217 protein-coding genes and 8 pseudogenes (1 of these 225 only partly in view) are annotated in these 222,767 nt (G+C 70.9%); 115 read left to right on the top strand and 110 right to left on the bottom strand.

Translation table 11 applies throughout. From position 1 onward, the window contains the following. Positions 1-193: 193 nt before the first annotated feature. The 6 genes and pseudogenes from L7N97_RS10360 to L7N97_RS10335 form a co-directional block, all read left to right on the top strand. A pseudogene (locus tag L7N97_RS10360) lies at positions 194-619 on the top strand (NADPH-dependent FMN reductase); the annotation flags it as partial. 107 nt (positions 620-726) lie between these two features. Continuing rightward, positions 727-1,026, top strand: a pseudogene (locus tag L7N97_RS10355) (transposase); the annotation flags it as partial. A gap of 208 nt (positions 1,027-1,234) precedes the next feature. After that, positions 1,235-2,748: pseudogene (gene istA, locus L7N97_RS10350) on the top strand (IS21 family transposase). A gap of 14 nt (positions 2,749-2,762) precedes the next feature. After that, a complete protein-coding gene (gene istB / locus L7N97_RS10345; RefSeq protein WP_237478215.1) occupies positions 2,763-3,506 on the top strand; it encodes an IS21-like element helper ATPase IstB in 744 nt (247 codons plus the stop codon). Between the two features lie 158 nt (positions 3,507-3,664). Further along, positions 3,665-4,619 (top strand): annotated as a pseudogene (locus L7N97_RS10340) (IS1380 family transposase); the annotation flags it as partial. A 672-nt stretch (positions 4,620-5,291) separates the two neighbouring features. Beyond that, positions 5,292-6,272 carry a nitroreductase family protein gene (locus L7N97_RS10335; RefSeq protein WP_237478214.1) on the top strand — a complete coding sequence of 327 codons (981 nt, stop codon included), beginning with the start codon at positions 5,292-5,294 and terminating at the stop codon, positions 6,270-6,272. Positions 6,273-6,462: 190 nt separating this feature from the next. Here the strand turns inward: L7N97_RS10335 and L7N97_RS10330 are convergent, their stop codons facing one another. The 3 genes from L7N97_RS10330 to L7N97_RS30660 all read right to left on the bottom strand — a co-directional run bounded on the left by L7N97_RS10330 (position 6,463) and on the right by L7N97_RS30660 (position 9,914). Then, complete coding sequence (locus L7N97_RS10330) at positions 6,463-7,680, bottom strand: CaiB/BaiF CoA transferase family protein (protein ID WP_237478213.1); 1,218 nt, start codon at positions 7,678-7,680, stop codon at positions 6,463-6,465. Positions 7,681-7,721: 41 nt separating this feature from the next. Beyond that, positions 7,722-9,047 carry an MFS family transporter gene (locus L7N97_RS10325; protein ID WP_255721639.1) on the bottom strand — a complete coding sequence of 442 codons (1,326 nt, stop codon included), beginning with the start codon at positions 9,045-9,047 and terminating at the stop codon, positions 7,722-7,724. Positions 9,048-9,230: 183 nt separating this feature from the next. Next, entirely contained in the window at positions 9,231-9,914 is a 684-nt protein-coding gene (locus L7N97_RS30660) for an HTD2 family dehydratase (protein ID WP_487343513.1), read from the bottom strand. Between the two features lie 52 nt (positions 9,915-9,966). On the opposite strand from L7N97_RS30660, the gene L7N97_RS30520 reads away from it, so the two are divergent. The 3 genes and pseudogenes from L7N97_RS30520 (at position 9,967) to L7N97_RS10300 (ending at position 11,983) form a co-directional block, all read left to right on the top strand. Further along, positions 9,967-10,425: a transposase gene (locus L7N97_RS30520; protein ID WP_309242804.1), complete on the top strand. Its 459-nt coding sequence runs from the start codon at positions 9,967-9,969 to the stop codon at positions 10,423-10,425. Then, positions 10,341-10,778: pseudogene (locus L7N97_RS30515) on the top strand (IS5 family transposase); the annotation flags it as partial. The gene L7N97_RS30520 and the pseudogene L7N97_RS30515, both read left to right, overlap by 85 nt. A gap of 320 nt (positions 10,779-11,098) precedes the next feature. Continuing rightward, positions 11,099-11,983 (top strand): LysR family transcriptional regulator, encoded by an 885-nt coding sequence (locus L7N97_RS10300; RefSeq protein ID WP_237478211.1) that lies wholly within the window; start codon positions 11,099-11,101, stop codon positions 11,981-11,983. A gap of 99 nt (positions 11,984-12,082) precedes the next feature. Here L7N97_RS10300 and istB (L7N97_RS10295) read toward each other — a convergent pair whose 3' ends face one another. The 4 genes and pseudogenes from istB (L7N97_RS10295) to L7N97_RS10280 form a co-directional block, all read right to left on the bottom strand. After that, positions 12,083-12,877: an IS21-like element helper ATPase IstB gene (gene istB, locus L7N97_RS10295; protein ID WP_237478210.1), complete on the bottom strand. Its 795-nt coding sequence runs from the start codon at positions 12,875-12,877 to the stop codon at positions 12,083-12,085. Further along, a pseudogene (gene istA, locus L7N97_RS10290) lies at positions 12,867-14,393 on the bottom strand (IS21 family transposase). The gene istB (L7N97_RS10295) and the pseudogene istA (L7N97_RS10290) overlap by 11 nt, the downstream one beginning before the upstream one ends. A gap of 89 nt (positions 14,394-14,482) precedes the next feature. Further along, a complete protein-coding gene (locus tag L7N97_RS10285; protein WP_237478209.1) occupies positions 14,483-16,510 on the bottom strand; it encodes a S8/S53 family peptidase in 2,028 nt (675 codons plus the stop codon). 386 nt (positions 16,511-16,896) lie between these two features. Continuing rightward, entirely contained in the window at positions 16,897-17,670 is a 774-nt protein-coding gene (locus tag L7N97_RS10280) for a helix-turn-helix transcriptional regulator (protein ID WP_237478208.1), read from the bottom strand. A gap of 104 nt (positions 17,671-17,774) precedes the next feature. Between L7N97_RS10280 and L7N97_RS10275 the strand changes: the two genes are divergently transcribed. Further along, positions 17,775-18,854 (top strand): alcohol dehydrogenase catalytic domain-containing protein, encoded by a 1,080-nt coding sequence (locus L7N97_RS10275; RefSeq protein WP_237478207.1) that lies wholly within the window; start codon positions 17,775-17,777, stop codon positions 18,852-18,854. Between the two features lie 167 nt (positions 18,855-19,021). On the opposite strand, the gene L7N97_RS10270 is transcribed toward L7N97_RS10275, so the two are convergent. Next, a complete protein-coding gene (locus L7N97_RS10270; RefSeq protein ID WP_237478206.1) occupies positions 19,022-19,582 on the bottom strand; it encodes a LysR substrate-binding domain-containing protein in 561 nt (186 codons plus the stop codon). Here L7N97_RS10270 and L7N97_RS10265 point away from each other — a divergent pair. Further along, positions 19,575-20,639 carry an IS630 family transposase gene (locus L7N97_RS10265; protein WP_237482154.1) on the top strand — a complete coding sequence of 355 codons (1,065 nt, stop codon included), beginning with the start codon at positions 19,575-19,577 and terminating at the stop codon, positions 20,637-20,639. The two genes, L7N97_RS10270 and L7N97_RS10265, sit on opposite strands and share 8 nt — an antisense overlap. On the opposite strand, the gene L7N97_RS10260 is transcribed toward L7N97_RS10265, so the two are convergent. Continuing rightward, positions 20,574-21,035, bottom strand: coding sequence for a LysR family transcriptional regulator (locus L7N97_RS10260; protein ID WP_237478205.1), 462 nt, complete (start codon positions 21,033-21,035; stop codon positions 20,574-20,576). The two genes, L7N97_RS10265 and L7N97_RS10260, sit on opposite strands and share 66 nt — an antisense overlap. A gap of 111 nt (positions 21,036-21,146) precedes the next feature. On the opposite strand from L7N97_RS10260, the gene L7N97_RS10255 reads away from it, so the two are divergent. Further along, positions 21,147-22,004, top strand: coding sequence for an oxidoreductase (locus L7N97_RS10255; protein ID WP_237482152.1), 858 nt, complete (start codon positions 21,147-21,149; stop codon positions 22,002-22,004). Positions 22,005-22,154: 150 nt separating this feature from the next. Here the strand turns inward: L7N97_RS10255 and L7N97_RS10250 are convergent, their stop codons facing one another. The 4 genes from L7N97_RS10250 to L7N97_RS30185 all read right to left on the bottom strand — a co-directional run bounded on the left by L7N97_RS10250 (position 22,155) and on the right by L7N97_RS30185 (position 23,630). Further along, the gene (locus L7N97_RS10250; protein ID WP_237478204.1) at positions 22,155-22,268 is read right to left on the bottom strand and encodes a phage antirepressor N-terminal domain-containing protein; all 114 of its coding nucleotides are present in this window, start codon (positions 22,266-22,268) and stop codon (positions 22,155-22,157) included. A 332-nt stretch (positions 22,269-22,600) separates the two neighbouring features. Further along, complete coding sequence (locus L7N97_RS10245) at positions 22,601-22,786, bottom strand: hypothetical protein (protein WP_237478203.1); 186 nt, start codon at positions 22,784-22,786, stop codon at positions 22,601-22,603. Between the two features lie 164 nt (positions 22,787-22,950). Beyond that, complete coding sequence (locus L7N97_RS30190; RefSeq protein WP_309242785.1) at positions 22,951-23,241, bottom strand: hypothetical protein; 291 nt, start codon at positions 23,239-23,241, stop codon at positions 22,951-22,953. Positions 23,242-23,339: 98 nt separating this feature from the next. Next, the gene (locus tag L7N97_RS30185) at positions 23,340-23,630 is read right to left on the bottom strand and encodes a recombinase family protein (RefSeq protein ID WP_309242784.1); all 291 of its coding nucleotides are present in this window, start codon (positions 23,628-23,630) and stop codon (positions 23,340-23,342) included. A 113-nt stretch (positions 23,631-23,743) separates the two neighbouring features. Between L7N97_RS30185 and L7N97_RS10235 the strand changes: the two genes are divergently transcribed. Both L7N97_RS10235 and L7N97_RS10230 read left to right on the top strand, forming a co-directional pair. Next, positions 23,744-24,244 carry a Ros/MucR family transcriptional regulator gene (locus tag L7N97_RS10235; protein ID WP_237482150.1) on the top strand — a complete coding sequence of 167 codons (501 nt, stop codon included), beginning with the start codon at positions 23,744-23,746 and terminating at the stop codon, positions 24,242-24,244. Between the two features lie 230 nt (positions 24,245-24,474). After that, a complete protein-coding gene (locus tag L7N97_RS10230) occupies positions 24,475-24,765 on the top strand; it encodes a DUF6894 family protein (protein WP_237478202.1) in 291 nt (96 codons plus the stop codon). Here L7N97_RS10230 and L7N97_RS10225 read toward each other — a convergent pair. Beyond that, complete coding sequence (locus tag L7N97_RS10225) at positions 24,705-25,544, bottom strand: DEAD/DEAH box helicase (RefSeq protein WP_237478201.1); 840 nt, start codon at positions 25,542-25,544, stop codon at positions 24,705-24,707. The genes L7N97_RS10230 and L7N97_RS10225 overlap by 61 nt on opposite strands. A 25-nt stretch (positions 25,545-25,569) precedes the next feature. Here L7N97_RS10225 and L7N97_RS10220 point away from each other — a divergent pair, with 25 nt between their 5' ends. Both L7N97_RS10220 and L7N97_RS10215 read left to right on the top strand, forming a co-directional pair. Beyond that, a complete protein-coding gene (locus L7N97_RS10220; RefSeq protein ID WP_237478200.1) occupies positions 25,570-25,833 on the top strand; it encodes a transposase in 264 nt (87 codons plus the stop codon). Between the two features lie 204 nt (positions 25,834-26,037). After that, a complete protein-coding gene (locus L7N97_RS10215) occupies positions 26,038-27,534 on the top strand; it encodes an MFS transporter (RefSeq protein WP_309242783.1) in 1,497 nt (498 codons plus the stop codon). Positions 27,535-27,860: 326 nt separating this feature from the next. On the opposite strand, the gene L7N97_RS10210 is transcribed toward L7N97_RS10215, so the two are convergent. Beyond that, entirely contained in the window at positions 27,861-28,142 is a 282-nt protein-coding gene (locus L7N97_RS10210; RefSeq protein ID WP_237478198.1) for a hypothetical protein, read from the bottom strand. A 107-nt stretch (positions 28,143-28,249) separates the two neighbouring features. Between L7N97_RS10210 and L7N97_RS10205 the strand changes: the two genes are divergently transcribed. Beyond that, on the top strand, positions 28,250-29,632 hold the full coding sequence (locus tag L7N97_RS10205) for an IS701 family transposase (protein ID WP_237478197.1): 1,383 nt from the start codon (positions 28,250-28,252) through the stop codon (positions 29,630-29,632). A 16-nt stretch (positions 29,633-29,648) separates the two neighbouring features. On the opposite strand, the gene L7N97_RS10200 is transcribed toward L7N97_RS10205, so the two are convergent. The 9 genes from L7N97_RS10200 to L7N97_RS10160 form a co-directional block, all read right to left on the bottom strand. Further along, positions 29,649-31,910: a 2OG-Fe(II) oxygenase gene (locus L7N97_RS10200; protein ID WP_237478196.1), complete on the bottom strand. Its 2,262-nt coding sequence runs from the start codon at positions 31,908-31,910 to the stop codon at positions 29,649-29,651. 809 nt (positions 31,911-32,719) lie between these two features. Beyond that, on the bottom strand, positions 32,720-33,751 hold the full coding sequence (locus L7N97_RS10195) for a 3'-5' exonuclease (protein WP_428981054.1): 1,032 nt from the start codon (positions 33,749-33,751) through the stop codon (positions 32,720-32,722). A gap of 259 nt (positions 33,752-34,010) precedes the next feature. Next, on the bottom strand, positions 34,011-34,928 hold the full coding sequence (locus tag L7N97_RS10190; RefSeq protein WP_237478195.1) for a metallophosphoesterase: 918 nt from the start codon (positions 34,926-34,928) through the stop codon (positions 34,011-34,013). 169 nt (positions 34,929-35,097) lie between these two features. After that, entirely contained in the window at positions 35,098-35,697 is a 600-nt protein-coding gene (locus L7N97_RS10185; RefSeq protein WP_237478194.1) for a M41 family metallopeptidase, read from the bottom strand. Between the two features lie 186 nt (positions 35,698-35,883). Beyond that, the gene (locus L7N97_RS10180; protein WP_237478193.1) at positions 35,884-37,017 is read right to left on the bottom strand and encodes an IS5 family transposase; all 1,134 of its coding nucleotides are present in this window, start codon (positions 37,015-37,017) and stop codon (positions 35,884-35,886) included. Between the two features lie 63 nt (positions 37,018-37,080). Then, on the bottom strand, positions 37,081-38,529 hold the full coding sequence (locus L7N97_RS10175) for an AAA family ATPase (RefSeq protein WP_237478192.1): 1,449 nt from the start codon (positions 38,527-38,529) through the stop codon (positions 37,081-37,083). Positions 38,530-38,605: 76 nt separating this feature from the next. Beyond that, complete coding sequence (locus tag L7N97_RS10170) at positions 38,606-40,114, bottom strand: AAA family ATPase (protein ID WP_237478191.1); 1,509 nt, start codon at positions 40,112-40,114, stop codon at positions 38,606-38,608. Beyond that, positions 40,114-40,965 carry a metallophosphoesterase family protein gene (locus L7N97_RS10165; protein WP_237478190.1) on the bottom strand — a complete coding sequence of 284 codons (852 nt, stop codon included), beginning with the start codon at positions 40,963-40,965 and terminating at the stop codon, positions 40,114-40,116. The genes L7N97_RS10170 and L7N97_RS10165 overlap by 1 nt, the downstream gene beginning before the upstream one ends. A 191-nt stretch (positions 40,966-41,156) precedes the next feature. Beyond that, positions 41,157-41,498, bottom strand: a complete 342-nt coding sequence (locus L7N97_RS10160) for a hypothetical protein (RefSeq protein ID WP_237478189.1) — start codon at positions 41,496-41,498, stop codon at positions 41,157-41,159. Between the two features lie 1,010 nt (positions 41,499-42,508). On the opposite strand from L7N97_RS10160, the gene L7N97_RS10155 reads away from it, so the two are divergent. After that, a complete protein-coding gene (locus L7N97_RS10155; protein WP_237482146.1) occupies positions 42,509-43,003 on the top strand; it encodes a MarR family winged helix-turn-helix transcriptional regulator in 495 nt (164 codons plus the stop codon). A 498-nt stretch (positions 43,004-43,501) separates the two neighbouring features. Here L7N97_RS10155 and L7N97_RS10150 read toward each other — a convergent pair whose 3' ends face one another. From L7N97_RS10150 to L7N97_RS30510, 6 genes are all read right to left on the bottom strand, one after another. Continuing rightward, the gene (locus L7N97_RS10150) at positions 43,502-44,020 is read right to left on the bottom strand and encodes a hypothetical protein (protein WP_237478188.1); all 519 of its coding nucleotides are present in this window, start codon (positions 44,018-44,020) and stop codon (positions 43,502-43,504) included. A gap of 11 nt (positions 44,021-44,031) precedes the next feature. Continuing rightward, positions 44,032-44,910 (bottom strand): hypothetical protein, encoded by an 879-nt coding sequence (locus L7N97_RS10145; protein WP_237478187.1) that lies wholly within the window; start codon positions 44,908-44,910, stop codon positions 44,032-44,034. Between the two features lie 534 nt (positions 44,911-45,444). Next, positions 45,445-45,846: a transposase gene (locus L7N97_RS10140; protein WP_237478186.1), complete on the bottom strand. Its 402-nt coding sequence runs from the start codon at positions 45,844-45,846 to the stop codon at positions 45,445-45,447. Next, positions 45,774-47,042 (bottom strand): ISL3 family transposase, encoded by a 1,269-nt coding sequence (locus L7N97_RS10135; RefSeq protein ID WP_237478185.1) that lies wholly within the window; start codon positions 47,040-47,042, stop codon positions 45,774-45,776. The genes L7N97_RS10140 and L7N97_RS10135 overlap by 73 nt, the downstream gene beginning before the upstream one ends. An 84-nt stretch (positions 47,043-47,126) precedes the next feature. Then, positions 47,127-47,561, bottom strand: a complete 435-nt coding sequence (locus L7N97_RS10130) for an MFS transporter (protein WP_237482145.1) — start codon at positions 47,559-47,561, stop codon at positions 47,127-47,129. Between the two features lie 203 nt (positions 47,562-47,764). Then, the gene (locus L7N97_RS30510; RefSeq protein WP_428980976.1) at positions 47,765-48,088 is read right to left on the bottom strand and encodes a MucR family transcriptional regulator; all 324 of its coding nucleotides are present in this window, start codon (positions 48,086-48,088) and stop codon (positions 47,765-47,767) included. 52 nt (positions 48,089-48,140) lie between these two features. On the opposite strand from L7N97_RS30510, the gene L7N97_RS10125 reads away from it, so the two are divergent. Next, a complete protein-coding gene (locus tag L7N97_RS10125; RefSeq protein ID WP_237478184.1) occupies positions 48,141-49,895 on the top strand; it encodes a putative bifunctional diguanylate cyclase/phosphodiesterase in 1,755 nt (584 codons plus the stop codon). A gap of 643 nt (positions 49,896-50,538) precedes the next feature. Here the strand turns inward: L7N97_RS10125 and L7N97_RS10120 are convergent. Continuing rightward, positions 50,539-51,144: a TetR/AcrR family transcriptional regulator gene (locus tag L7N97_RS10120; protein ID WP_237478183.1), complete on the bottom strand. Its 606-nt coding sequence runs from the start codon at positions 51,142-51,144 to the stop codon at positions 50,539-50,541. Positions 51,145-51,192: 48 nt separating this feature from the next. On the opposite strand from L7N97_RS10120, the gene L7N97_RS10115 reads away from it, so the two are divergent. The 4 genes from L7N97_RS10115 (at position 51,193) to L7N97_RS10100 (ending at position 56,061) form a co-directional block, all read left to right on the top strand. Continuing rightward, a complete protein-coding gene (locus L7N97_RS10115; protein WP_237478182.1) occupies positions 51,193-52,038 on the top strand; it encodes an oxidoreductase in 846 nt (281 codons plus the stop codon). Beyond that, positions 51,999-52,508, top strand: a complete 510-nt coding sequence (locus L7N97_RS10110) for a nuclear transport factor 2-like protein (RefSeq protein ID WP_237478181.1) — start codon at positions 51,999-52,001, stop codon at positions 52,506-52,508. The genes L7N97_RS10115 and L7N97_RS10110 overlap by 40 nt, the downstream gene beginning before the upstream one ends. An 824-nt stretch (positions 52,509-53,332) precedes the next feature. Beyond that, on the top strand, positions 53,333-53,980 hold the full coding sequence (locus L7N97_RS10105) for a hypothetical protein (RefSeq protein WP_237478180.1): 648 nt from the start codon (positions 53,333-53,335) through the stop codon (positions 53,978-53,980). 626 nt (positions 53,981-54,606) lie between these two features. Then, positions 54,607-56,061, top strand: coding sequence for a DHA2 family efflux MFS transporter permease subunit (locus tag L7N97_RS10100; RefSeq protein ID WP_237478179.1), 1,455 nt, complete (start codon positions 54,607-54,609; stop codon positions 56,059-56,061). A 259-nt stretch (positions 56,062-56,320) separates the two neighbouring features. Here the strand turns inward: L7N97_RS10100 and L7N97_RS10095 are convergent, their stop codons facing one another. The 6 genes from L7N97_RS10095 to L7N97_RS10070 all read right to left on the bottom strand — a co-directional run bounded on the left by L7N97_RS10095 (position 56,321) and on the right by L7N97_RS10070 (position 64,679). Further along, on the bottom strand, positions 56,321-58,069 hold the full coding sequence (locus L7N97_RS10095; RefSeq protein ID WP_237478178.1) for a B12-binding domain-containing radical SAM protein: 1,749 nt from the start codon (positions 58,067-58,069) through the stop codon (positions 56,321-56,323). 262 nt (positions 58,070-58,331) lie between these two features. Then, positions 58,332-58,868 (bottom strand): hypothetical protein, encoded by a 537-nt coding sequence (locus L7N97_RS10090; RefSeq protein ID WP_237478177.1) that lies wholly within the window; start codon positions 58,866-58,868, stop codon positions 58,332-58,334. Positions 58,869-59,314: 446 nt separating this feature from the next. Beyond that, positions 59,315-60,508 (bottom strand): IS256 family transposase, encoded by a 1,194-nt coding sequence (locus tag L7N97_RS10085; protein WP_237478176.1) that lies wholly within the window; start codon positions 60,506-60,508, stop codon positions 59,315-59,317. A gap of 228 nt (positions 60,509-60,736) precedes the next feature. After that, positions 60,737-61,471: an IS21-like element helper ATPase IstB gene (istB, locus tag L7N97_RS10080; RefSeq protein ID WP_237478175.1), complete on the bottom strand. Its 735-nt coding sequence runs from the start codon at positions 61,469-61,471 to the stop codon at positions 60,737-60,739. Further along, positions 61,471-62,970, bottom strand: coding sequence for an IS21 family transposase (gene istA / locus L7N97_RS10075; RefSeq protein ID WP_237478174.1), 1,500 nt, complete (start codon positions 62,968-62,970; stop codon positions 61,471-61,473). The genes istB (L7N97_RS10080) and istA (L7N97_RS10075) overlap by 1 nt, the downstream gene beginning before the upstream one ends. Before the next feature lie 753 nt (positions 62,971-63,723). Beyond that, a protein-coding gene (locus tag L7N97_RS10070) for an IS630 family transposase (protein ID WP_237478173.1) occupies positions 63,724-64,679 on the bottom strand; the annotation gives its coding sequence in 2 pieces (ribosomal slippage) (positions 63,724-64,340 and positions 64,340-64,679; 957 coding nt in all). Positions 64,680-65,202: 523 nt separating this feature from the next. Between L7N97_RS10070 and L7N97_RS10065 the strand changes: the two genes are divergently transcribed. From L7N97_RS10065 to L7N97_RS10040, 6 genes are all read left to right on the top strand, one after another. Next, positions 65,203-65,718 (top strand): hypothetical protein, encoded by a 516-nt coding sequence (locus L7N97_RS10065; RefSeq protein WP_237478172.1) that lies wholly within the window; start codon positions 65,203-65,205, stop codon positions 65,716-65,718. 274 nt (positions 65,719-65,992) lie between these two features. Then, complete coding sequence (locus L7N97_RS10060) at positions 65,993-66,850, top strand: hypothetical protein (protein ID WP_237478171.1); 858 nt, start codon at positions 65,993-65,995, stop codon at positions 66,848-66,850. A gap of 665 nt (positions 66,851-67,515) precedes the next feature. Next, complete coding sequence (locus L7N97_RS10055) at positions 67,516-68,217, top strand: hypothetical protein (RefSeq protein WP_237478170.1); 702 nt, start codon at positions 67,516-67,518, stop codon at positions 68,215-68,217. Next, positions 68,214-70,424: a Mu transposase C-terminal domain-containing protein gene (locus L7N97_RS10050; protein WP_237478169.1), complete on the top strand. Its 2,211-nt coding sequence runs from the start codon at positions 68,214-68,216 to the stop codon at positions 70,422-70,424. Before L7N97_RS10055 ends, L7N97_RS10050 begins: the two co-directional genes overlap by 4 nt. Positions 70,425-70,426: 2 nt before the next feature. Beyond that, on the top strand, positions 70,427-71,440 hold the full coding sequence (locus L7N97_RS10045) for a TniB family NTP-binding protein (RefSeq protein WP_237478168.1): 1,014 nt from the start codon (positions 70,427-70,429) through the stop codon (positions 71,438-71,440). Continuing rightward, positions 71,437-73,272, top strand: a complete 1,836-nt coding sequence (locus L7N97_RS10040) for a TniQ family protein (RefSeq protein WP_237478167.1) — start codon at positions 71,437-71,439, stop codon at positions 73,270-73,272. Before L7N97_RS10045 ends, L7N97_RS10040 begins: the two co-directional genes overlap by 4 nt. Before the next feature lie 212 nt (positions 73,273-73,484). Here the strand turns inward: L7N97_RS10040 and L7N97_RS10035 are convergent, their stop codons facing one another. Continuing rightward, positions 73,485-73,931, bottom strand: a complete 447-nt coding sequence (locus L7N97_RS10035; RefSeq protein ID WP_237478166.1) for a GNAT family N-acetyltransferase — start codon at positions 73,929-73,931, stop codon at positions 73,485-73,487. Further along, complete coding sequence (locus tag L7N97_RS10030; RefSeq protein ID WP_237478165.1) at positions 73,931-74,464, bottom strand: adenine phosphoribosyltransferase; 534 nt, start codon at positions 74,462-74,464, stop codon at positions 73,931-73,933. The genes L7N97_RS10035 and L7N97_RS10030 overlap by 1 nt, the downstream gene beginning before the upstream one ends. A 135-nt stretch (positions 74,465-74,599) precedes the next feature. On the opposite strand from L7N97_RS10030, the gene L7N97_RS10025 reads away from it, so the two are divergent. Both L7N97_RS10025 and L7N97_RS10020 read left to right on the top strand, forming a co-directional pair. Then, positions 74,600-74,851: an antitoxin gene (locus tag L7N97_RS10025; protein ID WP_237478164.1), complete on the top strand. Its 252-nt coding sequence runs from the start codon at positions 74,600-74,602 to the stop codon at positions 74,849-74,851. Next, complete coding sequence (locus L7N97_RS10020; RefSeq protein ID WP_237478163.1) at positions 74,848-75,258, top strand: type II toxin-antitoxin system VapC family toxin; 411 nt, start codon at positions 74,848-74,850, stop codon at positions 75,256-75,258. The genes L7N97_RS10025 and L7N97_RS10020 overlap by 4 nt, the downstream gene beginning before the upstream one ends. A gap of 6 nt (positions 75,259-75,264) precedes the next feature. On the opposite strand, the gene L7N97_RS10015 is transcribed toward L7N97_RS10020, so the two are convergent. Continuing rightward, positions 75,265-76,137 carry an S-methyl-5'-thioadenosine phosphorylase gene (locus L7N97_RS10015; RefSeq protein WP_237478162.1) on the bottom strand — a complete coding sequence of 291 codons (873 nt, stop codon included), beginning with the start codon at positions 76,135-76,137 and terminating at the stop codon, positions 75,265-75,267. A gap of 381 nt (positions 76,138-76,518) precedes the next feature. On the opposite strand from L7N97_RS10015, the gene dnaK reads away from it, so the two are divergent. The 8 genes and pseudogenes from dnaK to L7N97_RS30500 all read left to right on the top strand — a co-directional run. Beyond that, a complete protein-coding gene (gene dnaK / locus L7N97_RS10010) occupies positions 76,519-78,432 on the top strand; it encodes a molecular chaperone DnaK (protein ID WP_237478161.1) in 1,914 nt (637 codons plus the stop codon). 280 nt (positions 78,433-78,712) lie between these two features. Beyond that, on the top strand, positions 78,713-79,846 hold the full coding sequence (dnaJ, locus tag L7N97_RS10005; protein WP_237478160.1) for a molecular chaperone DnaJ: 1,134 nt from the start codon (positions 78,713-78,715) through the stop codon (positions 79,844-79,846). Between the two features lie 145 nt (positions 79,847-79,991). Next, on the top strand, positions 79,992-80,840 hold the full coding sequence (locus tag L7N97_RS10000; RefSeq protein ID WP_237478159.1) for a class I SAM-dependent methyltransferase: 849 nt from the start codon (positions 79,992-79,994) through the stop codon (positions 80,838-80,840). Between the two features lie 123 nt (positions 80,841-80,963). Continuing rightward, on the top strand, positions 80,964-81,710 hold the full coding sequence (locus L7N97_RS09995; RefSeq protein WP_237478158.1) for a YebC/PmpR family DNA-binding transcriptional regulator: 747 nt from the start codon (positions 80,964-80,966) through the stop codon (positions 81,708-81,710). Between the two features lie 16 nt (positions 81,711-81,726). After that, entirely contained in the window at positions 81,727-82,263 is a 537-nt protein-coding gene (ruvC, locus tag L7N97_RS09990) for a crossover junction endodeoxyribonuclease RuvC (protein WP_237478157.1), read from the top strand. Continuing rightward, positions 82,260-82,868 (top strand): Holliday junction branch migration protein RuvA, encoded by a 609-nt coding sequence (ruvA, locus tag L7N97_RS09985; RefSeq protein ID WP_237478156.1) that lies wholly within the window; start codon positions 82,260-82,262, stop codon positions 82,866-82,868. Before ruvC ends, ruvA begins: the two co-directional genes overlap by 4 nt. A 121-nt stretch (positions 82,869-82,989) precedes the next feature. Then, positions 82,990-83,448, top strand: coding sequence for a transposase (locus L7N97_RS30505; RefSeq protein WP_309242804.1), 459 nt, complete (start codon positions 82,990-82,992; stop codon positions 83,446-83,448). Next, a pseudogene (locus L7N97_RS30500) lies at positions 83,364-83,801 on the top strand (IS5 family transposase); the annotation flags it as partial. The gene L7N97_RS30505 and the pseudogene L7N97_RS30500, both read left to right, overlap by 85 nt. A gap of 932 nt (positions 83,802-84,733) precedes the next feature. On the opposite strand, the gene nudC reads toward L7N97_RS30500, so the two are convergent. The 18 genes and pseudogenes from nudC to L7N97_RS09885 form a co-directional block, all read right to left on the bottom strand. Further along, positions 84,734-85,669, bottom strand: a complete 936-nt coding sequence (gene nudC, locus L7N97_RS09970) for an NAD(+) diphosphatase (RefSeq protein WP_237478153.1) — start codon at positions 85,667-85,669, stop codon at positions 84,734-84,736. Positions 85,670-85,716: 47 nt separating this feature from the next. Then, positions 85,717-86,130, bottom strand: coding sequence for an HIT domain-containing protein (locus tag L7N97_RS09965; RefSeq protein ID WP_237478152.1), 414 nt, complete (start codon positions 86,128-86,130; stop codon positions 85,717-85,719). Positions 86,131-86,163: 33 nt separating this feature from the next. Continuing rightward, on the bottom strand, positions 86,164-87,129 hold the full coding sequence (locus tag L7N97_RS09960; RefSeq protein ID WP_237478151.1) for a 2-hydroxyacid dehydrogenase: 966 nt from the start codon (positions 87,127-87,129) through the stop codon (positions 86,164-86,166). After that, positions 87,126-88,484 carry a thymidine phosphorylase gene (locus tag L7N97_RS09955; protein WP_237478150.1) on the bottom strand — a complete coding sequence of 453 codons (1,359 nt, stop codon included), beginning with the start codon at positions 88,482-88,484 and terminating at the stop codon, positions 87,126-87,128. Before L7N97_RS09955 ends, L7N97_RS09960 begins: the two co-directional genes overlap by 4 nt. Continuing rightward, complete coding sequence (locus tag L7N97_RS09950; RefSeq protein WP_309242782.1) at positions 88,477-89,292, bottom strand: purine-nucleoside phosphorylase; 816 nt, start codon at positions 89,290-89,292, stop codon at positions 88,477-88,479. Before L7N97_RS09950 ends, L7N97_RS09955 begins: the two co-directional genes overlap by 8 nt. A gap of 122 nt (positions 89,293-89,414) precedes the next feature. Continuing rightward, positions 89,415-89,807, bottom strand: a pseudogene (gene cdd, locus L7N97_RS09945) (cytidine deaminase); the annotation flags it as partial. A 139-nt stretch (positions 89,808-89,946) separates the two neighbouring features. Then, positions 89,947-90,927 (bottom strand): ABC transporter permease, encoded by a 981-nt coding sequence (locus L7N97_RS09940; RefSeq protein ID WP_237478149.1) that lies wholly within the window; start codon positions 90,925-90,927, stop codon positions 89,947-89,949. Continuing rightward, positions 90,924-92,081 carry an ABC transporter permease gene (locus L7N97_RS09935; RefSeq protein ID WP_237478148.1) on the bottom strand — a complete coding sequence of 386 codons (1,158 nt, stop codon included), beginning with the start codon at positions 92,079-92,081 and terminating at the stop codon, positions 90,924-90,926. Before L7N97_RS09935 ends, L7N97_RS09940 begins: the two co-directional genes overlap by 4 nt. A 22-nt stretch (positions 92,082-92,103) precedes the next feature. Beyond that, positions 92,104-92,532 carry a VOC family protein gene (locus L7N97_RS09930; RefSeq protein ID WP_237478147.1) on the bottom strand — a complete coding sequence of 143 codons (429 nt, stop codon included), beginning with the start codon at positions 92,530-92,532 and terminating at the stop codon, positions 92,104-92,106. Beyond that, complete coding sequence (locus tag L7N97_RS09925) at positions 92,532-94,076, bottom strand: ABC transporter ATP-binding protein (protein ID WP_237478146.1); 1,545 nt, start codon at positions 94,074-94,076, stop codon at positions 92,532-92,534. The genes L7N97_RS09930 and L7N97_RS09925 overlap by 1 nt, the downstream gene beginning before the upstream one ends. Positions 94,077-94,280: 204 nt before the next feature. Continuing rightward, positions 94,281-95,702: a protein adenylyltransferase SelO family protein gene (locus L7N97_RS09920; protein WP_237478145.1), complete on the bottom strand. Its 1,422-nt coding sequence runs from the start codon at positions 95,700-95,702 to the stop codon at positions 94,281-94,283. 4 nt (positions 95,703-95,706) lie between these two features. Then, on the bottom strand, positions 95,707-96,708 hold the full coding sequence (locus tag L7N97_RS09915) for a BMP family lipoprotein (RefSeq protein ID WP_428980975.1): 1,002 nt from the start codon (positions 96,706-96,708) through the stop codon (positions 95,707-95,709). A gap of 107 nt (positions 96,709-96,815) precedes the next feature. Beyond that, positions 96,816-97,058, bottom strand: coding sequence for a ribbon-helix-helix domain-containing protein (locus L7N97_RS09910; RefSeq protein ID WP_237478144.1), 243 nt, complete (start codon positions 97,056-97,058; stop codon positions 96,816-96,818). Next, positions 97,042-97,254 (bottom strand): DUF4169 family protein, encoded by a 213-nt coding sequence (locus L7N97_RS09905; RefSeq protein ID WP_237478143.1) that lies wholly within the window; start codon positions 97,252-97,254, stop codon positions 97,042-97,044. Before L7N97_RS09905 ends, L7N97_RS09910 begins: the two co-directional genes overlap by 17 nt. Positions 97,255-97,262: 8 nt before the next feature. Beyond that, positions 97,263-97,871 carry an SspB family protein gene (locus tag L7N97_RS09900; RefSeq protein ID WP_237478142.1) on the bottom strand — a complete coding sequence of 203 codons (609 nt, stop codon included), beginning with the start codon at positions 97,869-97,871 and terminating at the stop codon, positions 97,263-97,265. A 208-nt stretch (positions 97,872-98,079) separates the two neighbouring features. After that, entirely contained in the window at positions 98,080-98,424 is a 345-nt protein-coding gene (locus L7N97_RS09895; RefSeq protein ID WP_237478141.1) for a PilZ domain-containing protein, read from the bottom strand. 98 nt (positions 98,425-98,522) lie between these two features. Then, positions 98,523-99,143 carry an urease subunit gamma gene (locus L7N97_RS09890; protein ID WP_237478140.1) on the bottom strand — a complete coding sequence of 207 codons (621 nt, stop codon included), beginning with the start codon at positions 99,141-99,143 and terminating at the stop codon, positions 98,523-98,525. Between the two features lie 14 nt (positions 99,144-99,157). Further along, positions 99,158-100,000, bottom strand: a complete 843-nt coding sequence (locus tag L7N97_RS09885; protein ID WP_237478139.1) for an urease accessory protein UreD — start codon at positions 99,998-100,000, stop codon at positions 99,158-99,160. A gap of 86 nt (positions 100,001-100,086) precedes the next feature. On the opposite strand from L7N97_RS09885, the gene L7N97_RS09880 reads away from it, so the two are divergent. Beyond that, positions 100,087-100,536, top strand: a complete 450-nt coding sequence (locus L7N97_RS09880; protein WP_237478138.1) for a DoxX family protein — start codon at positions 100,087-100,089, stop codon at positions 100,534-100,536. 860 nt (positions 100,537-101,396) lie between these two features. Here the strand turns inward: L7N97_RS09880 and L7N97_RS09875 are convergent. After that, entirely contained in the window at positions 101,397-101,981 is a 585-nt protein-coding gene (locus L7N97_RS09875; protein WP_237478137.1) for a hypothetical protein, read from the bottom strand. A gap of 244 nt (positions 101,982-102,225) precedes the next feature. Continuing rightward, positions 102,226-104,277: a DUF1073 domain-containing protein gene (locus L7N97_RS09870; protein ID WP_237478136.1), complete on the bottom strand. Its 2,052-nt coding sequence runs from the start codon at positions 104,275-104,277 to the stop codon at positions 102,226-102,228. Positions 104,278-104,849: 572 nt separating this feature from the next. On the opposite strand from L7N97_RS09870, the gene rpsA reads away from it, so the two are divergent. Beyond that, entirely contained in the window at positions 104,850-106,577 is a 1,728-nt protein-coding gene (rpsA, locus tag L7N97_RS09865; protein ID WP_237478135.1) for a 30S ribosomal protein S1, read from the top strand. Between the two features lie 359 nt (positions 106,578-106,936). Here the strand turns inward: rpsA and L7N97_RS09860 are convergent, their stop codons facing one another. Then, a complete protein-coding gene (locus L7N97_RS09860) occupies positions 106,937-107,518 on the bottom strand; it encodes a YqaA family protein (protein ID WP_237478134.1) in 582 nt (193 codons plus the stop codon). Positions 107,519-107,617: 99 nt separating this feature from the next. Here L7N97_RS09860 and ggt point away from each other — a divergent pair, with 99 nt between their 5' ends. From ggt to L7N97_RS09840, 4 genes are all read left to right on the top strand, one after another. After that, positions 107,618-109,354, top strand: a complete 1,737-nt coding sequence (gene ggt / locus L7N97_RS09855) for a gamma-glutamyltransferase (protein WP_237478133.1) — start codon at positions 107,618-107,620, stop codon at positions 109,352-109,354. A gap of 66 nt (positions 109,355-109,420) precedes the next feature. Then, entirely contained in the window at positions 109,421-109,609 is a 189-nt protein-coding gene (locus L7N97_RS09850; RefSeq protein ID WP_237478132.1) for a hypothetical protein, read from the top strand. Next, positions 109,606-109,908, top strand: a complete 303-nt coding sequence (locus L7N97_RS09845; RefSeq protein WP_237478131.1) for a type II toxin-antitoxin system RelE/ParE family toxin — start codon at positions 109,606-109,608, stop codon at positions 109,906-109,908. Before L7N97_RS09850 ends, L7N97_RS09845 begins: the two co-directional genes overlap by 4 nt. 46 nt (positions 109,909-109,954) lie before the next feature. Further along, the gene (locus L7N97_RS09840) at positions 109,955-111,037 is read left to right on the top strand and encodes an NAD(P)-dependent oxidoreductase (protein WP_237478130.1); all 1,083 of its coding nucleotides are present in this window, start codon (positions 109,955-109,957) and stop codon (positions 111,035-111,037) included. Here the strand turns inward: L7N97_RS09840 and L7N97_RS09835 are convergent. Together L7N97_RS09835 and L7N97_RS09830 are read right to left on the bottom strand one after the other, a co-directional pair. Next, a complete protein-coding gene (locus tag L7N97_RS09835) occupies positions 111,031-111,318 on the bottom strand; it encodes a con-10 family general stress protein (protein ID WP_237478129.1) in 288 nt (95 codons plus the stop codon). The two genes, L7N97_RS09840 and L7N97_RS09835, sit on opposite strands and share 7 nt — an antisense overlap. A 188-nt stretch (positions 111,319-111,506) precedes the next feature. After that, positions 111,507-113,258, bottom strand: coding sequence for a DEAD/DEAH box helicase (locus tag L7N97_RS09830; protein WP_237478128.1), 1,752 nt, complete (start codon positions 113,256-113,258; stop codon positions 111,507-111,509). 383 nt (positions 113,259-113,641) lie between these two features. Here L7N97_RS09830 and L7N97_RS09825 point away from each other — a divergent pair, with 383 nt between their 5' ends. The 13 genes from L7N97_RS09825 (at position 113,642) to L7N97_RS09765 (ending at position 124,514) form a co-directional block, all read left to right on the top strand. Further along, complete coding sequence (locus tag L7N97_RS09825; RefSeq protein ID WP_237478127.1) at positions 113,642-114,616, top strand: S1C family serine protease; 975 nt, start codon at positions 113,642-113,644, stop codon at positions 114,614-114,616. A gap of 119 nt (positions 114,617-114,735) precedes the next feature. Next, positions 114,736-116,043 (top strand): Hsp70 family protein, encoded by a 1,308-nt coding sequence (locus tag L7N97_RS09820; RefSeq protein WP_237478126.1) that lies wholly within the window; start codon positions 114,736-114,738, stop codon positions 116,041-116,043. 251 nt (positions 116,044-116,294) lie between these two features. Beyond that, positions 116,295-116,849 (top strand): fasciclin domain-containing protein, encoded by a 555-nt coding sequence (locus tag L7N97_RS09815; RefSeq protein ID WP_237482137.1) that lies wholly within the window; start codon positions 116,295-116,297, stop codon positions 116,847-116,849. 161 nt (positions 116,850-117,010) lie between these two features. Beyond that, on the top strand, positions 117,011-118,000 hold the full coding sequence (sppA, locus tag L7N97_RS09810; RefSeq protein ID WP_237482136.1) for a signal peptide peptidase SppA: 990 nt from the start codon (positions 117,011-117,013) through the stop codon (positions 117,998-118,000). Between the two features lie 55 nt (positions 118,001-118,055). Beyond that, entirely contained in the window at positions 118,056-118,379 is a 324-nt protein-coding gene (locus L7N97_RS09805) for an integration host factor subunit beta (RefSeq protein WP_237478125.1), read from the top strand. A gap of 104 nt (positions 118,380-118,483) precedes the next feature. Beyond that, complete coding sequence (locus L7N97_RS09800; protein ID WP_237478124.1) at positions 118,484-118,873, top strand: DUF1049 domain-containing protein; 390 nt, start codon at positions 118,484-118,486, stop codon at positions 118,871-118,873. Positions 118,874-118,881: 8 nt separating this feature from the next. Then, a complete protein-coding gene (gene lhpI / locus L7N97_RS09795; protein ID WP_237478123.1) occupies positions 118,882-119,835 on the top strand; it encodes a bifunctional Delta(1)-pyrroline-2-carboxylate/Delta(1)-piperideine-2-carboxylate reductase in 954 nt (317 codons plus the stop codon). A gap of 46 nt (positions 119,836-119,881) precedes the next feature. Continuing rightward, the gene (locus tag L7N97_RS09790; protein ID WP_237478122.1) at positions 119,882-120,490 is read left to right on the top strand and encodes a sulfite oxidase-like oxidoreductase; all 609 of its coding nucleotides are present in this window, start codon (positions 119,882-119,884) and stop codon (positions 120,488-120,490) included. A gap of 498 nt (positions 120,491-120,988) precedes the next feature. Then, positions 120,989-121,615 (top strand): anti-CBASS protein Acb1 family protein, encoded by a 627-nt coding sequence (locus L7N97_RS09785; protein WP_237478121.1) that lies wholly within the window; start codon positions 120,989-120,991, stop codon positions 121,613-121,615. Further along, complete coding sequence (locus L7N97_RS09780) at positions 121,609-122,145, top strand: hypothetical protein (protein WP_237478120.1); 537 nt, start codon at positions 121,609-121,611, stop codon at positions 122,143-122,145. Before L7N97_RS09785 ends, L7N97_RS09780 begins: the two co-directional genes overlap by 7 nt. A 7-nt stretch (positions 122,146-122,152) precedes the next feature. After that, positions 122,153-122,488, top strand: a complete 336-nt coding sequence (locus L7N97_RS09775) for a hypothetical protein (RefSeq protein ID WP_237478119.1) — start codon at positions 122,153-122,155, stop codon at positions 122,486-122,488. A 351-nt stretch (positions 122,489-122,839) separates the two neighbouring features. Continuing rightward, positions 122,840-123,385 carry a hypothetical protein gene (locus L7N97_RS09770; RefSeq protein WP_237478118.1) on the top strand — a complete coding sequence of 182 codons (546 nt, stop codon included), beginning with the start codon at positions 122,840-122,842 and terminating at the stop codon, positions 123,383-123,385. Next, positions 123,297-124,514: a PBSX family phage terminase large subunit gene (locus L7N97_RS09765; protein WP_237478117.1), complete on the top strand. Its 1,218-nt coding sequence runs from the start codon at positions 123,297-123,299 to the stop codon at positions 124,512-124,514. Before L7N97_RS09770 ends, L7N97_RS09765 begins: the two co-directional genes overlap by 89 nt. Here L7N97_RS09765 and L7N97_RS09760 read toward each other — a convergent pair. Next, the gene (locus L7N97_RS09760; RefSeq protein WP_237478116.1) at positions 124,497-124,811 is read right to left on the bottom strand and encodes a hypothetical protein; all 315 of its coding nucleotides are present in this window, start codon (positions 124,809-124,811) and stop codon (positions 124,497-124,499) included. The two genes, L7N97_RS09765 and L7N97_RS09760, sit on opposite strands and share 18 nt — an antisense overlap. Positions 124,812-125,150: 339 nt before the next feature. Further along, on the bottom strand, positions 125,151-125,546 hold the full coding sequence (locus tag L7N97_RS09755; RefSeq protein WP_237478115.1) for a DUF2934 domain-containing protein: 396 nt from the start codon (positions 125,544-125,546) through the stop codon (positions 125,151-125,153). A gap of 333 nt (positions 125,547-125,879) precedes the next feature. On the opposite strand from L7N97_RS09755, the gene L7N97_RS09750 reads away from it, so the two are divergent. The 6 genes from L7N97_RS09750 to L7N97_RS09725 all read left to right on the top strand — a co-directional run bounded on the left by L7N97_RS09750 (position 125,880) and on the right by L7N97_RS09725 (position 128,615). Continuing rightward, positions 125,880-126,149, top strand: coding sequence for a hypothetical protein (locus tag L7N97_RS09750; protein WP_237478114.1), 270 nt, complete (start codon positions 125,880-125,882; stop codon positions 126,147-126,149). A gap of 173 nt (positions 126,150-126,322) precedes the next feature. After that, a complete protein-coding gene (locus L7N97_RS09745) occupies positions 126,323-126,610 on the top strand; it encodes a hypothetical protein (RefSeq protein ID WP_237478113.1) in 288 nt (95 codons plus the stop codon). Further along, on the top strand, positions 126,607-127,089 hold the full coding sequence (locus L7N97_RS09740) for a hypothetical protein (RefSeq protein WP_237478112.1): 483 nt from the start codon (positions 126,607-126,609) through the stop codon (positions 127,087-127,089). Before L7N97_RS09745 ends, L7N97_RS09740 begins: the two co-directional genes overlap by 4 nt. Further along, positions 127,076-127,435: a hypothetical protein gene (locus tag L7N97_RS09735; protein WP_237478111.1), complete on the top strand. Its 360-nt coding sequence runs from the start codon at positions 127,076-127,078 to the stop codon at positions 127,433-127,435. Before L7N97_RS09740 ends, L7N97_RS09735 begins: the two co-directional genes overlap by 14 nt. Positions 127,436-127,530: 95 nt before the next feature. Further along, positions 127,531-128,280 (top strand): helix-turn-helix transcriptional regulator, encoded by a 750-nt coding sequence (locus L7N97_RS09730; RefSeq protein ID WP_237478110.1) that lies wholly within the window; start codon positions 127,531-127,533, stop codon positions 128,278-128,280. 125 nt (positions 128,281-128,405) lie between these two features. Then, positions 128,406-128,615: a hypothetical protein gene (locus tag L7N97_RS09725; RefSeq protein ID WP_237478109.1), complete on the top strand. Its 210-nt coding sequence runs from the start codon at positions 128,406-128,408 to the stop codon at positions 128,613-128,615. A 16-nt stretch (positions 128,616-128,631) separates the two neighbouring features. On the opposite strand, the gene L7N97_RS09720 is transcribed toward L7N97_RS09725, so the two are convergent. Next, positions 128,632-128,883 carry a hypothetical protein gene (locus tag L7N97_RS09720; RefSeq protein ID WP_237478108.1) on the bottom strand — a complete coding sequence of 84 codons (252 nt, stop codon included), beginning with the start codon at positions 128,881-128,883 and terminating at the stop codon, positions 128,632-128,634. Positions 128,884-129,096: 213 nt separating this feature from the next. Further along, the gene (locus L7N97_RS09715; protein WP_237478107.1) at positions 129,097-129,291 is read right to left on the bottom strand and encodes a hypothetical protein; all 195 of its coding nucleotides are present in this window, start codon (positions 129,289-129,291) and stop codon (positions 129,097-129,099) included. Positions 129,292-129,514: 223 nt separating this feature from the next. On the opposite strand from L7N97_RS09715, the gene L7N97_RS09710 reads away from it, so the two are divergent. The 9 genes from L7N97_RS09710 (at position 129,515) to L7N97_RS09670 (ending at position 138,903) form a co-directional block, all read left to right on the top strand. Further along, positions 129,515-130,180: a phosphoribosylanthranilate isomerase gene (locus tag L7N97_RS09710; RefSeq protein ID WP_237478106.1), complete on the top strand. Its 666-nt coding sequence runs from the start codon at positions 129,515-129,517 to the stop codon at positions 130,178-130,180. Then, positions 130,177-131,394 carry a tryptophan synthase subunit beta gene (gene trpB, locus L7N97_RS09705; RefSeq protein WP_237478105.1) on the top strand — a complete coding sequence of 406 codons (1,218 nt, stop codon included), beginning with the start codon at positions 130,177-130,179 and terminating at the stop codon, positions 131,392-131,394. The genes L7N97_RS09710 and trpB overlap by 4 nt, the downstream gene beginning before the upstream one ends. Before the next feature lie 28 nt (positions 131,395-131,422). Continuing rightward, complete coding sequence (locus L7N97_RS09700; RefSeq protein WP_237478104.1) at positions 131,423-131,644, top strand: hypothetical protein; 222 nt, start codon at positions 131,423-131,425, stop codon at positions 131,642-131,644. Further along, positions 131,641-132,501, top strand: coding sequence for a tryptophan synthase subunit alpha (gene trpA / locus L7N97_RS09695; protein ID WP_237478103.1), 861 nt, complete (start codon positions 131,641-131,643; stop codon positions 132,499-132,501). The genes L7N97_RS09700 and trpA overlap by 4 nt, the downstream gene beginning before the upstream one ends. Next, positions 132,498-133,385, top strand: coding sequence for an acetyl-CoA carboxylase, carboxyltransferase subunit beta (accD, locus tag L7N97_RS09690; protein ID WP_237478102.1), 888 nt, complete (start codon positions 132,498-132,500; stop codon positions 133,383-133,385). Before trpA ends, accD begins: the two co-directional genes overlap by 4 nt. An 8-nt stretch (positions 133,386-133,393) precedes the next feature. Next, positions 133,394-134,734: a bifunctional folylpolyglutamate synthase/dihydrofolate synthase gene (locus L7N97_RS09685; protein WP_428980974.1), complete on the top strand. Its 1,341-nt coding sequence runs from the start codon at positions 133,394-133,396 to the stop codon at positions 134,732-134,734. A gap of 139 nt (positions 134,735-134,873) precedes the next feature. Then, entirely contained in the window at positions 134,874-136,277 is a 1,404-nt protein-coding gene (locus tag L7N97_RS09680; protein ID WP_237478101.1) for an MBOAT family O-acyltransferase, read from the top strand. Positions 136,278-136,279: 2 nt separating this feature from the next. Next, positions 136,280-137,254, top strand: a complete 975-nt coding sequence (locus L7N97_RS09675) for a hypothetical protein (RefSeq protein WP_237478100.1) — start codon at positions 136,280-136,282, stop codon at positions 137,252-137,254. Beyond that, on the top strand, positions 137,251-138,903 hold the full coding sequence (locus tag L7N97_RS09670) for a hypothetical protein (protein WP_237478099.1): 1,653 nt from the start codon (positions 137,251-137,253) through the stop codon (positions 138,901-138,903). Before L7N97_RS09675 ends, L7N97_RS09670 begins: the two co-directional genes overlap by 4 nt. Here L7N97_RS09670 and L7N97_RS09665 read toward each other — a convergent pair. Together L7N97_RS09665 and L7N97_RS09660 are read right to left on the bottom strand one after the other, a co-directional pair. Beyond that, positions 138,826-139,266, bottom strand: coding sequence for a GtrA family protein (locus L7N97_RS09665; RefSeq protein WP_237478098.1), 441 nt, complete (start codon positions 139,264-139,266; stop codon positions 138,826-138,828). The two genes, L7N97_RS09670 and L7N97_RS09665, sit on opposite strands and share 78 nt — an antisense overlap. Further along, complete coding sequence (locus tag L7N97_RS09660; protein ID WP_237478097.1) at positions 139,263-140,438, bottom strand: glycosyltransferase family 2 protein; 1,176 nt, start codon at positions 140,436-140,438, stop codon at positions 139,263-139,265. Before L7N97_RS09660 ends, L7N97_RS09665 begins: the two co-directional genes overlap by 4 nt. Positions 140,439-140,794: 356 nt before the next feature. On the opposite strand from L7N97_RS09660, the gene L7N97_RS09655 reads away from it, so the two are divergent. Further along, positions 140,795-141,982 (top strand): PAS domain-containing protein, encoded by a 1,188-nt coding sequence (locus L7N97_RS09655; protein ID WP_237478096.1) that lies wholly within the window; start codon positions 140,795-140,797, stop codon positions 141,980-141,982. 157 nt (positions 141,983-142,139) lie between these two features. Here the strand turns inward: L7N97_RS09655 and L7N97_RS09650 are convergent, their stop codons facing one another. From L7N97_RS09650 to L7N97_RS09630, 5 genes are all read right to left on the bottom strand, one after another. Then, a complete protein-coding gene (locus L7N97_RS09650) occupies positions 142,140-142,961 on the bottom strand; it encodes a hypothetical protein (protein WP_237478095.1) in 822 nt (273 codons plus the stop codon). A gap of 464 nt (positions 142,962-143,425) precedes the next feature. Further along, complete coding sequence (locus L7N97_RS09645; protein ID WP_237478094.1) at positions 143,426-144,586, bottom strand: radical SAM protein; 1,161 nt, start codon at positions 144,584-144,586, stop codon at positions 143,426-143,428. After that, positions 144,577-146,466, bottom strand: coding sequence for a RiPP maturation radical SAM C-methyltransferase (locus L7N97_RS09640; protein WP_237478093.1), 1,890 nt, complete (start codon positions 146,464-146,466; stop codon positions 144,577-144,579). Before L7N97_RS09640 ends, L7N97_RS09645 begins: the two co-directional genes overlap by 10 nt. Then, a complete protein-coding gene (locus L7N97_RS09635) occupies positions 146,466-147,491 on the bottom strand; it encodes a radical SAM protein (RefSeq protein WP_237478092.1) in 1,026 nt (341 codons plus the stop codon). The genes L7N97_RS09640 and L7N97_RS09635 overlap by 1 nt, the downstream gene beginning before the upstream one ends. A 107-nt stretch (positions 147,492-147,598) precedes the next feature. Beyond that, entirely contained in the window at positions 147,599-147,808 is a 210-nt protein-coding gene (locus L7N97_RS09630) for a hypothetical protein (RefSeq protein WP_237478091.1), read from the bottom strand. Between the two features lie 178 nt (positions 147,809-147,986). Here L7N97_RS09630 and L7N97_RS09625 point away from each other — a divergent pair. After that, positions 147,987-148,738, top strand: a protein-coding gene (locus L7N97_RS09625; RefSeq protein WP_428980973.1) for an IS5 family transposase whose coding sequence is annotated in 2 segments (ribosomal slippage) — positions 147,987-148,317 and positions 148,317-148,738 — 753 coding nt in all. Because the reading frame shifts where the segments join, the coding sequence is not laid out codon by codon here. Between the two features lie 13 nt (positions 148,739-148,751). Here the strand turns inward: L7N97_RS09625 and L7N97_RS09620 are convergent. From L7N97_RS09620 to denD, 5 genes are all read right to left on the bottom strand, one after another. Next, complete coding sequence (locus tag L7N97_RS09620) at positions 148,752-148,979, bottom strand: hypothetical protein (RefSeq protein WP_237478089.1); 228 nt, start codon at positions 148,977-148,979, stop codon at positions 148,752-148,754. A 470-nt stretch (positions 148,980-149,449) separates the two neighbouring features. Further along, positions 149,450-150,466, bottom strand: coding sequence for a TRM11 family methyltransferase (locus L7N97_RS09615; RefSeq protein ID WP_237478088.1), 1,017 nt, complete (start codon positions 150,464-150,466; stop codon positions 149,450-149,452). Positions 150,467-150,548: 82 nt separating this feature from the next. Beyond that, a complete protein-coding gene (locus L7N97_RS09610) occupies positions 150,549-151,370 on the bottom strand; it encodes an alpha/beta hydrolase (RefSeq protein ID WP_237478087.1) in 822 nt (273 codons plus the stop codon). Positions 151,371-151,629: 259 nt separating this feature from the next. Beyond that, on the bottom strand, positions 151,630-152,520 hold the full coding sequence (locus L7N97_RS09605; RefSeq protein ID WP_309242779.1) for a hydroxypyruvate isomerase family protein: 891 nt from the start codon (positions 152,518-152,520) through the stop codon (positions 151,630-151,632). Between the two features lie 12 nt (positions 152,521-152,532). Then, on the bottom strand, positions 152,533-153,522 hold the full coding sequence (denD, locus tag L7N97_RS09600) for a D-erythronate dehydrogenase (protein ID WP_237478086.1): 990 nt from the start codon (positions 153,520-153,522) through the stop codon (positions 152,533-152,535). Positions 153,523-153,620: 98 nt separating this feature from the next. Here denD and L7N97_RS09595 point away from each other — a divergent pair, with 98 nt between their 5' ends. From L7N97_RS09595 to L7N97_RS09560, 8 genes are all read left to right on the top strand, one after another. Further along, positions 153,621-154,034 (top strand): NUDIX domain-containing protein, encoded by a 414-nt coding sequence (locus L7N97_RS09595; RefSeq protein ID WP_237478085.1) that lies wholly within the window; start codon positions 153,621-153,623, stop codon positions 154,032-154,034. A gap of 200 nt (positions 154,035-154,234) precedes the next feature. Beyond that, on the top strand, positions 154,235-154,654 hold the full coding sequence (locus L7N97_RS09590; protein ID WP_237478084.1) for a CopG family transcriptional regulator: 420 nt from the start codon (positions 154,235-154,237) through the stop codon (positions 154,652-154,654). Positions 154,655-154,737: 83 nt separating this feature from the next. After that, positions 154,738-155,799 carry an extracellular catalytic domain type 1 short-chain-length polyhydroxyalkanoate depolymerase gene (locus tag L7N97_RS09585; protein WP_237478083.1) on the top strand — a complete coding sequence of 354 codons (1,062 nt, stop codon included), beginning with the start codon at positions 154,738-154,740 and terminating at the stop codon, positions 155,797-155,799. 205 nt (positions 155,800-156,004) lie between these two features. After that, a complete protein-coding gene (locus tag L7N97_RS09580) occupies positions 156,005-156,805 on the top strand; it encodes a ComF family protein (RefSeq protein ID WP_237478082.1) in 801 nt (266 codons plus the stop codon). Positions 156,806-156,851: 46 nt separating this feature from the next. Next, the gene (grxC, locus tag L7N97_RS09575) at positions 156,852-157,109 is read left to right on the top strand and encodes a glutaredoxin 3 (protein ID WP_237478081.1); all 258 of its coding nucleotides are present in this window, start codon (positions 156,852-156,854) and stop codon (positions 157,107-157,109) included. Between the two features lie 14 nt (positions 157,110-157,123). Continuing rightward, on the top strand, positions 157,124-157,615 hold the full coding sequence (locus tag L7N97_RS09570; RefSeq protein ID WP_237478080.1) for a DUF1178 family protein: 492 nt from the start codon (positions 157,124-157,126) through the stop codon (positions 157,613-157,615). 90 nt (positions 157,616-157,705) lie between these two features. Then, positions 157,706-158,206, top strand: a complete 501-nt coding sequence (locus L7N97_RS09565; RefSeq protein WP_237478079.1) for a pyridoxamine 5'-phosphate oxidase family protein — start codon at positions 157,706-157,708, stop codon at positions 158,204-158,206. A 120-nt stretch (positions 158,207-158,326) separates the two neighbouring features. Beyond that, entirely contained in the window at positions 158,327-159,601 is a 1,275-nt protein-coding gene (locus tag L7N97_RS09560) for a glycosyltransferase (protein ID WP_237482132.1), read from the top strand. Here L7N97_RS09560 and L7N97_RS09555 read toward each other — a convergent pair. From L7N97_RS09555 to msrB, 5 genes are all read right to left on the bottom strand, one after another. Beyond that, positions 159,513-160,100 (bottom strand): class I SAM-dependent methyltransferase, encoded by a 588-nt coding sequence (locus L7N97_RS09555; protein ID WP_237478078.1) that lies wholly within the window; start codon positions 160,098-160,100, stop codon positions 159,513-159,515. The genes L7N97_RS09560 and L7N97_RS09555 overlap by 89 nt on opposite strands. After that, positions 160,097-160,834, bottom strand: coding sequence for a PIG-L deacetylase family protein (locus L7N97_RS09550; RefSeq protein WP_237478077.1), 738 nt, complete (start codon positions 160,832-160,834; stop codon positions 160,097-160,099). Before L7N97_RS09550 ends, L7N97_RS09555 begins: the two co-directional genes overlap by 4 nt. Further along, a complete protein-coding gene (locus L7N97_RS09545) occupies positions 160,831-161,961 on the bottom strand; it encodes an acyl-CoA dehydrogenase family protein (protein WP_237478076.1) in 1,131 nt (376 codons plus the stop codon). Before L7N97_RS09545 ends, L7N97_RS09550 begins: the two co-directional genes overlap by 4 nt. Before the next feature lie 55 nt (positions 161,962-162,016). Continuing rightward, positions 162,017-162,709 carry a class I SAM-dependent methyltransferase gene (locus L7N97_RS09540; protein WP_237478075.1) on the bottom strand — a complete coding sequence of 231 codons (693 nt, stop codon included), beginning with the start codon at positions 162,707-162,709 and terminating at the stop codon, positions 162,017-162,019. An 83-nt stretch (positions 162,710-162,792) separates the two neighbouring features. After that, entirely contained in the window at positions 162,793-163,287 is a 495-nt protein-coding gene (msrB, locus tag L7N97_RS09535) for a peptide-methionine (R)-S-oxide reductase MsrB (RefSeq protein ID WP_237478074.1), read from the bottom strand. 79 nt (positions 163,288-163,366) lie between these two features. Here msrB and L7N97_RS09530 point away from each other — a divergent pair, with 79 nt between their 5' ends. After that, positions 163,367-164,236 carry an alpha/beta fold hydrolase gene (locus L7N97_RS09530; protein WP_237478073.1) on the top strand — a complete coding sequence of 290 codons (870 nt, stop codon included), beginning with the start codon at positions 163,367-163,369 and terminating at the stop codon, positions 164,234-164,236. 39 nt (positions 164,237-164,275) lie between these two features. Here the strand turns inward: L7N97_RS09530 and L7N97_RS09525 are convergent, their stop codons facing one another. Further along, positions 164,276-164,482, bottom strand: a complete 207-nt coding sequence (locus L7N97_RS09525) for a hypothetical protein (RefSeq protein ID WP_237478072.1) — start codon at positions 164,480-164,482, stop codon at positions 164,276-164,278. A 56-nt stretch (positions 164,483-164,538) separates the two neighbouring features. Beyond that, positions 164,539-164,829 (bottom strand): DUF1488 family protein, encoded by a 291-nt coding sequence (locus L7N97_RS09520; RefSeq protein ID WP_237478071.1) that lies wholly within the window; start codon positions 164,827-164,829, stop codon positions 164,539-164,541. 229 nt (positions 164,830-165,058) lie between these two features. Here L7N97_RS09520 and L7N97_RS09515 point away from each other — a divergent pair, with 229 nt between their 5' ends. Further along, positions 165,059-165,337, top strand: a complete 279-nt coding sequence (locus tag L7N97_RS09515) for a helix-turn-helix domain-containing protein (RefSeq protein WP_237478070.1) — start codon at positions 165,059-165,061, stop codon at positions 165,335-165,337. Between the two features lie 250 nt (positions 165,338-165,587). Here L7N97_RS09515 and minE read toward each other — a convergent pair whose 3' ends face one another. From minE to minC, 3 genes are read right to left on the bottom strand one after another with little or no spacing between them, the layout of a single operon-like run. Further along, on the bottom strand, positions 165,588-165,860 hold the full coding sequence (minE, locus tag L7N97_RS09510) for a cell division topological specificity factor MinE (RefSeq protein ID WP_237478069.1): 273 nt from the start codon (positions 165,858-165,860) through the stop codon (positions 165,588-165,590). Continuing rightward, the gene (gene minD, locus L7N97_RS09505; RefSeq protein WP_237478068.1) at positions 165,857-166,672 is read right to left on the bottom strand and encodes a septum site-determining protein MinD; all 816 of its coding nucleotides are present in this window, start codon (positions 166,670-166,672) and stop codon (positions 165,857-165,859) included. Before minD ends, minE begins: the two co-directional genes overlap by 4 nt. 23 nt (positions 166,673-166,695) lie before the next feature. Beyond that, positions 166,696-167,427, bottom strand: coding sequence for a septum site-determining protein MinC (gene minC, locus L7N97_RS09500; protein ID WP_237478067.1), 732 nt, complete (start codon positions 167,425-167,427; stop codon positions 166,696-166,698). Between the two features lie 208 nt (positions 167,428-167,635). Here minC and L7N97_RS09495 point away from each other — a divergent pair, with 208 nt between their 5' ends. After that, the gene (locus tag L7N97_RS09495) at positions 167,636-168,835 is read left to right on the top strand and encodes an ABC transporter substrate-binding protein (protein ID WP_237478066.1); all 1,200 of its coding nucleotides are present in this window, start codon (positions 167,636-167,638) and stop codon (positions 168,833-168,835) included. A gap of 58 nt (positions 168,836-168,893) precedes the next feature. On the opposite strand, the gene L7N97_RS09490 is transcribed toward L7N97_RS09495, so the two are convergent. Continuing rightward, a complete protein-coding gene (locus tag L7N97_RS09490) occupies positions 168,894-169,850 on the bottom strand; it encodes an alpha/beta fold hydrolase (protein ID WP_237478065.1) in 957 nt (318 codons plus the stop codon). Here L7N97_RS09490 and L7N97_RS09485 point away from each other — a divergent pair. Both L7N97_RS09485 and L7N97_RS09480 read left to right on the top strand, forming a co-directional pair. Beyond that, positions 169,849-170,247, top strand: a complete 399-nt coding sequence (locus L7N97_RS09485; protein ID WP_237478064.1) for a thioredoxin family protein — start codon at positions 169,849-169,851, stop codon at positions 170,245-170,247. The two genes, L7N97_RS09490 and L7N97_RS09485, sit on opposite strands and share 2 nt — an antisense overlap. A gap of 16 nt (positions 170,248-170,263) precedes the next feature. After that, positions 170,264-170,977, top strand: coding sequence for a cytochrome c biogenesis CcdA family protein (locus L7N97_RS09480; RefSeq protein ID WP_237478063.1), 714 nt, complete (start codon positions 170,264-170,266; stop codon positions 170,975-170,977). An 11-nt stretch (positions 170,978-170,988) separates the two neighbouring features. Here the strand turns inward: L7N97_RS09480 and L7N97_RS09475 are convergent, their stop codons facing one another. Continuing rightward, positions 170,989-172,215 (bottom strand): GGDEF domain-containing protein, encoded by a 1,227-nt coding sequence (locus L7N97_RS09475; RefSeq protein ID WP_237478062.1) that lies wholly within the window; start codon positions 172,213-172,215, stop codon positions 170,989-170,991. A gap of 233 nt (positions 172,216-172,448) precedes the next feature. Here L7N97_RS09475 and L7N97_RS09470 point away from each other — a divergent pair, with 233 nt between their 5' ends. The 4 genes from L7N97_RS09470 (at position 172,449) to L7N97_RS09455 (ending at position 175,834) form a co-directional block, all read left to right on the top strand. Continuing rightward, complete coding sequence (locus L7N97_RS09470; protein WP_237478061.1) at positions 172,449-173,483, top strand: iron ABC transporter substrate-binding protein; 1,035 nt, start codon at positions 172,449-172,451, stop codon at positions 173,481-173,483. Positions 173,484-173,688: 205 nt separating this feature from the next. Further along, positions 173,689-174,693 carry a FecCD family ABC transporter permease gene (locus tag L7N97_RS09465; protein ID WP_237478060.1) on the top strand — a complete coding sequence of 335 codons (1,005 nt, stop codon included), beginning with the start codon at positions 173,689-173,691 and terminating at the stop codon, positions 174,691-174,693. Then, positions 174,690-175,520, top strand: a complete 831-nt coding sequence (locus L7N97_RS09460; protein WP_237478059.1) for an ABC transporter ATP-binding protein — start codon at positions 174,690-174,692, stop codon at positions 175,518-175,520. Before L7N97_RS09465 ends, L7N97_RS09460 begins: the two co-directional genes overlap by 4 nt. A gap of 17 nt (positions 175,521-175,537) precedes the next feature. Next, positions 175,538-175,834: a hypothetical protein gene (locus L7N97_RS09455; protein ID WP_237478058.1), complete on the top strand. Its 297-nt coding sequence runs from the start codon at positions 175,538-175,540 to the stop codon at positions 175,832-175,834. A gap of 112 nt (positions 175,835-175,946) precedes the next feature. On the opposite strand, the gene ppdK is transcribed toward L7N97_RS09455, so the two are convergent. Together ppdK and L7N97_RS09445 are read right to left on the bottom strand one after the other, a co-directional pair. Continuing rightward, positions 175,947-178,640 (bottom strand): pyruvate, phosphate dikinase, encoded by a 2,694-nt coding sequence (gene ppdK / locus L7N97_RS09450; RefSeq protein ID WP_237478057.1) that lies wholly within the window; start codon positions 178,638-178,640, stop codon positions 175,947-175,949. A 150-nt stretch (positions 178,641-178,790) separates the two neighbouring features. Next, the gene (locus L7N97_RS09445; protein ID WP_237478056.1) at positions 178,791-179,375 is read right to left on the bottom strand and encodes an HdeD family acid-resistance protein; all 585 of its coding nucleotides are present in this window, start codon (positions 179,373-179,375) and stop codon (positions 178,791-178,793) included. A gap of 193 nt (positions 179,376-179,568) precedes the next feature. Here L7N97_RS09445 and dxs point away from each other — a divergent pair, with 193 nt between their 5' ends. The 3 genes from dxs to L7N97_RS09430 all read left to right on the top strand — a co-directional run bounded on the left by dxs (position 179,569) and on the right by L7N97_RS09430 (position 183,671). After that, positions 179,569-181,515, top strand: coding sequence for a 1-deoxy-D-xylulose-5-phosphate synthase (gene dxs / locus L7N97_RS09440; protein WP_309242777.1), 1,947 nt, complete (start codon positions 179,569-179,571; stop codon positions 181,513-181,515). Positions 181,516-181,654: 139 nt separating this feature from the next. Then, positions 181,655-182,404 carry a TlyA family RNA methyltransferase gene (locus tag L7N97_RS09435; protein WP_237478055.1) on the top strand — a complete coding sequence of 250 codons (750 nt, stop codon included), beginning with the start codon at positions 181,655-181,657 and terminating at the stop codon, positions 182,402-182,404. Further along, entirely contained in the window at positions 182,394-183,671 is a 1,278-nt protein-coding gene (locus L7N97_RS09430) for a class I SAM-dependent RNA methyltransferase (protein WP_237478054.1), read from the top strand. Before L7N97_RS09435 ends, L7N97_RS09430 begins: the two co-directional genes overlap by 11 nt. 48 nt (positions 183,672-183,719) lie before the next feature. On the opposite strand, the gene L7N97_RS09425 is transcribed toward L7N97_RS09430, so the two are convergent. The 4 genes from L7N97_RS09425 to L7N97_RS09410 form a co-directional block, all read right to left on the bottom strand. Continuing rightward, positions 183,720-184,094, bottom strand: a complete 375-nt coding sequence (locus L7N97_RS09425; RefSeq protein ID WP_237478053.1) for a response regulator — start codon at positions 184,092-184,094, stop codon at positions 183,720-183,722. Positions 184,095-184,106: 12 nt separating this feature from the next. Next, positions 184,107-186,584 carry a GAF domain-containing protein gene (locus L7N97_RS09420; protein ID WP_237478052.1) on the bottom strand — a complete coding sequence of 826 codons (2,478 nt, stop codon included), beginning with the start codon at positions 186,582-186,584 and terminating at the stop codon, positions 184,107-184,109. A 247-nt stretch (positions 186,585-186,831) separates the two neighbouring features. After that, a protein-coding gene (locus tag L7N97_RS09415; protein WP_428980972.1) for an IS5 family transposase occupies positions 186,832-187,643 on the bottom strand; the annotation gives its coding sequence in 2 pieces (ribosomal slippage) (positions 186,832-187,211 and positions 187,211-187,643; 813 coding nt in all). Positions 187,644-187,729: 86 nt separating this feature from the next. Next, entirely contained in the window at positions 187,730-188,230 is a 501-nt protein-coding gene (locus L7N97_RS09410) for an RNA pyrophosphohydrolase (protein ID WP_237478050.1), read from the bottom strand. A gap of 94 nt (positions 188,231-188,324) precedes the next feature. Here L7N97_RS09410 and L7N97_RS09405 point away from each other — a divergent pair, with 94 nt between their 5' ends. Further along, positions 188,325-189,953 carry an AMP-binding protein gene (locus L7N97_RS09405; RefSeq protein ID WP_237478049.1) on the top strand — a complete coding sequence of 543 codons (1,629 nt, stop codon included), beginning with the start codon at positions 188,325-188,327 and terminating at the stop codon, positions 189,951-189,953. Between the two features lie 6 nt (positions 189,954-189,959). Here L7N97_RS09405 and L7N97_RS09400 read toward each other — a convergent pair whose 3' ends face one another. Continuing rightward, on the bottom strand, positions 189,960-191,840 hold the full coding sequence (locus L7N97_RS09400) for a COG3904 family protein (protein ID WP_237478048.1): 1,881 nt from the start codon (positions 191,838-191,840) through the stop codon (positions 189,960-189,962). A 195-nt stretch (positions 191,841-192,035) separates the two neighbouring features. On the opposite strand from L7N97_RS09400, the gene L7N97_RS09395 reads away from it, so the two are divergent. Continuing rightward, entirely contained in the window at positions 192,036-192,881 is an 846-nt protein-coding gene (locus L7N97_RS09395) for a formate/nitrite transporter family protein (RefSeq protein ID WP_237478047.1), read from the top strand. A 3-nt stretch (positions 192,882-192,884) separates the two neighbouring features. Here the strand turns inward: L7N97_RS09395 and L7N97_RS09390 are convergent, their stop codons facing one another. The 5 genes from L7N97_RS09390 to L7N97_RS09370 all read right to left on the bottom strand — a co-directional run bounded on the left by L7N97_RS09390 (position 192,885) and on the right by L7N97_RS09370 (position 199,651). After that, complete coding sequence (locus tag L7N97_RS09390; protein ID WP_237478046.1) at positions 192,885-193,655, bottom strand: glutathione S-transferase family protein; 771 nt, start codon at positions 193,653-193,655, stop codon at positions 192,885-192,887. Continuing rightward, the gene (locus L7N97_RS09385) at positions 193,652-196,948 is read right to left on the bottom strand and encodes a Dyp-type peroxidase (protein WP_237478045.1); all 3,297 of its coding nucleotides are present in this window, start codon (positions 196,946-196,948) and stop codon (positions 193,652-193,654) included. Before L7N97_RS09385 ends, L7N97_RS09390 begins: the two co-directional genes overlap by 4 nt. Beyond that, the gene (locus L7N97_RS09380) at positions 196,945-198,156 is read right to left on the bottom strand and encodes a cytochrome P450 (RefSeq protein WP_237478044.1); all 1,212 of its coding nucleotides are present in this window, start codon (positions 198,154-198,156) and stop codon (positions 196,945-196,947) included. The genes L7N97_RS09385 and L7N97_RS09380 overlap by 4 nt, the downstream gene beginning before the upstream one ends. A 120-nt stretch (positions 198,157-198,276) precedes the next feature. Beyond that, the gene (locus tag L7N97_RS09375; RefSeq protein WP_237478043.1) at positions 198,277-199,287 is read right to left on the bottom strand and encodes a DUF2891 domain-containing protein; all 1,011 of its coding nucleotides are present in this window, start codon (positions 199,285-199,287) and stop codon (positions 198,277-198,279) included. 73 nt (positions 199,288-199,360) lie between these two features. Then, positions 199,361-199,651: a DUF1127 domain-containing protein gene (locus L7N97_RS09370; protein WP_237478042.1), complete on the bottom strand. Its 291-nt coding sequence runs from the start codon at positions 199,649-199,651 to the stop codon at positions 199,361-199,363. A gap of 123 nt (positions 199,652-199,774) precedes the next feature. Between L7N97_RS09370 and L7N97_RS09365 the strand changes: the two genes are divergently transcribed. The 3 genes from L7N97_RS09365 to L7N97_RS09355 all read left to right on the top strand — a co-directional run bounded on the left by L7N97_RS09365 (position 199,775) and on the right by L7N97_RS09355 (position 201,735). Further along, complete coding sequence (locus L7N97_RS09365; protein WP_237478041.1) at positions 199,775-200,647, top strand: LysR family transcriptional regulator; 873 nt, start codon at positions 199,775-199,777, stop codon at positions 200,645-200,647. A 116-nt stretch (positions 200,648-200,763) separates the two neighbouring features. Next, a complete protein-coding gene (locus tag L7N97_RS09360) occupies positions 200,764-201,084 on the top strand; it encodes a hypothetical protein (protein ID WP_237478040.1) in 321 nt (106 codons plus the stop codon). Positions 201,085-201,186: 102 nt separating this feature from the next. Beyond that, complete coding sequence (locus L7N97_RS09355; RefSeq protein ID WP_237478039.1) at positions 201,187-201,735, top strand: hypothetical protein; 549 nt, start codon at positions 201,187-201,189, stop codon at positions 201,733-201,735. Positions 201,736-202,190: 455 nt separating this feature from the next. Here the strand turns inward: L7N97_RS09355 and L7N97_RS09350 are convergent, their stop codons facing one another. Continuing rightward, complete coding sequence (locus L7N97_RS09350; protein ID WP_237478038.1) at positions 202,191-202,955, bottom strand: superoxide dismutase; 765 nt, start codon at positions 202,953-202,955, stop codon at positions 202,191-202,193. A gap of 158 nt (positions 202,956-203,113) precedes the next feature. Here L7N97_RS09350 and L7N97_RS09345 point away from each other — a divergent pair, with 158 nt between their 5' ends. From L7N97_RS09345 to L7N97_RS09335, 3 genes are all read left to right on the top strand, one after another. Then, positions 203,114-203,953, top strand: a complete 840-nt coding sequence (locus tag L7N97_RS09345; RefSeq protein WP_237478037.1) for a PhzF family phenazine biosynthesis protein — start codon at positions 203,114-203,116, stop codon at positions 203,951-203,953. A 112-nt stretch (positions 203,954-204,065) separates the two neighbouring features. After that, positions 204,066-205,100: an L-glyceraldehyde 3-phosphate reductase gene (gene mgrA, locus L7N97_RS09340; RefSeq protein WP_237478036.1), complete on the top strand. Its 1,035-nt coding sequence runs from the start codon at positions 204,066-204,068 to the stop codon at positions 205,098-205,100. Positions 205,101-205,104: 4 nt separating this feature from the next. Then, positions 205,105-205,602 (top strand): GFA family protein, encoded by a 498-nt coding sequence (locus L7N97_RS09335; RefSeq protein ID WP_237478035.1) that lies wholly within the window; start codon positions 205,105-205,107, stop codon positions 205,600-205,602. Between the two features lie 21 nt (positions 205,603-205,623). Here the strand turns inward: L7N97_RS09335 and L7N97_RS09330 are convergent, their stop codons facing one another. Next, entirely contained in the window at positions 205,624-205,989 is a 366-nt protein-coding gene (locus tag L7N97_RS09330; RefSeq protein ID WP_237478034.1) for a hypothetical protein, read from the bottom strand. Between the two features lie 121 nt (positions 205,990-206,110). Here L7N97_RS09330 and L7N97_RS09325 point away from each other — a divergent pair, with 121 nt between their 5' ends. The 11 genes from L7N97_RS09325 to bchO all read left to right on the top strand — a co-directional run bounded on the left by L7N97_RS09325 (position 206,111) and on the right by bchO (position 215,620). Beyond that, positions 206,111-206,512 (top strand): hypothetical protein, encoded by a 402-nt coding sequence (locus L7N97_RS09325; RefSeq protein ID WP_237478033.1) that lies wholly within the window; start codon positions 206,111-206,113, stop codon positions 206,510-206,512. A 73-nt stretch (positions 206,513-206,585) separates the two neighbouring features. Beyond that, positions 206,586-206,843, top strand: coding sequence for a helix-turn-helix domain-containing protein (locus L7N97_RS09320; protein ID WP_237478032.1), 258 nt, complete (start codon positions 206,586-206,588; stop codon positions 206,841-206,843). A gap of 121 nt (positions 206,844-206,964) precedes the next feature. Then, positions 206,965-208,275, top strand: coding sequence for a hypothetical protein (locus tag L7N97_RS09315; RefSeq protein WP_237478031.1), 1,311 nt, complete (start codon positions 206,965-206,967; stop codon positions 208,273-208,275). Between the two features lie 23 nt (positions 208,276-208,298). Continuing rightward, positions 208,299-208,511, top strand: a complete 213-nt coding sequence (locus tag L7N97_RS09310) for a hypervirulence associated TUDOR domain-containing protein (RefSeq protein WP_237478030.1) — start codon at positions 208,299-208,301, stop codon at positions 208,509-208,511. 207 nt (positions 208,512-208,718) lie between these two features. Further along, on the top strand, positions 208,719-209,297 hold the full coding sequence (locus L7N97_RS09305) for a TadE/TadG family type IV pilus assembly protein (RefSeq protein WP_237478029.1): 579 nt from the start codon (positions 208,719-208,721) through the stop codon (positions 209,295-209,297). After that, positions 209,294-209,824 (top strand): TadE/TadG family type IV pilus assembly protein, encoded by a 531-nt coding sequence (locus L7N97_RS09300; RefSeq protein ID WP_237478028.1) that lies wholly within the window; start codon positions 209,294-209,296, stop codon positions 209,822-209,824. Before L7N97_RS09305 ends, L7N97_RS09300 begins: the two co-directional genes overlap by 4 nt. 68 nt (positions 209,825-209,892) lie before the next feature. Beyond that, a complete protein-coding gene (locus L7N97_RS09295; protein WP_237478027.1) occupies positions 209,893-211,218 on the top strand; it encodes a TadE/TadG family type IV pilus assembly protein in 1,326 nt (441 codons plus the stop codon). Positions 211,219-211,888: 670 nt separating this feature from the next. Further along, positions 211,889-212,944: a magnesium chelatase ATPase subunit I gene (gene bchI, locus L7N97_RS09290; protein WP_237478026.1), complete on the top strand. Its 1,056-nt coding sequence runs from the start codon at positions 211,889-211,891 to the stop codon at positions 212,942-212,944. Then, positions 212,941-214,032: a hypothetical protein gene (locus L7N97_RS30180; protein WP_309242775.1), complete on the top strand. Its 1,092-nt coding sequence runs from the start codon at positions 212,941-212,943 to the stop codon at positions 214,030-214,032. The genes bchI and L7N97_RS30180 overlap by 4 nt, the downstream gene beginning before the upstream one ends. Beyond that, positions 214,032-214,718, top strand: a complete 687-nt coding sequence (locus L7N97_RS30175) for a VWA domain-containing protein (protein WP_309242774.1) — start codon at positions 214,032-214,034, stop codon at positions 214,716-214,718. Before L7N97_RS30180 ends, L7N97_RS30175 begins: the two co-directional genes overlap by 1 nt. After that, entirely contained in the window at positions 214,715-215,620 is a 906-nt protein-coding gene (gene bchO / locus L7N97_RS09280) for an alpha/beta fold hydrolase BchO (protein ID WP_237478025.1), read from the top strand. Before L7N97_RS30175 ends, bchO begins: the two co-directional genes overlap by 4 nt. Before the next feature lie 82 nt (positions 215,621-215,702). Here bchO and L7N97_RS09275 read toward each other — a convergent pair whose 3' ends face one another. Continuing rightward, positions 215,703-216,854 (bottom strand): Gfo/Idh/MocA family protein, encoded by a 1,152-nt coding sequence (locus tag L7N97_RS09275; protein WP_237478024.1) that lies wholly within the window; start codon positions 216,852-216,854, stop codon positions 215,703-215,705. A 148-nt stretch (positions 216,855-217,002) separates the two neighbouring features. Here L7N97_RS09275 and L7N97_RS09270 point away from each other — a divergent pair, with 148 nt between their 5' ends. Continuing rightward, positions 217,003-218,829, top strand: a complete 1,827-nt coding sequence (locus tag L7N97_RS09270; RefSeq protein ID WP_237478023.1) for a glycoside hydrolase family 15 protein — start codon at positions 217,003-217,005, stop codon at positions 218,827-218,829. A gap of 59 nt (positions 218,830-218,888) precedes the next feature. Here the strand turns inward: L7N97_RS09270 and L7N97_RS09265 are convergent, their stop codons facing one another. From L7N97_RS09265 to L7N97_RS09250, 4 genes are all read right to left on the bottom strand, one after another. Next, the gene (locus L7N97_RS09265) at positions 218,889-219,590 is read right to left on the bottom strand and encodes an SDR family NAD(P)-dependent oxidoreductase (RefSeq protein WP_237478022.1); all 702 of its coding nucleotides are present in this window, start codon (positions 219,588-219,590) and stop codon (positions 218,889-218,891) included. 55 nt (positions 219,591-219,645) lie between these two features. Then, positions 219,646-220,239: a hypothetical protein gene (locus L7N97_RS09260; protein WP_237478021.1), complete on the bottom strand. Its 594-nt coding sequence runs from the start codon at positions 220,237-220,239 to the stop codon at positions 219,646-219,648. Between the two features lie 179 nt (positions 220,240-220,418). Then, entirely contained in the window at positions 220,419-222,365 is a 1,947-nt protein-coding gene (gene selB / locus L7N97_RS09255) for a selenocysteine-specific translation elongation factor (RefSeq protein ID WP_237478020.1), read from the bottom strand. Next, a protein-coding gene (locus L7N97_RS09250; protein ID WP_237478019.1) for a tetratricopeptide repeat protein crosses the window boundary here: on the bottom strand, positions 222,362-222,767 show its 3' portion. 380 nt of this gene lie beyond the right edge of the window; only the last 406 of its 786 coding nucleotides appear in the window; its start codon lies off the right edge, out of view — the gene reads right to left on this strand; the stop codon is at positions 222,362-222,364. Before L7N97_RS09250 ends, selB begins: the two co-directional genes overlap by 4 nt.

Genomic DNA, 222,767 nt, shown 5'->3' with positions numbered 1-222,767 from the left:
CGCAAGGGACGCATCATCGTTCCGGATCACGAAGGCGTCGCTGGTTTTCGATCGCGTTGGCTAGGCCGGCTCTACGATGCGCGTGGGCAGGCTCGGTCCCGACGTGACACGTGGCCCCCTCGCGTTTGTCCCCAATCTGACGCGGATCGCGGGGCGAGCAGAATGCCGTTATTCTCGAACAAGGAGATCGTCCATGCCAGACACCATCCTGGTCTTCTATGGTTCCTACAGAACGGACAGACAGGGTATTCGCCTCGCCAAGCACTTGGTGCGTGCGTTCACTGAGCGCGGCGCGCATCCGGAACTGGTCGATGCCAGGGAGATCGGTTTGCCGATGCTCGATCGCATGTACAAGGAATATCCTCCCGGAACGGCGCCGGGCGCGCTGCAGGCGCTGGCAAGCCGGATTCGAGCGGCCGACGCCTTCGTCTTCGTGACGGGCGAGTACAACTGGAGCGTCCAGCCCGGCCTCAAGAACTTGACGGACCATTTCCTCGAGGAGTGGTTCTGGCGCCCGGCCGCAGTCGCCAGCTACTCGGCGGGCCGTTCTGCCGGCGTCCGGTCGGGGCTGGCTTGGCACGGCATCTTGTCGGAGATGGGCATGGTCGTTGTTTCTAGCCCGAAAAATTCGTTTGTGAGGTGGCGGGTGTAGCCCAACGCGTTGGTGCAGTTTAGGATTTGGGTGCTGAAACCAGTCCGATCCGCATCACGGAAGCCGCACCCGCCATGGACGATCCTACGTTGCCGTTGCCCGGCTTGTCACCTGTCGCAGGCCGCGCCGTGAAGGCCTTCTTCGACGGGGGCGCGTTGTCGTCGGACGCGGGCGTGCTGGTGCTGCGCGAGGTCGAGAGCCGGCTTGGCGTGGCGGAGCGCTTGGCCGGGTGCCTGGTCGACCCGCGCGATCCGGCGCTGGTCTCCCATTCCCTGGCCGACATGATCCGCTTCCGCATGCTGATGATCGCGGCCGGCTACGAGGACGGCAATGATGCCACGAGCTTGCGTCACGATCCCGTGTTCAAGATGGCGCAGGGGATCGCGTGCGGATTCCGATCGAAGCCGGCCACTGATTCCGAGATGAAGCCGGCCGCCATTCCGATTTGATGCCGGCCACCGTTCCGAGATGAAGCCGGCCACCCTGATCCGGCAATAGCGTCCCCGCAGGTCAGCAACCGCGGCACCCTGCCTCGCCCCCCCACGCGAGGAGATCGGGATGCCGGCCAGGAGAGAGCTGACGATGCGACAGATCCGACACATGCTCCGGCTCGCCCGCGACGGGGTGAGCGCCCGCGAGATCGGCCGAACGCTCGGCATCGCGCGGTCCACCGTCCAGGACAACCTCGCCCGTGCGTCAGCGGCGGGCTTGGCTTGGCCGATCGATGAAGAGATCACCGACGCCGTCCTCGAACAGCGGCTGTTCGACCGCGTCGGCGTGAAGCAAGGCGTCAGACGACGCGTCGAGCCAGACTGGCCGTCGATGGTGCGCGAGATGCGCAGGCCCGGCGTCAACCTGATGGTTCTCTGGGAAGAGTATCGTGTATCTGAGACCGGCGGCTACGGTTACTCGCGCTTCTGTGATCTTTACAGGAGTTCGAACGCCGTGTCACGCCGGTGATGCGCCAACACCATGCCGCCGGCGACAAGGTGTTCGTCGACTATTCCGGCAAGCGCGTGCCCATCGTCGATCCCGCCACCGGCGTGGTGAGACAGGCCGAGATCTTCGTGGCGGTGCTGGGCGCCTCCAACCTCACCTACGCCGAGGCGACGTGGACCCAGGCGCTGCCGGACTGGATCGGCGCCCACGTGCGCCTGTTCGACTTTCTGGGCGGCGTGCCGCGCCTGGTGGTGCCCGACAACCTCAAGAGCGGGATCAACAAGGCGTCCTTCTACGATCCGGAGATCAATCGCTCCTACGGCACCATGGCCGAGCACTACGGCATCGGCGTGCTGCCGGCCCGGCCGAGGAAGCCGCGCGACAAGGCCAAGGTGGAGAACGGCGTCCGCTTCGCCCAGAGCTACATCCTGGGACGCCTGCGGGCCCAGACGTTCTTCTCGCTGGCCGAGTGCAACGCCGCCATCGCGGCCATGGTGGAGCGCATCAACGCCCACCCCATGCGCCGCCTCGGCACCACGCGCCGGGCGCTGTTCGAGGCCGTGGAGCGGGCCGCCCTGCTACCCCTGCCGTCGGCACCCTACGTCTTTGCCGAGTGGCGGCTGGCACGGGTCAACCTCGACTACCACGTCGAGGCTGCCGGCTTCCTGTACTCGGTGCCCCATGCGCTGATCCGCGAGCAGGTGGACGTGCGCCTGACGGAGCGCACCGTGGAGGTGTTCCACCGCGGCCAGCGCGTCGCCGCCCACGACCGGCGTTATGGCGGCGCCCGGCACGGCACCGACGTCGAGCACATGCCGAGCGCTCACCGGCGCTACGCGGAATGGACGCCGGCCCGCTTCGAGCGCTGGGGCCGGGAGATCGGCCCCGAAACCGAGGGCCTCGTCATCGCCATCCTGCGCGGGCGTCCCCATCCCGAGCAGGGCTTCCGCACCTGCCTGGGCGTGCTGCGCCTGTTTCGCGGCCTCGCCCCAGCTCGGGCCGAGGCCATCTCCGCCCGGGCCACGGCCATCGGTGCGCTCACCTACAAGAGCATCGCCTCCATCATTGCCAACAACCTCGACCGAAAGTCTCGAATAACAGAAACGACGAAGATCATCGATCATCCGAACCTGCGCGGCGCAGGCTACTTCCACTGATAGGAGACTTGACGATGCTTGCTCATCCCACACTCGAACTTCTGCACGGCCTCGGCCTGCACGGCATGGCGCAGGGCTACAAGACCCTGGACGGGAACCCGGAAGCGCAGGCGCTGACGCACGCCGAGTGGCTCGGCATCATCCTGGAGCACGAGAAGACCCTGCGCGAGCAGAAGCGCTTCGAAACCCGCGCCCGCGCCGCCCACCTGCGCCATCCGGCCAGCGTCGAGGATGTCGACTACCGCGCCCATCGCGGCCTCGACCGTGCCCTGTTCCTCAAGCTGTCCGGCTGCGACTGGATCCGAAGCCGGCGCAACCTGGTGATCACCGGGCCGTGCGGTGTCGGCAAAAGCTGGCTCGCCTGCGCGCTCGGCCAGAAGGCCTGCCGGGAGGACCTGTCGGTCCTGTACTACCGTGTGCCGCGCCTGTTCGCGGCGCTCGGTCTGGCGCGCGGCGACGGCCGCTATGCCAAACTGCTCAAGCAGCTCGCCCGCGCCAGGCTGCTGATCCTCGACGATTGGGGCCCTGAGCCCCTCAGCGCCGAGCAGGCGCGCGACCTTCTGGAGATCGTGGAGGACCGCTACGACGCCGGCTCGGTGCTGATCACCAGCCAGGTGCCGGTCGACCGCTGGTACGAGATGATCGCCATCCCGACCCTGGCCGATGCCGTGCTGGACCGCCTGATCCACAACGCCTACCGGATCGCGTTGTCCGGCGACAGCCTGCGCAAGCACCGCCCTGCCGACCAGCTGGCTTGACCCGAAACACTCCTCGACCGATCTACGAACCCGACCAGCGGGGCGCCATCGCCGTGGCCGGCTTCAGATCGGAACGGTGGCCGGCTTCATGTTGGAATGCTGGCCGGCTTGAAAATCGGAATACCCGGCCGGCTTCGTCGGAATCTGCAATCGCGCCTTCGGGACGCGATCTCGCCTCGCAGCCGACGATCTCGCGGCTGGAGAACATGGCCGACGTGCGTGCCCTGCTGCGCATGGGACGCGCCATGGTGGACCTGTACTGCACTTCGTTCCGGCAGGTGCCCCAACGGATCGTGCTGGACATCGACGACACGTTCGATGCGGTACACGGCGGTCAGCAACTCCGTCTGTTCAATGCCCACCACGACGAGTACGGCTTCCAGCCCATCGTGGTTTTCGATGGCGAAGGCCGGTTCGTGGCGGCCGTGCTGCGTCCGGCCAAACGGCCCAAGGGCGTCGAGATCCGCGGCCACCTGCGCCGGCTCATCCACGCCATCCGCTCCCACTGGCCTCGCACCGAGATCCTGGTGCGCGCCGACGGCCACTATGGCGTGCCGGAGGTGATCGACCTGTGCCGGGCCATGGACGTGCGCTTCATGCTGGGCGTGCCCACCAGCGCGACACTGCGCAGGCACGTCGTCGGGCTGGAGGTCCAGGCGGCGTCCCCGCTTCGCCGCCAAGGGCGGCATCGACAAGGTGCGGCGCTTCACCGACTTCTACGACGGCGCCGCCTCCTGGAGCCGGACGGAACGCATCATCGCCCGCGTGGAGACGGGGGATCAGGGCACCGACACGCGCTTCGTCGTCACCGACCTCGTCGGCCGGTCCAAGGCGCTCTACGAAAAGATCTACTGCCGACGCGGCAGGGCCGAAAACCACATCAAGGCCTGGAAGACACACCTCGCCGCCGATCGCACGTCCTGCACAAAGGCCGTCGCCAACCAGTTCCGGCTGTTTCTCCACGCCGGGGCCTACTGGCTGCTGTGGGGGCTGCGCGCCGCCATGCCCAAGCGCTCCGAATGGCGCGTCGTCCAGTTCGACACCTTGCGCCTGCGCCTGATCAAGATCGCGGCCCGCGTCGTCGAGATGAAGACGCAGATCCGCGTCCATCTGCCGACCGCCTGCCCGGTTCAGGCCATCCTGCGCCTCGTCCTCATCCGCATTCCAAGCTTGGCGACGTGACCGACGGGGCACCACGCCCCCGTCATCGAACCCCTCCCGCCAACCCCTCACCGTCCGAAACCAGCCCGACCCCACCGCCGTTGACCCCCGGCAGCGTCGGCGCTTGCCCGCTCACCTGTCAGTAGCATTCGAGACGAGTGTAGCCCACCACGGCGCTGCCGGGACGAATAAAGCGGGCTAGTACCCTGGCGGTCGGCAACGTCGGGCAGGCCTTGGATGAGGACGGCGGCATCGTCGGCGACGGCGGGGCGGCGCTGGCCCGCGACTTTCCGCGCTTCGCCGACGACTTGGCTTGGTGGACGGAGGCGGCACGCAGTCAGCGGAACCGCGCGCCCACTCCGTACTGACCACCAATCCTCGATCGGCGTGTTCGTCCGCGAGCCGCGAGCGGATTGGAGGGATAGTTAGTTCGATGTCGCTCACGTTTCCAAGGACCGGGAAGGACACCACCGGGACGAGGCACGCGCGACGCATGACTCGTGCAGGGCTCGGCGACGCTGAGGCTCGCCTTCGAAGTTCACCCATCCCGCCTGCCGATCGCCCGCTCGCCGAATAGCTCAGACTTCGCAGCCTTGGCCAAACGACGCACATGGAGGATCCGACATGACCGACACGACGAACGTAAGCGACAAGAGGACTGAACTCTACAACAACTATGACTATGACTTCATGAGATTCGCGGAGCACTCGAGTGCGGTCGAGCCGAACCTTGATTCCACGGCGGTGGGCGCCGAACTCGTCTCGGCCGCCCACGCCGTCGAGAAAGGGCTCGCGATGGCGGATACCCGCGCGGGCTTCGCGGCGCCGAAGATTCGATTGATGATGGATCGGATAGCTGACCTGGAACACGCGGGGGCCACAGGATTCGCGACCCGCAGCGCCCGTGGAGTGCTGAGGGCATACGTGGCGTTCCACGATGAGCACAGCTTCCCTTTGCCGGGAGAGGTTGAAGCTCGATTGCGTGAGTTCGCGTCCGAGGACGTCGAGAAGGAACTGCCCGGTGGTTCGATCGAGATCACGAGGGCAGAGGTGCTGGCGGCCACCGCAATTGACTACGATGCGTTCCTCCGTACACGGCGCAGTGTCCGACAGTTCACCGGCGAAGCCGTTTCGGAGGAGGAAGTCAGGAGAGCGGTAAGCCGGGCCATCAGATCGCCGCGCACTCGCAACAGGGAGACGCGGCACGTCTTCGTGGCCTACTCGCAGGCGATGCGCGACCACCTGTTGACCCTTCATCGGGGGAACCTCGGCTTCGGGCACAAACTCGGGGCGGTCCTCGTCGTCACCGTCGACCTCCGCCAATTCGACATGGCCGGCGAGCGCAACCAATGCTGGATCGACGGCGGAATGTTCGCGGTGTCGCTGGTCTTCGCGTTCCACGCCCAAGGTCTTGGGACTTGCATGCTCAACTGGTCCGCCGCGCTCGAACAGGATCAGGCGCTCCGTAGGGAATTCGACATCCCCGATTATCATGTCGTCGTCACCCTGATCGGAGTCGGACAGATACCGGAGCGGCTTACGGTCGCCTCCTCTCCGTCGCCCGGCGTCGAGGACGTACTGCGAAACCTCGAGGTGCGAGCATGATGGGCTTCAGATGATGGGCGCAATGAAAGCCTGCACGGAAGGTGCTGCTGCCATTGTCAGCCTGCCCAGCACGGTAGCCTGACCGTCCTTGCCCAAGCCGAAGACCGTGGTGGCCCTGCCAGGACCTATACCACGCTCTGGGGCACGACCTCGCTGCAAACAGGCGACGGTCCGTGGAAAGGCGACTCGGTCAGATCGCGTGCGCCTCGCGCAGCGCCGCGATTTTTGCATCGTCCAGGCCGAGTTCCGCCAGGATGGCGACGCTGTGGGCCCCGAGTGCCGGGACGGGATCCATCCGAGGCTGCGAGCCCTTCGGCGCTCCCGGCGGCAGGAGGGCGGGGACCGCACCGTTCGGGGTCGCGACTTCCGTCCAACGGCTTCGGGCGCGCAGTTGCGGGTGATCCCATACCTCGGTCATGGTCCGGACGCGCGCGTTCGCGATGCCGGCCATGTCGAGGCGACCGGTGATCGCCTCGGCCGTGCTCCCGGCAAAGACGGCGACGATGATCTCGGTCAGTGAGACGCGGTTACGGACGCGCGAGACGTTCGAGGCGAAACGCCCGTCGTGGACGAGGTCGGGCCGAAAAAGGACCTTGTCGCAGAAGGTCGCCCACTCGCGCTCGTTCTGAAGCCCCAGCATGACGGTTCTCCCATCCCCGCTCGGGAAAGGGCCGTAAGGGAAGATGGTGGCGTGGCTGGCTCCCGTGCGCGGAGGCGCCTCCTGGCCTTCAAAGGTGTAATACAGGGGGAAGCCCATCCATTCGCCGAGCGCTTCGAGCATCGAGACCTCGACGTGGCTGCCGCGCCCCGTGCGCCCACGCTTCAGCAAGGCGGACAGGATGCCGGTGTAGGCGTACATGCCGGCGGCGATGTCGGCGATGGACAGGCCGGCCTTGACCTGCTCGTCGGGGGTTCCCGTCACCGATAGGAAGCCGGCCTCGCTCTGGATCAGCAGGTCATAGGCCTTCCGGTCGCGATATGGGCCGTCCGGCCCGTAACCCGAGATGTCACACACGATGAGGCTCGGGCAGTCCGCCCGCAGCGCTTCCTCGGACAGGCCGAGCCGCGCCGCCGCGCCCGGTGCGAGGTTCTGGACGAGGACGTCCGCCCTTGAGACGAGGTCGCGGAGGATGGACCTCGCATCCGGGTGCTTCAGGTCGAGTGCCAGGCTTTCCTTCGAACGGTTGCACCAGACGAAGTGGGAGGCCATGCCCTGGACGCGGTCGTCGTAGGCGCGGGCGAAGTCGCCGACCCCGGGCCTCTCGACCTTGATGACGCGCGCGCCGAGGTCGGCGAGTTGGCGTGTGGCGAAGGGGGCCGCTATGGCGTGCTCGAGGGAGACGACCGTGATCCCATCGAGGGGGCGGACGGAGTCATTCAGCGATTGGGGCAGGACAGGGGCGTTCATGGCGCGCGATGCTCCAGGGTTGGTTTGGGGAACAGTGATTTTCAGAGGGAAGGGGCGCCCGGCCGCGTGGACCGCTGGGGGGAGGGGATCTCAGCGACCGCGCCGAGCCCGTCGAGGTAGCCCCGGGTCCGCAGGTCCGGCATCAGCACGGCGCCGATCAAGGACACTGAGACGACGGCCGCGACGTAGTAGTAGAAGTAGCTCTCGACGCCGGCGTTCTTGAAGGAGAGCGCGACGAACTCCGCCGTGCCCCCGAAAACGGCGTTGGCGATTGCGTAAGGAAGGCCCACGCCGAGGCAGCGGACCTCCGTCGGGAACAGGTCGGCCTTAACGGTGCCGGCAATGGGCGTATAGAAGGCCGCAATCACGAGAGCGGTCATTACCAGTGCGAAGGCCGCGTAGGGATTTGACACGGTCGCCAGCGCCGACAGCAGCGGCACGACGGCGAGCGTGGCGAGTCCGGTGAACAGCAGCATGTTGTTCCTGATGCCGATCCGGTCCGACAGGCTGCCGAAGATCGGCTGCAGGGCCATGAATGTCGCGAGCGCGACCGTCATGACGATACTCGTCGTGGTGGCGTCCATCCCGGCGGTGTTGATGAGGAGTTTCTGCATGTAAGAGGTGAAGACGTAGAAATAGAGCGAGCCGCCCATGGTGAAGGCGACCACCAGCATCACCGCGCGCCTGTGCCGCCACAGCGCGGCGAGTGAGCCGGCCTCCTCACGGTGCATAGCCTCAGGCGAGGCGGTCTCCTGCATGGTCCGGCGCAGGTAAAGCACGGCGATCGCGAGGGCGGCGCCGATGAGGAAGGGGACGCGCCAGCCCCAGGCCTTCAACTCCACGACTGGGAGGAGCGATTGAAGGATCAGCAGGACCGTCAGCGCGACGAGTTGGCCGGCGATCAAGGTGAAGTACTGGAAGGAAGAGTAGAACCCGCGCCGACCCTTCGTGGCGATCTCGCTGAGGTAGGTAGCGCCGGCTCCGTATTCGCCGCCGATCGAGAGCCCCTGCACCAGGCGCGCGACCAGCAACAGGATCGGCGCCCCGATCCCGATGGTCGCATGGGTCGGCAGGCACGCGATCATCAGCGAACCAGCGCACATCATGGACACGGACAGGATCATGGACGACTTGCGGCCACGGGTGTCGGCTATCCATCCGAACAGCCAGCCGCCGAGGGGGCGCATGAAGTAGCCCACGGCCAGCACCCCCGCCGAGGCGAGCAGCTGGCTCGCCGAGTCGTCTGTCGGAAAGAACGACGATGAGAAGTAGATCGCTGTGTATGCGTAGATGAAGAAATCGTACCACTCGATGAGATTGCCGGCGCAGGCTCCGGCGACCGCGCGGGCACGTCGACCGGTCGGCATTTCTCCGAAAACCGCGGACTCGTACGTTAGTGTGGACGTGGAAATGTGAATACCTCCCATTGGTGGAGCGAGGATGTCGTCTTTTTTGTTCTTGTTCTTGTTCTTGGTGACCGCCGCTGGCTCGCGGCAGGGCGTGGGTCTCGGGCTGCTCGTGGAGTCCTCCGGCTTGGCCGGCCCTCGACCTCAGCTCGTCCGCATCGTGGCGTTCGCCTGCATGGCTAGAGAGCCATCACCGCCCTCGACCCACAGCCGCAGTTCGCCGTCTCCCTCGCCCCGTCGGCAGCAGACCTGGAAGGGGGCGAGGTCGAATACCGTCCCGACCGCGCGGAACGCGAAGGCAGTCATTTCCGACCCGGGCATGGAGGCCTGGGCGAGGCGGGCCAGCAAGGTGGCGAGCAGCGGCCCGTGCACGATCAGGCCCGGATACCCTTCGATCTCGGTAACATAGCGACGATCGTAGTGAATGCGGTGGCCGTTGAAGGTCAGCGCCGAGTAGCGGAACAGCAGGACGTCGTCGGGCACGACGGCGCGCGTCCATTCGGGACTCGCCGGGGCACGGGCCGGAGGGGCGGCCGGCGTCCCGGGAGCGGGGAGCCCGCGGTAGACGATATCGTGCCACTCCGTCAGCACGTGGCCCCGCGGCCCGGAGATGTCGTGGCGCACCACCACGAAGACCAACGGCCCCGTGCGTCCGTCCTTGGACGTAACGTCCTCGACGGTCGAGACGCGCCGTAGGACGTCTCCAATCCGGATGGGCGAGGTGAACGCGAAGCGTCCGCCGGCCCACATGCGGCGGGGGAGTGGGACGGGCGGGAGGAAGCCGCCGCGCTTCGCATGTCCGTCGGACCCTAGGCCGTGTGGACGAATTTAGAGCAGCAACGCTTTTGGGGATTCCCTTGCTGGCTCAGGTCTGATTCTCATGCCCCGAGGCATTCGGGGGGTGAGATCGATGTCGACGCGAATGACGGAGCAAGACTGGACGCATACACTCGCGGTGTTCCGCGCCTGCCTTCCCCGGCGGGGACGGAAGGCAACAGATGATCGGCTTTTTCTTGAAGCGCTTCATTTTTTCAGCGTCGAAAATGTTCGCTGGCGCGCTTTGCCCGAGCGCTTCGGTTTGTGGAACAGCGTGTGGAAGCGGTTTGATCGGTTAAGCCAGGCCGGCGTGTTCGAAGCCTTCTTCGACACGCTCGCGTCGATGAGCGACACCGCTCATCTCGTTCAGATGTTCGACTCGACTATCGTGCGCGCCCATGTGTCGGCAGCCGGCGCAAAAGGGGGCAGCACGGACAAGCCCTCGGTCGCTCTCGCGGCGGCTTCACCACGAAGATCCATGCCAAGTCCGACGCTTCCGGCGACATCATCGCCTTTGATCTGACCGGCGGTGAAGCTTCCGACGGGCGACACTTCGAAACCCTGCTCGACATCGGCCCCGATCTTCAGCCCCGTGCCGTGATCTGCGACAAGGGCTATGCCAGCAAAGCCAACCGAGACGCCGCGAGGACGCGCGGTATCGCCCCTGTGATCCCCCACAAAGCGAACGAGAAGAACAAGCCGGCCTTCTTCGCTCGCACCCTTTACAAGGCCCGGGCCCGCATCGAGCAGGGCATCGGTCGGCTGAAGCGCTTCAAGCGCGTCGCCCTCCGATGCGAGAAGACCGCAAGAAACTTCCGATCCATCGTCGCTTTCGCCGCAGGACTGTGCTTGGTCAAATTCGTCCACACCGCCTAGTTCGGATCGGCGGTGCAGGGGCAGGAAATAGAGCCAATGCCAAAGCGGAGGCAGGGGATCGCCGGGCTTCGGCGAGCCCTCGGCCTCGTCGAGCGTCGCCGCGAGCGCGGCGGCCGGGAAGCCTGTAACGACATCCTCGCGGATCTCCTGGCGACCGATCCAGGACCGCAGACTCCCCAAATCCAGATCCATCGCTGTAAACCCTCCCGAAACACTCGTCGCGTGTTCGGGCGCATAGGGACTGGACACCACTCGGGAGACCATGCGCATCTTTCGAGGCCAGCCTTCGCGGATTCTGTAGGCTGGCCGCGGGAGGCCGCATGCGCTTCGACGTCACGGACCTGAGGCTGTTCGTCTCCGTGGCGGAGGCGGCCAGCATCACGCACGGCGCGGCGGCGGCGAACATGGCGCTTGGTGCGGCGAGCGCCAGAATCCGCGGCATGGAAGAGGTCGCGGGCGTGGCGCTGCTCGACCGGGAACGCCTGGGCGTGCCCCTGACTCCGGCGGGACGCGCATTGCTGCAGCACAGCCGCATCGTGCTGCAGCAGCTCGGGAGGATGCGCAGCGAACTCGATGAGTTCGCACACGGGCTCAGGGGCCAAGTACGCCTGTTCTCGAACACCAATGCGCTTGTCGAGTTCCTTCCGGCAGCGCTGAGCGAATACCTGATGAAGAATCCCGGCGTGAACGTCGATTTGCAGGAGCACTTGAGCGACCACATTGTCAGGAGCGTCGCCGAAGGTGTCGCTGACATCGGGATCGTCGCGGGTTCGGTCGACGTCGCCTCGCTCGAGACATTCCCGTTCCGCGAGGACCGGCTCGTCGCTGTCGTCCCGCGCGATCACGCCCTCGCCGGCCGGCGGCGGATCTCTTTCAGCCTGATGCTCGACTACGACTTCATCGGACTATCCGATGGGGCGGCGCTCCAGGACTTCCTGGCGGGCCATGCCATGCGGGTCGGGCGTCGCCTGCGCCTGCGAGTTCAATTGCGCAGCTTCGACGGCGTGTGCCGGATGGTCGAGAGCCGGACGGGAGTCGCGGTCGTGCCCGCCTCGGCCGCGAAACGCCTGCGTCGCATCATGGCGATCAAGATCATCCCGCTTGAGGATGCCTGGGCGTTGCGCCGACTGACCATCTGCGTGCGTTCCATGGGCGACCTACCCGCCCATGCCGCTCGCTTGGTCGAGCACCTCAGACAAGCTTGAGCACGTTCACCCCGCTCCGAGCCGTGGGTGTTAATTTCCACCAAGATCTGACCCAGGCTTTCCACTGAGAACTGACCCGTCCTGATGGTGGCTGGTTGGTCAGCGAGCGGTCAAGTCCTTTGCTTTCTCCTTGGTGGGTTTGGAGGCCTTTGCCGAACTGTTCCTGAAACGGAAGCTGTCGTTTCCGGTTTCCAGGATATGGCAGTGGTGAGTGAGGCGGTCGAGCAAGGCCGTGGTCATCTTGGCATCTCCGAAGACTGTGGCCCACTCCGAAAAACTCAGATTAGTGGTGATCACGACGCTGGTACGTTCATACAGTCTGCTTAGCAGATGGAACAGCAAGGCACCACCCGAGGCGCTGAACGGCAAGTATCCCAGTTCATCGAGGATAACGACATCCGAATGGACAAGTCGGCCGGCGATCTGTCCGCCCTTTCCTTGAGCTTTCTCCTGTTCAAGGGCGTTGACGAGTTCCACGGTGGAGAAGAAACGGACTCGCTTGCGATGTTGCTCGATGGCTTGGATGCCGAGGGCTGTGGCGATGTGAGTCTTGCCAGTGCCAGGACCTCCGACCAGAACGATGTTGTGAGCATCGTCCAGGAACTCGCAACGATGGAGCTGGCGGACGAGAGCTTCGTTGATCTCGCTGCTGGTGAAGTCGAAGCCGTTGAGATCGCGGTAGCTCGGGAAGCGGGCAGCCTTGAGCTGGTAGGCTGTTGAACGGACTTCCCGCTCGGCTGTTTCTGCCTTCAGGAGCTGCGACAGGATCGGCATGGCCGCCTCGAACGCCGGCGCGCCCTGTTGGGTCAGCTCCTCGACGGCTTGGGCCATGCCGTGCATCTTCAGGCTCCGCAGCATGATGACGATGGCTCCGCTGGCCGGGTTATGGCGCATGACGCACCTCCCTGGCCCGACGCAAAGCGTCGTAGCGTTCGACGTTGGCCCGCGGTTCGGTGACCAGCGTGAGCGCCTGGGAGTGTCGACCGTCGGCGCAGTCGGCGGTGTGCCGTCGATCAGTCGGTGCAGCAGGTTGATGATGTGGGTCTTGGCCGGCACGCCGGCCTTCAAGGCCAGTTCGACGGCCGTGAGCACGGCTTCCTCGTCATGCTGGAGGACCAGGGCCAGGATCTCGACCATCTCGCGGTCGCCACGGCGTCTTGAGCAGGTGCTGCTGCAGGGCCCTGAAAGCGTCCGGCATCTTGGCGAAGGGCGCGCCGTTCCGCAGTGCACCAGGTTTGCGTTGCACGACCGCCAAGTAATGACGCCAGTCGTAAACCGTCTCGCTCCGACGATCATGGGACCGAGCGAAGACGCGACGGTGCTCACCGATGGCTTGTCCGTCGGCGACGAGGAGGATGCGGTCGGGATAAACGCGCAGACTGACTGGGCGGTTGGCGAAGGACGCAGGCACGCTGTAGCGGTTGCGCTCCAGATGGACGAGGCAAGTCGGAGAAACGCGTTTGGTGTACTCGACGAAGCCGTCGAACGGTCGAGGCACAGCCATCAGATGCCGGACTTCCTCGGCCCAAATTTCGGCGATCGTGCCGGGCTGCGATCCGTGCGGCGTCACAGCCCACAACTCCCTGCATCGTTTCTCCAGCCAGTCGTTGAGCGCATCCAGGGAAGGGAAGCTCGGCATGGGCTGCCAAAGCCGATGACGGGCGTCCTGCACGTTCTTCTCGATCTGCCCCTTCTCCCAACCGGAGGCTGGATTGCAGAACTCAGCCTGGAAAAGATAATGGCTGACCATGGCCGAGAAACGGATGTTGACTTGTCGTTGCTTGCCGCGGCCGACCTTGTCGACGGCAGTCTTCATGTTGTCGTAGATGCCGCGTTGCGGCACTCCACCCAGGACGCGGAACGCGTGGACATGAGCGTCGAACAGCATCTCGTGGGTTTGTAGTAGGTAGGCCCGGAGGGTAAAGGCACGACTATAGGACAGTTTAACATGAGCGACCTGCAACTTGGTTCGCTCATCGGCAATCAGAGCCCAGTCTTCTGACCAGTCGAACTGGAACGCTTCGCCCGGCGTGAACGCCAGGGGCACGAAGGTGCCGCGACCACTGCTCAGTTGCTCACGCTGTCGGGCAGCCTTCCAATCACGGGCATAGGCGGCCACCCGATTGTAAGAGCCCTCATAGCCGAGCCCGACGAGATCGACGTGCAGCTGCCCGATCGTCCGCTTCTGTTTGCGCGTCTTGGCCGACTCGATGCGCAGCATCGCCGAAAGTTTGTCAGCATATGCGTCGAGTTTACTCGACCGCTTGGAAGCTTTGAAGCGGGGTTCGACGTTTTCTGAGCGCAGATACTTGCGGACCGTGTTTCGCGATAGCCCGGTGCGTCGGGCGATCTCACGGATCGAAAGCTGGTCCCGGTAGTGCCAGCGTCGGATGACGCTCAATAACTCCATGTCGATCACTCCGATGCCCCCCACACAGCCGCGTGGGAGGAGGTGAAAACATGGGTCAAATCTCAGTGGAAAAGTTCGTGCCCCCTGGGTCACTTCTCAGCGGAATTCAACACCGAGCCGTCGTAGAGCAGCGTCCCCGGCCCCACGTCGCTGGCCGCAACGTCGTAGGTCGGCGCGAGGCCGAAGGCGGCGCTGTTGGCGAAGTAGCTCTCGCCGACCGTGTTGACGCCCGGCACGAGTTGCTGGGCGCGCTCGTCGCCCGAGCCCTGGCCGCTCGCCGCGTCGTGGAAGATGCCGCCCGGGCTCGTCCCGCTCGTTCCGCCTCCCGAAAGGACCAGCTTGAAGGCCGAGGGGCTGACCTGCTGCCCGTTGAGGGTCACCGCCAAGCGATAGTCGGTCGCCGCGGTCTCGACCGGGAAGTAATAGTAGACGTCGGCGGTGTTCACCCCCGCCACTGTCTCGACCGTCCCGGTGCCGACGAGCTTGCCCGATGCCTCGAAGACCTTGAGACCGAGTGCGTCCGGAGCGCCCTTGTTGTTCACGCCTTCGTAGGGCGCCGTCCATTGCAGATCGACGTGGGTGGTTTCCCCTGCTGGAATGGTGACCGTCTCGTATGGCGTGCCGTTGTCGAACACCTCGGCATTCGCGGCCGTGCCGTCGCTGAGCACGGTCTGCTGCGGGGTGAAGGGCTGTTCCAGGAAGGCTTGACCGAAATTGCCGGCGGAGGTGAAGACGTTCACGCCGGCCGCCACCGCGGCCGCCTCGGTCGTCGCGACGCTGGCGTCGATCTGGTAACCGGGCCCATGCGTGAAGGCGTCGTCGTCGACGATGACTTGGCAGCCCGCCGCCTGCAACGCCCTGACCGAGGCCGCGAAGTCAGCCTGCGAGTTGCCCTGCGCCGCGAAGTAGAGCTGCGCTCCCGGGGCGACTTGATGCACTTCCTCGGCCATGGCGCGACCCTCGTCGTCGCCCTGCGCGTCGTCGTCCCGCAGCACCGTGACGGCCGAGGTGCCGTCGGGGTTGGCGGGCAGGTAGCCCGCTGCGGCGTCGGCGTTCGCCGAGCCGGGCGCCACCGTGTCGAAGCTGTTGGAGATGATGCCGACCTTGACCCCGGCCCCGGTGATCGGCGCGCCTGTCGCGGGCGCGATCTCCGTCGCCCGCGCGATGTCCGCCCCCATGGCGCGGTCGCCGTCGGTGATCTGATACTTCTTGCGTGGGAGCGATCCGGCGTAGCTGACCGTGGTGCCGCCCTGTCCGTCGTCGGCGACGTTCAGCGCGCCGGCCGCGGCCTCCACGTCGTGCAGCGCCGAGAGCACCTGGCCCGACGCGCCGTAGAGCGACAGCGTCTGCGTGGCGGCATCGTAGGCGGCGCTGCTCGCCGCGACGGCGGTGAAGTCGATGAGGTCGCCCGAGGCGAAGCCCGTGACGGCGCCCGCGAAGGCGTCCGGCGCCGCGATCTCCAGCCGGCCGTCGACGCTTCCGAAAGCGATGGTCTGGCCCGACGACACGCTGCCTTCGAGTTCCACCGTGGTGGCGTCCTCCAAGGTGATCGTACCCGTCCCGGTCAGCGCGCCGCCGACGTCAATGAGGGGCCCCACCGCTGTGACGGAGGCGTTGTTGACCACCGTCGAGCCCGCGGCCGCCGTGATGCCTGCGCCCGCCTCGTCGGTTATGCGGCCTTCGAGGTCCAACGTGGCGCTCGGCCCGACCGTGACGGACGCGCCTCGGGTGATCAGCAACCCGTTCTGGACCGACGGGTCGCCCGACAGCGTCAGCACCGTGCCGGCGCCCGCGTCCGTCACAGGGCAGGCGATCGCCGATACGCCGTCCGAGGCGATCGTCGCCGAGCCTGCAAGCGTGATCGAAGAGAACGACTCGAGATAGACGCCCGACAACTGCAGCGTGGCGGGGTCGTTCGCGGCGTCACCCAGGGTTATGCCGAGGCCGTCGTAGATCGAGCCGTCGAGCCCCTCCGCCCCGATGAGGTCGGCGGTGCCGCTCCCGACCGTTGCGGTGTCGCCCGGAATGGGCGCGCCTGGCGCCCCCGTGTTCGCCGCGGCCCACCGGCTCGGGTCGGCCCAATCTCCCGAGCCACCGTTCCACGTGCGATTCGTCACGGCGTCTCTCCCAAGAGTTGATAGGAATGTAGTCGAGCCGGACAGAATGTCGATGACGTTTTGAACATCGGGAGCACCGATTGTTCGCCCATACGGTCCTTAACCAGGATCGCCGATCGTCAACAGAGCCCACATCGTCACTGCCCGGCGCCGCAGGTGTTCCGTTGATCCACTGATTTCTTATGACGTTCGTAGTCGTCCACCCATTCGAGGCGATCTTCTGGTGGCGAATCCAGCGTTCGCCAACCGATCTCGCCTTCCGAGCGGTGACGGCCGGATTCGAGCCAACCTTGCGCGTAGCGCCATCCGATGGCGTCACCTCGAGGCAGACATCGCCGGTCGAGATCGGGGGACAGCGTGCTGACCCGGAAACGGGGGCGACTTCGCTACCCTTGCTCGATGTAGAGCGCGAGCTTGAGGGCCGGGTCGTCGTTGGCCTGGAATGTCGCGTACTCGTAGGCGGCGGTTCCGCCCGTTCGGAGGTGTAGCCTCTTGGACCCGGACCGGGAAACCGCAATGTCGTGGTCGGCCCACCACGACTCGAATTCCGCGCTTTCGACGCGCAGGCGCTCGACAAGCCCGTCGAACGCGGGGTCACCCGGCCAAAGGTCGTGCGTCGCGCGGAACAGCGACAGCATGCGCCGGGCCTCCTCGGCCCATCCGGCGCCGAACAGCCGGCGCGCCTCTCCGTCCGTGAACATGAAGTGCAGGATGTTGCGCTCCCCCGTGGTGCGCAGCCCGAAGTCCGTCAGGAGGTCCGACGACGCCGCATTCCAGGCGAGGACGTCCCAACGCTGCCCCGTGACGTAGGCCGGTCCGGGCAACCCCTCGACGACGCGCCGCAGCGCGTCGGGGACCGTCTCGCGCACGAACGGCGCGCGCGCGGAGCCGCGCGCCAGGGCGTGGAGGTGGCGGCGCTCCCCCGCGTCGAGCCGCAGCGCCCCGGCGAGGGCTTCGACCGTCGCGCCGGAGGGCGACACGGCGCGCCCCTGCTCCAGCCGGACGTACCATTCCGTGCTGATGTTCGCGAGCCCGGCGACCTCCTCGCGGAGCAGGCCGGGCGTGCGCCGGGCGCGGCCTGCGCCGAGGCCCACGTCCCCAGGCTGCAGCTTGGCGCGGCGGGAGCGGAGGAAGGCTCCGAGGGGACGGTTTCCGGGCACGCGTGGCATCCTGGCACGATGGATACCAGGACAGTACCATCCCTCCACCGGTGACCGGCAAGGCCTTATCCCTCAAGTGTGATCGACCAATCGGGAGAGCCCTTGTGAGAGCTGTCGTGTTGAAGGACTTCGGACGTCCCCTCGAAATCGAGGACGTGCCTGATCCGATCCTCGGGACCGGAGAGGTGATCGTCGACGTCGCGGCCGCCCCCGTCCTGTCCTACGCCGACGAGGTGTTTAGCGGCGCCCGCAGGTACCTGCTGCCCACGCCCGTCGTGCCGGGCTGCGGCGCGATCGGCCGTGTGCGCGAGGTCGGACCGGACGCGACACGGCTGAAGCCCGGCGACTGGGTGTTCTGCGACCCGACCGTGCGGTCGCGGGACGACGCCCTCATGCCCGACATCGTGCTCCAGGGCTGGAGCGCGCGGGGCGAAGGCGGCCAGAAGCTGCAGGGCTATCACCGCGACGGCCCCTTCGCCGAACGCGTCCGCGTGCCGACCGAGAACGCGGTGCCGATCGGCGACATCGACCCGGCCGATGCCGGCCTCTGGTGCGCGGTCAACACGCTGCTGATCGCCTACGGCGGGCTGCTGGCCATGGAACTCAGGGCCGGCGAGAACCTCCTGGTGAGCGGGGCCACGGGCAACTTCGGCAGCGCCGCGACGCTGACCGCCCTGGCCATGGGGGCACGCTGCGTCGTGGCCCCGGGCCGAAACGAGGCGGTCCTGGCCGACCTCGACCGCCGCTTCGGCAGGCGCGTCGCGCCCGTGGTCCTCACCGGCGACGCGGCGCGCGACGGCGAGGCCATGCGGGCGGCCGCGCCGGGCGCCATCGATGCCGTGCTGGACTTCCTCCCCCCGTCCGTCGGGGCGTCCGTGGCGCGGACCGCGATCATGGCCGTCCGGCCCTATGGCCGGGCGGTGCTGATGGGCGGCGTCGGCATGCTGGGCGGCGAGGATCTCGCCCTTCCCTATCCCTGGATCATGCGAAACCTCGTCACCGTGAGGGGACAGTGGATGTACCCACGCGAGGCCGTGGCCGGGATGGTGGGCCTGGTTCGGGCAGGGCTGCTCAGTCTGTCCCATTTCGCCGTCACTGAGTTCGCGCTCGACGACGTGAACGATGCCGTCGCGCATGCTGCCGCCAACGCAGGCCCATTCCGGCTCACGGTGCTGAAGCCGTAGCGTTCGTCGATCCTGGTCATACTCGGCAAGCCGCCCAGAGCGCGGATCGGCGCCGACGGCCGGGGGTGATGCGCCATCGACCTTGCCCCGCTGTCCACCTCCAGACCCACCTTTCACCGACCGGGTGTGGTTTGCGGAGGCGTCGACGTCCTGGGCACACCCAAGCTTCACCGGCCTGCACGCAGGGCGTCAAGGAAAGTCGTCAGCACGGGGCGCATCTGCCGCCGGGATGGGTAGTAGACGTGAAAGCCCGGGAACGGCGGCGTCCAGTCCGCGAGCAGGCGCACCAGCCGCCCGCTCGCGACATGCGGGGCCACCTCGTGGTCGAGGAGGTAGGCCACGCCGAGGCCGTCCAGCGCCGCCCCGAGCATCAACTCAGGCTCGTTGAAGGCGAGCGCCCCCGCGACACGAACGGCAAGCACTTGGCCGCCGCGCTCGAACTCCCACGCATACAGCGATCCCGCCCCGGTCAGGCGGTAGTTGATGCAGCGGTGGCGGATGAGGTCGCCCGGCACCATGATCGGCTCAGCCATCGTCAGATAAGATGGCGCCGCCACGACCGCCATGCTCAGGTCGGACCCGACCTTCCGCACGATCATGTCGCGCTCGATCTTCTCGCCGAGCCGAATTCCCGCGTCGAACCTATCGGCGACGATATAGCCCGATTCCGTGAGGATGCGGGGTTGACGACGGGGTCGCTTTCGATTCGGTTTTGTGTCGATGATCAAGCGCCATTTCCTGAGCAAGGACGATCGTGCGCGGCTGACGGGCATCGCGCGGGATGGGCTTGAGGAGCATCGGGTCGCCCGGCGCGCCAACGCGATCCTTTTGTTGGACAAGGGCTGGAGTTGCGAGCAGGTTTCGGAGGCTCTCCTCCTGGACGACGACACGATCCGGAGCTGGTTCAAGGTTTATCGCGAGGGCGGCGTACCGGCTCTGGCGCGCTTCGACTTGGCGGGCGGGCACCGCGCCTTGACGGTGGAGCAGCTCACGGCCCTGAAAGCCTGGGCCACGGAGGCGCTTCCGGCGTCGACACGCGCGATCGGTCATCACATCCGGACGACGTATGGCATGTCGTACACGCGATCCGGTTTGATCAAGCTGATGGCGGCGCTGGATTTTGTCTGGCGCAAGCCTGACCTTGTGCCCTCGCATCTCGACCTTGCGGCGCAGGAAGCGTTCATCGAGCAGCATGAGCGGCTCCGCAACGGCCTTGGGGCCGACGAAGCGATCGTCTACGGCGATGCCGTTCACCCGACCCATCAGACGCGACCGGCGGGCGTGTGGATGCCGCGTGGCGCCGACGTCGCGGTTCCTGCGGCGTCGGGCCGTGATCGCATGAACATCCATGGTGTGATCGACCTGGAGACCGGCGCGACGCGGATGAAGGAAGTGCTTTCGGTCGATGCGCAAAGCACGATCGAGCTTCTGACCTCCATCGAGAACGCCTACACGACGATGCGTCGGATCCATGTCTATCTGGACAACGCCCGCTATCATCATGCCCGTGCTGTTCAGGATTGGATGAGGCAACCGGGACGGCGCATCGTGCTTCACTTCATCCCGAGTTACTGCCCTCACCTCAACCCGATCGAGCGGCTCTGGGGCGTGATGCACCAGAACATCACCCACAACCGGTACTATGCCACATTCAAGGACTTCGCGGAGGCGATCCTGACATTCCTCAAGGAAACGGTCCCGAAGCACTTCAGTCGCTTCTCATCCCGAATCACCGATAACTTCCGCATCCGAGACCCAAAGGATTCTCGGGTCGTCGCGTCGTAGATGTATATCTCGATAGGCGTAGTCGATCAGAACCTCGACGGTCGCATCCGGGTGCGCGGCGACGAAGGCGGGAAGCACCGGCCTGACCACTGCCTCGTAGGCCTGCCGCGTCATTGTCAAGCGCAGGGTGCCCGAGATCCGGTCGCGCCCACGGTCGAGCGCGTCGAGCGCGCCCTCGATGTTGTCCAGCGCCGGGCCGAGCGTCGCGAGCAGATCCTCGCCCGCTTCGGTCGCCGCCACGCTTCGGCTGTTGCGCGCGAGCAGACGCGTGCCGACCCGCGCCTCCAATCGCCGGATCGTGTGGCTGAGGTTGGACACCGACGTCCCGATCTGGCCCGCCGCACGGGTGAAGCTGCCCAGGCGCGCGACCGTCGCGAAGGCGGCGAGGTCGTCCAAGCTGGCCCGGTCCATCGTGTGACCTCGTTCAACGGCCCTTGTGATGGTGAGCAGCTAATCGAACGCTGTCTCGGCCGCTACGTCTACGTCATCACGCGATGGAGAAGGCCCATGATCACGAAGGATGCCGTCTGGCTCGTCACCGGCTGCTCGAAGGGACTCGGCCGCGCCCTGGCTCGTGAAGTGCTCGCTGCCGGCTACCGTGCCGTCGTCACCGCGCGTCGCGTCGAGGACGTCGCCGATCTCGCGGCCGAGCACGGCGACGCGGCGCTCGCCATCCCCCTCGACGTCACGGATCGGGAACAGGTGGCGGCCGCGGTCGCGGCGGCGGAACAGCGCTTCGGTGGTGTCGACGTGCTGGTCAACAACGCCGGCTATGGCTACCTCGCCGCGATCGAGGAGGGCAGCGAGGCTGATATGCGGGCGCTGTTCGAGGCCGACCTGTTCGGGCCCGTGGCCCTGATCAAGGCGGTGCTGCCCGGCATGCGCGCTCGGCGGCACGGACACGTCGTCAACGTCAGTTCGATCGGGGGCCTCGTGACCTACCCGGGCGTCGGCTACTACCACATGGTCAAATTCGGCGTGGAGGCGCTGTCGGATGCGCTGGCCAAGGAGGTGGGGCCACTCGGCATCGGCGTCACGGCGGTGGCGCCTGGCGCATTCCGCACCGACTTCCGCGGTCCCGCTTCGATCAAGCAGTCGGCGACGCGGATCGACGACTATGCCGAGACGGCGGGCATGTCGCGTGCCGGTACGCAGGCCGGCCATGGCAAGCAGCAGGGCGACCCCGCCCGTGGTGCACGCGCCATCATCGCGGCCGTCGAAGCCGAGCGGCCGCCGGTGCACCTGCTGATCGGCAGGGACGCGCTCGACCAGTTCCGCACCAGGCTCGACGACATGCGCCGCGAGACTGACGCCTGGGAGGACGTGACCCGCGGTACCGACTTCGAGGTCGAACTCTCGGGCTGATCTCGACGGATGCACCTCTGTTCCCTGGGTGAATCGCCGGCCGACAGCCGCATCTCCGGTACATACGTCGCTGTGGCCCGTGAACTCGTTCTCAGGTTCGCGGGCCGTCCGGCGGCGGCTCAGCACCCGCAGGGTGGTCGAGGTCCGCGGTCAGTCGAGCCCCATTCCGACCACGAGAGGGCGGAGCGGCACGAGGATACGATCTTCGTCGAGGATGGCGGCGAGCGGGTCGCCGTGGAAGTCTACGTTGATGGTGCTGCCCATGGTGGGGCTCCAGCTTCGCCCCGCTGCGGGGCGGTGAGAGTAGAATTCGCTCCGTGGTGGGGCGCCAACACGGAAGGCTTGTTCGCGACATTTCGGATTGGACGCGGATGTCTTAACCTTGAGCGTGCCGTTCCCTTGAACGTTCGCGCCCATCGGCCAGCCTCTACCCGAGCCGGATCGCTTCGGCCCGGCTCAGGCGACCGCGGCGAGATCCCGTGCCCACAGGACGTCGCGGTCGTCTTTACTTGGCGAAAAGGCCCGTCCGCGGGGGTGCGGACGGGCCGGGCCGGGGCGTGTCAGGGGCCGGGGGCGACGATCTTGCGGGCGTTGCTTCAGGGAGCCGTCGCGGCGTCGAGGGCCGTCTCTATCTCGCAGACGGTGAAATAGGCGCCGCTCCACAGGACGTCGTCGACGACATCGACACTGCCGTCCGTGGCGTGCCGCAGGACGCGAGCGAGACACTGCGCGCGTAGAAGGCCAGCCTCCGATTCGCTGAACTTGCGCTCGGCCGGGGTCATCGGAAGCGGTCCCATCGCTCGACGGGCACGCGGCCCCGGATATCGGCCAGCACGATCCCCTGAAAGCACGGCCATGAACACGGCGTTCGTCACGTGGTCGAAGAGCGTGATCTCCCGACGTGTGCCGCAGCTAAGCACCTTGTAAGCTGGGGTGGAAGGGTGGTTCAGGCTGCTCGGCCGAGGATGCACGATACCTGGACGGCCGACCACTCGCCGCCCCGCGCCCTGCGTACCTTGCGGGCGTTCAGCGCCTCCGCGACGGCCCGCAGCGAGATGGCGCCACCGGCCTGCACCTCACGGATGATCTGCAGCACGTTTCCGGCAAAATTGTCGGCCCGAGCGGCCTGCAGGACACACCCGAGCCGCTGCGCTTCGGCAAGGTTCGTGCGGTTGCCGAGCTTGGCGCCGGCCGCCTTTTTCTGCGCCAGCGCCGCCCGAGTGCGGGACGAAATCATCGCCCACTCCTTCTCGGCCAGGGCGGCTCAAATGTGCAAAATGAACGGGTCCGCATCCGAGCCCAACTCGGCGACGATGAAGGGCACGCGCTGCGCCATCAGGTTGGCGATGAAGGCCACGTCGCGGCTGAGCCTGTCGAGCTTGGTGACCCCACGGCGCCCTTCACCTTGCGAGCCATCGCCAGCTCTGCGGCGAACTGCGGGCGACGCTCCAGCGCGTCGGACCCCTTGCCCGTCTCGACCTCGACATGCTCGGCCACGACGTCGAGCCCGTTGGCCTCGGCGAAGGCCAGCACCGCGACGCGCTGGGCATCGAGCCCCAGCCCCGACCTGCCCTGTCTGTCGGTCGAGACGCGAAGATAGGCGACGACTTGGCGGACAACGGGCATGATGGCCTCGGATCGCTGTCTGTTACATACTTATGCGTTGCTTCACGGGTGCTACCTCATCATAAGCGAAGCGAGGGGGCGCTGTGCGCGCCTTTGGAGGAAGAGACGTGTCGATGACGGAAGAACCTGCCACCAGTCCCGACTTCACCGAGACGACGTCGGAGATCATCGCCGCCTATGTGTCCAAGAACTCGGTTCCTGCCGCCGATCTGCCCGACCTCATCAGGTCGGTGCACGACACCTTGTCGAGCCTCGGCAAGCCGGAGCAGCTTCCGGTTCCGGTGGAACTCAAGCCGGCCGTGCCGATCCGCAAATCCGTCACGGAAGACTACATCGTCAGCCTTGAGGACGGCCGGAAGTTCAAGTCGATGAGGAGATACCTCGCCGGCCTCGGCATGACGCCGGACGAGTACCGGGCCAAGTGGGGGCTCCCCAGGGATTACCCGATGATAGCGCCTGCCTACGCCAAAGCCCGGTCGGAGATGGCGAGAGGCATGGGGTTCGGAAGAAAGCGCGTAGGAGCGATCGCCCCGGCTCCGGCGGTAGAGCAGCCCGCCCTGCAGCCCGAGCCCGAAGCGCCGAAGAAGCGCGGTCGGGCGAAGAAGGCGGCGTAAGGCGTCACGCCAGCAACGGGCCGATCTCGATCTCGGGGCGGGGATGGTCAGGCATTCCCGCAGCCACGCCTGCTCGACGGCCAAGCCGCGAGTGGGGCGAAGAAAATATCCTCAGCTTCGCGAACTCCGTTAGTCGAACGTGTGTCATAGCAATATCGTCGGCAGAACTTGAGCGCTGACGACTGAGAGATCCATGCACTCTCGCTCGTCAAGTATCAGGTGAGATTAACATGCCACGCTATTTCATTGACGCCGACGATGGAGACTTCCCGCATCGCGACCTCGAAGGGCACGATCTGTCCGACACCGAAGCAGCGCGCAAGGCGACACTCGACGCGCTGCCCGACATGGCGCGGGACAAGATACCGGACGGTGACAACCGCATCTTCACGGCGACGGCCCGCGACGAGGACGGCAACGTTATCTACACCGCCAGCCTGACCCTCAAAGGTGTGCGGAGCTACGGAACGGCGCCGAAACCTGAGAGCCCAGCGGCTGGCTCGCTCTCCTCTCTGCCATGACATGCCGCACCCACTTGTGGTGAAACCCGCAGGCCTTCTCGACCTGCCGCAGCTTGTCCTCCGTGTCGGCCCATTCGATCGCCTCGCCGTAGCGCATACTGCGGATGCCCCGACTCGTTTCTGCCTGTGAGGCGACCAGCAGCTCGGCGTCGATCTCCCGCTGTTCCTCCGGGATCGGCGCGAGCAGGGAGCCAACATCCCTTGTACGTCGGGGCGCCGGGCCGGTTCACGGTTCCGCACGCCGGACAGAGCCGGGGTTTCGCCGGCACGCCCTTGCGCTGACGGCGTGGCTTGTCGTCGAGCGACCATGACCGCGCCTCGTCGGGCAGACCATGGGCGAGGCTGTTGCCGGCGTGGTGGAGGACGATCGCCCGGTCCTTGCCCGTCGCCGGCCCGAGCGCGCGGCCGACCTGCTGCAGGTAGAGACCGAGCGACTTCGTCGGCCGGAGCAGGACGGCGGCGCCGATCGCCGGCACGTCCACGTCCTCGAAGATCAGCCCGGCATTCGTCAGCACGTCGAGGTCGCCCGTGCCCAGCGCCTCGATGCGCCGCCGCTGCTCGTCCTTCTCGGCGTCGCCGCCCACGTGCGCGACCCTAAACCTGGCGGCGTTGAACCGCTCCGCCACGGCCCAGCTATGCGCGACCCCGGCGCAGAACGCCACCGCCGTCACGCCGCGGCACAAGCGCCCGTAGTGCTCCACCGCGTTGCCCACCAGCGCGCCGTCCGACATGGCCTCGGCCAGCTCGCCCGCCGCATAGTCGCCGCCGCGCGTGCGCAAACTTTGCTCTCCGGGGCTGGACTGCGTGTTCGCCGACACGGGCTACAATGCGCAGCAGACTTATGGGGCGGCAGCGGGCAACGGGCTGCGGTTGGAGGTCGTCCGCCGCAACCCCCATGCGATCGGCTTCGAGGTGATCAAGCGACGTTGGGTTGTGGAGCGGACATTCTCCTGGCTGGGCCGGAACCGGCGCTTGGCCAAGGACTTCGAGAACGTCGCCTCCACCCTGCTAGCCTTCGTCACGCTGGCCGCTATCCAGTTCGGCATCCGGCGACCCGCGCGATCGTAGGCTTTTGGGTCAGGCTTCGACCAAAAGGTTGGTCGCGGCGCGTACGGAAAAGTGCGGCATACGCCATGAAGTCGAGACCTCGCGCGTCGGTGCAGGCAATGGCCGAGCCCTGGCGGCGATCGAGGCGGAGCGTGCCCGGTCGGCGGAGATCAGAGCCGAACAGGATCGATTGGCGGGAGAGCCGTCCGAGCGCCGCCGCAAGTCATGGCTCGTACGCGCGCTGTGGATGCTCCTCGACCGCCACCCACCACGGTGGCTGCCGTTCTGAAGGGACGGCCCGCGAAGGTAGGGCTGGCTTGCCCGGGCTCAGGCGCGGGGCCACACTGGTGTGGAAGCAAAGGACGGTGCGGCGGCATGGCTTGGCATCGGAATGACGTACGGCCCTCCACCGCGACGCGGCGCAGGGCGTGGCTCGTCGTCGGACTTCTCTTCGCGGCCGGGTTCGTGAACTACCTCGACCGGTCCACGCTCTCGATCGCCAACCACGACATCGCGTCCGAGATGCACCTCTCGCCGGGGCAGATGGGCGCGCTGCTGTCCGTTTTCGCCTGGACCTACGCGCTGCTGCAGTTGCCGGCCGGCGCCTTGGCGGATTTGCTCGGGCCGCGCGTCATGTTGTTCGCCGGCATGACCGCTTGGTCGGTCGCGCAGGTTGCGAGCGGCTTCGTCCGCTCATTCGGCCAATTCCTCATCGCCCGAGGGGCGCTCGGCATTGGGGAGTCGCCGATGTTCACGGCCGGCGCCCGCGCGGTCGTGGACTGGTTCCCAGTCAACGCGCGAGGCTTGCCGCTCGGGCTGTTCAACGGGGCCTCCTCGTTCGGTCCGGCGGTCGCGCCGCCGTTGCTGACGGCGCTGATGCTTGCCTTTGGGTGGCGCGCGATGTTCGTCCTGATGGGCCTGCTCGGAGCCGGCGTGTCGCTCGCCTGGATTCTCCTCTACGGGACGCCCGAACGGAGCGGGGTACCCGAGCCCGACCTGGCCGCCCTCCGGGCCGGGGAGACCGTGCGGGCCGGGCCGGTCGGATGGCGGGTGTGGGCCGGGCTGTTCCGCGTACCCACTACATGGGCCATGGTGGGCGGCCTGTTCGGCATCGTCTACGTGACTTGGCTCTACGTGAGTTGGCTCCCGGCTTACCTCGAAGAGGCGCGCCAAGTCAGCGTGACCCGCACGGGGTGGCTTGCGGCCATCCCGCAGGCCGCCGGCTTCGCGGGGGCGTGCCTCGGTGGACTGCTGTCGGACGCGCTCGCACGGCGCGGGATTGCCCCGGTCGCCTCGCGCCGGATCCCGACGGTCGCCGGCCTCCTACTCGCTGCGGTATTCACGGCTGGGAGCGCCTTCGCGCCAGATATCGCGACCGGTCTCGGCCTCATGTCCGCCGCCCTGTTCTGCGCGTACGGGGCGGGATCCTGCAGTTGGGCTTTGGGAGCGACACTCGCGCCGGCGGACGCCATCGCCTCGCTCGAGGCGGTGCAGAACGTCGGGGGCTCGCTAGGGGGCGCCCTGGCGCCGCTCCTGACTGGGTTGATCGTCGAGCGGACCGGGTCGTTCATACCCGCATTCCTGGTCGCCGCCGTGATCGCGGCCCTTTCGGGTGTGAGCTATGCCCTGGTGCGGTCCGACGCTTACGCGGGATTGGCTGCACCAGATCGGGCGAGCGCGGACGAGACCCAAGGCGCGGCATCCGGCGGTCTACGTGGCTGATACCGTTCGCTTCGGGGAAGGGCCATACCGGCAGGGCCGAGCGGCTGATCGATGTCTCAAGGTTCTGGCCTTGGTGTTGTAACCTTGCCGACACTTCGACCCGGACCCAGGTAGGAACGAGTCGTGGCAGAAGTAGAGTTGTTGCCGCTCAGGCTAAGTCGTAGGCGTCGTAGCCGGCATTTACGAGGTGGTTTCGGCACTCGTCGGATTTGAAGCGGCTGACCAAAGGGCGTCGGTGACGAGAGGATCGCTCATCACTCTCGAACAGGCTCACGCCGGTTTCGTCAGGTGCTCTAAGCTCGACTTTCCGCATTTTTGGAGGCGCATCAGGTGCTGACCCAGAAGATGTCCTCGGCTGCGATGCAGGTGAGGGCGTCGTCGAGGGCGAGGATAGTGCTGCCGAAGGGGCCGGTCGAGGACCAGCGCTCCTTCCACAGGGACCAGTATAGAACTTCGAAGTGGCCGTCGGGTTTTGCCGGTCGCAGGCGGGCGACGGGTGTGCCCGACCGCGCATCGTAGAGCGTGTAGCCCCGGTTGCGCCGCTCGGCCACGAGAGAACCACGCGGGCTTCGAAACTGCGCGATGCGCATGATGACGTCGTCGTCCATGGCGGCGCAGGATATTCCGAGGGACTGGTCCCGTCACGGACCGTTTGCGCTCTGATGGGCTGGATGCAGGGCTTGCTGAACAACGGCGATGCGATTCTACGGCCGGGATGAGACCCCATCGCCAACGCCCCCCTTCCGACCTTTCCGCTGTGCCAGCGATCTTGTCGACATGGCTGACCGTACTGCGCCCGTGCTTCACTGCACCAGTCTGGACCCGAGTCCTCGTGCTGGTGGCCGGTGCGGTGTTGTCGCCCGGCGGACGAACCGTGACGCAAGCCCTGCGCGTGATGGGACTGGCCGGAAAACCCGGCTTCGGTCGATACCACGACGTCCTGAGCCGGGCGCGGTGGGATGCGCGCGACGTGGCGCGCAGGCTGCTCGGGCACCTCGTCGCCGTGCTGTCGCCGGACGGCGAGGTGATCATCGGCATCGACGACACCGTGGAGCGACGATGGGGGCCGAAGATCGCGGCGCGCGGCATCTATCGTGACCCCGTCCGTTCGTCCAAAGGCCATTTCGTCAAGACCAGCGGCCTGCGCTGGCTCGTGCTGGCCGTCATGCTCCCGGTCCCCTTCGCGGGCCGGCGCTGGGCGCTGCCCTTTCTCACCGTGCTGGCCCCTCGGAGCGCTGGAGCGGGCGCATCGCCAGCGCCACAAGACCCTGACCGACTGGGCGCGTCAGGCCATCCTGCAGAGCAGTCGCTGGCTGGGAGCCGCCGCGTCACCGTGGTGGCCGACAGCAGCTTCGCCGCGCTCGACCTCATCGCCGCCGTGCGCCGCCACGTCACCCTGATCACGCGGTTGCGCCTCGACGCCAACCTGTTCGAACCCGCCCCCGCGCGCGTTCCAGGCCGGCGCGGCCGCCCCGCCCTGAAAGGAAAGCGAGTGCCCAAGCTCGATGCCGTGCTGCGCGACCCGGCCACCGTCTGGACAAAGGTGACGCTGACCGAATGGTACGGCGGCCAAACCTGCAGGCTCGAATACACCTCGGCCACGGCGCTCTGGTCCAAGGCCGGCCTGCCGCCCCAGCCGATCCGCTGGGTGCTGGTGCGCGATCCGTCCGGCACCCGTGACGCGCAGGCGTTCCTGTGCACCGACGCCGACCTCACCGCCGAGGCGATCCTCACGCGGTTCGTCATGCGCTGGCGCATCGAGACCACCTTCCAGGAGGTCCGCCGGCACCTCGGCGTCGAGACCCAGCGCCAATGGTCCGACAAGGCCATCCTGCGCACCACACCTGCCTTGCTCGCCTTGTACTCCCTCGTCACGCTCTGGGCACACGAGCTGCACACCCGGGCCGGACCGATCCGCCCACAGACCGCAGCTTGGTACGACAAACGCCTGCCAACCTTCAGCGACGCGCTCGCCGACGTCCGCCGCGCGTTATGGTGGCCGCAGATTTCATCAACGTCCCCGCCCAGCCGAGACCCCGTCAAAATTCACCCCGACCTCCTCGACCGGTGGATCGACACACTGTGCCGCGCTGCCTGAAATGCGTAAAGTCGAGCTAAGCCGACGTGCCCGACAGGCGGGCACGGGCGGCGAGGTCCCGCTCGCGCTGCCCGACCCGAAGGCGGTAGCTGGCGTCTGTTTTGACACAGACGAGCGTGTAGGGCCGGCCCTGCTTCAGCGTCTTGCAGGCTAGGTCGCTGCCGCTGTTGCGGACTGTGTTCTCCACGTGCGAGCGATCGTGCTCGGACGCTTTCAGGGTCCAGGCCTCGCGTTTTGGGTCGGCGAGGAAACGGCCGAGATCGGCGCAGAGCCGGCAGTCGCATATCAGCGTCGCATCGCGCCTCCAGTCGACGGGCTCCACGAGGGGCTCCGCGATGCGCCTCTCGAGGTGGGCCAAGCTGACGGACCGCAGGCGCTCCCGTGCATCGGTGGCGCCCTCGTCGCCCAACTCGAGCAGTGCAGGGATCACGGCGTCATCGAGCCCGTAAAGGATCGGATGGGTCAGCATGATGTCGACGGCCTTTCGCGCGAGGCCGACATCGATGCGTTCGATGGCAGCCAATCCGTCCGCCACCGCCCCAGAGCCGACCTTGCGAGGGCCGCCGCTCCAGGAATGCTCCGCTGTGGCCATCGAGGGATCGGGCATGGCGGCCAACAGTGCATGGGCGGCAGGCCGGAGGGCGCCGGGTTCGATGTCGAGCACTCCCGGCTTGGCCGCCGCCTTCAGGAGGTCCGCCGCATCCGCGAAGGCGATCCCGGCATTGCCGGCCACGACGGCCTCCAGGACAGAGGCGATGCGTTCCCGCGGCAGCAAGCGCAGCGACGCGAGGATCTCCGGCGCCTGTCCCGCGAAGTAGAAGCCGCTCGCCACAATTTGGCCGAGGGCCTGCTCGACTCGCTCGACGTCGCGGAGGTGGCACAGCGATCCGAGCAGAGTCACCGCCTTGTCCGACGCGGGTCCGTAGCCTCGACGTCCCAGCGACCATGAAGCCAGCATGTGGCCCGACAGGGCATGTGCCTCGCCCCATGCCGGCGAGGCGCGATCGCCGCCCGCCTCGGCGACCCAGCGTTCGGCATAATCCGCCAACAAGGGGAGTGTGGCCGCGAGACCGCCCTGGTTGATGACCGCCAGGCGATTCGCCTTCGGCCAGACCACGAGCGCCACGTGGCGGTAGGTTCGCTCGAAGGAGGCACCCTCGTTGCCAGTCGCCTCGCGGAAGCTCTGGTCGTCGGGTGCCAGGTTGTCCAGGGCATCGGCAGGCGTGACCTCGCCGTCCTCGACCGGCAAGGGGCCGAGCGACGCCGGCGTGCCGTCGAGCCGCTGCCAGTCGGACAGGACCACCTCGCGGTCGAGCACCTCGACGACTTCGAACGCGTCCTCGTCATAGCTGCCACGGCGACCGTAGCCCCAACCGCCCATCTCCTCCGCGCTCCCGCTTTCCTTGATTGTCAGCAGGCCCAGGTACAGGTCGCAGTCCGCGGTCGCTGCGGCTTCGGCGAGCACGGCCGCCCTGGCGGCATCGATGCCTTTGAGAGCGTCGAACGAGAGGCCGGCGGGCGTGTAGGCGTGAGCCAGGGGAACCACGAGTTTGGCGGGAGCGTCGCCGTCCCAACGCCCGAGCCGTTTTGTCAATCCGAGGCGTTCGGGGCCGTGGTCGGGTGCCCGCAGCGTGCCACCCGGCGCGGCGCGAACGAGGTTGTACACCAGCGTCAGGCGCCAGCCTGACGTGACCGGTAGGACTTCGTGCAAGCAGTCGGCGTAGAATGCCGCGAACGCGGCCTGGGACGGCTCGGGCGGTCGCATGACATAGCTGACCTCCTGTCCCGCATGCCGGACCACGAGTTCGCCGCCGCTGCCCGGCGAGGGCAAGACGATGACCAGTGTCGCGAACATGCCGGGAACCTTCTCGGTGTCGCGATGCCCGGCGAAGAAGCCGCCGACGTCGTAGACAAGGAGTTTGTAGAACTCCGCCCTGACGGGACCGTCGACCCCGAGCCCCTCCGCGGCGCTCTCGACGATGCCGGCTAGCGTCCTCGCCCATCCGGCGCCCGCGATGGAAACCAAGCCGGTGCCGATCTGCCACGTGCGGCGCACGCTTGTGTCCACCAGGGTCTGCTCGCCGCGGCCGAACGGGGCGCGCTCCGCGACCGCGACGATCTGCTCGGCCTGGATCGGCAGCAGCGGCAGCGCGACGGTGCCGACGCCGTCGATCTCCAGATGTGGGGCCAGCAGGTCACAGAGGCCGCCGACGCTGAAGTCGCCCGGCCGCTCGATCCCGTCGAGGAGGCGCGCGAGGTCTGCCGCAAGATTCGGCATGGGAGGTTCCGTCTCCTTTGATCGGCAGTCATTTGCCGGATCTCCATACCAGCCTTTATCGGCGGCGACTCGACGATGGCGGACGACGCCGCACGGCCGCCGGAAACGCGCATTCACCATTGCCGGCAGTCCAAGGCCACGATTGCTGGCTTATATCCGTGTGCGTCGGGCGGAGATGATCGCCGCGACTGGAATGCGAGCCGGCGACCTCCAATCAGTGGACCAAACCGAACGACGCGCGGGTGGCGACGGCCTGCCACTACGAGGCCGGGCGTGCGATGGCGTCCTCATGGGGCACAGTCGGGCCGCAGCCTTCATGGTGATGCGTGCCCATCGCCGTGACGCCATGGTGGCGGCGCTCGCGACCGAGCCGGATTGCGAACCTGCCGACAACTGGCCGGGCGATCGGCCATAACGTCATGGCCATCGAGGAAGGGGGTGAACCGGTCGAGGCCGTGATACGCTTCCACAATGCGCTGCGCGAGCTTACGGGGCGGCGCGGGATCAGCGACGACGTGAGCCGGTATGAGGCTGTGGCGATGGCCGTCGTCGATCCGGTCGGAATAGCGGCCGTGAGCGTGATCGAGGACTATCCGACCAAGTCGAGCCCGCTGCGGGTGGAGCGGTTCTTCGAGACGCCCTACCTGCGCTATGACGAAAGGTATAGCTACAGCGCGCTGAACCTGAATCCGGTGATGCAGCGGCGTAAATGGGCGCCTACCGCCGCCGGCGTTCATCTACCGGTGCGGCTGGCTACGCTGGATTATCCGGTACGGATTACCTGGAAGGCGTCACGTCGGTGGCCGAAGCTAAACTGCCCTGTAACGCTCGTAGGCGGTCAGAACATCGCGCCGCAGTTCCACCTCGCGCATATAAACCTCGCGTTCGAGGAAGCGTACTTCCGCTCTGAAGTCGTCCTCGTCGATCTCCGTCCACCAAGCCTTCGGCCGGCCGTCGTCACCCCCACTCCAGCGATAACCGCGGGCCTTCAGCACGTCCTTCATTTCGAAGGGTGCTCGCTCGGCCCACACCCGCACCCGCGTGCGGCCTGAGGATCGCAGGAGGTGGGAGAAGGGTGTCGCGCCGGCGGCATCGCGGGCCAGCACCTCCAACAGGGCGTGGCAGTCGTCGACCGCCCGGTGCCCGTTGTGGAACAGGCCGCAGCCGTGGACGAGGTAGCCGAGCTTGGCGCCCTCGAAGCCGATGTCGCGCCACGGCACCTCGGCCACCGAGCAGGCCCAAGCCTTGTGGCGAAAGCTGTCGTCGAGCCGCTCGCAGAAGGCGCGGTCGAACTTGGCGTTGTGGGCGATGACGAGGTCGGCCGGCTCGACCAGGGCCCGCACGGCGGACATGTCGATGGCCTGTCCCGTCACCATCTCGGCCGTGATGCCGGTGAGGCGGGTGATCTCGGCCGAGATCTCGCCCTTCGGCTCGTGCAGCATGCCGAGCACGCCCACCACGGGGCCGATGCGCCCCTCGGCGTCGTGCGCGAATGCCACCATGCCGATCTCGATCACCTCGTGCTGGCGGTGGTCGAGACCAGTGGTCTCGACGTCGACCAGCAATGCGATGCCCTGGCCCGGCACACGCCGATAGGCGCTGTCGACGGGACGCGGCTTAAGGCGTCTGAGCACACGGTAGTCGTCGTGAGCGTCCAGGAGGCGTGCTGCTCCTTCCGGATTCGGCGCGGCGGGCGTATGCCGGCGCTTCGGCGACGCGACGCCCTGCCAAGCCGCCCGAGGTGCGATACCGTGCCTCTCACCGCCAAATAGGTCGGCCTGGGCCAGGCCCGTCCGGGTTGAGTCCGACGCAGGCCTCCCCCCGTCGATGGTCGTGGCCATCGTGCCGGAACATGCATCCATCCTGCAATCCTCCTGGTCGAGCCGCCCGGACACTCGGGAGGTTTCTCGCATGCACGGCGTGCCTGGAAATGGTGTGGGACCGCGTTCAGCCGTCGGCACGGCATTCCTTCCAGGGCGATGGCGTGGAAAGGGCCTTGTTCGAGGCGCGAGTGGGCTGCAATGCCTTCCGCCGCAGATGGGCGTGGGACGGGTTCGAAAGCCGGCCCGACGGCGTGTCCGAGGGGCTCGGAAATCCGGCTCATGCCCATCGCTCGTCCGCGCGGCGCATCGGACCCGTCTGATGCCGTTCCCGATCATCGAGCGTCACCTCGACCACGAGCGAGGGATCGAAGTCGACGCTCGGATGGCGACCTCTCGGGTTGGAGAGCACACGCGTGCGGCCGAGCATGTAGTCGCAGCATGCGTGGACGTGCCCATGTATCCAGAGCGACGCCCCGCTCGCGGCGACGATGTCGTCGAGGTCGCTGGCGAAGCAACCGTCCAGTATGCCGACGGCTGCCCGCCCCAGGCTGCGCCGGCTCGGGGCGTGGTGACTCACCACGACGGTCGGGCGCGCGTCCCGCCGGTCGAGTTGGCCCGCCAGGAACCTGCGGCTCGCGTGGTGCTGCGCGAGCGCGTCGTAGGGCCTGAACCGGATCCAGGGCTCCGGGAAGAGGGAGATGCGCTTGTGGTCCTCGATGCCGGTCGTGGCCGCGAACATGGTGTCCGGCTGCCCGGAGGTCCCGCGCAACAGGTAGTCGGTCCACAGCGTGGCACCGACGAAGCGCAACCCGGCGACCTCGGCCACGCTGTCGTCGAGCAGCGTTATGTCATGGATTGTCGCCAGCGAACGCGCAGCATGTCTTTCACGACCTATGGGACGTCCATGAAATTCCCCGTTGCCGAGCACGACGACCAGCGGCGTGGGGCGCGGGAAGGCCGCCCTCAGGAACGCGTAGGCCTTCGCGGCCCCGGAGGCGGTGTCCCCGGCCACCACCACTGCATCGACGCCGGGCACGAGCGTAGGGAGGGCGTGCGGTCCTGAGTCGAGGTGCAAATCGCTGACCACCTGCAACCGGGCGACGCTCGGAGTGGTGGCCGAGTCCGGCCCGGCCTTCCGCTCGCGGGGCTTCCGCACGCGCGGTCCGGTCCTGTCGTTCGTCGGGAAGTCGAGCATGTCGATCCGTGGCTCGCGATTGGAGGAAAAGTTCGGAAGGGCCGCATGCGGTCCGCTGGTCTCGGACAGTCGACCAGTCAGCGCCTCCGGCGGCGTGGGCGTGATCCGTCGGAGGAGGCAGGCGTGGGCATGAAGCAGCCGGCGTGAAGTCGGGGATCCTGCCTCGGGCTCAGTTCGGTGAGCCACCGCCCGCACCGGCGGCCGCGACGATGCGTTCAACCTCGGCCGCGTCCAGGAAGCCGCGTTCCAGGAGTGCGTCGGCGACGGCCCGGATGGCGTCGACCTTGCCGGCCAGGAAGCGCTCAGCCCTGACCATCAGCCTGCGCAGGTCCGCCTCGACCAGTTGACCGATCTCGCGGTCTTCCCGCACCGACGCCGATCGCAGGGCGTCCCCACGGTATCGCAGGCCCTGCCCCAATCCGTACGAGGCATGCACGGCCGTCAGGCGTGAGGTGGCCTGGGCGAGGTCGGAGGTGGTTGCCAAGTCGCCGACGCCGCCTGCGGCGGCCGTGGACTCCTTGAGGACGACCATCTCGGCGGCGCGGCCGGCGAGCAGCATGACGATGCCGACCTCGATCTCGTCGCGGGTGAGCAACGCCTCGTCCCGGTGGACGAGGGCGGTCCCGCCGTTCGAGGCGTGCGTCGGCGTGATCGAAGTCGAGACCAGCCTCCCGTCGCCCAGCAATGTTGCCGCGACGGCATGGCCGGCCTCGTGCGTGGCAACCCTGCGCCTGTCCCGGTCCGGACGCCCGTCGACCGGCAGGACCACCGCCGCTACGTCCTCTAGCAGGTCGCTGAAAAAGGTCGACGTTCAGCCCCTGAGCTTCATCCGGCGTCGTTTTTGGCGGGTGGACGATGGAAAGCGTGAGGGTCGGTCTTTTTGCTGTCCGCTCCTTTGCCGCCGCGACGGGGCTGGCGCTCGTCGCGACGGGACAGGGCCCCATGTCACGCCACCTCACGCCACCGCTGGTTCGGCCAGCAGCTTTGGCAGGCGTATGAGGTTGCAGGCCGCGGCCGAGACGGCGAAGGCCATGTCGACCCGCTCGCGGCCGCGCATCCGGATGCGGCGCAGCAGCCCGAACTCCTTGCCCCAGCCGAACCCCTCCTCGATGCGCTTGCGGATGCGCTGGCTCACGGCGTAGCCGGGGTGACGCGTCGTGCGCCCGTCGACGGCCGAGCGGCGCTTGGCCGTGTTGCGGGCGATGTGCGGCGTGACGTTCATGCTCCGCAGCTCGTTGACGAAGTCCTCGGCGTCATACCCCTTGTCGGCCCCGAGCGTGATGCGGCCCGGCCGATCGGCGCGTTTCTCGATCATGGCGAGGGCCGCGGTGCGCTCGGCGTGGCCGTTGGCCTCGGTCACGCAGCCGTCCACGATCAGCCCATGGCGGTTCTCCATCAGCGCATGCCCCATGAAGCACAGCCTGGCTTCCCGGCCCCGTCCCTTGCGGTAAAGCCGCGCCTCGGGATCCGTGACGCTCCGATGCGTGTCGTTGCTCAGGCGCTCCCCGTGGAAGTCCGCCTCGGCATTGCGTCCACCGCGTCCACCGCGCCCGCCCGCGGGCGGCTCGGCAGAAGCGGGCGGGTTCGGCGGCGTGTCGCCGTGCCTGGGCCTGAAGCTCTTCATCGAGGCCCAGGCCTGGATCAGCGTGCCGTCCACGCTGAAGTGGTCCTGCGACAGCAGCCGCTTCACCCGCGGGATGGCCAGCACCGCACTCAGGAACGCCGCCGCCACGCTGCCGTCGAGCAGGCGGTCGCGGTTCTTGGAGAAGGTCGAGGCGTCCCACACGGGATCGTCGATGCCCAAGCCCACGAACCAGCGGAACAGAAGGTTGAAGTCGAGCTGCTCCATCAGCTGGCGCTCGGACCGCACCGAATAGAAGACCTGCAGCAGCATCGCCCGCAGCAGCTGCTCGGGCGGGATCGAGGGACGGCCGATCTCCGAGTAGATCTCGCCGAAGCGCCCGTCGAGCGACGCCAGAGCTTCGTTCACCAAAGCCCGGATCGTACGCAGGGGATGATCCGAACGGACCCGCTGCTCCAGGTCCACGTAGGAAAACAGCGAGCCGCTCCGGCTGTCCTGTCCGCGCACTCGATACTCCCCCCATGAGCAAGGCGGAGTGAATCACGAACTGGCCAGACCCCGAAGCCTTTTTCAGCGGCCTGCTAGCCAGACCTCGCGCCCTTCCGCCCTCGCCCTGCGCAGGGCGGTCCTGGCCCAGGAGGCGACCTGCGCCTGAGCCGTGCCGACACACGTCCGCAGGACGCCTTCCAAGGCGTTGCGGGGCAGGGGGCAGGACGGTCCGCCGAGGTGATGGACCATGATGGAGGCGAGATCCCGGAGACCCGGCGGACCCACGTGGTGGTGGGTGCCGAACCGTCCCGGTCGCAGCAGGGCGGGATCGACGGCGTCGATGTCGTTGGTCGCGGCCACGAGCACGATGCCTTCCATGTCGCTCCCCCCGCCGTCGAGAGTGGCCAAGACATAGTTCACCACCGGGCGCCACCAGGAGCCCTCCCTGGCATCGAGCGCGCCGCGGTTGGGCAGCCCGTCAATCTCGTCGAGGAACAGGACGACGGCGCCGCGGGCACGCGCCTCGGTGCGGGCCTCGGCGAAGACGGAAGCCGCGGCCTTGATCGTCCCGCCCAGGTCGCCGGCGTTCGAGTTGAACCAGCCACCCACGCTCGTCCGAATGCAGCGGACGTCCAGGCTTCTGGCCAACGCGGGCGCGAACCAGCTCTTCCCGGTGCCGGGTGGACCATACAGGAGCGCCTGCGCGTCGAGCTGGCGCCAGGGGACCCGTCCGGCACGATATTCCGCGATGCCTTCCCGAAGGCCCTTGCCCCAGTCGGCCGCCGTCCCGTAACCGGCGAGGTCCTCCAAGCGCGGGCCGTCGGCGTCGACCGCCGACGACCCCTTCGCGCGCTGGGCACGCTGCAGCCGTGCGACGGTTCGTCTGCCAGCCTCGTCCAGGCGCAGGCAGGCCGCGATCTCGTGCAAGGTCAGGCCCTGTCCGAGGTCGGACGGGATCCTGCGCAGCTTACGGCCGTCATGCAGGGCGGAGATGACGCCCGCGATCATCGCAGGATTCGGGGCCTGCACGCGGATCGTCGCGTCCGCGACCGAGTGGAACTCCGGTCGCACGCCGGTCCGGACATCCTGGGAGACGCACAGCACGGCCGCGCCGCCTTGCAGCCACCGGATCGCGGAGACGGTGGATTCGTAATCGCTCGAGGGACGAGCGGCCGCGTCGCGGAACATAATCCTCACGGGTCGGCCGACCTCCGCCGCCATCTCCCGGAGCGGCCCTTCCCAGGATGCGTCCGGGACCCCTACACAAATGCAGAGACCATCGCCCGGGGTCCTGAGCCGGTGCATCAGCGCCGCACCCATGGCGCCCTCGAAAGCGGCGGAGGCGAGCAAGGACAGCATGCTGCGCTCCCGCGGTCTCGCCGGCAGGGGGAGCGGTTCCTCCCCGTCCTCATCCTGTTGCAGGGCTATTGCCGAGACGTCCGACGTGTTCGTTTCCGGCTGGGTCAGCCGAATGACTTCCGCCGACTCGACATGCGCTGTCTGCCGCTCGGGCTGCGGTTGCTCGTTCATGGCTTCGAATCCGTTCAAGGCGGGGGCGGGCGGCGATGCCGGCATGGCGCTGGCACCGGCGGTGGATGTCCTGATCTCAGTGGATGGGTTGGCTGCGGGCGCGTGCCCGGACCACGGCCGCCACGAGGCGGCTGAGATGGCGCACGCTGCCGCCGCGCCAGTGCCTCGCGACCATGCTCCGCTCGGCGGACGTCAGCGGTTCCACCCACCTCTCGTCCAGTCCGTCGTCGGCGGCGATCCCGCACATGACGGAGGGCAGGAGCGCGTCGAGATGGCAGGGGAGAGGGGCGGGGACCTGCACAACCCTGCAGCGATCCAGCAGCGGGGAGGGCAGGCCGCCGACCTCGTTGCATGTCATGACGAACGCGACATGCGAGAGGTCCAGCTCGACCTGGAGCTGGGGATCCGGATAAGCGCGGGACGTCTCGGGTTCGAGGAACCCGAGGAGGGCGTCCCAGAGCCTGCCGTTGTGCCGACCAACACCCGCCTTATCCACCTCGTCGATGAGGACAAAGGGATTTGCGGTCCTGCTGCGAGACACGGCAAGGAACGGGTGGCAGGACTCCGCAGTCGCCCAGCGTCGGTCGGTGCCGCCGAAGGACGAGTTGTCCGACCGGGCGGCATCCGTCCGCCAGAGGCATGTGCCGAGCAACTCGGCGAGCCGACGCGCGAGTCGGCTCTTCCCGGAGCCGGGCGGGCCGACGAGCAGCGTCGGGGGAAGGCGGACGGAGCAGGCTCCGGTCAGGGGGACGAGCAGCCTATCGATGGCGGCGAGGGCATAGGGGTACTCCTCGGAAAGCGTCCGAAGGACCGATGCCATGTCCGGCGCGGCCGTGAGCGGCAGGCCGACGCCGACCACGTGCGCGTGCGCCCTCACCACCTCGGTCAGCGACCTGTCCCGCCCGGCTATGGGAGGGCAGACCATGACGTGTGCGTGCTGAACCGCCGCCCGTGCGGGATCCGGCGTCGCGGCGTCGGTGAGGCAGGGCGTACCGGCTTTCGCCTCACCTTGAGCCCCGATCTCCAGGACCGTCTCGATGGCCTCGGTGAGATCCGAGCCGATCTCGAACGCGAGGCTGTGTCCGGACCGAAGCTGCGTCGGACCCGGTTCGACGCAGCGCGTGGCGAGAGCCATCCAGCCAATGCTGCAGCGCTCGACGTCCGCGAGCGTCGAGGCGTCGACCCCGGCGCGGCCGGCAACGCGCTTGGCGGCATGCAGCGAGCGGGCGAGGCGAAGCGCCTGGTCCGGCAACTCGCAGACTTCGGCCACGGTCATGGACGTGAGGCGTACCGCGTCCGCGAGACCGTGGAGCGTGGGGGTGTCCTCCTTGACGGCGAGTTCGTCCAGCGAGGTCGCGAGCGGCCGCCATGATGGCGTGCCCGGGTGGAGCGACCACGAGGTTGCCTCTTGTCCCAGGGTGGGGGCGACGACCGCGATCTCGGCCGCGATCAACGCCCTGGCGGCGTTGTCGATCGGCCGCAGGGCGTGCCTGAGGAGGCGCGGGAGGTCCGAAAGGGATGCGTCCCGACCGGCTGCCGCCAAGGCCACCACCCTGATCGCACCGGAGATGATGTCGTCGGCCATCAGCGCGGAACCTCGACGACGAGGGCCGGGTCGAAGGCGGGATTGCCCTCGCCCGAGCCGCGCGGGTTGCAGATCACCCGCGTGGCGCCGATGCGGTACTCACAGGCGGCGTACGGGTGGCCATGGATCCAGAGCGCGGCACCGCTCGCCTCGACCATGCGGTCGAGGTTGCTTGCAAGCGTCGGGGCGAGGGGGTCGTCATCCCAGCCTGGCTGGAGGCTCCTGGCGCTCGGCGCATGGTGCGTGACGACGACGGTCGGGCCGTCCCATGGCTCGCCGAAGATCCGCGTGAGGTACGCCGTCGAGGTCTCGAACAGGGCGCGGGCATGCTTCGGCGTGAACCAAAGGGAGGTCTTGTCCACGAGTTTGATGCGTTGGTGGTCTGCCGAGCCTCGGGCCGCTGCGGCCATGGCGTCCAGCATGTTCCGCTCGCCACGGATGTCGTAGCCGGACCACATGGTCGCCCCCACGAACCGGACGCCGCCGACCAGGGCGGTCCCGTTCTCCAAGAGCTTGATGCCGTAGCCGGGCGCGAGTTCACGCGCGCGGTTCAGCTCACCGATGATGGTGCGCCCGTGGAAGGCGTGGTTGCCGAGCACCACCAGGATGGTGGTGGGCGGCGGGAACGCCGCCCGCAGGTACGCAAAGGCCTTCTCGGCCCCTTCGCATGTGTCGCCGGCGACGACCACGGCGTCGGTGCCGGGTGCCAGGCGGGGCAGGGGCATGTCGAAGGAGTCGACGTTCAGGTCCGAGAGAACCTGGATGCGGAGCGGGGGATGGCTTGTCGGCGTCTGGGCGCGAGCGCTCGCGCCGTCGCCACCCCAGCAGGGCGGCACGGTATCGGAGAACATCGGGAAGCCTTTCGGCGAAGGGAAGGGGACGGCGCGCCCGCACGCCCAGGCATCGCGGCGATCCCGGCTCGGTGCGCCGGGAAAGCCGCGGTCAGCCCACGGGGCGCTCGGGAGCGCGTGCGTCGGTCGTCCCCGGCCCACCCACGCGATGGGTGGACCGAGGCGACATCAGGTTCGTCGAAGGAAGTGCGTCATCCCTCGATGCGCCAGACGCGCATGTCGCCGTCGAACCCGGCAGAGAGGTCGAGGCCGAGGATCCCCGCGTCGCAGAGGTCGAACACAGCGCTGATGGGGCGCGACACGGCGGGGAGGGCACGCGAGATCTCATCGAGCGTGGCGATGCCGCCCTCGTCCTCGATGCAGGCGAGCAGCCGGATGTACTCGTCGACGTTCAGGTGGGGAGTCGGGCACTGAGGCACCGAGGTCGTCCCGCGCGGGGCCGTGCCCATCTGGGGGATGATGCCGTCGGCCCGGGGGACGACGGAAAAGGCGTTGCGCCGCCCGGCGGGCGGTGTATGGATGCTGACGGACATGTGCTGACCCTTGGACAGTAGGGAAGCGGGGTGGGGATCGCTGATCGGGGGACAGCCCTTTCGGCGATCGCGTGTATAATTCACGCGTTCATGAGATAGAGCTTTTCCGGCGATTATGGAAGGGCTGTCATTCGCGTTTCTTCGACAGGATTAATGCTCCGTGTCGGCCGTGCTTCATCGGGGTCTTCGCCGCGGAGTTGGGATGTCGGGGAAGGCCCCTTTCCTGTGCGGGCTTCTCGATAGTCGCGCGGCGGGCGGCCTTCCGTCGGCTCCCCTCGTCAACTTGGTCTCAGGCTACCGAAGCTCGTGCTGAGGTGTTCGCCGGATGGCCGTATGTGAGTTGCTCACGCCGTACGTGCCACTTCCACCCGGTGTGGCGGCTTCGGCAGTCCGGTCTGAGCGACACCCCAGGCTGTGTCTGACGTTAAGTGAACAAACCTCGATCCAGGGACCTTCGTGGTTCGCAAGGCGCCATTCTCGATGGAGAAGGCGCGAGTGGCTGCGTCCCCTCCGTGGTCGCCAGAAAGCTCGCGTTGCGCGGATCTCCTGGCAGTGTATCGATATGCATAGCCATTCGTTGCCTCATGGACAGTGGGGGCGACATGGTCAGGTCGCCGATCGTGTGGACAGCTCGGTCGGCGACCGCTTACCTCCTTCCCGGACCGGAACCGCCCACGGGGCGGGACGTGTGATTTTTGAGAAGGCATCGCTCGACGATGCACCGTGGATCGAGACGGTCCAACCCATTTGGCGCGTCGGTGACGCTGCGCCACCTCCGCCTTGGCCGGCCGGAGACTTGTGAGAGCGACGTCACCGGTCCGGTCGGGATGCGGTGTAACCCCGACGCCGACCACGCGACCCAGATTTCGGTCGGAGGCTCCGTACGCGGCTCACGGATCGAAATGGAACAGCCTCGCCGCGGTGGAGGGCCGAGGTGAAGCGTGCTGCGCCGGTGCGGATCGGGACCCGTGGTGGCCGACACCGCAGGTGCATCGCGATCGAACGCATGTATGGTGCACGCATCAGGCGGTGCGAAGCGGCAAGGGAAAAACGTGCATAATACAGGTATCTCTTCCCAACTCAGGGACCTGCATAGCGCGTTGCTTGACATCGTCGCCGTGATGAATCGGCCACAGAGGGATCAGGCGATCATCGACGAGGCCGGCATCAAGCTCGACAGGGCGCTGTTTCCCCTGGTCGTCATCTTGGACTGCCATGGCCCGATCGGCATCGTCGACCTCGCCGACCGGGTGGGACGGGACCACACGACGGTCAGTCGCCAAGTGGCCAAGCTCGAAAGCCTCGGGCTCGTTGAGCGACGACTTGGCGCGACCGATAGGCGGGTCAGGGAGGCTTCCGTGACGCCGGCCGGCAAGGCGATGAATGACGCCATCGATGCCGCGCGCGAGCGACTTGCCACCGCGGCCCTCGGCTCATGGACCATCGAGGATCTCGACCGCCTGGTGCATCTACTTCGGAGGTTCGCCGAAACAATCAGAAGCTGACGCGTTTGCAGGGAAACTGTCATCCAAGCTGTGGCCAGAAGTGGGCCCACGTTCCTGCGCACGGGTCGTCGCGCTTTGGAGGGCTTGACGTCAGGACGCTCTTGCCCGCTCACCCGGCGGTGGATCGGTGAGGACATCGGCGGACCGCGACACAGGACTTCGCACCATGTCCAGAACCCAAATGTGAACAAGCGCCGAGCTTTGACCCCGCTCTCTACCCAGGCCAAGCCGCTGCAATTGCCGGAGAAATCCACGTTGGAATGAGGGCACGATCGGCGGCGACCGTGACCTCCCCCCGAATAGCGCATCTATGAGTTCTCACAAGGAACTGAGTGCCGAGCTGAGAGGGGTCAAGATTCGCGCATGTTCAAATCGAAATCATCGTTAAGTAGGATTCCATCCTATAATGGGCGGCGTCATGAGGTGAACGGCGCAGGCTAGGCCGCGTCCGGGGTGGCCGTATGCCGAGCCTGTCTTTCGAGCCGCGGCGGCCGGCAATCAATACAGCCAGCGTGAGCTTCCCGAAACCATTGACTTGGCTTCGGACAGCAAGGCTTCCAGGTACTCGGCCCTGACTCGCATGAGGTGCTTGAGACGTGATGACAGATTCGATCTGTCGACCCAAGACCGAACCGAACCCGCTGTCTCCTCGGCAGTTCTCACTTGGTATGTGAACATCCTCAACCTTCTCCGTCTGTCCGACAATGTCCTGGACAACTCATAGGCGTAAATGGCAAGAACCGATATCAGCACGAACACTGATACAATGCCTGTTCGATCGTTCAGAATTTTCCAGTGTACGTCTGGGTTTACAGAAACATAAATACCGAGTAATGATCCGTAAAACATAGCTCTCAGTAAAAATTGGGTGATCGGCGACGCGCGGTTTTCCTGGCCGACCCTATTGATGCCTTGTTCCATCGAGTGTATGACGTGGTCCAATTCGGAGATGAGGGTTTCTTCACCCTTGTCGTCCTCGTTGGGCGGGATATCTCGGATCGTGACGTTCGAGCCCATCTGAACACCTCTCATTTGAAGAATTCCCGGACATCGTTGATGAGGTTTTCCAGATATCTTCTACGCATATGAAGGTCGAAGCCAGACAGGACAGGTGCCAACACGAAACCATCTTGCGTCCGAAGATTGACCGGGATCAATGACCCTGATGTCATCGAGTGCGTGATCCTGCCGCCGTTGCTCGCCGTCATCGCCGCGATGACGGCTCCATAATTTGTGCCCTCATAATATCTGACCACCTCCGCATTGCGGTCATGCCAAAGATCCGCCTTGTTGATGACAGTCAGAATGTTTATCGTCTTGCTTGCAGGCATCGACCCAAGAAGGGTCACCAACTCCGCCAATCGTTCGCGTTCCATCGCCCTCTGCTGTTCGAGATAGGCCCTAAGCGTGACGTCCAATCCCTGCCCTTCGGCGTGGCTGGGAAGTGCATCCAAGGTGATGCGATGGAGTGCGTCGTATCCAAACGAGACGACGTTGATGACTTTTATTTTTCTCGACTTGCTGAGTGCCTTGAATAACTCCTCGTAAACGTCAGCATTACCGTACCAGTCCGGTTGTCCTGGTCTCGTGTATACGGCAACGAAAGAGTTCTCCCTGAGTTCTGTGCGTTCATTCGTGCTTGAAATGTGATAGTGGCCGTCTAGTTCTTCGGCTTTTTTCTGTCCGGAGATGATCTTCTGGAGCGAGGTCTTACCCGCCCCACCTAGACCCGTGATGATGACCGAGACCCGCCCGTCGAAGAGGTGCTTCCAGGCTCTCGCCAGGACATTCTTGGTCTTGGCACTGTTCTCGACCATTCGATCGATGCCGTGCTCGGCCAGTCTCGTCAGGACGGCTACCCCGATATCGTCGACCAATGCAGGCATGGACACCGACCCCTTTTTCACGATCCAACGCTCTCCCCCTTTCGATAGCACGATCGACGAGGCGTGTTTCTCGTCGCATGCGCACGAGGAGGAGATGAGAGATCTCGCCCGTGCATCCAGGGCGTAAGCGCAGAGGGACCCGCTTCAGGTCGACAGACCGAGGCCGGAGATACGCGAGGCGTCCGGGGTGACACCGGCGTGCTCGGCTAGGCTGAATATCCCGCGGCCACATGGCTACCGCGCAGATCCCGAGGTGAGCGCGTGGCCGGCAGCCGTTGCCGTGCAGACGGTAACGGCTCCGCTGGTGCGACGAGCGGGTACGGTGCCCGAGTGGACGCGTATGGGGTGGAGACCGGGCCGAGCGCTTGCACGCTGGGGGAGCGTCGGATGGCACTGGGATGCCCTGGCGTCAGGTTCAGGGAGTGTGTCCTTCGGAGTGGTGTAGCCTGACCACTGCGTCGGCGGCCCGCCCCGTGTTCCGCGGCAATCAAGGGCTCTTCCGCACTTTCGGTGCAGGCGGAGCGGGTTATCGCATTGGCGGCGATGCCTCGTTCTTCACGCGGCCAGCATTCTGGCTCGGAGAACATCGTAGCCGGCGCGGCCGTACATGGAGCGCTTGAGCGTCTTCAGTCGGTTGATGTGTCCCTCGACCGGGCTCGTGCTCCAGGGCCCGGTGATGGCGGCCGCCACGGCCGCCTTGTCGCGCGCCACCCCCGTCGCCAGCCCGCTCAGGTCGCTCTCGGTCGCTGACGCGATCCAGGCGTCGAGGCCCGACGCATCGCCGCCCCGAACCAGGGCCGCAAACCTCCGCGCCAGGATGGAGGCGGTCGCCAGCGCGGGTTCAGCCGCCGTCAAGCGCTCCACGTACGATCGCTCGGCCGCCGTCAGGTCGTCGCGCTCGCACCCGAGCAGCCATGCGCACCGCCGCCGCGACGGCCGGGGCGCGGCGGACGGCATCGCAGCGGTTTCGGAGCTGCCAAACGGGTCGGCGCTCCGGAGCGGGGCCGCCCAGCGGGCGAGCGTCGCGAAGCTGCCCTTGTAGCCGTCGGCCACGATCTCCCGCCATAGCTGCCTCGTGTTCCGGCAACCCTCGCGCCAGCGGCGGTCGAGATAGGGCGGAACGGATCGACGAGGCTCGCCACCGGAGGCCGGCGATGCTCCGGCTCGCCCCCGGCTGCCAGCCATCGCTCGACGGCGCGCTGGCTCATGCCGACTTCACGGGCGATCCGGCGCGGGGGCATGCCGTCGGCCTGCAGCTTGCTGATCGCGGCATAGCTCTCGGCGCGGGCCTGTCGGCGCTCGTTCCTCAACTCGTCGATGCCTGGATGGCACACCGGCACCTTGTGCAGACCCGGTTGCTCGGGCCTGCTTCGCTCGATGCCGCCCGCGGCCGACACGGCGCCGCGATGCCGGCCCACGGCGGCCCGGAGCGCGTCACCGAGGTTGTGGAGCAGGTGCCAGCGGTCGGCCGCCTGCGTGGCCCGGGGAGCGCCGTCCCGAATGGCCCGGGCGAAGACCGTGGCGCGGTCGCGCGCGATGACCGCCACGCCCGGATGTCGCTTCAGCCACGCCGACACGGTGCCGGCCTCGCGGTCGGGCAGGAGGTCCAGCACGCGCCCCTTCTCGAGATCACATAGGATGGTGCCGTAGGTCTGGCCGCGCTTCCAGGCCCACTCGTCGATGCCGATCACGCGCAGCGCTTCGGGCGCCTCCCAACGGGCGCTGCGGATCAGCCGCAGCAGCGTGTCGCCGCTCACCGGCATCGCGAGACGGTGGGCCAGGCGCGATCCCGGCTCGCCGCCGACGGCCAGACCGATGTAGCGCTGGATGTCGCCGAGGCGTTGTGACCGCCGCGCACGAGGAGCGGCGACCAAGGGCAGCCGCTCAGCAAAAACCCGGCGCGGACAGTCGACCGTGGTGCAGCGGAAGCGCCGCGCCCGCACATGGATGGCGACGGGCCGCCCCTGGTGAGGCAGGTCGGCGAGAGTGCGGGTGTAATGCGAGTGTGTCCGGGACGAAGACCGCCCGCAAGCTGGGCAGGCTGCCCGGGTAGCACTCGGGTGCGTGGTGACGATGACGCGCTCGGGACCCGTGACGACACGGTCGACGACGAGGCCGGCGGGAATGAGGGGCAGAAGACGCTTGGACACCATCAAAGATAGGTTGTCGCCGTCACCTTGCAATCAGAGTGACGCCTGGGCTGCACCGAAAGTGCGGAAGAGCCCCTGATCGCCGCGCTACACGCCCGCCCTCGGCCCGAAGCTGGACGAGGCCACGATCATCGCGGCCATGACGCCCTGGGCGGGACCGAGCTGCCGCCGCGGCATGATCTCGCCTAGCAGTGCTTGGCTGAGCACAATCAGACCGCCGCTGCGGAAGCCTTGCAGCACCCTCGCCGCCGTCAGCAACAAGAGGCCTCGCGCCGAGGCGCACAGCACCGACGCACCGATGAACAGCGCCGGTCCCAGCAGCAGCATGCGCCGCAGGCCGAAGGCGTCACCCGGGTGACCATATACCGGCGCCGCCACGGTGCTGGCGACCAGGTAAGACGCAACCACCCAGGACACGCGCTGCACATCGCCGAACGCCTGGGCCATGGCGGGCAGGGCCGCCGTCACGATGGTCACGTCCGTCACGGCCAGGAACTTTGGCAGCAGGATGGGCGGAAACACCTGCCGCAAGGGCGGATATGCTGGTTCCCTGTCTACACCGGTCGAGACACGGCTGAGCAGGCGAGGGCAGGGACCATCGGTTGGTCCTCAACAACCCGCCTGTGGCCATCATCGGACACCGAGGTGTGGGCTGACACGGTGCGGAAATACCCGGATCAGGTTCCGAACCATCCGAGTTCGGTACATCGGCTCGGGCTCACCGTTCAATTCGCCCTATCGAGAACCGCTGCGCGGCTCTCGATAGGGCCCAAGCGGCGCAGACGCGCCGTTCCACGGGCAAAGCAGCTTCCGATCCCCTCCACCCGCAAGGGCGACCACGCCGGCCGTGGCTCACTCGATGCGCTCCCTGCGTCCACATCACCCGGCCATCTGTCCAGGCCCATGTCCCTGGCGGGCTCGTCGCGCTTCCGGGCGCAGGCGGGCGACATCATGGGATAGTAGACCGGCAGGACGCACTCTGTCCTGCTCTCGGCCGGGGTGAGACCGTGGCCCGCCAGATCGCGCTTGTCCGACCTCGCCGTCCTCATGTTTCGTTGAGGAGCTTCCACATATTCTGGTGTTTGCGTGACTACGGCTCCGATGTCGGACCTCAGCCTGCGCGTGTCAGGGATGGACATGGACCTTCGCGCATCTCTCGCCACGGCAGAGTTCCTCGACCTGCCATCGAAGCGTGGACGCATCCGCCGGCGACAGGTCGAACAGGCCTACCTCGCCGCCGTGGACCACGCACTCATCCTCATCGAGCCGGACGGACACGTGGCGCGATGCTCATCGCAGGCGCAGCGGCTTCTCGGGGTCGGGGCTGATGTTGTCGGGCGCCCCCTCCGTGCCCTGCTTTCCGCAACGGCGCGTGGCCGTGCTCAAGACCGCTCCATCGTTCTGATGCAGCTCCGAGGCCCGCTCAGGCGCGCCGAGGCCTGCACCTTGGAGTGGTCGGTCAATGGCGTGTCGCTCGCGATCGACATCAGGCCCTTGTCGAACTCCGGGTGGTCCGTCACCGTCGAGACAGCCAGGGCGCGCGCTGATCGACGCCAGAAGGGGCTCGATGGCGCCTCCGACCCGTTGACGGGGCTGCCCAACCGATCTCAGTTCCAGGCGCGGTTGGGTGAAGCCCGCGCTCGGCTCGACCGAACCGGAGAGGCTTTCGCGGTTCTCGCCATCGACCTCGACCGGTTCAAACACGTCAATGACACGCTCGGTCATCCCGTGGGCGATGCGCTGCTGCGCAAGGTGGCGGAGCGGTTGAAGACCGCTCTGCGCCCCACCGACGCGGTGTCTCGCTTCGGTGGCGACGAGTTCGCCGTCGTTCAGGCCAACGTGTCCGATGCGATCGGCGCCGAAACGCTGGCGAGGCGGCTCGTCGACCTTCTCGGCCGCGCCTACGTCGTCGACGGCCATCTCATCAACATCGGCGCCAGCGTCGGCTTGACACTCGCACCCACCGACGGCGTCGATCCCGACGTCCTGCTGAAGAACGCGGATCTCGCTCTCTACCGGGCCAAGTCCGACGGCCGGGACACCTTCCGCTTCTTCGAACCGGAGATGGACGCGCGCATGCAGGCGCGCCGGGCGCTCGAGCTGGATTTGCGCAAGGCTCTCGCCCTGCAGGAGTTCGTGCTCGTCTATCAGCCGCAGATGAACCTCGAAACGAACCAGATTGTCGGATGCGAGGCCTTGATCCGCTGGCATCATCCGACGCGAGGCATGGTGTCGCCCGCCGAGTTCATCCCCTTGGCGGAGGAGATCGGCCTCATCGTGCCGATCGGTGAATGGGTTCTCCGAACGGCCTGCAGCGAGGCGGCGCGCTGGCCCGATGGCCTCACCGTGGCCGTCAATCTGTCGCCAGCACAGTTCAAGAGCAAGAAGCTGGTCCAAACCGTCGCCTCGGCGCTGAGGGCATCGGGGCTCGCCGCGAACCGGCTGGAACTGGAGATCACCGAAGGGGTCCTGCTTCAGGAGAACGCCGCCAACCTCGCGACCCTCCATGCCTTGCGCGAACTCGGCCTACGCATCTCCATGGATGATTTCGGCACCGGCTATTCGTCGCTGAGCTACCTGCGGTCCTTCCCCTTCGACAAGATCAAGATCGACCGCTCCTTCGTCTCGGGGTCGACGTCCGTCGCGGACTCGATGGCGATCGTCGGCGCCATCGCCAGCCTCGGCTCGAGCTTCGGCATGACGACCGTGGCCGAGGGGGTGGAGACGCCCGAGCAGATGCACCGCATACGGGCCGAAGGCTGCACCGATGTGCAAGGCTACCTGATCAGCCGACCGATACCGGCTGCTGAGATCCTCAAAATGTTTGCCGATCAGACGAGCGGTGCTGCTGTTTAGATGTTCGGTTCCGGCATGTGGTGTGGCGGATTCCGTCTGTGTGTACATCAACGCCAACTCTGATCTCATCAGTTCTGCATCTAATTGCTTGTGGAACATCATAAAGCCTTCGTTTGGGGTGAGGTCACTATCGGCGCAGATCGTGACCTCACCCCAAGATGAATTTCTCTCAGATTCCTAGGGGCTTGGTCTGAGTAGGGATTGGGATTTAAGTTCCGGCGTTTATTCAAAACTGCAGAGTGGGATGCCTCGGTGTACGACCGATGATGGGTGGTTTCGAGCTGCACATCGCTGATCTGGCGGTCGGAAGGGGAGAGATCGGCCGGTAATGGATGCCTCGCCGGTTCGGACCGCGGCGGTGATGATGGCGGGGGCTTCGAGAACTGCGGATAGGGGACCGTTTCCGGGCGGGGACGGTCATGGCATCGGTCGGTGCTCGGGCCCGGGCGGAAGCATTTTCGAAAGCGAGCTGGGCAAGCAGCGAGCAAGGTCAGGCCGGCTCGGTAACCGTGGGAATTGGTGCCGCGCTCGCGGGACGTCCGAGGACAGATGCTTGGTTCGGTGCTTCATCTCACCGCCCGCTGCCGCCGATCGGGTGGTCGGATGTAGTCGCTTCCCTGCTCCGTCAGCTTCTCGGCCAAGCCTAGGATCGGATCGCCGTCGGACATCCCTCGCCGACGCCGCGCAGCAACGTGGCCGCGACCTCGCGGGCGTTCGGGCCCAGGCCGTCGTCCGGCAACTCGCCGGCTGTCCAGAAGGACAGGGCTCCGCGGAAGGCGAGCGCGAGTTGACGCGGCAGGGAGGCGGGCGCCGCGGATCCGTCGTCCGCCCCGATCGCGAGCGTCCACAGCGCGGCCGAGCGCGCCAACGCTTCCCCAGGCGCCGCGCCGGCGGTGCCGATCCACCCCATCACCGCCCGGTTCACGGCAGGCTCCTCGAGCATCACCGCCACCGCGGTGTCGACCGCCAGCAGCACCCGGCCCGCCAGGTCCGCCGGCTGCGCGGCGGCGGCGAAGCGCTCCGCCATGGCATCGATCCGCCGCGCCGACAGCGCGTGCATGATCGCCGCCTTGCTGCCGAACCGGTTGAACGGCGTCGCGAAGCTGACCTCGGCCGCGGCGGCGAGGTCGCGCATGGAGAACTCGGCCCGGCCGTCGCGGAGCAGTCGCTCCGCCGCGTCGAGGACGCGCCGGCGGACGGCCTCGCCGCCCGGACCGGAGGTGGATGGCGGGGTCTTGTGGCTTGGCATCACACGCCTATATCATGATATATGCAGCAGCACGTATGGAGATAGGTCATGGCGACCAAAGCTTCCAAGACATTCCTCGTCACCGGCGTCAGTTCTGGCCTGGGCCGAGCATTCGCCGCCGGCGCGCTGGACGCCGGCCACCGTGTGGTCGGAACGGTGCGACGCGAGGCGGACGCCGACGTGTTCGCGGCGCTCGGGCCCGGACGCGCCCACCCGCTGCTGCTCGACGTGACCGACTATGACGCGATCCCGGCCGCGGTGGCCGAGGCCGAGCGGCGGGCCGGCCCGGTCGACGTGCTGGTGAACAACGCCGGCTACGGCCACGAGGGCGTGCTGGAGGAGTCCTCGCTCGACGACCTCCGGCGCCAGTTCGCCGCCAACGTGTTCGGACCCGTGGCGATGATCCGGGCGGTGCTGCCCGGCATGCGGGAGCGGCGGCGCGGCCACATCGTCAACGTGACATCCATGGGCGGTTTCATCACCATGCCGGGGATCAGCTTCTACTGCGGCAGCAAGTTCGCCCTGGAAGGCATCTCCGAGTCGCTCGGCAAGGAGGTCGCGGGCTTCGGCGTCCGCGTCACCGCGCTCGCCCCCGGCCAGTTCCGCACCGACTGGGCCGGCCGCTCGATGGACCGCACGGCCCGCAGCATCGCCGACTACGACGCAGTGATGGACCCGATCCGCGCCGCGCGCCAGGCCAAGAGCGGCAACCAGCCGGGCGACCCGGCCAGGGCCGCACAGGCGCTGCTCGCGCTGGTCGAAGCGGAGCACCCGCCGGTGCGGCTGTTCCTCGGCAATGACGCGCTCAAGTTCGTCGAGGGCAAGCTCGACGCGATGCGGGGCGAGATCGCCGCGTGGGAGGCGCTGTCCCGGTCCACCGCCTTCGCCCCCTGACATGGAACCACCGATCGACGATCTGCCATCAGGAGGAACGATCATGTCGTACACCGACCAGGAACAGGCGCAACCTGCGCGCCGTCGGAAACGCTCTCGCCGCCGCCGCGACGGACTTCAGCAGGTTCGGCGCGGCGATCTTCGCCAATGATATCGCCTGCACCATAACGGGATACGGCCTCGTCGCCCGCGCCTCCCACGGCGTCGACGACCTGATCGAATATGCCGCGAGAGCCTTGTTCGACCGCTGGGACGGCACAACCGCGGTGGAGACCAAGGGCGTGTGGGCCGACGGCGACAAGGTGTTCGTGCACATGACGTCGTCGGCCCGAGCGGTCGACGGCCTGCCCTATGCCAACGAGTACATGTACATTCTGATGATGCTGTACGGAAATGTGGTCGTCGGCACCGCTTGGCTCGACCTCTATGCTTATTACGACATCATCGATCGCGTGAACCTGCCGTCGTAGCGCAGCCACAACGGGTGGGGGTGAGCCCAGGACTGCGAAGACGAAGCGTCCGACCATATGGTAGCATCGGACGCGTGAGCCTTTCGCTCGCAAGCTCCTTCATCTCAACGAACGAGAGATTGTCACCGGTCGCGAACAACACCATCGCTTTCTCGCCGCTATAGGAGTGAACGTGAGGGTCGCATTTCAGGACCGGCACTTCGCATTCGAGTTCGTGCGCAACCTGGGTTTCATGTATTACGGCGGTTACGGGCTCTGAAGCGTGCCGACCCGCTCGGTCGCTCTCTGGGCGGCAGTCCGATCCTGCACTTGATCCGATGCACTTGGGGGGAGGACCACGATGATGTGTTCGATCGTCGACGACGGTCGGGCGAAAGGCTTCGCGGTCGAGACTGTCAATGGCGGCTCTGGCTCGCCGGTCACGCGCCGCGAGACCGTTGGAGCGACGGGCGCCGTCGCACTTCTGGGCGGTGGGTGACGCGGACGTGACGCCGCTCCGCGAGGAAGCGCCGCCACCGGTCAGCGGGGTGCCCGCCGTCGACCTGCGCTTCGCCGTGAACGGCCGGCCCTTCGTCAGCCGGGTCGACCCGCGCACCTCGCCACTCGATCTCCTGCGCGAGCGCGTTTCGTCACTGGCCCGGCCTCGGAGGCCAATGGAAGGGACGCCCGCAGGCGTTGAGGCGAGCCGACCGAGACGTTGGCCTGGACCGATTCCAACGAACGTCGTCCCGGTCGGGGAAGCTTCCATCCGTACGCCTGTCGACACCAGCCCAGGCAAGATATGTACTCACGCACCCCTCGGTGGAATCGAGAAGAGGTTCCGAATGCGCGTGGAAGCCGGCGCCGGCCGAAGTTCCGGAATGGTCGCCATGGGCCTTCGCCGTGCCGTCATGGCCCTGGACGCCCATCTCAGTCGGCAGAACGGCGTCGTTCCCTTCAGCGACGACGAGGACTGCATTCTGCGCATCGCGCTCGTCCCGGCGAGGCGCACCCTACTCCTGTCCGACGGCGCCGAGATCCGCGCCGGCGACACCGTCGCCGACGTCCATTGTTGGAACGAGCGCATCCCGGCCATGCCCGTTGGTGGCGCCGACCTCGCCTGGGCGCAGAAGGCGTCTCTCCGCCTCCGCCGCTCCCTCGAACTGCTCGCCCATGCCATGGCCACGGAGCCGGGCCTTTCGGTGGTCAAGGCCTGCCGCGCCAACGTCAACTTCGTGGGGCTGGGTGGTTCCAACAGGAGTGTGTCGCGGATCATAGCCCGCCTTGGATACGAGGATGTCGACGAGGGGGTGAAACCGATCGGGACACGGCTCCATGAGGCGCTGGAGAACCTCCTCATCGGCGCGCTGGTGTGGACGCACAATCCCGAAGCGCTGCGCCGCGAGAAGATTGTGCGCGAACGCCGGCCCGTGTGGAGTTCCCGCGCGATGATGCTGGCCCTGCACGCCGCTTCACCGTCGTCGGTGTCGTGAGAACCTGTTACTTTCGAGAGGCGTCTTCTACTCAGTTCGTCAATGAGCGCCGAAGTCGCCCCTGTCGATCGGAGCGATCACCTGAACGGAGCTTCGGAGATCGTCCAGCGACGGGACCGTGGCCTGCGTCGATCGCGACCACGACTCGAACGCCGCTGCATGATTGGTCTGCCGCCGGGTCGAGACTACGGCACGGTCAACAGAAGGCTCGCGGCCCATCCCGGGATCGAGGTCGCGAACCAGGACGGCTCAGCCGCGGCGGGGTCGGGGTGCAAGGGACGCTGCTCACGTGACTGCGCACGTGTTCTCACCTTCGCTCATCTGCTGATGGCAGCATGGCTGGAAGCGGCGTGGCAGGGCGTGACGATCCCCAATCGGCCTCGGCACCGCATCACGCCGAGAGCGGAGGGACCATCCATATCCCTCGGAGCGCACGGGCTCGCACCTGTCGGCGACGGCGGCCGCGTCGGTCTTCCGTCCGTCGACCTGGGCATGTGACCGCCGCCCTCCGAACGGACCGCCCGTCACCCTTCGCTCGCCATGAGAGGGCACCGGCGACTTCGGGTGACGTGACTGGATCGGGCAGGGCGATTGCGGTCCTCGCGGCCCGCCGCTACATCGCCCCCATGAGCGTCCCCGACGAGCGTGCGGCCGAGTGCGACTTCGCGACCCGGCGAGACCCGCGCCTGCGCTTCCTCATCCCGATGGTGGTCGCCGTGGCGTTCCTGATGGAACAGCTCGACTCGACCATCATCACCACCGCGATCCCCGACATCGCGACGAGCCTCCGGGCGACGCCCGTGCAGATGAACCTGGCGGTGACGACCTACGTCCTGGCCCTGGCCATCTTCATCCCGGTCAGCGGCTGGTTCGCCGACCGCTTCGGGGCGCGCCGGACCTTCGTCGCCGCCCTGGCCGTGTTCACGCTCGGCTCGGTCGCCTGCGGCGCGGCGTGGAGCTTGCCGATGCTGGTCGCCACGCGGGCGGTCCAGGGCCTCGGCGGCGCCATGATGACGCCGGTCGGACGCCTCATCCTGCTGCGCAGCTTCCCGCGCCGCGACCTCGTCAAGGCCATGACCTACACGACGCTGCCGGCGATCCTGGGGCCGGTCGCGGGGCCGCTGCTCGGCGGGCTCATCACCACCTACGCGTCCTGGCGGTGGATCTTCCTCGTCAACGTGCCCTTCGGGCTGATCGGCATCCTGCTGGCGCTCCGCTTCGTCGAGGACACCCGCGCCGAGGCGAGGACGCCGTTCGACGTGCCGGGCTTCCTGCTCGTCGGCACGGCCGTCGCGATGATCCAGCTCGCCCTGGAGGCGGTCGGCAAGCCCCTGGTCCCGACGGGAGCCGTCGTCGTGCTGCTGGCGGCGGCGACCGCCCTGCTGCTCGCCTTCGGCGTCCACGCACCGCGGGTCGCGCATCCGGCCGTGGACCTGCGGTTGTTCCGGCACCGCTCCTTCGCGGTCGGGACGCTGGCCGGCGGCCTCTGCCGCGTGGGGCTCAACGGCGCGCCGTTCCTGCTGCCGCTGATGCTTCAGGTCGGGTTCGGCCTGAGCCCCGTCGCCTCGGGCTCGCTCACCTTCGTGAGCAGCGTCGGCGCCATCCCGGTGCGCGTGGTGGCCGGGCGCCTGCTGCGCTGGTTCGGCTTCAGGACCGTGCTGGGCGGAAGCGCGGTGCTCGGCGCCCTGGCCGTCGCCGGCTTTGCGGCGCTCGAGCCCTCGACCCCGCGGTGGATCCTTGCGGGTTACATCCTCCTCTTCGGCCTGATGCGGTCGACGCAGTTCATGACGTCGAACACGCTGTCCTACGCGGACCTGCCCGCGGAGGAGCTGAGCCGGGCCACCAGCGTCGGCGGCGTGCTCCAGCAGCTCAGCGTCAGCTTCGGCGTGTCGACGGCCGCCATGGTGCTCGGCCTGCTCAGCCGCCACGGCGAAGCCCTGACGGTGGCGGGCTTTCACAGGGCCTTCCTGCTCACCGCCGTCGTGCCGCTGCTGGCGTTGCCGGGGTTCCTCCTGCTCAAGGCCGAGGACGGTGCCCAGGTGAGCGGGCATCGGGTCGGAACGGCGCGGGCGAGCGCTTGACCTGTGGAGCGGTCGTCGGGCTTCGCGCGGCGGCCCGTGGGCTCGCGACGGGACGCCGTCCGGAGCACCGGAACGTGGTCGTTTCCGATGAAGTCGCCCGTCGCTGGGCCGGCGGCGTGGAGAAACGACGGGCCAAGATGGTCGGCGGGTCGGTCGAACGGGGAGGCGCAGCGTCGTGACGTCCCCATGCCCGGAACCGGGGTCGGAGCCTGTCGAAGCGAGGGACGAATGAGTCCGGTTCGCCCCGGCTTGCGGCGGATCAGCCCGCGGTCGCCACCTTGCGGACCGGAGCGCCGTGGGTCGCCGGCATGACGTCGGCGAAGGCCTGCACGAACCCGGCCTGCTCGTCGGCCTGCCGCGTCGTCACCTGCAAGGCCTCGTCGGTGTAGGACACACGCGCGGCGTCGGATACGACGCGCTTCATGATGCGCCGATAGCGGGCGGCGAGGCATAGCCAGCGGGCGATCGTGGCCGCCTGCTCGGCGCAGCGGCGCGGGTAGAAGACGAGCGGGCTCTCGATCGGCAAGCCGGAGCGGCGCTGCCTGCGGTCCTTGCGGCGGATCACGCCGAGCTGGAGCGGGTGCACGCCCTCGATGCGCGAGCCGCCCGCGAAGGCCGTGATGATGTTGGCCATCTTCTTCGGCTTGAGGCCGCTCGCGGCGGCGCGGCGCAGGATCGTCTCGACGTGCTCGTCCGTGTAGTACGTCGACCAAGCGTCGCGGTAGACCGCCTCCCATTCCGCCTTCGACATCACCGCGTGCCCGGTGCACACGTGCTCCAGGTCGTACCGGTTCATGTCCGGGTCCATCGGCACGCCCTTGGCGCTGAGCACCTTGTGGTCCTCCGAGCCCGGAAGCGGCGTCAGGCAGAAGAACTCCAGGATGTCGACGGGCAGCTCGCGCTTGATCGTCTCGATGTCGCGCCTGATCGACTCCGGAGTGTCGGTCGGGAAGCCGAGGATGTAGCCCGCCCAGGTCATCACGCGCTGTGCCCGCCAGGCCTGGAGCATCTCGCGATATTCCCAGATCTTGTTCTGGCGCTTCTTCGTGCCCATCAGCGACTGCGGGTTGATGTTCTCGAGGCCGATGAAGACGTTGTTGCAGCCCGCGCGCGCCGCCTTCTCGATGAAGCCCTCGATGCGGTGGCACAGCGTGTCGACCTGCAGGATCAGCCGGATCGACAGCTTCCCCACCTCGCGCAGGTGGATCAGTCGGTCGAGGATCGGCTCCCAGTTCCTATTGCGGGCGAAGTTGTCGTCGGTGACGAAGAAGCGCGTGATGCCCTGCGCGGCGTTGGCCCGCACGATGGCCTCGACGTCGTCGGCCGTGCGGAAGCGTGACTTCCTCCCCTGCACATTGATGATGGTGCAGAAGGAGCACTGGAACGGGCAGCCGCGGCCGGCGTCGAAGGATCCGTAGTGTCCGACCACGCGGGTGACCACGTCGCGCGGCAGGAGCGGCAGCCCGGCCGCGCTCATGTCCGGCATGTCCTTCAGGTGATCGTAGATCGGCCGGGGCGTGTCGTTGCGGATGTCACGGAGGAGCTGCGCCAGCCGGTTCTCGCCCTCGCCGGCATAGAGCACGACGCCGAGGTCGAGCGCCTCCTGCAGGTCGTCGGGAAGTCTCGGCAGCATGGAGATGCAGCCCGACACGTGGAATCCGCCGATCACCACCGGCACGCCGGCGGCCCGGAACTGGCGGGCGAGGTCGAGGGCGCGGGGGAACTGGTTCGACTGCACGCCGACGATGCCGACGAAGCCCGCGTCCACGCTCCGCATCCCGGCTACGATGCGCGGCACCCGCACGATCGTGTTGCATTCGTCGATCGCCGAGACGGCGATGTCCGTGTCGTCGCCGAGCACGCGTCGCTCGGCGCAGTCGGCGAGGAGGCCGCGCACGCTGGCCAGGCTGTTCGACGGGATGGTCGAGCGCCACCACTGGATGACGTAGCCGTCGTCATCGTAGTGCGACGGCTTGATGAGCACGACCTTGAACGTCTTCTGGGGCATGGGGCCTCGGACGTCGGATGGCGCCATCGTGGGATCAGGCGCCGGGTTGCAAACTGCGTCACCTTGATGAGCGGATCGAGACGGCGCAAACAAGGCAAGCCGGAGCGACCCTGGCATTGCCTCAATATTGTTTGATAGGCGTTGCTGGAACGCAACACAGATTGTGTGTGGACCCAGGCGGGGCATTCACAAATGACATAAATCGTTTGAATGGAGGAGCAATGGATCGGGATGTGACATCAAAAGACGTATCCAGGACGGGCTATCTGATTTGATGATAAAAGGCCGCGGGCGCTATCTCGTCTAGCCTTGCGGTCAGCTTGACGACCCTGTTCCTGAGGCAGGAGCTTGCTTCGTGAAAGGCGCGATGCGCGTTCTCCGACTCCGGCGATCGGACTCCCAGGGATCGGTTCGAGCGGTTGACCTTGCGATAGGGGTAGGTCGCGCCGCTAAAGGCCTTCCACGACATCGACCTCGCGTAACGCGAGGCGAGTTCGCCACGTGCGGCTTCGTAAGCGCTGAAGACCTGCTCGGCATTGATCACCTGCCGAGCCTGCTCGTTCCCCAAGTCTTTGTACCGTTCAGTTTCACCCTCGGGAGGTCGGAAGCCGCAGTTCCGGGGTTGGAGTGCCATCCAAGCCGGAAACGGAAAAGCGGAATCCCGCCCGGAGACGAGATGTGAGCCTTCCATCGTCTGGGCCGCCTCGGCCTTGAGGTCATCGAGCGAAGTGAGTTGCACCCATCGGCTGTGCCAGGCAGGACAGCCTACCTCGGCATCAGGGCCCTGCGCGTCGGTCATTGCCAGAGGCGCTGTCGGGGCGGCGCGAACGGTCGACGTCGCACCCGATCGCGCACGCCGCACGGTGCCGAATCCGACCGCGAGGTGATGGACGTGGCGGCGGCGGGCAGTGTTCGGAGGGCGGCCCAGCGCGGGTGCAGGCACCACTCACCAGCCCGGCGCGCCGCGCTCGATGCGTCAGCGTCTTGGAGCCGATGAGGCGACGCATGGAGGGGGAGCGCCCCAAGGCTGGTCCGGATCGACCTGACTAGGTCTCACCCAGGCGCAGGCAACTTGGCACAACGTTTCCAGGCTGGCGAGGAATTGTCCACAGATAATCGCTGCTCATCATTTGACAAATGGGATTTTCTTTCGATCTGCAGCTTCATGGTCGTGCGGCACGATGATCACGTCCGTCAAGATGGTGTAGTTTGGTCGGGTGTTCACCGCGGTCCCCTGACGGGCAATCAGGCTGCGATGTGGGTCAAGGCCGTCGGCTCGTCGGCGCGGCCGGCCATGGTTTCGAGCGTCATGTAGCGGTGCTGGAGCTGCCACTCATCGTTCTGTTCGAGCAGGACCGCACCGACCAGTCGCTTGATCGATTCCTCGTTGGGAAAGATGCCGACCACGTCGGCGCGCCGCTTCACCTCCTTGTTCAATCGTTCGATGGGGTTCGTGCTGTGTAGCTTCGGCCAGTGCTGTTTGGGAAAGCTCATGAAGGCGATCACGTCAGCTTCGGCCTCGTCCATCAACTCCGCCAGCTTGCGGATGCGGGGACGCAGCTGATCGGCGACTTGGCGCCAGGTCTTCGACGCCGCAGCCTGGTCAGCCTGCATGAACACCGTCCGGATCGCGGCAGCTACCATCTGATGCTGAGGCTTGGACACATGAGCCAACGCGTTCCTCATGAAATGAACTCGACACCTTTGCCACGTTGCTTGGAAGATCTGCGCGATGGCGGCCTTCAAGCCTTCGTGCGAGTCCGAGATGACCAGCTTGACACCCTTCAGGCCGCGCTTCTCCAACCCGCGCAGGAACCCGAGCCAGAACGTCGCTGCTTCCGACGGGCCGAGGCCGAGCCCCAAAATTTCCCTGCGCCCGTCGGTGTTCACCCCCGTGGCGATTATCGCCGCCACCGACACGATGCGCCCGTTCTCGCGCACCTTCAGATAGGTCGCGTCCAGCCACAGGTAGGTCCACTCGCCCTCGATCGGCCGCTCAAGGAAGGAGTTCACGCGGGCGTCGATGCCCTTGCAAAGCTCCGACACCTGGCTCTTCGAGATCCCGCTCAGCCCCATGGCCTGAACGAGGTCGTCGACCTTGCGGGTCGACACGCCCTGGATCCAGGCCTCCTGGATCACCGCCACGAGCGCCTGCTCGGTCGTGCGGCGCGGCTCCAGGAAGCCGGGAAAGTACGAGCCCTTGCGCAGCTTCGGGATCTTGAGATCGAGCGTTCCCAGCCGCGTGTCGAAGGCGCGGTGGCGGTACCCGTTGCGCTGCGTGGTGCGCTCCTCGTTGCGCTCGTAGCGGCCGGCGCCGATCTGGCCCTCGACGTCAAAGGCCATCAGCCGTCCCAGGACCTCTTCGGCCAGCTCCTTCATGAAATCGCCTCCGCCGCGCTTCAGCAACGCGTCGAGAAGTGGCAGTGTGTCATCGGTCATCGTGCTCTCCGGTTCGTGTCGCTGGTCAGCAACCCGACCCTACCAGGGGGCACGGTGATCACCCAGGAGAGCGGCGGCCTCCGCTATGGGCGGAGTGTCAATCGGCGTTGAAATTTGACCCCCTATCGGCGTCCAATGTTGACCCCCTTGCTGCAATCTGAGGCGGTAGCGGCCGCCCGGCGAAGCGGGTCAGGGTTGCGCAGCCGGGCGGCTGCGGTGGCGTGATGCTCAGGCCGAGGCGCGGTTTTTGAAGCGCCAACTCTCGTTGCCGGTCTCGACGATCTCGCAATGGTGGGTGAGCCGGTCCAGCAGTGCGGTCGTCATCTTGGCATCGCCGAACACGTTCGGCCATTCACCGAAGGCCAGGTTGGTCGTCACGATGACGGAGGTCTGCTCGTAGAGGCGGCTGATGAGATGGAAGAGGAGTTGCCCGCCAGACTGGGCAAAGGGCAGATAGCCGAGTTCGTCGAGCACGATGAAGTCCATGCGCGACAGGTAGTCGGCCATGCGGCCGTGGCGGCCGGCGCGGCCTTCGGCTTCGAGCCGGTTCACGAGGTCGACGACGTTGAAATAGCGGCCACGGGCGCCGTTGCGGATGCAGGCTCGGGCGATCCCGATGGCGAGGTGAGTCTTGCCGGTCCCGGTGCCGCCCACCAGGACAGCGTTGCGCTGGTGAGCAAGGAACTCGCCGCCGGCGAGATCGCGCACCAGCATCTCGTTGATGAGCGTGCCTTCGAACCGGAAATCCTCGATGTCCTTGGCTAAAGGCAGCTTGGAGATGGTGATCTGATACTTGATCGAGCGCGCCTGTTTCTCGGCGATCTCGGCCTGCAGCAGATCACCGACGATGCGTTGCGGCTCGTGCTGGCGCTTCAACGCCGTGGTGATGATCTCGTCGTAGCCGGCCTTCATGCCGTAAAGCTTCAGGTCCACCATCGTGGCCAGGATTTCGGAACGTTCCATCACATGATGCTCCTCAGAGTGTCATAGCGCGCGCAGTCGGCGACGGGCTCGTGCTGCAGGCGCAGCGCGTCAGGGGTATCGATGGTGATGACGCGCGCGGGTTCGCGGCGTCGGGCCAGGATGTTGAGGATGATGTCGGCCGAGTGGACGCCGGCTTCGAGCGCCTCCAGGCAGGCAGCCTCGACGGCCTCCAGCCCGTCGTCCATGGCGGCCGTCAGCAGGCCCACCATCTGGCGATCGCCATCGTCGGCGCCGGCGAGCTTGCGCCGGACGCGCTCGAAGGCGGGCGGCAGCACCCAATCCTTGAACGGCGCCCCGTTACGCAGGGCGCCGGGCTTGCGGGCCAGCACCGGCACATAATGCCAGGGCTCGAATACGGTCTCGTTGCGGCCGAACCTGCGAACATGCTCGCCCACGACATGGCCGCCCTGGCGCAACTCGATCCGCTCCGCATAGGCCCGCACTTCGACGGGGCGGCCGACGGCGCTCGCCATCACCGAGTAACGGTTGTTGTCGAAGCGGATCAGGCACGTCTTGGACACCGAGACCGGCACGGCGTGGAAACCGTCGAAGGCGCCGACATAGGGCACGAGGCTCGGCCGCTCCGCCTCGAACGCCTGCCAGACCGTGATCTCCTTGTTCTCGGGATGGGGATGGCCCTTGGCGTAAGCGACGCACTGATCGAGGAGCCACCTGTTCAGCTCCTCGATGCTCTTCACGCGCAGGCGGGGCGTGAAGAAGCGCTCGCGCACCAGGCCGACCTGGTTCTCGACTTGGCCCTTCTCCCATCCCGACGCCGGCGTGCAGGCGACGGGATCGACGAGATAGTGAGCGCACATCTGCTGAAAACGGCGGTTATATTGTCGTTCCTTGCCGACGAGGATCGTTTCGACTGCCGTCTTCATGTTGTCGTAGATGCCGCGGCGGCAGGCGCCCTCGAAGAAGGCGAAGGCCTTGTCGTGGGCGTCGAACACCATCTCCTGGCTTTCGCGCGGATAGGCCCGCGCAAACAGCATGCGGCTGTGGCAGAGCCGGACGTGGGCCACCTTGATGGTGACGGTGGTGCCGTTGATCAGCACGATCTCGTGGCTCCAGTCGAACTGGTAGGCCTCGCCCGGATCAAAGCTCAGCGGCACGTGGGCGGCGGCCGTCACCGCGACCCGCTCGCGCCGCCAGCCCCGGGCGTAGCGCCGGACAGCGTCGTAGCCGCCCGCATAGCCGCGGCCGCGCAGATCCTCGAACACGCGGATCATGGTGAGCCGCTCGCGGGCCGCCTTGCTGTCGTTGGCGGCCAGCATCTCGTCCAGATCAGCCCGCCACTGCCCGAGCTTGGGCATCGGCTGGACCTCACGCTCGTACTCGAACGCGGTGCGGCCGGTGCGCACCACCTTGCGCACGGTGTTCCGGGACACGTGCAGATCCCGGACGATCTCCTTGATGGACCGGCCTCGAATGAAGAACTCGCGCCTGATGCGCGCAATCGTGTCCACGCCTTTCATCCCCCCCACCGCCCGTCCCGCAACAAGGACGTGCAGCTTGCTCGAATTGCACTCGAGGGGGTCAAAGTTGGACGCCGATCCCCCTCACATGGGGGTCAAAATTCCACGCCTAATCACAGGGCGGAGCTCCGCCCGCCGCTCTCGACCCAAAATCTCCACCACTCGATCGGACGCTACCCGGCACGATGGCGGCGACGCTTTCGCCTTCGCCGGCCGTGCCGATTTACGCCGCTTGGAGAACCGATGTTCGAGATCCATTCAAGGCTTGAGGTGTCGGATCGGTCGGGGCTCTTCCCGACGGCAGGCGAAGGTCCACAGCGACAGCAAGATGGCCCCTTGCGGCTTCGCGTCGTGACCGCCCATCGGACATGCTGCCCATCGGAGCCTTCCGACACCGACCGTCCCTGATCCAGGTCGCGGCGGAGCGGTCCTCCGACATCGGATCGAAAGGCATTCGCCGAATCCGCCCGGAGTGTTGGCTAAGTTGCACACTGGGGCGCAACGTCCGGAGGCGGCCCTGTCCCGACGGTTGGCTTCTCCGCCGGTCTTCGCGCAGAAGTGGTTGAGGACTATCTATCTGAATCTAAGTGGTACTCCTGAGCCGACCACTGCCCCAATCCGCTCAGCATCGGAAGTGTATTTGCGTCGCTAACCACATGGCTCCACGCCCGACGAAAATAAATCCGGCTCAATTATTCAAATTTTACTGAAAGGGAAAGCGGAGCTGAGTCAACGCACTAGAGCTATTTCCGATCAGGTTGGGTCGTAGGCATCGTAGCCAGCCGCGGCGAGGTAGTTGCGGCACTCGTCAGGAGTGAAGCGGGTAAAGGCTTCCCGGATGGCGACGCGCAGATCCGTGACGGTGCGGGCCGCCGCCGTGCGAAGCAAGGCCTTCAGCTTGGCGAAGGCGTTCTCGATAGGATTGAAGTCAGGGCTGTATGCCGGAAGGTAGAGCAAGCGAGCCCCCGCTGTTTCGATGGCCTCCCGCACGCCTTTCACCTTGTGAGCACTCAGGTTGTCCATCACGACCGTGTCGCCGGGCTTGAGGGCCGGGATGAGGACGTCGGTGACGTAGGCCAGAAACCGAGCCCCGTTTGTGGCGCCGTCCATCAGTTCGATCGCAAAGGGACCGCTTCCCCGCAGGGCCGCCGTGACCGTGGTGGTCTTGTAGTGCCCGTGCGGCACCGCGATGCGGCAGCGCTCGCCACGCCTGGACCGGCCATGGCGGCGGGTCATGTTGGTGGCCGCCGCTGTCTCATCGAGAAAGACGACCCGCTCGGGGTCCACGTCGAGTTGACCCTCGAACCAGTCCTCGCGCGCCTTCATCACGTCGGGACGGCTTTGCTCGGCGGCGTGCAGATCCCTTTTTTACGGCTGATCTTGTGGCGCGCGAAGAAGCGGTGCAGCCCGCTCGTGCTGGTGCTGACACCCTTCTCGCGCAAGCTTTCACGCAGCTCGCGCAGGTACGCCTGCGGCTCCGCCTCGCACGCCTGCAGGATCATCTCCGCGTGGGCCTCGATGTTGCGGGAGCGCTGGTCTCCGCCCATCGGCTTGGCCGCGACCACGCCCTCGGCCCGGAAGCGGGCTTGCCAGCGGATCGCCGTCGCGATCCCGACACCGAAACGCTCGGCCGCTTGGCGGCAGGAGGAGCCCGCTTCGACAGCGGCCAGAACACGCTCGCGTAGGTCCACAGACAGGGCTCTTGGCATCAGGGGCATCCCGCAAAGGTTGCCCTCACCGAATCACAACCCGGCCGAACCCGCTACACCGCACGACTCAAACCGGACGGAAACAGCTCTAGCCTGAACTCGATGCAGAGGGTGACGGGCATATCGCCTCGCTGATCGGTCCACGGTCTACTCGACCTGTTGCGTTCTCATCCCTGCTTGGATCATCAAGGAAGCGTCGCTGGTGCCGGTCATGTATTTAGACGTGCACATGACTGGTTCGCGAGCCTGAATAGGTAGGTGCGGTTGAAGTCGATCGTCGTGGATCCCATCGGGATCCAGGCTGCGGCGAAGCCATGTCATGCCTGTGATTGATGTCTACATCCGCGGCACGGCTGAAGACATGCCGCGGTGTGGCGAATGCTGCTCGGCATCACTGCTCCGGTGTGCATCGACAAGCGATCCATCTTGGATTCGCTTCGTCGAGTGTCGGGATGATCGGGGCTGCCGAGGACCAGCGTCGCCACGTCGACTGAACTTTCGAAGCTGAATGGAGGGGAACGATATGCTGACCTACAAAAGAGGGCAGGGCGGTTCGGTGATCCCGTTCGCTCGCCCGCCGCGTCAGGGCGTGCAGGCGATGCCGCACATCCGTTCCGGCAACCCGACGCTCCCGGCCGCATCGACCGGGACCAGCACGGGTGGGCCGGACTGGCGCCGCGACATCTCGCGACTCGCGTCGGCGGGGGCAAGCGGCGGGAGCCTGCCTTTCGGTTCGGGCGAGGAAGGCGTCGAGTTCACGGTGAGCGAGCCCGGGCCGCTGCGTCCGATGTACCTCTGCGTGGCCTGGGAGGCGGCGACGAGGCTGGTGCTCGCCTACGGTTTCGGCACCACGGAGGACAGCGCGCGGGACGCCACCCGCTTCCACCTGCACAGGACGCGACGCACCAGGGAATGCGGGGGTCGCCGGGCGATGCCCGTCCGTTTGGGAAGTGACCCGCGGACCTGCCCGTCGATGGGCGGGGCGGCCCACTTGGTTTGGTCGAGCGACCGAGCGACCCCGGGACACGCCGATGCGTGACCTGCGAGCACCCATCGAGGAAGGATCGAGATCCATGTTGCGGTTCAGCGAGGATGTGGTCGGGTTCGGCGCGGACCTGCCGGGAAATGCCGACTTGGCGACGCCGGGCGACCGTGCGCATCGATCGGTGCGCAGCGGGGACGGGTTGCCGGGTCGGCCGGGCGTGCCCCAGGCTCCCGATGCCGGTCCGACGTCCGGGGGACGCACCCGCCGGACCAGGGGCGACACGATCGACGACGGCTTCCATCCCGTCACGGATGTCGAGACGACGGCCGTGCATGCGACGCACGGCAGGGCTCCCCTGGCGGATTGGGAACTCGCCCGCACGATGGAGCGGGTGCGTTCCGTCCAGTTGCGGCCGCCCGTCGACAGGAAGATCCAGCATCTCGTCGGCGCGCACCTCGCGGCTCCCAACGCCGACGGGCGCATGCTGGTCGTCACCCGCGGTAGGGGGGCAATGCTCTCGACCTCAATCGGCACCGTCCTGAGGTCGATGCCCGTGCTGAAGCCGATGCCGTCGGTCGCCCCGCCGATCATCGACATCCAGGTCGAGGCGGGATGCCCGACGCTGGGCCTCGGGCTCGGAATGCTGGAAGCGTTGGGCGTCCATAGGCGGCCCAAGGACGAGCACGAGACGTGGAGGCTGCTCAGGAAGAGGCTGGCCCGACGCGGCATCGCCGTCGTGTCGTGGAACATCCAGGGCGCGTACTATCCCGGCCTCGACCCCTGGATCGAGAGGACGGGCACGCTCGTCGGGCGGTCGCTGCTGGCGGAGGGTTGCGGGCGCCTGTTCATCTGCACGGGGTCGTGGCCGCCGGAGCGTGTCTTCCCGTGGGTGGGGGCACGTCGCGAGACCAAGGCGGTGACGGACGAGGCGCTCGCCCACGGGCCGGAGAAGCTGCTCCTGGACGCCATCGAGGAGATGGCGAGGCAGGCCGGCCTGACCGTGATGGGGGACATCGGGCGCAGGATCTTGCCGAGGCTCATGGCCGAGGGCCGCTCGCCGAACGCGCAACTGCAGGGGACCGCCCGCGCCATCGCCCGTGCGCTCGCCCCGCGGGACCCGACGGGTGCCAGGCTCCCGCCGTCGACCGTGCTCGCGGCGCGCCACTACCGCTTCGAGGCACACTGAACCGTCCTCGGCCCGCACGGGACCGAAGTCGACCGGGCGGCCATCGCCCACTCGCCATCGGCGGCTTGTCGATGGGACGCCACGGCGGACATTTTGGACCGAGGGCACCGCCGGAACGGCCGCCGTCGGGCTCCCCGACCCGTCGAACGGGCATCAAACACCGTGGCGGGACAGGTCGCCCGCGAGAAGGAAGGGAGACGACAAATGACGCAGCGCATCAGGGATGGGCCGGGCCAGGCGCACCGGGGTCCCGCCCACCGCCTAGGAAACGAAGGCGAGGCCCCGGTCCTGACCACACCGAACCGCGCGGAAGCGGAAGGCGGATCGCGACGGCGAACATAATCGCAGTCCCATGGACCATGCAGGTCCTCGCATCGGGACGCAAGGGTCGTCGGTTCCGACATCCGTCCGGGCCCTGGCCCGTCGCCGCTCGCCGGCGGCCATCGCCATGGCCGCGACGCCACCCGACCACGTCGCCCCGCACCATCGGGGCTGACCGACCGGCCGGACCCGACGGGGACCGGCCGCCGCATGCCGCCGCCCGTCGAACTCCGACGCGGCCGCGGCACCCACCCCAGTGATCAACCCGCACCGGCGAGATGCGCCGCGACGGCCCGGCCGTCGCGGTCCCGCCCGGACTGCGACCAGAACGGAACGACGACACGATGGAACAGAACCACTGCACGGGCGTGCGCTCCGCCGAGGGGTGGCGCCCGCCCCACGACTTCCGGGGTGTGAGGACGCCCTCGGTCCAGGCGAGCAGGTACTCGGCGCGCGTCACCATGGTCACCCCGTCCGACCACCTGCTCCGCACGGAGAGCGGGCTGGAGGAGAAGGTGGCCGTGGTGTCCCTGGCCAGGCCCGACGTGCGCGACATCGTCGGCCAGGCCGCGATCGTCCGCTACCCCGGGCCGGACGGGAAGCCGATCGACCATACTTTGGACTTCGTCGAGGAGATGGTCGACGACAGCCGGGTCGCGATGATCGTCAAGCCGAGCGCCACCGCCGACAAGCGGGGCACGCGCGGCGTCCTCAAGGCCGTGGCCGCGCACGCACCGGCCTCGGTGGCGACCCGCTTCGTGCTGGCCACCGAGAACGACGTCTCGCCCGCGCAGGTCGCCAACGCGAGGCTCATCCACGCGGTCCGCACGCTGGGCCCGGCGCCCGACGACCCGGCGGTCCACGCGGTCGCGGCCTGCGTCCGCGGCCCCATGACGATCGGCGAGGCCGTCGAGCGCTCGCGGACACATGCCGAGGGCTTCCGCGCGGCGGTGCGCCTGCTCGCCGATCGGCGCCTCGTGACGCTCTCGAAGGGGCGCATCACCCGCAGGACGCTCGTGGGACCGGCTGGGGAGGACGCGCGATGATCGTCACGCCGTTCCGGCTCACCGCCCACGACCGCCTCACCATCAAGGGCGTGGCCTACGACTGGAACCGTTCCGAGGGGGACGGGCACGTCCTCACGCGGGCCGACGACCCGAAGAGGCACGCGTTCTTCTCGCACCGGGACCTGTTCCTGGCCAGGATGGACGAGGGCTTCCGCTTCGAGAGGGACTTCTACGCGCCGGCGAAGGTGGCGGCCGCCGCCGTCGGCGCGTCGCGTGCGATGCACGAGCTGTCGCCCGACGAGCAGGCCTCGGTCTTCCACAAGCTCGCGTTCTGCACCGCCTTCCTGATGGCCGAGGAGCGGGGCGAGGTCAGCAGGTCCGACGAGGGCATGGACGCGGCCGTCGAGCTGATCGCACCCGGGGCCGAGGCATTCCTGAAGCGCAAGCTCAAGACGCCCGGCTCCGAGCACCGGAAGGGTTATACGAGCGGGAAGCGGATCCTGCGCGAGCGTCCCAGCGGCCGCACGCTGCGCCGGTGGCTGTCGAGGCTCGTGGCTGGCAGTTACTGCCCCACCTCGCTGCAGCGGAGGAAATCCGTGTCGGGGGTGGGCAGGGCGTCCCGCATCTCGGACGCCATCGAGGACCTGATGGCGAAGTGCGCGCGGCGCTACGCGTCCGAGATGCGTCCGACGGTGGTCCACTGCCACAAGTTGCTGGACCGGTCCGTCAGGCTGCTCAACGCGCACCTGGAGCGCCACGAGAGGCCGACGGCCGGCCCGACGCCGGCGGTGTCCACCTTCGCCCGGCGGATCGCGCGCATCGGCGCCTTCGCCATCCACGCCGGTCGTTTCGGGGAGGAGAGCGCGAAGACCTACTTCGCCATGCTCGGCTCCGGGATGGGGATCCTGCGTCCGGGCGAGCGTGTGGAGATCGACCACTGCGAGCTGCCGGTCATGGTACTGGTCAGGCATTTCGTCGAGGCGGGCATCCTCGACGAGGGCGAGGGCGAGGCCGAGCGGTTCAAGGCGGTCAAGCTCTGGATGTGCGTCGCGGTCGACGTCGCGACGCGCTACGTGCTCGGCCTCGTGCTCACCAAGACGCCGACAGCCGCCAGCGCCTGCGCGACGCTGGAGATGGTCGTCTCCGACAAGACCAGGTTCGCCAGGGACGCCGGTGCGGTGACGGATTGGTCCGGGGCCTGCACGCCGGAGCTGATCGCGCACGACTCCGGCTCGGAGTTCATCGCCGACGCCTTCCAGGCCAAGGGTCACGGGCTGCGCAGCTCGATGATGGCGACGATGGCCGCGAGGCCGCAGCAGCGCGGCCATGGCGAGCGGCTGAACCTCATCGCCGCCCAGGAATTCGCGGTCATGTTCACGGGGCGCACCTTCGCCAACCCCGTGGAGAAGGGAAAGTACAAGTCCGCCGCCCGCGCCGCGGTCGTGGAGGACGAGTTCGCGGACCTGGTCGCGCTCTGGTTCGCGGACGTCTACCATAACACCCCCCATGCCGGCCTCGGCATGGAGACACCGCTCAACGCATGGCTGACGCGGACGGCGGAGTTCGGCGTGGCGCCGCCGCCCGGCCCCGACATCCGCCGGCACGTGTTCGGCACCGAGGTCACCAGGAAGACCGGCCGCCACGGCGTCCGTGTCCTCAACCTCGACTACGCCTGCGAGCGCCTGCACGAGCACCGCAGGCAGGTCGGGGAAGGCCGGATCGAGGTCAGGGTCGATCCGATGGAGGTCGGGTCCGTGTCGGTCAAGCTCGGCGACCTCTGGTGGCCGGCACGGTGCCGGATGGAGGGGTTCGACGGCGTGACCGTGGCCGAGTGGCTCGCGACGGCGCGCGAGCTGCGCGAGACCAACAAGCGGAACGCGGAACTCTCCGCGCAGGTGGTCCTCGATGCCCTCCACAGGATCCGGAAGACCGTGAAGCAGGGAATCCTGCGCATGGGCCTCGGGTCCGACCGCCTGACCGCCGAGGAGCTGAACCGGGCCGAGGCCGGCCTGCGCATCGGCTTCTGCCTGCCGCGAGCCCCCGGCATCGGCGAGGACGAGCCCGACCCGGACCTGATGGCCAACGCCATCCGGGGCGGCGTCGTGCCGGCTCCCGGCGAGAGGGCGTCCGGCCTGGCCGAAATCGAGGACGCGCTGGCGGACACCGCCGACGGGCGCGACGCGCATGACGACTACGACCACGGGGCCCCGCGGGGTCCCTCCCGCTACGAGATCGAGGAGGACTGACCATGACCGAAGAGAACATCGAACCGCATCGCCCCACCGCGCCCCTCTCCGACGAGGCGTTCGCCCGGGCCAGCGCCCGCCTGCGGGGCGTCTACATGAAGCGCGGCTACGACGCCGACGTGAGGCGTCTCGTCGACGACCTCCTGGCCGGGACGGCGGCGGGCCGCGAGGGGCGCGCCATCTTGCTCGCCGGCAGGACCGGGGCCGGGAAGTCGTCGATCGCCGGCAAGGCCCTGCGGGACAACGCAGGGCTCGGGGAGGTCGGTGTCGACGAGGTGCCCGTGCTGTCGGTGGTGGTGCCCGCCCCGTGCACGCTCAAGCAGCTCGCCCGGCAGGTCGCGCGCGACCTCGGGTACCCGATGGCCGGCGACCCCAGGGAGCACAACGCCTGGGAACGGGTGCGCTACCTGCTGGCGGACGCCAACGTCAGGATCCTGCACCTCGACGAGATCCAGCACATCACCTCCACGGCCAACGCGCCCGAGGCCGTCAAGGTACTCAACGTCCTCAAGGGGCTGATGATCGACCCGCGACACCCCGTCTCCCTCCTGCTGAGCGGGCTGCCCGAGGTCATTAAATTCGTCGAGAAGGACGGCCAAGTCCGGCGCCGCTGCCACTTCGTGCACGTGGGCAGGATCGCATCGGACGAGAACGCGGTGGTGGCCGACGCCGTGGCGGCCATGGCCGGGAAGGTCGACCTGAAGGTGCCGGATGACTTCCTGAAGGTGATCGTACCCAGGCTGGTGCATGCGGCCGAGGGGCAGTTCGGGACCGCCATGGACCTCGCCGCGACAGCGATCGAGAGGGCCCTCGTCCCCCGGGGGGACAAGGGGGAACGGCTGCCGCCCGCGGCCTCGCTCGACATCCGGCACTTCGCGGAGACTTACCAGCTCCGCACGGGCGCCCCGTCCTTCGCGGACCCGTTCACCGCATCCGATTGGAAGAAGATCGACGTCGGCCTCGTCTTGGGCAGGGGGGCACCGGAATTCAAGGCGAATGGGAAGGGCAAGGGATGAGCCGCCTGCTGCGCCGCCGTCTCCCCTTGGGCGACGGCGAGACTCCGCAGAGCTTGGCCTCCCGTTTGGCTCGGCGCCACGGGGTGGCGACGCAGCAGTTCTGCTTCGAACTCGGGTTCAGCTTCCGAAGGATCGTCCACGGCCGTCCCGAGGACCTCGCCGGGCTGGCGGAGGTCGCGGGCGTCCAGTCCGAAGCGCTCACGGCCAATGCTTTCGTTGACGAGAACGCATTCCTCGCCTTCCGGGGCGAACGCCTCCTGGCATCGCAGGTCCGTAGGCATCGGATGCGCTTCTGCCCACATTGCTTGCGGCATGACATCGCTTCCGGTGACGGCTGGAGAAATGGGGAGGCCTCCGTCCACGGACGAGCGGCTTGGTTGATCGAGCAGGTGCGCACCTGTCCGGTCCACTCCGTGGCGCTTGTGACGATGGAGCCCTCGACCGACAGGGACGAAATCCATGACGTGGCGCGTCGGCTCGCGCCGGTTCTCCCGGACCTCGACCGGATCGCCTCGGAGGCGAGGGGCCGCCAGCTTTCGACGTTCGAGGCGTACCTCCTGGGTCGCCTCGCGGGGCGGCGCGACTCGGCATGGTTGGACGGCCTGAGCCTGCACGTGGCCATCATGGCATGTGCGGGTCTGGGAATGGTCGAGGCATGCCCGGAGGGTCTCGGCAAGAAGGACCTGACCGACGATGGATGCCGCTTGGTGGAAGCCGCGGGGTTCGACGTCGCCCGTGAGGGCGTGGAGGGCATCGAGGCGTTCATGGAACGGGTGCACCTCGCCGGCGGACCGGTCGGGAACAACGTGGCCAGGAACTGGGGACGGCTCCGCGGGCTCGTCCGCTTCTTCGACACGCACCAGGACGACGAGGCGTTCAGGCCGGCCTACGAGGTCATCGCCCGGTTCATGGCCGACCATCGGGCGATCGAGGGCAGGGTCCTCGGCGTGACGGTGCGCCGCAGGCTGCACTCGCTGGCCACGGCCAGCAAGGAGACGGGCTGGTCCCCGAAGGCGTTGCGGCAGGTGCTGGGGGAACGGGGGCTGCTTCCCGACGGTCACCGGTCCCTGCCGCCGGCCAGCGTCATGGTGGACGCCGACAAGGTGTCCGAGGTCCTGTCGGCCCTCGGCGCCCGCTGGGGCGAGCGCCGGGCCGCGGACCACCTCTCGCTTCCGGTGCACCAGGTGCAGCTCCTGGCCGGGGATGGCGTCGTGCCCGCCAGGAGGCTGGCGGGGACCGGTAATCGGTGGGTCTTCGACCGGGCCGACGTGGAACGATTCCTGGCCGACGTCATGGCACGAGTCGATGCCATCCCGGACGAACGTCCGGGATGGCTGGGACTGGGCGCGGCGTCCGAGGCGGTTGGCTGTCCGCAGGCCTGGATTCTCCGCATGGTCGTCGAGCGCAGGCTGGAGGGTGTCGGTCGTCTCGCCTCGTGCGATGGCCTCATGTCACTCCGCCTCGATCCCGAGGAGATCAGGGTTAAGGTGCCGTGGCGCGACCTGTCTCGCCTGGAGGCGGCACGGATGATCGGTGTCTCCAGGGACACCATGGGTATGCTGAAGGCGGCGGGCCACGTGAGGGTCCGGGACAAGCACGGGGACGGGCGGCCGTCGAAGGCGGATTTCTTTGTCTACGAGGATCTCGTCGCGTTCACGGAGCGGTACATCACCCGTGCACAACTATGCGATATCGATTCGCACGCGGCAGGACACGGCGGCGAGGAGATTGGCGGAGATCGGGGTGTATCCGGCCTTGCACCGGGAAACCTGCGGTGCCGACTTCTATCTCAAGTCGGATGTCGACACCTGAGCGGAGACATACCTGAGTGAAAATGATCCCCCGGCGACGGGGGATTTTTTTTGGCCTGGGCTCCTGCGGGGTAGGGCAGGGTGGGGCCCCGACGTCCAAAACCTGCGCTGTTTGCGGCCATCCCTTGAATGTGGGTTGGAGGGCGTTTTGTGATAACACCCTGGAATCAGTTACTTATGATTTTTCCTCTCCTGATTTGCGTCCAAAACTATCGATTTTCGACAAGAGCCTCTCACCCCAGCAGCATCGCGCAATGCGCGATGCCGTCCTCGACGTAGTCTTCGCCCCTCCGCACGAAGCCGAAGCCCGCGTAGAACCGCTCTAACCGCGCCTGCGCCCCGATGGCGACCGGCGCGGGGCCGTAACGCCGGCGCGCTTCGGCGACGCCCTCCGCCATCAGGGCGCGGCCGAAGCCCGTGCCGCGCGCGGCAGCCGACGTCGCGACGCGCCCGATGACGGCCCGGCCCGCGGCGTCGGGCGGGAACAGCCGCAGCGTCCCGGCGAGCGGGCCGCCCTCCGCCGTCCGCGCCAGGAGGTGGAGCGCGTCGGGGTCGCGGCCGTCGATCTCGGCGAAGAGGCAGGCCTGCTCGACCACGAAGACGTCGGCGCGCAGCTTCAGCACGTCGTGGAGGTCGCGCGCGCTCAGGTCCTCGAAGCTCCGCCAGGCGAAGGCCGCCATCAGTGCCCCGCGAACTCCATCAGCGTCCGCACCGGCACGCCGAGGTCGCGGATCTTCTGGGCGCCGCCGAGGTCCGGCAGGTCGACGACGAAGCAGGCCGCCTCGACCGCGGCGCCGATCCGCTTGATGAGGCTCACGGCCGCCGCCGCGGTCCCGCCGGTCGCGATCAGGTCGTCGACCAGGATGACGCGCTCGCCGGGCCGCACCGCGTCCTCGTGCATCTCCATCTCGTCGATGCCGTATTCCAGCGAATAGGCGATCGACACGGTGGCGTGGGGGAGCTTGCCCTTCTTGCGGATCGGCACGAAGCCGGCGGAGAGCTGGTGCGCCACCGCGCCGCCCAGGATGAAGCCCCGCGCCTCGATGCCCGCCACCTTGTCGATCTTGGTGCCGGCCCAGGGCTGCACCAGTTCGTCGATGGCGCGGCGGAACGCGCGGGCGTCGCCGAGCAGCGTGGTGATGTCGCGGAAGACGATGCCGGGCTTGGGATAGTCCGGGATGGAGCGGACGGCGTCGCGCAGGTCGGATGTCATCGGAGTCTCGGGCGCTCGGAGCGGAAGCAGGGCGCCCCGGCTCTACAGGGGGAGGCGGGCGGCGTCCATGCGGGCGGGCTCGCCCGCCCGATGCCGCCCTGCTAAGGTCCGGCACCACCCGCGATGGAGGCGCGCATGGACGAGGTCGGGACCGCGACGCTGTCGAGCGAGGGCGGCGAGCAGGTCGTGCGCCTGCCGGAGGGTTTCCGGTTGCCGGGCCGCGAACTGCGCGTGACCCGCGTCGGCGACGGCCTGCTGCTGCGGCCGGTCGATTTCGACGTGGACGCGTGGTGGGCGAAGCTCGACGCCTACCAGGATACCCCATTCATGGAGGAGGGACGCCAGCAGCCCCCTATGCCAGACGACGACACCTGCTTCGATCGATGATCTGCCTCGACACCAATCCGGTCGTCGCCGTCCTGAACGGGACGTCGCCGCGGATCAGGGCGCGGCTCGATCGCGCCATCCGCGACGGCGAAGACGTCAGAGTCTCGGCGGTCGTTCTGTTCGAGCTCTGGTTCGGCGCCGCCAAGAGCGCGCAAGTGGCCCGCAACGTCGGACGCATCCGCCAGCTCATGGCGGGCCGGATTTCAGGCCTCACCTTCGACGACGGCGATGCCGTGGAAGCCGGCACTATCCGCGTCGCCCTGGAGCGGGCCGGCACCCCGATCGGCCCCTACGACGTCCTCATCGCAGCGCAGGCCCGGCGCCGGGGCGCCGTGCTGGTGACGGCCAACACCCGCGAGTTCGCCCGCGTGCCCGGCCTCAGGCTGGAGGACTGGTCGCTGCCCTGACGGGTCTCACCCCAGCACGCGCCCTGCCACCACCCGCAGCTTCTCGATCAGCGCCGGGTCGCGCGCGTCCGGCGCCGTCATGATCGCGTTGTCGAGCGCGCGGTCCGACTTCGCCGGGCAGGGCTCGTGCTCGGCGGGGAAGTCGCGGATCAGCCGCGCCAGCAGCGCCGCGGCGCGGCCGGCGTTCTCCCGCACGACCTTCACCACGGCTGCGACGTCCACCTCGTCGTGCTCCGGGTGCCAGCAGTCGAAGTCCGTCACCATGGCGACGGTCGCGTAGGAGATCTCGGCCTCGCGGGCGAGCTTGGCCTCGGGCATCGCCGTCATGCCGATCACGTCGTGGCCGGCCGCCTTGTAGGACAGCGATTCCGCGCGGGACGAGAACTGCGGCCCCTCCATGCACACGTAGGTGCCGCCCTTGACGAAGGCGATGTCCTCCTCCCGCGCCGCCGCGGCGATGCGGGCCACCAGCGACGGCGACACGGGATGCGCCATGGACACGTGGGCCACGCAGCCGTCGCCGAAGAACGACGAGGCCCGCCCCGCCGTGCGGTCGACGAACTGGTCCACCAGCACGAACAGGCCGGGGTAGAACTCGGCGCGGAACGAGCCGCAGGCCGACACGGACACGAGGTCGGTCACGCCGACGCTCTTCAGCGCCGCGATGTTGGCGCGATAGGGGATCGTGGAGGGCGACAGCCGGTGGCCGCGCCCGTGGCGGGGCAGGAACACCGCGTCGCGCCCGCCGATGCGGCCGAAGCGCAGCGCGTCGGACGGCTCGCCCCAGGCGGTCGACACCCGCTCCTCGCGCGCGTCCTCGAGCCCCGGCAGGTCGTAGACCCCGGAGCCTCCGATGATGCCGATCACTGCCGCCGCCATGCCGATGCCCCATCCCGTCGCGAGGCGGAAACCTTAGTCGCCAGCCCGTCCCGGCGCCACCCGTCCCGCCCCCGGCGCGCCCCTCCCGGTGGGGTCCCGGAGCGCCCGCATGGCGCGCTGACCTCGGGCTTGGCCGCAGCTTGCGCGCAGATTTTCACGTCCCTATATCGGCCGCGAACTTGCGCGGCCGTGGGGCCGACACAATCTGAAAATGGCAATCGGGGACCGGTCGGAGGCGGGCCGTCCGAGAGACTTTCGCGTGCTGCGGCAGGGCCTTCGGGCTCCGCCGGCCGGCCCGCGCAGTGTTCTTATGGCCCCACCGCCCACGAGCCGGGTCGCTACGGGACCCGGCGGTTCCGCGTGTGAAAGGACAGCATCCCAATGGCTAAAGTTATCGGCATCGACCTCGGCACCACCAACTCCTGCGTCGCCGTCATGGAAGGTTCGACGCCCAAGGTGATCGAGAACGCGGAAGGCGCCCGCACCACGCCCTCCATCGTCGCCTTCGCCGAGGACGGCGAGCGCCTCGTCGGCCAGCCCGCCAAGCGGCAGGGCGTCACCAATCCGGAGCGCACCTTCTTCGCCATCAAGCGCCTGATCGGCCGTCCCTTCGAGGACCCGATGACCAAGAAGGACATGGGCCTCGTCCCCTACAAGATCACCCGCGCCCCCAACGGCGACGCCTGGGTGCAGTCGGGCGACAAGAGCTACTCGCCCTCGCAGATCTCCGCCTTCACGCTGCAGAAGATGAAGGAGACCGCGGAAGCCTTCCTGGGCACCAACGTCACCCAGGCCGTCATCACGGTCCCGGCCTACTTCAACGACGCCCAGCGCCAGGCCACCAAGGACGCCGGCAAGATCGCCGGCCTCGAAGTGCTGCGCATCATCAACGAGCCGACCGCGGCGGCCCTCGCCTACGGCCTCGACAAGCGCGGCGCCGGCACGATCGCGGTCTACGACCTCGGCGGCGGCACCTTCGACGTGTCGGTGCTGGAGATCGGGGACGGCGTGTTCGAGGTGAAGTCCACCAACGGCGACACATTCCTCGGCGGTGAGGACTTCGACAACCGCATCGTGGAATACCTCGCCGACGAGTTCCGCAAGGAGAACACCGTCGACCTCCGCAAGGACAAGCTGGCCCTCCAGCGCCTGAAGGAGGCGGCCGAGAAGGCCAAGATCGAGCTCAGCTCCGCGACCCAGACCGAGATCAACCTGCCCTACATCACGGCGGACGCTTCGGGCCCGAAGCATCTGACGCTGAAGCTGACGCGCGCCAAGCTCGAAGCCCTGGTCGACGACCTGATCCAGCGCACCGTCGAGCCCTGCCGCAAGGCGCTCAAGGACGCCGGCCTGTCGGCGGGCGAGATCGACGAGGTGGTCCTGGTCGGCGGCATGACCCGCATGCCCAAGGTCCAGGAGATCGTGAAGCAGTTCTTCGGCAAGGAGCCCCACAAGGGCGTCAACCCGGACGAGGTCGTGGCCATCGGCGCGGCCGTCCAGGCGGGCGTGCTGCAGGGCGACGTGAAGGACGTGCTGCTGCTCGACGTGACCCCGCTGAGCCTCGGCATCGAGACGCTGGGCGGCGTGTTCACGCGCCTCATCGAGCGCAACACCACGATCCCGACCAAGAAGTCCCAGGTCTTCTCGACCGCCGAGGACAACCAGACCGCCGTCACCATCCGCGTGTTCCAGGGCGAGCGCGAGATGGCGGCGGACAACAAGATCCTCGGCCAGTTCGACCTCGTGGGCCTGCCCTCGGCGCCGCGCGGCGTGCCGCAGATCGAGGTGACCTTCGACATCGACGCCAACGGCATCGTCAACGTGACGGCGAAGGACAAGGCCACCAACAAGGAGCAGCAGATCCGCATCCAGGCCTCGGGCGGCCTCAGCGATGCCGACATCGACAAGATGGTCAAGGACGCCGAGCTGCACGCGGCCGACGACAAGAAGCGCCGCGAGCTGATCGACGCCAAGAACAGCGCCGAGGCGCTGATCCACTCGACCGAGAAGTCGCTGGCCGACTACGGCGACAAGGTGTCGTCGGCCGACCGCTCGACCGTCGAGGGCGCCGTGGCGGCGCTGCGGCCCGCGCTGGAAGGCGAGGACGTGGAAGCCATCAAGGCGCGCACCAACGACCTGATGCAGGCTTCGATGAAGCTCGGCGAGGCCATGTACAAGGCGGGTGCGGCCGGCGGCGAGGCGGGGGCCGAGGCCCCGGCCGGCGGCGCGCAGGACGACGTCATCGACGCGGACTTCAAGGAAGTCGGCGAGGACGACAAGAAGCGCCGCGCCTGATCCCGGGTTCGAAGGGGCTGAGCCCCTTCGCGGGGGTGCGGGGCGGAGCCCCGCATCCTTCCGACGTGAACGACCACCGGCCCGGCCTCGTCCGGGCCGGAACCGTATCCGGGGGGCAACGCTGCCGGCTCTGGCGCGCCTTCAGTTCGCCTCGCCGTCTTGTCCCCCACGCCCGCGCGTGCCACCTGAGGGTGATCGCGGATTTCATCTCCGTCCGCCGGAACTTTTCTCGTGATCTCGCCGCGCGCCCGCGCGGCCTGACGACCTGGATCCGCCTTCGATGGCCAAACGCGACTTCTACGACCTCCTCGGCGTGAGCAAGACGGCGACCGACGCCGAGCTGAAGAGCGCCTTCCGCAAGACCGCCATGCAGTGCCACCCGGACCGCAACCCGGGCGACAAGGACGCGGAAGCGAAGTTCAAGGAGGTCAACGAGGCCTACCAGGTGCTCTCGGACGGCCAGAAGCGCGCCGCCTACGACCGCTTCGGCCACGCGGCCTTCGAGCAGGGCGGCGGCGGCGGGGGGGCGGGGGATGGCTTCCCGTCCTCCATGGCCGACATCTTCGACGACCTGTTCGGCGACATGATGGGCCGCTCGCGCGGCCGCTCGGGCGGCGGCGGGCGCGAGCGCGGCTCCGACCTGCGCTACAACCTCGAGATCAGCCTCGAGGACGCCTTCAAGGGCAAGACCGCGACGGTGAAGATGCCGATCTCGGTCGCCTGCGACAACTGCACCGGCACGGGCGCCAAGCCCGGCTCGAAGCCGCGCACCTGCACGACCTGCGCGGGACACGGCCGCGTGCGGGCCCAGCAGGGCTTCTTCGCCATCGAGCGCACCTGCCCGGCCTGCGGCGGCCGCGGCGAGGTCATCGACAACCCGTGCCCGGCCTGCGCCGGCACGGGCCGCGTCACCCGCGAGCGGGCGCTCAGCGTCAACGTGCCGGCCGGCGTCGAGGACGGCACGCGCATCCGCCTCGCGGGGGAGGGGGAGGCGGGCCTGCGCGGTGGCCCGGCCGGCGACCTCTACATCTTCCTGTCGGTGAAGCCGCACCCGTTCTTCCAGCGCGACGGGGCGGACCTCCACTGCCGCGTGCCCATCTCCTTCGTGCAGGCGGCGCTCGGCGGCGAGTTCAACGTGCCGACGCTCGATGGCGCGGACGCCAAGGTGAAGATCCCGGAGGGCACGCCGTCCGGCAAGCAGTTCCGCATCCGCCACAAGGGCATGCCGGTGCTGCGCTCGCGCGACGTCGGCGACCTCTACATCCAGGCCGTTGTCGAGACCCCGCAGAACCTCACCAAGCGCCAGCGCGAGCTGCTGGCCGAGTTCGACTCCATCTCGTCGCAGAAGACCAACCCCGAGGCGGCGGGCTTCTTCGGCAAGATGCGGGACTTCTTCGACAACCTGTCCACCTGACGGCGCGAACGGCCCCGCCCGCGGGCATCCGCGCGCGGGTGCCTTGATTATGACCGTTCGATGAACCACAGATCTCCGGCGCCCGAACCGGAAGCCGATCCGGCGCATTGCCGAGTGCAGGGTGGAACCATGGCTGAGGGTCACATTGCGCGCTGAACCTCGGGGCGGTCCCAAGAAGCCGCTGGACGAGCGACTGGCCGACGAGGCCCGTTTCATCAAGACCTGGTTCGAGAACCCCGTGGGCACGGGCGCGGTCTCGCCCTCGGGCCGCTTCCTGGCCCGCGCCATGGCCCGGGCGGTCGATCCGGAGCTTCCCGGCCCCATCGTCGAGCTCGGCCCCGGCACCGGCCCGGTGACGGACGCGCTGATCGCCCGCGGCGTCGACCCCCGGCGGCTGGTGCTGGTCGAATACGACCCTCACTTCTGCAAGCTGCTGCAGCGCCGCTACCCGCTCGCCACCGTGATCCAGGGCGACGCCTACGACCTCGCCGCGACGCTCGACGGCGTGCTGGACGAGCCGGCCGCGACCGTGGTGTCGAGCCTGCCGCTGCGCAACCAGCCGGAGCGCCACCGCCTGACGCTGCTGGAGCAGGCCTTCGCGGTGCTGGCCCCCGGCGGCAGCTTCGTGCAGTTCACCTACGGCATCGCCTCGCCCATGCCGCTGCGCTCGGGCGACCATCCCTGCTTCGAGGCCGCCGTGTCGCCGCCGGTGTGGTTCAACCTGCCGCCCGCGCGCGTCTGGGTATACCGCGCCGCCGAGGCTCCGGCGCTGATCCGCATGCGCGACGGCTCGCGCGTGAAGCTCAAGCTGCGCGACGGCGGGCCCAAGCCGAGCCTCCGCTTCAAGGCGCGGCAGGCGCGCGACGAGATCAAGGTCCACGCCGAGCGCGTGATGGACGGGCTGAAGCAGAAGCGCCGCGAGAACCGCCGCAGCGAGCCCCTGACCGCGGCCGTGCCCGCCAAGGCCCGGCACCGGCCGCGCGGGCGGCACTGATCGACGGTTCCTTTCCCGCCCCGCCGGAGGTAGGAGGGGGCATCCTCATTCCCGCCCGGGCGCGGGTGCACGATCCCTTTCGGAGTCCCTGCACCCCCCGGGCCCTCATCGCGGGACGCGACCATGGCCGGCCATAGCCAGTTCAAGAACATCATGCACAAGAAGGGCAAGCAGGACGCCGTCCGCTCCAAGCTCTTCTCGAAGCTCGCCCGCGAGATCACGGTGGCGGCCAAGCTCGGCCTGCCGGACCCCGCCATGAACGCGCGCCTGCGCTCCGCCGTGATCGCGGCGCGCCAGGAGAACATGCCCAAGGACAACATCGACCGCGCCATCAAGAAGGCGTCCGGCGCCGATTCCGAGAACTACGACGAGGTGCGCTACGAGGGCTACGCGCCGGGCGGCGTCGCCGTGATCATCGAGGCGCTGACCGACAACCGCAACCGCACGGCCGGCGAGGTGCGCTCCTACTTCACCAAGTCGGGCGGCGCGCTAGCGGAGTCGGGCGCCGTGGCGTTCATGTTCGACCGCGTCGGCCGCATCGAATACGGCCGCGACGCGGGCTCCGAGGACGCCGTGATGGAGGCCGCCATCGAGGCCGGCGCCGACGACGTCGTGACGGGCGAGGAGTCCTACGAGGTGCTGACCTCGCTCGAGGCCCTGCGCGACGTCGAGAAGGCGCTGGAAGCCAAGCTCGGCGCGCCGCGGCGCTCGGCGCTGGTGTGGCGCCCGCAGAACTCGATCGCGGTGGACGACGAGGCGGGCGAGAAGATCCTCAAGCTCGTCGGCGCGCTGGAGGACAACGACGACGTCCAGAACGTCTACGCCAACTTCGAGGTGTCGGACGCGCTCGTCGCCAAGATGAACGCTTGACGGGACATCCGAACCCTTGGCGACCCCCGTCCGCATCCTCGGCATCGACCCCGGCCTGCGCCACACCGGCTGGGGCGTGATCACGGCCGAGGGCTCGCGGCTGACCTACGTGGCCTCCGGCGCGATCCACACTGAGGCGGACACGCCCCTGAGCGAGCGCCTGCGCGTGCTGCACGTGGGGCTTTCCCAGGTGATCGAGGCGGAATGGCCCGACGAGGCGGCCGTGGAGGAGACCTTCGTCAACTCCGACCCGCGCGGCGCCCTGAAGCTCGGGCAGGCGCGCGGCATCGCCATGGTGGTGCCGGCGCTGGCCGGCCTGCCGGTGGCGGAATATCCCAACAACATCGTCAAGAAGGCCGTGACCGGCACCGGCCACGCCGAGAAGGCGCAGGTGGCCGCCATGCTGAAGGTGCTGCTGCCGAAGAGCCACGCCGCGACGCCCGACGCCGCCGACGCCCTGGCGGTCGCCATCACCCACGCCAACCACCGCCGGCCCGCCAGCGTGCAGGCCGCGATCATCCGCGCCGTGGCGGCGGGGACGCGCGCGCGATGATCGGCAAGCTGCGCGGCACGGTCGACGGCGTCGGCGTCGAGACGGCGGTGATCGACGTCGGCGGGGTGGGCTACCTCGTGCACTGCTCGCCGCGCACGCTCGGCTCGCTGCCGGCGCCCGGCGAGGCGACGAGCCTCGTCATCGACACCCACGTGCGCGAGGACATGATCCGCCTCTACGGCTTCGCCACCGAGGCCGAGCGCGACTGGTTCCGGCTGATGCAGGGCGTGCAGGGGGTGGGCGCGAGGCTCGCCCTCGCCATCCTCGGCGTGCTGTCGACCTCCGCGCTGGCGGTCGCCGTGGCGGGCGGCGACAAGGCCGCGGTGGCGCGGGCGCCCGGCGTCGGGCCGAAGCTCGCCGCGCGCATCGTGTTGGAGCTGAAGGACAAGGGCCCCGGCGGCGCCACCGACGCCATCGTCATGCCGGACGCCGAGCCCGGCGCGCCGCTGCCGCGCAACGTCGAGGACGCCGTGTCGGCGCTGGTCAACCTCGGCTACGGGCGCCCGCAGGCCGCGACCGCGGTCGGGGCCGCAGTCGCGTCGCTGGGCGCCGAGGCGGGGACGGCGGCCTTGATCCGCGGGGGGCTCAAGGCGCTGGCGGGGTAGCTGCTCGCGTGGCCGTCATCTTCCGACGCGATCGCTGTGCGGCTGGTTACCTAGGCCGTGTGGACGAATTTAGAGCAGCAACGCTTTTGGGGATTCCCTTGCTGGCTCAGGTCTGATTCTCATGCCCCGAGGCATTCGGGGGGTGAGATCGATGTCGACGCGAATGACGGAGCAAGACTGGACGCATACACTCGCGGTGTTCCGCGCCTGCCTTCCCCGGCGGGGACGGAAGGCAACAGATGATCGGCTTTTTCTTGAAGCGCTTCATTTTTTCAGCGTCGAAAATGTTCGCTGGCGCGCTTTGCCCGAGCGCTTCGGTTTGTGGAACAGCGTGTGGAAGCGGTTTGATCGGTTAAGCCAGGCCGGCGTGTTCGAAGCCTTCTTCGACACGCTCGCGTCGATGAGCGACACCGCTCATCTCGTTCAGATGTTCGACTCGACTATCGTGCGCGCCCATGTGTCGGCAGCCGGCGCAAAAGGGGGCAGCACGGACAAGCCCTCGGTCGCTCTCGCGGCGGCTTCACCACGAAGATCCATGCCAAGTCCGACGCTTCCGGCGACATCATCGCCTTTGATCTGACCGGCGGTGAAGCTTCCGACGGGCGACACTTCGAAACCCTGCTCGACATCGGCCCCGATCTTCAGCCCCGTGCCGTGATCTGCGACAAGGGCTATGCCAGCAAAGCCAACCGAGACGCCGCGAGGACGCGCGGTATCGCCCCTGTGATCCCCCACAAAGCGAACGAGAAGAACAAGCCGGCCTTCTTCGCTCGCACCCTTTACAAGGCCCGGGCCCGCATCGAGCAAGGCATCGGTCGGCTGAAGCGCTTCAAGCGCGTCGCCCTCCGATGCGAGAAGACCGCAAGAAACTTCCGATCCATCGTCGCTTTCGCCGCAGGACTGTGCTTGGTCAAATTCGTCCACACCGCCTAAGGCTTAAGATCGGATCGTGAGCATCATATCGCTCGGACCACACTGTTGTCCGTCTTCAAAGCGTGCCTCGTCAGCGCCGTAGAGGCGCAATGACTACCGATCTGTGATGGTGCGGGGGGTCATCGGGCGGAGGCGGAGGCTTTCTCCCGAAGATGCGCCATGCCACGACCCCCATCAGCGCGACCGACGCGACTACCTCAAATGCCAAGATCGCCTCGGCAAGCTCCATGCTATCCTCCCCACCTAAGGCAGTGTCAGCGATCCCACAGCGGGCGCCGGGGGACGATTAGCTCCAGATGATGACGGTGGCTGGCCCATGACGTGCTGATCTCGGTCACGAGACTGAAGCCAACGGCAAAAAAGGATCAATGTACCGTAAACGCCGACCTGCCTTTCGGTGATAATGTGTTCCCCGGTCGGGAGTTCCAAGAACCCCACGAACCCTGATGCCAGGGCAGCGACATTAAGAAGCAAGGCGAGAGTGCATGCGGTCTGTGCAGAGCCGCTTGTACGAGAAAAGCAGGTCGCCAGATAGTCGGTTAGTGTAGCAACTGCGAGGACCGAGGTGGGAACAACTACGAAGAATAGATCGCGAAAATTTCCTGACTGATTTACCTTTGTTATGACGTCCCAAGCTGAAATCGTCACATCTACCCGCGAAGCTGCCAGCGTTGGGAAAAGGGCAATCAGGACGCCGGCCAACCAGAGTGCGAAACGGATCAACAAATAGCTTGTAAGCCCCATCTGTCAGCATCAATCAAGCGAGAGCGAGGCTTACTCCTAGCTGCACAATGCCACCGCGAAAAGCCCTGAATTCAACTTTTTTGCATGACGTTGAGCATCACGGTGGTGATACGGTTTCATGCGCCGCGTGATCCCGACATACAGGCTCCCGTCGGCGCAGCGCAGGATATAGACCGTCGCGCCCTCGCTCATCCCGCCCAGGCCAGCACGATGTGGTGCGCGATCGCCATCGGCATCGGGCAGGTGAGCCCGTCCGGGTGGCGCCCGTCCAGCATGGCGCGCACCTCGTCGCGGGAAAACCAGCGCGCGTCTTCCAACTCGTCCTGGTCGACCGCGATCTCGGTCGAGGCCGCCTCGACGAGGCATCCGATCATCAGCGAGGACGGGAAGGGCCAGGGCTGGCAGCCGAGGTAGGTCACGGCCCCGCAGGCGATGCCGGCCTCCTCGCCGATCTCGCGCCGCACCGCGTCCTCGATCGTCTCGCCCGGCTCGAGGAAACCCGCGAGGCAGGAATACATGCCGGCGGGGAAGCGCGGCTGGCGCCCGAGCAGGCAGCGGTCCCCGTCCACCGCCAGCATGATGACGACCGGGTCGGTGCGCGGGAAGTGCTGCGCCCCGCAGGCCGGGCAGATCCGCTTCCAGCCGCTGACCGTGCTCGCCGTCCGGCCCCCGCAACGCCCGCAGAAGCGGTGGCCCGCGTGCCAGGACAGCATGGATTTCCCCTCGGCCAACGCGCCGAGTTCCGTCGCCGCCACGCTGCCGTCGGCGGCGACCTGGCGCAGGTTGAAGAGGCTCAAGCCGTCCCGCCCCGCCAGCGGGTCCTCGCCCTCGGCCTCCACCTGCACCGCGAAGGCCGGCCCGCGCGCGTCGACGCCGAGGAAGACCCGCTGCCCGAGATAGCCGATCGTTGCCGCCTCGTCGAAGCCGAACCACAGCTCCGACCGGCCCTCGGCACCGTGGCGCACCACCACGGCTTCGCCCACTACCGCCAGCGTCCGCGCCGCGGGCGAGGCCGCCGCCTCGGCCTGGAAGGCGTCGTCGTCGCGGCGGTTCGCGAGGCGGTCGAGGGCGTTGTAGGCGAAGCCGAGCGTGGCGGAACTCTTCGCGAAGTCGGACGGGGTCATGCGGGATCTCGCGGGGGGCGTCCCGCGCTTCTATCGGCGCACCTCGTTCAGCGAAAGCCGAGCGCGGCCCCGAGCCGGGTGGCGAGCCGCTCCGCCGCACCCTCCGCGTAGGGGAGGGCGGCGCCGCTGCCCCAGACCGGGCCGGGCCAGGCGGCGTCCGCCGCGAAGCGCGCCACGACGTGGACGTGCAACTGCGACACGACGTTGCCGAGCGCGCCGACATTCATCTTCTCGGCGCCGGTCTCGGCCGCGAGGGCGCGCGAGGCGGCGGCGATCTCCTCCATGAGGGTCGCGCGCTCGCTGGCGGGCAGGTCCGTGAACTCGCGGAGGTCGGGCCGGCGCGGCACCAGGATCAGCCAGGGGAAGCGCGCGTCGCGCATCAGCAGGGCGCGGCTGAGCGACAGATCGCAGACGGGGAGAGTGTCCGCCGCGAGGCGGGAGTGCAGGGCGAAGTCGGTCATGGTCGGCTTTGGCGGAGGGTCATCGTTGCGGCATCAATAGTTCCGCGCCCGGTCCACCGCGTGCCGCAGCGGCTCGCCCCGCTCCAGAGCCACGATCTGCCCCGCGATGAGGTCGGCGACGGCCTCGGGGTCGGACAGGGCGGCGTTGTGGGGCGTCACCGTCACGGCGGGGTGGCGCCACAGCGGCGACTCGCGCTCCAGCGGCTCGCGCTCGAAGACGTCGAGCGTCGCGGCCGCGAGCGTGCCGTCGTCGAGGCCGCGCAGGATGTCGGCCTCGCGCTGCAGCCCGCCGCGGCCGGCGTTGATCAGCACCGGGCCGCCGAGCCGTCCGTCCCGCGCGAGCTTGGCGAAGAGCGCCGCGTCGAGCATGCCCGCCGTGTCGGGCGTCAACGGCAGCAGCACCACGAGGATGTCGGTGCGGCGCAGGAAGGCGTCGAGCCCCTCCGCGCCGGCGAAGCAGGCGATCCCCGGTACATCGCGCGGGCTCCGGCTCCAGCCCGCGACGTCGAAGCCGACGACCTTCAGCTTGGTCGCGGCGTCGATCCCGAGCACGCCGAGGCCCATCACGCCGACCCGCACCGCGCGCGCGGCCGGCTGGTACGGATCGTCGGCCCAGCGCGACTCCGCCTGCTGGCGCCGGTAGCGGCGCGCCTGCCGGTGGTGGCCGAGCACGTGGAGCAGGACCCACTCGCTCATCCGGGCGGTGAGGTCGGGGTCGACGACGCGGGCGACGGGCACGCCCGGCGGCAGCGCGGGGTCGGCGAGGAGGTGGTCGACGCCGGCACCGAGCGAGAAGACGGCCCGCAGGCCAGGAAGATCCGCCAGGGCGCCGTGCGGGTGGCGCCACGCCGCGGCGTAGCGCACGCGCTCCGGCGCGACCGGGTCGCCGAGCGCCGCCACGTCGAGGTGCGGCAGCCGCGCGGCGAAGCTCGCCAGCCAGGGCTCGGCCTCGGCGCGGCTGCGGCCGACCGAGACCAGGAGGGCGTCGCGCCCGCTCACGCGCAGGCTCCGGCGTCGATGCGCTCGATGACGGGACCGCGCGGGGCGGGCGCCGCCTCGCCGACCCGGCAGGCGCGGCGCAGGAGCGCGGCCGCGACGGCGGCGGCGGGCTCGGTGCGGGCCATGACGGTGCCGAGCGGCCGCGCCCCGGGCCCGACGGTGGCGCCGAGCGGCGCGAGGTTGGCGAAGCCGACGGACGGATCGACGGGTTCGCCGGGCCGGGTGCGCCCGCCGCCGAGGCCCACCACGGCCACGCCGACGAGCCGCGCGTCGATCGCCTCCAGCGCGCCATGCTGGTCCGCGTGGACGTCCCGGCACACCGGCGCGCGGGGCAGGTAGTGGTCGGGCCGCGACAGGAGGTCGGAGGGGCCGCCCTGGGCCCGCACCATGGCGGCGAAGCGCTCGGCGGCGCGGCCGGAGCGCAGGGCGTCGGCGATGCGGCGGGCCCCGTCGGCGGGGTCGTCGGCGAGCCCGCCGAGCGCCAGGGCCTCGCCGCCGAGCGCCGTCACGACGGCCTCGACGCGGGGGTCGAAGCGGCCCTCGGTCAGGATCGACACGGCGTGGCGCACCTCGACGGCGTTGCCGGCCGCGTCGGCGAGCGGCTGGTCCATGTCGGTGAGCAGCGCGGTGGTGGGCAGGCCGGCGCCCTCCGCCACGGACACGAGGCTGCGCGCCAGGGCGCGGGCCTCGTCGAGGCCCGCCATGAAGGCGCCGGAGCCGGTCTTCACGTCCATGACCAGGGCGTCGAGCCCGGCCGCGCGCTTCTTCGACAGGATGGAGGCGGTGATGAGCGGCACGGATTCCACCGTGGCGGTGACGTCGCGCACGGCATAGAGCCGGGCGTCCGCCGGGGCGACGTCGTCGCCCGCGCCCACGATGGCGCAGCCGCAGCCGCACACGATCTCCTGGAACTCCGCGATGTCGATGCCGGTGCGGAAGCCGGGGATGGCCTCGAGCTTGTCGAGTGTGCCGCCGGTGTGGCCGAGGCCGCGCCCCGAGATCATCGGCACGAAGGCGCCGCAGGCGGCGAGCGCCGGCGCCAGCACCAGGCTGACGTCGTCGCCGATGCCGCCCGTCGAATGCTTGTCGAGCACGGGGCCGCTGAGGCCGCAGGCGCGCCAGTCCAGCACGGCGCCGGACAGCGTCATGCTCTCGGTCAGGGCGACGGTCTCGCCCCGGTCCATGCCCCGCCAGAAGACCGCCATGGCGAAGGCCGCCATCTGCTCGCCCGACACGGCGCCGTTGACGATGCCGGCGACGAAGCGCTCGATCTCGGCCGCCGTCAGGGCCTCGCCGTCGCGCTTGCGGCGGATGATCTCGCCCGGCAGGGCCGAGGGTTTCGAACTGTCAGGCATCGTCGCGCGCCCGGATGTAGGCGCGCAGCAGGCGCTTCAGCGCGAGCGAGCCGCCGAGCGCCACGTCCTTGGTCTCGGCGTGGCTCGGGTTGCCGCCGCCGACGCCGGTGGCGAAGTTGGTGATCAGCGACAGCGCGGCGACGCGCAGGCCGAGCCGCCGCGCCAGGATCACCTCGGGCACGGTGGACATGCCGACGAGGTCGGCGCCGAGCACCTTGGCCATCTTGACCTCGGCGGGCGTCTCGAAGGACGGGCCCGAGAACCACATGTAGACGCCCTCGCGCAGCGCCGTGATGCCGGCCTGCACTGCGGCGCGCTTCAGCCGCGCGCGGAGGTGGCGGTCGTAGGCGTCGGCGAGGCCGACGAAGCGGTCGTCGCCCGAGGCGCCGATCAGCGGGTTCGACCCTGAAAAGTTGATGTGGTCCGCGATCAGCGCCAGCGAGCCCGGATACCAGTCGGCGTGGAGCGAGCCCGCAGAGTTGGTGAGGATGAGGTGGCGGGTGCCGAGCCGCGCCAGGGTTTCCAGCGGCACCCGCATGGCGGCGGGGTCGCCGGTCTCGTAGTAGTGGGCGCGGCCCTGCAGCACCGCCACGCGGGCGCCCTCCCAGGTGCCGACGACGAGCCGGCCGCCGTGGCCCGACACGCCCGCGGCCGGGAAGCCGGCGAGGTCGGCGTAGGGCACCGCGACGGCGTCCCCCAGCGCGTCGGCGACCGGGCCGAGGCCGGTGCCGAGCACGATCGCGGTCTCGACCGGGCCGGCGACGCCGCGCTCGGCCAGCAGGGCGATGTTGGTGTCGACGTCGGTCACGGGCGGGCGCCTCCGGCGGGTGCTGCGACGCTCGTCGCCTGATCGGGCGACAGGCGTCGCGGCTCTTCGTCACGGGCATCGTCGTCCCGCTCGGACCGCTTCGGTCCGGGCGTGCGATGATCGAGGTGGTCGGGCCCGAAGCTCGCGGGCAGCAGTTCGTCGAGCGTGAAGGTGCGGCGCAGGCCCTCAGGCCCCGCGACGTGGACGGGGGTGTCGGGGGCCGCGAACTCGCGGATGCGCTGGCGGCAGCCGCCGCACGGGGTGACGAGGGCGTCGCCGTCGCCCACCACCATCACGGCCGCGATGGCGCGCTCGCCCGCCAGCGCCATGGCGGCGATGGCGCCCGCCTCGGCGCAGGACCCCTGCGGATAGGCGGCGTTCTCGACGTTGCAGCCCGGGAAGACGCGGCCCGACGCCGTCAGCACGGCCGCGCCGACCTTGAAGCGCGAATAGGGCGCGTAGGCGCTCACCTGCGCCGCCCTGGCCGCCGCGAACAGGTCATCGATGGCGGCCATGGCTTCTCGGGGGTGCGACGGGGGCTGCGCCGGCGCGCGGCGGCACGGGCCGGGGATGAAACCCACGAAGGTTCATACGGTCAAGCCGGTGCAGAGGTTTCGCAGATGCGAGAGGCCGGACTTGCCCCGGAACCGGCCCTCACCGCTCCTTCGTGTAGGGGATCCCGCCCGCCTTCGGCGGCACGGCGCGGCCGATGAAGCCGGCCAGGAGCACCACGGTCAGGATGTAGGGGAGCGCCTGGATGGCCTGGACCGGCACCTCGCCGATGCCGGCCACGATCGTGCCCTGCAGGCGGATCGCGGCGGCGTCGAGGAAGCCGAACAGCAGGCAGGTGGCGAGCGCCGGCCAGGGCCGCCACTTGGCGAAGACCAGCGCCGCGAGCGCGATGAAGCCCTTGCCGGCCGTCATGCCGGTGAGGAAGCCCGCCGCCTGCCCGACCGACAGGTAGGTGCCGGCGAAGCCGCAGAGCACGCCCGCGATGAGGACCCCGCTGTAGCGGATGCCGCGCACCGACACGCCGGCCGTGTCCACCGCGGCGGGGTTCTCGCCCGTGGCGCGCAGGCGCAGGCCGAAGCGCGTGCGGTACAGCACGAAGGCGGTCAGCGGCACCGTCAGCAGGGCCAGGTAGGTGAGGACGTCGTGGCCCGACACGAGGTCGCCGTAGATCGGGCCGACCACCGGCACCCCGCCGACCGCCTGCGCGCCCGGCCAGGCGAGGCCCTCGAACCGGGAGGCCGGTACGGTGAGCTGCGGCGTGCGCCCGCCCTGGCCGTACCAGGCGTTGCCGACCGTCGCGGTGAGGCCCGCCGCCAGCAGGTTGACGGCGGTGCCCGACACGATCTGGTTGCCGCGCGCCTCGATGGCGGCGAAGCCGTGCGCCAGCGCGAAGACCAGCGACGCCGCGATTCCCGCGCCGAGCCCGATCCAGGCGCTGCCGGAAGCGTAGGCGGCGGCCGCCGAGGCGAAGGCCGCGATCAGCATCTTGCCCTCGAGGCCGATGTCGAAGATGCCGGCCCGCTCCGACCACAGCCCGGCTAGGCAGGCGAAGATCAGCGGCACGGACAGCCGCAGGCTCGACGACAGGAGCGGGACGGCGGTGCCGAGGATGTCGGCCGTCATGGCAGCTCCCCGCCCGGCTCGGCGACGCGCGCCGGCAGGCTCGTCTCGCCGGCCTCGCCGGGGCGCAGGCGCGCGGCGAAGAGGCGGGCGAGGCCGCGCCGGAACAGCCCTTCCAGCGCGCCGGCGAAGAAGACGACGAGGCCCTGCACCACCACGATCATGTCGCGGGTGATCTTGGGCTCGTCGAAGGCGAGCTCGGCGCCGCCCTGGTACAGCATGCCGAACAGGAAGGAGGCCAGCACCACGCCGAGCGGATGGCCGCGCCCCATCAGCGCCACCGCGATGCCGACGAAGCCGTAGCCCGAGGTGAAGTCGAGCAGCAGGCGGTTCTGCACGCCCATGATCTCGTTGACGGCGACGCCGGCCGCGAGTGCCCCCGACAGCGCCATGGTGAGCACGGTGATCCGCGCCGGCGAGATGCCGCCGTAGACGGCGGCGGCCGGGTTCTGCCCAACGGTGCGGACCTCGTAGCCGGTGCGGGTGCGCCATACGAAGACCCAGACGCCGAGCGCGCAGGCCATCGCGAGCACGAAGGACAGGTTCAGCGGCGTGGTGGGGGCGGAGATGCCGACGAGCGCCAGGACGGACTTGAACGACGGCACGGCGGCGGAGGGCGGGAAAGCGGCCGATTCGGCCTGCATGTCGCCGGTCGGGCGCAGCACGTTCACGAGCAGGTAGGCCATCAGGGTCGAGGCCAGGAAGTTGAACATGATCGTCGTGATGACGATGTGGCTGCCGCGCTTGGCCTGCAGCACGCCGGGCACCGCCGCCCAGGCGGCGCCGAACAGGGCCGCGGCCAGGACGGCCGCGGGCACCAGGATCCAGGGCGGCAGGAAGCCGCCGTGGAGGCACACCAGCGCGGCGCCGAGCCCGCCCACGTAGGCCTGGCCCTCCGCGCCGATGTTGAACAGCCCGCCCTGGAAGGCCAGCGCCACGGCGAGGCCGGTGAAGATGAAGTCCGTGGCGTAGTAGAGCGTGAAGCCCAGGCCTTCGGCCGAGCCGAGGCTGCCCCGCACGAGCTCGACGAGGGCGCCCCAGGGATCGACCCCGATGGCTGCGACCACGAGGCCGCCGACCCCGAAGGCCGCCGCCACGGCCAGGAGCGGCACAAGGACGACGTCGGCCCACGCGGGGAGGGAGCGGCCGGCGCTCACGAAGCGCTCGCTCTGGCGGCGCTCATCCGGGCAGCGCCAGGTTGCCGTCGGCGTCGAGCGGGAAGAAGGGGTTGTGGGCCAGCTCCCAGATGTGGCCGTCGGGGTCGGAGAAGTAGCCCGAATAGCCGCCCCAGAAGGCCGTCTCGGGCTTCTTCAGCGCGGTGGCGCCGGCCGCGAGCGCCTTGGCGAAGGCGGCGTCGACCGCCTTGGGGCTGTCGAGGTTGTGGGCCAGCGTGACGCCCGAGAAGCCCGGCTGCGAGTCGGCGATGGCGGCGTCGGCGGCGAGCGCCGCCCGGCCGAACAGCGACAGCGCGATGCCGTTCAGCTGGAAGAAGGCGACGTCGTCGCCCTGGCTGGCGCTCGACGCCGTCCACCCGAGCTTCTCGTAGAAGCGCCGCGCGGCCGGCACAGAGGCCACGCCGAGCGTCACGATCGTCATACGCTGGTCCATCACGTCCCTTCGCTGTCCATCCCCGCCATCATCAGCCCGATCTCGCCCACGAAGGCGGGGTCGCCCGCAGCGTCCGGCGGCGGGCGGCGCGTGCCGGTCAGCCGGCCGCCGCACATGACTAGGATCAGGTCGGACAGCGCCAGCACCTCGTCGAGCTCCACCGACACGACCAGCACCGCCACGCCGGCGTCGCGCAGCGCCACCAGACGCCGGTGGATGAACGCGATGGCGCCGATGTCGACGCCGCGGGTCGGCTGGCCGCAGAGCACGATGCGGGGGTCGCGCTCCAACTCGCGGGCCAGCACGATCTTCTGCTGGTTGCCGCCGGAGAAGTTGGCGCTCTTCAGCCGGGGCGCCGCCGGGCGCACGTCGTAGTCGGCCATCTTGCGCGCCGCGTCGGCCAGCACCGCCCGGCGGCGCAGGAAGGGGCCGAAGCCGAAGCGCGGCTCGCGGTGGATGCCCAGGATCGCGCTCTCGGCGGCCTCGAAGGCGGTGACGAGCCCCATGCGGTGCCGGTCCTCCGGCACGTGGACGAGGCCGAGCCGCCCCAGCGCCGCCGGATGCCGCTCGGCCGGCGGCACGGCGCGGCCGTCGACCAGCACCTCGCCCGAGCTGAGCGGGCGGATGCCGGCCAGCGCCTCGAGTAGCTCGGACTGGCCGTTGCCGGACACGCCCGCGAGGCCGGCGATCTCGCCCGCGCGCAGGGTGAAGGACACGTCGTCGACGAGCTTCACGCCGCCCTCGCCGAGGCAGGACAGGTTCCGGACCTCCAGCCGCGGCGGACCCGGGGCGCGCGGCGCGCGCGCCACGGCGAGGGACACGCGCCGGCCCACCATGGCGTCGGCCAGCGCGGCCGGGGTGGTGGAGGCCGTGTCGACCGTCTCCACGATCGTGCCGCGCCGCATCACCGACACGCGGTCCGTCACCGCCATGATCTCGCGCAGCTTGTGGGTGATCAGCACCACGGTCACGCCCTGGGCCTTCAGCTTGCGCAGGAGCACGAAGAGCCCGTCCGCCTCGGCAGGGGTGAGCACGGCGGTGGGCTCGTCGAGGATCAGCACCGCGGCGCCGCGCAGCAGCGCCTTCACGATCTCGACGCGCTGCTGGAGCCCCACCGCGAGGTCGCCGACGAGCGCGTCGGGATCGACGGCGAGGCCGTAGTCCCGCGCGAGCTCGTCCAGCCGGGCGCGGATGCGCCTGGAGCCGCCGCGCAGCAGCGCGCCGCCCTCGGCGCCCAGCATGACGTTGTCGAGCACGCTCAGCGTGTCGACCAGCATGAAGTGCTGGTGGACCATGCCGATGCCGTGGCGGATCGAGTCCTTGGAGGAGGCGATGCGGACGGGCTCGCCCTTCACGCGGATCTCGCCGGCGTCGGCCTCGTAGAAGCCGTAGACGATGGACATCAGCGTCGACTTGCCGGCGCCGTTCTCGCCCACGATGCCGTGGATCGTCCCCGCCGCGACCGACAGGTTCACGTCGCGGTTGGCCCGCACGGGGCCGAAGCTCTTGGAGATGCCGACGAGGTCGAGCGCGGGGAAGGTCAAGGACGCGATCCTTCGAGCAAGCCGCCATGAGCGGCCGGCCTGCGCCTCGACGGGTTAGCCCTTCTCCCCTTGAGGGGAGAAGGTCCGCACAGCGGGAATGAGGGGGGAGGCGTAACGCGCCAGCCAGTTTCCCCCTCATCCGTCGTCGTTGCGCGACGACACCTTCTCCCCGCAGGGGAGAAGGGCTGCGCACGACGGCCGCGATCAGCTCCCATAGGCCACCCGCATGGCGTCGATCGCGTCGAGCTTGGCGCGGAACGGGCCCCAGTCGTCGGCGCGGTTCACGGCCTCCAGGATCGCCTCGACCTCCGGGTGGAGCAGGGTGCAGGGCTCGGCGCGCGAGAAATACGGGTGGTCCAGCCCGGCGCCGCCGTCGGGCTCGGCCGCGTCGAGCGCTTCCCGCAGCACCCCGTAGGCCTCGCCGGCGTAGAACTCCGCGTTCGGGCTTCGGGCCGCGCGGCCGGCCGACAGGCGCCCGCCGCGGTGGTCGAAGACCGCCTGCTCGAAGGGCGCGCCGGAGGCCTCCAGGAAGGTCCAGAACATCTCGACGAGCCGCTTGTCGGCCTCGGGGTCCGCCGCGGGCCGCAGCCCCAGCCGCCGCAGCGTTTCGGCGACGAAGGCGGCGCGGAAGGCCGGCGCGAAGCCGCCGAGCGTCGCCTCCAGCTCGGCCTGCGGCGCGACGTCGAGCAGGCATTCGGCGAGGCGCGTCAGGTTCCACAGCAGCACGGTCGGCTGGCGCCCGTAGGCGTAGCGGCCCGCGTGGTCGAAGTAGGCGGCGGTGAAGCCGGGGTCGTAGGTGGGCAGGAAGCGCCAGGGGCCGTAGTCGAAGGACTCGCCGGTGACGTTGATGTTGTCCGTGTTGAGCACGCCGTGGACGAGGCCGGCCGCCATCCACTGCGCGCCGGTGCGGGCCACGTCTCGGGCCACGCCTTCCAGGAACGCCACGGCCGTCGCCGCCGACGTCGGGCGCCGCGCCTCGGGCCGATAGGTCTCGACCGCGTGGTCGAGCAGGCGGAGGATGTCGTCCCCTTGTTCGAGGTAGCGCAGGCGCTGGAACGAGCCGATGCGGATGTGGGAGTGCGACAGCCGCACCAGCACGGCCGAGCGGGTCGGCGAGGGCTCGTCGCCGCGCTCGAGGTCCTCGCCCGTCTCGATCAGGCTGAAGCTCTTCGACGTGTTCACGCCCTGCGCTTCGAGCAGCGCCGTCGCCAGCACCTCGCGGAGGCCGCCGTTCAGCGTCAGCCGCCCGTCGCCCGATCGCGACCAGGGCGTGGTGCCGCTGCCCTTGGTGCCGAGGTCGAGCAGGCGCCCGTCCCGGAGGTCGTGCATCTGCGCGAACAGGAAGCCGCGCCCGTCGCCGAGGTCGGGGTTGTAGGAGCCGAACTGGTGGCCGTGGTAGCGCAGCGCGACCGGCCGCGGCAGGGAGCCGGGCAGGGGGCTGAACCGGCCGAAGTGGCGCGCCCATTCCGCGTCGTCGAGCGATCCCAGGCCGACGCGCGCGGCCCAGCGGCCGTTGCGGTAGCGGATGTCCGTCCGCGGGAAGTCCGCGGGCGCCACGGGGTCGTAGAAGGCGTCCCCCAGCGCGAGGTGGCGCGCCGAGGGCCGGAACGCGGGCGACAGGGTCAAACGGTCAGTCCGGGCATTTGCTGTCCGCCATGTAGTCGTGGACGGAGATCTTGCCGGACTCGATGTCGGCCGCCGCGGCCTTCACGGCCTTGAGCATGTCGGGCGTCAGCAGGTCCTTGTTGTACTGGTCCTCGGCATAGCCGACGCCGTCCTGCTTCAGGCCGAGCACGGTGATGCCGGGCTTCCAGGTGCCGTCCTTCGCGGCCGTGAACGTGTCCTTCACGGCCACGTCAACGTGCTTGAGCATGGAGGTGAGCACGTGGCCGGGGAACAGCCCGTCCTGGTCCGAATCGACGCCGATGCCGAGCTTGCCCGCGTCCGCCGCGGCCTGCAGCACGCCGTTCCCGGTGGCGCCGGCCGCGTGATAGATGACGTCCGCGCCGCGGTCGATCTGCGATTTCGCGAGCTCGCCGCCCTTCACCGGGTCGTGCCAGGCGTCGGCCGTGGTGCCGGTCATGTTCTGCAGCACCTCGACCTTGGGGTTGGCGTATTTCGCCCCCTGCGCGTAGCCGCAGCCGAACCGGTGGATCAGCGGGATGTCCATGCCGCCCACGAAGCCGATCTTCCCGGTCTTGGACGCCATGGCGCCGAGCAGGCCCACCAGGAACGAGCCTTCGCCCTCCTTGAACAGGATCGACTGCACGTTGGGCTTGTCGACCACGGCGTCCACGATCACGAACTTGGTGTCGGGGAACTCGGCCGCCACCTTCTCCATAGCGCTGGCCTGGCTGAAGCCGATGGCCACGACGGGGCTGAAGCCGTCCTTGGCGAAGCGGCGCATGGCCTGCTCGCGCTGGGCGTCGTTCTGGACTTCGAAGTCACGGAACGGGACGCCGGTGGCCTGCTTGAAGGCCTCGGCGCCGTGGAACGCGCCCTCGTTGAAGCTTTTGTCGAACTTGCCGCCGAGGTCGTAGATCAGCGCGGGCTTGGTGTCGGCCGCCTGGGCCGCACCGGCGGCCAGCAGGCACGCGCCCATCATCAGTCCCGCAAACCTGCCGTGAGCCATCGTGCCGATCCTCGCCCGCGGCGCCCCTCGGACGCCCTCGGGAAAGCAGCATCGCATGCCGCGTGCCGGCCGAAAAGACGGGACGTCGCCCCCGCCTGCCTCTCCGATCAGGGCTCCGTGGCGGCGCGGAAATGGTCGAGCACGAAGACCCGGATGGCGGAGGACAGGTTGGCCGGGCCGCGCCGGCGGTCGATCTCCGCCACGAGGCCCGCGACGGTGGAGGCCCGCGCCGCCGCGATGTCGCGCAGGCCCGTCCAGAAGGCGTCCTCGAGCGAGATGCTGGTCCGGTGGCCCGCGACCGTCAGCGAGCGCTTGCCGACCGCCGTCCCGCCGTCAGCGGGGCGCGACATCGTCGGGCGCGCCGCCGTGCGGCGTCCGGAGCCGATGGGCGTCGAGCTTGGCCTCGGCGCGCCTGTTCTCGTCCGCCGAGGCGCTCCGCTCCTCCCGCGTGCGGCCGAAGGCGGCCCGGTTGCGGGCCGCTTCCTCGGCCCGGTCGGCGCGCTCGCGCGTCTTGCGGACCCGGCGGAGGTTGACGACGTCGCCCAACGGACGCGTCAGGGCTTCTTGCGGAAGGCGTCGATGGACACGACCTTGGGGCCGCCCGCGCCCTCGCCCGCCGCCTCCTTGTCGTCGTCGGCCGGCACCTTGGCCAGCACCGGCCTCGGCTTGTCGGCCTTCCTGTCGTCCGGCTTGGGGGACGCGTCCGTGAGGCGCGGCTGCGGCGAGGCCTCCACCGTGGCCAGCGCGCGGGGGCCCTTCGGCGCCTCCGCCAGGGCGGGCTTCGACAGGGCGTCGGCGGGCGAGCCGGCGTCCTTGGTGTCGAACTTCAGCCCGAAGGTGACAGACGGGTCCTGGAACATCGTGATGGCGGCGAAGGGCACGTAGAGCCGCTCGGGCATGTTGTTGAACGACAGCCCGACCTCGAAGCCGGCCTCGGTGACGGTCAGGCCCCAGAACTGGTGCTGGAGGATCACCGTCATCTCGTCCGGGTAGCGCTCGCGCATGCGGCTCGACAGCCGCAGGCCGGGCGTGGCGGTCTTGAAGGTGATGAAGAAGTGGTGCTCGCCCTGCAGCCCGCTGCGGGCGACGTCGGTCAGGACCTGGCGCACGACCCCCCGCAGAGCGTCCTGGACGAGCAGGTCGTAACGGATCAGATCGGCCATCGTGTTCCACCGGTGGGCATGCGGGAGACGCGGCCGCCGCTGCCGGCACGCCTCGGCTCCCGGGAGCGTGAGCGTCGGGCGGCCCGCATCTGCGGCGCGACCCGGCGACGGGCATGGCGGCCGGCGTCGAAACGACGGCGCGACGACCGAAGCCACGCCAGGATGATAGGGGCGGGGTCGGCCGAAGTCCAGGCTCGGAGGCTCGCCCCTAGCGCTCGATCATCCCGTCCATGACGCCGATCAGGCTGCGCATCTGCCCCATGCTGAGGCGCCGGAACTGCAGGCCCAGGCGGGCGCGGTCGCCCGCGGCGCGGTGGTTGGACACGATCACGGGCAGCATCACGGGGGGCGACGCGCCGTCGGCGGGCCGGATGCTGAGGACGCCGGTGTTGCCGAGCGCGCCATCGGGCAGGTTCTCGATCTCGATGCCGCAGCCCGTCACCGACATGTCGCTGACCGTGACGGCGGCCACGGAACTGCCGGACGCCAGCTCGCCCGCGCATTTCACGGCGAAGCGGGGAGCGACGCGCCTTTCGACCGATGAGGAACTCATGACACCCATCCCGTCCAACTCCGGCCCAATGTCCTGCCGAAAGGTTGAGACTCTCGGAATCATTCGACCCTTTTCGGGCCGGGACGGGGGAGGGCGGGTCAGAGCGGCCCCATGACCTCGCCGCGCAAGCCGTAGACCTCGCGGGCGCCGCCGAGCGCCACGAGCCGCACCTCGCGGCTCTGCCCCGGCTCGAAGCGCACCGCCGTGCCGGCCGGGATGTCGAGCCGGAAGCCCCGCGTCCGCGCCCGGTCGAACCGGAGGCCCGGGTTGGTCTCGAAGAAGTGGTAGTGCGAGCCGACCTGGATCGGCCGGTCGCCGGCGTTGGTCACCTCCAGCGTCACCGTCTCGCGGCCCTTGTTCATCGTGACGTCGCCTGGCGCCGGCAGGGCCTCGCCGGGGATCAGCGCGTCGTCGGCGCCGCGGATCGGGTGGTGCACGGTCACGAGCTTGGTGCCGTCCGGAAAGGTGGCCTCGACCTGGATGTCGTGGATCATGGAGGCCACGCCCTCCATCACCTGGTCGGCGCGCAGGACCTCGGTGCCGGCGCGCATCAGGTCCGCGACGCTGCGCCCGTCGCGCGCCCCTTCCACCACGGCGTCGGTGATCAGCGCCACCGCCTCGGGGTGGTTCAGCTTCACGCCGCGCTCCAGCCGCCGCCGGGCCACCTGGGCCGCGAGGGCGACGAGCAGCTTGTCCTTCTCGCGCGGCGTGAGGTTCATGCGGCTCGCCCCCGTCAGGCCCAGAGGCGGGGCAGGGCGCGCCCCCGCAGTCCGGACAGAAGCGCCACGATAGCGGCGCGCAGCGCCCGTGGCGAGGGCGACAGGGCGCGCGCGACCAGCATCCCGTTCCACGCGCTGGCGCCGCCCGAGACCTCGGGCATGTCGAGCGCCGCGCGGGCGCGGTCGAGCGCGCCTTCCGCGCGGGGCGACATCCATATCGCGGTGGCCGAGGCCCGGGCGCCCCCGCCGAGCGCCGGGCGGTCGAGGAGCCCCGCCACGTCGCCGCCGAGGTCGAGCTCTTCGGCGAGGACGAGCCGCCCGCCGCGCCGCACGCGCCAGCGGTCGCGCACGCGCCCGGCGCCCATCCGCTCGCCCATGCCGAGGCGGCCGAACACCAGCGTCTCGGCCATGAGCAGGTCGGCGTCCTCCGCCATGGCGGCGTCGAGGGTCCGATGGAGGCGCGCGCCGTCGAACAGGATGGTCTCCTGCGGCAGCCAGTCGAGCGCCGCGCCCCCGCCGAGCGTCAACGCGACGGAGACGCGCGTCTCGGCCTCGGCCCCGCCGGCCGCCGCCTCGCTGGCGTGGACGCCGCGGTACACCTTCTCGGCCGCCGTGGTGGTGATCGTGGCGGCGGTGCCGGCCTCGGCCGCGAAGGCGAACTCCGCCCGGTCGCCGCCCGCCATGCCGCCGCCGGTGTTGACGATCACGGCCTCGCAGGGGCCGCCGTGCGTCCGCGGCAGGCGCAGCCGGTAGCCGCCCGTCTCGTGCGGGCCGACCACCTCGGTGCGGGCGCCCACGCGGCGGAAGCCGGCCGCGATCGCGCCGCGGGCGCGGTTGGAGGGGGGAGCGTCGGTCATGGGGCGCGGTGTCGGCCTTCGCGGGGAAACGCGCAACCCTGCGCCGCGCCCCCCGTTGACCGGCTTCCCGCCCGCGAGATTTCGCCATGCCCGCCGACGCTCCGACCCATCCCCGCGCCCGCGCGGGCGCCCGCCTCGCGCTCGCGGCCGTCTATGCCGGGATCGGCGTCGTGCACGTGACCAGGCCGGATGCCTTCCTGCCCATCATGCCGGACTGGGTGCCGGCGCCGCGCGACGTGGTGCTGGCGACGGGGGTGTGCGAGCTCGCCGGCTCCGTCGCGCTGCTGACGCCGCGCCTGCGCCGCGCCGCGGGCTGGGCCTTCGCGGCCTACGCGGTCTGCGTCTACCCGGCCAACGTCAAGCACGCGATCGAGAACGTGAACGTGCCGCCGATCCCGTCGTCCTGGTGGTACCACGGGCCGCGGCTCGCGTTCCAACCCGTGTTCGTGTGGTGGGCGCTGTGGGCGGCGGGCGTGGTGGACTGGCCGTTCGGGGGAAGGGTTACGCGAACGGCTCGCGCTCCAGGTCGACGATGACGCGCAGAAGCTGCCCGGCCGCGTCGAGGTCTGCGCCGATGAAGCACAGATGATAGCCGAAATCGCTGTCGAACAGGATGAGGCGCTCCGTCCTCTTCGATCGCGACCGACCGCGTCCGCGACTGCCGCAGATTTTCCAGATGGCGCCACTGCTCCGTATGGGGTCGCAGGTCGACCACCAAGCCCTTCCCCTGCGACCGCCTCGCCTCGAGGTCGCGGGCGATCCGCTCGGCTTCGGCGAGCGGCAGGTCGCGCCACCCAAAGACGCCACGGCCCTCTCCGGGCGACGTCAGCGGTCCCGCGCCGACCTCCGCCGCGACCTCGGCTCCGTGGCGGCCCCAGAACGCGACATCGGCCAAACCGTCGGCCGAGATGTCGTCGTCCCAATCGAGGTCCAGCGCGGCATCGACCACGACCATGCGCCCGTACTGCACGGAAGCGGTGCCGATCTCCGCCCGCTCCGCCGCGATCCCGTCCCGCATCGTGACATGGAGCTTGCTCAGAATGGCGTCTCTGCTCTCGCCGCGGCGGTATTCGCCCGACACGGGATAGGCGACGTCCGGCTGGAGGCCTTCGATCACGGCGCCGTCGGTGTTGCAGGCCGTCCGGATCGACACCCGCGGGCTGCCGGGCATCGGGCCGTGGTGGTACAGCCTCGGGGACCATACGCCCGCTGCCACCCAATCGCAGATCGTCAGCCGGCCCGAGGGGCACAGCACCGATCCGAGCGAGACGTGAGTATCGTCGTCAGGTGCTTGCGGCATCGCTGTTTCACCAGGGCCCGATGAGGGCAACGATGTCTTCCAGGGAACCCACACGAGGGTCCAGGTCTGTCGGCCGTCGATCGGCCCGGCTTTGGTTCACCAGTCGTCCGGATACGCCTCTCCGCCCATCAGCCGAACCATTTTGAGATCGCCAAAAGCCATGCGGCTCCCATCATTGAGGCAGAATTTACCCTTGTCGAACCAGCCCATCGTCGTCCCTTTTTCCGTCGCGACGGCGATCATACGGTCGATCCATGCATCGAGATCGCCGTGAAACTGCAGAGGGTAATAACGATCTCCATTAGGAACCGTCACACGGAACCAGTCCCGATGGATTGTGTCGGGATTCAGATCCGGGTGTCCTTCGCGGACGGCGTCAATGAATTTTTCGAGCAGATCATGGGTGAGGATTTCCTCGTATTTCTTCAGGTACAGACAAAAAGATGTATTGTATGTTCGAATTCCAGGTATGACTACGCCGCCCACGGTTTGGTGAATCGGGCTATAATAGACGATCTCCAACTTTCGAGCTTGTATAAGCTCATCTTCTGACAAAAAATCCCTTATTGAGTTCACAGCTCTTGTGTTTTCTCGGGTGAAAGGCGGAGTCAAATCGCCGTAGTCATATGGCGTGCATCCAGGTGGAATGAACTCCACGTTGAAGGGTGTGCCTCCGGACATCGCTGTCTCCTATCGCGATTCAATATACTCTATGCGGAATCCTGAGAGCCCTTTTTCCGAAAAAAAGTAACCATACTTGTAAACAAGTTCCCGATCGTTGACGATCCACAGTAGACCTCCTTTGAACGCGTCAAGATACTTGCGCGCTTGAGCAACATCTTTATCGGCGATGAAACTCAGCATGTTATCGGGGTCATGGATCCCAGTGCTGTTTTGTTGAGATAATTGACTTCAAGGGCTATTTTTATCCATTTTCTACATCTGTAAAGAGTCCATCCGGTGCGTTGTCGCCTTGTTCGTACTTGCGGTTTGGAGGTGGGGGCGCAGGGTCGAAGTTGAGCGCCTTCCGCACTTCGTTTTCATAAAATTTCCCTTGCTCGTCCGCATTCTTGCCTCGCGCCTCCAAGCTGAGATTGTCAGGAATCTTGATCGACGCAAGGGCTTTAGAAGCGCGGTAAGTGCCCGGCGTTGGTGGCTCGTCAGCCCGTTCATTGCGGCTCGGAGATGCACCAGTTTCAGGCGACAGAGGCCAGGGGCGAACGGGGACGGATTGAGCGGGTTCCGTGACGCCTGCGCCAGCCAACCGAGGAGAGGGTGGTGGGTCGGTGGGTGGGCCGCCAATCAGCCAATCCGGCCGCAGATGCTGGGCAAGAGCCCGCACCGCACCACGGGCCTTCATATACAGATAAAGTGGACCCAGCACCGTTTGTGCCGCCCACCGTACTACGGCATCGACTTCGGGGTCATCCTTGCTTGCGGCTGGGTCGACAGCCTTCGGCGCGACAGTTCCAGGGATGTCCGGCTGATTGGACAGACCAGATGGAACTCCTTCGCCTGCAGGAGGTAATGCCGGGTCAGAGTGAAGACTTGTCGGTTGTAGCGGGAGAACGCTTTCGCTCTCGCTGGCCGCAGGTTGTAAGGCTTGAATGCCGCCGGACGTCCACCGCCCCCAGAGGTCGCGCGGTTGCGTCGGGCTGAAGTCCAGTATGCTCTGCGTCCCGCCAGCGCTTGCCGTCGTCTCCACCTCCGCGAACACCGCCGTGGCGTTCGGGTACGTCCCGTCCGCGACCAGTTGCGCCTCGGCGAGCTTGGCCACCACCGCGTCCGGCCACAGCTTCAGCCCCGCGTAGACCTGCGTGGCCTGTGCGCGGCTCAGAGCCAGCGCGGCCTTCGCCGGCTCGTCCAGCTGCCATAAGGGCCGGAACGCGAAGCTGAGCGCACCCTCGTCGATCCCCTCCGACCAGCAGATCAGGCGGTCGAGCCGCTCCAGCTGCGGCCGGAGATCCAGCTCCTGCCTGGCCGCGATCATGTCGTAGTAGTTGCGGATGTCGCTCTCGCCCGTCGCCGACAGACCCGACGGCGACTGCCCGAGCAGGCGCGTCACCGGGATGTCCGCCGCCCCCGCCGCCACCTGCAGGAAGCAGCGCGCCATCTCGGGCAGCCCCGCGAAGACGACCGTCTGCCGCGACCAGCTCTCGCCGTCGCCGAGCAGCAGCAGGTTGTTCATCGACTTCATCGCCGCCGCATAGGCGAAGCGCGCCGACAGCTGCGCGGTCGTCTCGGCCGAGCTCAGGTGCTCGCTAAGGTTCGGCACCGTGACGACGTCGACCTTGGCCTCGTGCAGCAGGCTCGTCGCCCCCGCCAGCGACAGCGCCGCGGCGTGCACGGCGTCGTAGAGCGCCTGCAGCACCGAGTCGGACCAGAACGCGCCCGCCGCGCTCGGGTCGGGCAGCGGGTTGCCGAGGAAGCGCACCAAGCGCGAGGGGTGAAGCTCCAGCGGCGGCCGGCCCAGGGACGACAGCGTGTACATCTTCGGCTCGCCGCACCACGGGCTGAGCGGGTTCAGGTCGAGATCGCTCACGCCGAGCTGCCAGCGGCTGACGGCGTGGAGGTAGGCTAGCCCGCCCTTCGGCAGGCGGGGCTCGAGCGGGCACGCCAGGGCGGCGGGGTCGCACTCGCCATCGCCGATCAGGATGGCGCCGCCGCCGTACAGGCGCCCCAGCGTCATGGCGCGCTGCACCGTCCTGCGCAGCCCGAGCCTTCGCTCGGCGGCCTCGACGCGCGCCACGTCGGCCCGGTGCCCCGACCACGAGCGCCATGCCCTGACCGAGTCGTAAGGCACGATGTCGACGACCTTCCGCGCGAGCCAGTCGCCGCGGTACATCGCCTCGATCTGGGCGCGGCCGAGCTCGAAGACCGCGAAGGCGTCGTGGGCCGCCTTGTCGCGCCCGGTGCCGAGCGAGGCCGCGAGGTTGGACAGGCTGTCGCGCACGCCCGCGCCGAACGAGAACGTCATGCGGACCTCGCGATGTGAGGGAAGGGCGCGCGACGGCGGCCCGCGGCTCGGGCGAGCGGCAGGGGGCGGTCGGCGTGAGGGTGTTCAGGGGCGGGGAGTGCATCCCCTCATCCGCCTCGGCTCCGCCGAGGCACCCTTCGACAAGCTCAGGGCAGGCTTTTCTCCCGCGGGCGGGAGAAGGGGAGGCACATCAAGCGTCGGGCATGGAAAAAGGCCCGCGGGCGAGGCACCCTGGGCCGAACGGCAGTTCTGCAGCGGACCTATTCAGGCCACATCAGGCGCCCAACGTCAAGAACAGATGATGAGCATTCACTCCTGAGCCCCGCCGATCCTCCTTGCCGGCCCCCAGCCGACCTGCTAGACCACGCGGCGGTTGCATCAGCGCCTCGGCTCCACCCTTGGAGCGGAGGGGCCGCCGACCCATATCCCGACTACGCCTTCCCGTGCCGGCCCATGCGCCGGCCCGCCCATCGCGGCGGAGGGTCCCCCGCGGGGGACCGTCGGCCCTGGAAGACGCCCCACAACACTGACCGCCGGCGCCGCCCGGGACACCCCGGGCCCCAGGAGAATAGATGTCCGCAGTCGCTTCCTACGGTTCGCCTTCGCGCGATGATTTCGCCGCTCTGCTCGACGAGAGCTACGGCAAGAACGAGGCCTTCGAGGGCACGGTGGTCAAGGGGATCATCGTCGCGATCGAGAAGGACGTGGCGGTGATCGACCTCGGTCTGAAGACCGAGGGCCGCGTCGCCATGAAGGAGTTCACCAACAACGGGCGCGACGAGCTGCCCGGCGTCGGCGACGAGGTCGAGGTCTACCTGGAGCGCATCGAGAACGCGCTCGGCGAGGCCGTCATCTCGCGCGACAAGGCCCGCCGCGAAGAAAGCTGGGTCAAGCTGGAGAAGGCCTTCGAGCGCCAGGAGAAGGTCGAAGGCATCATCTTCAACCAGGTCAAGGGCGGCTTCACGGTCGACCTCGACGGCGCCATGGCGTTCCTGCCGCGCTCCCAGGTCGACATCCGCCCGGTGCGCGACGTCGCCCCGCTGATGGGCGTGCCGCAGCCGTTCCAGATCCTGAAGATGGACCGCCGCCGCGGCAACATCGTCGTGTCGCGCCGCACCGTGCTGGAAGAGTCCCGCGCCGAGCAGCGCCACGAGATCGTGGCCAACCTCGAAGAGGGCCAAGTCATCGACGGCACCGTCAAGAACATCACCGACTACGGCGCCTTCGTGGACCTCGGCGGCATCGACGGCCTGCTGCACGTCACCGACATCGCGTGGCGCCGCGTCAACCACCCGACCGAGGTGCTCTCGATCGGCCAGACGGTGCGGGTCAAGATCATCAAGATCAACCACGAGACGCACCGCATCTCGCTCGGCATGAAGCAGCTGCTCGACGATCCGTGGCAGGGCATCGAGGCCAAGTACCCGATCGAGATGAAGCTCACGGGCCGCGTGACCAACATCACCGACTACGGCGCCTTCGTGGAGCTGGAGCCGGGGATCGAGGGCCTCATCCACGTGTCCGAGATGTCCTGGACCAAGAAGAACGTCCACCCCGGCAAGATCGTGGCGACGAGCCAGGAGGTCGAGGTGCAGGTGCTCGAGGTCGACGCCGTCAAGCGCCGCATCTCGCTGGGCCTCAAGCAGACCCTGTCGAACCCCTGGGAGTCCTTCGCGGAGCGCTTCCCCGTCGGCACCGAGGTCGAGGGCGAGGTCAAGAACAAGACCGAGTTCGGCCTGTTCATCGGCCTCGACGGCGACGTGGACGGCATGGTCCACCTCAGCGACCTCGACTGGAACCGCCCGGGCGAGCAGGTCATCGACGACTACAAGAAGGGCGACGTCGTCAAGGCGCAGGTCCTGGACGTCGACGTCGAGAAGGAGCGCATCTCGCTCGGCATCAAGCAGCTGGCCGGCGACCCCTTCGTGGCCCGCGTGGGTGAAGAGGGCGGCGAGCTGCGCAAGAACGCGATCGTGACCTGCGAGGTGACGGACGTGAAGGAAGGCGGCATCGACGTGAGCATCGTCGGCACCGACCTGACGGCCTTCATCAAGCGCTCCGACCTCGCCCGCGACCGCAACGACCAGCGCTCCGAGCGCTTCGCCGTCGGCGAGAAGGTGGATGCCCGCATCACCCTGTTCGACCGCAAGGCCCGCAAGGTGTCGGTGTCGATCAAGGCGCTGGAGATGGCCGAGGAGAAGGAAGCCATCGCCAACTTCGGCTCCGCCGACTCCGGCGCGTCGCTGGGCGACATCCTGGGTGCCGCGCTCCGCGCCCGCACCGAGGGCGAGAAGAAGTAAGCTTCCTCTCCCGATCCGACGAGGAAAGGCCCGCGCGGGACACCGCGCGGGCCTTTCCGCTTTTCAGGGGCCGGCGACACCGGAGCGTCGGTCCGTGCCGCGCGCGTCGAGCGCCCGTCGGCGGCAGGGCACGGCACGATCCGATCGCGCGGGGGCGAGGATCCGGGCGGCGGATCTCCGGCAGGCATGGCCGCGTGCTGTCCCGACCCGTCGCACGGCCGGGCTCCTCCCCGCGAAGAGGCAGGGGAGCCCTCCAGCCGCCGCGAGGGGCGATACGGGGCGATGCGACGCGGGGAGCGGCCGGATGCGAGCCTCTGCCGCGTCCCGACGGGACCCTGCGGCCCCTGCCGGTCAGGCGGTCAGATCGCGTGGGTGGCGACGTAGAAGCCGATCCCCACCAACAGCAGGAAGCCGACCAGGATGGAGGCGAAGTGGCGCTCCAGCGCGCCGCGGATCGGGTCGCCGAAGCGGTTCAGCAGACCCGCCAGGATGAAGAACCGCGCGCCGCGCGTGATCACCGACAGCAGCACGAACAGCGCGAAATTGTAGCCGAGCAGCCCGCTCACGATCGTGACGAGCTTGTAGGGGATCGGCGTCAGGCCCTTGATGAGGATCAGGAGCCAGCCCCACTGCGCGTAGGCGGCGCGCATCGCCTCCATCTTGTCGGCATAGTGGTAGGTGGCGATCAGCCACTGCCCCACCGTGTCGTAGAGCAGCGCCCCGATGGTGTAGCCGACCATGCCGCCCAGCACCGAGGCCGCCGTGCAGATGGTGGCGTAGGCCCAGGCGCGCTGCGGGCGGGCCAGCGCCATCGGCACCAGGATCAGGTCCGGCGGGATCGGGAAAAACGAGCTCTCCGCGAACGCCACGGCGCCCAGCGCCAGCGGGGCGTGGCGGCTCTCGGACAGCCGCAGCGTCCAGCGGTAGATTCCATCGAACATGGCCGGGGCTTAGCCGAGGGCGGCGGGCGAGTCCATGGCGCGGCCGGGGCGCGTCGGCTAGCGTGTCGTCCCCGACACTGTCCCACGAGGCCCCGCCCGATGCGCCGAACCGTCGCCCTCGCCCTGTCGCTCCTCGCCTCCACCTCGGCCTTCGCGGTCGCGCCGGCCCCCGTCGGGGCCGACAACGGCATGGTGGTGACGGCGCAGCACCTCGCCTCCGAGGTCGGCGCCAGGGTGCTGAAGGAGGGCGGCAACGTCGTCGACGCCGCCGTTGCGGTGGGCTACGCGCTGGCCGTGGTGTTTCCGGCGGCCGGCAATCTCGGCGGCGGCGGCTTCGTCAACATCCGCTTCGCCGACGGCCGCTCGTCCTTCGTCGACATGCGCGAGAAGGCGCCCGGTGCCACGACCCCCACCATGTTCCAGGACGGGCAGGGCAACGTCGTCCCCGGCCGATCGACCAGCACCTGGCTCGCCGTCGGCGTGCCCGGCACGGTGGCGGGCCTCGAATGGGCGCGCGAGCACTACGGGACCAGGCCGCGCGCGGACCTCCTCGCCCCGGCGATCCGGCTCGCCCGCGACGGCTTCGCGCTGGAGCCCGGCGACGTGAGCCTGCTCCAGCAGGCGACGCCCACCTTCGCGGCCGACCCCGCCACCGCGACGATCTTCACGCGCGGCGGCCGTCCCTTCGCGGTCGGCGACCGCCTGGTGCAGACCGACCTCGCCGCGACGCTCGAGGCCATCTCGGCCGGCGGAGCGGACGGCTTCTACAGGGGCCGGACCGCCGACGCCATCGCGGCGGCCAGCCGCGCCGGGGGCGGCATCATCACGGAAGGCGACCTCGCGGCCTATCGCGCGCGCGAGCTCAAGCCCGTGCGCTGCTCCTACCGCGGCTACGACATCCAGTCCGCGCCCCCGCCGAGCGCCGGGGGCGTGGCGATCTGCGAGATCCTGCAGATCCTCGAAGGCTACGACCTCGGCGCCATGGGCTACCACTCGGCCGCGGAGGTGCACACGATGGTCGAGGCCATGCGGCGCGCCTACCGCGACCGCCAGGGCCTCGGCGACCCGGACTTCGTGAAGAACGACATCGCCAAGCTGGTCGACAAGGACTACGCGGCCGGGCTCCGCGCCGGGATCGATCCCGACAAGGCGACGCCCTCCACCGCCCTCGTGCCGCCGCCCGACCAGGAAGGCCGGCAGACCACGCATTACTCGGTCGCGGACGGCGCCGGCAACGCCGTCTCGGTGACCTACACGCTGAACTCGTGGTTCGGGCTCGGCCGCGTCGCGGGGAACACGGGCGTGCTGATGAACAACGAGATGGACGACTTCGCGTCCAAGACCGGGGCGTCGAACCAGTTCGGCCTCGTGGGCAGCGACGCCAACGGCGTGCAGCCCGGCAAGACGCCGATCTCCTCCATGAGCCCGACGATCGTCTCGAAGGACGGGAAGCTCGCCATGGTGATCGGCAGCCCCGGCGGCTCCACCATCATCACCACCGTGGTTCAGGCGATCGTCAACGTGGTGGACCACGGCATGACGGTGTCGGCCGCCATCGACGCGCCGCGCTTCCACATGCAGTGGATGCCCGACGTCGTCACGCTGGAGCCCTTCGCGCTGTCGCCCGACACGCGCCGCATCCTGGAAAGGGAGGGCTACGGCTTCAAGGACAGGGCGCCCTGGGGACAGGCGGCCGGCATCACCACGGAGGTGTTCGGCCGCGACGGGGGCGGGAACGACCTCGCCATCCCGGACCTGTCGCGTCCCCCGAAGGCCTACAAGCTCTACGGCGCCGACGACGACCGCGATCCCGTGGGCTCGGCGGCGGGTTATTGACAGGCGACCGCGGCCGGCATCGAATGTGTCGCCTGAACCGTCCCCCGACGGCGTCGGAGGGCGACCATGTCCAGCGAGGATGCGAAGCGGGCCTTCGCGAAGGTGACCGACGAGATCAATCGCCGGTCTCAGACGGAGGGGCCGGGGGCCGACGCGGCCTCCGACCTGGCCGAGATCCTCGCCGAGCACGAGCGCGAATGCGCCGCGCTGACGCGCGCCCTGGCCGAGGCGGGCCCTGAGGGCGCGGCCAGGTGACGACCCTGCCGGGAAACCTCACACCGCAGGCCCGGCAAGACCTCCGCAAGCAACTCCGCCGCAGCCGTGAGACCTTCGGACCCGTCGCGGCGTTGAAGCTCAGCTCCAAGCTGCTGGCTCGCTTCCGCCTCATCGAGGCCGGAAAAGCCATCGGACACGTCCGCCACGACCTGCCCTTCGCCGAGCCGACACTGTGCCTGACTGTCAGCCCGTTGCTCGTCATCTACAATCCGCACACGTGCCTGGTGCTCCGCGTGGTGGATGGACGCCGCGATCTGACCGCGCTGACGGACGAATGATCCCGACGCGACGCTCACCCCTCTCATGAACTGAAACCGAGCTTCCATGTCCGAACCGCGCCGCCGCGCGCCCAAGCCGCCCGGCAACATCGAGCCCCTGGCCACGCTGCCGATCTTCTTCAAGCTCGGCGGCCGCCGCGCCCTCGTGGCGGGCGGCACGCCGCCGGCCGTGTGGAAGGCCGAGCTGATCGCCGCGGCGGGCGCCGAGGTCCACGTCGTCGCGGCCGAGCCCTGTCACGAGATGGCGGAACTGGCGGAAGCCCTGCCGGACCGCATCACCCTCCACCGCCGCGGCTGGACGCCGGGCGATTTCGACGGGGCCGCCATCGCGATCGGGGCCTTCGAGGGCGACGAGGGCGAGGCCTTCCGCGCCGCCGCGCAGGCGGCCGGCGTGCCAGTCAACGTCATCGACGTGCCGCCGCTCTGCGAGTTCCAGTTCGGCACGGTGGTGGCGCGCTCGCCGCTCGTCATCGGCATCTCGACCGACGGGGCCGCACCCGTCTTCGGCCAGGCCCTGCGGGCGCGCATCGAGGCCCTGCTCCCGGCCGGGATCGGCGCCTGGGCGGCGGCGGCGAAGGATTGGCGGGAGCCGCTCCAGGCCCTCAAGCTCGGCTTCGCGGCCCGGCGGCGCTTCTGGGAACTCTTCGCCGACATGGCGCTGGAGGGGGGCGACCGCGCCCCCCGCGAGGAGGACCGCCTGCGCTGCATGGAGGAGGCCACGGCCGCGGAGGCGCGGGCCGGCGGCCGCGTGATCCTGGTGGGCGCCGGGCCGGGCCCGGCCGATCAGGCGACGCTCGGCGCCGTGCGGGCGCTGCAGTCCGCCGACGTCATCCTGCACGAGCCCGGCGTGGCGCCGGGGGTGCTGGGGCTCGGCCGGCGCGAGGCGCGCCGCCTGCCGGCCGAGCGGGACCGCGGGCAGGCCGAAGCCGCCGTCCGTGCCCTCGCCGACGAGGGGCGCACCGTGGCCTGGGTGGGGCCGGGCGATCCCGGAACCTGCGCGAACTGGGCGGGGCGGGGAGCGTCGCTCGAAGGCTCCCCGTCGGTGCTGGAGAGGGTGGCCGGGCTGCGCTGCCCGACCTGCCCCGATGGCTGCGCGGCCCCGGCCGGCGGGGCCGCCGCGGCTCAGTGATCGGCCTTCAGCGTGCGGGTGCCGCCGTGCGACGCGTGACCGCCCTTGCGGCCCGCCTGGGCAGCGAGGCCGTGGTTCTGCGAGAAGCTGCGCTTCTCGGGGTCGACGCTCTGGCCGCCCTTGCGGCCGGCCGCGGAGGCCAGTTGGTGGTTCTGCGAGAAGCTGCGCTTCTCGTTGGGGACGCTCTCGCCCCCCTTGCGCGCGATGGCCCGCCGCTTCTCCAGGTCCATGGAAGCAAAGCCGCGGGTCGAGCGCGTCGCCAATTGTTGTTCCTCGGGCATGGCCGACTCGCTGACGTTGAGTGATGTCGTGAGTCGTTGAACGCCGCGATGAGTCGCGAGTTCCTGTCAGGCCCGCGGTCTGCTTCATTCCGGCGCGCCGCCCGTCACAGTATTGGGCGGCGCGAAGGGCGTGAAAGCTTGAGCTGAGCCGTCGGCGGACCTGCCGAAGACCTTCCCTGGATGCGCCGTCAGGCTTCCGCCTGGCGCGGCCTCCGGGGCCGGGAGGTTGGGGGCGCGTCGCCGCGGCCGGGCCCGTCCTCGTAGCGCGGACGGCGCGCGGGCGCTTCCGTGGCGGGCTCGATGCGCGGCTCGACGTTCTCGCCCCGGCGGATGGCCTCGCCGAACTGCCGGGCCGCGCCGTCCCGCACCTCGAACTTGGTTTCCCGGTCGAAGATGCGGATGGCGCCGATGTCGCCCTTGCCGACCCCGCCGCGGCGGCACAGCATGGGCAGGAGCCAGCGCGGGTCGGCGTTGTTGCGCCGGCCGATGTTCATGCGGAACCAGGTGCCGCCGCCCGACGAGGCCGGAGGGCCGCCCTGGGGCCCGGCGCGCCCGGCTTCCCCGCCGCGCGCCCAGTCGCGCCCCTGCGGGTTCGCCTCGTAATCGTTGCGCGGCCGGCGCGGCGGCTGCGTGCCGGGGTCGGTCACGTCCTCGGGGGCGGGCAGGCGCGAGCGGTAGACGCGCACCAGCGCCGCCGCCACCTCCTCGGCCGAGCGCTGCTCAAGCAGCGTCTTCGCCATGGCGAGGTCGTCCTCGCTGGGCTCCTCGGCGAGCAGCGGGTCCCCCGCCATGCGCTCCTGGTCGAGCTTGCGGATCTCGTCGGCGGTGGGCGGCGCGCTCCAGGCGGCCTCGGCCTTGGCGACCGCGAGCAGCCCCTCGGCGCGGCGGCGGCGCGCCGGCGGCACCAGCAGCACGCTGACGCCCTTGCGGCCGGCGCGGCCCGTGCGGCCGGAGCGGTGCTGCAGGGTTTCGGCGTCGTTGGGCAGGTCGGCGTGGATCACCAGCGCCAGGCCCGGCAGGTCGATGCCGCGCGCCGCGACGTCGGTGGCGACGCAGACGCGCGCCCGCCCGTCGCGCAGGGCCTGGAGGGCGTGGTTGCGCTCGTTCTGGCTGAGCTCGCCCGACAGCGACACGGTCGAGAAGCCGCGCTCCAGCAGGGCCGACTGCAGGTGGCGCACGGTTTCGCGCGTGTTGGCGAAGACCAGCGCGCTCGGCGGCTCGTAGAAGCGCAGGAGGTTCACCACCGCGTGCTCGACCTCGCGCGGCACGATCCGCACGGCCCGGTATTCGATGTCGGCGTGGCCGCGGGAGCCGCCCGCCACCGCGATGCGCAGAGCGTCGTTCTGGTAGCGCTGCGCCAGCGTCACGATGCCCTTCGGCAGCGTGGCGGAGAACAGCAGCGTGCGGCGCTCCTCCGGCGTGGTCTGGAGGATGAACTCCAGGTCGTCGCGGAAGCCGAGGTCGAGCATCTCGTCGGCCTCGTCGAGCACCACGGCGCGCAGGGCCGAGGGGTCGAGGTTGCAGCGCTCCAGGTGGTCGCGCAGGCGGCCGGGCGTGCCCACCACGATATGGACGCCGAACGACAGGGCGCGGGCCTCGCGCCGCGCGTCCATGCCGCCGACGCAGGACACGATGCGGGCGCCGGCCGGCTTGTAGAGCCAGGTGAGCTCGCGCTCGACCTGCAGCGCCAGCTCGCGCGTGGGCGCCACGATGAGGGCCAGGGGCGCCGCCGCCGGGGGGAGCGCGTCGGCGTCGCCCATCAGGGTCGGCGCGATCGCGAGGCCGAAGGCCACGGTCTTGCCCGAGCCGGTCTGGGCGGAGACGAGGAGGTCGCGCCCCGCTTCCGCTTCGAGCACGGCGGACTGGACGGGGGTGGGATCCTGGTAGTCGCGTTCGGCCAGGGCGCGCGCGAGGGAAGGGGCGGTCGGAGGAAAAGCCAAGCTTGGTTTCGTGCCTTGATCGAGGGGACAGCGCCGGCGACGCGGCCGATGCACCGAGGGGACGGGCCGGGAAGGGGCGGCCCTGCGACGCTTCGGCCCATCCCGGGCGCTGCGCCTTGTCGAAGACATGGTCATTAGGCCAAGGCGGCGCAATCGGCGAGCCCTCGGGCCGCGGAATAAAGCCGCCGATACCTCGCAAGCGCCCATGTCATGGCTGCCGCCGCGCACCAGATCCCCGGGCGAGGGACTGGATCGCGGAGCCGCGGCGCCGCGCCGACGCGGCCCGACACTTGCGAATGCCCTCGCGCGTGCTGAAATCCAGCGGGTGCCGCGCTGCGGCCGGCACCTGCGGCTCGACGAGAGCAGCCCGGGAGACAGATGCGGTGAGCGACGAGTACGACGACTGGGAGGTTTCCCCCCGCGCGCAGCCCAAGGCCGCCGACTACGGCTTCGACCTCGACCGCGCGCTGTCCGCCGTGGTGGGCCTCAGCGCGCGCGTGGCCAGCGACGCCTACACGGCGGAAACGCTGGGCGTCGAGCGCGGCGGCAACGGCGTGGTGATCCGCGAGGACGGGGTGGTGCTGACCATCGGCTACCTCATCACCGAGGCCGAGGAGGTGCTGCTCGAAACCCACCGGGGGCGCGTCGTGCCGGGCCACGTGCTGGGCTACGACGGCGCCACCGGCTTCGGCCTCGTGCAGGCGCTGGAGCCGCTCGGCCTCCCCGCGCTGAAGCTCGGCGACTCGCGCCACGCCGGCGTCGGCGAGAGCGTGATCCTGGCGGGCGCCGGCGGGCGCCGCCACTCGGTCGCGGCCGAGATCGTGGCGCGCCAGGAGTTCGCGGGCTACTGGGAATACCTCATCGAGGAGGCGATCTTCACGGCCCCCGGCCACCCGAACTGGGGCGGCGCGGCGCTGATCGGCGGCGCCGGCGAGCTGCTCGGCGTGGGGTCGCTGCAGCTCCAGCACCAGGTCAACGGCGGCCGCGTGAAGGCGCTCAACATGGTGGTGCCGAGCGAGCTGCTGGTCCCGATCTACGAGGACCTGCTGGCGGGCCGCTCCGGCGCGGCCAGGCCATGGCTCGGCGTCTACGCCCACGAGATCGACAAGAGCGTCGTCATCGTCGGGGTGGCCGACAAGGGCCCGGCCGATCGCGCCGGCCTGCGCAAGGGCGACATCGTCAAGGTCGCGGCCGGCATGGACATCGTCAACCTGGCCGACTTCTACCGCTCCATGTGGGCGCTGGGCGGCCCCGGCGTCGAGGTGCCGCTGACGCTGGAGCGCGAGGGCGACGTGTTCGACCTGCGCATCACCGCGGCCGACCGCCGCCAGTTCCTGAAGCAGCCGCGCCTGCATTGACCTGACGGAACGGCTGGCCTCGGGCCGCCGCATCCTGTAGGGGGATCGCCCCTTCCCATATCGGCCCCCGCCGGCGCTCGTGCGCCGCGGGGGCCGTTTTCGTCCGTGAGACCCCTGGCATGCGCGCCGTCGGCATCGATTTCGGCACGACCAACAGCGCGGTCGCGGTGGTGGAGGACGACGGCTCGGTGCGGAGCCTGTCGTGGCCCTCCGCGTCGGGCGACGTCGGCGTGTTCCGCACCGCGCTGGCCTTCTGGAGCGAGGGCCGCGCCCCCCGCGCCGTGGTCCGCACCGCGGGGGGGCCGCAGGCGCTGGAGCACGCGCTGTCGGGCTCCGGCAACGGCCGCTTCGTGCAGTCGATCAAGACCTACCTCGGCAGCCGCGCCTTCACGGAAACGCGGCTCTTCGGCCGGCGCTTCTCCATCGAGGACCTGGTGTCGACCTTCCTCGGCCACCTCGCGCCCGAGCGCGACGCGCTGCTGGCCGGGGCGGCCGGCGTGGTGGCGGGCCGCCCCGTCGTCTTCGCCGGCGACAACCCGGACGAGGACCTCGCGGTGGGGCGGCTCGGGGCCGCCTTCGCGCAGGCGGGCTTCGGCGTGGTCGACCTCGCCTACGAGCCGCTCGGCGCCGCCTACTGGTACGCGCGCGATCTCGACCGCGACCAGACCGTGCTGGTGGCCGACTTCGGAGGCGGCACCTCCGACTTCTCCGTGATCCGCTTTCGCCGCGGCGGGGGGCGCCAGGACGCCGAGGCGCTGGCCCACGGCGGCGTCGGACTCGCCGGCGACACCTTCGACTACCGCCTGATCGACCATTACGTCGCGCCGCAGCTCGGCAGCCGCTCGCACTACCGCTCCTTCGACAAGCTGCTGCCCATCCCGGCCTACATCCACGCGGCCTTCAGCCAGTGGCACCAGCTGTCCTGGCTCAAGGCGCCGGCCACCATGGCGGAGCTGCGTAAGCTGCTCGCCGCCAGCGACGACCCCGAGGCGATGGAGCGGCTGATCGACTTCGTCGACCTCGACCTCGGCTTCGAGCTCTACCAGGCGATCAGCGGCGTGAAGATCCGCCTGTCGGACGCGGAATCGACGCGGCTCGACTTCGACAGCCACGGCATCCGGCTGTCGGCCGAGGTGACGCGGGCCGCGTTCGAGCGGCTGATCGCCCCCGACCTCGCCCGCATGGCCGAGGCCGCCGACGACACGCTGGCCCGCGCCGGCCTGTCCTACGGCGACATCGACGCGGTCTTCACCACCGGCGGCACCTCGCAGGTGCCGGCCGTGCGGCGGCTCTTCGTGGAGCGCTTCGGGGAGGAGAAGCTCCACGCCGCCCACCCGCTGCAGTCCGTGGCGTCGGGCTTGGCGCTCTACGCGGCCGACCGGGCCGCCGAACGGGCGAAGGATCGGGAGGCAGGACGAGCCTCTTGAAAGGTTCGGGGCCGGCCTTCCTCCCCGCCGTCTTCCGTCGCCTTCCGCCGTCGCGGCTGGACATCGTCCGGCTCAACTCGCCCGATGATGGTAGAGCGCGTGTGTTCGCCATACGCTATCGCGTGCATCAGGTATCGGAGAGATGAAAGATCGTTCATCTGCGGAACGTTCTCGGGCATCCTGCGTAACACTTGCCAGTTCTGCTCGCGAAAGCGGCGCTAGAACTTGAGCAGGAGTTCAAGACAATGACGATGACCAAAGGTCTGCGCGCCCTGACGCTCGCCGCCGCCCTGGCGGCCGGGACGGCCTCGGCGGCCTACGCGGCCGACCCGATGGTGGGCGGGGCGCCGATGATGGCCAGCAAGAACATCGTCCAGAACGCTTCGCAGGCCAAGAACCTGACGACGCTGGTCGCGGCCGTGAAGGAGGCCGGGCTCGTCGAGACGCTGGAGGGGCCCGGCCCGTTCACGGTGTTCGCACCCACCAACGCGGCCTTCGACAAGCTGCCCAAGGGCACGGTCGAGAAGCTGATGCAGCCCGACATGAAGGCCGACCTGAAGAAGGTGCTGACCTACCACGTGGTGGCCGGCAAGATCGACGCGGCCGAACTCGCCAAGGACATCAAGGCGAACGGCGGCAGCTACAACATGAAGACGGTCGAGGGCGGCACGCTGACGGCGAGGATGGACGGCGACAAGATTGCCCTGATCGACGCGAAGGGCGGCGGCGCCATCGTCGAGACGCCGGACGTGTTCCAGTCGAACGGCGTCGTGCACGTCATCGACAGCGTGCTGATGCCGAAGTGATCCTCCGCCCGCGGGCGGTGGCCTAGGGGCGACGCGGCACTCCCGCGAGGCCGCGTCGGGGAGCGTCCCGGAGACCGGGGCGCTCCGTCGGCTTGCGCGGCCTCCGGGGGGCCGTTAAGCCTCGGCTCCTCGTGTCGCGCGGAGCAGACCCTCTCATGTCGATGTCCTCCGGCTCGGCCGCCGACTACCTCGTCGACCGCCGCCGCATCCGCCGCAAGCTCACCTTCTGGCGCGTGTTGGCGGGCGTGGTGGTCGTGCTGGCCGTGGTGGCGGTCTTCGCCAGGGTCGGTGCGCCGGGCTTCGCCGCGCGCGTCACGCCCCACCTCGCCCGCGTGAAGATCGGCGGCCTGATCACCGGCGACGACGCGACGCTGCGACTGCTCCACGACGTCGAGACGACGGATTCGGCCAAGGCCCTGGTGCTGCAGATCGAGAGCCCCGGCGGCACCACGGTCGGCTCGGAGCGGGTCTTCGACGCCATCCGCAAGGTCGCGGCGAAGAAGCCGGTGGTGGCCACGGTGGACACGCTGGCGGCCTCCGGCGCCTATATCGCGGCGCTCGGCGCCGACCACATCGTGGCCTACGGCAACTCGCTCGTCGGCTCGATCGGCGTGCTGTTCCAGTTCCCCAACGTGTCGGGCCTGCTCGACAAGATCGGCGTCAAGGTCGAGGAGGTGAAGTCGGCGCCCCTCAAGGCCGCGCCGAACGGCTTCGAGCCCACCAGCGACGCCGCCCGCGCGGCCCTGGCCTCCCTCGTCTCGGACAGCTTCGACTGGTTCAAGGGGCTGGTGAAGGACCGCCGCCACATGACGGACGCCGAGCTCGCCGCCGTGGACGACGGGCGCGTGTTCACCGGCCGGCAGGGCCTGCCCTTGAAGCTCGTCGACGAGCTCGGCTCGGAGGAGGACGCCGTGCGCTGGCTCGAGAAGGAGCGCGACGTCGCCGCGGGCCTGCCGGTGCGGGACTACAAGCCGAAGGGCCGCACCGGCTTCTTCGGGCTCTTCGTCTCCGCGGGCAGGCTCGCCGAGGGCGCCGCCGACGCGCTGGGCGTCCCGGCGCTCGGCCGGATGGCCGCAGCGCTGGCCGGCGCCGCCGCCCAGGCTCGCCTTGACGGTCTCATGGCCGTTTGGCAGGGTGCCCCGGGCCAGTGAAGGATCTCCGGACACGCCGGCCGACATCCCGCATGGCGCTTGTGTGGGGGCGCAGGTGATCAAGTCGGAACTGGTCCAGCGGATCGCCGAGAAGAACCCGCACCTCTACCAGCGGGACATCGAGAAGGTCGTCAACGCCGTGCTGAACGGCATCACGGACGCCCTCTCGCGCGGCGACCGCGTGGAGCTGCGCGGCTTCGGAGCCTTCTCGGTGAAGCGCCGCGACGCGCGGCTCGGCCGCAACCCCCGCACCGGCGACCACGTGGAAGTCGTCGAGAAGGCCGTGCCCTTCTTCAAGACCGGCAAGGAGATGCGCGAGCGGCTGAACCCCGGCGACCCGGAGGTCGCCGAGGAGCCGCCGGAGCGCCTGCGGGCGTGACGGCCACCGCGCGGGGCGTGACCCCGGCGGCGGATCGTGCGACATCCCGCGCGCATTGACGGGGGCGACGGGGCCGCCCCGAAGCAGCCCCAGAGGAGACGGATGTGTGGACCTTTCTGAAAGCCCTCGTGCTGGTGCCGATCGCGATCCTGGCGGTCGCCTTCGCGGTCGCCAACCGTCAGGTCGTGTCCATCTCCTTTGATCCCTTCTCGTCCGGCGCGCCCCTCCTGTCGCTCACGGCGCCGCTGTTCCTGCTGGTGTTCTTCCTGCTCAGCTGCGGGGTGGTGATCGGCGGCGTGGCGAGCTGGCTCGGCCAGGGCCGCTACCGCCAGGCCGCGCGGCGCAACGGCGCGGAAGCCCGCGAGGCCCGCGCCGAGAGCGGGCGCCTGCGCACCGAGCTCGACATCCAGTCGCGCCAGAACCGCGAGGCCGCGCGCCTCGCCGGAGCCTCGGCCGGCCCGCTGCCGGCGCTCGAACTCCACGACGCGCACTGATCGACCCCGTGCGGCTCGTCTCCGCCGACGAGATCGACCGCGCGCTCGACCCGCGCAGCCTCGTCGAGGCGCTGCGCCGCGCCTTCGCGTCCGCGACCTACGTCGCGCCGACGCGCCATCACCACGCCATCGGACGCGAGGGCGGGGCGACGCACCTGCTCATGCCGGCCTGGAGCGCCGGGGCGCCCGGGCCCGGCGCCTACGTCGGCACCAAGATCGTCGACGTCTTTCCCGACAACGGTCGCCTCGGCCTGCCGGCCGTGATGGGCGTCTACGTGCTGCAGTCGGGCGAGACGGGGGCGCCGCTGGCGGTGCTCGACGGCACGCGCCTCACCCACCGCCGCACCGCGGCCGTCTCCGCCCTGGCCGCCGACCTGCTGGCGCGGCCCGACGCGTCGCGGCTGCTCCTCGTCGGTGCCGGCGCGCTGGCGCCCCACCTCGCCCGGGCGCACGCGGCGGTGCGGCCCCTCTCCCGCATCGCCGTGTGGAACCACCGTCCGGCCGGGGCCGAGCGCCTTGCCGCCGCGCTCCGCGCCGAGGGTTTCCCGGCCGAGGCCGCGCCCGACCTCGAAGCCGCGGTGCGGGCGGCCGACACCGTGTGCTGCGCCACGCTGGCGACGGCGCCGCTCCTGCGCGGCGCCTGGCTCGCGCCGGGGCAGCACCTCGACCTCGTCGGCGCCTTCACCATGGGCATGCGCGAAGCCGACGACGCCTGCCTCCGGCGCGCCCGCGTCTTCGTCGACACGCCGGCGGCGCTGTTCGAGGGCGGCGACGTGGCGGTGGCGATCCGCGACGGCGCTCTGCGCGAAGCCGATGTGCTGGCCGACCTCGCGGCCCTGTGCCGGGGATCGCATCCCGGCCGTGGCGACGCCGGCGAGGTGACACTGTTCAAGGCGGTCGGCACGGCGGTGGCTGACCTCGCGACCGCGGTCGCGGTCCGGGACGCGCTCGACGCGGCCTGAACCCGGCCCCGCGGCGCGGCGTTCCGGTCCAGACAGGAGGCCTCCCATGGCGACGCGCGGGTTCACGGGGCGGCGCCCCTCGGACGAGGCGCGGGCGCGCCTGCCCCCGGGGCAGCACGAGGTGAAGGATTTCCCGATCTTGCAGATCGGCCCGACGCCGCGCATCGACATGCTCCGGTGGCGCTTCGTGCTCTACGACCGCGCCCGGCCGGTGAAGAGCTGGAGCTGGGAGCAGTTCGATGCCCTGCCGAAGACGAAGTGGCGCGGCGACATCCACTGCGTGACGACCTGGTCGAAGTTTGACACGCTGTGGGAGGGCGTGACGGTGGACGACCTCCTCGCCGACGCCACGCGCGGCGAGCCGCCGACCCCCTACGCCCTGGCGGTCTCCTTCGACGATTATTCGACCAACGTGCCGGCCGCGGACCTCGTCGGCGGCCGGGCCATGATCGCGACGCGTTACGCGGGACAGCCGATCACGCCCGACCACGGCGGCCCGGCGCGGCTCCTGGTGCCGCACCTGTACTTCTGGAAGAGCGCCAAGTGGCTGCGCGCGCTGCGTTTCACCGAGAAGGACGAGGCCGGCTTCTGGGAGGAGAGCGGCTATCACATGCGGGGCGACCCGTGGCGGGAGGAGCGGTTCCGGGGCGACTGAACACGGGATCTCGAAGGGCACAGCATGTCGGCTCCCGCCGACATGCCCCATCGAGGCACCGGGCCTGTGAACAGGCTCGGTGGCCCTTCGGCGAGGCTCGGGGCGGAGCCCTGATGGGCATTCAGTTCCTGATTTGTTCTTGACTCCGGGCGCCTGATCTAGTCTGAACAGCTTCGCTGCAGGATTGCGGCTCGGCCCGGGGCTCCTGCCCTCCGCAAGCCTCCCCATCCCGCTTCGCGGGCGTGGGCCCAGGCTCGCTCCTCCCGCGGGCCTTTTTCATGCCCGACGCCGGACGCGCCGATCCTTTCCCGCTCGCGGGAAACAGGCGTGTCTTGAGCCTGTCGAGGGATGCCGTCGCGCAGCGATGACGGACGAGGGGCGCGCCCCGCGCTCCCCGCCCCTGAGCACAGCTGAATATACCCGCGCCGACCATCCCCTGCCGCTCGCCCGAGCCGCGGGCGGCCGTCGCACGTCCCCCCTCACATCGCGAGCCGCATCATGCCTCTCTCGTCCGGCGCGGGCGTGCGCGACAGCCTGTCCAACCTCGCGGCCTCGCTCGGCACGGGCCGCGACAAGGCCAGCTACGACGCCTTCGCGGTGTTCGAGCTCGGCCGTGCCCAGATCGAGAGCATGTACCGCGGCGACTGGCTCGCCCGGAAGGTGGTCGACATCGTGCCATACGACAGCGTCCGGGCGTGGCGCTCGTGGTCCGGCCACCGGGCCGAGGTGGCGCGCTTCGAAGCCGCCGAGCGGCGCCTCGGCCTGCGCAAGACCGTGCAGCGCGCCATGACGCTGGGCCGGCTCTACGGCGGCGGCGCGGTGCTGATCGGCGACGGCGAGGGCGACCCCGCCGCCCTGGCCCGCCCGCTCGACCCCCGACTGCCGAAGGGCGGGCTGGCGTTCCTGCACGCCGTCAGCCGCTGGCAGCTCGGCGTGACCGCGCTCGACCTGAACCCGCTCCGACGCACGACTACGACCCGGCCCAGCCGCGCGACCTCTGGGGGCGGTGGACGAGCCATGGCGCGGGTGCAGGCGCGCCGGCCGGTGCCGCGGGGATGCCGGGCCACACGCAGGGGCACGCTGCGCAGCAGCCTGGAGGTCTGTCGTGGCTGCTCAATATGTTGAACCCGATCGGGACGGCGCGGGCCGCCGAAGAACCTCCGGAACGGCTGCTTCGCAGGGAGGCGGAGCTGGCCGAACCAGCCGAGCTTGAACTTGGCGACGTGATGCGGGTTCAGCGCTTCGAAGAGGCTCGGAAAGCGCTTGAAGAGATCAACCCTCAAAGTCGCGCATTCCAGTTTCTGAGGGAGCCCGGTGCGCTGCCGAGCGAGGCCGAAATCGCCCAGCTCGAAGCCGCCGTCAGGAACGAATACATCAAGCGTACATGTGATTTTCTTTTTCCCGGTGGGAAGCCGATCGGCCAGGAGGGTACGAATCCCTATATTCGATTGCTACCTGGCGGACTTCGTGCGGCGCAGAGGGACTATGATTACCTCAGCTCTGGTGGTACAGATATGCCCTTCAATAAAGGGTCGATGGTGCGACTGTCCTACGGGGCTGGCACGATCACACTACGTCCGATCACCTCCAGCCCATCATCTCCTGCCGTCGGCGTCACGGTGCCGGATCTCGATTATTATAAAATCCACTATTGAGGATGCGATGAAAAAGATGGAAAAGCTAGCCGCAGAACTCCGAGCGGAGGCGGATATCGACTTTCTCGATTTGCCTTTCATAGCAGCGTCAGTTCGTCGAGAAATCGCTTCGGGGGATGATAATGAGATTCGCCGTCATACTCTAGATTTGGTCAGAAAATTGATGGAAATGGACGTTTTCGCTGGAGATTATAATCTTGACGACTTAAAAAGTGGAAGAGGATTTCAATTCAGACGTGAGATACCTGATGAAGTAATCTCCTGGATAGAGGCGGAGTGGATCGCGCTGGGGCACTTGCCCACGCAGGAACAGCCAATTTGTTGGTTCTCTTTGCGGAGATGAGACGATATCGTGAGCGTTGACCTTACTGTCCATCACGCACTCTCCACGAGCGTGGGGCCGACCTCGGCCCTATGGTCGACGCTATAGCGTCCGGTACAATGTGACGACATCGCTGGGCCGCATCACGCATGTGATGTCGCAGCCAAGAGGAGGGGGCGATAGCCGCGAGCGAGATGCTGAGCGTCGAGACCTGCGCCAGGCAGGGCGACCGTTTCATCCCCCTGGACGAGCTGACCAGTCTGAAGCTGAAGGAGCCCCCTTTACGTCGATGGCTCCATACGCCTGACGGCCTGAGGAAGGCCGCTCGTCACCGACGAGGACTGGACCGGCGTCGTCCAATGATGGGCCGGCATGAGCACCGTCCTGCGCGACCTGTCGAACAGCACGCGACGGATGGCGGAAGTTCGCTTCATCTGGCCCGGGTCGGTGCTGTTCGATGTCGACGGAGAGCGGCTGACCTGCACCTGTTGCGGGCCCGAGACGAAGTCCGCGACGGTCGATCGCATTCTCGCGTTGCAGATTTTCATGGGTGAATATAAAAAAGTCTTTGAGCGCGTGCAGGTGATCAGTCATCCCGGCAATCGTGATTATGTCGTTGCGCTCGACTGCATGAAATACTCACAATACAATGTGATCGAATGTCGGGGCAGCCCGTCGCTCGCGGTCACGCTCTCCTTCGCGTTCCGGCCGCTGTGGCGGCTCGACGCGCTTCGGAGCGCTCTGACCTTCGACCTCGAGCAGGGCGGCCCCCCACCCATCGGGCCGCACGCTGAACCATCTTCGAAACCGCGGGGGCGTTGCATCCAGCATGGCGTCCCGCACCCGCCCGCCGCTGCCCTCGGTCGAGGTCGCCCTGCCGCGGGCCTTTCGCCCGCTCTTCACGCCCTCGCGCTTTAAGGCCTTCTACGGCGGCCGCGGCTCCGGCAAGTCCCACGCGGTCGCGACCGCCCTCGTGCTGATGGCGGCCGAGCGCCCGCTGCGGGTGCTGGCGGCGCGCGAGATCCAGCGCTCGATCCGCGACTCGTCGAAGCGCCTGCTCGACGACCGCATCGCCGCGCTCGGCCTGTCGCGCCGCTACCGCTCCACCGCCGAGGCCATCCGCGGGCGCAACGGCTCGCTCTTCGTCTTCGCGGGGCTGCGCGCGAACCCGGAGTCGATCAAGTCGATGGAGGGGATCGACGTCGCCTGGGTCGAGGAGGCGGCCAGCGTGTCGCAGCGCTCGCTCGACATCCTCACGCCGACGATCCGCAAGCCCGGCTCCGAGATCTGGTTCACGTGGAACCCGCGCCACCCCTCCGACCCCGTCGACGCCCTGTTCCGCCGCGGGCCGCCGCACCCGGATGCGGTGGTGGCCGAGGTCCGCTACTCCGACAACCCGTGGTTCCCCGCCGTGCTCGAAGCCGAGCGCCTGTGGGACCGCGCCCGCGACCCCGAGAAATACGCCCACATCTGGGAGGGCGCCTACCAGCTTCACGCCGAGACGCGGGTGTTCCGCCGCTGGCGCATCGACAGCCTCGCCGTGCCGGAACGGGCGCGGCCCTATTACGGCGCGGATTGGGGTTTCGCGGCCGACCCGACCGTGCTGGTGCGCTGCTTCCTCTTCGACGGCACGATCTACGTCGACCGGGAGGCCTACCGGGTCGGCTGTCCGATCGGCGAGACGGGCGCGCTGCTCCGCACGGTGGAAGGCACGCACGGGGCGGGCGCCTGGCCCATCACGGGCGACAGCGCGCGGCCGGAGCTGATCGACCACCTGCGCCGCGAAGGGTTCCGCATCCGCCCGGCCAAGAAGGGGAAGGGCTCGGTCGAGGAGGGCGTGGCCTTCCTCCAGGGCCACGACATCGTGGTGCACCCGGACTGCCGGCACGCCATCGACGAGCTGACGCTCTACTCCTACCGCACCGACCCGCTCACCGGCGACATCCTCCCCCTGCTGGAGGACCGCCACAACCACGTCATCGACGCGCTGCGCTACGCGCTGGAGGGCGTGCGGCGGTCTGACTACCGGCTACTGAACCTGGTGTGATGCCTCGGCCTCGCAGAGGCCGGGGAACAATTCGGCGAGCCGGTCGTCCCCGAGCGCGATCGCGTCGACCATCTTGAAGGCGAAGCCCGCCATGTCGGTGCCGATGACCTCCGACCGGTCGAGCGCGCGGCCCGCGATGGCGGCTTGCGCGAAGGGGCGGGGCCGCGCATCGATCACCATGAACGACGGGATGCCGTCCACGATGTGGTATTCGAGCGAGACCGACAGGCGATCCTCGTCGCGCGCGGCCTCGCCCCAGAAGCCCATGATCAGGTCGAAATGGGCGCCGTGCTCCATCACGCGATCGAGCGTCCAGTGGACGTAGTAGACCGCGACCGTCGCCTCCGGGGTGTCGACGTATCCCCACCCCGACGGCTCGCGTGTCCGCAGCAGGGGCAGATCCCGTTGTCGTGGGATCCCGTCCTCTGGATGGAAAGCATCGACGCCATCGAAGCCGCCCTTCCTGCTGACCGCGCCATGATGGCGGTGTGGCTCCATCGCTGGTGCGGCGTCAACTTTGGATAGGCAATGCGCGGGATTTCGGAGGAGGACGCCGCGGGCCGCGATGGCTTCCCGAACGCCCAACGCCGCGGACGAGCCGCGGCGTTGGATGGTCCGATATCGGCTGGACAGAGGTCAGTGGGCGCGGCGGGCGCCTTTGGCGGTGCTGCGCGCGGCGCGCGGCGTCGCGAGGGCGGCGGCGGCCACCACGGTCTCGGCGGGGGCCTTCTCGGCCGTCGCCTTGGGCGCGGCCGCCTTCGGAGCGACCGCCTTGGAGGCGGCGGCTTTGGGCTGCGCGGGTTTGCGCGGCGCGGCGGCCTTCTTGACCGCGGGGGCCTTGGCCGGGGCAGCCTGGACGGCTTCCACCACCGGGGCAGCCTGGGCGACGGCGGCGACCGCGGGCTCGGCGGCGCGCGTCAGCGCGGCCTCGGCGGCGAACCAGTGGTGCTCGTGGCGGCCGTGCGGGCGGCCCTCGGCCTCCCAGGTGAAGTAGGCGTGGATCGCGACGGCGTTGTGGGTGGGGAGGGTCAAGGGGCGAACTCCGGGATGGGCCCGCCGCGCGGGCCGTGATGGGGGCCGGAGGCCGGCCGCCTTCGAGGCTCGGCGGGTCTCCGGGGTCTAATCGCGGATACCGGGCGCCACCGCTTCGAGGGTGATCTTCGAGGGCTCGCACCGGCCCGCCGCCTCCTAGCAGTGCGTCCCGAGGCTGGTGCGGGGCTGGCGTCTTCGCCCACCCTCGGTTTTGTTCTGCATTCGTTCTTGACTTTGGGCGTCCGATCTGGTGTGGTTAGGGACGCTGCAGGATTGCGGTTCGGCCCGGGGCGCCTCGCCCGCGGGCCTTTTCTTTGCCCGGAGGGCGGCGCCATGGCGAGGAGGCCGACCCGCCGCCGCGAGCCGGGCGCCGAGCCCCATCCCGATACAGTGGAGATCCGCGCCGCTATCCGAGCCCACGTGCCCGACGCGATCCGCGAGCTCGCCCGCCTCGCCCGCGAGGCGACGAGCGAGCAGGCGCGGGTGTCCGCCATCAACGCCCTGATCGACCGCGGCTACGGCGACCTGAAGCACCTCGCCGAGGCCGACGAGGGCGTGTCCGGCATCACCGTCCGCTTCGTGACGCCGCCCGGCGAGGCCTGATCGCACCCGCCCTTCTCCCGCGAGCGGGAGAAGGTGCCCTCACGACGTGAGGGCGGATGAGGGGAAGCCCCGCGCTCCCCGCCCCTGAAAGTCCCCCGAGCCGACCGCCCCTTGCCGCTCGCCCGAGCCGCGGGCCGCCGCCGCGCGCCTTCCTCCCCCATCCCGAGGTTCGCATGACGTTCTCGTTCGGCGCGGGCGTGCGCGATAGCCTGTCCAACTTCGCGGCCTCGCTCGGCACGGGCCGCGACAAGGCTGCCCACGACGCCTTCACGGTCTTCGAACTCGGCCGCGCCCAGATCGAGGCGATGTACCGTGGCGACTGGCTGGCCCGGAAGGTCGTCGACATCGTGCCTTACTGGCTCGGCAGTTCCAGGGGATCGTCGGACCGGGCCGACCAGATCACCGCGATGCTGCACCAGACCCTCAGCGGCTCCGCCCGCGCCGGCCGGGCGCGGGCGTGAGCGCGCCGTCGCACGTCGATCCGGCGGCCGGCGGGCGGGCGGAGCGGCCGCCGTGCCGCGTGGGCCGGCCGACCGTGGCGGGGTGCCGCGACACGGAATGGCTGTCGGCCGTCATCATGTGCCTGTGGGCGCTGGTGCTGGCCCTGCCGGGCGACAGCCTCGCCGGCCCGTCCTTCTCGGCCTTCCACCGGCTGGGGCTGACCGAAACCTTCTGGTCCTGCGCGTTCGGGGCGACGGGCGGGGTGCGGCTGGCGGCGCTCTACATCAACGGCCGCTCGCCCCGCACCCCCTATGCCCGCATGCTGGGCGCCTTCCTCGGCTTCCTGAGCTGGGGGCAGGTGGGCTTCCTGGTCTACGAGGGCACGATGCAGGGACTGGGCGTGATCTCGCCCGGCGTGGCGGTCTACGGCGTGCTCAGCGCGATGGAACTCCGGTCCCTCTATCGAGCGAGCTACGATGCCCGATATGTCAGCCGCTGACCTCGCCGCCATCGCGGGCACGTTCCTGGCGGCCATCATCTCGGGCCTCGGCCTGCGCCGCGGCGAGGCCGAGAAGAAGGGACTGCCCGCCCCCGACCCCGGCCTGTCGGCCGGCGTCTTCGTCGGCCTGGAAGCCGAAACGCAGCGTGCCCTGCTCGAAGAGTTGCGCGACATCCATGCCGACCTGGTCGGCTGGCGCCGGCAGGACGAGACTGAGCGACGGGCCGACAAGGACCGCTCCGTCGTCGAGCGGTTCGAGCTGGTCGAGAGCAACCAGGCCAAGATCCTCGGCCTGTTGGGCAAGATCACCGACCGCGGGGACCAGGACCACCATCGCGAGCGCTGACGGCCGCACGGCGCGCCGGCCGTTGTGACGGGCCGCCGGACCCGCTATTTTCGCGGGACCCGGACGGGAGGTGCTCCGCTGGCGGAAGGGGGAACATGTCCCAGAGCGAGGCCGAGCGACGCGAGCGCTTCCTCGCGGCGCTGGCCTCGATCGAGGCGGCGACCGACCTTCCCGACGTCAAACGCGCCATGGACGGGCTGATCGAGCCCTACGGCCTGAGGCACGCCGTGCTGTTCGCCGTGGGCCGGGCCGGCGTCGCCGACGGGCGGGACACGATCCTCTTCACCTACCCGACCCACTGGGTCGAGCGCTACATCCAGTCCCGCTACCACGCCATCGACCCCGTGATGCGGGTCGGCATGCGGAGCATCGTCCCGGTCGACTGGGCGACGCTCGACAGGTCGGCGCCCGTGGTGCGCCGCTTCTTCGACGAAGCCGGGGAAGCCGGCGTCGGCCGCCAAGGCCTCGCCCTGCCGAGCCGCGGGCCGGGCGGGGCCCAGGCCCTGTTCAACGTCACGTGCGACGCGTCGGACCGGGACTGGTCGATGCTGCGCCACGACCTCGTGCGGGACATGGGCATCGTCGCCAGCCACCTCCATGCCAAGTTGCTGGAGATCGGGGCCGCCGCGCCGCCGGGCGCCGCCGTCCCGCGCTTGTCCGTCCGCGAGCGTGAAACCCTGCAATGGGCCGCGGCCGGCAGGACCATCGACCAGACGGCGGACATCCTCGGCCTGTCGTCCAGCGCCGTGCGCACCTACCTCGACGCGGCCCGCCGCAAGCTGAACTGCCTGACCAAGCCGCAGGCCGTGGCGGTCGCGATGAGGCGCGGGCTGATCGAGGGCTGAGGGGGCCCTCGGGCCGCCCGGCCGGGTCCCGCGCCACCGCAATTTTGTCAGGCTGTTCGGCGCCGGCGCGACGCGGCATGATGGCCCGGACGGCGGCGCGCGGCGCAGCGCTCGGGAGGGCCGGCATGGCGGGGGATCGCGGCGACGAGTTGCGGGCTTTGAGGACGGTGATCGAGCTGTGCCGGGCCCAGGCGATCGCCCTCGACATGCCGGGCCTCGAGCACATCCTGAGCCGGGCCGAATCGTCGTTAGCCTCCCACCTGGCGGCGCCGCCGCCGCAGATCCCGCGCGGACGGGCGTTGTCTGTCCCGCGCGGCCGCATTGTGCGGCATTGAAGCGCGGAGGCCGGCGTCAGCCCGCCCGGTAGCTCCACACCACCTCGGCGTCGTCGACGTCGCCGGCCGCACCGGCGTCGCGCAGGGCGGCGACGGCGAGGCGGCGCAGCCGCCCGCGCTCCTCGGACTGCTTGTGCCGTGCCGGGATCGAGGTCGGTGCCTTCACCAGATACTGCAACGGCGAGCCCACGGCCGCCAGCGTGAGCGTCTCGCCGTCGTAGGCGCAATCGATCCAGGCGCCCTTCAGCGGCAGGCGGGCTCGGGTCATGCTGTGGGGTCCCTGTCAGATCGGGGGGCGCGGAGGCGTCACGGCCTTCTGCCGCGCGCCTCCACCCCGCGGCAAGCCCGGCGCCGGTCTCATTCCGCGACACGCGGTGCGGCGCGGCCGCGATGAACTGTTCACCATCCCCGGGCATTGTCTCGGCGACCCAACGACCACCTCGAACCCGCCGGTCCCCGACCGGCGGGCTTTTTTTCGTCTTCAGAACGTCTTGGGCGCGCCCGGGATCTCGGTCGGCGTGCTCGCGGGCACGCCGACGCCGGGCGACGGGGCGGGATCGACGACGTCCGGGCCCGGCTGCGGGATGCCGATCGGCTCGCCCGGCGCCTGCTCGGGCGGGGCCGGCGTCTCCGCCGGGGTGGGGAAGGGGTCGCCCGGTCCGGGATCTGTCGGCATGGTGTGCTCCTCCGCGCGCGGCCGCCCGCCGGCCCCGCTCCGCGCGTCAACGCCGTCACGGCGCGGAGGTCGCGACGGCGGAGAAATCGCTGCGGGGTCCGGCGCGGCCCCGGCCCCCGCGGGGTCGCCCGCCGCTGCCGGGCCTTTTTTTGTGCGCGCCGCTGCGCGATAAGCCCCGCGACCCGCCGTGCGCCCGTCGCGCCCGGCTGCTCCGAGGACATCCGTGGCACCCCTGATCAAGATCTGCGGCCTGTCGACCGAGGACACGCTCGACGCGGCGCTCGACGCCGGCGCCGGCCGCGTCGGGCTCGTGTTCTTCCCGCGCTCGCCGCGCCACCTGGCGATCCGCCGCGCCGCGGCCCTCGCGGCCCGCGCGCGGGGCCGGGCCGCCGTGGTCGCCCTGACGGTCGACGCCGACGACGGCACGCTCGACGAGATCGTGGCGGCCGTCGGCCCCGACATGCTGCAGCTCCACGGCCGCGAAACGTCGGAGCGGGTGGCGGGCGTCAGGGCGCGCTTCGGCCGCCCCGTGGTCAAGGTGCTCGGCGTCTCGGAGGCGTCGGACGTGTCGCAGGCCCCGGCCTGGGCCGAGGTGGCGGACGAGGTCATGTTCGACGCCAAGCCGCCGAAGGGCGCCACGCGGCCGGGCGGCAACGGCGTCGCCTTCGACTGGTCGCTGCTGGCCGGCCTTGACCTCCCCGTCCCCTTCATGCTGTCAGGGGGACTCGGGCCCCACAACGTGGGCGAGGCGCTCCGCGCGACGCGGGCCCCGGCGGTCGACGTGTCGTCGGGTGTCGAGACCGCCCCCGGCGTCAAGTCGCCCGAGCTCATCGCGGCCTTCGTCAGGGCCGCCCGCGGCACCCCGCCGGACGAGGACCTTTCGCCGTGAACGAGCAGAGCCTGCCGAACTCCTTCCGCCAGGGCCCGGACGCCCGGGGCCACTTCGGCAACTACGGCGGCCGCTTCGTCGCCGAAACGCTGATGCCGCTGATCCTCGACCTCGAGCGCGCCTACGAGGAGGCCCGCGCCGACCCCGCCTTCGCGGCCGAGATCGCAAGCCTGCACACCCACTACGTCGGCCGCCCGTCGCCGCTCTACTTCGCCGAGCGGCTGACCGAGCACTGCGGCGGCGCCAAGATCTACTTCAAGCGCGACGAGCTGAACCACACCGGCGCGCACAAGATCAACAACGTGCTGGGCCAGATCCTGCTGGCGAAGCGCATGGGCAAGACCCGCATCATCGCCGAGACCGGCGCGGGCCAGCACGGCGTCGCCACCGCCACGGCCTGCGCGCGCTTCGGCCTGCCCTGCGTGGTCTACATGGGCGCGGTGGACGTCGAGCGGCAGAAGCCCAACGTGTTCCGCATGAAGATGCTGGGCGCCGAGGTCGTGCCCGTGCAGTCGGGCGCCCGCACCCTCAAGGATGCGATGAACGAGGCCCTGCGCGACTGGGTCACCAACGTCGCCGACACCTTCTACTGCATCGGCACGGCCGCCGGCCCGCACCCCTATCCGGCCATGGTGCGCGACTTCCAGTCGATCATCGGCACCGAGACCCGCGCCCAGATGCAGGAGCGCGAGGGCCGGCTGCCGGACTCGCTCGTCGCCTGCATCGGCGGCGGCTCCAACGCCATCGGCCTGTTCCACCCCTTCCTCGACGACCCGGGCATCGAGATCTTCGGCGTCGAGGCGGCCGGCCACGGGCTCGACACCAAGGCCCACGCGGCCTCGCTGGCGGGCGGCCGGCCCGGCGTGCTGCACGGCAACCGCACCTACCTCCTGATGGACGACGACGGCCAGATCGAGGAGGGCCACTCCATCTCGGCCGGCCTCGACTATCCCGGCATCGGCCCCGAGCACGCCTGGCTGAAGGACGTGGGCCGCGTCACCTACCTGTCCGCGACCGACAAGGGCGCGCTCGACGCCTTCCAGCTCTGCTGCAAGCTCGAAGGCATCATCCCGGCGCTGGAGCCCGCCCACGCGCTCGCCGCCGTGCTGGAGCTTGCGCCCAAGCGCCCCCGCGATCACCTGATGGTGATGAACATGTGCGGCCGCGGCGACAAGGACATCTTCACCGTCGCCGACCACCTCGGCGGGATGTGATCCCATGACGGCGGAGACCGAGAACCTCGTGCTGGAGCTGCTCCGCGGCATGCGGGCGGACATGGCAGCGATGGACAAGCGTTTTGATGGCATCGACGCGCGCCTCGACGGCATCGATGCGCGGCTCGACGCGATGGAGACCCAGCTCGAAGGACTGCGATACGTCGTCGTCGCTTCCGTCGACTCGCTCGTCACCGACATGAAGCATCACGAGCCCCGCATCGCCGCCCTCGAAGGAGCCCGCGCTTGACCGCCCGCATGAAGGCCCGCTTCGCCGACCTCGCCCGACAGAACCGCGCCGGCCTCGTCACCTTCATCACGGCGGGCGACCCCGACGACCGCACCTCCGCGGCGGTGCTGCGCGCGCTGCCCGAGGCCGGCGCCGACGTGATCGAGCTCGGCATGCCCTTCACCGACCCCATGGCGGACGGCCCCACCATCCAGGCCGCCGCGCTGCGGGCGCTCAAGTCCGGCCATCGCCTGTCGAAGACGCTCGACATGGTGCGCGACTTCCGCGCCCACGACGACGCGACCCCGATCGTGCTGATGGGCTACTACAACCCCATCTACATCTACGGCGTCGACCGCTTCCTCGACGACGCGAAGGCGGCCGGCGTCGACGGCCTCATCGTGGTCGACCTGCCGCCCGAGGAGGACCGCGAGCTCTGCGTGCCGGCGCTGGAGGCGGGGCTCAACTTCATCCGCCTCGCCACCCCCACCACCGACGACGCGCGCCTGCCCGCCGTGCTGAAGAACACGAGCGGCTTCGTGTACTACGTGTCGGTCACCGGCATCACGGGGGCGGCCATCCCGGACTACAGCCGCGTCGGCCAGGCGGTGCGGCGCATCAAGGGCCACACGGACCTCCCCGTGGCGGTGGGCTTCGGCGTGAAGACGCCGGAGGCCGCCGCCGAGGTCGCGGCCCACGCCGACGCGGTGGTGGTCGGCACGGCGCTCATCGACGTGCTGGCCCGCACGCTCGACGGCGGCCACGCCACGGCCGCCACGGTGCCGGCCGTGCGGGCCTTCGTCGAGGGCCTGGCGCGCGGGGCCCGCTCGGCCAAGCGCGTTCCGACCGACCTGCCGGCCGAGGAGAGCCGCCCGTGAGCTGGATCAACAACGTCGTCCCGCCCAAGATCCGCTCCTTCCTCACCACCAAGAAGGACACGCCCGAGAACCTGTGGGTGAAGTGCCCGGATTCCGGGCAGCTCGTCTTCCACAAGGACCTCGAGAACAACCTGTTCGTGGTGCCGGGCTCCGAGTTCCACATGAAGATGGACGCGAAGACCCGCCTCGCGACCACCTTCGACGACGGCCGCTGGGAGGAGATCCCCGTCGCCGAGGTTTTGGCCGACCCGCTGCGCTTTCGCGCCGAGAAGCGCTACGCCGACAAGCTGAAGGAGGAGCGCACCAGCACCGGCCTCGGCGATGCCGTGAAGCTCGGCGTCGGCAAGCTCGGCGGCCGCGACGCCGTGGTGGCGGTGCAGACCTTCGATTTCTTCGCCGGCACGCTCGGCATGGCGGCGGGCGAGGCCATCGTGACCGGCGCCGAGCGGGCGCTGAAGCTCGGCGCGCCCTTCATCCTCTACGCGGCCTCGGGCGGGGCCCGCATGCAGGAGGGCGTGTTCTCGCTGATGCAGATGCCGCGCACCACGGTCGCGGTGAACCGCCTGAAGCGCGCCGGCCTGCCCTACATCGTCGTGCTGACCAACCCGACGACGGGCGGCGTCACCGCCTCCTATGCCATGCTGGGCGACGTGCACATCGCCGAGCCGGGCGCGCTGATCTGCTTCGCCGGGCCGCGCGTCATCGAGCAGACGGTGCGCGAGAAGCTGCCCGAGGGGTTCCAGCGCGCCGAATACCTGCAGGAACACGGCATGGTCGACATGGTGGTGCACCGCCGCGACATGCGCGCCACCCTGGCGCGGCTCTGCGGCCTGCTGATGGACCGGCGCCCCGCCGCGGCGGCGCTGCCCGCCGCGGCGGAGTAGTCCCCGGCATGGGAGCCATGGCGGGCGGGCCCGCCGGCGCCGCGGACGCGCTGGTCGCCCGCTTCCTGCCGCTCCACCCGAAGCGCATCGACCTGTCGCTCGGCCGCATCGAGCGGCTGCTCGCCGGCCTCGGCCACCCCGAGCGGCGGCTCCCGCCGGTGATCCACGTCGCCGGCACCAACGGCAAGGGCTCCACCGTCGCCTTCATGCGCGCGGTCCTGGAGGCCGCGGGCCGCCGCGTCCACGTCTACACCTCGCCCCACCTCGTGCGCTTTCACGAGCGGATCAGGCTCGCCGGCCGGCTCGTGTCAGACGAGGTCCTGGCCGAGGCCTTCGCGCGGTGCGAGGCCGTCAACGCCGGACAGGGCATCAGCGTCTTCGAGATCACCACGGCGGCGGCGCTGCTGCTCTTCGCCGAGCATACCGCGGACGCGCTGCTGCTGGAGGTCGGGCTCGGCGGCCGCTACGACGCCACCAACGTCGTGCCGCGCCCCCTCGCCACCGTGATCACCCCCGTGTCGATGGACCACCGCGAGTTCCTGGGCGCCACCGTGGCGGCCATCGCGGGCGAGAAGGCCGGCATCCTCAAGCGCGGCGTGCCGGCGGTCGTCGCCGAACAGTGCGACGAGGCCCGCGCCGTGATCGAGCGCGAGGCCGCCCGCGTCGGCGCGCCCGCGGTCTTCGCGGGCCAGGACTTCTCGGCCGGGGAGGAGCGCGGGCGCCTCGTCTACCAGGACGGCCAAGGCCTCCTCGACCTGCCGCTGCCGCGCCTCGCCGGTCGCCACCAGCACGGCAACGCCGCCGCCGCCGTCGCGGCGCTGCGCGCGGCCTTCCCGGACCTGCCGGCCTCGGCCTACGAGGCCGGCCTGTCCCGGGCCGAATGGCCGGCGCGGCTGCAGCCGCTGAAGCGCGGCCCGCTGCCGGCGCTGCTGCCCGCGGGTTCGGAGCTGTGGCTCGACGGCGGCCACAACGCCGCGGGCGGCCGCATCCTCGCCGAAGCCCTGGCCGAGATGGAGGAGCGCCAGGCCCGTCCGCTCCTGCTGGTCTGCGGCATGCTCGCCACCAAGGACCCGGACGCCTTTCTGGCGCCCTTCGCCGGGCTGGCGCAGGAGATCATCGCCGTGCCGATCGCCGGCGAGGGGGAGGGGGGCGGGGGCGCGCACGACCCGGACCGCCTCCTCGCCGCCGCCGCGGCGGCCGGGATCGCGGGCGCGCGCTGCCCGGACGTGCCCTCGGCGCTGCGCTTCCTCGCGGCGCGCAAGTGGCCCGTCGCCCCGCGGGTGCTCGTCGCGGGCTCGCTCCACCTCGCCGGCGAGGTGCTGGGGCTGAACGGGACGCCGCCGGAATAGCCGGGCGGTGAGCCCGGTCTCCGTCGGCCGTCCGTCGCCCGCCTCCACCCGCGATGGCGTCCGCTGTTTTGACGCGGGCTGACCCGCTGGCTAGCCTTCGACCGTCGGTGTTCATCCCCCCGAATCGGCCCGGTCGCGGATGCTGTTCAACTCGTTCGTCTTCATCCTCGGCTTCCTGCCGGTCACCCTCGCGGTCTTCTACGGCATCGGTCGGTTCGGGAGCCGCCGCGGCGCCGCGCTGTGGCTGGCCGCCGCCTCCTTCGTGTTCTACTGCTGGGGCGACCCGGCCCGGAACCTCGCCGTGCTCGGCGCGTCCGTCGCCCTGAACTTCGCGGTCGGCTCCCGCCTGAGCCTGCGCCCCGACCGGCGGCTGCTCGCGCTCGGGGTCGGGCTCGACCTCGCCGCGCTGGCCGTCTTCAAATATGCCGACTTCGCGGCCTCCACCGCCGACGCTCTCCTCGGCCTGTCGGTGCCGCTGCCCGGCATCCGTCTGCCGATCGGCATCTCCTTCTTCACCTTCACCCAGATCGCCTTCCTGGTGGACTGCCACCGGGGCCTCGCGCGCGACCCGAGGCCCGCGCATTACGCGCTCTTCGCGTCCTTCTTCCCGCACCTCGTCGCCGGCCCGCTGATCCACCACCGGGCCGTGATGCCCCAGTTCGACGATCCCCGGACCTACCGCTTCGACCCGTCCCGCCTGTCCTACGGCCTGACCTACTTCGCCCTCGGCCTCTTCAAGAAGGCGGCCGTGGCGGACCCGCTCGGGTTCCACGCGGACCGTCTCTTCGCCGCGGCCGCTTCGGGCGCGGTCTCGACCGCGGAGGCCTGGACCGGCACCGTCGCCTACGCACTCCAGCTCTACTTCGACTTCTCGGGCTATTCCGACATGGCGATCGGCCTCGCGCTGATGTTCGGCGTCCGGCTGCCGGTCAACTTCGATTCGCCCTATAAGGCCGCCTCCATCGTCGACTTCTGGCGGCGCTGGCACGTCACGCTGTCGGCCTTCCTGCGCGACTACCTCTACATCCCGCTCGGCGGCAGCCGGCGCGGCCCCGCCCGGCGCTACCTCAACCTGTTCCTGACGATGCTGCTCGGCGGCCTCTGGCACGGGGCCTCCTGGACCTTCGTGCTGTGGGGCGCGATCCACGGCACCGGCCTGATGGCGGCCCACCTCTGGGCCGGGCGCGGCCGGCGCCTGCCGGCCGCCCTGTCCTGGCCGCTCACGGCGCTCTTCGTGCTCCTCGCCTGGGTGCCGTTCCGCGCCGCCACCGCCGCCGAGACGTGGACGGTGTGGCGCGCCATGCTGGGCCTCGGCGGCGGGCCGGGCGCGGCGAGCCTGCCGCTCGCCGGAGCGCTGGTGGCGCTCGCATTCGTCGTCGCGGCGGCCCCCAACAGCCAGGAGATCATGGGCTACGGCGCGCGCTCGCGCTGGCCCGTCTGGTCGGGGAGCCTCGGCTGGGCCGCCGCGACGGCGGGCGCCTTCGGGGTCGCCCTCGCCCGCATCGTCGATGCGCCGACCTACTTCCTGTATTTCCGATTCTGACCGTGAAGCCCTACCCCTACCTCGCGGCGGTCCTGACCTTGAGCCTCCCCGTCCTGGCCGCGGCCTACGCGGCGACCCGCACCTGGGCCATGGAGGCCCCCTGCGACGCGCGCGGCTATTCCGACGACGCCTACCTGGCCTATTGCCAGAACGCGGCCTTCGGCGACTACGAGCACGCGGCCTACGACCGCCTCCTCGAGCCGCGCGCGGTCGCGAAGGCCAGGGCGGCCGAGGTCGTCTTCCTCGGCAACAGCCGCCTGCAGGTCGCCTTCTCGCGGCCGCTGACGGACGGCTTCTTCGCGGCCCACGGCGCGTCCTACCACCTCCTCGGCTTCGGCTACGGCGAGTCGGCGCCCTTCGCGTTCCGGGTCTTCCACGGCCTCGGCCTGAAGCCCAGGGTCCTCGTCGTCAACGTCGCCCCCTTCTTCGTGCCGGCCTGGAGCCCGGCCGCCGTGGTCGAGGTCCGCTACAACTGGAAGACGCGGGTCGACGTCCTGCTCAAGGCCGCGACGCAGCCCCTGCACCGGCTTCTGTGCGACCGCGATCCGAGCCCCTGTCCGGGCGGGGCGGAGTCCGTGTTCCGCTCGCGCGCGACCGGCCAGTGGGACTGGGCCGCGGCCCGCTCGTCGCCGCACGCGGAGCCCTTCACGCCGCCCCCGCCCTACGACGACGCGCGCGCCATCGCGTCCGACGCCGCCCTGGCCGAGGAGCTGCTCGCGGGCTCCGGCGTGCCGCCGGCCTGCGTGATCCTCACGCAGGTGCCGGAGCCCTCCGCCGACTATGCCCCGCTCGTCGACGCCGTGGCGCGCCGCACCGGGGCGACCGCGGTGCTGCCGCGCTTGTCCGGCCTCGCCACCTTCGACGGCTCCCACCTCGACCGCGCGAGCGGCGACGCCTGGGCGGCGGCCTTCTTCCGGGAAGCGGCCCCCGCCATCGACCGATGCCTGGGCGCGCCCGTGACGGGGGCGGCACCGTGACCTCGCCCGCCGTGACCCGCGCCCGGCTGGCCGCCGCGGCCCTCCTGCTCGGGGTCTACCTGTTCGGCCTCGGCCGCGTGGCGATGCTGCCGCCCTTCGAGGGCTACGACGAGACGGGGCATTATTCCTACGTGGCGCAGGTCGCGGCGGCCGGCACGGTGCCGGCGCGCGGCGACCCGATGTCGGCCGAGACGGAGGACTACGCGCGCCGCGCCCCCGTGCCGGCCGCCGCGGGCCGCCGGCTGAGCTACGCCGATGTGGCCACGGCCGGCCCGGAAGCGCGCGCCGCGGTCCGCGACGCCGCCGCGGCGCCCACCGCCGACCCGCGCTGGCGCGGCGGCGCGGGGGCGAACTGGGAAGCCCAGCACCCTCCGCTGTTCTACGCGCTGCTCGCGCCCGCCTTCCGCTGGGCCGACGCGTGGAGCCTGCGCGGGCGCCTCGCCCTGCTGCGGGGGCTCAGCTACACGCTCGCCTGCGGCGGCCTCCTCTGCGCCGCCTGGGCGGCGTCCGGCCTCGGCCGGGCGGGGCGGCGCGATCCGCAGCCTGCGGCGCTCGCCGTGCTGGCGCCGGCGCTGTGGCCGATCCTGCTGCCCGAGTGGTTCCCCGAGATGGCACGCCTCGGCAACGACGCGCTCGTGTGCCTGCTCGCCGGTCTCACCGGGCTCGGCCTGCGGCTGCTGCTCGCCGGCCGCGCCGGCCTCCTCGCCCACGCGGGCGTCGGCGCGGTCGTCGGCGTGGGGCTGCTCACCAAGGCCACCGTGCTGCCCCTGGCGGCCGCCGCCGGGCTGGTGCTGGCGGGAGCGGCGCTCCTCGCGCCGCGGGCGGAGCGCGGGCGGCGCCTCGGCGGCGTCGCGTGTTTCGCGCTGGCGGCCGTCGCCGTGGCGGGGTGGTGGTACCTCGGCCAGTTCCTGCGGACCGGCGACCCGATCGGCGCCAACGACGGCGTCAACCTCGCCCGCGGCGAGGGCCTGTGGCGGGGGCTCCAGCATCACCTGTCCGTGGCGGCGCTGCTGCGCATCGCCTACGACTTCGACCTGTCGCTGGTGTGGAACGGCACCTGGTCCTTCGCCGTGCCGCCCCTGGCCTCCATCGCGCCCATGATGGTGGCCGCGCCGGCGATCGCGGTGGCCGGGATGGCCCTGCGTCCGCGGCCCGGCCGCGCCCTCGACGCGCTCGCCCCGCTGACGCTGGCGCTGTTCACGGCCGCCCTGGTCTACTACTCGCTGGTGCTGATCGCCGGCGGCGGCCTCGGCCAGCCGGCCTGGTACCTGCACGGCTTCGCGCCCGTGCTGTGGCCGCTGCTGGCCTGGGCGGTCGAGGGCGCGCGCCGCTCGTCCCCGCTGCGGGTCCTGCTCGCGGCCGACCTCGTCTACGCGCTGCTGTTCCTCGCCTTCGCCACGGCCTGCGACGCCGCCGTCTACGCCGGCTGCGCGGGGACGCGCGGCGGCGACCGCTACATCGACGTCGCCGCCGCCGCGCTGTGCTGGGCGGAGCCGGTGCGCCTTTACGCGGACCTGTCGCTCCTGGCCTGGCCCGACGCGGCGGCCTGGCTGCTCGGCGCCGGCTTCGCGTCAGCGGCCCTCGGCGCCGGGCTGGGCCTGTCGCTGCTCCGGCGCGGCCCCGCGGTCGGCGAAGACCCAGAACCGTGACAGGGCGAAACTGACCGCGCTGACGGCGACGCTGGTCGCGCAGGCCATGACGAGCGGCGAGGCGCCCCAGACCGCGCCCAGGACCTGCGCGAGCGCGGCGGACAGCAGCAGGCAGGCGGCCTGCGCCGCGAGGTAGCGCGGGAAGGCGTGGCCGTGGCTGTGCCGGCCGCCGAAGGTCCAGCGGCGCTGCGTCGTGTAGGCGAAGGCGAAGGCGACGAGGTAGGCCAGGGCGCTGGCCGCGAAGGGCGGCAGGCCGGCCCCGGCCCGCAGCGCGACGGCGCAGGCCGTGAAGAGCAGGGCCGCCGTCCCGCCCGTCACGACGAGCCGGCCGAGCGTCCCCGCCTCCCCCGCGGCGAGCTTCACGGGTACCTCGCGGTCGGGATCGACAGGATGCCGACGAAGAAGGCCGTGGACAGCATCTGCAGCCCGACCACCACCAGGGTGAGGCCGGCCATCACGCGCCAGGGGAGGGTGGGGTCGGCGAGGTCGCCGAAGCCCACGGACGCCCAGGTGGCCAGCGCCGTCCCGAACAGGACCAGCCCGGCCAGCACGAGGCCGGCGCCCCCGCGGGCCAGCCGGTCCGTCGTCAGGGCGCGCACCAGGGCCGCCACCCGCGCGCTGTTCGGCAGCAGGCCCGCCATGGCGGCGAAGGAGCGCGACAGGATCCCGAAGCTCAGCAGTTGCACGCCCACCACCACGGTCAGGCAGGCCGTGGTGAAGGCGTTGAGGTCGAACACCACGCGGTCGACGCGGATCGGCCCGAAGAACAGCGCCGCGGACAGGACGGTGCCCAGCACCGTGAGGCCCGAGCCCGGCACGAGGAACAGCCAGCGCGGGCTGAAGATCAGCAGGAACTTCAGATGCCGCCAGCCGTCGCGCCACGTCTTGAGGTGGGGCTTCCGGCTGCGCCCGTCGGGCACCAGCCGGCACGGGACCTCGTCGATCCTGAGCCCCGCGACGGCGGCGCGCACCACCATCTCGCTCGCGAACTCCATGCCGGTCGCGCGCAGGTCCAGGGCGCGGATGCGGTCGGTCCGGAAGCCGCGCAGCCCGCAGTGGAAGTCCCCCGCCGGCACCCCGAAGAAGACGCGCCCGATGAGGCTGAGCACGGGGTTGCCGAGGTAGCGGTGCAGGGGCGGCATGGCGCCGGGCGCGATGCCGCCCTTGAAGCGGTTGCCGATGACGAGGTCGGCGCCGTCGCGCAGGCGCGCGAGAAAGCCGTCGAGGGTCGAGAAGTCGTAGCTGTCGTCGGCGTCGCCCATGATCACGAAGCGGCCCCGCGCCTGCGCGACACCGCCGAGCAGGGCCGCGCCGTAGCCCTTGGTGGGGACCTCGACGACGCGGGCGTCGCGCGCCCGCGCGATCCCCTGCGACCCGTCGCTGCTGCCGTTGTCGGCGACCAGCACCTCGCCCGCGACGCCCTCCCGCCGCAGGAAGCCCACGGCCTTGTCGATGCAGGCCGCCAGCGTCTCGGCCTCGTTGAGGCAGGGCATCAGCACCGTCAGTTCGCACCGCGCGCCGTCGTCGACGTCCATGGCCGTTCCGAACCCCCGCCGCAGGGGACCTCCGTCCCCCGAGGACGCGGGGGCGAGATCCGTCGCCGCATCATCTCCCATTCCATCGTCGGATGCAGGTCAAAAATCCCGCGGCGCCGCGGGGGCGCATCGGATCGCCGCGGTGGCGCGCCTGTGCCGAACCTGCTCGGCCTCGGCGCCGGCCGAAGCGGGGGCGCCCGATCGCGAGGCACCCGTCGGGTCGGCGGCAGCACGCCGGTCGCGGCCGACCAGCGCGCTTCGCCGGAGCCCGACATCCGGCCGGCTCCCCTCGAAACGGCCGAGTAACGATCCCCGGCTAAACATGCGGGGACGTGTCAGAGTCTCGGAATATTTCGATGGCAACCGCAACACTTCTCGGCCTCCGCGCCCGCATGACGCCGCCCGCGACCCCGACGGCGGGCGAGGGGCGTCGTGCGCCGGGGGCGAGGCCGGGCGGAACCGCGCTGCGGCGGCCGGAGGTCGACCGGGTGCTCCACCTCGCGACCGACCTGTTCGGCGTGGCCGCGGCGGCGCTGGTCCTCGCGGGGCCGGACGGGCTGACCGTCGAGGCCGCGGCCGGGCCTGCCGGCGCGCCGGGCGCGGTCGGCGCGGCCTGCCGCCTGTTCGAGGTGCTGGCCGCCTCCGAGCCCCCCGAGACCGGCCGCCACGCGGGCGTGATGGAGGAGGTCGCGCCCGGCCCCGGCTTCGTGGCGGCGACGCCCATCCTGTCGGCCGCCGGCCGATGCCTCGGCGCCGTGGTGCTGCTCGACGGCAGCCGCCGCACGCTCCTGAGCGGCCTGCAGCGCCGCCTCTTCGCCGAGTTCGGCGACCTGCTGCTGCCGGCCCTCGGCGCCGCCCCGTCGCCGGCGGGCGACGGCGAGGCCGCGGCGCGGCTGCAGGCCCTGGCCGACGCGGAGCCGGACGCCTTCGCGCTGTTCGACCTCGAAGGGCGGTGCCTGCTGCGCAACGCCCGCTTCGACGCCCTGGTCGGTGCGGCCGACCCCACCGCCGCGCAGGACGACGAGGCGGCGGGCGGGCCGGTGCGGCCCGACCTCGCGGGCGCGCGCGGCTGCGAGGCGAGCTGGATCGCGCTCCGCCTCGCGCGGGACGTCGATCCGGTCGGCGTGTACCGCGCCGCCCTGGCGGACGGCACATGGCTCAGCGTCGAGGAGCGCCGCGGCCCGCACGGGCGCAGCCTCCTCGCCCGCGTGGAGGCGCCCGACGCCTTCGGCGGCGACGGCGACCTCGCGCAGCTCTTCGAGCGCTGCCCTTACCCGATGTTCGTGTTCGACCGCGACACGCGCGCCGTGCTGGCCGTGAACGCGGCCGCGCTGGCGCTCTACGGCTGGGACCGCGACGCCTTCCTCCGGCTCGACCTCGACGGCATCGGGCCGGTGGGCCCGGCGGCCTCCGAGGGCTGGACGCACCGCACGCGCGACGGGCGCGCCCTGCCGGTGTCGGGCCGCACGGTCGACCTCGCCCACCGCGGCCGCCCGGCCGTGCTGGTGACGGTGGAGAGCGCCTGGGCAGAGTTGGCCGTCTGAGACCAATGGGCAGGAGGTTCGACCGCCGGCAAGCGCGGATGCGCGCCGCCGCGTGACCGGTCGGACATGCAGCAGCATCTCCGACGGCGGGTACGAGGGCCTTCGACGTCGACGCCGCGGCGATTCGACCGGCGACCTTGCCTGCTGGGCATGGCGGTCATTGGGGCGATACCCGCCACGACAAGCAGTTCGCAGAAGCGGCCGAGACGTCGAAGGAAGCCTCTTCGAACAGCGCACGAGCTTCAACAGTCGCGCTCGGGCTCAGGTCGCCGATGGCTGCGACGATCGAGCGATGTCGCGCGAGCGCCGCCAGGGCGCGGCTCCGACCAGACGCGTCGAGGGACAGCAGGCGGGCCGCCCGGAGAACCACGAGGTCGATGCCGTCCCGCGGGCGCACATGCACCTCGGGTGCGACCGTCCAGTCGACGTTGAGCACCTCGGCGCGGGAACCGCAGCGCCGGGTCGCGGTCGCGGCGTGCCGGTCGCTGTCTGTCGTTCCGATGGCAGTCAGCCTGCGCGATCGACTGAGCGCGGCGGCCATGAGCAGGCCGTCGCCGCAATCCAGGTGCAGGAGGCTCCTGGCGCGCCCGAGCGAGGCCGCCTGCTCCCACATCAGGCGGATCCAGAGCGCCCGGTCCGGGGCAACGGCGTCCTCGGCGCGGGATGGCACGTCGGACACGACCGGAACCGTCCGCACCCCGCATTGCGGACGGCGGTCCGAGGCGTAGGCGAAGCGGAACCAGGGCGTCGTCACCTCGGCGAGGCCGGAGCGTATGGAAGCGCGGCAGGAGCCTCGGCTCAGTTCCGAAAGCCAGGCGGCCTCGTCGGCGAAGCCGAGAGCCCGGAGAGCTTCCTCGCCGGCCGCCACCTGGGCGAGGGTGGCGCAACAATCGACGCCGCACGGGGCGTGGCGGAGCGGCCCGAACCCCAAGGTGGCGAAAGCCGCCATCGAGACGAGCGGACCTGAGCCGCCCGACATCAGAAGGAAGCTCAAAGGGTCCCTCGCCCCCGCTTCGGAGCGTTTCTCCCACGCGCGGGCACAGCATGTCGGAGCCTCGGGCGGCCCGGCGCCGTCCCAGGGCGATCCGCCGGCCCTGCGAACTGACAGCCGATAGGCGAGGGCCTCGCAGGACGAGAAGTCCTCCTCAGACCAAACGGGCGCGCGGTGGTCGATCGCGCAGCCGTCGACCTCCGCCTGAAGCCCATCGCTCGCCACTTCGGCGAGCAGCGTCCCCAGGTCTCGATATGACACCCACAGCCGTGCCTGTCGCGACCGGCCGCGACGCACGGCGTCGAACTCGGCCGCGAGTGCGGCGGCGCGCAGACGCGCCAGCCGCGGCTTCCAGAGCTGTTCGGCGGCGGGACTGGCGAAGCTCATCCGGTCGAGCCCGTCGAGGGCGAAGGGCCACTCGGGCCCCGCGGGGGGCCAGGCCAGCACGGCCGTCATGCTTCGCCCGAGCAGCGACCACGGATCTCGGCGAGCGGCGGGTCGTCGTGTTGCGTCCAGGCCGCGATCATGGCCGCTTCCGTCGCGCCCCTGTGCGGCGACCGACTCAGGACGTCGACGCCCTGCGCCATCAGAGCAGCCTCGGCGTCCGCGAACAGGGCGAACCACGTCGGACAATCGGCGGAGCGCAGCCGCCAATCGCCGGCGATGGCCGTGCCGGGGCAGTTGCCCTTGCACATCAGGAAGAAGCGGCAGCCCGCGCATCCCCCCTCCTCCTGCGGGGTGGCGAAGAGGGCGATCTGCCGGTCGAAGCTTCGGACCGCTGCCCGCCCGTTCGCTGTCCCTTCCTTGTTGACGCGGCCGCAGTTGGCGAGCGCGCCATCCGCTTCCACGCTGACCACGGCCCGGGTGGAGAAGGGGTCGCAGGCGTGGAACGCGCAGGACGCGCGAGAATCGTCGCCCTGCAGCAGGGATGCGATCTCGTCGAAGAGGTCGAAGCGGATCGCGGACAACTCGCGTTCGAGGTCGCGCAGGTGCCGCAGGGCGGCCAAGCTTTCCTCGGGTGACAGGGCCAGCCGGGCCGCCTCGCTCCCGTCGACCTGCAACACGTGGAGCCTGACCCGGCGGACGCCCTTTCGGTCGAGATCGCGGAGCCAGCGGCAAAGGACGTCGAGCCGATCGCCCCTGACGTTGAGGGCGTGCAGCGTGACGATGATGCTGGGTGGCTTGCCTTCGCGGCACAGGCGCTCGATGACGGCCTCCGTCGCCGCGGTGGCCGATCGGGTGCGGGCCGGGTTGCCGGCGATGCGCGCGTCGTTGAGCTCGCCCGGACCGTCGATCGAGACGCCGAGGCGGACGTTGTAGCGCGCGAAGGTGGCGAGATCCGCCTCCGTCACGAGCGTGGCGTTGGTCTGCAGGCCCGAGCCGCCGTAGCGTTCGAAGCCGAAGGCCAGCAGCCGTTCCAGGTCGGCCCTGCGCGTCAGCAGGACCTCGCCGCCGAACAGCGTGAAAGGCTCGTCGAGCCGGTCCAGAGCCGCGATCATGGCGTCGGTGTCGCCGCCGCGTTCGTGGCGGCGCTCCTCGCGCGCGCGCTCCTGATAACAGTAGGTGCATTTGAGGTTGCAGGCGTCGCCGCGGGGCCGCACTTCTACGGACATGGGGCGCTCTCCTCGGTCGCGGGCAGGACGAACCCCAGGGGTGGGCCGGCCCAGTCGTCCGGGCCGAAACACTCGCGCCCGGCCGTGACGACCAGGGACAGGAAGATGCCGCCCCGCTCGATCACGAAGCCGCGATGGATGAGGTCAGCCAGCCCGTCCTCGACATCGCCGACGCGGTCGGGCGCGACGGCGGCGAGATCCGCCGAAGCGCGGGGCGACCGGCATCGGACGAGGAGCGCGCTCTCGATGGGGGACAGGATGGAGAACCGCTGCGCGGCACAGGAGCGCGTGTCCTCCACGAGAAGGCCCGCATCGGTCGCCATCGCCTGAAGGCGGGGCACCTCCGGATCACCCGTCCAACGCGCCCGCCAACGTGCCGCGGCTTCACGCAGCGGCGACATGTCGTCGTCGCGGGCCGCCTCGGGGGCCGCACCGACGAAGAAATAGGCGAGATCGCGCAGGTCGCCCTCGCCGAGGCCGTATACGGCCGCATAGGCGGGAGCCGGCCGGACGTCGACGAAGCCGAGAGCCGAGGCATCCTCGAAATTGGGGCTGAACCGGTCGAGGCGGATGCGGCCGCAGCCGAAGGGCGGTTGCAGGTGTTCGAGCAGCGGCGCGAAGGCGGCGACCTCGTCGTATTCCGAGACCGGCTCGCCCGGGAAGCCGTAAAGGAGCGACCAACTCACACCGATGCCGAACTCGCGGCATTGCCGCAGAAGGCGGATGTTGATCAAACTCGTGGTTCCCTTGCGCATGAGGCGCAGGGCACCGTCGGACAGGCTCTCGATCCCGGGCTGCAGCCAAGAAACGCCCGCGTCGGCCAGCAGCTTCAACTCGGCCTCGTCGAGGTTGGCCTTGACCTCGTAGAACATGCGGGTGGGCTCGCCAGCCTTCGCGAGCCTCGGCATGACGTCGCGCAGGTGCTTCAGGCTCAGAATATTGTCGGTCGCGGCCAACTGACGAATCCCGTAGCGTCGACGCAACTCGTCGAGCTCTCCGAGCACCCGTTCGGTCGACTTCTGGCGGTACGCCATGCCCGTCGCGTTCAGCCCGCAGAAGGTGCAATGATGCTTCTGGCCCCACCAACATCCGCGCGACGACTCGAAAGGCAAGGACGGACGGATCCGAGCCGCAGCGGACAACGCCCCCAACTGGCCGAAATAGTCTCCGAAATCGGGTGTGGGCAGGCGGTCGAGGTCCTGGGTCACGGGCGCCCGCGGGGCCGCCGGGCCGGCGACGCGGCCGATCCAACTGCCGTCGCGCGCCGGCGTCCGGCCCGCCATGACCGCCGCCACGAAATCTGGGAAGCCGACGTCCGCTTCTCCCGTGAACACCACGTCGATGACGTCGAACGCCTTGAGCAGGACGCCGCCCATCGGGCCGTGGCAGTTCGGCCCCCCGAAACAGATCAGCGTCTCCGGTGCGCGCGCCTTGATGCGCGCCGCGATGGCGACCGAGGCGAGCGTCTGGGCGAACATCGTCGTGAACCCGACGATGGCCGGCCTGTCGGCCATGATGGTGTCGACCGCCTCGTCCAGGAAGGCGGGGACGATGGCGTCGCGGATCGGACCGAGGTCGGGAATGCCGCGCCGCCGCAGGGCGACAGCCATATCGGCCTCGTGCGCCTGCGTCGTCGCGGGCGACCCCCCGCAGCCAGCTTCGGCGGCGAACAGCCATTCGCCGGCGAGCAGATCGGTCGGCAGGGTCTCGGCGACGGCCTCGTTGAGGTCGAGCCCGATCCTTTCCGCGAACAACAGGTTGCTGTACACGCAACGCACGGCGATCCCGCGCGCGGCGAGCGTGGCCTGGAGCAGCCCGAGAGCCAAGGACGGCCTCACGACCGACATCAGCGGGGCGCAGACGAGAGCGACGGCCCGCATCAGCGCGCCTCGCAGGCCTGGTCGAACAGGTAGCGGGCGGCCCCGGCGGCATCCAGCCAATCTTCCCGCTCGGCGGCCCGTGCCCGCGCCAGGGCCAGAAGCGCCGGATCGGTGAACAGCGCGTCGCATGCCGCGCAAATGCCGTTGTACCGCCCGGCGTCGATCGGCTCGGGCGAGTCGGACGTGATGTCGACGAGGATCTGGACTGGACCGACGAGGTTGATCCAGCGCAACAGCGGGTCTGCCCTGGCCCGCGCGATCGACTCGGCCAACCCGACGTCGGACAGCCTGCCGATCGACAGCGCGTCGTGGTGCGGAATGACGCCGCAACAGGGAAAGATTTTGCCCGACGCGTCGACCTGAACCGTCCGGAAGACGGAGTTGCAGGCGCCACGATAGGCTTTCGCGTCCGCGGCCGCGCCCGCATCGGCGGCGCGACCGGTCGCGTTGAGGCGGGTTTCATAGACCACGATGTCGTTCCGGTCCTGCAGGCCGAGGTCCTCTCGGAGGTTGTGAGCTCTGATGCGCGAGTTCGGGCCGACGACGACGGCGAGTCTCACATCGAGCCCGGCTCGCCCCGCCGCTTCGACGGCATGTCCGATCCAGGCGAGCCGGACGAAGGCGGCGTGCTCGTCGTCGTAGGAGATCGTGATCTCCCCGAGTCCCGCCTCGACCAGAGGCGCGAGAACACGGGCCGCGCGCTCGACCGAACTCGCCCAATATGCGCTGGTCGTGGCCTTGACGGACAAACCCCGGCGATGCGCGGCCCGCGTGGCCGCCAGCATCGTGGCCTGATGAAGGAAGGGGTCGCCGCCGATGAAATGGACGGACTCGAGCCGCTCGATCTCACGTGATTGCTCGATGACCGAGATGACGTCGTCAGCCGAAAGCTCTTCCGTGAAGCTCATATCGGATGAATAGCAGCAATGGGAACATTTCAACGGGCATTTCAGGCTCAGATTGACGACGAGGTCGCTCGTCGGCGGCGTCGTGAGGTCGTAGATGCTGTTCGTCACATCACCCATGGGCATCATCATGATCCTGGAGCGGGATGTCTCGTGGAGCGGCACAGGGTTTCGACGCCCTGCGCCACCGACAAATCAGGGATGCGGGGATGAGATTTTAGGTCGTGTCAGATGTCGATGTGGATCGCTGCGGCCTGACGCGGTGCCGACGCCACGTTCTTGCGAGAGGTGATCAGCTTCTCGACTTCATCGTCGATCTGCACGCCCTGCGCAGCCAGGAACGACTTGGGATCCTTCAGAATATCGTCGTGGGACGGAGGGTTGGACTTCATCATGGCCGCAGCTTTCTTCACGCGGTCGAGGTCGATCGTGATCATCGTGTTTCTCCCATGGGAATCGTGAGCGCAACGGGCGATGCCCGGCACTGGATGAAGGTTGACCAAAGGAAAGCAGGCGATCTGCCCACCTTAGGCCTAGGGCGCGTTGACATTTAGCGACATTAGGTTTCCCAGCGGGCGAAAGTGGGATTCAAGGCTGGAAAAGGGAGGTTCCAGCATGGATCGCGACGTGTTGAAGGACGAGCAATGGGAGCGCATTGCCCTTCTGCTTCCCGGCAAGGTCGGTGATCCGGGGCGGTCGGCCAGCAACAATCGTCTGTTCATGGAAGCTATCCTGCACGTCGCACGGACGGGCGGACCATGGCGAGACTTGCCGGACCGGTTCGGCAACTGGAACTCCAATTTCCAACGTTTCCGCCGGTGGGCCAAGAAGGCGGTCTTCGACCGCGTTTTCGCCGCTCTGTCGGGCGACCCTGATTTTGAATACGCCATGGTGGATGGCACGATCATCAGGGTCCACCAGCACGGCACTGGCGCAAAAGGGGGACTCAGGATCAGGCCATCGGCCGTTCTCGCGGCGGTTTGACCACCAAGATCCTCGCCCTGGTGGACGCGCTCGGCAATTTGGTGCGCTTTGTGCTGCTGCCGGGGCACCGCCACGACGTCAAAGGCGTCAAGGATCTGATCGCCGACGTGCCCTTCAAGATGCTTCTGGCCGATAAGGCCTTCGACGTCGATTGGCTTCGGGAAAATCTTGAAGGCAGAGGCATTGCCGCGGTGATCCCGCCCAAAGCCAATCGCAAGCGGCACATCCCCTGCGATTTTGCCGCCTACAAATGGCGGCACCTCGTCGAAAACTTCTTCTGTTCGCTGAAAGCCTTTCGCCGCATCGGCACGCGTTACGACAAGACTGACACGAGCTTCAGCGCTATGATCTACGCGGCAAGCATCGCTCTCGCCCTGCGCTGAATGTCAACACGCCCTAGGCTGACGCGGGTGCGCCGATGTCGATGTGGATGGCCGAAGCTTGCCGGGGTGCCGTGATCGTGCCTCGGCGTGACGCGATCATCGTCGCGATCGCGTCGTCGATCGGGATGCCCTGCCGGGCGAGGAAAGCCTTCGGATCATTCAGCGCGTCGTCGCTTGCTGGCGGGCTCGCCTTGATCTGAGCCGTGGCCTTTCTCACCCGCTCTAAGTCGATGGTCGTCATTCAGACCTCCTGAAGGGAGTCGGCAGACTGCAGTTTCGGTTGCACTAGACCCATTTAGCTCGGGTCGGTTGCAAAATTAGCTCAGGGCCTTGTCGGGTTAACACGAATTCGGCGGGCATCGAATCCGGACCCGGAAACTGACTCAGTCACGATTCAGTCCCGTGACGGCACTCCGCGAGGCTCCGCGGGGCCTGATGACGGCGAGGCTGCCTCTCGCTGCAAGCCGCGCGAGCTCCGGCCGCCTGACCGCCATCAGTTGCGGGAGCCGGCCGAGCGAGCTGGATCGTTTACTGCGCGCTCATACCGGTCGACGGACATGCTGGCGCATTCCCGTCGGGCTCACGCCGCATGAGCGGCGACGCACCTCCGGGCTCGCAGCGGCCAGAAGATCCGACTGCCGATATCGCTCGGCGGAGGCCGCGAGCCTCGGCGAGTCCACCATCAGGCGAAGGGGAGGGCGGAGCGGAAGCTCAGCCCGCGCGTGCCACGATCACGTCGCGCCGCTTGATGACGCGGTCGACGCGGTGGGCGAGGTCGCCGTAGGGCGCGTCGCGCACCACCCGCAGCGGCGACAAGTCCTCGACCAGCGCCGCCATCTCGTCGCGGCCCGCCCGCGTCGAGTCCCACGAGAAGGCGAGGGCGCCGCCTGGCTCCATCATCCCCGCCCAGGCGGGCAGGCAGCGCGACAGCAGCTCGGCGAGCGGCGCGTCGTGCTGGATGCCGTAGGGCAGGTCGGTGACGACGAGGTGCGGACGGCCGAAGCCCGCGAGGAGGTCGCGCGACAGGGCGCTGTCGCCGGCGGCGATCAGGCAGGCGCGCGGGTCCTCCTTCTCGCGGCCGACGCGCAGGCGCCAGCGGTGGGCCGCGAGGGGCCGGAGCTTCTCCTCGCGCACCCCCACGGACACGCGCGCCTCGCGGCAATATTGCGCGAGAAACATCGCGGTTGATTCGGCGTCGCCGCGCTCGCGCTCGACCCCGGCCGCGTGGGCCCCGAGCGACAGCGCCGTGAAGGGCGTCGTGCCGCCGCCGCTCAAGGGATCGAACACCCGCAGGTCGCGCCAGGGCGCCTCCGCGAAGGCGCTCGCGAACTTCGCCACGTTGCACATGAACAGCGTGAACAGCTCGCTGGTCTTGCCCTTGTAGCGCCGCACCGCCGCGATGTCGGGCGACAGGAGGTGCGGGTAGCTGACGGGGACGGGGCGCAGCAGCGGGCCCTCGACCCCGCCGAGCGCCTCGAAGAGCTCGAAGGCGTTGCCGAGCGTCGCGAGGCTCGCCAGCAGCGCCCCGTCCGCGCCGGACAGCGGCCCTTCGGACAGCGCGAAGGTCACGTAGGTCTGGCCGGCGATGTCGCGCAGCGCGAAGCCCGAAGCGCGGTGGCGCAGCGGGGAAGCGGAGATCTCCGCGACGGCGAGGTCGCCGACGAGGTCCGCGTATTGCGTGCTGCGCTGGGGCGCGATCTGAACCGCGAGGGTGGTGGGCGTCGGCATGGCGGCCTTAGACCAGCGGCCCCGGGGGCGGTCAATGCGGCCGCGACCGGCGCGGGGCAACGAGATTTCCCGGGAGCGGGCCTCAGGCCGCGCGCATGTCGGCCAGGATCGCGGCGACCAGCGCCGAATCCGGGTCGGCGAGGGGCGCCGGCGCGGTGAAGTGATCGGCGCCCGGCAGCACCCCGAAGGTGCCGCGCCACGCCGCGGTGATGACGGCCGACTGGCGCAGGTATTCCGCGCCCTCCAACTCGCCCACCACGGCGCGCAGGCGCCCGCGCGGCTTCGGCATCAGGGCGGGGGACAGGGCGGCGGCGCGGGGCGCGTCGAGGCCGAGCGGGAGGTTGACCTTGGTCGCGATCAGCGGCTCCAGGTCGAACAGCCCGCTGACGGCGCAGCCGCCCGAGACGGCGTCCGCGGCGAGGCCCCGCGCGCGCCAGTCGGTGGCGAGCAGCATGGCGGTGAGGTGGCCGCCCGCCGAGTGGCCCGTGGCGTGGACGGGGCGGCCCGCCCGCGCGGCCGCGAAGGCGGCGGCGTCGCGCACCTCGTCGACCAGCTCCTCCAGGCTGACGCCAGGGCACAGGTCGTAGGACGGCATCGCCACGGCGACGCCGTGGGCGAGCAGCCCCCGCGCGAGGTGGCTGAACGAGGAGCGGTCGAGCGCCGCCCAGTAGCCGCCGTGGATGAACAGCGCGAGCGGCCCGCCCCGCGCTGCGCCCGGCCAGAACACGTCCATCGCCTGCCGCGGCCCGGCGCCGTAGCGCAGGCCGAGGTCGGCATGGGGATGGGCGTCGAGGAACGCGGCCGCGTCGCGCGCCCAGCCGGCGATGATGGCGGGATGTCCCGGCACCTTGGCGCGGTTGTCATATTCGGCGTCGAGCCAGGGGTCGAGAATGATGTCGGTCATCGGCGCGGGCGTCCTCCGGGGTGGAAGCTACGATGCCGGCGGGGGCGCGTCATCGTCGTGCGGCGGCGGATGCCCGGCGCCACGCCGGCTCCGTCATCGCGAGCGCAGCGAAGCGATCCAGTCCGTCAAGAGCTGCCGCGCGGCGTCGATCTTTGGCGGCGCGACACCGGCGGAGGGGGCGGTCCGGATCGCTTCGCTGCGCTCGCGACGACGGTGGAAAGCGCGGCGCTCGCCGCGTCCTCCACGCTCACGCCGATCTTCACAGCCCGAGGTGCCGATGGGCCTCGGCGGGCTTCATCTCGCGGATGGCCTCGTCGGCGAAGCCGAGCGCGCGCAGCTCCTCCTTCTGCCGCCGCGTGATCATCAGCGACACCGCCGCCGGCGCCTCGCCCGCCGTCATCCAGCCGAGGCCCGCGTCGGTGGCGCCGCGCGGCAGGTATTCGGCGCCGACCCAGCCCGCGTAGCCGAGCGCGTCGACCGCGCGGAACACGGCCCCGTAGGCCAGCTCCCCCGCGTCCGGCTCGGCGCGGCCCGGCACGGAGGCGAACTGGATGTGCCCGACGAGCGGCAGATAGCGCCGCAGGGTGGCGACGACGTCCTGCCCCACCATCCCCACGTGGTAGCAGTCGAACATCAGGCGCAGGTTGCCGAGGCCCACCGCCTCGATCACGGCCGCGCCCTCGTCGACCGTGGAATAGAAGTAGCCCGGCGCGTCCACGGGGTTGATCGGCTCCAGGAGCAGCGTCAGCCCGTGCGGCTCGGCCTTGCGCGACGCTTCGGAAAGGTTCGCGACGAAGGTGGCGCGCGCCGCTTCCGGGTCGGCATCCCCCGTCACCCCCGCCATGCAGTGGACCGCGCTGCCGCCGGCCTCGGCGCACCAGGCGACCGCCTGGTCGACGGCGGCCTGGAACTCGGCCTCGCGGCCCGGCAGCGCGCCGAGGCCGAACTCGCCCTCGCGCCCGCGCGACGTGTTCACGCCGAGGAGCGCGAGGCCGTGGGCCTCGCAGCGCGCCCGCACCGCGGCGGCCGGAACGTCGTAGGGCCAGTGCAGCTCGACCGCCCGGAAGCCGGCCGCCGCCGCCGCGTCGATCCGGTCGAGCAGGGGACGGTCCGGCCACAGGAAGCCGAGGTTCGCCGAGAAGCGGGGCATGGATCCCACCCCTCAGCCGCCGACCCGGCCGCCGAGCTCGTCCTCGACGTGGGCGCGCACGATCTCGTCCATGGAGGTCTCCGCCCGGAAGCCGAGCGCGGCCGCGCGCGACGCGTCGAAGTCGCGCGGCCAGCCCGCGACGATGCGGGCGATGGTCTCGTCCGGCTCGTGGCGGATGAGCGCCACCGCGCGGTCGCCGGCGACGCGCCGCAGCGCCTCGATCTCCTCCGCGACCGTGGCGGACAGGCCCGGCAGGCTCACCGTGCGGCGTGCGCCGAGCGTGGCCGTGTCGACCGTCGCGGCGTGGAGCAGGAAGCCGACCGCCGCGCGGGGGCTCGCGAACCAGTGGCGCACGTCGGTCGAAACGGGCAGCACCGCCTCCACCCCGCTGAGCGGCTCGCGCAGGATGTTGGAGAAGAAGCCCGAGGCCGCGAGGTTGGGCCTGCCCGGCCGCACGCAGATCGTCGGCAGGCGGATGCCGATCCCGTCGAAGAAGCCGCGGCGCGAATAGTCGCCGAGCAGCAGCTCGCCGATGGCCTTCTGGGTGCCGTAGCTGGTCAGCGGGGTTTGGAAGAAATCGTCGCCGATGCGCTCGGGGAAGGGCGCCCCGAAGACCGCGATCGACGAGGTGAAGACGACGCGCGGAGCGTAGGGCTCGCGCAGCCCCTCCTGGCGGATCGCCTCGAACAGGAAGCGCGTGCCGTCGAGGTTGATGCGGTAGCCCTTGTCGAAGTCCGCCTCGGCCTCGCCCGACACGATGGCGGCGAGGTGGAACACGACGTCGGCGCGCTTGGCCGCGAGCCTCTCGGCCTCGCCCGGCGCCGACAGGTCCGCCGTGACGGCCTCGACCGCGCCGCCGTGGCCGGCGGGGGCCGCGGGGGCCACCACGTCGACCAGCGTCAGGCGCTCGACGTCGCGTGTCCCGAGCCGTCCGTCGGCGGCGAGGCGCTCGGCCAGCTTGCGGCCGACCATGCCGGCGGCCCCGATGATCATCACGTGCATGGTCTGCCTCCCTGCGGCGCCGCGTTCGGCGTCTCGCCCGATCCGAACCGCCGAGGGCGGTGTTTGGATCGGGGTTATCGCGATGTCGAGGGACGCGCATGGGATACGACAACACGCCGACCGTGGTGGTGGTGCGGGTGCCGATCCGCGGCGGCCTGCTGATGGTGCGCCGCGCGCTGCCGGGCGAGGGGCAGGGCAGGCTCGCGCTGCCCGGCGGCTATCAGATGGCGGGCCAGACCTGGCGGGAGGCCGGCGCCCGCGAGGTGCTGGAGGAGACCGGCGTCGCGGTCGACGCGGCGGCGCTGCGCCTCGTCGCCGTCGAGACCACGCCGGACCGGCGCCAGAACCTGCTGTTCTGCGAGGCGCCCCCGGCGGTCCACGACGGGCCCTTCGTCCACGACGCGGAGGTGAGCGAGGTCGTGGTGATCCGCGCGCCGGTCGAGACGGCCTTCCCGCTCCACACGGCGCAGGTCGAGGACTTTTTCGCGTCCCGAGAACAGGACCGCAGTTAGCCTGGACTGCTCCACGAAGCTCGACGTCATCGCGAGCGCAGCGCAGCGATCCAGTGCGCGGGTGCGGCTGGTCTCGGCCCGGTGGCGCTCCCCACGGCTGGATCGCTTCGCTGCGCTCGCGATGACGGCTCGGACGCTCTTGCGATGAGAGCGAAGGCACCCCATTCTACCATCCATGTGGATGGTCATAGGATGGTGCGATGGCCGGCAAGGACCTGCAGCCGAGCGCGAGGCCGGCCGACAGCGAGAAGATCACGATCAACCTCGGCTTCGTCGACCTCGGCCAGATCGACCTGCTGGTGCGGGACGGCTTCTACGCGAACCGGACGGACTTCATCCGCACCGCCATCCGCAACGGGCTCGACCGCCACGGCGAGGCGGTGAAGCAGTCCGTGGCGCGCAAGCGCCTGAGCCTCGGCCTCACCCACTACGGGCGCCGGGAGCTCGAAGCCGCGGTGGCGGCGGGCGAGACGCTCGACATCCAGGTGCTGGGCCTCGCCACCATCGCGTCCGACGTCACCCCGGAGTTGGCGCGCGCCGCGATCAGCTCCGTGCAGGTGCTGGGCGCTCTCCACGCCAGCGCCGCCGTCAGGGCCGCCCTCGCCGACCGCACGCTCTGACCGCCGGCCGCCCCGGCGTCCCCCGACGACGACGCTCCCCGCCCCGGCGGCGAACGAACCCCCGTGCCCGAAGGGCCACACCCATGCTGAAGCTCCCCGCCTTCGACCTGTCACGCCTCCCCCAGCTGCCGTCCCTCGACGCGCTCCGGGCCAAGCTGCCGCCCATGCCGGCGCCGGGCGCCCCCCGCGCCGACCTCGCCCCGGCTCTGCGCGACATGCTGGCCCGCCTGGCCGACCTCAAGCCCGGAGCGCCGGCCTGCGAGATGGGCCCGCGCCGCGGCGTCGCGGCCGAGGTGGCCGTGCCCGAGGGCGCGCGCTTCGACGAGCACACCCACCGCGGCTCGCAGGGCGCGCTCGGCTACCGGCTCTACGTGCCGAGCGCATATGCCGGCCGGCCGATGCCCCTCGTGGTGATGCTGCACGGCTGCACCCAGTCGCCCGAGGATTTCGCGGCCGGCACGCGCATGAACGAAGTCGCGGAGGAGCACGGCTTCCTCGTCGCCTATCCGCGCCAGACCCGGAGCGCCAACGCGCAGAAGTGCTGGAACTGGTTCGACGCCGCCGGCCAGATCCGCGACCGCGGCGAGCCCGCGCTGATCGCCGGGCTGACGCGCGACGTGATGCGCGAGTTCGCGGTCGATCCGGGGCGCGTCTACGTGGCGGGCCTGTCGGCCGGCGGCGCCGCGGCGGCGATCCTCGCGCAGCTCTACCCGGACCTCTATGCCGCCGCGGGCGTGCATTCGGGCCTCGCGGCGGGCGCCGCGCGCGACATGCCGGGCGCCTTCGCGGCCATGCGGGGCGGCGGGCGCGAGGGGCCGGGCCGCGCCATGCCGACGATCGTGTTCCACGGCGACGCCGATCCCACCGTGGCGCCCGTCAACGGCGACCAAGTGATCGTCCAGGCGCGCGGCGGGGCGACGCTGGCCGCCGAGGCGACGCGCGGGCGATCCGAGGGCGGCCTCGGCTACACGCGCCGGGTCGAGAGCGACGCGGCCGGGCTGCCGATGACGGAGCACTGGCTCCTGCACGGCGCCGGCCACGCCTGGTCGGGCGGCAGCGCCGCCGGCTCCTACACCGAGCCGCGCGGCCCCGACGCCAGCCGCGAGATGCTGCGCTTCTTCCTGCGGCACCGGCTCGCGGCCTGAGGCACTCGCTCGACCGCCTCGGTCGAGCCCGGTCGGCCTCCTCTCAGGCGGTCCTCCTCCTCCGCTCGGCAGAGGAGGATCAGCGCACGACGGCCGCCGCCTCGATCCTCCTCCGCCTGCGGAGGAGGCGGACCGGATTCGACGGATCCGATCCGTCTCGAACAACGGACTGACGCACCACGGCGGCTGCGCTAGTCTTCCATCCATGGTCGAGGACGACGCCGCGCCGCCGCCCGTCCCGCTGCCGGCCCGTGCCGCGGCGGCGGCGCGGGGGCTCGCTCACGCGGTCCTCCACGGCGCGCTCGACGTGGTGTTCCCGCCCGGCTGCATCGCGTGCCGGCGCAGCGTCGAGCGGGGCGCCGGCCTCTGCGCCGCCTGCTGGCGCTCCATGCGCTTCATCGAGCGGCCCTATTGCGAGCGGCTGGGCCTGCCCTTCCCGCAGGACTTCGGCCCCGGCCTGCTGTCGCCCGAGGCGATCGCCCACCCGCCCGTCTACGGCCGGGCGCGGGCGGTGGCCCATTATGACGACGGGCCGGCGCGCCGCCTCGTCCACGCGCTGAAATACGGCGACCGTCTCGACCTCGGCCGCCCGATGGGCGCCTGGATGGCGCGCGCCGGCGCCGAACTCCTCGCCGAGGCGGATGTGGTCGTCCCCGTGCCGCTGCACCGGATGCGGCTGTGGCGGCGGCAGTTCAACCAGGCGGCCGTGCTGGCGCGCGAGGTGTCGCGGGCTTCCGGCGTGCCCTGGGACCCGCTGGCGCTCCGGCGCGTGAAGTCCACCGCGAGCCAGGTCGGCATGACGCGGCCCCAGCGCATGGACAACGTGCAGGGCGCCTTCGCGGTCGCGCCGGAGCGCGGCGCCGCCGTCGCGGGGCGGCGCGTGCTGCTCGTCGACGACGTGCTGACCACCGGCTCGACCCTCAACGCTGCGTCCCGCGCGCTGCTGCGCGCCGGCGCGGCGGGGGTCGACGTGCTGGTCTTCGCGCGGGTTGTTACGGAAAGTTGACGGGTCCATATGAGGCGGGACCCGATCCACCGGACCCCGCGAGCCCATGCCGCCCGTCACGATCTACACCACGCGCTTCTGCCCCTATTGCGCCGACGCGAAGGAGCTGCTGCGCCGCAAGGCGGTGCCCTTCGACGAGATCGACGTGTCGGGCGACCGCCAGGGCCGCGCGGCCATGACGGAGCGCGCGGGCGGCCGCACCAGCGTGCCGCAGATCTTCATCGGCGAGCGCCACGTCGGCGGCTGCGACGACCTTTACGCGCTCGACTCGGCCGGCAAGCTCGACCCCCTGCTGGCCGCCTGAGCGTTCGACGGCCTATGATCCGCTACGCGCTGCTCTGCGCGAAGGACCACAGCTTCGAGGCCTGGTTCCCGGACAGCGACGCCTTCGACCGGCAGAGCGAGGCCGGGCAGGTCGCGTGCCCGGCCTGCGGCGCCGCGGAGGTCCGCAAGGCCGTGATGGCGCCCGCCGTGCGCCGCTCGGCCGAGAAGCGCGGCGCCCGCCCCCCCGCCCCGCCCGCCGCGGCCCCGGAAGCATCGCCGCCCGTCCCCGCGCCGCCGCCATCCCCGCCGATCGCCGACGAGGGCTTCGCCCGCATGCGGGCGGCCCTGCGCGAGCTCCACGCCAAGCTGAAGCGCGAGGCCACCGACGTCGGCCCGGCCTTCCCCGTGCAGGCCCGCGCGATCCACGAGGGGGACGCGCCGCCCCGCGCCATCTACGGCACCGCCACCGACGACGAGGTGCGCGAGCTGATCGAGGACGGCGTCGGCATCCTGCCCATCCCGGCGCTGCCCGACGACCGGAACTGAGGCCCTAAAGCGCACGCACGCCCCGGAACCGCCGCCGCCGAGGCCGCATTGCGGCTTGGACGCAGCAGTCGAGAGCGAGCGGAGCGACACATGGACCAGCACGAGGAACACGCCCGGACCAAGGTGATGGAGATCTGCAAGGAGCTCGGCATCGCCATGCTGTCCACCCGCGGGCCGGACGGCAAGTTCCACAGCCGCCCGATGGCGGTCAGTGACGCCGAGTTCAGGGGCAAGCTCTACTTCCTGACCGACGTGCGCTCCGGCAAGACCCACGACCTCGAGACCGACCCCGAGACGATCGTCACCTTCTCGGACGCCAAGGCGCAGAAATACGTCGCCATGCGGGGCCGCGGCACCATCACCACGGACAAGACCGCCGTGCGCGACCACTGGACCCCCGCCGCCAAGGCCTGGTTCCCCAAGGGCGTCGACGATCCCGACATCGCGGTCATCACCGTCGACATCGAGGACGCGGAATATTGGGACGCCCCATCGGGCAAGATCGTGGTCCTCTACGCCTACGCCAAGGCGGTCGTCACCGGCCACAAGCCCGGCAACGTCGGCGAGCACGAGCGCGTGTCGCTGGGCTGACGCCCGGGCCGGCGCCGTCCGGCGCCGGCGGGTCTAAACATGGTTGAGTGTGGACCCGCGGCGGATGTCCGATCCTGCGAAGCGAATCGTCGACTCACGGGAGGACAGACCGGCGTGGACATGAGGGGGAGCGCGTTTCCGCCGGCCGTGGTGGCCATCCCGGCCCACGACGAGGCGGAGCGCATCGGCGCCTGCCTGGCCGCCCTGGCGATGCAGCGCGACGGCCGCGGCGCGCCGATGCCGGAGGGCAGCTTCTCCGTGCTGGTGCTGGCCAACAACTGCCGCGACGCCACGGCCGGGCTCGCCCGGGCCTTCGCGGCCGTGGCACCCTTCCCGCTCCACGTCGTCGAATGCGTGCTGCCGCCCGCCGAGGCCCACGCCGGCGGCGCCCGCCGCCGCGCCATGGACGCCGCCGCCGACCTGCTCCCGCCGGGGCGGGGCGGGGTGATCCTGACCACCGACGCCGACAGCCGCGCGCAATCGTGCTGGGTGTCGGCGACGCTGGCCGCCTTCGCCGCGGGCGTCGACGCCGTCGCGGGCTACATCGACGCCGACCCGAGCGAATATCTGGCGCTCGGGGCGGGCTTCCTGGGCCGCGGCCGGCTGGAGGACCGCTACCTGTCGCGCGTGGCCGAGCTCTACGCGGCGCTCGACCCCCGCCGCCACGACCCCTGGCCCAACCACCGCGTCCATTCCGGCGCCGGCATCGCGGTGACGCTCGCCGCCTATCGCGCCATCGGCGGGCTGCCGGTGCGCCCGCTCGGCGAGGACAGCGCGCTCGCGGGGACGCTCGACGACGCCGGCTTCCTGATCCGCCACAGCATGGAGGCGGCGGTGACGACCTCCTGCCGCTTCGACAGCCGCGCGCCGGGCGGCGCCGGCGACACCATGCGGGCGCGCCACGAGGACTTGGAAGCGCCCTGCGACGGCGACCTCGAGCGCGCCGACCGCCTGTTCCACCGCGCCCGCACGCGCGGCCTCCTGCGCCGCCTGCACGCGGCGGGGCGGCTCGGCGAGAGCCTCGGCTGGCGCCGCCGCCTCGGGCTCGACCGCGACGCCGCGGCCGCGCTGGTCCTCGCCGGCGCCGACCTCCCCTTCTCCCACCTGTGGCGCCGCGCCGAGGCCGAGAGCCCGGCCCTGCGGCTCGGCGAGCCGCTCCGCCCTTCCGCGCTGCCGGCCGAGATCGACGCCATCGAGCGGCTTCTGCGCCGGCTGGAGCGCCTGGGCGTGACGGCCGACACCGCCGCGGCGCGCTTCTCGCCCATCGAGGTCGAGCGGGGCGGCGCGGCGATCGCCTTCTCGCCCCTCAGTCCGCCGCGGACAACAGGTCCAATCGGTATTGCGGCTCTCGCCGAGACGCCGACCTCCGCCATCGCGGTGCCGCGGCGGCGATGAACAGCTCCGCGGCCTCGTCGCCGCCGAGCGGGTAGTCGGTCTCGCCGAGCCAGTGGCAGAGCACCATGGCGCCGTCCGGCTCCAGCGCGGCGCGGCAGCGCGCCGCCAGCGCGGCGAGGTCGGGTCGGGACAGGTAGTAGAGCACCTCCGACAGGACGATCAGGTCGTAGCGCCCTTCGGGGAAGTCGCGCGGCAGCGTCGCCTCGCGGAAGGCGACGCCGGGCCGGTCGGCGTTGGCGGCGCGCGCCTCGCCGAGCGCCGAGGGCGAGGTGTCGAGCGCCAGAACGGCGCCGCAGCGGTCCGCCAGGAGGCGTGTGAACACGCCGATCGAGCAGCCGACCTCCAGCGCCGAGCGGTAGCGCGGCCGCGGCAGGATGCCGAGCGTGGCCTCGTATTTCCCGCGCTCGTAGGGGCTCGTGCGGAAGTCCCAGGGGTCGATGGTGCGGGCGTAGATGTCCTCGAAGTAGCGGCTGTCGAGCGAGGGCCGGGCGTCCGTCACGTCCGCACCTCGATGAAGGTTTCGACCGCGCCGAGGAAGGGCGCGAGCTGCTCCGCCGTGAAGCAGAAGGCGTCCGGATCGTCGTCGATCATGCGCGTCATCTGGGACGGGTAGCGGTCGATCGCGCGGCGCTTGTCGTCGCGGGCCTCCGCGATGTCGAGGCGGTAGCCGCGCGGATCCGGCTCGTCGAACGCGTCCCCGCGCGGCAGGTGCAGGCCCCACACCGGGTAGGCGTAGAGCGCCGCGCCGAGCCGCGCCGCCGCGGCGCGCGCCATGGCGAAGGCGGTCTCGTGGTCGCAATGCGGGTCGCGGCCCCAGGTCACGAACAGCGTGCGCACGTCGGTCGCCTCCGCGCGGGCCACGATGGCGTCCACGGCCGCGTCGAACGCCGGCCCCTCCGACGGCGTCGCGGCGTCGCGGAGCGCGAGGAAGCCGAGCCGGTCCTCGGGCAGGCCGAGCTCGGCCGCGGCGCGCTCCGCCTCGTCCCGGCGCAGGGCCGTCAGGCGCTCGGGCGGATGGCTCGGGGAGTTGCGGTGCGAGGCGGCGCCGTCGGTGAGGATCATGACGTGGCCCTCGATCCCGGCGCGGCCCGCGAGGGCCAGCAGGCCGCCGCAGCCCAGCGTCTCGTCGTCCGGGTGGGGCGACAGCACCAGGAAGGGCGCTCCGCCGGTGAGGTCGCCGACCGTGCCGAAGGGGAGAGCCTCCAGGGCGTCGAGGTAGTCGCCGACAGTCACGCGTCCCTCCACAGGGTGCGGGCCGGCGCCGGGGCGGCGAGCACGGCCGCCGCGGCGTCCGCCATGGCGCCGTCGGGCGCCGGCTGGCGCAGGTAGGTGGCGAGGTCGCGCGCCACGCGCTCGGCCGGGTGCGGCCGCATGAAGGAGTTGAGGCCGAGGCCGCGGTGCACGGCCTCCACGACATCGAGGCCGGCGCGCTCGGTGACGCCGCGCGCGAGGCCCACGTAGGCCAGTACCTCGGCCGCTGGCCGCGCCTCGGCCGCCACGGTCCGGGCCGCCTGTTCGACCCACAGCGCCGCCGTCTCGGCCGCGGTGGCGCAGGCGGCGATCCGCTGGCGCTGGTAAGGGTGGGCACCCCGGCCGAGGCGGTTCAGGTCGGCGCGGTAGAGGTCGAGCAGGCGCTCGACCGCGCCGAGCTGCACGGCGCAGAAGCGCCAGGCGCCGCCGAAGAAGTTCGGCTGGCGGCGGTAGTCGTCGTCGCCGCCGATCACTTGGCCGGGCCCGACCGGCAGGCCCTCCAGGTCGACCGTGCCCGTGCAGGTCGAGCGCATGCCCTGCGCGGTCCAGCGCGACAGGTCGGCGCGCTCGCCCGCGCCGAGATGCGGGATGGTCATCACCGTAGCTTCGCCGCGCGCCACGGGCACGAGCGGCCGCGTCACCGAGCCGACGCCGGAGGCGAGGATCTTGGCGCCGCGGAGGCGCCAGCCCGCGCCGTCGCGCTCCAGGGTCGCGGGCAGGGCGCCTTCCGCGTTCCACACGCCCGACATGGCGCCGGCGCGGACGTCGTCGGCCAGGGCCGCGAGCTGCTTCGGCGTGCCGTAGCGCGCCACCAGCGCGACCGCGTTGACGTGGCCCTCATAGAGCCGCCCGACCGACAGGTCGCCGCCGCCGATCGCCCGCAGCACGTGGCACAGCGCACCCGCGGCGTCCGGCTCGACCAGCCCGGCGCCGCCGAGCCGCGCCGGGAAGGGCGCCATCATCAGCGCGGCGGCGTGGAGCAGCGCGAAGGCGTCGTCCGGGAAGGAAGCGGCGGCATCGCGCGCCGCGGCGCCGGCGAACAGCTCCTCGGCGACCTCCGCCGCGGCGGCGACGATGTCGCCGGCCGCGACCGGTGGCGAATGCGTCATGCCGGGCGTCCTCCCGCTCCCGCGGCGGGCTATCCCCGGGCGCCGGGGCGCCGCGTCAGCAGCGGAGGTCCTGCTTGCGCAGGCTGAAAACCGTCGCGCCCGAGAAATTGGTCCAGTGATGGGGCGGAATGTTGCAGGCCGTGAGCAGATCCGCGTCGAAGCGGTCGCGCAGGTCGTAGTTGTCCGGGATCGGGAACAGCATGCCGAGCGTGCGCTGCAGCGTGTCGACCGAGAAACGGCGCACGTGCAGCGAGGGCCCGAAGCGGCGCAGCTTCTCGTCGGGGCCGCCGACGATCAGCTCGTCGGTGAAGTCGCCGGGCAGGATCGGCACGGAGAACAGCATGGTGCCGGCGTCGCTGAGCGAGCGGGCGAGGCGCAGCAGCACGGCCGAATAGTTGGCCTCAACGTGTTCGAGCACGTGGTTGTGGACGATGAGGTCGTAACGGTCGAGCGGCAGGTCGAACACGTCCTCGGTGAGGTCGAAGCGCTGGACGTTCAGGCCCGGATAGCGGTCCGGATCGATGTCGAGGGCGCGGTAGTTCGGGCCGCCGATCTCGCGCAGCATCAGGCTCAGGCCCCGCTCGGGGGCGAAGTGTAGGATGTGGGCGCCCGAGGCCGGCTTCAACGCCTCGGTGACGTGCAGCGCCGCCACGCGGGTGCGCTCCAGCGAGCCGCAGTCGGCGCAGCGCACCGCGGGACGCTTGGGCATGTCGGTGAAGCGGGAGCCGCCGCAGATGTTGCATTGCATGGGGCCGGTGTGCCCCGGCGCGGGGCGCGGTGCAAGGCGCGAACCGCCCTTCTCCCGCGAGGGGAGAAGGGACTCCCCGCCCGTCAGGCCGCCCCGGGCTCGAACCGCATCGCCACGCCGTTCATGCAGTAGCGCAGGCCCGTCGGGCGCGGGCCGTCGTTGAAGACGTGGCCGAGGTGGCCGCCGCAGTTGGCGCAGTGCACCTCCGTGCGGGGGATGCCGAGCGTCCAGTCGCGGCTCTCGCCGACCGCGCCGTCGAGCGGGCGGAAGAAGCTGGGCCAGCCGGTGTGGCTGTCGAACTTGGTGTCGGAGGCGAAGAGCGCGGCGTCGCAGCCCGCGCAGGCGAAGCGGCCGGGGCGGTGCTCGTGGTTGAGCGGGCTCGAATAGGGGCGCTCGGTGCCCTCGCGGCGCAGGACGTCGTAGGCCCGCGCGCCGAGCCGCTGCCGCCAGTCCTCGTCGCTCCGGGCGACCGGGAAGCTGCCCTCGACGGCGTGGGCCTGCCGCGGGAAGCCGAGCTTCGCCCCGAGCGCGGCCAGCACGGCGCCGATCCCCAGAACCTTCCGCCTGTCGACCGCCATCGCTCCCTCCTCCGGGCACGTTCCGCGTGCCGGAAACGTTACGTTGCGACGGAGATGGGGTTTCACCGGAGGGTGCGCCATGGGACATCTGGACGAGGCCGCGCTGCGGCACGGCCGGCACCGCGTCGGCGACGTCGTGCTGCACGCCGTCGAGGCCGGGCCAGCGGACGGGCCGGCGGTGATGCTGCTGCACGGCTTTCCGGAGTTCTGGTTCGGCTGGCGTCACCAGATCGGCGCGCTGGCCGCGGCGGGCCACCGGGTCGTGGTGCCGGACGGGCGGGGCTACAACGCGAGCGACAAGCCCCGGGGCACGCGAGCCTACCGCCTGTCGCGGCTCGCCGGCGACGCCGTCGGCCTCGCCGACGCGCTCGGCATCGACCGCTTCCGGCTCGTCGGGCACGACTGGGGCGGCGTGGTGGCCTGGGCGACGGCGGCGCTCCATCCGAACCGCGTCGAGCGGCTCGCCGTGCTGAACGCGCCGCACCCCGACACCTTGGGACCCTACGCGCTGACCCACCCCACCCAGGCGCTGCGTAGCTTCTACGTCGGTGTGTTCCAGCTGCCGCGGCTGCCGGAGGCCATGCTGAGCGCCGGAAAGTTCCGCGCGCTGCGGCGCTCGCTGGTCGAGTCGAGCCGGCCGAACACCTTCACCGAGGCCGAGCTCGACCGCTACGCGGCGGCCTGGTCCGAGCCCGGCGCGCTCACCGGGATGTTGAACTGGTACCGCGCCCTGCGCCACCGCGAGGCCCGGCCGCTGCCCCGCGTCGAAGCCGAAACGCTGGTGCTGTGGGGCACCGAGGACCGCTTCCTGGAGACGCCCCTCGCCGCCGAGGCCGCGAAGCGGTGCCGCTCGGCGAGGGTGCGCTACCTTCCCGCGACCCACTGGCTGCAGCACGAGGAGGCCGACGCCGTCAGCGCCGCGCTGAACGCCTTCTTCGGGGCGGCCTGAGCCGGGCCGGCGCGGCGCAGCCCACCGCCCCCCGCACTGTCACCGGCACGGCCTCGGATAGGCCAGCAGGCCGTTGACGAGGTCGTTGAGCCCGCAGCCCAGGCGATCCCCGGCGGTGCCCGGGCCGAGCGAGAACACGGCGGCGATCAACACGAGCGCCAGCACCGCCACGGCCGCCAGCGTGAACTCGTCGAAGCGGGACGCGGCGCGCCCGCGGTCTCGACGTTTCCTCGGCGGGTCGGACATGGGCGATCCCCGGTCCTGGTGGAGCGCCCGGCGGTTCGGCACGCCGGGCGAGGGCGTCAATCGTAGTCCCACGCGTCCGGCGACACGCCGAGCAGGAGGTCCTCGACGTTGATCCACGGCGTGGTGTGGCCGGCGCCGTACATGCGGTCGGCGATCCGTTCCAGGCGCTTCCGGTGGACGACGAAGCGGCGCAGCATCTCGGCGCCGTTCCGGGCGTGGCTTTCCTCGAGCTCGTCGACGGCCTCGCGGAACACGTGGCAGCGCACCAGCCCGTCCCGGCTCTGCATCGTGAAATGCAGGCCGAACGGATCGACGGCGGCGGGAAGGTCGGTGCTGGTCAGGCGCAAGGTCTTGGGGGGCTCCGGGTGTCGGCGGGATCGCTCGAACGCGGACTTATAGGGCGTCCCGCCCGTCTCCGCCGCACCGGCGCGTCCGATCGGCCGCCTCCGGCCGTCGCGCCCGGCAGGGCAGGCGCCCCCATCGCGGCAGGCCCGGCATAGCGATGTTGGGACGCAGGATTCCGATTATGCGTCATCTTGCCGCAGGATGGTAACGGGCCGCCGCGGGATGCGAAAGATGGGCGACGTCCAACTCGGAAGGGCCAGAAATCTCACGATGCCATCGATCTGTCCCGCCCAGATCCGCGCCGCTCGTGCCATGCTCGACTGGTCCATGCTGGATCTGGCGAAGGCCGCCCGGATCTCCATCTCGACCGTAAAACGGTTCGAGGGTGGTGGCCTTCAGATCGTCTCCGACGACGTGGTGGGACTGATGCAGGCAGCCGCCGAAGACGCCGGCATCCTCTTCCTGCCTGACGACGGCGACGGGCCGGGGGTGAGGCTGGGGCGCCGCTGACGGGACGGCGCCGCGGCGCGGGACTGGGGCCGTCCCCTATTCGGGGCCCAGGGCAACCCAGGCCAGGGCCAGCACGACCACCACGACGATCCCCCCGACGACGTATCCCGCTGTGATCAAGCCGAAGGCCCCCCGTTCCGAGGGGATTTTCGATCGTGGGTCGATAACGGTTACGGCCATGTGCATCCGTGGTAGTCCCGACGAGACGGGCTCGCCGGGGCGGCGGCTCGGATGGCGCCCCTGCGCGGCGTCAGGACGCCAGCGCGATCTCCCCGCCGGCGGGCGCGCGGATCTCGAGGTCGACCTCGAGGGTGGACAGCGTGTCGCCCTTGGCCATCTTGACCCGCACCTGGTCGCGATCGATGGCGCAGTGCTTGGCGATCACCTGCAGGATCTCCTCGCGCAGGATCGCCACGAGGTCGGAGCGGCCGACCAGCGAGCGCTCGTGGGCGAGCAGGATCTGGAGCCGCTCGCGCGCCACGGGCGCGCTGTCGCGGACGCCGAGGAACTTGAGGAGCTTCATGCGGCCTTCCTTCCGAACAGCATGCCCATAATCCCCTTCTTGTCGCGGGGGATCGTCACGTCGAGGTTCTCGCCGCGCAGGCGCCGCGCCGCGTCGATGTAGGCCTTGGCGGGCACGCTTCCCGGGTTGTTGAGCGTCACCGGCGCGCCGACGTTGGAGGCGCGCAGCACGTCCTGCGATTCCGGGATGATGCCGAGCAGCGGGATCGACAGGATCTCCAGCACGTCCTCGGTCTTGAGCATGTCGCCGCGCTGGGCGCGGGCGTGGTCGTAGCGGGTGAGGAGCAGCAGCTTCTCCATCCACTCGCCGCGCTCGGCCTTCACGGTCTTGGAGTCGAGCAGGCCGATGATGCGGTCGCTGTCGCGCACCGACGACACCTCGGGGTTGGTGACGATGATGGCGAGGTCGGCGTGGCGCATGGCGAGCTGGGCGCCGCGCTCGATGCCGGCTGGGCTGTCGCAGATCACCCAGTCGAAGCGCGTCCGCAATTCCGCGATGACGCGCTCGACGCCCTCCTCGGTCAGCGCGTCCTTGTCGCGCGTCTGCGAGGCGGGGAGCAGGTAGAGCGTCTCGCAGCGCTTGTCGCGGATCAGCGCCTGGCTGAGATTCGCGTGGCCCTGGATCACGTTGACGAGGTCGTAGACCACCCGGCGCTCGGCGCCGAGGATCAGGTCGAGGTTGCGCAGGCCGACGTCGAAGTCGACCACCACCACGTTCTGGCCCGACTGCGCCAGCGCGGCCCCGATGGCGGCCGTCGACGTGGTCTTGCCGACGCCGCCCTTGCCCGATGTCACCACGACGACCTGCGACATGCCCCTGCCTCCTTGAATGTTCATCAGTCCAGGCCCGCGATGACGAGCGTGTCGCCGCTGGTCCAGGCCTGGATGGCCTTGCCGCGCAGCGTCGCGTCCATCTCGTCCGCGGTCTTGTAGATGCCGTCGATCGCCAGAAGCTCGGCGTGGAGCTTCGAGCAGAAGATGCGGCCGTCCTTGTGGGCGAAGCCCGCCATGGCGCGGCCCCGCAGCGTCCCGTAGATGTGGATCGAGCCGCCCGCCATCACCTCGGCGCCCGAGGCCACCGAGCCCAGGATCGTCACGTCGCCCTCCGCGAAGGTGATCGACTGGCCGGAGCGAACCGGCTTGTCGATCATCAGCGACGGCACGGTGCGGATCTGCTGGGCCGCGACGGCGGCCGCCACCGCGGCGGCGTCGGGCTGCGCCACGTCGGGCACGGCCGGCGCGGAGGCCGGGCGCCCGCCCTCCACCATCGGCGGCAGCCGGTCGAGGTCGGCGCCGAGCCGCTCGGGGTCGGCGCCCTCGATCGCCATGACACGGATCTTGCGGCCCTGCAGCTTGTCCATCAGGCGGACCAGCTGGTCGCCCTCGTCCGCCATGGCGCTGAGGTCGGCCACCACGGGGCGGCTGGTGAAGTAGCCGGGCGAGCGGCCGAGCAGGTCGTCGAGGCCCAGGAGCCAGGCGTCGATCGGCGGCTCGGGCCGCAGCACCAGCGCCATCAGCGAGCGGCCGCGGAACCGGACGGGGGTGGAGGGGGAGGCTTGAACCGACATGCCGCTTAAGGGTCCTTTAATGACCACGATCTGACGCCCGCGCGGTTAACAGACCGTTAAAGTTGGTTAACGGTCTAACGCGGCCGCGCGCTTTTTCACAGCGCCGGGTGTCCCGCCGTGGGACAGGGGGGCCGGCCCGCGCGCCGGGCTGGTGCGCCCGCCGCCCGCGCGATATGCAGCGGATCGATGGATCGAAGGGAGAACGTCCTTGCGCCGCGCCGCCTGCCTCGCCTTCTGTGCCGCGCTGTCGGCCGGGCCCGCCCTGGCGGAGATCCCGGACCACACGATCAGGATCGGCGTGCTCAACGACGGCTCCGGCCCCTTCGCGGACCAGTCCGGCAAGGGGTCCGTCGTGGCGGCGCAGCTCGCCGCCGACGACTTCATGCGGGAAGCGCCCGGCCTCAAGGTCGAGATCCTGTACGGCGACCATCAGAACAAGCCCGACGTCGGCAGCGCCATCGTGCGCGAGTGGCTCGACCGCGACGGCGTCGCGGCGGTGACGGACGCCGTGAACTCCGGCGTGGCGCTGGCCATCAACGGCGTGATCGCCGACAAGCACCGCACCTTCCTCGGCGCCAACGTCGGCACCTCCGACCTCACCGGCAAGTTCTGCCGCCCCACGACGGTGCAGTGGACCTTCGACACCTGGGCCTTCGGCAACGCCGCCGCGCAGGCGCTGAAGGACGTCGGCGCCAAGAGCGTCTACTTCATCTCCTTCGACTACGCGCTCGGCGCCGCGCTGGAGCGCGACACCACGGCCGCCTTCAAGGCGCTGGGCGGCACGGTGTCGGGCTCGGTCAAGCACCCGCTCGGCGCGACCGACTTCTCGTCCTACCTCCTGCAGGCGCAGGGCTCGGGCGCCGAGGCCGTGGCCTTCGCCGACACCGGCACGGCGCTGGTCGACGGCGTGAAGCAGGCGGCCGAGTTCGGCGTGTCCCCGGCGCAGCGGCTCACGGGGCTGTTGACCGAGATCGTCGACGTCCACGCCATCGGGCTCCCGCTCGCGCAGGGGCTGCTGCTGACCGAGGCCTATTACTGGGACCGCGACGACGCTTCCCGCGCCTTCGCCAAGCGCTTCGCCGAGAAGGTGCCAAGCCGCGTGCCGACGGAAAACCAGGCCGGCGTGTATTCGGCCGTGCTGGCCTACCTGCGCGCCGCGAAGGCGGCCGACACGATCGACGGCGAGGCCGTGGTGGACGAGATGAAGAGGGCGCCGATCGCCGACGCGCTGTTCGGAACCGTGACGGTGCGGGCGGACGGGCGGGCGATCCACCCCATGTACGTCTACCGGGTGAAGACGCCGGCCGAGTCGCACGGCGAATGGGACCTCTACAGCCCCGTCGCCACCATCCCGGCCGACCGGGCCTTCCGGCCGCTGGCCGACGGGGGCTGCCCGCTGGCGAAGTAGCGCCCTCGTCCTCTCCCCTCGGGGGGAGGACGGGCGCCTCGGCCGCCGGGCCCGGGGCTCACACGGCGTCCAGGATCGCCCCCGCCACGGCGTCCGGGAACTCCTCGTGCAGGCTGAGCTTCCCGCGCGGCAGCACCCGCGCGGCGATGCCCGGCACGGCGGCGAGCGCCTCCATCTCGGCGCGGGACTTCGGCGGCGCGTCCTCGCCGTAGATCACCAGCGCGGGCTCGCGCAGCGCCGCCGCGGCGGCGAGAACATCGGCGCGGTCCCGGAACGGGTCGAGCTCCCCCGTCACGAAGCGCACCGCGGCGTGGCGCGCGCCCTCGGCGCCGGTGACGCCGCGCTTCGCCGCCTCGCGCTCGGGCGTCAGCCAGGCCGGGTCGGCGTAGACGTGGGCGCGGGCCATCACGCGCACCATGGCGGGGTTGACGTTGAGCCGGTAGAGCGCGGAGCCCAGCCCCGGCACGTCGGCGGCCCGGGCGAGCCGGCCGAGCCAGGCCGGGCGCCGGCGCAGCATCGTGGGAAGCGGCCCCCGCCACGTCGGCGCGACCAGGACGAGCCGCCGACCGGGCGCGGGGCGCGCCGCAGCCTCGGCGATCACGTAGCCGGCGGCGTGGCCCGCCGCCACGACCAGCGCCGGCCCCTGCGCGACCTCGTCGAGCGCGAAGCGCAGGAAGGCGGCGAGCGCTTCCGGGCTCCAGGCCATCGCGGGCTTGGGCGCCGCGCCGAATCCCGGCCAGTCGATCGACAGCGTCGTGAAGCGCCCCGCCAGCCGCTCCGCCAGCGGCGCCATCTCGGCCCGCGTCGAGATGGAGCTCAGCGCCGGCAGCAGCAGGGCCCGCGGCCCGGAGCCCAGCCGCGTCGTGCCCACCACCACGTCGCGCCCCCGCCAGTGCCACACCACCGCGCTGCCCTTGCCCGCCGACGCCATCGCCACCCCTGTAACCTCCGCCACCCGCCATCGTAGCAGGAAGCGCGTCCATCCCGGATGCCCGACCGGAAGGCCCGACAGCATGACCGCCCGCCGCCTCCTCGCCGCCGCCCTCGCCCCGGCGCTGCTCGCGCTGTCCCTGCCGGCCGCCGCTTCGGCGGCCGAGGTGGCGCCCTTCACGCCCGCGGCCTTCGCGGCCGCCAAAGCCGCCGGCAGGCCGATCCTGGTCGACGTGACGGCGCCCTGGTGCCCCACCTGCAAGGCGCAGCGGCCCATCCTGTCGAACCTCGAAGCCCAGCCGAAGTTCAAGGACCTCGTCGTGCTGGACGTCGACTTCGATTCGCAGAAGGACGCGTTGCGCCAGCTCGGCGCGCGGATGCAGAGCACGCTGATCGCCTTCAAGGGCGACCGGGAGACGGCGCGCTCCACCGGCGAGACGCGCCCCGAGCCCATCGCCAAGCTGCTCGACAGCGCGCTCTGAGCCGTCGTCCTCGGCCGTGAGCACGGGGCTCGCCCTCCTGGCGGGGATCCTGTCCGTCCTGTCGCCCTGCGTGCTGCCGATCCTGCCCGTGGTGCTCGGGGCCGCCGCCGCGCGGTCGCGGCTCGGGCCGGCGGCGCTGGCGGGCGGCCTCGCCCTGTCGTTCACGGCGATCGGGCTGTTCTTCGCCACGATCGGCTTCGCGCTCGGGCTCGATGCCGGCGGCCTGCGGCGGGCCGCGGCCGTGGTGCTGATCCTTCTGGGCCTCGTGCTGGTGCTGCCCCGGCTCCAGGCCCGCCTGGCGGCCGCGGCCGGCCCGGTGGGGCAGTGGGCCGACGCGCGCTTCGGCGGCTTCTCTCGGGACGGGCTCGCCGGCCAGTTCGCCCTCGGCCTGCTGCTCGGCGCCGTGTGGAGCCCCTGCGTGGGCCCCACGCTCGGCGCCGCCTCGGCGCTGGCCGCCGAAGGGCGCGACCTCGGGCAGGTGGCGCTCACCATGCTGGCCTTCGGCCTCGGCGCCGCCCTGCCGCTGCTGCTGTTCGGCGCCGTGTCGCGCGGCGCCCTGATGCGCTGGCGCGGCCGCATGCTGGCGGCGGGCGCGGGGCTCAAGGCCGCTTTGGGCGTGCTGCTGGTCGTCGCCGGCCTGCTCATCGTCACGGGGCTCGACCGCCGCGCCGAGGCCGCCCTCGTGGACGCCTCGCCGGCCTGGCTGACGGACGCGACGACGCGGTTCTGACGGGACCCGCCTCAGGCCGCGAGCTTCCAGGCCCCCCGGCCCGCGAGCTTGACGTCGTAGAGGGCGCGGTCGGCCCGCGCGGCGAGGTCGGCGATGGCGCCGTCGCCCGCCAGCGACCGCGTCATCCCGACGCTGACGCCGACCGACAGGTCCCCCATCGGGGTCGCCACAGGCTGCTGGGCGGCCAGCACCAGCCGCTGCGCCAGATAGGGCAAGGCGTCGCCCTCCGCGTCGCCCACCAGGATGGCGAACTCGTCGCCGCCGAGCCGCGCCACCACGTCGCCCGGCCGCACGGCCCGGCGCAGGCGCGCGGCCAGCTCGCCGAGCACGAGGTCGCCCGCGGCGTGGCCGTGGAGGTCGTTGACGGCCTTGAAGCGGTCGAGGTCGAGCACGATCAGCCCGAAGTCGCCGCCGGTCCGCTTCAGGAACGCCTCCGCGCTGGCTTCGAAGCCGCGGCGGTTGGCGAGGCCCGTCAGGGCGTCGGTCCGGGCTTCCCGCGCGAGCCTGTCCTGCTCCAGGTGCTGTTCGGTGACGTCGAGCGACGCGCCCATGATGCGCTCCGGCGCGCCCGACGCGTCGCGGATCAGCCGCCGGCGCGAGCGGAACCAGCGAAGGCCCCGCGGGCCGTCGACGCTGTACTCGACCGTGGTGGCGTCGACCTCGCCGCGCAGCATGGGGCCGAGGTCGAGGACCGCGGCATCGCTGGGGTGGATGTCGGCGGTGAACTCGGCCCAGCTCGAGGGAGCGGCGGCGCGGCCCGTCACCAGCGCGGCGAGCTTCGGCGACACGTGCAGGGCACCGGACGCGACGTCCACGTGCCAGAAGCCGCCGTCGAGCACGTCCAGGGCGAGCGCCAGGCGGGCCTCGGCCTCCCGCCCCTCGCGCTCGGCCGCCTTGCGGGCGGTGACGTCCGTGGCGATGGCGAGCAGCGAGGTGGCCTCGCCCGCGGCGTCGAGCTCCGGCGTCAGCGTGACGTGCCACCAGCGGCCCCCGCCCGGCAGCTCGTGGTAGGACTCGGACTCGATCGCCTGCCGCTCGCCGATGCAGCGCCGGTAGCGCGCCGTCACGGCCTCGGCCATGGCGGTCGGCAGGCAGCGGGCCGGGCTGAAGCCGACGATGGCCTCGCGGGGGATGCCGCTCAGCTCCACCATGCGGCGGTTGTATCCGGTGAAGACGAAGTCGGCGCCCTGGCGCGCGACCGAGAAGGCCGGCGCGCCGATGAGATTGACGTCGATCATCCCGCTCCCCCGTGCTCGTTCCCCGCAGGACGATACGGCGCCGGGGCTTGCGAGTTTATCCGAGCGGCCGGCCGGCACGGGCCGTTTCGGCCCGCGTGCTGAACGCGCCCTTAAGCCGGCGCGCGATTCCGGGCGCCATATGTGCGGCGCCCCCGGCCGGTCCGAGCCTTCCCCGCCACTGGCGCGCGCCGTCCCGCCGCGATAGCGTCCCGCGACGCCGCACGAGGACGACGATGCCGCTCCCCCGACGCCTGCTCCTCGCCGCGTTGGCGCTGCTGGCGCTCTGCGCCTCCGCCCCCGCCCGCAGCGTCACCGATTCCGCCGGCCGCACCGTCGAGGTGCCGGACCGCGTCGCGCGGGTCTTCGCCGCCGGCCCGCCGGCCTCGGCGCTGCTCTACGCGCTGGCGCCCGAGGACATGATCGGCTGGAACCGCGCGCCGCGCCCGGCCGAGCTGCCCTTCCTCGTGCCCGCCGTGCGCGGCCTGCCCGAGCTCGGCCGCCTCACCGGCCGCGGCGACACGCTGAACCTCGAAACCCTGATCGCCGCCAGGCCCGACCTCATCCTCGACTACGGCACCGTCGACGACACCTACCGCTCGCTCGCTGACCGCGTGCAGGCCCAGACCGGCATCCCCTACGTGCTGATCGACGGGCGCTTCGGCAACGCGCCCGCGGCCCTGCGGCTGCTGGGCGGCATCCTCGGCGTGCCCGCGCGGGGCGAGGCGCTGGCGGCCTCGGCCGAGGCCACCTTCGCCGAGGTCGACCGCGTGCTCGCGGCCGTGCCGGAGGCGAAGCGCCCGCGCGTCTACCTCGCGCGCGGGCCGGAGGGGCTGGAGACGGGCTCGCGCGGCTCCATCAACACGGAGATCATCGAGCGCGCCGGCGCCACCAACGTCGTGGAGGGCCTGCGCGAGAAGGGCGGTCTCGTCCACGTGTCGCCCGAGCAGGTCATCGCCTGGGCGCCCGACACGGTGATCACGCTCGATCGCGCCTTCCGCGACGGCGTGGAGGCTCAGCCGGCCTGGGCGCCGGTGCCGGCGGTGGCGCGGGGGCGCGTGTTCCTCGCGCCCGGCCTGCCCTTCGGCTTCATCGACGCGCCGCCCTCGATCAACCGCCTCGTCGGCCTGACCTGGCTCCTGCACACCCTCTACCCTGCCGAGGCGCGCGGCGACCTCGGAGCGCAGGTGCGGGACTTCTTCCGCCTGTTCTACCAGGTCGACCCGTCCGACGCCGAGCTCGACGCGCTGCCGGGCGGCGCGGCGAAGTGAGCGGCGTCCCCGCCCTCGACGGTGTCATCCCGGGCGAAGCGCAGCGGAGACCCGGGACCCAGCCGGTCCGACCGGGTCCACCCTGCCGGAGGGACACGCGGACGCGCCGCTGGATCCCGGCTCAGGGCCGGGATGACCCCGGAGAGGGCGCGAAAGGATCCGCTCTGGATCCCCGCCCGCGCGGGGATGAGCCGAGAGGGCGAGGATGAGGACCGCGACGGCGCTCGCTCTCCTGGCGCTGCTGCTGCTGCTCGCCGCCGTGGTGGCGGCCGGGGTCGGCCCCTACCGCATCGCGCCGCTCGACGTGCTCGCCGCGGTGCTGCGCCGCGCCTCGGGCCGCCCGGCCGAGGGGCCCGCCGCCACCGTGCTCTTCTCGATCCGGCTGCCGCGCGTGCTCGCCGCGGCGGTGGTGGGCGCCGCGCTGGCGGCGGCCGGCGCCGCCTACCAGAGCCTGTTCCGCAACCCGCTCGTGTCGCCCGACATCCTCGGCGTGTCGACGGGGGCGGGGCTCGGCGCGGTGCTGGGCATCCTGCTCGGCCTGCCCGTCGCCGCCATCCAGCTCCTCGGCTTCGGCGGCGGGCTCCTCACCGTCGCGGTGGTGGCGGGGCTCGCGCGGGCGCTGCGCGGGGGAGGGGACGTGCTGGTGCTGGTGCTGGCCGGCATCGTGGTGGGCGCGCTGGCGGGCGCCGCCATCTCGCTCGTGAAGGTGCTGGCCGATCCCTACGACCAGCTCCCGGCCATCACGTTCTGGCTGCTCGGCAGCCTGTCCGGCGTGAAGCCGGGCGACGTCGCCGCGACGCTGCCGGCGGTGGGGATCGGGCTCGCCCCGCTGCTGCTTTTCCGCTGGCGCGTCGGCGTCCTGTCGCTCGGCGACGACGAGGCCCGCGCGCTCGGAGTCGACGTCGCGCGGCTGCGGCTCGTCGTCATCGCGGCCGCGACGCTCGTCACCTCGGCCGTGGTGGCGATCTCGGGCGTGATCGGCTGGGTCGGGCTGATGGTGCCCCACATGGCGCGGCTGCTGGTGGGCCCGCGCTTCGACCGGCTGCTGCCCGCCTCCGTGCTGCTCGGCGCGGCCTTCATGGTGATGGTGGACACGCTGGCGCGCTCGGCCGCCCGCATCGAGATCCCGCTCGGCGTGCTCACCGCCCTGATCGGCGGGCCGGTCTTCGTGGCGCTGCTGGCGCGCGGCCAGCGGCGGGCCGCCCCGTGACGGTGCTGGCCGCCGAAGGGCTCGCCGTCGGCCACGGCGCGGCGCGGGTCGCCTCGGGCATCGACCTCGCGTTGGAGCCCGGCACCGTCACCTGCCTGCTCGGGCCGAACGGCGTCGGCAAGACGACGCTGTTCCGCACCCTGCTCGGCCTGCTGCCGCCGCAGGCCGGCCGCGTGCTGCTCGGCGGCGACGACCTGGCCGGCCTGTCCCGCGCGGGCATCGCGCGCCGCCTCGCCTACGTGCCGCAGGCCCACGCCGGCGCCTTCCCGTACACGGTGCTGGACCTGGCCGTGATGGGCCGCACCGCGGCGCTCGGCGCCTTCGCGGTCCCCGGCCGCGCCGACATCGGGATCGCGCGGGACGCGCTCGACGCCATGGGCATCGCGCATCTCGGGGACCGCGACGCGACGCGCATCTCCGGCGGGCAGCTGCAGCTCGCGCTGATCGCCCGCGCCCTGGCGCAGCGCGCCGGCGCGATCGTCATGGACGAGCCGACCGCGAGCCTCGACCTCGGCAACCGCATCCGCGTGCTGGGCGTGGTGCGCCGCCTCGCCGACGACGGGCTCGCCGTGCTGGTGTCGACCCACGAGCCCGAGCAGGCCTTCGCGGTGGCCGACCGGGCGGCGGTGATCGAGGCCGGCGGTCGCTTCGAGGCGGGGCCGGTCGAGCGCCTCCTCACCGCCGAGCGGCTGTCGCGCCTCTACGGCGTCCCGCTCGCGGTCGAGGCGACGCCGTCCGGCCGGCGCGTGGTGGGCAGCGCCGCGCCGATCCGCCCCGGCGGGGGCGCGCGAACCTTCGCGGCGGGCGCCACGTTGCCGGAGCGGTGACACACCGGGAGGGCGCGATGACGGACGACGGCAATCGGGACAAGGAGATCGCCGGGCAGCGCGCCGATCCGGTGGCGGCGCAGAACGAGGACCTGGTGCAGGCGGGCGGCCCCGTCGCGGGCGAGCCGGCGAGGGGCGGCGACGCCTACGCGTCGGGCGGGCCCAAGGGGAAGGGCGGCGTGGCGCCGAGCGGCAGCCGCACCGCGGGCTCCGACGCGCCGATCGCCAGCGACGTCGCGCCCCGCGTCCACACGGCCATGGACGAGGAGGTGCGCGACGCGGAGGAGAAGGCCCGCAAGACAGCCTCGCCCTGAGCGGGAGAGGCCGGGCGGACCGCGATCAGGCGGAGCCGCCCGACCGCGTGGCGATGCCTATGGACGCTGGAGCCGCACGCCGAAGCGCGCGGCGACGGCTCCAGGGCGCGCCTCACACCGTCCTGTGCTTCTCGTTCGACGCGCCGCTCTTCTCGATCGCGGCCTGCGCCGCCGCCAGCCGCGCGATGGGCACGCGGAAGGGCGAGCAGCTCACGTAATCGAGGTTCTGGCTCTCGCAGAAGGCGATCGAGGCCGGGTCGCCGCCGTGCTCGCCGCAGATGCCGAGCTTGATGCCGGGCCGCGTGCCCCGCCCGCGCTCGGCCGCCAGCGCCACCAGTTCACCGACGCCCTCCTGGTCCAGGGTGACGAAGGGGTCGGCGGGGAGGATGCCCTTGGCCGTGTAGGGGCCGAGGAACGAGGCCGCGTCGTCGCGGCTGATGCCGAGCGTGGTCTGGGTCAGGTCGTTGGTGCCGAAGGAGAAGAACTCCGCAGCCTTGGCGATCTCGCCCGCCTTGAGGGCCGCGCGCGGCAGCTCGATCATGGTGCCGACCGTGTAGGGCACGGCGACGCCGGTCTCCTTCGCCACGGCCTCGGCCATGGCGACGATGCGGCCCTTGACGAGGTCGAGCTCGGGCACCGCCATCACCAGCGGCACCATGATCTCGGCCTCGACGACCTCGCCCGAATCCTTGCCGGCCGCGACCGCGCCCTCGAAGATGGCGCGCGCCTGCATCTCGGCGATCTCGGGATAGGCGATGGCGAGGCGCACGCCGCGGAAGCCCAGCATCGGGTTGAACTCGTGGAGGTCCTGCGCCCGGCGGCGCACCTTGTCGGCGGAAAGGCCGAGCGAGGCCGCGACCTCGTCCATCTCCTCGTCGGTGTGGGGCAGGAACTCGTGCAGCGGCGGGTCGAGCAGGCGGATCGTCACCGGCAGGCCCGACATGATGCCGAACAGCTGGCGGAAGTCCTCGCGCTGGATCGGCAGCAGCTTGTCGAGCGCGGCGCGCCGCCCGGCCTCGTCGTCGGCCAGGATCATTTCGCGCACCGCGACGATACGGTCGCCCTCGAAGAACATGTGCTCGGTGCGGCAGAGGCCGATGCCTTCCGCGCCGAAGCGGCGCGCCGCCCGCGCGTCGGCGGGGGTCTCGGCGTTGGCGCGCACCTTCATGCGGCGCGACGCGTCCGCCCATTCCATCAGGGCCGAGAAGTCGCCCGACAGCTCCGGCTCCAGCATCGGCACGAGGCCGCGCAGCACCTGGCCGGTCGAGCCGTCCACCGTGACGAGGTCGCCCTTCTTGAGCAGGACGCCGGCGCAGGACATCGTCCCCTTGGCGGCGTCGACCCGGATCGTGCCGGCGCCCGACACGCAGGGCTTGCCCATGCCGCGCGCGACGACCGCCGCGTGGCTCGTCATGCCGCCGCGCGTGGTGAGGATGCCCTCGGCGGCGTGCATGCCGTTGATGTCCTCGGGGGACGTCTCCGCGCGCACGAGGATGGACTTGCGGCCCGCCACCTTGGCGGCCTCGGCCTCCTCCGAGGTGAACACGATCTCGCCCTGGGCGGCGCCGGGCGAGGCCGGCAGGCCGGTGGCGATGAGGTCGCGCGGCGCCTTCGGGTCGAGGGTCGGGTGCAGCAGCTGGTCGAGCGCCGCAGGGTCGATGCGGCGCACCGCTTCATCGCGGGTGATCAGCCCCTCGTTGGCCATGTCGATCGCGATCTTCAGCGCCGCCTTGGTGGTGCGCTTGCCGTTGCGGGTCTGCAGCATCCACAGCTTGCCGCGCTCGACCGTGAACTCCATGTCCTGCATGTCGCGGTAGTGCTTCTCCAGGAGCTGCGTCGTGTCGACGAAGCTCCGGAACACCTCCGGCATCACGGTCTCGAGCGAGGGCTTGTCCGAACCCGCGGCGATGCGCGCGGCTTCCGTGATGTTCTGCGGCGTGCGGATGCCCGCCACCACGTCCTCGCCCTGGGCGTTGACCAGGAACTCGCCGTAGAGCTCGTGCGTGCCGACCGACGGGTTGCGCGTGAAGGCGACGCCGGTGGCCGAGGTGTCGCCCATGTTGCCGAACACCATGGCCTGCACGGTGACGGCCGTGCCCCAGGATTCGGGGATGCTGTTCAGGCGGCGGTAGGTCTTGGCGCGGTTGTTCATCCAGGACGAGAACACGGCGCCGATGGCGCCCCACAGCTGCACGACCGGGTCCTGCGGGAAGGGCTGCCCCGTCTCGGCCAGCACCTTGGCCTTGTAGCGCTCGATCACCGTCTTCCAGTCGGCGGCCGACAGATCCGTGTCGAGCACGGCGCCCTGCCGCTCCTTGAACTCCTCCAGGATCTCCTCGAAGCCGTGGCCCGGCAGGTCCAGAACCACGTTGCAGTACATCTGGATGAAGCGGCGGTAGCTGTCGTAGGCGAACCGTTCGTCTTTGGCCGATGCGGCCAGGGCCACGACCGTGCGGTCGTTGAGGCCGAGGTTCAGAACCGTGTCCATCATGCCGGGCATGGACGCGCGGGCGCCCGAGCGCACGGACACCAGCAGCGGCTGGCTCTCGTCGCCGAACCTGCGGTCCGTGAGCTTGCCGACCGCCTCCAGCGCCGCCGCGACGTCGCCGCGCAAGCTGTCCGGATACTGGCGGTCGTGGTCGTAGAACCAGGTGCAGACCTCGGTCGTCACCGTGAAGCCGGGCGGCACGGGCAGGCCGAGGTGGGCCATCTCGGCGAGGTTCGCCCCCTTACCGCCGAGGAGGTCGCGCTGGCTGCCGGAGCCCTCGGCTTGTCCGCCGCCGAAAGCGTAAACCCACTTCGTCATGCCGCCGCTCCAGCTCTGCCTAGGAACGCGGCACGGGGCCGCCGTCGCAGGCTTTAAAGCACGAAGGATGCTGCGGTGCGAGATCTTCGGCGCCGGCCGTCCCCCGCCGCGGCGGGATCTCCGCCGGGGACGGCGGACGGTCGCCGGCGGTCAGGCGTGGGAGCGCAGGCGCAGGGCGAAGACGATCCAGTTCACCCCCGTGAAGATCAGCTCGATGCCGAGCAGCAGGCCGATCACGAACAGGCTGTTCGAGGGCCAGCCGATCACGATGATGAGGCCGAGCAGCCCGGTGACGAGGCCGGACAGGATCAGCGGCCCGCGCATGCGGTCGTGGTGGCCGAACCCCGACACGAGCCGCACGATGCCGGCGGCGAGCAGCCCCGCGCCGAGCAGCAGCGTGATGACCACGGAGGCCTGCACGGGCTCGGCCCAGGCGAAGATGCCGACCGCGATGTAGAACAGGCCGCTGATCTCCCAGTAGAGCGCCTGGCCCCAGCCGCGCGCCCGGAACCCCAGCACGATCTCGACCACGCCGACGATGCCGACCATGACGCCGATCGTCACCACCGACACCAGGGTGGCGAAGCCCTCGATGGCGAGCGCCGCGAACCCGGCCAGGAGCGCCAGCACGCCGAGCGCCAGGAACCATCCCCAGTTGGCCCGGAGCTGTTCCGTCGGCGGCAGGCCCCCCCGCCGCAGGGTGAAGCGGCTCGACTGCGGGATCGTCATCGTCATGTCTCGCTGTGCTGTGGGCGCGGGCTGAACAAAAGCGCGCGACCGAAGATCTTTGTTCTGAATCTGTGGCGGGAAAGTCAGCAACGGTGGATTTGCAGGGCGGCATGACCGGCCCGCATTTGCGTCCGCGCGGCCTTACGCCTAAACGGGGTGAAATCCTTCACCGTCGAAACCTTCTTCTCATGAGGCCGTCGTGACCGTTTCCACGCCCCTTCTCGACCAAGTCGACACGCCTGACGCGCTGAAGCGCATGTCGGACGCCGACCTCCGCCAAGTGGCCGACGAGCTGCGTGCCGAAACCATCAGCGCCGTGTCGGTCACCGGCGGGCATCTCGGCTCGGCCCTCGGCGTCATCGAGCTGACGGTGGCGATCCATGCGGTGTTCGACACGCCCGCCGACCGCGTGATCTGGGACGTCGGTCACCAGGCCTATCCCCACAAGATCCTCACCGGCCGCCGCTCGCGCATCCGCACGCTCCGCCAGGCGGGAGGCCTGTCGGGATTCACGAAACGCTCCGAAAGCGAATACGATCCGTTCGGCGCGGCCCATTCCTCGACGTCGATCTCGGCCGGCCTCGGCATGGCGGCGGCGCGCGACCTCGCGGGCGGCGACAACAACGTCATCGCGGTGATCGGCGACGGCTCCATGTCGGCCGGCATGGCCTACGAGGCGATGAACAACGCCGGGGCGCTGAAGTCGCGCATGCTGGTCGTGCTCAACGACAACGACATGTCGATCGCGCCGCCCGTCGGCGCCATGTCGGGCTACCTCGCCCGCCTCGTGTCGGGCGGCGCCTACCGCACCGTGCGCGAGTTCGGCAAGCAGCTCGCCGGCCACCTGCCGAAGTTTTTCTACGACAAGGCGCGCCGCACCGAGGAATATGCCCGCGGATTCTTCACCGGCGGCACGCTGTTCGAGGAACTCGGCTTCTACTACGTCGGCCCGATCGACGGCCACGACATGCACCAGCTCCTGCCCGTGCTGCGCAACATCCGCGACGAGGCCAAGGGCCCCGTGCTGCTCCACATCGTGACCCAGAAGGGCAAGGGCTACGGCCCGGCCGAGGCCGCGGCCGACAAGTACCACGGCGTCGTGGCCTTCGACGTCGTCACCGGCGCCCAGGCCAAGGCCAAGGCCAACGCCCCGGCCTACCAGCGCGTGTTCGGCGAGTCCCTCATCAAGGAGGCCGACAAGGACGACAAGGTGGTGGCCATCACGGCCGCCATGCCGTCCGGCACCGGCATCGACCTGTTCGGCCAGGCGCATCCCACCCGCACCTACGACGTCGGCATCGCCGAGCAGCACGCCGTGACCTTCGCGGCCGGCATGGCGACCGAGGGCTACAAGCCCTTCGTGGCGATCTACTCGACCTTCCTGCAGCGCGGCTACGACCAGGTGGTCCACGACGTCTGCATCCAGAACCTGCCGGTGCGCTTCGCCATGGACCGCGCCGGCCTCGTCGGCGCCGACGGCCCGACCCACGCCGGCTCCTTCGACCTCGCCTTCCTGGGCTGCCTGCCCAACATGACCATCATGGCGGCGGCCGACGAGGCCGACCTCGTCCACATGGTCGCCACCCAGGCGGCGCACGACAGCGGCCCCTCCGCGCTGCGCTACCCGCGCGGCGAGGGCGTCGGCATGGAGATGCCGGCGGTCGGCGTGCCGCTCGAGATCGGCAAGGGGCGCGTGATCCGCGAGGGCTCCAAGGTCGCCATCCTGTCGCTCGGCACCCGCCTCGCCGAGTCGCTGAAGGCGGCCGAGACGCTCGCCGGCATGGGCCTCAGCACAACGGTCGCGGACGCGCGCTTCGCCAAGCCCATCGACAAGGACCTCGTGCGCTCGCTCGCCGAGAAGCACGACGTGCTGATCACCATCGAGGAGGGCTCGGTCGGCGGCTTCGGCTCCTTCGTGCTGCAGTTCCTGTCGGACGAGGGCCTGATGGACGGCGGGCTGAAGGTCCGCACCATGGTGCTGCCCGACACGTTCATCGACCACGACAAGCCCGACCGGATGTACGCCTCGGCCGGCCTCGACGCCAAGGGCATCGTGGCCAAGGTCCAGGACGCGCTCGGCATGGGCAAGGCCGAGGACGCGTCCAAGCGCACGGCGCCGCGCGCCGTGCCCAAGGCCGCGGGCTGAGCCGGACGCGACGAGGGTCATCCGATCCGACGCGACGGCGGCCGCTCCTCTCTTCCACGTGGAGAGGGGAGCGGCCGCCGTCGCTTTCGTCGTGCCGTGCGGGCTTGCGGTGAGCCGGAGCATCGTGCCACGGAGCGGCATGACGCCGAACGCCGCCACAGCCGAGACCGCCCGGCGCGCCGACCTCGCCCTCGTGGCGGCGGGCCTCTTCGAGAGCCGCGCGCGCGCCGCCGAGGCCATCGCGGCGGGGCTCGTCACCGCCGACGGCGCGCCGGTCGCCAAACCGGCGAGCCGCGTGCCCGCCGGCGCGGTGCTCCGCGCCACCGCGCCCCACCCCTACGTGTCGCGCGGCGGCGTGAAGCTCGCCGCGGGGCTCGACCTCTTCGGCCTCGACCCCGCGGGCCTCGCCTGCCTCGACGTGGGGGCCTCCACCGGCGGCTTCACGGACGTGCTGCTGCGCCGGGGCGCGGCCCACGTCACCGCCGTCGACGTCGGCCGCGACCAGCTCCACCCCTCGCTGCGCGCCCACCCGCGCGTGACCTCGCGCGAGTCCACCGACGTGCGGGCGCTGGCGCTCGACGCGCCCGTCGACCTCGTCGTCTGCGACGCGAGCTTCGTGTCGCTGCGCGTCGTGCTGCCGCCCGCCCTCGCGCTCGCGGCGCCGCGCGGCGCCCTGGTGGCGCTGGTCAAGCCGCAGTTCGAGGCCGGGCGCGCCGCCCTCAAGAAGGGCATCGTGCGCGACCCCGCGGTCCACGCCGCCGTGTGCCGCGACGCCGCGGCGCTCGTCGAGGGCGAGGGCTGGGACGTCCTCGGCCTCCACCCGTCGCCGATCAGCGGCGGCGACGGCAACGCCGAATTCCTGCTCGGAGCCCGCCGCCGTGACGTTTGACGCCGTCCGCCTCGCCATCGACCACCTCGGGCGCCGCGGGGAGGGCGTGGCGCACGCGGACGGCGGAACCGTCTACGTGCCCTACGCCCTGCCGGGCGAGACCGTGCTGGCCGAGCGGGACGGCGAGCGCGGCCGCGTGGTCGAGACGCTGGTGGCCCGGCCCGACCGCCTCGACCCGGTCTGCCCCTACTACGGCACCTGCGGGGGCTGCGCCGTGCAGACGCTCCCCCCGCCCGACTACCTCGCCTGGAAGCGCGACCTCGTCGTCACCGCGCTCGCCAAGGCGGGGCTCGACGCCCCGGTGGCGCCGACGCTCGACGCCCACGGGGCCGGGCGGCGCCGCGCCACCTTCCATTCGCGGCTGGAGGCCCCGCGCGCCCCGCCGCGCGTCGGCTTCATGCAGGCGCGCGCCCACGCCATCGTCGACCTGGAGTTCTGCCCCATCCTGTCGCCCGGCATGGCGGGGGCGCTGCCGGCGGCGCGGCGGGTGGCCGCCATCCTCAGCCAGTCCGGCCGGCCGCTCGACATCGTCGTCACAGCCACCGACACGGGGCTCGACCTCGACCTGCGCGGCCTCGGCAAGGCGTCCGACGATCAGGCGCGCGCGCTGATCTCGGCCGCGGCGGCCCTCGACCTCGCGCGCCTGTCGAACCACGGCGAGGTGCTGGTGGAGGCGCGCGCGCCGACCCTGCGCATGGGCCGCGCCGCGCTTCAGATGCCGCCCGGCGCCTTCCTGCAGGCCACGGAGGCGGGCGAGGAGGCTCTGGCGGCCCGCGTGCGCGCCGGCGTCGACGGGGCGAAGCGGGTGGCGGACCTGTTCTGCGGCGTCGGCACCTTCGCGCTGCGGCTCGGCGAGGCCGCAGCCGTGACGGCGGTGGATTCCGAGCGCGCCGCCATGGCGGCCCTGGTGCGGGCCGCCGCCGCGGCGCCGGGCCTGCGCCAGCCGAAGTCCGAGGTGCGCGACCTGTTCAAGCGCCCGCTCGCCGCGGCCGAGCTCGCCGGTTTCGACGCCGTGGTGTTCGACCCGCCCCGCGCCGGCGCCGCCGCGCAGGCGGCCGAGATCGCGAGATCCGGCGTGCCGCGCGTCGTGGCGGTGAGCTGCGACCCCGGCACCTTCGCGCGCGACGCGGCGGCGCTGGTGGCGGGCGGCTACCGGATCGAGGGCGTCGAGCCGGTCGACCAGTTCCGGTATTCGGCGCACGTCGAGTTGGTGGCGCTGTTCACGCGGCCGGCCGCGCCGGCGAAGAAGCGGAGGCTGCTGTCGTAGCCGATGCCGCGCCGGCCCCCGCGGGCCGCCGAGGCGGGCGGTGAGCGGTCAGGCCGCGAAACGACGCAACTGGTCGACGATCCTGCGCCGGTCGAAGGGCTTGCCGATCAGCACGCCCCTGTGCGGCAGTTCGTCGTCCTTCCAAGGCTGCGACGAGATCAGCAGCAGCTCGATCGGCGGCCAGCGGTCCCGGATCGACAGCGCGAGCTTCATGCCGGCCGTGGAGCCGCGCATGTCCAGGTCTGTGAAGACCGTGCGGATGTCGGTGCGGCTTTCCAGGATGCGGATCGCCTCGTCCACGCTCGACGCCTCGACGGCCTCGCAGCCGGCCTCCTCGACGAAGTCGACCAGCGCCAGGGTCAGGACGGGATTGTCCTCGACGACGAGCACGAAGGTGGGACCGTCCGAGCGGTACTCTGTCATGGATGCCCGCACCTACGCCCGGACCTGTGCCAGCGGCGCCTTGAAGGCGGCCTGCAGACCCGAAACCTCATAACGTATGTCCGCATCGCGCGTTCCGAGCAGCCCCATGCGGATCAGCTTCGAGCCGAAGCCCGTCCGGCCGCTCGGCGGCTGCGTCGGCGGGCCGCCGCTCTCGGCCCATTTCAGCGCCAGCATCGGCTCCGCCGCCTCCTCCGTGCGCCACGCGACGCGCACCGTGCCGCTGGCGGCCGAGAGGGCACCGTATTTGAGGGCGTTGGTGGCGAGTTCGTGCATCAGCAGCGACAGCGACATGGCCGCGTCGGCGCTGACGTCCATGTCGGGCCCGTCGAAGCGGAAGCGGCCGATGTCCGCCTGCAGGGTGAGCACGCCCTCCATGACGGCGCGCATTCCCGCGCTCGACCAGCTCCTCTGCACGAGCGCGTCGTGGGCGCGCGACAGCGCCAGGACGCGCCTGTCGAAAGCCTGGACGATGTCGCGCTCCGTCACGCCGCGCAGGGTCTGGGTGGCGATCGACTGCACGATGGCGAGGGTGTTCTTGAGGCGGTGGGCCAGCTCGCCGTTGAGCAGGCGCTGCTGCTCCTCGGCCTCGGCACGGGCCACCGCGGCCCGCGTGCGGTCTGCCACCTCGCGCAGGAAGCGCGCTTCCTCGTCCGTCCAGGCGCGCGGCTCGCCGCAGAGCGCGAACAGCAGGCCCACGAAACGACCCCGTTCCATGACGGGCAGGTTGAACAGGGCTCGGCACTGGACGGCGGCCAGGCTGTCGGCGTCGGCGGCGGTGCGCGGGTCGGTGCGGACGTCGTGCACGATCACCGTCTCGCCGCGCTTGAGCTGCTCGATGTAGCTGCCGTAATCCCGGAAGCGATGCTCACCGGCGATGCTCGGCAGTCCTGGCAGGCGCCAGTCCTGTTCGACCGCGATGGTTTCGCGGTCAGCGTCCACGGAACAGTAACCGGCGCGGCTGAGGCCGAGCGCCTCGCCGACGGCGGTAGCCGCTGCGGTTGCGATCTCGTCCCTGTCGGCCGCGTCGCGGAGATGGTCGCCGAGGCCGAGCAGCGCGTCGCGCCGGCGCTCCGCCTCGACGCGGGCCGTCACCTCCAGAAACAGCACGCCGAAGCGGTCGCCGCCGAGGGCGAAGGCGCGCCCCTCGTACCAGCGCCGGAGCGTGCCCACCTGGCGCGTGAAGGCGGCCGGCTCGCCGGTCCGGACGACGTCGGCGAACTCGTCCACCCAAGCGTCCTCGACGCCCGGGAATACCTCGCGGATGGTGCGGCCGACGACCGTGGCGGGATCCACGCCCACCAGGGCGCCCCAGGCCGGGTTGATCTCCAGGTAGCGCCAATCCGCGATGGCGCCGGTCCGGTCCCGCACGACCTCGGCGACGAGGAAGCCCTCGCTCAGGCGGTCGAACAGCCCCCGCCAGTACACGTCCTTGGCGCGGATCAGCGCGCCCGCCTCCGCGGTCGCGAGGCCGGCCGTCGCCACGCCGGCGAGCAGGCCGAGCAGTTCCAGGTCGCGCTCGGTGAAGGCATCCGGCTCGGCCGATTGAAGCTTCAAGGCGCCCAGGACGACGTCGCCGCGCAGCACGGGCGTGACGATGGCCGAGCGGAGGCCGAGACGCTCGGCGAGGTCGCGGCGGATGTGAGGATCGAGGGCGGCATCGGCCATCCGCTGCGGGACGCGGCTGGTCGCGCAGTGCCCGGCGAGGCTGCCGGCGAGCGGCACGCGCAGCCCGACGTGGGGCGCGAGGGTCCCGGCGGCGGCGCGGTATTCGAGGTCCGCGCCGTCGACCAGCTCGACGGCGCCGCCGTCGGCCGCCGGCACGGTGTGCAGCGCGCCGCGAACCACGGCCGCCAACACGGAGTCGAGGTCGCCGTCGGCCGCGACCACGGCGGCCTGCGCGTCGCGCAGCGCTTCCCGCGCCCGGAAGGCCTGCCGTTCCTCCTCCCGCACGGCGTCCCGGTGCGCGATGGCGCGGCGGAGTTCCAATTGAGCCATCACTTGACGGGCGAGCGCCCTGAGGTCGTCGGCCTGCCGGTCCGTCAGGCCGTTCGGGCGAGGCTTGTGGTCGATGACGCAGAGCGTGCCGAGCACCTGCCCCTCCGGGGTGACCAGAGGGGCGCCGGCGTAGAAGCGCAGGAACGGGTCTCCGGTGACGAGCGGATTCGCGGCCGTGCGCGGGTCCTCGCGGAGGTCGGGGATGACGAGCAGCCGCTCCGGCGTGGCGAGGGCATGGGCGCAGACCGAGCTGTTCAGGTCGGTCTGGCAGGGTGGGAAGCCGAGGCGTGCCTTGAACCACTGCCGGTCGCCCGCGACGAGGCTGACCAACGCCACCGGCGCGGCGCAGAGGCGGCAGGCGAGATGGACGACGTCGTCGAAGCCGGCCTCTTCGGGCGTGTCGAGGATGCCGAAGCCGTCGAGCGCAGCCAGGCGGTCCGCGTCGCCGACGCGAAGCGGCGGTAGAGGAGTCATCGCACCAAGGTCCGAAACAGCGTGCTCCCTTGTGCGTCACCGACACGGGATCGTCCACCTCCGCGAGGCCGAAGGCTCGGACGGCGTCGCTCGGGACACCGGTCGCGGGCCGCAGCCTGCCGGTCTGCTCCGGCCATCCCGGGCGCGACGGTCGGCGAGCCCGCTTCGGATCACGGTCCGCGTATGCTCCTCTGTCTCGGACCGTTCAGGCTTCGGGGCGGGGGAGGCTCAGAGTCCGTCCGGGAAGTCAGGCTGCGCAACCTATGCGACGTAGCAGCATCATGACGGACGCAGCGTAGAGGAAGGCCTTTGCGGATGCGATTGTGGCCTCCGGATCCTTCCAGAGGCGTCGATTGCGGCTGATCCAGGCGAAGAAGCGCTCAACCACCCATCGCCGGGGGTGAACCACGAAGCCGACCTGCCCGGGTGGTTTGCGGACGATCTCGACGGCGATGAGCGTGGCGCTGTCCGGCTTGTCGCCGGCGTAGCCCGCGTCGGCGAAGGCCTTGGCGATGAAAGGATATGAACGGCGTGACTGCTTGAGCACCGGCACGGCCCCGTCGCGGTCCTGCACGTCGGCCGGCTGCGGGTCGAGCACCAGGGCGCGGCCGTCCGTGTCGACCAGGGCCGGCGCTTGCGACCCTTCACCTTCTTGCCCGCGTCGTAGCCCCGCGGACCGCCGCTCTCCGTGGTCTTCACGCTCTGGCTGTCGAGCACGGCCGCGGTGGGCGAAGCCTCTCGCCCGGCCCGCTCGCGATCCAGCATGACGAGATGGTGGTTGATGCCGGCGAACAGGCCCTCATCGCGCCACGCGCTGAAGTAGCCGTACACCGTGCTCTTCGGGGGCAGGTCCTTCGGCAACAGGCGCCAGGGAACGCCGCCCCGCAGCACATAGAAAATGCCGTTCACAATCTCCCGCAACGACCACAGCCGGGGCCGTCCGAGCGGGTTGCCGGGCGGCAACAGCGGTTCGATGACGGCCCATTCGGCGTCGGTCAGATCGGTTGAGTAGCGGAGTTCGGAGCGGCTATGCTGCTCGCGGGTGGCCGGGGTCCACATGGCGGTTCCAGATCAGGTTTCAGCACCCTCCTGGAATCATCTCAGCCCCGGCCACTCAACCCCACGTGCCCTTATCGGACGGACACTCACCCCGCGAACCGTCCGAACGCCTCCACCACGCGCTCGTAGTTGGCCCGCTTGTGCGGCATCACGCGCGCGGGGAGCGACCGCAGCGGCACCCAGGCCCAGGACGTGAACTCCACCACGCAGCCGGCCGGCGGACGGGTCAGGTCGATCGCGGCCTCGTCGCCCTCGAACCGCAGCGCCGCCCAGCGCTGCGTCTGGCCGCGGAAGGCGCTGAGCTTGTGCGCCCGCCCGCCGTAGGGCGGGAAGTCGTAGGGCCACCAGTCCTCCGTCACGGCCAGCACCGACACCTCCGAGATCCCCGTCTCCTCCCACAGCTCCCGCCGCGCCGCCGCCTCGATGTCCTCGTCGGGGTCGATGCCGCCCTGCGGCATCTGCCACTCGTAGCCGGTCCGCACCACCTCGGGCCCGTCGTTCACCGCCGTGCCGGCGAAGACCAGCCCCGCCGCGTTGAACAGCGCGATGCCGACGTTGGGTCGATAGGGCAGGGAAGCCTCGGTCATCGGGTCGTCCAGGGTCTCGGTTGCGCTGCAGCGGTTGCTGTCGCTGCACCGCAATATGATATGGGATCCGTCCCGTCATATGGACGATCCGGCCATGCTCGACCAACCTCAGCGTCCCCGCGACCGCCGACCGGCGCGGCGGAAGGTCGTCGCGCCGGCGCGCTTCAACATCGGCGCGGCGGTGCTCGACCGCTGGGCCGCGCTGGACCCGGACCGCCCGGCGGTAATCGACCTCCACGGCTCCCGTCCCACCGTCGACAGCTTCGGCGCGCTGAAGCGCCGGTCCGACCGCCTCGCGCTGGCGATGCGGCGCCTCGGCGTCGCGCCGGGCGACCGCGTCGCCGTGTTCCTGCCTCAGGGCGCGGACGCGCTGGTGGCGCAGTGCGCCGCCTACAAGCTCGGCGCGATCGTGCTGCCTCTGGCCGCGGTCTTCGGCGCCGAGGCCCTGGCCTACCGCTTCGCCGACGCCGGCGTGACCCTCGCCGTGACCGACGCGGACGGCGCCGCGAAGATCGCCGCGATCCGCCCGGCGCCCGCCGCCCTGCGGGCCGTGGTGTCGGTGGACGGGCGGGACGGCGCCGTGCTGGGCCTCGACGAGATCGTCGAGCGCGAGGCGGGGGACTTCGCCCCCCTCGACACCTCGATCGAGGACCCGGCCCTGATGATCTACACCTCGGGCACCACGGGCCAGCCCAAGGGCGCGCTGCACGCCCACCGGGTGCTGGCCGGGCACGTGCCGGGCGTCCTCTACTCCCACGCGGGCTTCCCCGCCCAGGGATCCGGCTCGGGCGAGCTGATGTGGACGCCGGCCGATTGGGCCTGGGCGGGCGGGCTCCTCAACGCCGTGCTGCCCGCCCTGCACGAGGGCGTGCCGGTCGTGGCGATGCGCAGCCGCGGCTTCGACGCCGAGGCGGTGTTCCGCCTGCTGCGCGACCACCCCGTGACGCGCGCCTTCGTGCCGCCGACCGCGCTGCGGATGCTGCGCGCCGCGGCGCCGGACGGGGATCGCGCCGCCACGCGCCTGCGCAGCGTCACCTCGGCCGGCGAAGCGCTCGGGGAGGAGACGGGCGCCTGGGCGCGGCGCGCCTTCTGCTGCCCGGTCGACGACGTCTACGGGCAGACCGAGTGCAACTACGTGCTGGGCTCCTCGGCGGCGCGGGGGATCGTCAGGGCCGGCGCGATCGGCCGCGCCACGCCGGGCCACGACGTCGCGGTGCTCCGCGACGACGGCAGCCGCTGCGCGCCGGGCGAGCCCGGCACGATCGCGGTGCGGCGGCCCGACCCCACGCTGTTCCTCGGCTACTGGGGCCGGCCCGAGGCCACCGCGGCCAAGTTCGTCGGCGGCTGGATGACCACGGGCGACCGCGCCGCGGCGGACGCCGACGGTTACGTCAGCTTCCTCGGCCGCGACGACGACGTCATCACCTCGTCGGGCTTCCGCATCGGCCCGGTCGAGATCGAGGAGAGCCTGATCCGCCACCCCGCCGTCGCGGCCGCGGCGGTGGTGGGGGTGCCCGACCCGCTGCGCACCGAGATCGTGAAGGCCTGGGTGGTGCCGCGCGACGGCGTCGCGCCCTCGGACGCGCTGGCCGAGGAGATCAAGCTCTTCGTCCGCACGCGGCTGTCGGCCCACGAATATCCGCGCGAGGTGGCCTTCGTGCCGGACCTGCCGATGACCGTCACCGGCAAGGTCATGCGGCGAATGCTGCGCGAGCGGGGCTGACGCGGCTCAGCTCGCGGGGCGCGTCGACGCCCTCAGCAGGTCCGCGAGCCCGCTCGGGAAGCGCACCGCGACCCTGATCCGACGGCCCTGGCCGTCCGTGAGCACCAGCGCGAGAGAGGGATCGGGCGGCAACGGGGCTCCGGCCCCCAGCAGGACCTCGTGGAGGCCGCCGCGGCGGCTCGCCACGGCGGGCAGCACGGCCGCGCGGCCGTCGGGCGACATGACGGTCTCGACGGCGACGTCCGTCAGGGGGCCGAAGCGCGCCGCGTCCGCCGCGGCATCGATCGTCAGCACCACGGATCCCGAGCCGACACGCTGCGCCAGGCCGGCCCGCAGGGACAGGGCGAGGCCCACGCTCGGCACCGCGATGCTGCCCGTGAGGTAGGTCGTGCCGGGCTGCGGCGGCAGCGTCCCCTCGCGCTGCACCGTCCAGGACGCCGTCGCCGGCTTCTCGTCCGGCGTCGGAGGCCCGGCGATCGTGCCCGCCGCCGTCGCCGCTTCGGCGGGCGCCAGCCCGCAGCACAGGTGCTCCCAGTCCCGGACCGTCGCCCGCGTCTGGTCCGTCAGCGACAGCGACACCCAGCCCTTGCTGCCGTCGTCGGCCGTGAGCGGGACCGACACGGAGGTGCCGTCGGCGAGGTGCTCCAGGAAGCCGTCCGACCAGCCGGCCCTGACGCGGAACGCGCGCGCGCCGTGGCCGTCGTCGGTTTCCGCGGCCGCCGTGAAGTAGGGCAGGCATTCCGACCCCTTGCAGATGCTCGGCGCCCCCACGGTCCAGACCCGCCCCGGCTCGATCGACGCCGGCTCCCCGAAGTTCAACGCGGCGACGAAGCCGCCGGCCCCGCCGGGCGCCTCGTCGCGGCGCAGCGCCAGCGTGCCGCGGAGGGGACGCGCCGGGATCTCGACCGAGGCCGCGAGGGCCGGCGCGCCGTCGGCCCGCGACAGGCTCCAGTCCACGATGCCGGCAAGCTGCGCGGCCGGGCCGAGGCGGGACGTGGCGACCGCCATCACGGACGGGCGCTCCGGCGCCGTGCGCGCGGGCGCGGCGGAGCGCTCGACCAGGACGCGCGCTTCCGCCGCCTCCGTGGCGATCCGCGTCGAGGCCACCTCGGGGAGCGTCATCCAGTGAATGCCGCTCGGCGGGGCGGAGCGCATCAGCGGCATGATGGATTCCGCGATGCCGAGGCCGAGCAGGTAGCGGTCGACCTCGGAATACATCGTCTCGGACGCGGCCTTCACGACCTGCCGGGACGAGATCGGGCGCGTCTCGACCAGCGTGCGGCTGACCTCGACGGGGTGGCCGTGCACCATGCGGCGCATCACGCGGAAATAGTTCATCACGCGCGTGAGCGTCTGGTGCACGACCATCTGGTGCACGCCGACGTAGCTGTTCGGCCCGACGGAGCGCTCCTTCCCCGCGGCGAGGATCAGCACGCAGGCCGAAGCGCAGGCCGCGACGCCGCCCGCCACGAAGCCCGGCCGCTCGCCGGCCTGCCGCAGCGCCGCGCAGGCGCGGTCGGCCGGCGCGCAGTCGTCGAGGCTCGTCCCCGCCACGGCGACCGTCATCCCGCGCGCGCGGATCGCCCGCCCCATCGCCATCGCGGCCTGCACGGAGCCTCCGGGCGAGTCGACCAGCACGGGGACGTTGCTGCGCCCGAGCCGAGCCAGCGCCGCGGCGAACAGGGCCGGGGTGCCGGCCCCGATCTGCCCCGTCAGCGCCAGCCATCGCGGGCAGTCCGCTCCGCACCCCGGCGCGTCGCTCCGCACCAGCGTCACGGTCATCGGCATCTTGGCTTCCGACGGCGTGAAGGCCGCGGCGGGCCGGGGCAGGGCCGCGACGGCGAGGAGGACGAGGACGGCCGGCAGGTTCGGCGTCGGACGGGGCATGGCGCGGCACCGGCGGGCATGGGGCAGAGGGGAAAGATCGCGCCCGGTCTGCAACTTTCAATGGTCGAAGACTTCGGGGCGGCTCAGTGCCGGCGGGACACAGGCGGCGGGGAAGCCGAGCCGCCGCAGGGGATGTCGGCAGATCTGGCACGGGGCGTGCTGGACGTCGGCATCTTTCGTCGAGGACTTTCAGGTATGGCCTATCTCGCGCCCGCGGATTTCGTGAAGAAGGCGGTCGACGCCGGCGAAGCGAAAGTCTTCATGGCGACCCGCGACACCTTCATCCGCGCCTATATGGCGGGCGCCATCCTGGCGCTGGCTGCCGCTTTCGCAGTCACCATCAACCAGTCGACCGGCCAGCCGCTCGTGGGGGCGCTGTTGTTCCCGGTCGGCTTCTCGATGCTGTACCTGCTCGGCTACGACCTGCTGACCGGCGTCGTGGTGCTGACGCCGCTGGCGCTGATCGACCGCCGCCCGGGCGTGAACGTCGGCAACGTGCTGCGCAACTGGGTGCTCGTGTTCCTCGGCAACTTCGCCGGCGCCCTCACGGTGGCGGTGATGATGGCCATCGTATTCACCTTCGGCTTCGCCACCGCGCCGAACCCGGTCGGCACCTTCATCGCCGGCATCGGCGAGGCCCGCACGCTGGGCTACGAGAAATACGGCGCCTCCGGCATGCTGACGCTCTTCGTGCGTGCCATGATGTGCAACTGGATGGTGTCGACCGGCGTGATCGGCGCGATGATCTCGACCTCGGTGCCCGGCAAGGTCATCGCCATGTGGATGCCCATCGTGGTGTTCTTCTTCATGACCTTCGAGCATTCGGTGGTGAACATGTTCCTGTTCCCCTCCGCGCTGCTGATGGGCGGCCACTTCTCGATCCTCGACTACCTGATCTGGAACGAGATCCCGACGCTGATCGGCAACATCGTGGGCGGCCTCGCCTTCACGGGCCTGATGCTCTACTCGACCCACGTCCGCACCGGCGCCCCCCGCGCCGGCGGCCGCGTCGCCGCCCCGGTGATGCAGGCGGCCGAGTGACGCTCAGCCCGCAGGCGCCCGGCGGGCCGCGTAGATGCGCCCGACCAGCGCCGCCGAGGGCCGCGCCCTGAACCCGTCCATGATCCGGCGCAACGCGGCGGGCATGACGTCGTAGGGCGGGATCGGCGCCGTGTAGCCGTCGGGCAGGATGAAGGGCGCCAGCGAGGTCGCGAAGGCGAGGTCGGACAGGGTGAGGCGGTCGCCGTTGAGGAAGCGGCGGCCGTCCGCGATGCGCCGGTCGACCCCGTCGACGATGCGGGTCGCCATGACGAGCGCGTCCGACACGAGCTCGGGCTGCAGCTTCAGGAGCTTCACCAGCAGCCAGTTCAGCGTGGGGTAGAGGGGCGACGTCAGCTGCGCCTCCAGCGGGCCCACGCCGCGCGTGAAGGGCTCCATCATGATGTCGGGATGCGGCAGGAGGTGGAAGTAGGCGATCTGCGCCGTGAAGGTGCCGAGTTCGCCGTTGAACCGGTCCCAGTCGGCCTCCACCCGCGTGCGCAGCGGCTGCTCCGCCGGCACGAGGATGCGCTGCGGGTCGCAGATGGGGTCCTCATGGTCCACCAGGGCGCGCGGGCCGGTGACCTTCACGCCGGGGCCGGCGATCAGCGGCATGCGGGGGTTGCCGCTGCGCAGGAAGCACAGCAGCGCGCCCAGGGGAAACATGTGCCGCTCCTCCCGGTAGGGCAGGGCGTAATGGTCCAGCACGAAGCGCGACAGCTCGCTGTCGATCATCGGGCCGAAGGTCACCATGGAGAAGCGCGGCGCGGCGCTCACGTCGGGTCCACCAGGAAGTCGATGAGGCGACGGCCCGGCAGGAAGAAGTAGCCGCCGCCGCGGGTCGAGACGAACCGCTGCATCGGGTTCAGGCCGATCGGCCCGTCCGGCGTCGGCATGGTGAAGGTGTCGTTGGCGCCGTTCGCGCCGCCGAGCAGCGGGTCTGCCTCGCGCCCGAGGTCGTGGAAGCCGGGACACTTCAGCCAAGTCTGCTGCAGGAACTCGAACTGGCGCTCGATGTCGGCGCAGAAGCACATGAAGAAGAGGCCGGGATCTGCCTTTCCGCCGGGCCGGGCCGGCTCGTCCCCCGGTTCGTAGAAGCGGCCGACGCGCGTGATGCGGTGCCGGTTCGAGATGCCGACCTGGTCGGCGTCGCCCGGGAACAGGCTGTCGCGCGGGTTGGCGCGGCGGATGTGCGCGCCGTAGGGGCAGCGCAGCCCTCGCGGGTCCTCGACGCCGAACAGGAAGTCGTTGTCCGGCACGATGGACCGCCGCTCGCGTCGGGAAGGCTCGGGCTCGGTCGCCCGGGCGACGATCTCGGCGGGCAGCGAGGCGTCCGGGTCGATGGGCGTGCCGCCGCGGGGGTGGCTCTTCGGCCGGGCCGGCTGCAGCGCGGAAGCCGACTCGGTGACGAGGTCCAGCGGCGACTCCGCGGCCCGCTCCTCGACGCGCCGCTGCACGCGGTCCCGGCGCACGGAGGCGGCCTCGTAGGGCTCGCGGACCAGGGACGAGCCGTCCTTCCAGCGGCCGATGAGCTTGGCGGCGATGAAGTCCGGGTCGACCACGTAGGGCGCGCCGAGCCGGCCCTTCATCGGCTCGGTCGTCCCGCTGCTCAGCCGCGCCGCCCTCTGGTCCTGGACCTGCTTGATGTATTCGTGCCGGTCCGCCCAGGCGTCGCGCCGATCGGTCCCGGCCCGCATCTTGCCCCTGATCCAGGCCGCGTATTCGGGGTTCAGGCGCTCCGCCTCGTCGGCGCAATAGTCCTCGAAGCGGTCCACGTGCTGTTCCAGTTCGCGGATGATCAGGAACGTGCCGTTGAAGCCGACGTCGCGCGGCGTGCCGGCGACCGTGCGCGAGAAGTCGTTCGGGGCGCCGAGCAGCGGCAGCTTGTTGGACGGGTCGCGGCCCGCGGGCAGGGTCGGCGACGGCGGGATGTAGCCGCGGTCGTCGGGATAGCCGAGGATCATCTCCCCGGGCTCCACCACGTGGATCGCGTCCGAGTTGCGCCGCCCCTTGTAGGTGCCGCGGATCACCGGCTGCGAGATCCCGTCGACGAAGCCGAAGGGTTCGCGCTTGTCCGCCGTCACGGGCTTCAGGGGCACCTCGTGGGTGAGGCGCGTGCCGGTGCGGGGGAACAGCGTGTTGACGAGGACGCCGCGCAGGTCCTCCATCGCCTTCTGCGAGCGGCCGTAGACCAGCACGGCGGCGTCCGGCGCGTCGTTGCCCCAGCGCCACTTCTCCGGGGCGCTGTCCTCCGTGTCGCCGAGGATGCGCTGGCGGTAGAAGGCCGTCATGCCGTCCTGGAACGCCAGGGGGAAGGTGGCGGCCGCTTCCTCGGGCAGGCCCAGCTTGCGCAGCCCGCCGGGGGACAGCGCCAGGGTCGCGACGGCCTCGTGGCCGAGCCGCCGGCCATCGCTGAAGGCGACGAAGTGGCGGAGCCGAGCGAGCCAGTCGCGGGCCAGGGCGCGGTCGTCGGACAGGTGGCAGATCAGGCAGGTGCCGAAGGGCATGAAGCCCAGGCCGCCGAACACGAGGCTCTGGATGTCGCTGGACACGAGGTTGACGCTCGGCCGCGCGGCGGAGCCGAACAGGGCCAGCCAGTTGATCGCCTCGTCCTCGGTCATGACGCCGGACAGGCCGGCGCGGATCAGCGCGTTGGCGCGGATCGTGCCCGTGGTGCTCTCCCGATAGGCGCTGTACCAGAAGCGCGTCGGCACCATGCTGTGGCGCGCGAAGCGCTTGAAGCGGTCGCCGTCCGTGGCGCCGAGCTGGAACAGGTTCTGCGTCTTCGGGAAACCCACGGTGTTGGACCACACGGCCGTGAGGCCCGCATGGGCCTTGGTGATGAAGTCCTCGAGGTAGCTTTCCCAGCTTCCCCCGTAGTTCGACATGAACAGCGTGTCGCGCGTGCCCGGCACCGTCACCCAGCGGGCGAAGTGGATCGTGCCGATGTCCGACAGGAAGCCGGGCTTGAAGTAGCGGCCCGCCGCGAGCCCCACGATCCAGAACACCAGCCGGGCCGTGAACCAGCGCAGCCAACCGGGCTTGCGCTGCGTGATCGAGATCATGTGGCTCTGCGCGAGCCTGTTCTCGCGCTTGTACATCTCCCGGTCGCGCTCCGGCTGGGCCGTGTGGGTCTCGATCGAATCGTTCTCCTCGGCGTCGCGGAGCGCGAAATAGGCCGCGACCGCGCCCGCAACGACGACGGCGAGCGCGATCCAGAATCCGCCCCAGGCCGTGCTGACCGCCCCGAGCAGGAAGGCGCCGGCGCTGTGCCAGAACCCGACGGCGGCGCGGGCGTCGACGATGCCGGCGACGAGGCTCGCGAGGGCCACCAGGGCGACGAGCGGCCACAGATAGAGGCCGATGAACTGCACGATGCCGGCGCCGATCAGGCCGCGGAGGTTGCCGGCGGTGAACGGGGGCGCCGGCGTCGCCGGGTCCAGCGCGCCGCGGAACCTGCGGTCGCGGGCGACCGCCGCCCTCACCTCCGCGAGCCGCGACAGCGCCGGCTTCGGGGGGATGACCAGGGGCTCCGCCCCCTCGTGGCCCTCGGCGGGCAGCGCCAGCAAATTCGCCGCGGCTCCCCCGTCCAGCCCGAAGCTTTCGACGATCCCGGCGCAGAACTGCGCCAGATCCTGCTCGAACAGGATGCGGCCGACGGTGAGGCCGGGCGTCCCCGAGAAGGCGACGCCGGGGTTGCCGAACAGCCCGTTGTTGAGCTTCACGCTGTGGGCCGCGAGGTAGGCCGCGACGTCGCCGCCCGGCCAATCGCTGGCCAGCATCAGCACCGGCTTCAGGTGCGGCCCGAGCGTGCGGGCGATCCGCTCCGTCGCGGCCTCCTCGGTGCCGTCCGCCGAGATCTCGAACACGATGTTGGCGGCCCGCCCGTCGGTGGTGCGCAGCGCGTGCAGGCTGCAGAAATGCGTGCCCTCCTCCTCGCCCGGCGCCGGCTTGAGGGCGACCTCGACGTCGTCGTTGGCGGGGTTGCCCAGCGCGTCGATGGCCGCCTCCGCCTCGGCGAGCCGCGTGACGGCCAGGGGCGCCACGAAGGTGAGCATCGCTTGGGTCATGCGGCCCTCCGGCCGAAGGTGACGGCGAGATGCGCCGGGAAGGGGCCCGCCCAGGCGACGGGGCCGACGCCGCGGATGCCGCGCCTGATCAGGGCGCCGACGAGCAGGGGAATCTGGAAGGCGTTGACGTCCGCGCCGGAGCAGAGGTGCAGGCCGCCGCCGAAGTGGAGGTAGTTGGAGGCCGGGCGGCCGGGATTGAGGATCTGCGGGTCGGGGAATGCCGTGACGTCGAGCATGGCCGCCTGCGTGTAGACGATCACCGTGTCGGCGGGGCGGACGTCGACGTCGCCGATCTGCGTCGCCACCGCGGCGCTGCGCATCACGATGGGGTTGTGGGGCCAGCGGCGGAGCGCTTCCCAGCACCAGCCGCGCAGGCGCTCGGCGTCGTCCACGTCGGCCCCCATGTTGGCCGCGAGCGCGGCATCGCTCCCCATCACCGTGAGGATCTTGGCCACGCAGGTGGCCGTGGTGTCGATGCTGCCGACCAGCATGCCGCCGAGCGTGCGGCGGACGAGGTCGTCACCCGCCCCGTCGTTCGGGATGGTGGGGTCCTTCAGCAGGGCGCCCATCATGTCGTCGCCGGCGGAACCCGCCGCCCGCCGCCTCGCGATCTCGTTCTCTAGCCACCCCTTCAGCAGCGGCGCGGCGCGCAGCGCCCGCGCCTTGATCTCGGCGTCGTTGCCGAGGTTGAGGAAGATGTGGCCGAAGATGGCGCGGGACACGTCCGTGAAGCGGGCATCCTCGACGGTTTCGAGCCCGAACAGGGATTTGGCGGTCGCCGCAGCGATCGGCCGGGCGAAGTCCTCGACCGCGTCGATGCCGTCCACATCCGCGACGCGCCTCAGCGCCTCGTCGGCGATCCTGCTGCGCAGGGGGTCGAAATCGACGGCCGACAGGGCGCGGTACAGCGTGGACCGCTCCCGCACGAGCTTGTCGCCGCGGTCGAGGCCGAGGATGAAGGGCCCGTTCACCGCCTCGATCTTCTCGGCGTTGATCGGGCCGATCCGGAACTCGAGGTCGCGCGACAGCACGTCCACGGCATCGGCGTGGCGGCCGACCACGACCTTGTCGCCGATGCGGATCGGGCGGCCGAGCCAGCGCGACGCCGCCGCGAAAGCGCGCGCCGCGAAAGCCTGGACGCCGGGCCTGCCGAGGAAGCCGGACACCCCGCTGGGCTGGACGGGCGGCGTCGCGATGTCGCTGGCCATGGTGCTCGCGTGACCGGAGGGGTTGAAACCGTGCGTCGAATCCGAGGCGGGTCAAACGTAACTGCCGGTCGCGATCGCGTCGAGCCCGTTCTGCGATAATCCGTTGCATACGGCGGGGCGTCACGCCTCCAGCGCCAGCAGGGCGAAGCTCGCGAGCCAGTGCTCGCCCATGTAGTGGCCGACGCCGTCCCCGACGGCCTCGCCGAGCGCCGCATCCAGGTGGCGCTCGGCGGCTCCCTCCATCGCGGCGCAGCGCGGGTCGCCGGCCGGCAGGCCGGACGCCAGGGCGCGCCAGCACCAGGCGCGGGACAGGTTCAGGCCGTCGAGATGGGCGATCTTGCCGTCCGTGCGGTCGCTCACCGCGGCCGGGCGGAACAGCGTCGCCGGGCGACCCTCGGCCAGCTCCGGCAGGAACGCGTCGAACCAGGGGCGCCACTGGCCGGCGGGGAGGAGGCGGCGCATGCATTCCGCCTCGGCCAGGGCCGGCGACAGGAAGTCGTCCCCGGCCGGCTCCCAGGCCTGGCAGCCGCGATCCCGCCCGTACCAGTCGACCGCCTTCTCCCACAGGAGCCCGAGCAGCTCGTCGTCCGCCGTCGCCACCGCGTAGTCGCGCGCCAGCGCGAGCGCGAAGGCGGTGTTGCCGTGCGCCCCGCTGCGGACCGGGTAGGCGGCACCGGGCAGGAAGCCGACGAAGCGGTCCCGGACGGCGTCGGCGAGCGGCGCCAGCGCGGCGCTCCAGCCTTCGTCGAGGCCGCGCAGCTCGGCCGCGAGCTTGAGCAGCCAGGCCCAGCCGTAGGGCCGCTCGAAGCCGCGCGACGCGGGGCGGGCCAGGTAGGCGCACTCGCCCGCGACGGCGCCCGGGGTCAGGCGGCGGTCGAACAGGGCGCGGATCTCGCCCGCCGCGGCCGCGACGGGGAAGCGGCGCAGCAGGCGCGCCAGCGTCCAGTAGCCGTGCACGCAGCTGTGCCAGTCGAAGGAGCCGAAGAAGACCGGGTGCAGCGCCGACGGCCCGGCGACGTCGGCGGGGCCGTCCATCGCGTGGTCGAGCTTGTTGGGATACTCGCGCTCGACGTGGCCGAGCACCAGGCGGGCCAGCGCCGCCGCGCGCCCTTCGGTGAGGATCGTCCGCATGCCCCAGCACTCCCGGCGGCGCGCCCCGCCGCGGCCCGCGCCGCGACGACGCCCCGGGGGCCCGCGGGTTCCGTCAACGCCTGCCCCGCCGTTCCTCGCGCCGGTTGGCGAGGAACAGGCTGCCGTCGCTGCCGACCGGCGCCGCGAGCGCGTCGCGCAGGTCGCCGCGGCTGAGGCCGATGTCCTGGAGGTCGTGGTCGCTCATGGCCGCCATGGTGTCGAGCAGGCGCCGGTTCTCCAGCGCGCGGAACGGCCCCATGACGACGGCGTCGACCGCGGCCGGCACGGCGCGGGCGGCGCGCGACAGGGCGGCGAGGCCGCGCTCGGCGGCGGTCGGGCGGGGCTTCTGGATCATGAACAGCATGGCTTGACCCTCCGGGCCGGCGGCGGGGGCGCCTGCATCGGCCTTGACGGGAAGGTGGGACGGGCGCATCGATGGGTCCAACGAATGATTGTCATGCGTCCCATCGCGAACCGGCATCGATCAATGCTCGACACCGATCAGCTCCGCTCCTTCCTGGCCATCGTCGACACGGGCAGCTTCACGCGCGCGGCGGACCGCGTGAACAAGACCCAGAGCGCCGTGTCGATGCACGTGAGGCGGCTCGAGGAGCGGCTCGGCCGGCCGCTCTTCGTCAAGCACGGGCGCGGCACGCGGCTGTCGCCGGACGGCGAGCGGCTGGTCGACCACGCCCGGCGCATCCTGCAGGTGGAGGCGGCGGCGCTGGCCGACCTCACCGCCGAGGGCCTGTCGGGCCGGGTGGCGCTGGGCATCCCGGACGATTACGCCGAGATGTTCCTCGGCGACCTCGTGGGCGGCTTCGCCCTGCGCCACCCGGGCGTGGAGCTGTCCGTGCTGTGCCACCCCAGCATCGAGGTGGCGGAGCGGCTGCGCGCCGGCGAGATCGACATCGGGGTCGTGACGGTGTCGGACGACATCCCCGGCGTCGAGGTGTTGCGCGAGGAGCCGCTGTGCTGGGTGGCGGGGCTCCGCGCCGGGGCGATCGAGGCGCAGCGCCCGCTGCCGCTGGCCCTGTCGACGCCGCCCTGCCGCTGGCGCACGGTGGCCTGCGAGGGGCTGGAGCGCTCCGGCATCGCGCACCGGCACTTCATGGCCTCGTCGCATTATTCGGCCATCGCGCCGGTGGTGCGGGCCGGGCAGGCCATCACGGTGCTGCCGCTGGCGGTGGTGGACGCCGCGACCCAGCGCGTGCTCGGCCCGGAGTCGGGCCTGCCGGCCTTGCCCTCGATGCGGCTCGGGCTGCTGCGCCGGCCCGGCAGCCGCTCGCCCGTGGCGGCGGCGCTGTGCGACGAGGTGCGGGCCAGCCTGGCGTTCGGGAGCCTGCGCGAGGCCGCCTGACGCGCCCCGCCGGGCGCATCGCCGACGCTTCGGCCGATCCGCGATCTGTGCAGCCTGTGATAATGCGCGCTCCCCCGCTTGCCGCCACCCTGAGCGGCGCATCAGGGGGACGCCGGATGGCCGACGACGCATCGCTCGAACGTTTTCTCGCCGCCGCGGCCCCCCTGCGGGACGGCCGGGGCTTCGACGCGCCGCGGATGCTGCAACTGCTCGACGCGGTGCGGCTCGACGGCGGCGACGCGCTGTTCCCGCCGCTCGACGCGGCCCGCAAGGTCGGCCTCGTCGCGACGGCGACGCCCACGGCCCGCAACGCCGCCATCGCCCGCTACGCGCTGGAGCGGGTCGCCATCGCGATGGAGGGGCGGCTGGGCCCGCCCGCCGTGAGCGGCCGCGGGCCGTCCACCGACGCCGCGTTCGAACGGTTGCGGCGACGGTGAAAGGCTGCGATACGCTGAACAGCAGAAGTAGAACAGATGGTCATATCCATCATCTGATGGTTTACTCTGGGGAGATTCGCCTTGAGCCTCGCGCAACCTGCCATGAGGACGACGTCTTCGCGTCCCGATCGGGGCATCATTTCCATCATCGACGGTGGCGCTTCGGAGCCGACGGCGGCGCAGGGGCGCCTTGAACTGCTGGCGACGCCCGATCCCGCCGAGCCGGTGTCGCTGACGCCGCGCCACTACCAGACGGCGCTGAGCCTGCTCGACTGCGCCGCCAAGGCGCTGGAGATCCTGTACGACCGCCGCGACCAGCTCGAAGCCTCGATCGAGGAGGTGTCGATGCGGGCCGAGGGCGCCGTTATGGCCGCGCAGGCGAAGGTGCTCGACTGGCAGAAGCTCGCCGCCGGCTTCAAGACCGAGGCGCAGGAGCTGGAGCGCCGGCTCGCCACCGCGCAACAGCGCGCAGAGCTCGCCGAAACCCAGCTCGAGGCGGAGCGCGCGCGGGCCGAGTCGGCGGAGCGCCAGGCCGCCGAGGCGCTGGGCCTGTCCCACGGGCTGCACGCCAAGATCATCTCGGCCTTCGGCCGCGGCTCGACCGCCCACCGGGCGCTGCTCGTCGCCGTGGACGACGCCTCGGGGGCGTGAGGGAGGGGACGGGGTGGCGGGCCCGCGGACATCCCGGCGCGGCTGTCCGCCGGGGCGTCGAGGCCGCGGGTGAGCGGGTTCTCGACGGCGGCGATCGGTCCGTTGGTGTCGGTTTCGGACTGGATGCCAGTGGGTGCAGGTCGACGCCGCGATTTTGCGAAGAGGCAACTGCGCCGTTCTTCATGTCCCTGAAGAGCGCGTCGGCGAGCGACGTCATCGGCGGCCCGACCTGGTGCGTGCCTACGGCGGCGGCGGAGTGGGGCAGGATATCGAGGGACGCAAGGCCGAAGCCGGCGGCCCACTCCAATGGGCCGGTCGCGGACCGGGTCGAGGCGAGCATGCAGGCGCGACGCCCGTCGCGGCGCCCCAGGGCTGGATCGCGTCGCTCCGCTCGCGATGACGGCGCGAGGCGGGCACGTCGCGGCCGCGGCGGGACGGGAGGGCGGCCGCGCCGCTCACACCACCGTCGCCCCGCCCCGGATCGCCGCGTAGCGCTCGGCCACCCGCCCCCAGTCCACCACGTTCCACCACGCCGCGAGGTAGTCCGGCCGGCGGTTCCGGTAGGTGAGGTAGTAGGCGTGCTCCCACACGTCGTTGCCGAACAGCACGCTCTTCCCCTCCATCAGGGGCGAGTCCTGGTTGGGACGGGCGAGCAGCGCCAGCTTGCCCTCGCGGTCGGCCGTCACGGCCGCCCAGCCCGAGCCGAACTGGCCCGCGCCCGCCTTGGCGAAGGCGGCCTTCAGGGCGTCGAAGGAGCCGAAGTCGCGCGCCACGGCGGCGCCGAGCTCGCCCTCCGGCGCGCCGCCGCGCCCGCCCATCACCTGCCAGAACATCGTGTGCCAGGCGTGGCCGCCGCCGTTGTTGCGCACCGCCGCGCGGACGCCGTCGGGCAGCGTGTCGAGCCGCGCCAGCAGGTCCGGCAGGGCCACGTCGTGCAGTTCCGTGTGGTCCTTCAGCGCCGCGTTGAGGTTCGCCACGTAGGCGGCGTGGTGCTTGTCGTGGTGGAGACGCATGGTTTCGGCGTCGACCGTCGGCGCATTGGCCTCGTAGGCGTAGGGCAGGGGCGGCAGCGCGTAGGGGTAGGCGAGCCGAGCCCTGACGTCGACGGGCGCCGGAGGCGTCGCGGCGGCGGGCTCGGCCGCGCGGGCGCGGCGCAGGCCGGGCGCCAAAGCGAGCGCGGCGGAGCCGAGGAGGACGGTGCGGCGGAGCAGCGGGATCATCGGACGGCCTCCTCGGGTCGGGGCCCAGCCTGCCGCAGCGCCGGCCCGCCGTCCATGCGGCGCGGCGGAACAGTCCGGCGGATCCGCGGCGCACTGTCCCTGTCGCCGCGGCGGCGGCGGTGCGACGCTGCCCCGCACCTCGATCGGGAGCCGCCGCCATGCCTCGCCCCTTCCACCTCGTCGACGTCTTCGGCACCGGGCCCTTCTCCGGCAACCCGCTCGCGGTGGTGGCCGAGGCCGAGGGGCTGACGACGGGGGAGATGCAGCGCATCGCCGCGTGGACCAACCTGTCCGAGACGACCTTCCTGCTGCCGCCGACCGACTCCGGCGCCGACTACCGCGTCCGCATCTTCACGACCCTCCACGAGCTGCCCTTCGCGGGCCACCCGACGCTGGGCTCGTGCCACGCCTGGCTGGCCGGGGGCGGGCGGCCGCGCGCGCCGGGGCGCGTCGTGCAGCAGTGCGGCGCGGGGCTCGTGCCGGTGCGGACGGGCGGCGAGCGGCTCGCCTTCGCGGCGCCCCCGCTCCTGCGCGGCGGACCCCCGAGCGACGCGGAGCTCGACGAGGCGCTGGCGGTGGTGCGGCTGCCCCGCTCGGCCGTGGTGGAGGCGCGCTGGGTCGACAACGGGCCGGGCTGGCTCGGGCTGATGCTGGGCTCGGCCGCGGAGGTGCTGGCGGTGGAGCCGGCGCGCCACCACCCGCGCCGGGTCGACGTCGGCCTCGTCGGCCCGCACGCGCCGGGCGGGGACGCGGATTTCGAGCTGCGCGCCTTCTTCTCCGGCCCCGCCGGCAGCGTCGTCGAGGACCCGGTGACGGGCAGCCTCAACGCGTCCGTGGCGCAGTGGCTGTTCGCCGCCGGCCGCGCGCGGGGCGCCTACGTGGCGGCGCAGGGCGCGCGGCTCGGCCGCCGGGGCCGCGTCCACGCCGAGCAGGACGCGGACGGGCGCGTGTGGATCGGTGGCCGGACCGAGACGCTGTTCGCGGGCCGGGAAGGGTAGGGGCGGAGCGGGCCGCCCGGCCGCGCGGGGACGGGCGCCGCGGTTGACGCACGGCGGGGACGCGGAACAATCTCCGCGCGTCGGCATAAGTCCGACAAACCGAGGGAACGCCATGACCTACCTGCCCGCCGCCGACCGCTACGAGGTCGCGCGCTTCCGCCGCTGCGGCCGCTCCGGGCTCGACCTGCCGGCGATCTCGCTCGGGCTCTGGCAGAACTTCGGCGGCACCGACGTGTTCGAGACGGGCCGCGCCGTGCTGCGCCGCGCCTTCGACCGCGGCGTGACCCACTTCGACCTCGCCAACAACTACGGGCCGCCCTACGGCTCGGCCGAGGCGAACTTCGGCCGCTGGATGGACCTCGACTTCCGCCCGCACCGCGACGAGCTCGTCATCTCGTCCAAGGCGGGCTGGGACATGTGGCCGGGCCCCTACGGCAACTTCGGCTCCCGCAAATACCTCGTCGCGAGCTGCGACGCCTCGCTGAAGCGCATGGGCCTCGACTACGTCGACGTCTTCTACCACCACCGGCCGGACCCGAAGACGCCGCTGGAGGAGACCATGGGGGCGCTCGACCACCTCGTGCGCTCCGGCAAGGCGCTCTACGTCGGCGTGTCCTCCTATTCCCCCGAGCTGACGCGCCGCGCCCACGCGATCCTGAAGGACCTCGGCACGCCGCTGCTGATCCACCAGCCCTCCTATTCCATGCTGAACCGCTGGGTCGAGGAGGGGCTGCTGGAGACGCTGGCGGAGATCGGCGCGGGCTGCATCGCCTTCTCGCCGCTGGCGCAGGGCCTCCTGACCTCGAAGTACCTCGGCGGCGTGCCGGAGGGCTCGCGCGCCGGCAAGGGCGGCTCCTTCGCGGCGAGCCTCGTCACGGAGGAGAACGTCGCCCGCGTCCGCGCGCTCGACGCCATCGCGAAGGCGCGCGGCCAGACGCTGGCGCAGATGGCCATCGCCTGGGTGCTGCGCGACCCGCGCGTCACCTCGGCGCTGATCGGCGCCCGCTCGGTCGCCCAGCTCGACGATTCGCTCGCCGCGCTGGACCGGCTCGACTTCACGCCGGACGAGCTCGCCGCCATCGACCGCCACGCCACCGAGGGCGGCATCGACCTGTGGCGCAGCCAGTCCGCCATCCGGCCGGAGTAGGGGCGTGCCGCTGCGGCTCGAGGGCTCGTGCCACTGCGGCGCCGTGCGCTTCGCGCTCGACAGCCACACGCCGCAGCCCTACCAGCGCTGCTACTGCACCGTGTGCCGCAAGACGGCGGGCGGGGGCGGCTTCGCGATCAACATCATGGGGGTCGCGGCCTCGCTGGCCGTCGAGGATCCGGACGGGGCGCGCCGCGTCTACCGGGCGGAGTTCGTCGACGCCGCGGGCGAGCGCTTCACGTCGTCGGCGGAGCGGAGCTTCTGTTCGCTCTGCGCCGCCGCGCTGTGGCTGTGGGACCCGCGCTGGCCGGAGCTGATCCATCCCTTCGCCTCGGCCGTCGACACGGCGCTTCCCGTGCCGCCGGAGGGCACGCACATCCTGCTGGAATCGCGCGCGCCCTGGGTCGTGCCGCAGCTCGGCGCCGGCGACGCCTGCTTCGACGACTATCCGGCGCAGTCGATCGAGGAGTGGCACCGGGCGCGCGGGCTGTGGGTGGAGTGACGCCGGTCCGAGGACCGCGCTTCACCTCCTCCGCAGCAGCCCGGCGACCGGGCTGCCGGGCCCGAAGGACGCCCAGGCCTGGTCGCAGGCCGCCGCGGTTTCGTTCTGGTAGCGCGCGTCGTCGGCCGCCATGTCGTCCCGCAGCAGCTCGGAATAGCTGCCCGCGGCGTCGAGGTCGGCGCGCTTCAGCCCCTTGCGGGACAGGAAGGCGGCGAGCCGCCGCTCGTCGAGCGCGTAGGGGCAGTGCTGCGCCGCCAGCACGGCGGAATGGGCGGTGAGCAGCACCAGCTCCTGGCCCTTCGCGAATTCGGCGCGGGCCGGCCCCGCCGCCAGCGCGCAGCCCACCATCGTGAAGCCCGCCATCGCCATCGCCCGAACTCGTCGCATCGCATCGCCTCCGTTCGGGTCCAGGAACCACGACCGCGGCGGCGGGGGAAGGGGCGGCTTGGCACGGGGCGCCGGCCAGGCGAGGGTCGAGCTGTCCACGGGATAAACGGGGAGCGATCGAATGGAAGACACCACGGCCCGAGCCTGCCCGGTCATGACCCCGGACGAGGAACGATATGCCGACATCGACTGGGACGTGCGCCACGCGCTGCTCGCCAAGATCGACGCGGCGCTGGACGAAGCGCATGCCACGGCCGCGGCACGGCTGGCCGCGGCCGGGATATCGCATCCGCCACCCGTCCGCGGTTATTTCGTATCGGTGGCCCATCAGGCGCTGTGCTGCCGGCTGTGCGGGGCCGATCCGCACACGTTCGAGGGCGGCGACCCCCGCGTCGCGCTCGCCCTGATCCGCAACGCCGAGAACGTCGCCGCGCATCACTGGGGTGCGGACATCGGGCGCGCGGTCGACCGGGCGGCGCGATCCGGGGCGGACGAGGGCGAGGGAGATGCCGCCGCGGGCTGAAACTTCGCGGCCTCCGTCTCGTAGCTCTGCGGGTGCGCCGCGCCCGGCCGCCTCCCAGGACGCGATCAGCCCCATGATCACCGGCAAGCAGATCCGCGAGGCCCGCGCCCTGCTCGGCCTGCCGCGCTCGAAGTTCGCCGAGCGGGCCGGTGTGCCGCACGCGATCCTCAAGCTGGCCGAGATGGCCGACGGCGAATGCCCCGTGCAGATCGAGCGCGCCCGCCAGATTCGCCGCGCCATCGAGGCGGCCGGTCTGGAACTCTACGGCGAAGGCGGCGAGGCCGGGGTGAGGTGGCGAGCCGCGCCGCCCGGACGCCCCCCTCCCGGTTGACGATCCGGATCTTGTGCCTTGTGGCACATCGAGCGATCGTCTATCGCCCCGTCGGCCGGGATCCGGGCGGCGTCGCGGCTCGGCTCCGCTCCGCTCCGCGGCGGACCAGGGGGCCGGACGCATGACCGAGATCGACGCGGACCGCCGGGTGGCGCTGTTCCAGCCGCTGCAGGCCGCGCGACTCGGGGCGGCGTCCTGGCGCGACCGCGCCGCCGTCCTCCTGCCGGAGCGCGCCGGGGCGGGCCTCGTCGCGCTGGCGACCGCGCTGGCCGTGGCGCTCTACCTGTGGCGCAGCGGCCAGTCGGCCGTGCATCCGCAGCTGATCTCCGAGGACGGGCGGGTCTTCTTCGTCGACGCCAAGCTGGACGGCCTGGGCGCCCTCGTCACGCCCTACGCGGGCTACCTCCACGTCCTGCCCCGGCTCGCCGCGCTGGCGACCTCGGCCTTCCCGTCCCCGCGGGCGCCCGTGCTCTACCTCCTGTTCGCCACGGCCGCCGTGGCCTGGGCGGCCGCCACGGTGGCGTCGACGGGGCAGCGCCACGCCTGGGTGCTGGCGCCCCTCATGCTGCTGCCGCCCACCTACGGCGAGGTCTTCGGCACGCTGACCAACATCCAATGGCTGACCGGGCCGGCGCTCGCCCTGGTCCTGGCCACGCCCGCGCCGCCGGGGCGGCTGGCCCGCGGCAACCAACTGGCCTTCGTCGCGGCGGCGAGCCTCACGGGCCCGTTCTCGATCTTCGCCGCGCCTTTGGCACTGTGGCGCCTGCGGGACGAGGGGCGGGACGGCTTCGCCCGGCTGCTCTGCATCCTGGCCCTGTGCGGCGCGGCCGTGCAGATCGCCTTCGTGGCGCAGGAGCCCAAGTTCCCCGCCGAGCCGGACGCCGTGGCGCCGCTGCACTTCGCCGCCACCCTGCTTGACCGCTGGATCGGCCAAGCGGCCCATGCCGGGCGCACCCTGCGGCCCGCCCACGTCCGCGCCGCCGCGGCGCTGGCCGTGGCGGCCGCGGTGGCGGCCTGCTCGGTCCCGCGGCTCGCCGCCCGGCTCTACCTCTTCGCGGGCCTCGGCCTGCTCGCGACCTTTCTGCGCTTCATCGACGCCAACGCCTACTTCGACGCCCCAGGATCGGCGGAGCGCTACTTCTACGGCCCCCGCCTCGTCGTGCTGTGGACGCTGGCGCTGTGCCTCCTGCGGCTCCGCCCGTCGTCGCTGGCCGGGCTGGTCGGCGTGGCGCTGATGCTCGCCGCGGTCGACCCCTGGATCAAGCTCCCCTATCCGCGCCTGCCCTGGGCCGAGCCGGCGCGCGCCATCGACCGCGGCGCTGCGGTCCGGATCGTCATCAACCCGTCGCGGGCCGACGACGACACCGACGACGCCTGGACCGTGACGCTGCCCGCCCGCCCGCCGGGACCCGACGCCGCCCCGCCGCGTTGACGCGCCGCAACCGGGGAAGGCGCATGACGACGAAGCTGCCGAAGAAGGGTGACGAGGTGAAGTGGGACACCGCGGGGGGCGAGACCCACGGCACGGTCGAGAAGATCGTCACCTCGACGACCAAGATCAAAGGCCATACCGCGAAGGCCACCGAGGACGAGCCGCAGGTGGTGGTGAAGAGCGACAAGTCCGGCAAGGAGGCCGTGCACAAGCCGGAGGAGCTCAAGAAGGGCTGACGCGATCCCCACGGAGATCGGGCGATGCTCCTGCGCGGCTGGACCCCGCCGCGCGGGCGAGGCGAAACGACGGATCGCCACGGTCGAGCCTGTCGTCGTCAGACTTCATTAAGGACGGACGCAAGTTCCGCCCGTCTTTGAGGCGGGTGCATGTTTGTTGAACGAAGATCGGCGAGATAGTTGTCGGGCAACCACCGCGAATTCTCGATGGCTTCGTTCCCAAAGCTCAGCTTCCCCTACGGAATCTGCACCGGCGCCGGATGGCTCGGCGGCTTCGCGCGTCGCTTCCGGCGCGATCGCTCTGGCGCGGCGGCGGTCGAAACCGCGTTGGTGGCCGCCCCCCTGATCGCGCTGCTGGTCGCGGCGCTGCAGCTCGGCCTGGTCTACCTGTCCCAGTCCGCCCTCGAGGTCGCCACGGAGAAGACGTCGCGGTCGGTCCTCATCGGCTCCGCCCAGACGGCCGGCCTGACCCAGGCGCAGTTCCTGTCCGCCCTCTGCAGCAACCTGCCCTCGATCCTGTCCTGCTCGCGGGTCATGGTCGACGCTCAGGTGTACACGACCTTCTCGGGCTCGAACACTTCGGCGCCGACGATCACCTACGACGCCAAAGGCAACGTGACCAACCAGTGGGCCTACAACCTCGGAGGCGCGAACAGCATCGTCGTCCTCCGGGTGATGTACCTCCTGCCCGTGGTGGGGGCTCTCGGCTTCAACATCGTCAATCAGAGGGGGAACACGCGCCTGCTGCTCGCGACCGCGGTCATCAAGAACGAGCCTTATCAGTGAGCGCGCTCCGCCGCTTCCGCGCCGACCGCCGCGGCGTCAGCGCCGTCGAGTTCTCGCTGGTCCTCCCCATCCTGCTCGTGATCGTGCTCGTCGGATACCAGGTGGCGGAGGCGACCTCGGCCTACCGCAAGACGACGCTGACGGCCCGGACCGTCGCGGATCTGACGACGCAATATTCGACGATGAGCGGCGGCGACGTGTCCACCGTGCTCAACGCCTCGGCCCAGGTCATGGCGCCGTTCGACGCTTCCGCGCTCAGCATCGTGCTGACCCAGTTCAAGGTGTCGGCGGCCGGCGTGGCCACGGTCACCTGGAGCAAGGCCCTGAACGGCGCGGCCCTGGCGGCGGGCTCCGTCGCCGTCCTGCCCGCGGGGATCTGCCTGCCCAACGCCTCGGTCGTGCTCGCGCGCGTGACCTACAGCTTCACCCCGGCCATCGGCTACAAGCTCACGGGGCCGATCGCGATGTCGAGCGCCCTCTACATGAGCCCGCGCTCGGTCGCCTCGATCTCCTACACCGGGAGCTGAGGCTCCCGTCCGCCGCGTCCTCCGGACCCGCGGCCCCACCGGTTCCGACCATCTCCAGCAGGCCGCCCATGTCGAGACCCGCCCGCTTCGCCCGCGACCGATCGGGCAACGCCGCCATCATCTTCGCCATCGCGGCGCTGCCGATCCTCGGCGTGATCGGCATGTCGCTGGACTACACGCTCGCCGGCCGCCGGGAAGCCCAGCTCAAGGCCATCGCGGACGCCGCGGCGCTGATGACGACGTCGCCGGCCGGCATGGCGCTGACCTCCACAGCTGCCCGGACGAGCGCCGTCACCATGTTCAACGCGCAGGCGGCCCTCGTCGGCGGCGCGGCCGTGGCCGCCCCCAACATCTCGGTCACGGACACGACGGCCGCCAACGGCGCCGTCACGCGCGTCACCACCGTCCCGTTCACCGGCACCTCGAAGAACAACTTCGCGACGCTGCTCAACATGAAGACGATGCCGCTCGGCGGCCGCTCCAGCGTGTCGAGCTCGACCGCCCCGAACATTGACTTCTACCTGCTGCTGGACACGTCGCCGTCGATGGGCATCGCGGCCACCCAGGCCGGCATCGACAAGATGGTGGCCAACACGCAGCAGCAGGGCGGCTGCGCCTTCGCGTGCCACGAGACGAACCCGACGGCGGGCGACGTCGCGGGCAATCCGGGCGGCGAGGACAATTACGCGCTCGCGCGTCAGCTCAATGTCGCCCTGCGGATCGACCTCGTCCAGCAGGCGACCTCGAACCTCATCCAGACCGCGTCCAGCACGGAGGCCTCCAACAAGGCCGTCTACCGCGTCGCCACCTACACGTTCGACCAGTCGTTCCAGACCATCACGAACCTCACCGCGAACCTCGCCCAGGCCCAGAACGACACGGGCAACATTCAGATGCTGAAGGTCTACAGCAACGGATGCCTCACGGCCAACAACTGCAACAACGACACCGATACGCAGTTCGACCAGGCGATGGCCAACAGCGCCTACATCCCCAACCCGGGCAAGGGCACCAACGCCCAGGGCGACACGCCGCAGGAGGTGCTCTTCATCGTGACGGACGGCGTCATCGACGAGCAATATCCCAATTACGGCAGCACGGACATGACCACCAACGGCCGGACGATCACGACCATCGGTCACCAATACGACTATTGCACGCCGCTGAAGAACCGCGGCGTGCGGATCGCGATCCTGTACACGACCTACAACCCCCTTCCGACGAACGGCTTCTACAATCAATACGTCGCGCCGTTTCAGCCGAACATCCCCACGGCCCTGCAGAACTGTGCCTCCGCCGGCCTGTTCTTCCAGGTGAACACGGGCGGCGACATCAACGCGGCTATGCAGGCCCTCTTCGTGAGGGCCGTGGGCACGGCGCACCTCACCCAGTGACGCAACCCCGGACCCGGCAGGGACGCCGCCCGATGGCGGCCCTTGCCGGGAGGCGAGCGGACTTCAGGCCGACAAGGCCTGGACCTCGCGGCCGTGATAGCGGTGCTTCTCCAGCCGCGTCACCGGGGTCGACCGCCTCCGCAGCCGAGCCCGGCGTCACCCGCCTGCTCGGGGGTGCGCTCGTGGTCGCAGGCCGCGATCCTTTCACGCAGGAGGCGTCTTCGAGCCGCGAGCCGCCGCGCAGGCCGGCCTTCTCGGAGCTCTGGTCGTCCGAGATCGTCAGGCGCTGGCTGGACGTCGTAGCCTCGCCCGGCTCCACCGTGTCGCGCTTCAGCGTCTGTGTTGCGACCGTCCCGGTCCGCCCGCGGGTGGGCGCGTCATGCGCCGCCCTGAGGAGAGGCGTAACCGGTGTCGTGGATCATGGGATCGATCCGACATCCGATACCGAGGGTCAGGACTCCTGACCCTCGGCCAGCGCGAACGCGCGCCGCCGCGCGTGCGGCGTGATCCGTCAGATATGCGTCAGCGTCCCTGACGACTGGTACGAAGGCTGCCGACCCGACGGACGAGCTTGGAAAAAGTTCGGCCCGGCCGGCCCGACGTCCCCAAGCATCGGCGGCCGGCGCGGGGCGGCTGGCGCTCGCGCGGCCCGGCCCTTAAGCTCCCGCGCATGAGCGTCCCCTTTCCCTTCACAGCCATCGTCGGCCAGGACGAGATGAAGCTGGCCCTGACCCTGGCGGCGGTCGAGCCGGCGCTCGGCGGCGTGCTGGTGCTGGGCGACCGCGGCACCGGCAAGTCGACCGCCGTGCGGGGCCTGCCGGCCGTGCTGCCGCGCATCGCCGTGGTGGAGGGCTGCCCCTACGGCTGCGACCCCGCCGAGGACGCCCCGCACTGCGCGGCCTGCGCGGAAGCGCGTCACGCCGGCCCGCTCCCCGCCCGCGAGGCCGCCGTGCCGGTGGTGGACCTGCCCCTCGGCGCCACCGAGGACCGCGTCGCCGGCGCGCTCGACATCGAGCGCGCGCTGGTGAGCGGCGAGGCGCGCTTCCAGCCGGGGCTGCTCGCCCGCGCCAACCGCGGCTTCCTCTACGTCGACGAGGTCAACCTCCTGGAAGACCACATCGTCGACCTGCTGCTCGACGTCGCGGCCTCGGGCGAGAACGTGGTCGAGCGCGAGGGGCTCAGCGTCCGCCATCCCGCGCGCTTCGTGCTGGTGGGCTCCTGCAACCCCGAGGAGGGCGAGCTGCGCCCGCAGCTCCTCGACCGCTTCGGCCTGTCGGTCGAGATCCGCACGCCGTCCGACATCCCCACCCGCGTCGAGATCGTCGTGCGGCGCGACCGCTTCGACGCCGACCGCGCCGGCTTCGCCAGGGACTGGGCCGGGCGCGACGCGGACCTGCGCGCCACCCTGGCCGAGGCGCGCCAGCGCCTCCCCGCGGTCGACGCCCCCCGCGCGACCCTGGAGGCCGCGGCGCGGCTCGGCGTGGCGCTCGGCACCGACGGGCTGCGCGGCGAGCTCACCCTGCTGCGCGCCGCCCGCGCCCTCGCGGCCCTCGACGGCGACCGGGCCGTGGCGGAGGCGCACCTGCGCCGCGTCGCCCCGCTCGCGCTGCGCCACCGCCTGCGCCGCGACCCGCTGGACGCGGTGGGCTCGGCCGCCCGCGTGGACCGCGCCGTCGAGGAGGTGCTGCCGGCCTCGGTCGGCGCCCCCGCGCTCGTGCCGGCGTGACCGGGGGCCCGGCCCCGCGCGACCGCTGGGCCGACGCCTGCCTGGCGGCGCGGCTGATGGCCGTCGACCCCGCGCTCGGCATCGCGCTGCGCGGGCCGCCCGGCCCGGCCCGCGACGGCTGGCTCGCCGGGCTCCGGGGGCACCTCGCCCCCGGCACGCCCTGGCGCCGCCTGCCGGCCGGCACGCCCGAGGCTCGGCTGCTCGGCGGCCTCGACCTCGCCGCGACGCTGGGGAGCGGCCGCCTCGTGGCCTCACGCGGCCTCCTCGCAGAGGCCGACGGCGGCGTGCTCCTCGTCGCCGCGGCGGAGCGGCTCGATCCCGCCGCGGCGTCCCACCTCGGCGCGGCGCTCGACACCGGCCTCGTCCGGGTCGAGCGCGACGGCATCGCGGCGCAGGCCGAGGCGCGCCTCGGGCCCGTGCTGCTCGACGACGGCCGCGGCCCCGACGAGGGCGCGCCCGCGGGTCTGCTCGACCGCGTCGCGATGCGGCTCGACCTGTCGGAGGTCGGCCACCGCGACTGCGGGCCCATGCCGCCCGAGCCCGAGGCGGTCGCGGCGGCGCGCGCCCGGCTGGTGCGCGTGGCGGCCGGCGCCGAGGTGGCCGAGGCCTTCTGCGCGGCCGCGGAAGCGCTCGGCGTCGCCGGGCTGCGGGCGCCGCTCCTGGCGATGCGCGTCGCCCGCGCTTCTGCGGCCCTGGATGGCCGAACGGACGTCGGGCCCGCCGACGTGTCGGCGGCGTCCCGCCTCGTGCTCGGCCCCCGCGCCACGCGGGCCCCCGTCGCGCCCGCGCCCGAGGAGACCGCGGCCGAGCCCGACGCGCCGCCGGACGCGGCCGGCGATGCCACCGGCGACGCTGCCGACGGCGGGGGCGACGCCGAGCGGCCCGCGGGGGCGCTCGACGACCTCGCGGTCGCGGCCGCCGCGGCGGCGCTGCCGGCGGACGTGCTGGCGGCCCTGCTGGCCGGCCGGCTTTCACCGGCGCGGGCCGGCGCCTCCGGCGCGCGGCGCGGCGCCGCGGCGGCGGGGTCGCGCGGCCGGCCGGCCGGGTCGCGCCGGGCGAGCCCGGCCGCGGCGCGCGGCTCGACGTGATGGCGACGCTGCGCGCCGCCGCGCCCTGGCAGGCGATGCGGGGCCGCGCGTCGCCTGCGGAGCCGCTCCGCATCCGCCGCGACGACTTCCGCGTCGCGCGCCGCCGCGACCGGCAGCGCACCACCACGATCTTCGCCGTCGACGCCTCGGGCTCGGCCGCGATGGGCCGGCTCGCCGAGGCCAAGGGGGCCGTCGAGCTGCTGCTCGCGGAATGCTACGTGCGGCGCGACGACGTCGCCTTGATCGGCTTCCGGGGCCGCGCCGCCGAGCTGCTGCTGCCGCCGACCCGCTCGCCCGCTCGCGCCAAGCGCGAGCTCGCGAGCCTGCCCGGCGGCGGCGCCACGCCGCTCGCGGCCGGCCTCGCCGCCGCGGCCGACCTCGCCGCCGCGGCGGCGCGCGACGGGCGCCGCGCCGTGGTGGCGCTGCTGACGGACGGGCGCGGCAACGTCGCCCGCGACGGCTCCGCGGACCGCGCCCGCGCGGCCGACGAAGCCCACGCGGCGGCGCGGCTCCTGCGCGCGGCCGGGGTGGCGTGCCTCGTGATCGACACCTCGCCGCGCCCCGGCCCCGCCGCGGCGCGCCTCGCCGCCGAGATGGGCGCGACCTATCTCCCGCTCCCCATGGCGGACGCGCGCGGCATCGCCCGCGCCGTGAAGTCCGCCGCGGAACCACCGAGGACCCCATGAGCGCCAGGCTGGACTGGGACACCGACGGCCGCGCCTGGCCCAACCGGGAGCACAGCCGCTTCCTGCGCGCCGGCGGCATCCGCTGGCACGTGCAGGAGATGGGGCAGGGGCCGCGCCTGCTGCTGCTGCACGGCACCGCGGCCTCGACCCACTCGTTCCGGGCGTTGGCGCCGCTGTTGGCCCCGCATTTCTCGCTGCTGATCCCCGACCTGCCGGGCCACGCCTTCACGGAGATGCCGCCGGGCGGCCGGCTGTCGCTGCCGGTGATGCGCGACCTCCTGCGCGCGCTGCTCGGCGCCACCGGCTTCGCGCCCGAGATGGCGGCCGGCCACTCGGCCGGCGCGGCGGTGCTGTGCCGCACCGCGCTCGACGCGCCGGAGTTCCGGCCGAAGCGCATCGTCAGCCTCAACGGCGCGCTCCTGCCCTTCGACGGCCTCACCGGCCGCGTCGCGCCCGGCCTCGCCCGCGCGCTCTACGCCAACCCGATCGCGCCGCGCGTCTTCGCGTTCCTGGCCGGGGAGGAATCGGTGAAGCGCCTCATCGGCAACATGGGCTCGCGCATCGACCGCGACGGCGTGCGCCAATACGCGGCGCTGATGGGCAACCCCGGCCACGTCGCGGCGGCGCTCGGCATGATGACGCATTGGGACCTCGACGGCCTCGCCCGCGACCTTTCCCGCCTGCCCGTGCCGCTGACGCTGGTGACGGCTGCCACCGACCGCGCCGTGCCGCCCGCCACGGCCGCCGCCGTCAGGAAGATCCTGCCCACGGCCGAGGTGGTGGCGCTGAAGGGCGTCGGCCACCTCGCCCACGAGGAGAAGCCGCCGCTGGTCGCCGACGCCCTCCTCGACGCCGCGCGGCGCGACGGGCTGCTGGCGGAGGCTCCGCCGCCCGGGGGGTGATGCGGCTTCCGTGAGATCGGCCGGGTGCGACCGCTCGAGGTTTCTCCGAGCCCGTCACGCGGGCAGAGCATGCCGCGCCCGGTCAGTTCTTCGGCGACGCGTCCTTGTCGCGCGACGGGTTCGACGCCTTCACGAGCCCGGGCGGCGACTTCGGCGACAGCGCCTCCTTCTGGCGGCGCGTGTCGATGCGCTTCGTCCGGGTGAAGGGTTCGAGCTTCACCGGGCCGCCCGTCCTCACGGCCTCCAGAATGCCGAGGATCACGCGGACGTCCGCGTAGCCCTCCTCGCCGTCGGGCTCGACCTCGGCGCCGTCGAGGATGCACTGCGAGAAATACTTCATCTCGCCGCCGAAATGGTCGGTGCTCTTGAAGCTCGTCGTCGACTTGGAGTCGCCGATCGTTTCCTCGTGCTGGAGCGGCATGCCGTACATGAAGCAGGGGTCGAGCTTGAGGCTGCCCTTCGTGCCCACCACCGTGAAGGTGTCGACGCGGTTGCCGTAGTAGCTCAGCACGAAATGCGCGAGCCGGTCGCCCGGGAAGCGCAGGGTCGCCGCCACCGTGTCGTCGATGTCGCCGAAGCCGGCCTGCGGGTGGCGCGTCGCCACCGCGGACACGACCTCGACCGGCTCGTCCTCGAACATCATGCGGCAGGCGTTGATCGGGTAGGGGCCCATGTCGAACACCGGCCCTGCCTCCTCGCCGCTCTGCGCGCGGTGGTTCTCCGGCGCCACCATCTGCGTGAACACGGAGGAGAACAGGATCAGCTCGCCGAAGTCGCCCGAGCGCACGCGGTCCACCGCGGCGAGCGTCGCGGGCTCGAAGTGGAGCCGGTAGGCCACCATCAGCTTGGCGCGGCCCGTCTCGGCCGCCGCGATGATGGCGCGGCACTTCTCCAGCGTGACCTCGAGCGGCTTCTCCACCAGCACGTGGATGCCGGCCTCCAGCGCCGGCACGGCGAATTCGGCGTGGCGCCAGTTGGGCGTCGCGAGATAGATGGCGTCGACCGTGCCGGAGCGGATCATCGCGCCGAACTCGTCGTAGGAGTAATGCGCCGCGACGCCGTACTGCTTCCCGACGCCCTCGGCCTTCTCGGCGTCGCCGGTCACCAGGGCGACGAGCTCGGAATTGCCCGTGTGGGCGATGCCGGGCAGCATCGCCTCCTGGCTGATGTCGCCGAGGCCGACGACGGCGTAGCGGACCTTCTTGCCGAGGCCCAGGGCGGACAGGATGCTCATGCGGCGCGTTCTCCGGTGTCCCCCGCCAACGCGGCGCGCCGGGGCGGGGTGGCAGGGCGGGAGCCGCGTTCAGTGACGCGGCCGCGCCGGGGCCGGAACCGAAGGGCTCCGCAACATTTGACACGTGATCCCCCGCCGGACCCCGACGATGCCCGCCGAAACCTTCGACCTCGATCCCACCGAGGAGCGCCGCGCCTTTCCGCTGCAGGACTACGCGGCGCTCGGCGACGGCCGCTCGGTCGCGCTGCTGTCGCCGGACGGCGCCGTGGCCTGGTGGTGCGTGCCCGACATCGACTCCCCGCCGCTGTTCGACACGCTGCTGGATCCGGCCGCCGGCGGCTTCTTCGCCCTGCAGCCCGCGGAGCCGTTCCGCGCGACGCGGCAATACCGCGAGGACAGCAACGTGCTCGAAACCACCTTCACCTGCGCGTCCGGGACGGTGCGGCTGACCGAGTCGATGAACAGCACGCTCGCGGGCCGGCTGCCCTGGTGCGAGCTGGCGCGCCGGATCGAGGTCCTGTCCGGCACGGTGCGGATGCGGGCGCGCCTGGTCTTCGGCACGCGCGGCGACGAGGTGTCGCCCTGGCTCCAGCCGAACCCCAACGGCTGCATCTTCCACGCCGGCCCGGTGCTGGGCCTGTTCCGCGCGACGCCCAACATGGAGATCGTCGAGCAGGAGGACCGCACGATCCTGGCCGAGGGCACGCTGAACGCGGGCGAGCGGGCGCTCGTGGCCGTGGTGGCGGGCGAGAACGAGCCGCTCGGCGTGCCGCCCACCGTCGACATGGACACCCGCATCGACCTCAGCGACCAGGCCTGGCGCTCCTGGGCGCACGGGCTGCACTACGACGGGCCGCACCGCGAATCCGTGCGGCGCTCCGCGCTGGCGCTGAAGCTTCTGCTGTTCTCGCCCTCCGGCGCCATCGCGGCCGCGGCCACGACCTCGCTGCCCGAGAAGGCCGGGGGCCCGAAGAACTGGGACTACCGCTACGCCTGGGTGCGCGACGCCGCCTACACGCTGGCGGCCTTCCTGCGCCTCGGCGTCATCCCCGAAAGCAAGGCCGCCTTCACTTGGCTGATCCACCGCCTCGGCGAGACGGGCGCCAAGGTCTGCTACCGGCTCGACGGCTCGCCCGTGCCGCCCGTGCGCGAATACGACCTGCCGGGCTACGCGAACTCGCGGCCCGTGGTGACCGGCAACCGCGCCGCCGAGCAGCACCAGCACGGCATCTACGGCGACATCTTCGAGGCGGCCTGGCTCTTCGTGGAAGGCGGAAACGTGCTCGACGGCACCAGCGCCTTCACGCTGTCGCGCTTCGCCGACGAATGCGCCGACCGCTGGCGGCAGAAGGACGCCGGCATGTGGGAGCTGGAGGAGCCGCAGCACTACACGATGAGCAAGGTGAGCTGCTGGCAGGCGCTGGACTGCGCCATCCGCCTCGCCGAGGAGGGCCACCTCCCCTCCACCTGCGTGCCGCGCTGGACGCGGGAGCGCGACCGCATCGCCGACTGGGTGGACGGGCACTGCTGGTCCGAGAAGAAGCGGGCCTACACGTTCTTCGCCGGCACGGAGCGGCTCGACGCGGCGCTGGTGCTCGCGGCGCGGTTCCGATTTCCGCGCCGCGACCGCGTCTCCTCGACCTGCGACGCGGTCCGGAAGGAACTCGGCGCGGGGCCGCACCTGTGGAGCCGCGGCCCGTGGATCTACCGCTATTCGGGGGCCGAGAAGGAGGAGGGCGCCTTCCTGGCCTGCAGCTTCTGGCTCGCCGAGGCCTATGCGGAGCTGGGCCGCCCCGGCGAGGCGGCGAGCCTCATGGACGAGGCCCTGGCGGCCCTGCCGCCGGGCGTGGGCGTGCTGGCCGAGATGGTGGAGCCGAAGACGGGCGGCTTCCTCGGCAACCTGCCGCAGGGCCTGAGCCACCTCGCGCTGGTCCACGCCGCGCTGTCGCTCGACGAAGCGACGCGAAAGGGATGATGCCGGTTCCTTCGCTCCCCGCCGTCATCGCGTCGCTGCGCTCGCGATGACGATGCGCCTCAGAACGTCTCGACCCAGGGCCGCAGTTCCACCTCCATCGACCAGGCGCTGCGCGGCTGGCGCAGCAGCGACAGGTAGGTTTCGGCGATCGCCGCGGGGTCGAGCATCGAGTCCGGCCTGTCCGCCGGCTCGGGGCGCGAGGCGCTCCGCACCCCGCCGTCGATCACGACGTGGGCCACGTGGATGCCCTTCGGGCCGAGCTCGCGGGCGGCGCTCTGGGCGAGGCCGCGCAGGGCGAACTTGCCCATGGCGAAGGGGGCCGACAGCGCGTAGCCCTTGACGCTGGCCGAGGCCCCGGTGAACAGCAGTGCCCCACGGCCGAGCGGCACCATGCGCCGCGCCGCCTCGCGTGCGGCGAGGAACCCGCCGAAGGCTGACACCTCGATCGCGCGGCGGACCTCCTCCGGGTCGAGGTCGAGCAGCGAGCCCCGCGCGCGCAGGCTCGGGTTGTAGACGACGACGTCCGGCGCCCCCATGGCGCCGTCCACCTCGGCGAAGAGCCGCTCGACCGCGGCCGGGTCCGACGCGTCGGCCGCGAAGGTGGCGGCGCCGACCTCGGCGGCCAAGCCGGCGAGCTTGCCCGTGTCGCGGGCCGACAGCGCGACCTTCAGGCCCGCGCCCGCGAAGGCGCGCGCCACCGCGGCGCTGATGCCGCTGCCCGCCCCGATCACGAGGGCCCTGGAATAGGGGAGACCGTCCACGCGCGCACCCTCCGGTGGTGGCCGGCGGCGCGGCTGCGCCGCCGGCCGGTATCCGTCAATGCGGCTGGGCGTTGGCCTTGTCCATGAGCTGCGAGATGGCGTCGACGCAGGCCTTGATGGGCTCGTCGTCCGGGCACTTCACGTTCACGTCGAGGTTCGGCGTGTGGATGTGGATGCGGGCGCCCTTGCCCTCCGGCGGGTGCGGCGGAGGACGGTGAGGGTGGGGCGGCGGGGGCTGCATGCCGTCGTCGGCCATGTCGTCCATCGCGTCGCCGCCGCCCGCCATCGGGCCCTGCGCCATGCCGCCCGGATTCGCCCCGGGCTGGCCCGGGGCGCCGTTGCGGCCGAGGTCGAGCTTCTGGGGGGCGCCCTCGCCGGGCCGCACGAGGTAGAAGCCGTTGGGCGTCTCGACGATCATGCCCTCGGGCGGGCCGCTCGGCGCGGGGATGTTGGGCGTGTTGGCCTGCGCGCCCGCCGGGCCCTGCGGGGCCGACGGCGGCTGCGGGGCGGCCGGCGCGGGAGCGGGCGGGGTCGGGGCCTGCGCGGCGGCCGGCGGCCTCGGCGCCGGCGGGGTCTGCGCCCATGCCGCGCCCCCCATCGCAACGCCCCCGAGCAGGCCGAGCGCCAACCCCAGCTTCATGCGTCTCATCGTCGGTCTCCGTGATGGCCCCGCGCCGCGGAGGTCTGCGGCGGGTGGCCGCGCCCCCCGTCACCGGACGCGCCGGAGCCGGTCCCAGTTCCGTCAAAGCCGCGGGGGCTGGCGCCACCAGGCCCAGAGCGCCCCGATGGCGAGGCAGATCGCGACGCCGACGACGAACTGCGTGTTGGTCAAGGCGTCGCGTCTCCGGCACCGGACGCGCCGAACAGGTCGGCGCGGTGGGGGTTGAGGCGGCGGAGGTCGCCGCGGCGCATGGTCAGGCCGTGGCGGTCGAAGAACTCCAGGATCTGGATCGCCACCTTGCGGCCGTTCTCCACCCGGTCGCGGAACTGCGCGGCGGTGAACTCGCCGTTCTCGGCCGAGCGCGACAGGTCGGCCACGATGCCGGCCATCTCGGACACGGTCGCGCGGGTGAAGAAGTGGTCGTGCGCCACTTGGTCGATGCGCCCCGAGCGGCCGACGAGCTTGCACACGCGGCGCACCTCCGTCTCGGCCACGCCGAGCAGGTTCGCCACGTCGCGCACCCGCGGCGGGCGGAAGCGCTCCTCGTGCCGGGACACGTGCGGCGCGATGCGGGTCCAGAGCGCCTCGTCGGCGGGGCTGAGCCGCGCCACGTGGCCCGGCAGCCGCACCCAGGAGCCCTCGGCGGCGACGCGCCCGGCCAGGGACAGCCGCGCCAGCGCCGCCACGTAGACGGACCGCGGCAGCCGCGGCTCGAGCTGAAGGCGCAGCCGCTCCGAGCCGAGCCCCTGCAGGTCCGGGTTCTCGGCGTGGAAGGCGTCGAGCGCGCCCGTCAGCGCGGCCGCGTAGCCGTCCCAGCGCGCGGTCGACAGGGCGGTCACGCCGTCGCCGACCTTCAGCGCCACGAGGCCGAGGTCGCGCGCGAGGCCGTCGGCGGCGTCGGCCGCGAGCGCGCGGTCGCGGCAGAAGCCGGACAGGTCGAGGGTGAAGGGGGCGAGGTCGAGGAGCCGCGCGACGGCGCGGGCCGGGTCCGGCTCGACGAGGGCGCCCAACTGGGCCAGGCGCTCGGGGGTGCGGCGCTTGCGGGCCGGCGGGCGGAGGTCGAGCAGCGTGCCGCCGCCGAGCGTGCGGCGCGCCGAAGTGTCGCGCAGCACGAAGCGGTCGCCCGCCGCCGCCGCGATCGGGCGCTCCAGCACGAGCTGCGCGAAGCCCTCAGCGCCCGGCGCGATGCCCTCGGCCGCGAGCGGCACGAGCCGCGCCGCGACGTCGGAGGCGCCGTGGTGCAGCCGCACCGGCAGCCAGGTCGCGGTCGGCTTCGCCTCGCCCGGCAGGACGCGCAGGCGCACGTCGATCCGGTCCGTCGGCGCGTGCAGCGAGGGGTCGAGCGCGACGTCGCCGCGGTGAACGGCGGCCCGCTCGACGCCCGCGAGGTTGAGCGCGCAGCGCTGGCCCGCGAGGCCGCGTTCGGCCGCGTGGTTCTGCGCGTGGATCGAGCGCACGCGCGCCGGCGTGCCGGACGGGCTCAGCACCACCCGGTCGCCCACCGCGACGCCCCCCGACAGGACGGTTCCGGTCACCACCGTGCCGGCCCCGGCGAGCACGAAGGAGCGGTCCACCGCGAGGCGGAAGCGCCCGGCGCGGTCCCGTTCCGCCTGCGCGGCCCGTTCGATCTCCAGCCGCGCCTTCAGCGCCTCGACGTTCTCGCCCGTGACGGTGGATACCGGCAGGATGTCGGCCCCGGCGAGGCCCGTGTCGGCCAGGGCCGCGCGGATCTCGGCCTCGACGGCGGCGCGGCGCTCGGCGTCGGCGAGGTCGGCCTTGGACAGGACGACGAGGCCGCGGCTGAGCCCGAGCAGGTCCGCGATGGCGAGGTGCTCGCGCGTCTGCGGCATCACCCCGTCGTCGGCCGCCACGATCAGCAGGAGGAGGTCGATGCCGGTCGCGCCCGCCACCATGGTGCCCACGAAGCGCTCGTGGCCCGGCACGTCGACGAAGCCCAGCGCGTCGCCGTCGGCCGTCGGCAGGTAGGCGAAGCCGAGGTCGATGGTGATGCCGCGCTTCTTCTCCTCGGGCAGGCGGTCGGTGTCGGTGCCGGTCAGGGCCCGCACCAGCGCGGTCTTGCCGTGGTCGACGTGGCCCGCCGTGCCGACGATCAAGCCTTGGCCCCCGGCAGCGGCGCTGCGGCGCGGCGCTCGGCCTCGGCCATGCCGGCGGCGTCCACGGCCCCGCGCGCGGTCGGCAGGTAGGCGGGGGCCTTGAGGCTGCCGCCGTTCTGGGCGCGGATGAGCCAGCTCAGCGCCTCGACGGGATCGCGGGCCGCGCCGATGCCGACCAGAAGGGCCGCGCCGAGGTAGGATTGCGCGTCGGCGTCCCCCTTGGCGGCGGCTCTCCGCCACCAGGAGACGGCCTTCTCGGGGTCGCGCGGCACGCCGTTGGCGTCGTTGTAGAGGGTGCCGAGCCGCGTCATGGCGGAGGCGACGCCGCCCGCCGCGGCGCGCTCGGCCCAGCGCCGCGCGGCGACGAGGTCCTGCTCCACGCCGACGCCCTCCAGCAGCATG

Source organism: Lichenibacterium dinghuense (genome assembly GCF_021730615.1).
Lineage (GTDB): Bacteria > Pseudomonadota > Alphaproteobacteria > Rhizobiales > Beijerinckiaceae > Lichenihabitans > Lichenihabitans dinghuensis.
This window is presented reverse-complemented; position numbering and strand designations above follow the sequence as displayed.

Bases quoted from the DNA above. Each gene is read 5' to 3' on its own strand.
- ggt (WP_237478133.1), top strand. From the start codon at position 107,618: ATGCGCCGAACCGTCGCCCTCGCCCTGTCGCTCCTCGCCTCCACCTCG.
- L7N97_RS09770 (WP_237478118.1), top strand. From the start codon at position 122,840: ATGAGCACCGTCCTGCGCGACCTGTCGAACAGCACGCGACGGATGGCG.
- minD (WP_237478068.1), bottom strand. From the start codon at position 166,672: ATGTCGCAGGTCGTCGTGGTGACATCGGGCAAGGGCGGCGTCGGCAAG.
- L7N97_RS09515 (WP_237478070.1), top strand. From the start codon at position 165,059: ATGGGCGACGTCCAACTCGGAAGGGCCAGAAATCTCACGATGCCATCG.
- L7N97_RS09635 (WP_237478092.1), bottom strand. From the start codon at position 147,491: ATGGGTGATGTGACGAACAGCATCTACGACCTCACGACGCCGCCGACG.
- L7N97_RS09410 (WP_237478050.1), bottom strand. From the start codon at position 188,230: ATGACCGAGGCTTCCCTGCCCTATCGACCCAACGTCGGCATCGCGCTG.
- L7N97_RS09405 (WP_237478049.1), top strand. From the start codon at position 188,325: ATGCTCGACCAACCTCAGCGTCCCCGCGACCGCCGACCGGCGCGGCGG.
- L7N97_RS10030 (WP_237478165.1), bottom strand. From the start codon at position 74,464: ATGACATCCGACCTGCGCGACGCCGTCCGCTCCATCCCGGACTATCCC.
- L7N97_RS10155 (WP_237482146.1), top strand. From the start codon at position 42,509: ATGGTGCACGCATCAGGCGGTGCGAAGCGGCAAGGGAAAAACGTGCAT.
- L7N97_RS09350 (WP_237478038.1), bottom strand. From the start codon at position 202,955: ATGATCCCGCTGCTCCGCCGCACCGTCCTCCTCGGCTCCGCCGCGCTC.
- L7N97_RS09885 (WP_237478139.1), bottom strand. From the start codon at position 100,000: ATGACCGACGCTCCCCCCTCCAACCGCGCCCGCGGCGCGATCGCGGCC.
- L7N97_RS09930 (WP_237478147.1), bottom strand. From the start codon at position 92,532: ATGGACCAGCGTATGACGATCGTGACGCTCGGCGTGGCCTCTGTGCCG.
- L7N97_RS09465 (WP_237478060.1), top strand. From the start codon at position 173,689: ATGAGGACCGCGACGGCGCTCGCTCTCCTGGCGCTGCTGCTGCTGCTC.
- L7N97_RS10195 (WP_428981054.1), bottom strand. From the start codon at position 33,751: ATGGCCACGACCATCGACGGGGGGAGGCCTGCGTCGGACTCAACCCGG.
- L7N97_RS09540 (WP_237478075.1), bottom strand. From the start codon at position 162,709: ATGCAATGCAACATCTGCGGCGGCTCCCGCTTCACCGACATGCCCAAG.
- L7N97_RS09365 (WP_237478041.1), top strand. From the start codon at position 199,775: ATGCTCGACACCGATCAGCTCCGCTCCTTCCTGGCCATCGTCGACACG.
- L7N97_RS10140 (WP_237478186.1), bottom strand. From the start codon at position 45,846: ATGCCGTCCGCCGCGCCCCGGCCGTCGCGGCGGCGGTGCGCATGGCTG.
- L7N97_RS09605 (WP_309242779.1), bottom strand. From the start codon at position 152,520: ATGCCCCGCTTCTCGGCGAACCTCGGCTTCCTGTGGCCGGACCGTCCC.
- ruvA (WP_237478156.1), top strand. From the start codon at position 82,260: ATGATCGGCAAGCTGCGCGGCACGGTCGACGGCGTCGGCGTCGAGACG.
- L7N97_RS09895 (WP_237478141.1), bottom strand. From the start codon at position 98,424: ATGAGTTCCTCATCGGTCGAAAGGCGCGTCGCTCCCCGCTTCGCCGTG.
- L7N97_RS09490 (WP_237478065.1), bottom strand. From the start codon at position 169,850: ATGCTGTCGGGCCTTCCGGTCGGGCATCCGGGATGGACGCGCTTCCTG.
- ppdK (WP_237478057.1), bottom strand. From the start codon at position 178,640: ATGACGAAGTGGGTTTACGCTTTCGGCGGCGGACAAGCCGAGGGCTCC.
- L7N97_RS09890 (WP_237478140.1), bottom strand. From the start codon at position 99,143: ATGAACCTCACGCCGCGCGAGAAGGACAAGCTGCTCGTCGCCCTCGCG.
- L7N97_RS09580 (WP_237478082.1), top strand. From the start codon at position 156,005: ATGGTCGAGGACGACGCCGCGCCGCCGCCCGTCCCGCTGCCGGCCCGT.
- L7N97_RS09525 (WP_237478072.1), bottom strand. From the start codon at position 164,482: ATGTCCGACCCGCCGAGGAAACGTCGAGACCGCGGGCGCGCCGCGTCC.
- L7N97_RS09955 (WP_237478150.1), bottom strand. From the start codon at position 88,484: ATGCCTGACAGTTCGAAACCCTCGGCCCTGCCGGGCGAGATCATCCGC.
- L7N97_RS30520 (WP_309242804.1), top strand. From the start codon at position 9,967: ATGCCCCGAGGCATTCGGGGGGTGAGATCGATGTCGACGCGAATGACG.
- L7N97_RS10120 (WP_237478183.1), bottom strand. From the start codon at position 51,144: ATGCCAAGCCACAAGACCCCGCCATCCACCTCCGGTCCGGGCGGCGAG.
- L7N97_RS09395 (WP_237478047.1), top strand. From the start codon at position 192,036: ATGGCCTATCTCGCGCCCGCGGATTTCGTGAAGAAGGCGGTCGACGCC.
- L7N97_RS09680 (WP_237478101.1), top strand. From the start codon at position 134,874: ATGCTGTTCAACTCGTTCGTCTTCATCCTCGGCTTCCTGCCGGTCACC.
- L7N97_RS09325 (WP_237478033.1), top strand. From the start codon at position 206,111: ATGGAAGACACCACGGCCCGAGCCTGCCCGGTCATGACCCCGGACGAG.
- L7N97_RS10045 (WP_237478168.1), top strand. From the start codon at position 70,427: ATGACCGAAGAGAACATCGAACCGCATCGCCCCACCGCGCCCCTCTCC.
- istB (WP_237478175.1), bottom strand. From the start codon at position 61,471: ATGGAACGTTCCGAAATCCTGGCCACGATGGTGGACCTGAAGCTTTAC.
- L7N97_RS10325 (WP_255721639.1), bottom strand. From the start codon at position 9,047: ATGCCGACCGGTCGACGTGCCCGCGCGGTCGCCGGAGCCTGCGCCGGC.
- L7N97_RS30510 (WP_428980976.1), bottom strand. From the start codon at position 48,088: ATGAGGACGGCGAGGTCGGACAAGCGCGATCTGGCGGGCCACGGTCTC.
- L7N97_RS10020 (WP_237478163.1), top strand. From the start codon at position 74,848: ATGATCTGCCTCGACACCAATCCGGTCGTCGCCGTCCTGAACGGGACG.
- L7N97_RS10150 (WP_237478188.1), bottom strand. From the start codon at position 44,020: ATGGGCTCGAACGTCACGATCCGAGATATCCCGCCCAACGAGGACGAC.
- L7N97_RS09570 (WP_237478080.1), top strand. From the start codon at position 157,124: ATGATCCGCTACGCGCTGCTCTGCGCGAAGGACCACAGCTTCGAGGCC.
- L7N97_RS09650 (WP_237478095.1), bottom strand. From the start codon at position 142,961: ATGTCGGGCGGCTCAGGTCCGCTCGTCTCGATGGCGGCTTTCGCCACC.
- minE (WP_237478069.1), bottom strand. From the start codon at position 165,860: ATGAAGCTCCTCAAGTTCCTCGGCGTCCGCGACAGCGCGCCCGTGGCG.
- L7N97_RS09420 (WP_237478052.1), bottom strand. From the start codon at position 186,584: ATGACTCCTCTACCGCCGCTTCGCGTCGGCGACGCGGACCGCCTGGCT.
- L7N97_RS09375 (WP_237478043.1), bottom strand. From the start codon at position 199,287: ATGCGGACGATCCTCACCGAAGGGCGCGCGGCGGCGCTGGCCCGCCTG.
- L7N97_RS09615 (WP_237478088.1), bottom strand. From the start codon at position 150,466: ATGCCGACGCCCACCACCCTCGCGGTTCAGATCGCGCCCCAGCGCAGC.
- L7N97_RS09545 (WP_237478076.1), bottom strand. From the start codon at position 161,961: ATGACGCATTCGCCACCGGTCGCGGCCGGCGACATCGTCGCCGCCGCG.
- L7N97_RS10100 (WP_237478179.1), top strand. From the start codon at position 54,607: ATGAGCGTCCCCGACGAGCGTGCGGCCGAGTGCGACTTCGCGACCCGG.
- L7N97_RS09270 (WP_237478023.1), top strand. From the start codon at position 217,003: ATGCCCGCCGAAACCTTCGACCTCGATCCCACCGAGGAGCGCCGCGCC.
- L7N97_RS10135 (WP_237478185.1), bottom strand. From the start codon at position 47,042: ATGGTGTCCAAGCGTCTTCTGCCCCTCATTCCCGCCGGCCTCGTCGTC.
- L7N97_RS09585 (WP_237478083.1), top strand. From the start codon at position 154,738: ATGCTGAAGCTCCCCGCCTTCGACCTGTCACGCCTCCCCCAGCTGCCG.
- L7N97_RS09400 (WP_237478048.1), bottom strand. From the start codon at position 191,840: ATGCCCCGTCCGACGCCGAACCTGCCGGCCGTCCTCGTCCTCCTCGCC.
- L7N97_RS09565 (WP_237478079.1), top strand. From the start codon at position 157,706: ATGGACCAGCACGAGGAACACGCCCGGACCAAGGTGATGGAGATCTGC.
- L7N97_RS09730 (WP_237478110.1), top strand. From the start codon at position 127,531: ATGTCCCAGAGCGAGGCCGAGCGACGCGAGCGCTTCCTCGCGGCGCTG.
- L7N97_RS09835 (WP_237478129.1), bottom strand. From the start codon at position 111,318: ATGCCCGAGGAACAACAATTGGCGACGCGCTCGACCCGCGGCTTTGCT.
- L7N97_RS09820 (WP_237478126.1), top strand. From the start codon at position 114,736: ATGCGCGCCGTCGGCATCGATTTCGGCACGACCAACAGCGCGGTCGCG.
- L7N97_RS10250 (WP_237478204.1), bottom strand. From the start codon at position 22,268: ATGGGCAGCACCATCAACGTAGACTTCCACGGCGACCCGCTCGCCGCC.
- minC (WP_237478067.1), bottom strand. From the start codon at position 167,427: ATGTCGGTTCAAGCCTCCCCCTCCACCCCCGTCCGGTTCCGCGGCCGC.
- L7N97_RS09370 (WP_237478042.1), bottom strand. From the start codon at position 199,651: ATGCTGTTCATGATCCAGAAGCCCCGCCCGACCGCCGCCGAGCGCGGC.
- L7N97_RS09900 (WP_237478142.1), bottom strand. From the start codon at position 97,871: ATGGCCGATCTGATCCGTTACGACCTGCTCGTCCAGGACGCTCTGCGG.
- L7N97_RS09750 (WP_237478114.1), top strand. From the start codon at position 125,880: ATGGCGAGGAGGCCGACCCGCCGCCGCGAGCCGGGCGCCGAGCCCCAT.
- L7N97_RS10055 (WP_237478170.1), top strand. From the start codon at position 67,516: ATGGAACAGAACCACTGCACGGGCGTGCGCTCCGCCGAGGGGTGGCGC.
- msrB (WP_237478074.1), bottom strand. From the start codon at position 163,287: ATGGCGGTCGACAGGCGGAAGGTTCTGGGGATCGGCGCCGTGCTGGCC.
- L7N97_RS09595 (WP_237478085.1), top strand. From the start codon at position 153,621: ATGGGATACGACAACACGCCGACCGTGGTGGTGGTGCGGGTGCCGATC.
- L7N97_RS10125 (WP_237478184.1), top strand. From the start codon at position 48,141: ATGTCGGACCTCAGCCTGCGCGTGTCAGGGATGGACATGGACCTTCGC.
- L7N97_RS09590 (WP_237478084.1), top strand. From the start codon at position 154,235: ATGGCCGGCAAGGACCTGCAGCCGAGCGCGAGGCCGGCCGACAGCGAG.
- L7N97_RS09815 (WP_237482137.1), top strand. From the start codon at position 116,295: ATGACCAAAGGTCTGCGCGCCCTGACGCTCGCCGCCGCCCTGGCGGCC.
- L7N97_RS10115 (WP_237478182.1), top strand. From the start codon at position 51,193: ATGGCGACCAAAGCTTCCAAGACATTCCTCGTCACCGGCGTCAGTTCT.
- L7N97_RS10015 (WP_237478162.1), bottom strand. From the start codon at position 76,137: ATGGCGGCGGCAGTGATCGGCATCATCGGAGGCTCCGGGGTCTACGAC.
- istA (WP_237478174.1), bottom strand. From the start codon at position 62,970: ATGAAAGGCGTGGACACGATTGCGCGCATCAGGCGCGAGTTCTTCATT.
- L7N97_RS09355 (WP_237478039.1), top strand. From the start codon at position 201,187: ATGAGGACGACGTCTTCGCGTCCCGATCGGGGCATCATTTCCATCATC.
- L7N97_RS09640 (WP_237478093.1), bottom strand. From the start codon at position 146,466: ATGCGGGCCGTCGCTCTCGTCTGCGCCCCGCTGATGTCGGTCGTGAGG.
- L7N97_RS10235 (WP_237482150.1), top strand. From the start codon at position 23,744: ATGACGGAAGAACCTGCCACCAGTCCCGACTTCACCGAGACGACGTCG.
- mgrA (WP_237478036.1), top strand. From the start codon at position 204,066: ATGACCTACCTGCCCGCCGCCGACCGCTACGAGGTCGCGCGCTTCCGC.
- L7N97_RS10205 (WP_237478197.1), top strand. From the start codon at position 28,250: ATGAGACCCCATCGCCAACGCCCCCCTTCCGACCTTTCCGCTGTGCCA.
- L7N97_RS09880 (WP_237478138.1), top strand. From the start codon at position 100,087: ATGCCCGCCGACGCTCCGACCCATCCCCGCGCCCGCGCGGGCGCCCGC.
- L7N97_RS09560 (WP_237482132.1), top strand. From the start codon at position 158,327: ATGAGGGGGAGCGCGTTTCCGCCGGCCGTGGTGGCCATCCCGGCCCAC.
- dnaJ (WP_237478160.1), top strand. From the start codon at position 78,713: ATGGCCAAACGCGACTTCTACGACCTCCTCGGCGTGAGCAAGACGGCG.
- L7N97_RS09530 (WP_237478073.1), top strand. From the start codon at position 163,367: ATGGGACATCTGGACGAGGCCGCGCTGCGGCACGGCCGGCACCGCGTC.
- L7N97_RS09610 (WP_237478087.1), bottom strand. From the start codon at position 151,370: ATGACCGACATCATTCTCGACCCCTGGCTCGACGCCGAATATGACAAC.
- L7N97_RS10215 (WP_309242783.1), top strand. From the start codon at position 26,038: ATGGCTCGTACGCGCGCTGTGGATGCTCCTCGACCGCCACCCACCACG.
- L7N97_RS10035 (WP_237478166.1), bottom strand. From the start codon at position 73,931: ATGGCGGCCTTCGCCTGGCGGAGCTTCGAGGACCTGAGCGCGCGCGAC.
- L7N97_RS09620 (WP_237478089.1), bottom strand. From the start codon at position 148,979: ATGACGACCATCGACTTAGAGCGGGTGAGAAAGGCCACGGCTCAGATC.
- L7N97_RS09875 (WP_237478137.1), bottom strand. From the start codon at position 101,981: ATGTCCGGAGGCACACCCTTCAACGTGGAGTTCATTCCACCTGGATGC.
- L7N97_RS09260 (WP_237478021.1), bottom strand. From the start codon at position 220,239: ATGAGACGCATGAAGCTGGGGTTGGCGCTCGGCCTGCTCGGGGGCGTT.
- L7N97_RS09840 (WP_237478130.1), top strand. From the start codon at position 109,955: ATGTCCGAACCGCGCCGCCGCGCGCCCAAGCCGCCCGGCAACATCGAG.
- L7N97_RS09385 (WP_237478045.1), bottom strand. From the start codon at position 196,948: ATGACCCAAGCGATGCTCACCTTCGTGGCGCCCCTGGCCGTCACGCGG.
- L7N97_RS09360 (WP_237478040.1), top strand. From the start codon at position 200,764: ATGGCCGACGACGCATCGCTCGAACGTTTTCTCGCCGCCGCGGCCCCC.
- L7N97_RS09870 (WP_237478136.1), bottom strand. From the start codon at position 104,277: ATGACGTTCTCGTTCGGCGCGGGCGTGCGCGACAGCCTGTCCAACCTC.
- L7N97_RS30190 (WP_309242785.1), bottom strand. From the start codon at position 23,241: ATGATTTCGTCCCGCACTCGGGCGGCGCTGGCGCAGAAAAAGGCGGCC.
- denD (WP_237478086.1), bottom strand. From the start codon at position 153,522: ATGCACGTGATGATCATCGGGGCCGCCGGCATGGTCGGCCGCAAGCTG.
- L7N97_RS10190 (WP_237478195.1), bottom strand. From the start codon at position 34,928: ATGCTCGACTTCCCGACGAACGACAGGACCGGACCGCGCGTGCGGAAG.
- L7N97_RS10050 (WP_237478169.1), top strand. From the start codon at position 68,214: ATGATCGTCACGCCGTTCCGGCTCACCGCCCACGACCGCCTCACCATC.
- L7N97_RS10175 (WP_237478192.1), bottom strand. From the start codon at position 38,529: ATGAACGAGCAACCGCAGCCCGAGCGGCAGACAGCGCATGTCGAGTCG.
- L7N97_RS10095 (WP_237478178.1), bottom strand. From the start codon at position 58,069: ATGCCCCAGAAGACGTTCAAGGTCGTGCTCATCAAGCCGTCGCACTAC.
- L7N97_RS09775 (WP_237478119.1), top strand. From the start codon at position 122,153: ATGAAAAAGATGGAAAAGCTAGCCGCAGAACTCCGAGCGGAGGCGGAT.
- L7N97_RS10330 (WP_237478213.1), bottom strand. From the start codon at position 7,680: ATGAACGCCCCTGTCCTGCCCCAATCGCTGAATGACTCCGTCCGCCCC.
- bchO (WP_237478025.1), top strand. From the start codon at position 214,715: ATGAGCGCCAGGCTGGACTGGGACACCGACGGCCGCGCCTGGCCCAAC.
- istB (WP_237478210.1), bottom strand. From the start codon at position 12,877: ATGCGCCATAACCCGGCCAGCGGAGCCATCGTCATCATGCTGCGGAGC.
- L7N97_RS09745 (WP_237478113.1), top strand. From the start codon at position 126,323: ATGACGTTCTCGTTCGGCGCGGGCGTGCGCGATAGCCTGTCCAACTTC.
- L7N97_RS10025 (WP_237478164.1), top strand. From the start codon at position 74,600: ATGGACGAGGTCGGGACCGCGACGCTGTCGAGCGAGGGCGGCGAGCAG.
- L7N97_RS09320 (WP_237478032.1), top strand. From the start codon at position 206,586: ATGATCACCGGCAAGCAGATCCGCGAGGCCCGCGCCCTGCTCGGCCTG.
- grxC (WP_237478081.1), top strand. From the start codon at position 156,852: ATGCCGCCCGTCACGATCTACACCACGCGCTTCTGCCCCTATTGCGCC.
- L7N97_RS09785 (WP_237478121.1), top strand. From the start codon at position 120,989: ATGCCTCTCTCGTCCGGCGCGGGCGTGCGCGACAGCCTGTCCAACCTC.
- istB (WP_237478215.1), top strand. From the start codon at position 2,763: ATGCTTGCTCATCCCACACTCGAACTTCTGCACGGCCTCGGCCTGCAC.
- L7N97_RS30505 (WP_309242804.1), top strand. From the start codon at position 82,990: ATGCCCCGAGGCATTCGGGGGGTGAGATCGATGTCGACGCGAATGACG.
- rpsA (WP_237478135.1), top strand. From the start codon at position 104,850: ATGTCCGCAGTCGCTTCCTACGGTTCGCCTTCGCGCGATGATTTCGCC.
- nudC (WP_237478153.1), bottom strand. From the start codon at position 85,669: ATGACCCCGTCCGACTTCGCGAAGAGTTCCGCCACGCTCGGCTTCGCC.
- L7N97_RS09735 (WP_237478111.1), top strand. From the start codon at position 127,076: ATGTCAGCCGCTGACCTCGCCGCCATCGCGGGCACGTTCCTGGCGGCC.
- L7N97_RS09295 (WP_237478027.1), top strand. From the start codon at position 209,893: ATGTCGAGACCCGCCCGCTTCGCCCGCGACCGATCGGGCAACGCCGCC.
- L7N97_RS10090 (WP_237478177.1), bottom strand. From the start codon at position 58,868: ATGACCGACGCGCAGGGCCCTGATGCCGAGGTAGGCTGTCCTGCCTGG.
- L7N97_RS09715 (WP_237478107.1), bottom strand. From the start codon at position 129,291: ATGCCGACAGATCCCGGACCGGGCGACCCCTTCCCCACCCCGGCGGAG.
- L7N97_RS10105 (WP_237478180.1), top strand. From the start codon at position 53,333: ATGCGCGTGGAAGCCGGCGCCGGCCGAAGTTCCGGAATGGTCGCCATG.
- L7N97_RS10265 (WP_237482154.1), top strand. From the start codon at position 19,575: ATGATCAAGCGCCATTTCCTGAGCAAGGACGATCGTGCGCGGCTGACG.
- L7N97_RS09995 (WP_237478158.1), top strand. From the start codon at position 80,964: ATGGCCGGCCATAGCCAGTTCAAGAACATCATGCACAAGAAGGGCAAG.
- L7N97_RS09275 (WP_237478024.1), bottom strand. From the start codon at position 216,854: ATGAGCATCCTGTCCGCCCTGGGCCTCGGCAAGAAGGTCCGCTACGCC.
- L7N97_RS09685 (WP_428980974.1), top strand. From the start codon at position 133,394: ATGGGAGCCATGGCGGGCGGGCCCGCCGGCGCCGCGGACGCGCTGGTC.
- L7N97_RS10255 (WP_237482152.1), top strand. From the start codon at position 21,147: ATGATCACGAAGGATGCCGTCTGGCTCGTCACCGGCTGCTCGAAGGGA.
- L7N97_RS10160 (WP_237478189.1), bottom strand. From the start codon at position 41,498: ATGTCCGTCAGCATCCATACACCGCCCGCCGGGCGGCGCAACGCCTTT.
- L7N97_RS09315 (WP_237478031.1), top strand. From the start codon at position 206,965: ATGACCGAGATCGACGCGGACCGCCGGGTGGCGCTGTTCCAGCCGCTG.
- bchI (WP_237478026.1), top strand. From the start codon at position 211,889: ATGAGCGTCCCCTTTCCCTTCACAGCCATCGTCGGCCAGGACGAGATG.
- L7N97_RS09455 (WP_237478058.1), top strand. From the start codon at position 175,538: ATGACGGACGACGGCAATCGGGACAAGGAGATCGCCGGGCAGCGCGCC.
- L7N97_RS10065 (WP_237478172.1), top strand. From the start codon at position 65,203: ATGCTGACCTACAAAAGAGGGCAGGGCGGTTCGGTGATCCCGTTCGCT.
- L7N97_RS09850 (WP_237478132.1), top strand. From the start codon at position 109,421: ATGTCCAGCGAGGATGCGAAGCGGGCCTTCGCGAAGGTGACCGACGAG.
- L7N97_RS09645 (WP_237478094.1), bottom strand. From the start codon at position 144,586: ATGTCCGTAGAAGTGCGGCCCCGCGGCGACGCCTGCAACCTCAAATGC.
- L7N97_RS09940 (WP_237478149.1), bottom strand. From the start codon at position 90,927: ATGACGGCCGACATCCTCGGCACCGCCGTCCCGCTCCTGTCGTCGAGC.
- L7N97_RS09760 (WP_237478116.1), bottom strand. From the start codon at position 124,811: ATGGAGCACGGCGCCCATTTCGACCTGATCATGGGCTTCTGGGGCGAG.
- L7N97_RS09720 (WP_237478108.1), bottom strand. From the start codon at position 128,883: ATGACCCGAGCCCGCCTGCCGCTGAAGGGCGCCTGGATCGATTGCGCC.
- L7N97_RS09780 (WP_237478120.1), top strand. From the start codon at position 121,609: ATGTTGAACCCGATCGGGACGGCGCGGGCCGCCGAAGAACCTCCGGAA.
- L7N97_RS09345 (WP_237478037.1), top strand. From the start codon at position 203,114: ATGCCTCGCCCCTTCCACCTCGTCGACGTCTTCGGCACCGGGCCCTTC.
- L7N97_RS09380 (WP_237478044.1), bottom strand. From the start codon at position 198,156: ATGGCCAGCGACATCGCGACGCCGCCCGTCCAGCCCAGCGGGGTGTCC.
- L7N97_RS10245 (WP_237478203.1), bottom strand. From the start codon at position 22,786: ATGACCCCGGCCGAGCGCAAGTTCAGCGAATCGGAGGCTGGCCTTCTA.
- L7N97_RS10165 (WP_237478190.1), bottom strand. From the start codon at position 40,965: ATGTTCTCCGATACCGTGCCGCCCTGCTGGGGTGGCGACGGCGCGAGC.
- L7N97_RS10200 (WP_237478196.1), bottom strand. From the start codon at position 31,910: ATGCCGAATCTTGCGGCAGACCTCGCGCGCCTCCTCGACGGGATCGAG.
- L7N97_RS30175 (WP_309242774.1), top strand. From the start codon at position 214,032: ATGGCGACGCTGCGCGCCGCCGCGCCCTGGCAGGCGATGCGGGGCCGC.
- sppA (WP_237482136.1), top strand. From the start codon at position 117,011: ATGTCCTCCGGCTCGGCCGCCGACTACCTCGTCGACCGCCGCCGCATC.
- L7N97_RS10210 (WP_237478198.1), bottom strand. From the start codon at position 28,142: ATGGACGACGACGTCATCATGCGCATCGCGCAGTTTCGAAGCCCGCGT.
- L7N97_RS09660 (WP_237478097.1), bottom strand. From the start codon at position 140,438: ATGGACGTCGACGACGGCGCGCGGTGCGAACTGACGGTGCTGATGCCC.
- L7N97_RS09305 (WP_237478029.1), top strand. From the start codon at position 208,719: ATGGCTTCGTTCCCAAAGCTCAGCTTCCCCTACGGAATCTGCACCGGC.
- L7N97_RS10170 (WP_237478191.1), bottom strand. From the start codon at position 40,114: ATGGCCGACGACATCATCTCCGGTGCGATCAGGGTGGTGGCCTTGGCG.
- L7N97_RS09965 (WP_237478152.1), bottom strand. From the start codon at position 86,130: ATGACCGACTTCGCCCTGCACTCCCGCCTCGCGGCGGACACTCTCCCC.
- L7N97_RS10085 (WP_237478176.1), bottom strand. From the start codon at position 60,508: ATGACCGATGACACACTGCCACTTCTCGACGCGTTGCTGAAGCGCGGC.
- L7N97_RS09725 (WP_237478109.1), top strand. From the start codon at position 128,406: ATGGCGGGGGATCGCGGCGACGAGTTGCGGGCTTTGAGGACGGTGATC.
- dnaK (WP_237478161.1), top strand. From the start codon at position 76,519: ATGGCTAAAGTTATCGGCATCGACCTCGGCACCACCAACTCCTGCGTC.
- L7N97_RS09765 (WP_237478117.1), top strand. From the start codon at position 123,297: ATGGCGTCCCGCACCCGCCCGCCGCTGCCCTCGGTCGAGGTCGCCCTG.
- L7N97_RS09790 (WP_237478122.1), top strand. From the start codon at position 119,882: ATGGCGACGCGCGGGTTCACGGGGCGGCGCCCCTCGGACGAGGCGCGG.
- L7N97_RS09330 (WP_237478034.1), bottom strand. From the start codon at position 205,989: ATGCGACGAGTTCGGGCGATGGCGATGGCGGGCTTCACGATGGTGGGC.
- L7N97_RS09310 (WP_237478030.1), top strand. From the start codon at position 208,299: ATGACGACGAAGCTGCCGAAGAAGGGTGACGAGGTGAAGTGGGACACC.
- L7N97_RS09485 (WP_237478064.1), top strand. From the start codon at position 169,849: ATGACCGCCCGCCGCCTCCTCGCCGCCGCCCTCGCCCCGGCGCTGCTC.
- L7N97_RS30185 (WP_309242784.1), bottom strand. From the start codon at position 23,630: ATGCCCGTTGTCCGCCAAGTCGTCGCCTATCTTCGCGTCTCGACCGAC.
- L7N97_RS09915 (WP_428980975.1), bottom strand. From the start codon at position 96,708: ATGGCTCACGGCAGGTTTGCGGGACTGATGATGGGCGCGTGCCTGCTG.
- L7N97_RS09435 (WP_237478055.1), top strand. From the start codon at position 181,655: ATGACGCCGAACGCCGCCACAGCCGAGACCGCCCGGCGCGCCGACCTC.
- L7N97_RS10040 (WP_237478167.1), top strand. From the start codon at position 71,437: ATGAGCCGCCTGCTGCGCCGCCGTCTCCCCTTGGGCGACGGCGAGACT.
- L7N97_RS09470 (WP_237478061.1), top strand. From the start codon at position 172,449: ATGCCGCTCCCCCGACGCCTGCTCCTCGCCGCGTTGGCGCTGCTGGCG.
- L7N97_RS10230 (WP_237478202.1), top strand. From the start codon at position 24,475: ATGCCACGCTATTTCATTGACGCCGACGATGGAGACTTCCCGCATCGC.
- L7N97_RS09425 (WP_237478053.1), bottom strand. From the start codon at position 184,094: ATGACAGAGTACCGCTCGGACGGTCCCACCTTCGTGCTCGTCGTCGAG.
- L7N97_RS10335 (WP_237478214.1), top strand. From the start codon at position 5,292: ATGACCGACACGACGAACGTAAGCGACAAGAGGACTGAACTCTACAAC.
- L7N97_RS09445 (WP_237478056.1), bottom strand. From the start codon at position 179,375: ATGACGATGACGATCCCGCAGTCGAGCCGCTTCACCCTGCGGCGGGGG.
- L7N97_RS09655 (WP_237478096.1), top strand. From the start codon at position 140,795: ATGGCAACCGCAACACTTCTCGGCCTCCGCGCCCGCATGACGCCGCCC.
- L7N97_RS10300 (WP_237478211.1), top strand. From the start codon at position 11,099: ATGCGCTTCGACGTCACGGACCTGAGGCTGTTCGTCTCCGTGGCGGAG.
- L7N97_RS09860 (WP_237478134.1), bottom strand. From the start codon at position 107,518: ATGTTCGATGGAATCTACCGCTGGACGCTGCGGCTGTCCGAGAGCCGC.
- L7N97_RS09910 (WP_237478144.1), bottom strand. From the start codon at position 97,058: ATGTCGCGCCCCGCTGACGGCGGGACGGCGGTCGGCAAGCGCTCGCTG.
- L7N97_RS09475 (WP_237478062.1), bottom strand. From the start codon at position 172,215: ATGATCGACGTCAATCTCATCGGCGCGCCGGCCTTCTCGGTCGCGCGC.
- L7N97_RS09630 (WP_237478091.1), bottom strand. From the start codon at position 147,808: ATGATCACGATCGACCTCGACCGCGTGAAGAAAGCTGCGGCCATGATG.